This is a genomic window from Pseudomonas sp. PDM14 (assembly GCF_014851905.1).
GTDB lineage: Bacteria > Pseudomonadota > Gammaproteobacteria > Pseudomonadales > Pseudomonadaceae > Aquipseudomonas.
The window spans coordinates 115,343-341,502 of sequence record NZ_JACVAQ010000001.1 but is presented as its reverse complement, the minus strand read 5'-3'; the positions used below and the strand labels follow the sequence as shown (position 1 = coordinate 341,502).

Here is a 226,160-nt window from a genome sequence, read left to right as displayed (position 1 = left end):
CGGTCGGCAGGGGCGAGGTAGCGGTTGGCGATGGAGAAGACTTCGCTCGGGCCGGCGACGTCGAGCAGGAGCACGTCAGGGAAGAGGACGATGGCGACGGATTTCATGCGGGGCTCACGGTGGTGCTGACAGCGGATGAGAATCGCTACAGATTACCGTGTTCGTCGCGCGCAGGCAGCTTTGCGTGTGTGCTGCCGTGATCGAGGTCGTGCGGTCGAGCCGTTCATAATGCAGCGCCCGCGTTGCGCGGGCGTGCATAGATGCAGCCGGCAGCGCGGGCTGCCGGCGGTGGTAGATCAGCTCTTCTGGCTGTAGCTCTGGATCAGGTTGGCGTACGCCGGCAGGTGGCCGCCGAGGATGCCGCCGAAGCCTTCGATGTCGTTGCGCCAGTCGCGGTGCAGCTCGCAACCCACGCTGAACCAGTTCATCAGCTGGGCGCCGGCCTGGCTCATGCGGTTCAGCGCGGCATCACGCACCACCGGGTTGAAGGTGCCGGACGCGTCGGTGACGACGAACACGTCGAAGCCTTCTTCGAGCGCCGAGAGGGTCGGGAACGCCACGCAGACGTCGGTGACCACGCCGGCGATGATCAGTTGCTTTTTGCCGGTGGCCTTGACCGCCTTGACGAAGTCTTCGTTATCCCAGGCGTTGATCTGGCCGGGGCGCGGAATGTACGGGGCGTCCGGGAACAGCGCTTTGAGTTCCGGCACGATCGGGCCGTTGGGGCCGTTCTCGAAGCTGGTGGTGAGGATGGTCGGCAGGTTGAAGAACTTGGCGATGTCGGCCAGGGCCAGCACGTTGTTCTTGAACTCGTCGGGGGTGAAGTCACGCACCAGCGAGAGCAGACCGGCCTGATGGTCGACCAGCAGTACGGCGGCGTTGTCCTTGTCCAGGCGGTTGTATTTCTTGCTCATGTTCACGTCCTCTTGAGGGTGTGGGAGTGCCCGGCGAGCGGGCGGTTTTCGGCGGGCCGGATGGCCCGGGGATAAAAGGGGCTCAGGGCTCGTTGGCCAGCAGATGGCGGATGCGCACGGGAATTTCCGGGTTCTGGAAGCGCCGCGCTGCCGCCTCGATACGTTGCTCGGCGCGGGTGACACGGTGGTGATGGCGCAGGTGCTCGAGCCAGGACTCGTCGAAGAACAGCTCCAGCCAGCACCGCGGGTTCTCGCTGTCCTGCACCAGGCACCAGGACAGCGAGCCGTTGCGCCGGCGCATGCCGCGCACCTCACGCATGGCCAGCTGGAAGGCGGCGGCATCCGCCTCGGCGATGTCGTATTCGAGGGTGACCATCACCGGGCCGCGTTCCTGGTCCTGGCCCTCACCGAGGATCGGCATGGGCCAGTGCAGTGATGGGGCGAGGTCTTCGCCATCGGTCACCGGCAGGGCGAAACGGCGGCTGGCGAGAATGCCCAGCAGCAGGAGTACGCTCGCCGCCATCAGCGCATGAGCGATGGAGAAGTGGCTGGCGACCAGGCCCCAGAGCATGCCGCCCAGGGCCATGCTGCCGAAGAACACCAGGATGTACACCGACAGCGCGCGGGCGCGAACCCAGGCTGGCACGGCGGTCTGTGCGGCGACCTGCAGGCTGGAGAGCACGGCGATCCAGGCGGCGCCACTGAGCAGCATCACCGGGATCAGCAGGTAGAGGTCGCGCAGCAGGGCCAGGCCCAGCAGCACCAGGGCGTAGAGCACGCTGGCCAGCGCCACCAGCAGGTCGCCACGGATCAGCAGGCGCAGGCGCGGCAGCAGCATGGCCCCGGCCACCGCACCGACGCCGACGCTGCCCAGCAGCAGGCCGAAGTCGGCGGCGCTGCCGTGCAGCTCGCCGCGCACGATCAACGGCAGCAGTGACATGCCGGCGCTGGCGCCGATGAAGAACGCCACCGCCCGCGCCAGCACCGCCTGCAGCGGTTTCGAGCTGCGGCTGTAGCGCCAGCCGGCCCGCATCGCCCCGAACAGGCGCTCGGCCGGCAGCACCGAGCTTTTCGGCTCGCGCTTCCACACCAGCAGCACGGCGATCACCGCGAAGAACGACAGTGCATTCAGGCCGAAGGTGGCCCACGGCCCGCTGAGGCTGACCAGCACCCCGGCGATGGCCGGGCCGACTGCGCGGGCGACGTTCATGCCGACGCTGGACAGAGCGATGGCTGCGGGCAGGTCGGCGCGCTCGACCAGCTCCGGGGTCAGCGCCGACCAGGCCGGCATCATCAGCGCGGTGCCGACGCCCATGCCCAGGGTCAGCAGCAGGAGCAGCGGCACGTTGATCTGCCCGCTCAGGGTCAGCCCGGCGAGCAGCAGGGCGATGCAGGCCATCCAGGCCTGCACGGCGAGCAGGTAGCGGCGCTTGTCGACGATGTCGGCCAGGGCGCCGGCCGGCAGGGCGAGGAAGAACATCGGCGCCGAGCCGGCGACCTGCACCAGGGCCACGGTGAGCGGGTTGCTCGACAGCGACGTCATCAGCCAGCCGGCGCCAACCTCGTGCATCCAAGTGCCGATGTTCGAGGCGATGCTGGCCAGCCACAGGCCCCGGAAGATCCGGTAGCGCAGCGGGCTCCATGCGGATGAGGTCTGCGTGCTCATGTCAGAAGGCGAAGCACGAGCAGCCGAACGCACCCCAGAAGCCCTGGAAGTCGCTCACCGGCACGCTGGACTGGCGCGCACGCTCATGGCTGTGGGCATGCACCGCACAGGCACCGGCGCACTGGTGCACCTGGGCCAGCAGCGGCGAACCGGGACGCCAGTGGCCCGGCACCTTGACCACCGGCGACCAGTCCGGCGTCACCGGCAGGGCCGGCGGCGCGAGCTTGTCGAACTCGCTGGTGGCGTGCACGACCTTGCCGTTGACCACGGTCAGCACCGACTCGAGCCACTTGATCGCTTCGTCTTCGACACTGAAGTAGTCGGCGGACAGCGCCACCAGGTCTGCCAGTTGGCCAATCTGGATCTGCCCCTTCTTGCCCTGCTCGTTGGAGAACCAGGCGCTGCCACGGGTGAACAGCTCCAGGGCGACGGCGCGCGAGAGGCCGTGCGGGTACAGCTCCAGGCCGCCGACGGTGCGCCCGCTGACCAGCCAGTACAGCGAGGTCCAGGGGTTGTAGCTGGCCACGCGGGTGGCGTCGGTGCCGGCGCCGACCGGAATGCCCTCGGCCAGCATGCGCTGTACCGGCGGGGTGGTTTCCGCCGCCTTGGCGCCGTAGCGCTCGACGAAGTATTCGCCCTGGAAGGCCATGCGGTGCTGGATGGCGATGCCGCCACCGAGGGCGCGCACGCGCTCGATGTTCTTCGGTGTGATGGTTTCGGCGTGGTCGAAGAACCACGGCAGGCCGTCGAACGGCACGTCGCGATTGACCTTCTCGAACACGTCGAGCATGCGCGAGATGGATTCGTCGTAGGTGGCGTGCAGGCGGAACGGCCAGCGCTGCTCGACCAGGTGGCGCACCACCGGCTCCAGGTCCTGCTCCATGTCGGGCGGCAGGTCCGGGCGTGGTTCGAGGAAGTCCTCGAAGTCGGCGGCGGTGAAGGCGAGCATCTCGCCGGCGCCGTTGTGCCGCAGGAAGTCGTCACCCTGGCCGTACTTGACGGTGCTGGTCCAGTTCTTGAAATCGGCCAGCTCTTCCTTGGGCTTCTGGGTGAACAGGTTGTAGGCGATACGCACGGTGAGCTGGTCCTTGTCGGCCAGTTCCTGGATCACCTGGTAGTCGTCGGGGTAGTTCTGGTAGCCGCCGCCGGCGTCGATGGCGCTGGTCACGCCCAGGCGATTGAGTTCGCGCATGAACTGGCGGGTGGAGTTGACCTGGTATTCCAGCGGCAGCTTCGGCCCCTTGCTCAGGGTCGAGTAGAGGATCATCGCGTTGGGCCGCGCCACCAGCATGCCGGTCGGCTCGCCCTTGCTGTCGCGGACGATCTCGCCGCCCGGCGGGTTCGGCGTGTCCTTGGTGTAGCCAACCACGCGCAGCGCGGCGCGGTTGAGCAGGGCGCGGTCGTACAGGTGGAGGATGAACACCGGCGTATCGGGTGCGGCCTTGTTCAGTTCCTCGAGGGTCGGCAGGCGCTTCTCGGCGAACTGGAATTCATTCCAGCCACCGACCACACGCACCCACTGCGGCGCGGGTGTGCGGTCGGCCTGGTCCTTGAGCATGCGCAGGGCGTCGACCAGCGACGGCACGCCTTCCCAGCGCAGTTCCAGGTTGTAGTTGAGGCCGCCGCGGATCAGGTGCAGGTGCGAGTCGTTGAGCCCGGGGATCACCGTGCGCTTGTTCAGGTCGATGACCTGGGTGGCGCTGCCCCGCAGGGCCATGGCTTCGGCATCGCTGCCAACGGCGATGAAGCGCCCGTCCTTGATCGCCACGGCACTGGCGTTGGGCTTGGCGCGGTCGACGGTATGCAGATGGCCGTTGAACAGGATCAGGTCGGCATTCATGGGGGCTCCCGAAGTGCTGGCAGTGGCGGAACCGGCAGCGCCGGTAAAGGGCAGGGCGGACCACAGGGCGCCGGCGGCACCGAGCACGCTGCTGGCGGCAAGGAACTGGCGGCGGCTGTTGTCGTGAGGGTCTTGGCTCATGGGTGTCTCCGGGTCAGCGTGCGTTGAGCCAGCCGGCGAACCAGCGGGTCACACGGGGCATGAATAGATAGACCACCAGCAGCACGATGGTCAGGGTGATGAGGACGTTGCTGGGTACATGGCCGCCGAGCCAGGGCACGGCGTGGAAGAGCGGTTGCCAGAGCTGCGGTACCAGCAGCGACAGCGGCAGGATCACCAGGAAGGTGATGCACGCCTGCTTCCAGCGCGGCGGCGCGGGCGCATCGTTGGCGTCGGGGGTGAACCAGAACTCGCGGGCGGCGTTGACCTCCGTCTGGTCGCCATCGGCGAGCAGCGGCGCGGCCTCGGCGATCAGCGCCTTGCGTGCATCGGAGTCGAGCCAGGTCTGCAGCTGCCCGGCGCTGGCGAAGCGCAGTACGCAGGTGAACAGCGGCAGGCCGAGCTGCTCCTGGCGGTGCACGTCGATGCCCAGGTGGCCGGGCTGGCTGCTGGCGATATCGATGATTTGCCGCAGCCAGTGCTCGTAACTGTCGTGCATGCCGGCGCGGACGCGGTGGCGAACGATCAGGGTGACGATTTCGTTGCCGGTGTCGACGGTCATGGGGTGCTCCCCGAACAGGTGATCGATTGATGCAGGGCAGCAGTCTCACAGGGTTCGGCCAGCAGCACTTGTATGGGTGTGCTGTTCTGGTGGAGCGGTGTCGCGGATGCGGCCGTGGCGTTCAGCGTAGCCCCCGGTGCATCGTTTGCCTGGGTTTCAGCGCCCCTGTTCGGCCATGAATTCGCTGATCTGGTTGCGCAGCCAGCGCTCGGCCGGGTCGTTGTCCTGGGCGCCGCGCCAGGCCATGCTCAGCTCGGCGGGGATGATCTCCAGGGGCGGGTCGTCGGCGCGCAGGCCGCCGCCTTCGATCAGCGCTGCGGCGGCGTAGTCGGGCACCGTGGCGATCAGCTCGGTGCCCAGCAGCAGGGCGCGCAGGCCACTGAACTGCGGGATGCCGACGACGACTTCGCGGGTGCGGGCGATGCGCGCCAGGTCGAGGTCGATGTTGCCGCTGAGGTCGCCGGAGAACGACACCATCACGTGCGGGCGCGAGCAGTATTCGTCCAGCGTCAGGGCGCCGGGACGGTTGTCGGCGCGCAGTACCTTGACCCTGATGTCACGCAGCTTCTTGCGCTTGGCCGTGGCCGGCAGCTCGGTGGTGTAGCTGACGCCCACGGAGATTTCGCCGGACATCAGCAGCGATGGCATCAGCAGGTAGTTGGCCCGGCGCACCACCACGATCACCCCCGGCGATTCTTCGCGCAGACGGTGCAGCAGGGCCGGGAACAGGCCGAACTCGGCATCGTCGGAGAGGCCGATGCGGAACACGTTGCGGCTGGTGGCCGGGTCGAAGTCGTTGGCGTTGCTCATCACGTTGGAGATCGAATCCAGCGCCGGCCGCAGCGAGGCGAGGATCGACAGGGCCTTGGTGGTCGGCTCCATGCCGCGCCCGGCGCGCACCAGCAATTGGTCGTCGAAGATGCAGCGCAGCCGCGCCAGGGCGGCGCTCACGGCGGGCTGGCCCATGAACAGTTTTTCCGCGGTGCGGGTCAGGTTCTTCTCGAACATCAGCGTCTCGAACAGCACCAGCAGGTTGAGGTCGACGCGGCGTAGATCGTTGCGGTTCATGCAGGCCCCGGGGGTCGGTCAGCGAGTCAGGAAAGGGAGTATTCACCAACCCTGCACGCTTTGCCTCAGGCTGGCTTGTACGGATGTGCTTTTTTATCTTCCGACGGGCCTGTCTGCCGCTGGCGGCGCCTGCTATACAGGCGCATTGGCGCACGTCGCCACTCCTTCGATTACCGGCAAGAGACCGTCATGCTCGCCTTCATTCAATCCCATCCGCTGATCATCGGTGCCGCATTGCTGGCGCTCGACATGCTGGCCTGGCAACTGATCCCCGCGCCGCGCCAGGCCGTGCGGGTCGGCGTGCGCCTGAGCTTCTTCCTGCTTTACAGCTGGGTGATCATCAGCGCCGGCCTGAGCCCGTTGCAGCCCCCACCGGTGACGGCCGAGGTCGCCGACAACCTGGTCGGCACCGCACTGGGCATCGCCTGGTGGTTGTTCTGCGCGCGCACCCTGACCGTGGTCCTCGGCCTGCTGTTGATGCCGCGCACCGGCCACACCGGGCGCCTGCTGCAGGACGTGCTCGGCGCGGTGATCTTCCTCATCGCCATCATCGCCGCCGCGGCCTACGTCATGCAGTTGCCGGTCAAGGGTCTGCTGGCGACCTCCGGCGCGGTGGCGATCATCGTCGGCCTGGCGCTGCAGAGCACCCTGGGCGACGTGTTCTCCGGCATCGTGCTGAACACCACCAAGCCGTACCAGCTGGATGACTGGATCTCCATCGACGGCACCGAGGGCAAGGTCATCGAGATCGACTGGCGCGCCACCCACCTGCTCACCGGCCAGGGCAGCACGGCGGTGATTCCCAACTCGGTGGCGGCCAAGGCGAAGATCCTCAACTTCAGCCGGCCCAGCGACCGTCACGGGGTGACCATCAGCGTGACGGTGTCCAACCAGATGCGCCCACGGCACATCCTCGACGCCCTGGAAAAGGCCATGCGCGGCTGCCGCGACCTGCTCGCTGTGCCGGCGCCGAAAGTGGCGGTGAAGAGTGTCTCGGCCGAGACCATCGACTACGAGGTCAGCGCCTTCATCGGCCCGCAGGCGGACAAGACCGCCGTGCGCAACCTGATGTACGACCTCGCCCATCGCCACCTGGATGCCTCCGGCGCTGCCTGGAACCCGGATGCCACGCGTTCGCGCCAGCGCGCGTTGCTCGACGAGGTGAAGATTTTCCGCTCGCTGAGCAGCGACGAGAAGGATCTGGTCAGCCAGAACATGCAGGCCCAGCACTACGCCGCGGGGCAGGTGGTGCTGGCGCAGGGTGACGTGGCCGAACACCTGCTGCTGATCGGCACCGGGGTGATTTCCGCCTCGCTGGCCGACGGCGAGACACTGGTCGAGGGCGGGCGCATGGGCCCCGGCGAGATCATGGGCGAGGAGGGCATCATGGCCGACGAGCCGTCGATGGCGCAGTTCACTGCGATCACCTCAAGCCTGGTCTACCGCCTGGACAAGGAAGTGATTCGCGCAACGCTGGAAGCGCGTGGCGAGATGCGCAGCGCCCTGACCAAGCTGCATGCCTTCCGCGAACAGGCACGCAGTTCGCTGCTGACGCAGAAGCCTGCGCCACTGCGCAAGGGCGGCCTGATGAGTTGGTTGCAGAGGAAGTAACGCCAGCGGAAGCACCGCTGGCGAGGTTTCAGACGCCGCGGGCGAGGGACTGGCTGACCTTGTCCAGCAGGTCGCTGATGTGGAAGGGTTTGGTCAGCATGTCCATGCCTTCGCCGAGGAAGTTCTGCCGGTCACGGGCGTTCTCCGCGTAGCCGGTCATGAACAGCACCGGCAGGTGCGGGCGCATGGCGCGCGCGGCCAGGGCCAGGTCGCGGCCATTGAGGCGCGGCAGGCCGACATCGGTCAGCAGCAGGTCGATGACCATGTCGCTTTCCAGGGTACGCAGCGCGGTTTCCACGTCGTTGACCTGGGTGCAGCGGTAACCCGCCTCCTGCAGCACTTCGGCGACGAACAGGCTCACCGAAATCGTGTCCTCGACCACCAGCACGTGTTCGCCATTGCCGCGCTGCAGCAGCACGGTTGGCCGCGGCCGGGACAGTTGCGTGGGTGGCGCTTCGCCGCCGGCCGGCAGGGTCAGGGTGACCTCGGTACCCGCGCCCTGCACACTGTGGATGCTCACGTCGCCGCCGGACTGGCGGGCGAAGCCATAGAGGGTCGACAGGCCGAGGCCGGTGCCCTTGCCCAGTGGCTTGGTGCTGAAGAACGGGTCGAAGACCTTGTCGATCACGCTCTCGGCGATGCCGGCACCGTTGTCGCTGACCCGCAACGCGACATAGTGGCCATCGCTCAGGCGGCTGTTGTCGTGGGCCAGGGTGGCGAAGGTGGCGATGCGGATATCGCCGCCGTCCATCAGCGCATCGCGTGCGTTGATGATCAGGTTGAGCAGCGAGCTCTCGAACTGCACCGGGTCGACCAGCGCCACGCTGGGCTGCGTGCTCAGCTCCAGGTGCAGGACGATGTGCTCGCCGATGGTGCGCCGCAGCAGCTCTTCGAGTGAGCGGATCTGCTCGTTGAGGTCGATCGGGCGGGTGTCCAGCGGCTGCTGGCGGGCGAAGGCGAGCAGGCGGTGGGTCATGGACGCGGCGCTGTTGGCCGAGTTCAGCGCGGCGTCGGCGTAGCGCGTGATGGTCTCCACGCGGCCTTCCTCGACGCGTTTCTTGATCAGCTCGATGCCGGTGATGATGCCGGTCAGGAGGTTGTTGAAGTCGTGGGCGATACCGCCGGTGAGCTTGCCCAGGGCGTCCATCTTCTGCACCTGCAGCAGCTTGGCCTCGGTGCGTTCACGCTCGGCCACTTCCAGGGCCAGTTGCGTGGTGGCGCTGTCCAGCTGCTCGATCTGCGCACGCTCGCGCTGGCGGTGGTGGGTGACGTCCTCGACGAACGCCAGGCTGTGCTCGGGCACGCCATAGGGCGACACCTGCCATTCGGTTTCCAGCAATTCGCCGGCCACCTGCAGGTCGAGCATGCCACTCCAGCGCGTGCCGGCGAGCAGGTGTTCGCGCAGCGCCGCGACGGTGTCGTTCTGCTCGGGGGCGAAGCAGTCGAGCAGCGGGCGACTGGACTGCCCCTTGATCAGCTCGTCGAATGCCTCGTTGCATTCGACGATCTGCAGCTGGGTATCGACCACCGCGATGGGCGCGGAGACGTTGGAGAAGATTTCGCGAAAGCGCGCCTCGCTTTCGCGCAGGGCCGTTTCCGTGTCGCGCACGCGCAGCAGGGTGCGCAGGGTGGCGAGCAGCACGTCGGCGTCGACCGGGTGGATCAGGTAGGCGTCGGCGCCGGCCTCCAGGCCGGTGACGATGTCGCCACTGTGAATCGACGCGGCGGACACGTGGATGATCGGCAGCAGTGCAGTTTCCGGCTCGGCGCGCAGCTGGCGGACGATGTCGAAGCCGCTCATGTCCGGCAGGTTGACGTCGAGGATCAGTGCGTCGAAGGTTTCGCGCGCCAACATGGCCAGGCCGTCGGTGCCGGTGTCGGCCTCCTGCACATGGTAGCCGTTGCGCTCCATGCGCCGGCGCAGGGCGTAACGGGTGGCGTCGTTGTCATCGACGATCAGCAGCCGCAATTCACTTTTCATCGTCGGCATCCTGGGCCAGGGCCAGCGGAATGATCACGAAGAAGGTCGAGCCCTCGCCCGGCACGCTGTCCACGCCGACGCGGCCGCCCAGTAGCTGGGCGAAGCGTTTGCACAGCGACAGGCCGAGCCCGGTGCCGCGGAAGCGCTTCTGCAGCGGCGAGTCGACCTGGGAAAAGTCCTCGAACAGCGCGCCGTGCATTTCCTGCGGGATGCCGATGCCGGTGTCACGCACGGCAAAGCGCACTTCGCTGTCGTTTTCCATTTGCGCGGAAACGCTGACCTGGCCTTCCTGGGTGAACTTCAGCGAGTTGGAAATGAAGTTGCGCAGGATCTGCGCCAGCTTCTTGTCATCGGTATATAGGCGCGGCAGGTCGACCGGCTCCTCGAACACCAAATCGACGCTGGAGGCATCGACGATCGGGCGGAACATGCCACGCAGCGCCGAGAACAGGTCGAACATGTCGAACCAGGCCGGCGAAATGGTGATGCGCCCGGCCTCGATCTTGGCCAGGTCGAGGAGGTCGTCGACCATGTCGCTGAGTTCGCGCGCCGCGGTGCTGACGAAGCCGACCTGCTTGTGTTGCTCGGGATTCAGCGGGCCGTCCAGCTCGTCACCGAGCAGGCTGGTGATGCTCAGGATCGAGCCCAGCGGCGTTCTGAATTCGTGGCTCATATAGGAGAGGAAGCGGCTTTTCAGGTCGGACGCCTGACGCAGTTCCTCGGCCTGGGTGTCGAGCTCGGCGTACAGCGCGAGCACGCCCTGGTTGGTCTCGTCGAGTTCCAGGCGCAGTGCTTCGTTCTCCGCCTGCAGGCGTTGCAGCTGGGCCGCGGGTTCGAGGTTTTCGGGGGAGTCGAGTTCAGCCATGGGCTGTCTCCAGAGCAACGACCAGTACGGTTACGTCATCGCGGCCGCGACAGAAGTCGCGGTGCAGCACGGCGGCGATGACGGCGGGGTGTCGGTTGATCAGGCCAGGGTAGTCGCGCAGGTTCCAGCGTGACTGCAAGCCGTCGCTGAACAGGATCAGCAACTGCCCGCTAGCGTCAGGATAGTCAAAGGTCTGGGTCTTCCTGAACTGGCCGCCGACGATGCCGGGGTGCGAGGCCAGGCCGCGCGATTTGTCGGGGGCGATCAGCGTGGCGCCGATGTTGCCGATGCCGGCGAAGCGCAAGGTGCCGCTGCCGCCATCGAACTGAGCCACGGCAACGGCGCCACCGCGGGTGCCGGCCATGGCGTGGTGCATTTCGTCGATCAGCAGCACCGGGTCGGCAAAGGGCGTCAGAGCGAAGGTCTGGGTGCCAGCGTGGGCGGCTTCCTCGGCATCTTCGCCGTGGCCCAGGCCGTCGATCACCAGCGCACTGATGCGCGGGCCATCGACGCTCAGGTGCCAGGCGTCGCCGCAGGCCGGCAGGTTGTGCAGGGCATGCTGGCTGACGCCGAAGCGCACGTCGCGGCCACTGCTGCCACGCGGGTAGATGCGCGCCAGCAGCACCGCGCCATTGGCGTCGGCGTACACGTCGAACAGGTCGGACTGGCGCTCCACCGCCCCCAGGCCTATGCCCTGGGTACCGCCGGTGGAAAAGCCGTCGGCGAGGCAGTCGTGCAGGTCGAAACCGGGGCCGCGGTCGATGGCGAGCAGTTCGATGCCGTTGCGCCCCGGCTGCCCCAGGCCCTGCAGGTGCAGGGCGCCGCGTCCGGCATGCTTGAGCAGGTTGCTGGCGAGTTCGGTGGCGATCAGCGCGACGCGCCCGGCATCGTTCTCGTCGAAACCAAGTTTCTCCGCGAGTTTCTGCGCCGCACGCCGGGCCTGGCCGATCTGGCTTTCATCCTCGATCGGGATGACCTGGGTGATGGCGCTGGGCAGGTTCAGAACCATTTGGTGATCGTCACGCGGGTTCCCGCACCGGGCGCGGTGTCCAGTTCGAACTCGTCGACCAGGCGCTTGGCGCCGGTGAGGCCCAGGCCCATGCCGCTGCCGGAGGTCCAGCCGTCGGTCATCGCCAGCTTGATGTCGGGAATGCCGGGGCCCTCGTCGCGAAACAGGATGCGCAGGCCGGTGCGCGCGCCTTCGTCGAGGATCGACCAGTCGAGGTCGCCACCACCGCCGTAGACCACGGCGTTGCGCGCCAGCTCACTGACGGCGGTGACCAGCTTGGTCAGGTCGATCAGGCGCATGCCGTTGTCCTGGGCCAGCTTGCGGATCGCCTGGCGCGCCAGCACCACGTCCTGTTCCAGGCGGATGGGTTGCGTGCCGCTGCTGCGCACGCTCATTGCGCGGCCACTCGCTCGCGCAGCAGCTTCATGCCGCGCTCGACGTTCAGCGCGGTACTCACGCCCGGCAGGGTCAGGCCCAGCTCGACCAGGGTGATCGCCACCGCCGGTTGCAGGCCGACCAGCACGGTTTCGGCATCCATGATCCGCGACAGGCCGGAAATGGTGCCGATCATGCGGCCGATGAACGAGTCGACCATGTCCAGCGCGGAGATGTCGATCAGCACGCCGCGTGCCGAGGTCTTGCTGATGCGTTCGGAGAGGTCGTCCTGCAGGGTCAGGGCGAGCTGGTCGTGCATGTCGACTTGGATGGTGACCAGGAGGAAGTCGCCCATCTGCAGAATCGGGATGCGCTCCATGCTTACTGCGCCTTGGTCACGGTCACGCCCAGGCGCCGCAGGGCCAGGCTCAGGGCATCGGCGAGGTTGGCTTTGGTCACCACGCCTTGCAGGTCGAGGCCGAGGTGGACGATGGTCTGGGCGATCTGCGGACGCACGCCGCTGATGATGCAGTCGGCGCCCATCAGGCGAATCGCGGTGACGGTTTTCAGCAGGTGCTGGGCGACCAGGGTGTCGACGGTCGGCACGCCGGTGATGTCGATGATGGCGATTTCCGAGCCGGTGTCGACGATGCGCTGCAGCAGCGATTCCATGACCACCTGGGTGCGCTGCGAATCGAGGGTGCCGATCATCGGCAGGGCCAGTACGCCTTCCCACAGCTTGACCACCGGGGTGGACAGCTCCAGCAGCTCTTCCTGCTGACGCTTGATCACCGCTTCACGGGATTTCTGGAAGGTGCGAATGGTGTGCATGCCCAGCGCGTCGAACAGATCGGAGGCTTGCAGCATCTGCTCCGCCAGGGTTGTCGGGTTGTCGCTGTAGGTACGCTGCAGCAAAGCAAAGAAGGGCGCTTTGAAGGCGAAGATGAAGTTGGCGGTCTGGTACGAATCCTGGCCGGCCTGAGCGCGGCTGTGGGAGAGCTTCTCCAGAAACAGGCGGACTTCATCCCATTTGCCGTCGCCGAGGCTGGCGCTCGCGCCGCTTTCCAGGCCTTGAGTCACCAGGCGCAGGAAGTCGCCGGTCTCACGTTTGAGCTCGTCGGCCTTGAGGTTGCGCGAGGCGCCACTTGCTTCCAGGCCAGCGTTCCAGTCGCTTAGCAGTTGGGCTTCGCTGCTTTTCATTGTTTGTATTGCGCGTTGGTCCAGTGCGGCCATGGTGTAACTCCTGAGAGGTTGGCGAAGGGTGAGGCGTGGTCGTGGCCTGGGGGCGATCACTGCAATGCAGGTGGTGCCGCAGGCGAATCTCCCTGATTTGGCGCTGGGCCACAAGGCATTGTTGCAGACACCAGGGAAACCGCGAAGTTAATCCTGCTCGCGGGGCTTCACAGGCGGGATAGACAGTAGCGCCGGTGCAGAGGTTGCAAGTTTATTGTTGTGAGCGGGTGTCGCGTGGCGGCGGGGCTTTCTTTCGGTGGCTTTCGCCGTTGTGGCGCGCGTGACTAGCCGCCGGCAGGGTAGTGGCGGGCGAGGAAATCCAGCAGCAGGGCGTTGACCTCGGCGGCGCGCTCGTTCTGGATCCAGTGGCCGCAATCGGCGAAGCGCTGCTGTTCCAGGTTCGGTACCACGCTCGGCATGCGCTCCAGGGTGACGGCTTCCAGGCGCCCGACCGGGTCACGCTCACCGAGCAGGAACAGCGTCGGTTGCAGCACCTGTTGTCCGGCCAGGTGTTCGCTCAGTTGCCAGTTGCGCTCGAAGTTGCGGTACCAGTTGAGCGGCCCGCGAAAGCCGTTGGCGAAGGTGCGCCGGTACACGGAGAAGTCTTCCTCGCTGCACCAGGGTGTGCTCTGCGGCGGCTCGGCGAGGCCGTCGAGCAGACCGGCACCGGCGGGTTTTTCCTGCAGGAAGGCATCACTGGCCCCCTCGCCGAAGATGATCGTGCGCAGGCTGCGGGCAATGTCGGCATCCAGTTCTGCTTCGGCGACGCCGGGTTCCTGGAAGTAGAGGATGTAGTTGAAGCGCTCCTGATTGAGCTTGCGCATGATCTCCGTGGCCGGGCGCTTGGGGCGGCCGGCGTAGGGCACCGACATGGTCACCAGCGCCTCGATGCGCTGCGGCGCGGTCAGCGCCAGGTTCCACGCCACCGGCGCGCCCCAGTCGTGGGCGATGACGCTGGCGCGTTGCTGGCCGAGGGCGTCCATCGCCGCGAGGATGTCGCCGCTCAGGCTCTGCAGGTCGTAGGCCTCGACGGCCTGCGGGGCACTGCTCTGGCCGTAACCGCGCATCTCCGGGATCAGCACGTGGTAACCGGCCCGCGCCAGCACCGGAATCTGCTGGCGCCAGGAGTGCCAGCACTCGGGAAACCCGTGCAGCAGCCACAGCGGGCGCCCGTCCGCCGGGCCGGCGCTGTACAGGCTGAGGTCGATGCCGTTGACCGGCAGCAGGCGGTGTTCGAGGTGGTCCATGGTCGGCTCCGAAGCGCGTGCAGGTGGGTGAAACGTGGGCCGATCTTGCCTCGCCTGCCGGCACTGGGAAAGCCCGATCAGTCTGGGTGATCATGCGTCACCACGGGAACGCCGGGCGCCGCGGTGCTGTCAGCCGTAACGCGTCCGTTTGGCGCGCGCCCAACAGAGGATTGCAATGGACAACAGAAGCGAAAAGGACAAGATGCTCGCCGGCGAGCTGTACCTGGCCAGCTGCCCGGAACTGGCGGCGGACCACCAGCGCATCTGCGAATGGCTGGAGCGCTACAACAACTCCCTGGCGGCGCTCGTCGAGCAGCGCCTGCTGTTGCTGCGCGAGGCCTTCGCCAGTGTCGGCGAGTGGGCCAACATCCGCCCGCCGTTCCATTGCGACTACGGCTACAACATTCGTCTGGGCAACGGCGTGTTCCTCAACTTCGGCTGCGTGATTCTCGATGTGGTCAGCGTCAGCATCGGCGCCATGACGCAGATTGGCCCCGGCGTGCAGATCCTCACCGCCGATCATCCGCGTGATCCTGCACAACGCGCACAGGCGCTCGAGTTCGGCCGGCCGGTGGTGATCGGGGCGAATGTCTGGATCGGTGGCGGGGCGATCATCCTGCCGGGCGTGACCATCGGCGACAACGCCCTGGTCGGCGCCGGCAGCGTGGTCACCCGCGATGTGCCGGCGGGTGCCACGGTGGTCGGCAATCCGGCGCGCGTGCTCGTTCGATAACGCGCGCTGCGTGCCTCAGCTGGGGATGCTCAGGCCCTTCTTCACCGCCGGACGCTCGACGAAGCGCTCCAGGGTGCGTTTGACGTTGGTGAAGTCGTCGAAACCGACCAGCTCGCCGGCCTCGTAGAAGCCGATCAGGTTGCGCACCCAGGGGAAGGTGGCGATGTCAGCGATGCCGTATTCCTCGCCCATGATCCAGTCGCGGCCCTGCAGGCGGCGGTCGAGCACGCCGAGCAGGCGTTTGGATTCGGCGACGTAGCGGTCACGCGGGCGCTTGTCCTCGTAGTCCTTGCCGGCGAATTTATGGAAGAAACCCAGCTGGCCGAACATCGGGCCGACGCCACCCATCTGGAACATCAGCCACTGGATGGCCTCGTAGCGCGCGCCCGGGTCCTGTGGGATGAAACGGCCAGCTTTCTCGGCCAGGTAGATGAGGATCGCCCCGGACTCGAACAACGCCAGCGGCTGGCCGCCCGGACCGTCCGGATCGAGGATCGCCGGGATTTTGTTATTCGGGTTGAGGGTGAGGAATTCCGCCGAGAGCTGGTCGTTGGTCTCGAAGCTGACCTTGTGCGCCTCGTAGGGCAGGCCGAGTTCTTCGAGCAGGATCGAGACCTTGACGCCATTGGGCGTGGGCAGCGAATACAGCTGCAGGCGCTCGGGGTGCTGCGCGGGCCATTTCTGGGTGATCGGGAAAGCGGACAGATCGGTCATGGCGAATCCTTAATCAGAAGGCGGGGAGGGTGTGGCGGAACACCAGCGCCTTGAGGCCGGCGTCGACGTCGATGTCGGCGAACTCCGGCGGGTTGTCCAGGCGCTGGACGAAATGCAGCTCGGCGGCCTCGCGGGCCATGCCGTCGATGAGAAAGTCCGGGCCGATGGCCGGATCGTTGACGCAGGCCAGCACCGTGCCGCCGCTGTCGAGCAGCTCGGGCAGGCGCCGCAGGATTTTCTGGTAGTCGCTGGTCAGGGCGAAGCTGCCTTTCTGGAAGGACGGCGGGTCGATGATGATCAGGTCGTAGGGACCAAGCTTCTTCACCTTGCCCCAGGACTTGAACAGGTCGTGGCCGAGGAAGGTCACGCGGCTGAGGTCATGGCCGTTCAGGCGGTGGTTGTCGCGCCCGCGGCTGAGCGCGGCCTTGGCCATGTCCAGGTTGACCACGTGCTCGGCACCACCGGCCAGCGCGGCCACGGAAAAACCACAGGTGTAGGCGAACAGGTTGAGCACGCGCTTGCCAGCGGCATTGGCCTGCACCCAGTGGCGGCCGTAGCGCATGTCGAGGAACAGGCCGTTGTTCTGCTTGCGCCCCAGGTCGAGCTGGAAGCGCAGGCCGTCTTCGTCGATCGGCCAGTCACTGACCGGCTCGCCGTGCAGCCACTGCGTCGGGCTGTCTGGCAGGTAGCGCTGCTGCAGGGCCAGGGTCTGGGTGTTGCCGTGTTGCCAGGCAGGCGTTTCAGGCAGGCCGCGCAGCATGGCGATCAGCGCCTGCAGCTCGTCTTCGGCCGGCTCCTTGAACAGGGCGACCCAGAGCACGCCCTGCAGCCAGTCGACGGTGATCTGCTCCAGTCCGGCGTTGAGCCGGCCACGGCCGTGGAACAGGCGGCGCGTTTGCGTAGGCGTGGCGGCCAGGGCGGTAAGCAGGTGCTGGCGGAGCAGGGCGATGGCGTCGGCGTTCATGGTCGGCTGTCAGGCGGCTGAGCGGCGCAGTTTACCCGCAGCTGCGTCGCGGGTGGCATCAGGGCGCGCAGTAGCGCTGCAGGTTGTCGCGGGCCTTGGCGCTGGGCGCGTTGCGGTTCTGCTCCTGCCAGAACTGGCAGGTCGGCGTGTCCGGGCCGGTACGTTCCTGGGCTTGCTGCTGGTTGCGCTGGTACTGCTCGAACATCTGCTGGTTGGCATCGTCGCGCGCAGCTTCGCTGGAGGACGCAGTATTGCCGGCAAGCACCGGGAACTGCTGGTTCATGTAGGCCTTGTACAACAGCCCGCAGCTGAACACGAAGGCCAGGCCGCCGAGCCAGACGCCGATGGCGACGCTGAAGGCGAGCTTCCAGAAGCTGAAGGTGACGGGCAGAACGCGGCGTTTCTGACGAAGAGGCATGCGGGCTCCTGCGGGTGAGTGATGTGAGGCGCTGCCCGACAGTCTCGTGCGCACGGGCAGCACGCGCCAGCGGTTGATCGAGTTTGGCCGCATCGGTTCCGCCTGTTCGGGCTTTCTCTGCCGGGGGATAGCGATTAAGGTGCGCCGATTCCCCTTCTGGAGCGCCCCAATGGGCAAGCGTTGGGACATCTTCTGCAGCGTGGTCGACAATTACGGCGACATCGGCGTGACCTGGCGCCTGGCGCGGCAACTGGTGGCGGAGCACGGCGTTGCCGTGCGCCTGTGGGTGGACGAGCTGGCGGCGTTCCAGCGCCTCTGTCCGCAGGCTGATGTGCGCGCCGCGCGCCAGTGGCACGCGGGCGTCGAGATCTGCCACTGGCGTGCGCAGTGGCAGGCGGTGGAGCCGGGCGACGTGGTGATCGAGGCATTCGCCTGTCATCTGCCCGCCGCCTTCGAGGCAGCCATGGCGGCGCAGGTTCGCAAGCCGTTGTGGCTGAACCTGGAGTACCTCAGCGCCGAGGACTGGGTCGGTGGCTGCCACGGTCTGCCGTCGCCCCAGGGCAATGGTCTGCAGAAATTCTTCTTCTTTCCCGGCTTCACGGCCGATACCGGCGGGCTGCTGCGCGAGGCCGATCTGCTGGCGCGGCGCCGTGCATTCCAGGCCGATGACGCGGCGCGGCGGGCGTTTCTCGGCGAATTGGGCGTCACGCCACTGCCCGGTGCGCGGCTGATTTCGCTGTTCGCCTACGAAAACCCGGCGCTGGCCGGCTGGCTGCAGGCGCTGGCTGCTGATGCGGTGGTAACGCAGCTGCTGGTGCCGCCGGGGCGCATCCTGGCGGACCTGCAGCGCTGGCTGGGGGTGGATGCCCTGGCGCCCGGTCAGGCGCTGCAACGCGGCAACCTGCATGTCCATCTGCTGCCGTTCGTGCCGCAGCAGGACTACGACCGGCTGCTGTGGTGCTGCGATTTCAATGCCGTGCGCGGCGAGGATTCCTTCGTGCGCGCGCAGTGGGCCGGCCGGCCGCTGCTCTGGCACATCTACAAGCAGGACGAAGACGCGCACCTGGAAAAGCTCGCGGCCTTCGCGGCCTTGTACCGCGTCGGGCTGTCTCCTGCGGCGAGCCAGGCACTCGATGAACTGGGCCTGGCCTGGAACCTCGGCGATGGCGAACGCATGGAAAAAGCCTGGCAGGCGTTGCAGAACGTCTGGCCGCAGGTGGCCGAACATGCCGAGCGCTGGTGTCTGCAACAGGCCTCCCGTCCTGATCTTGCTGCGGCTCTGGCAGAGTTTTACCGAAATTGGCTATCATGCGCGGCTTAGAAATTCGTACCTCCATCAAAATCCGGATATTCGTATGAAAACCGCACAAGAAATGAAGCCCAACAGTGTGGCCCTGATCGACGGTCAACCTTGGCTGATCCAGAAAGCCGAGTTCACCAAGTCCGGTCGTAACAGCGCCATCGTGAAGATGAAGTTGAAGAACCTGATCAACGGTTCCAAGACCGAAACCGTCTACAAAGCTGACGACAAGATGGAGCCGGTAATCCTTGAGCGCAAGGAAGTGACCCTGTCCTACATCAGCGGCACCGACTACGTCTTCATGGACCCGGAGTTCAACTCCTACGAGCTGCGCGCCGACGACCTGGAAAGCGTTCTGCCGTTCATCGAAGAAGGCATGACCGACGTCTGCGAAGCCGTGTTCTTCGAAGGCAAAGTGATCTCCGTCGACCTGCCGACCACCATCGTTCGCCAGATCGCCTACACCGAAGGTTCCGCCCGCGGCGATACCTCCGGCAAGGTCATGAAGCCGGCCAAGCTGAGCAACGGTACCGAAGTCAAGGTTGCAGACTTCTGCAACATCGACGACTGGATCGAGATCGACACCCGCGACGGTTCCTACAAAGGCCGTACCCAGGCGCCGCAGGCTTAAGCCTCCCGTCTGCACCGCGTGTGACAAGAAGCCCGGCCTTAGCGCCGGGCTTTTTCATGGCTGTGAATTAGACAGTGGCGGCATGCGCGAGGCCGGAGGGTGCGCACCGAGACCTGCACCGGAGCAAGCGCGTAGCGCTCTTTGGAACTCCCGCGCCACGCGGCACGCGCAATACCTGATAGCCGCACAGCTTGTTCAGCTCAGCTGCCGACCGGCAGGCGCTGGTGCAGGGCCTGGTCCCAGGGCGGCGGGTGGCCGAAGCGTTCGCTGAGAAAGGCCAGCAGCAAGCGCACCCGCGGGCTGGTTTCCCGCTCCAGGCGCAGGGCGTAGATGCTGCTGGGCTCCACGGCGGGCAGGCCGTTGTCGCAGAACAGCGGCTGCAGCTCGCCGCGCAGCAGGTACTCGCTGGCCAGCCAGGTCGGCAGGTGAGCGATGCCCAGGCCGTTGAGCACGCCGTAGAGCAGGGTTTCGCAGTTGTTGCTGGTCATGCGCAGGCGACCGGGGCGGTGCAGCTGCAGTTTGCCCTCGCGGGCGAAGCGCCAGGCGTAAGCGGGCGCCAAGGTGTCCCAGTCGAGGCCGTCATGGCCGTTCAGTTCCTGCGGGTTCATTGGCGTGCCACGCTGGCGCAGGTAGCTCGGGCTGGCGCAGGCGATGCGCATCATCGAGGCCAGCGGCGTGGCGACCAGGCGACTGTCGCCGAGCGGGCCGATGCGGATCACCACGTCGACTTCGCCCAAGTGCTCGCCATCCAGGTCGATGAAGCTGTCGATCAGCCGCAGCTGCACGTCGAGGCCGGGGTTGGCGGCGAGAAAGTCGGCGATTGCCGGCGCCAGGTGGCGGCGGCCGAACGGCGTGGGCGCATCGATGCGAATCAGCCCCTCCTGAGCGCTGCTCAGCGACACGGCCTCGGCGCGGGCCAGGCGCAGCTCATCGAGCACCCGGCGGCTGCGTTCGGCGAAGGCGATACCGGCTGGCGTGGCGCGTACCGCGTGGGTGCTGCGCAGAAACAGGCTGACGCCGAGGGCCTGCTCCAGGCTGTCCATGCGCCGTGCAACGGCAGACGGGGTGAGCTGGTGCAGGCGGGCGGCGGCGGAGAAACTGCCGCTTTCCAGCACGCTGAGGAAGAGGTCGAGCTGGGAGCTGAGCTGGGTGGGGTTCATCACGGCTTTCTGTGCGGATTTGGCACAGCCATTGTGCATGTTTGTGCGTTTCCGTTCCAAGCGCTGCTCACTAGCATGGCGGCTCCAGATTTAGGGAGGATGCATGCTGTTAACCGAGGTACTGATCAACATCGGCCTGGGCTTGTGCCTGGGCACCATCGGCGGGCTGTTCGGCATTGGCGGCGGGCTGATCGCCATCCCCATCCTCGGCGTGCTGTTCGGCCTCGACCAGCACGTGGCCCAGGGCACGGCGCTGGTCATGGTGGTGCCGAACGTGATGCTCGCGCTGTGGCGCTACAACCAGCGCAACCGCATCAACTGGCGCTGGGGCGGCGTGCTGGCGATTGCCGGCTTCTGCTGGGCAGTGGCCGGGGCGAGCGTGGCGGCCAATCTGCCGGCCGACGTGATGCGCTACCTGTTCGTTGCCTTCCTCGCCGCACTGATCACCTACAACCTCTGGCGCCTGTATCAACCGCTGAGCGTGCAGCGCGAGATGCGGGCGCCGCGTGCGAGCCAGCTGGCGCTGCTGGGAACGTTCTCGGGCATCGCTGGCGGGCTGTTCGGCGTCGGTGGCGCGGTGGTCGCCACGCCGGTGCTGACCAGCGTGTTCGGTCTCACCCAGGTGACGGCGCAGGGCCTGGCGCTGGCGATGGCATTGCCGAGCACCGGCGCGACACTGGCCACCTTCGCCTTCCACGATCAGGTGGCCTGGGGCATGGGCCTGGCGCTGTCGTGTGGTGGCCTGATCAGCATCAGCTGGGGCGTGCGCATTGCCCACTCCTTGCCGGATCGCCTGCTGCGCATGCTGTTTTGCGGATTCATGGCCCTGTGTGCGCTGGGCCTGGCGCTTACCTGAGGCTAGAGGCGGAAACCTTCGACGATGTGCTCGGCGAGGGTTTCGGTGACCTGCGACTGGCTGCCGGAATTGCGCAGCAGGACGATGCTGGTCATCGGCAGGGTCGGCAACCCTTCGGCCTCACCGAGAATGCGCATGTCCGGGGTGATCAGGCTCTGCAGCTGCGCGGTCACGGCCAGGCCCGCGCTGACCACGGCGAAGATCGCCGCCAGGCTCGGGCTGGTATAGGCGATGCGGTATTCGCGCTCCATGGCGTCCAGCGCGTTGCAGGCCCAGGCGCGGCAGAAACAGTCGGCGTTGAACATGGCCAGCGGGATCGGCGTCTGCTCGTGCGGGCTGAAGCCGATGGCTTCGGCCCAGACGAAGCGCTCCTGGCGCAGCAGCTGGCCGATCTCCTTGCCCGGCTCGCGGGTGACGATGGTCAGGTCGAGGTCCTGGCGCTGCAGCAGCTGGTACGACGGCTCGCAGTGCAACTCTACCTGCACCAGCGGAAAGGCCTGGGCGAAGCGCGCAAGAATGCCCGGCATGAAACGCATCACGTAGTCGTCCGGTGTGCCGATGCGCACCGAGCCGACCATGTGCGGCTCGCGCAGGGTGTTGAACACTTCGCCATGCAGCTTGAGGATGCGCCGCGCATAACCGAGCAGCACCTGGCCTTCCGCAGTGAGGCGCACCTGGCGACCGTCACGCTGGAACAGCGAGCGCTGCAGCACGTCTTCTTCCAGACGCTTCATTTGCATGCTGATCGCCGACTGGGTGCGGTTGACCGCTTCCGCTGCGCGGGTGAAACCGCCCAGATCAGCGATGGCGACGAAGCTGCGCAGCAGCTCGGTGTCGATGCTCGGATAATTGGCCATTGATCAATCTCTAAGATGTCTGGCATAAGAAACATTCGTTGGATTGATCATAAGCCCGGCGTGACACTGGCGCCAACCCACAGGGAGGGCGTCACGATGAAACGTCAACAAGGTTATGCCATCGCGCATTCGGCAGCGGGCTCGCAGCTGCACTTCAGCACCATTCACAAGGCTGTCGCGGCCGCCGTCAGACAACTGCGGCGCTGGTGGCAACTGGCGCAGCAGCGGCACCGGCTGGCGCTGCTCGACGAGCACGCACTGAAGGACATCGGCATTACTCGTGCCGAAGCCGAGCAGGAGGCACAGCGGCCGTTCTGGGACGAGCCGAACTCATAAGAACAGCTTCAGGATTGACGATGACTGCCGCAATAAAGGTGTTGCCATGAGCGTCGCGCGCAAAGGCGCCGACGGGTTTCTGTTCCAGATCATGTTGCTGCTCTGCGCCATCTGGGGCTTGCAGCAGGTGGCGATCAAGGTCGCCGCGCCGGATGTCGCGCCGTTGCTGCAGGTGGCGCTGCGCTCGGGTATCGCCGCGTTGCTGGTTGGCCTGCTGATACTCTGGCAACGCAGCTGGCAGGACTGGATCGGCTGTACCTGGCGCGGTGGCCTGCTCGCCGGCGTGCTGTTCGGCCTGGAGTTCTTCTTCATCGCCCGTGGCCTGCAGTACACCTCGGCCTCGCACATGGCGGTGTTCCTCTACACCGCGCCGATCTTCTCCGCACTCGGCCTGCACCTGCTGTTGCCGAGCGAGCGCCTGCGCGCTTTGCAGTGGCTGGGTATCGGCCTGTGCTTCGGCGGCATCGCCGTGGCGTTCGGCGCCGGCATGAACTGGGCGAACATGAACCGCCAGGTGTTGCTCGGCGATGCCCTGGGCCTGGCCGGTGGCATGGCCTGGGGCGCGACCACCGTGGTGGTGCGCAGCTCGCGCCTGTCCGAGGCGCCACCGACGCTGACGCTGTTCTACCAGCTCGGCGTATCCTTCGTGCTGTTGCTCGGCTACGTGCTGCTCAGCGGGCCGCTGGCGCCGGTGCGCTGGACGCCGCTCGCCATCGGCAGCGTGCTGGTGCAGGGCATCGTGGTGTCGTTCCTCAGCTACCTCGCCTGGTTCTGGCTACTGCGCCGCTACCTGGCGTCGAACATGGCGGTGCTGTCGTTCATGACCCCGCTGTTCGGCGTGACCTTCGGCGTGCTGTTGCTCGACGAACCGCTGAGCCTGAATTTCGTCATCGGCGCTGTGCTGGTGCTGCTCGGCATCATGCTGGTGAGCAACCATGCGTGGGTGCGCAAGCGTCTGCACAGATGGCGCCTGGCCGCGCAGCGTTGAGGTGATGAGCACAGGGGCGGTGGTGGGCGTGCCGCTATCGGGCAGCGAATCGCCGCGCCGCTTTGCTAGCATCGCAGCATGAGCCTTTCTCTCTCCCTTGCCGAAGCCCGTCGCCTGGCCCTCAGTGCCCAGGGCTTCGTCCGTGCGCCGCAGGCACCTGCCAGTGCGCGCCAGGTACGTGGACAGATCGAGCGCCTCGGCGTGCTGCAGATCGATTCGGTCAACGCCCTGGTGCGCTCGCACTACCTGCCGGCCTTCTCCCGTCTCGGTGACTATGACGTCGGCGTGCTTGACGAACTGGCCTGGGGCAAACCGCGCCGCCGCGCGCTGTTCGAGTACTGGGGGCACGAGGCGTCGTTGCTGCCACTCGACCTCTACCCGCTGCTGCGCTGGCGCATGCGTCGCGCGGCGGATGGTCAGGGCATCTACCGCCAGCTCGCCGAGTTCGGCCGTCAACAGCGCGACGTTATCGCCCGTGTGCTGCAGGCGGTGCGCGAGCAGGGCGCGCTGGGCGCTGGCAGCCTGAGTACCCGCACCGAACGCGCCGGACCCTGGTGGGACTGGAGCGCGGAGAAGCACGCGCTGGAGTGGCTGTTTGCCGCGGGCGAGGTGACGGTTTCCGGAAGACGCGGTTTCGAGCGCCTGTACGACCTGCCGCAGCGGGTGATTCCGGCGGCGCAGTTCGAGCATGCCGAGCTGGACGAGGCCGAGGCGCAGCGCCGCCTGCTGCTGCGCTCGGCCGAGGCGCTGGGCGTGGCCACGGCGCGCGACCTGCGCGATTACTTTCGCCTGGAGGTCGGCGATACGCGCCTGCGTCTGGCCGAGCTGGTAGACGCGGGCGAATTGCTGCCGGTGCAGGTCGAGGGCTGGAAGCAGCCGGCCTATTGCCGGGGCGAGCCACGCATTCCACGCTGGTGCCGGAGCAGCGCGTTGCTGTCGCCCTTCGATTCATTGATCTGGGAGCGCGAGCGCACCGAGCGGCTGTTCGGCTTCCGCTATCGCCTGGAGATCTACACCCCGGCACACAAGCGCGTGTACGGCTACTACGTGCTGCCGTTCCTGCATGGCGAGCGCCTGCTGGCGCGGGTCGACCTACGCAGCGAACGCGCCCATGGGCGGCTGGCGGTGCATGCGCTGCACGAAGAGGCGGCGGGGCTGGACGAGGAGGCGCTGGCGGCGCTGGCCGGGCAGTTGCAGCGGCTGGCCGCATGGCTGGGCTTGCCACAGGTGCAGCTCAATTGCCCATCCGCGCTGGGCAAGCGCTTGCGGCCATTGCTGCTGTAAAAGCCAGTAAGCCGGCTCTTGCAGCTCCGTGCATTCACAGACAGCAGAACGGGGCCTAAGCCCCGTTCTTTTTGCTTACTTGCCGGCGGCGATGCGCTGGCGGATGTGGGCGGCGCGGTCGGCCGAGCCCGGGTGCGAGTCGAACATGCTGCTGTCGCCGCCACCCTGCTGCGCCAGTTTGTCGAAGGCGCTGGCCAGGCCTTCGCGCGGGATGCCGCGCTGGGTCAGCAGCTCGAAGGAGAAGTCGTCGGCGGCGGTTTCCTGGGACTGCGAGAACTGCGCGTTGACCAGCGCCTCGCCGAGTTCGCCGATCTGTGAGCTGGACAGTGCGGACACCGCGCTGTTGCCCGAGGAGGCGGCGACGTTGCGCGCTGCCGACGTGGCGTAGGCGGTCTGCATGGCCTTCTTGGTGTGGCCGAGGGCGACGTGGCCCATTTCGTGGCCGAGCACGCCTTCCACTTCGTTGTCGTTCATCAGGTCCATCAGGCCGCTGTACACGCGCACGCAGCCGTTGGCCATGGCCCAGGCATTGACCTCGTCGGTGAGGTACACCTCGTAGTTCACCGGCGTGCCGTTGACCTGGCTGCCGAGGTTGGCGGCGATGGTGTTCAGGCGCTTGCGGTACGGGCTGTCGGCCTGGGCGATGGGGGCTTCGGCGTCCATCTGCTGGCAGGCTTCATCGGCCATGGTCTTGACCTGGGCGTCGCTGAGGGTGACGGCCTGCATGGCCATCATGCCGTTCTGCAGCACCGAGTCGGCGCTCATGTTCTGGCAACCGGTGAGCAGGGAGGCGAGGGCGAAAGCGCAAAGCGGGTACTGCAGTTTCATGGTTATCGTCCTTGAACGTGGGGCAACGGGTGGCCGTATCCGGCCGGGGCGGCATTGTCGGCGATAGCGGCGGGGTGGGGCGTGAAGTGGGTCGCAGTCCCGGGCGGCCCGTCTGCCCCGCTGGGCGACGGGCTTGCGCGGCTAACGACCGAACAGCGGACGGAAGAACGAGCGTTCGTAGCTGAGGATGCAGCGGGTTTCTTCGGCATAGCGGAAGGCGGCCTGGCATTCGGCGTCTTCCATCGACTGCTGCCGGTAGCGCTCGTACTCGGCCAGGCTGGGGAAGGTGAACAGGGCCAGGGCGATGTCGTTGGCGCCCTCGGACGGCAGGAAGTAGCCGTGGTGTTGGCCGCCGAACTTCTCCACCAGGGGAATCCACAGTTTGCCGTAGTGCTCGAATTCCTTGAGCTTGTAGGGATCGATGACGTATTTCAGGTAGCAGGTGACCACGGTGTTCTCCCTGGCGTGACGGCTCGTGAAAGCGAGGCCTTGCGGCCCCGCTGCGGTGTTTCGATCAGGTCCTGGCCTGCTTCAGCGTCTCGGCGATCATGAAGGCCAGCTCCAGGGATTGGTCGGCGTTCATCCGCGGGTCGCAGTGGGTGTGGTAGCGATCCGACAGGCCATCCTCGGTGATCGGCCGCGAGCCGCCGATGCACTCGGTGACGTTCTGCCCGGTCATCTCGATATGGATGCCGCCGGCGTAGGTGCCCTCGGCCTGGTGCACCTGGAAGAACTGTTTCACTTCGCTGAGGATCTGCGCGAAGTCGCGGGTCTTGTAGCCGCTGGAGGCCTTGATGGTGTTGCCGTGCATGGGGTCGGAACTCCACAGCACCTGGCGGCCTTCGCTGGCGACCTTGCGCAGCAGGCGCGGGAAGTTGGCCTCGACCTTGTCGGCGCCCATGCGCACGATCAGGTTGAGGCGGCCCGGGTCGTTGTCCGGGTTGAGGATGTCGATCAGGCGGATCAGCTCGTCCGGGTCCATGCTCGGGCCGACCTTGACCCCGATCGGGTTCTCCACGCCACGCAGGAACTCGACGTGGGCGCCGTCGAGCTGACGGGTGCGGTCGCCGATCCACAGCATGTGCGCGGAGCAGTCGTACCAGCGGCCGGTGAGGCTGTCCTTGCGCACGAAGGCCTGTTCGTAACCGAGCAGCAGCGCTTCGTGGGCGGTGAAGAAATTGGTTTCACGCACTTGCGAGGCGCTGTCCATGCCGCAGGCGCGCATGAAGGCCAGGGTTTCGTCGATGCGGTCGGCCAGCTGGCTGTACTTCTCGCCCAGCGCCGAGTTGGCGATGAAGTCGAGGTTCCACTGGTGCACCTGGTGCAGGTCGGCGAAACCGCCCTGGGCGAAGGCGCGCAGCAGGTTGAGGCTGGCGGTAGCCTGGTGGTAGGCCTGCAGCAGGCGGTCCGGGTCCGGCACGCGGCTCTTCTCGTCGAAGCCGATGCCGTTGACGATGTCGCCGCGGTAGGCCGGCAGGGTCACGCCGTCGATGGTTTCGTCATTGGCCGAGCGCGGCTTGGCGAACTGGCCGGCCATGCGCCCGACCTTGACCACCGGGCAGCCGGCGGCAAAGGTCATGACGATGGCCATCTGCAGCAGCACCTTGAAGGTGTCGCGGATCTTCAGCGTGGAGAACTCGGCGAAGCTCTCGGCGCAGTCGCCACCCTGGAGGAGAAATGCACGGCCCTGGGTGACCTCGGCGAACTGGCGGCGCAGCTCGCGGGCCTCGCCGGCGAACACCAGCGGCGGGTAGCCGGCCAGGGTCTGTTCGACGCGCTGCAGGTGGGCGAGGTCGGGGTAGATGGGTTGTTGCTGGATCGGCTTGCTTCTCCAGCTTTCGGGGCTCCAGGCGTGCGACATCGGGGTTCTCGGCTATCGGCTGATTCAGGCTGCGGGCATGTTACTCCCGCAGACGGTGCTTCGGTAAGCCGATGGCCGCGATAGAGCCGCTGCATGCCACGATGGAGCAAGCCCACGATCAGCGATGCCGAGAGGCTCGGGGCGATTATCTAATGCTCCGCTCTTCCACCAATGGCCTCGCCTGGTGGATCGGTGAAGCGCGATCCACTCTACGGATCAGGTGCGCGGCAGCACGTCCTGGCTGGCGAGAAAGCGGCCGAAGCCCTGCTGCTTGCCTAGCGCGTCCGGGTACTCGCTGCCACGGCGGTAGGCGATGCGGCCATTGATCAGAGTGGCGTCCACCGCCGCGTCGTTGCGCTTGACCACCCGTACCAGGCCGAGCACTTCCATCGGTGCCTCGCTCGTGTCGTCGAGTTCATCCGTGAGCCCCTCGGGATTGACGATCACCAAGTCGGCGCGATCGCCGACGCGGATGTAGCCGGCGTCGACGCCGATGAAGTCGGCCAGCTCGCCGCTGCAGCGGCGCACCGCCTGGCCCAGTTCCATGAACGGGGTGCCGGCCAGCTGCGCATCACGCACGTACTTGAGGAAGCGCAGCGGGAAGTTGTACTGGGCGATGGAGCGCAGGTGCGCGCCGGAGTCGGCGAAGCCCGGTTGGGTCCAGGGGCTGGACAGCAGCTTGTGCATCACCGGCAGGCGCTGGTTGCCGTAGCAGGTGGTCCACTTCAGCGCCTCGCGGTACTGGCAGGCCAGCTCGAAGTAGGCGTCCACCGCATCCAGGCCACGGCTCTCGCCGAGCTGCTTGAAGTTCTTGCCGACCAGGCTGGCGTCCGGACACTCGGTCACCCAGCAGTCGGAGAAGTCGCGGTGCCACAGGCCCTTGGTGAGGATGGCCTTGACCTGCTTCTTGAACAGGGCGCGGAACTCCGGTTCCAGCACCTTGGCGTACAGCTCGTCCGGGTCCTTGATGTTGCGCAGGATCTCGCCCGCCCCGAACTCCTCGAACGCGTTCACGTTGAGCCCTTCCAGGCGCAGGGTGAACGGCGCCGGCAGGGTCTGCCAGCGGAAGTTGCCGCGCAGCACGCGGTTGGCCAGCCAGCCGGAGAAACGGGTGAAGCGGTGCAGCAACGGCTGCGACTTGAGGTCGAGGGCGGTCAGCATCGAGCACTTGAGCGGGGTGCGCAGCCAGCCGTGGGCCTGCCAGAGGAAGGCGAACACGTTGACCTTGGTCACCGCGTTCGGCGCGCCCTGCATCACTGCGCCACGTCGGCGGAGGATGGCGAACAGGCGGGAGAACTCCTTCCAGCTGGCGAAGGTCGAGGGCAGTGGGCTGGACCAGGCGCGGTCGCCGTCCATCTTGTCCAGGCGCGTGGTCATCACCGACAGGCCGATGCAGCCGGCATCCAGTGCTTCTTCCAGCAATTGTTCCATGCGTTGCAGTTCGGCCTCGGTTGGCACCACGTCCTGGGTGGCGCGCTCCAGGCCCATCACCGCCACGCGCAGCTCGGAGTGGCCGAGGAACGAGCTGACGTTGGGGCCCAGCGCCAGCTGGTCGTAGAAGGCGCGGTAGCCGGCGGCGTCGCGCCAGGTCTTCTTCTCCTGCAGGATCGGCAGCACGTATTCGCGCGGCACGGCCTCGACACGGGTGAACAGGTCCGAGCAATCCTCGGCATCGGCCAGCACCATGCTGATCGAGCAGGAGCCGATGGTGACGCTGGTCACGCCGTGGCGTACCGACTCCTTCAGCGCCGGGGCGGCGATCACCTCGGCGTCGTAGTGCGAGTGGATTTCCAGAAAGCCCGGCGTGACCCACTTGCCGGCGGCGTCCAGCACCTCGGCGCAGCCGCTCTCGTCCAGCGGGCTGAGGCTGACCGCGTCGATGCGCCCGGCCTTGACGCCGATATGGCGCAGCTCGCCCGCAGCACCGCTGCCATCGAAATAGAGGCCGTTCTTGATGATGATGTCGTAGCTCATACCAGGCTCCAGGGGGCTGTAGGCCGTTGAAAAACTACCTGCGTTGCCATCGCGGCGTTAAAAGCAGGCTCAAAGTGCTCATTTACAGCTCGTAAACTCCGCCTTTTCGCCTGCTTTTGCCTTGCGCTGGCTGCCTCGCTAACGTTTTTCAAGGGCCTACCAACAGCAGCGTGCCGGTGATCAACAGCAGGGCATAGATGGCGATGCGGAAATGGCGCTCGTCGATGCGCCGGTGCAGGCGTTCGCCGAGCCACACGCCGACCAGCAGCAGTGGCGCATACAGCAGCACCTGCGGCAGCGCCGGGACCAGGCGGCCGTCGAGCAGGAAGGCCAGGGTCAGCAGGCTGTTGAGGCTGAACCAGACGCTGACCAGGGTGGCGCGCAGGCGTGCCTTGTCCAGGGTCGTGGTGGCCAGGGCGAACACCAGCAGCGGCCCGCCGGATGCGAACAGGCCGTGGCAGATGCCGGCGGCGGTGGTGGCCAGGCGCATCACCCAGTTCGGCGTGTGTTCGCGCGCTGGCGCCTTGCGCTGCAGGCGCCACAGCTCGCGGCCAGCGAACCAGAGGATGAGCACGCCGAAGCCGCGCTTCAGCGACACCTCGTCCAGGTACGGCAGCAGCAGATAACCGGCCAGGGTGCCGATGGCCATGCCCGGCAGGATCATGCCCAGTAGCAGGCGGCGGTCGATCAGGCGCCAGTGGCGGCTGACCAGGAAGCCGGTCATGCAGATGTTCAGCGGCACCAGCACCGGCAGCAACTGGTCGATGGGCAGCAGCAGGGCGCCGAGTGACAGGGCGATGACGATGCTGCCGAAGCCGGTGATGGCCTCCAGGGTGTAGGCCAGCAGGATGAAGGCGCCCAAGGCGTAGGTGGTCGCGCTCATGGGATGTTCTGCTGTGTTGTAGGCGCGGGCAGTTCGCCCGCGAAGCGGCGGCTCATCTGCCGGTAGTAGAAGGCCGGGGCGATGCGCCAGAGCAGGCTGGCCGCCCAGCTGCCGCGATCCGGGAACAGCCGTTGCTGGCGGCGCTTGAGGGCGTCGAGCAGCTGTTCGGCCATGTGGGCGGCGGAGCGCACGGTGCCGATGGTCGAGCGCGCGTGGCCAGCCGGTTTGCCATCGGCGCCGAGGGCGTTGCGGTCGATGGCGGTGTCGAGAAAGCTCGGGTAGACCATCAGCAGGTGGATGCCGTCTTGGGCGACTTCCCCACGCAGCACCTCGAAGGCCTGGCTCAGGGCACTCTTCGCCGCGCAATAGCCGGCGCGTCCGAGCACCGGCATCCAGCCGGCCATGGAACCGATCGCGGCGACCTGGCCACGGCTTTCGCGCAGCAGCGGCAGGGCGCTGAGGGTCAACTCCAGCGGCGCGTGGTAATCCACCGCCATGACCTTGCGCAGTACCGCCGGGTTGGTGTGCACGGTCGGCGAGCGGTGGGTGATGCCGGCATTGTTGATCAATACGTCGAGGCGGCCGAAACGCCGGCGGCAGGCGGTCAGCAGATCGTGGTGCAGGCTCGGTTCGCAGATGTTGCCGGCAATCGCCAAGACCCGGTTCGGGTCAAGTTCGGCAGCGCGGGCGCTGAGGCCGGCGGCGTCGATGTCGGTGAGCAGCAGGTGATCACCGCGTGCATGGCAGGCCTGTGCGAGGTGCCAGCCGAGGCCGCTGGCGGCGCCGGTGATAAGGACGACGCGCATTCAGTGGATTCCTTGGTTCAGGGTAACGGCGGCCGGCTCGCGTGGTGCCCGGCGTGACCAGTACAGGGCCAGCAAGAGGCCCGAGATCAGCTGCCAGCAGCCCCAGAAGGCGGCGATCAGCAGCATGCCGCCGGCCTGCGGGAAGAAGGTGAAGATCAGCGCCATGCCCAGTGCCGAGTTGTGGATGCCGGTTTCCAGGGTCACTGCGCGCACGTCGGCATCCGGCAGGCGCCACAGGCGGGCGCAGGCGTAGCCAAGCAGCAGGGCCATGCTGTTGAGCGTGACCACCAGCCAGAAGAACAGGTGGAAGTGTTCGGCGAACTGCTCGAGGTTCTTGCTCAGCGCGCCGCCGACGAAGGCCAGCATCACGATCAGGGAAAAGGTCCGCAGTGGCTTTTCCAGGCGCCGCGCCAGTTGTGGCCGCGCCTTGCCGAAGAACATGCCGGCCAGCATCGGCAACACCAGTACCAGCACCACCATGGCCAGCAGCTGCAGCGGGTCGATGCTGATCTCGGTAAGTAGCGCACGGGTCTGTGGGTTGAGCCCGGCGTACAGGGCGAAGTTGAGCGGAGTGAAGATGCCGGCGGTGAGGCTCGACACCGCGGTGACACTGGCGGACACGGCGACGTTGCCGCGGCCGAGCCAGGTCATGATGTTGGAGAAGGTGCCGCTGGGGCAGGTGGCGACCAGGATCATGCCCAGCGCCAGCTCGGGGTCGATGGGCAGGGCGATGGTCAGCAGGCAGGTACTGGCCGGGAGCAGCACGAACTGCACGAGCATGCCGATCAGCGGTGCCTTGGGCGTGCGCAGAATGCGGCGGAAGTCGTCGGCGCGCAGCTCCAGGGACACGCCGAACATCATCAGGGCGATGATGGCGTTGAGGGCGATCATCGCGCTCGGGGAAAACTCCAGATTAACGGCTGGCATCGAGGTGCTCCTTCGCCGCCAGTGGCGCCGGGTCGGCGAGGTCGCGCTGCAACGCAGCGATGTGCTGGTTTACCGCGCGGCGGTAGCTGTCTTTGTGTACGTAATAGGCCATGCGCGTCAGTGGCAGGTAGGCGTAGCCGCCGTCCAGGCGCTGACTGGCACGTTCGCGCACCTGCTGGCGGAACTGCACAGCGCTGGGGTGGCCCTCACGCTGGCGGCGGATGCACAGGGCGACCAATTCGGCTTGCTCCGCGCGGCCTTGCCAGCCGAGTCCGGAGGCTTCGACCATGCCGAGCATGAACAGGTCGTCGTGCTGTGGGTGGAACACGTTGAGGTACAGCTGCGGCGCGCCGGCGCTGTCTGGCCAGCTCAGCTCGCTGCGGTCGATGAAGGGGTAGTCGAGCTTATAGCCGGTGGCCTGCAGGATCAGATCGTACTCGCCCTGGCTGCCGTCGGCGAAGGTCACCTGACGACCGTCGACTGCGGCGATATCGCCACGCGCCTGGATATCGCCGTGGCCGAGGTGGTGCAGCACCAGCGAGTTCATCACCGGGTGCGCCTCGTACAGGCGGTAGTCCGGGTCGGGCAGGCCGTACTGCGACGGCTTGCCGACCAGCGCGCGCACCAGCAGGCCATCGACCAGCTGCTTGAGCCGGCGCGGCAGCTTCACCGCGCCACCGAAGGTATCGGTCGGCTTGCCGAGGATGTACTTGGGCAGGAAGTGATAGCCACGGCGCACCGACAGGTCGACCGAGCGGGCGCGGTGCACGGCGTCGACGGCGATGTCGCAGGCCGAGTTGCCGCAGCCGACCACCAGCACGCGCTTGTCGGCGAACAGCGCGGCGTCCTTGTAGGCCGCCGAATGCAGCAGCTCGCCGGTGAAGCTGCCGGGCAGCGCGGGCTGGTTGGGCGTGTGCAGGGTGCCGGTGGCGATCAGCACGCCATCGAACTGCCACTCGCGCTGCACGCCGTCGCGCTCGCTGACCAGGCGCCAGCCCTTGTCCAGACGCTCCAGGCGCAGGACGCGGGTGTTGAAGTGAAAGTGCTGGCGCAGGCCGAAGCGGCTGGCGTAGTCACGGAAGTACTGGCCGACCAGACGCTGCGGCGGGTAGGCCGGCGTGCTGGCGGGCATGGGGAATTCGCTGAACTCGGTGGTGCTTTTGGAGGAGATCAGGTGTGCCGACTGGTACATCGTGCTGTACGGGTTGTCGATGTCCCAGAGGCCACCGACATCGCCATGCAGCTCGAAGCCGACGAAGGCGATACCATGGCGTTGTAACTGACGGGCAGCGGCCAGCCCCATTGGGCCGGCTCCGATAATGGCGTGCATGCAGGCATCTCGTGTGTGGGTTCTGCCGCCTCACCGCGCGCTGGCGTGCGGCACCGTGGTAAAAGGTGCCTGGCTGACGCTGCGCTGGGCAGAGAACCTCTGTTATGTGAGTGCCAGCATAGGTATTCGCCATGCTGCCGTAATGGCTCAATCAGGACCTTCGCCGGTTAATTCAGGACCATGAGCACGACCCCTTCCGTCACCGTTCACTATGCCCAGGCCATTCTCCAGGCGGCCGAGCGCCTCGGCCTTGCGCTGCCGGACGCGGTCCGCGAACTCGGCGGCCAGCCGCGTATCGCCCTGGTGCAGCAGGAGGCGTTGTGGCAGTCGTTCTGCGACGCTGCCCAGGACCCGCTGATCGGTCTGCGTCTGGGCTGTGCCCTGCAGGTCGGCCATCTGGACATGGTCGGCGCGCTGCTGATGAGTTGCGAGACGGTCGGCGAGGCACTGGAGGCGTTGCTCGAGTACTACCCGATCGTCGGCGACGGCGGCGAGTTCGGCCTGCGCCACGAGGCCGGACAGGTGCTGGTGACGTACCAGCCGCACTATCAGGTCTGCCAGACCGAGCGGGTCGAGGCGGTAATGGCCAGCCTGCTCTCGCTGTCGCGCTGGATCACCGGCAACAAGGTGCACCCGGCGCTGCGCCTGGCCCATGCCGCGCGTGGCGCCGAGGCCGACTACCGGGCCTTGCTCGATTGCCCGCTGCATTTCGCCAGCGGGCAGAACGCCTTGCTGTTCGACGAGGAGGAGCTGCGGGTGCCGCTGATCCAGGCCAACGCGCTGATGCGCGAACACCTGCGCGGCCTTGCCGACAGCCTGCTCGAGCGCCTCGGCACGCAGAGCCTGAGTGCCCGCGTGCAGCAGCTGCTGCGCAGCCAGCCGCGCTGGGGCAAGGAACGCATCGCCGAACAGCTCGACCTCAGCGGCCGTCACCTCAACCGCAAGCTGGCGGAGGAGGGCACCAGTTTCAAGCTGCTGCGCGAGCAGGTGCTGTACCAGATGGCCGAGCAACTGCTGGGCGATTCGCCGCGCTTGAGCGAGGTGGCCGAGCGCCTCGGCTTCTCCGACGAGAGTGCGTTCGCCAAGGCTTTTCGCCGCTGGAGCGGCATGACACCCGGACAGTTTCGCCAGGGGCGCAACCATGAGTGACCTGCAGGAAGAGCGTCTGCTTGAGGAAGTGCGCGACGCCTATGGCCTGGTGCGCGTGCTGGAAGTGGGCGACTACCGTTTTCTCGAATTCGGCGAGGCGATCGAGCAGAGCTGCGTGTTCACCCGCGACCCGAGCTGGCTGGAGTACGACTACACCCGCGCCATGCTGGTCGGCGCGCTGTGCCACTCGGCACCGGAGAGCGCGCTGTTCCTCGGTCTCGGTGCGGGCAACCTGACCCAGGCCTGCCTGAGCTTCTTGCCGCTGGAGGATGTCGAGGTGATCGAGCTGCGCCCGGACGTGCCGCGCCTGGCCATGCAGTACCTCGGCCTGACCGACGACCCGCGGCTGACCATTCGTATCGGCGATGCCCTGGAGCTGCTCGACAGCGCCGAGTCGGCCGACCTGATCTTCGTCGACCTGTATACCGACACCGGCCCGGCCGTCGGCCACCTGGCCTGGAAGTTCCTTGAGAACTGCCAGCAGCGCCTCAACCCCGGCGGTTGGCTGGTGATCAACCAGTGGGGCACCGACGACGGCAAGCCACTCGGTGCTGCGCTGCTGCGCGGCCTGTACCACCGCCATTACTGGGAAATTCCGGTGAAGGAGGGCAACGTCATCCTGCTGGTGCCGGCCGATCTCGATCAGCAGCTCGATCACGATGCCGTCGAGGCGCGTGCCGAAGCCCTGGCGCCGCGTCTGCGCTATTCGCTGCAGTCGCTGCTGGATGTGATTCGTCCGGCCAGTTAGACCACAGCGTAGGCGCACATCGGCGGGGGCGGGATGGCGGCGGGGCAAATCTGCCGTTCGGCCGCTCGTGGCAAAAACCCGCCCCTGGGTCAGCTTTTTCCTGTATGCTTCGCGCCCGGCCAAAACCGGCCCGTTCAAGTTGTGCAAATTCAGGAAGCGCTGGCTTCCGCTGTTTGTCCGCTCAGCGGCTAATCGTTACGTTTCATCCATTCAGTCTTCGCAAAACCCCGCCACTTGGCTGCCAGGGTGACCCTTATGGGTCCTACATGGCATGTGCAGCCTTGGAACTTGGGTCTTGCGGATGCACCTAGAGGCAGACCCATGACCCAGGAAACCGGCACTTTTGCCGAGCTCGGCCTTCATCCCTCTGTACTTGCCGCAATCAGCGCGGTGGGATACGAAGAGCCATCCCCGATTCAATCCCAGTCGATCCCGGTAATCCTTGCCGGCCACGACATGATTGGCCAGGCGCAGACCGGCACCGGCAAGACCGCTGCCTTCGCCCTGCCAATCCTGTCCAAGATCGACCCGGCCAAGCGTGAGCCGCAGGCGCTGATCCTCGCGCCGACTCGCGAACTGGCCCTGCAAGTCGCCACCGCGTTCGAAACCTACGCCAAGCAGATGCCCGGCCTCAATGTGGTCGCCGTTTACGGCGGCGCGCCGATGGGCCCGCAGCTCAAGGCCATCCGCATGGGTGCCCAGGTCATCGTCGCTACGCCGGGTCGTCTGGTCGACCACCTGAGCCGCAACGATCAACTGCTGTCGACCATCAGCCATCTGGTGCTGGACGAAGCCGACGAAATGCTCAAGCTGGGCTTCATGGACGACCTGGAAGTGATCTTCCAGGCCATGCCGGCTGCCCGCCAGAGCGTGCTGTTCTCCGCGACCCTGCCGGCCTCGATCCGTGGTATCGCCGAGAAGCACCTGCGCGAGCCGAAGCACGTCAAGATCGCCGCCAAGACCCAGACCGTCTCGCTGATCGAGCAGGCGCACCTGATGGTCCACGCCGACCAGAAAGTCGCTGCCGTATCGCGCCTGCTGGAAGTCGAAGAGTTCGACGCCCTGATCGCCTTCGTGCGCACCAAGCAAGCTACCCTGGACCTGGCGTCGGCCCTGGAAGCCAAGGGCTACAAGGTTGCCGCGCTGAACGGTGACATCGCGCAGAACCAGCGCGAGCGCGTCATCGAGTCGCTGAAGGATGGCCGCCTGGACATCGTCGTCGCTACCGACGTCGCCGCCCGTGGTATCGACGTACCGCGCATCACCCACGTGCTCAACGTGGACATGCCGTACGACCCGGAATCCTACGTGCACCGCATCGGCCGTACTGGCCGTGCCGGCCGCGTTGGCCGTGCGCTGCTGCTGGTTACCCCGCGCGAGCGCCGCATGTTGCAGGTGATCGAGCGCGTCACCGGGCAGAAAGTGGCTGAAGTACGCTTGCCGAACGCCCAGCAAGTGCTGGACGCGCGCATCAAGAAGCTGACCAACAGCCTGTCGCCGCTGGTTGCCGACGCCGAAGCCAGTCATGGCGAGCTGCTCGACCGTCTGGTTGCCGACATCGGTTGCAGCCCGCGCGCCCTGGCCGCGGCCCTGCTGCGCAAGGCCACCAATGGTCAGTCGCTGAACCTGGCCGACGTCGAGCGCGAGCAGCCGCTGGTGCCGACCGTCAGCGCACCGCGCGAGCGTCGTGAGCGTGATGGCGAGCGCAGTGGCGAGTTCACCCCGCGCGAGCGTCGTGCGCCGGTGCCGCTGGCCGAAGGCCGCGCCCGTTGCCGCACTGCCCTGGGTACTCGCGACGGCATCGCTGCGAAGAACCTGCTGGGCGCCATCCTCAACGAGGGCGGCCTGCAGCGTGAAGCCATCGGTCGCATCCAGATCCGCGAAACCTTCAGCCTGATCGAACTGCCGGAAGAGGGTCTCGACCGCCTGCTCGGCAAGCTGAAAGACACCCGCGTTGCTGGCAAGGCCCTGAAGCTGCGTCGTTATCGCGAGGATTGATCCCGCTGGATCAAACCTCGTGACATGAAAAAGCCCCGCTCATGCGGGGCTTTTTCATGCCTGGGATTAAGGCGCTCGGTGCCGGTCAAGCAGCACGGCCACTATAGCCAGGATGATGGCCAGGCTGTAGGCGAACAGGCCCAGGTTGATGCCGAAGATCATCTTCTCCGAGCCATCGGAGAGCACCATGGATCCGTCATAGCCGTGACGCAGGACATAGGCGAACAGGAAGCCACCCGTGACGAACAGGGTCAGCAGGCTGCTCAGGCGAATTTCGTTCCGCAGCCAGACCAGCCACAGGCTGAAGGCGCCCAGCGCACAGTTGGTCGCCAGCTGCCAGACCTCGTGCAGGCGCGCGTGGCCGGTCCATTGCGGGTTGAACACGTGGCTGGCGTTGATCTCGAAGATTGGCACCACGACGGCATAAAAGGCGATACCGACGGTGACCAGGAGTTTGGCGAGCATGCAACGGTCCTTGTTGGGGAGGGTGTCGCTACTCTAACGGCTGGCTTGGCAACGCGCAGCGCGATTCCTCTGATCCGTGTGTTCGTGCTCGCCGGCGACCTGAGTCAGGCGAAGCTGTAGATGTCCATGCCCAGCGCGCCGAGGGTGAAGCCGCTGTGTTCGATGCGGAACTCACCACCAGCCCCGCGGGCGAAGAACAGCGGCAGCAGGTGTTCGTCGCTGGGATGGCTGCGCACGGCCGACGGTGCCTGCTGGCGGTAGGCGTAGAGCGCTGCCTGGTCGTCACTGATGAGCTTGTCGACCATCCAGTCGCGGAAATCCCGCGCCCAGGGTGCGATCACCTCGGGGCCGGCACGCCAGTCGAGTTCGCCGAGGTTGTGCGTGATGCTGCCCGAACCGATCAGCAGCACGTCCTTTTCGCGCAGGCTCGCCAGCGCCTGGCCGATGCGCGCCTGCATGAACGGGCCCAGGTGGCTCGGCAGGGAGATCTGCAGCACCGGGATATCGGCCTGCGGGTACATCAGTGACAACGGCACCCAGGCACCGTGATCGAGCGGGCGCTGTGGGTCGAGTCGGCTGGGCAGGTCGGCTTGCGCCAGTAGCTGCTGCACCTGCAGCGCCAGTTCTGGCGAGCCGGCGGCGGGGTATTGCAGGGCGTACAGCTCGGCGGGAAAACCACCGAAGTCGTGCCAGGTCTTCGGCTGCGCGGCGCTGCCAATCAGCAGGTCGCGGCTTTCCCAATGGGCGGACATGACCACGATGGCCCGCGGCTTCGGCAGGGCGGCGGCAATGCGTTGCAGGGCAGGACCGCTCGCGCCTGGCTGCAGGGCGAGCATGGGCGAGCCATGGGAGATGAAGAGGGCAGGCAGCATGACGATATCCTCGAGTGGCATGCTGCCATGGTGCGCAGTGGACCTATCGCAATCCAGTATAAATTCCTGAGGATATCGATCGACTGGATTGCTTGATCAGGCTTCAGGTCAGGTTGGCCTTGGGCGCCAGGCCATCGAACACCTCAGGCGTAAGCGCCGCGGTACCGGCTTCGTCGAGTACCTCGCGCGGGTGCTCATCGCCGGGGATGCTGCTGTCGATCATGCTCAGCAGCTGCAGGCCACGCGGGGTGAGGACGAAGTTCTCGCCGTTGCCGCCTTCGCTTTCCGGCCGGCTTTCGATGAAGCCGCCTTTGACCAGATCGGACTCGTAGTGCGTGGCTTCGGCCTGGAAGGCGTCGAGGCTCTCGATGTGTTCACCTTGCAGCTCCAGTTCGTCAGCCAATTCCTTGGCATAGACGCGCGGGGCGAAGGACTTGCCGGCGGAGTTCTGCACTTCGTGCAGCAAGCGCTCCATCAGATCCCAGTTATAGGCCATGTCAATTCTCCTTCGAGATGGTTCGGCGTGGCCGGAGGGAAATCCGGCCCCTACAGAGTCCGACCCGCAGGAGCTGGCCAAGGTTCGTACGTTTTTTCACCAGGCAAGAGGCGTGAGCAAATGGCGGGCATGAAAAAGGCGACCCCGCGGGGTCGCCTTGTTGGCTGGCGTTGCGCTGCTTAGCCGCGCTGGCGCAGGGCGGCGATGCGCTCTTCCAGCGGCGGGTGGGTCATCAGCAAGCCGGCCAGGCCATTCTTCAGGCCGCCATTGATGCCGAACGCAGTGAGGCTGTCGGGCATGTGCACCGGTACACCCTGTTCGGCGCGCAGGCGCTCCAGGGCACCGATCATCGAGGCGGTGCCGGCCAGGCGAGCGCCGGCTTCGTCGGCCTTGAACTCACGTTTGCGCGAGAACCACATGACGATGATGCTGGCCAGGATGCCCAGTACCAGCTCGGCGAAGATGGTCGCGATCCAGTAGCCGATACCGTGGCCATCGCCTTCGTTCTTCAGGATCACCTTGTCGACGAAGTTGCCGAAGATGCGTGCGAAGAACATCACGAAGGTGTTCACCACGCCCTGGATCAGGGCCAGGGTGACCATGTCGCCGTTGGCCACGTGGCCGATCTCGTGGGCCAGGACGGCCTTCACTTCATCCGGCGAGAAACGCTCGAGCAGGCCCTGGCTGACGGCAACGAGGGCATCGTTTTTGTTCCAGCCGGTGGCGAAGGCGTTGGATTCGTAAGCCGGGAAGATACCCACTTCCGGCATTTTGATGCCGGCATCGCGGGACAGTTCTTCGACGGTCTGCAGCAGCCATTGCTCATGGCGGGTACGCGGCTGGGTGATGATCTGCGTGCCGGTACTCATCTTCGCCATCCACTTGGACAGGAACAGCGAAATAAGCGAACCGGCGAAGCCGAACACGGCACAGAACACCAGCAGGCTGCCATAGTTCTGGCCGGTGAAGCGGTCTACTCCCAACAGCTTGAGGGTGATACTGGCAATGACCAGTACCGCCAGGTTGGTGGCCAGGAACAACACAATGCGCATCATGGTGGAAAGCTTCTCCTCACGGACGAAAGACGGTCTGATTATGCCGGTTATATAGGGGCGTACCCCTAGCATCTTCAACCGAGGGACTATTTCAAACTATGTCCCTGGAGCCGGTCAGCGTGCTTTCGAAGAGCAGGCGGGTGAGGCGTGCGACTCGTTCGCTGTTGTGTGCGGAGAGCGCATCGCGCAGTTGCCAGGCGAGGGTCGCCTGGACCCGGCGCACGGCAGCCGGTGGCGTTTCTTCGCTGGGCAGGGCATGCGGTACGCCACGGGACAGGCGCAGGAAACCCTTTTCGGTGAGCACGGCCTGGTCGAGGGCGTCGTAGGCGATGGTCGAGTCGAAGCGCAGGTAGCCTTCGTCGGCCAGCCACAGCATGGCGCTCAGGCAGCTCTGGTGACGCTTGCTCGGCAGGCCGAATTCGTCCGGCTCCTCGCGGCCGATCAGGTCTTCCACGTACAGCGCGGCCTTGCGCGGGAACACCTGGTAGAGCATGAGCATGCCGGCGGCGGCATCCTTGTAGAATTCGTCAATCTGCAAGTCCATGGATACACCCCGCAATGGCAGAGGAGAGCGGCGGCCCGGCGCTGGCGCGGACCGCCGAGTGCCGGTTACTGGCGGTAGGTCTTGAGGAAGCTGCCGATGCGTCCGATGGCCTGCTCCAGGTCATCCACGCGCGGCAGGGTGACCACGCGGAAGTGGTCCGGCCATGGCCAGTTGAAGGCAGTGCCCTGTACGATCAGCAGTTTCTCGGAGAGCAGCAGGTCAAGGACGAACTTCTCGTCGTTGTGGATCGCGCAGACCTTCGGGTCGATCTTCGGGAAGGCGTACAGCGCGCCCATCGGTTTGACGCAGCTGACCCCGGGGATGTCGTTGAGCAGTTTCCAGGTGCGGTTGCGCTGCTCCAACAGACGGCCGTTGGGCAGCACCAGGTCGTTGATGCTCTGGTAGCCGCCGAGCGCGGTCTGGATTGCATGCTGGCTCGGCACGTTGGCGCACAGGCGCATGTTGGCGAGGATGTCGATGCCTTCGATGTAGCTCTGCGCCTTGTGCTTGGGCCCGGAAATGGCCACCCAGCCGGAGCGAAAGCCGGCGATGCGGTAGGACTTGGACAGGCCGTTGAAGGTCAGGCACAGCACGTCCGGCGCCAGGGATGCGGTGCACACGTGCTGGGCGTCGTCGTAAAGGATCTTGTCGTAGATCTCGTCGGAGAACAGCACCAGGTTGTGCTGGCGCGCCAGTTCGACAATCTCCAGCAGCACCTCCTTCGAGTACACCGCGCCGGTCGGGTTGTTCGGGTTGATCAGCACCAGGGCCTTGGTGTTCGAAGTGATCTTGGCGCGCATGTCGGCGATATCGGGGAACCAGCCGGCCTGCTCATCGCACAGGTAGTGCACCGGCTTGCCGCCGGAGAGGGCCACGGCAGCGGTCCACAGCGGGTAGTCAGGCGCAGGGATCAGCACCTCGTCGCCGTTGTTGAGCAGGGCCTGCATGGCCATCACGATCAGCTCGGAAACACCGTTGCCGAGGTAGATGTCCTCGATGCCGACGCCTTCCACGTTCTTCTGCTGGTAGTACTGCATCACCGCCTTGCGCGCGCTGAACAGGCCTTTGGAGTCGCTGTAGCCCTGGGCGGTGGGCAGGTTGCGGATGACGTCCTGGAGGATTTCCTCGGGGGCTTCGAAACCGAACGGCGCCGGGTTGCCGATGTTCAGCTTGAGAATGCGCTGACCTTCTTCTTCCAGACGCTTGGCGTGCTTGAGCACCGGTCCACGAATGTCATAACAGACGTTGGCAAGCTTGTTCGATTTGCTGACCTGCATGATCCTGAAGCCCCGAAGTGAAAAACGCCGCAGGTGCGGCGAATGGAAAGCGTCTTGGCAGGTGGCGAGGCCGCTGCCAGACTGGCGTGAAGAACGACGCATGATACGTGCGGCCCGATGCTCGGAAAAGGTGCAGTTCGGGCTTTTTTCAGATACTGAGGTGTACCCATGGCGAAGATCGAAAAACCCCTGGAAGCCTGGCGTGACGAGCTTTCCGACGCGCAATACCACGTCTGCCGACTGGGTGGCACGGAGCGCCCGTTCACCGGCGAATACCATGACAGCAAGGTGCCGGGTATTTACCACTGCGCCTGCTGCGGCGAGGCGCTGTTCGACTCGGATGCCAAGTACGACTCCGGCAGTGGCTGGCCGAGCTATTTCCAGCCGGTGGCGGACGATGTGATCGCCGAAAAGGAAGACTTCAGCCACGGCATGCACCGCATCGAGGTCAAGTGCGCGAAGTGCGACGCTCATCTGGGCCACGTGTTTCCCGATGGCCCGCGACCGACCGGCCTGCGCTACTGCATCAACTCGCTGTCGTTGAAGCTCGAACCACGGGAGTGACACAGGGCCCGCCAGGCGCGGGCCTTATTTTTCGATAATTAAATTGTGTACAATTTAATTGTTGGCTATCTTTGCCGTCTCCTCATCCCACCGCAAAGGACTTCTGCCATGAGCGACACCCTTCTCGACATCCCGGCAACCACCATCACCGGTCAGCAAAAGACCCTGGCCGACTTCGGCGGCAAGGCCGTTCTGGTGGTCAATACCGCCAGCAAGTGTGGCTTCACCCCGCAGTACAAGGGCCTGGAAAGCATCTGGCAGCAGTACAAGGACAAGGGCCTGACCGTGGTCGGCTTCCCTTGCAACCAGTTCGGCAAGCAGGAACCGGGTGACGAGAGCGCGATTTCCGAGTTCTGCGAGCTGAACTTCGGCGTGAGCTTCCCGCTGTTCAAGAAGATCGACGTCAATGGCAGCGACGCCCACCCGTTGTTCGTCCAGCTGAAAAAACGAGCACCGGGTTTGCTCGGCAGCCAGGGCATCAAATGGAATTTCACCAAGTTCCTGATCGGGGCCGATGGCAAGGTCGTCAAGCGCTTCGCCCCGACCACCAAGCCTGAAGACCTGACCGCCGAGATCGAAGCGCTGCTGAAATGAATGCATCCGCTGCCTTCGAGGCGCAACAGCTGCTGCTCGACAACCAGCTGTGCTTCAAGCTCTACGCCGCGTCGCGTGCGGTGATCCGGGCCTACAAGCCGATGCTCGATGAGCTCGGTCTGACCTACCCGCAGTACCTGGCCATGCTGGTGCTGTGGGAGTGGCAGGCTCAGGCGCCGGCACAGCCCACGGTGAAGGCCCTGGGCGAACGCCTGTTGCTGGATTCCGGCACGCTGACGCCACTGCTCAAGCGTCTGGAACAGCTTGGGCTGGTGGTGCGCAAGCGTTCGGCACATGACGAGCGCGAGGTGCACCTGGGCTTGAGTGCTGCGGGGCAGGCGCTGCGCGAAAAGGTGGCGCCACTCAAGGCGCAGCTGCTCTGCGACAGCGGTGTCGAACCGCAGGAGCTGGATGGTCTGCGCAATGACCTCGGTACGTTGCTGCAGCGTCTTGGCGCCCTACGCTAGCCAGGTGTCGAGCAGGGCAGCGAGGTCTTCACGGCGGAATGGCTTGGCCAGGTAGTCGTTCATGCCGGCGTTCTGGCAGCGCTCGCGTTCATCGGGCAGGGCGTTGGCGGTCAGGGCGATGATCGGCAGGTCGGGCCAGCGTCCGCTCTGGCGAATGCGTCGGGTGGCTTCGTAGCCATCCATGACCGGCATGTTGCAGTCCATCAGCACGAGGTCGACGGTGTTGTGTTCCAGGTAATGGATCGCTTCGCCGCCGTGCCCGGTCACCGCCACCTCGCAGCCGAGCTTGGCGAGCATGCCCTTGGCAACCAGCTGATTCACCGAATTGTCTTCTACCAGCAGCACGCGGGCCTTGCGCAGGGCGTGGGTGGCGGGGCTGCTCGGCGCTTCATCATGGTCTTCGTGGGGTTGCAGCAGCTGTTGCAGGCTCCTGTACAAGGTGCTGCGTGACAATGGCCGTGCCAGTTGCTCGAACGGCGCAAGCTCGGCGCTGTGCGTGCTGTCGAGAAAGGCGCCGTAAGCGGAAACCAACAACAGTGGGGCGGGGCTGGCCTTGCGCAGGGTACTCAGGTGGTCGCTCTGGTCGCAGATCAGCAGGTCCGCCTTGTGTGTGCCCAGGCTGGCGTCGCTGTCCAGGCGCCGGTAGCCCAGGCCCCAGGTTGGTAGCCAGTGTTCCAGCAGTTCGGTGAGCCCGCCGTTGGCCGGGCAGAACGCCACGATGCGGCCCTGCAGGGCGCGCCATTCGCTGGCTGCGCTGGTGCTGCTGAGCGGTAGCTCGGCGTAGAAGCGGCTGCCGAAGCCTTCCTGTGAGTCCAGGCTGAGGGTGCCCTGCATGGCTTCGCACAGGCGTCGGGTCAGCGCCAGGCCAAGCCCCGTGCCGCCGTACTGGCGCGCGATACCCGCGCCAGCCTGGGTGAACGGCTGGAAGATGCGCGTCTGCGCGTCCAGCGGGATGCCGATACCGGTATCGCTGACGGCGATGCGCACACCGCCGGCGCAAGGGCCGACACGCAGGTCGACGCGGCCGAAACGGGTGAACTTGAGGGCGTTGGACAGCAGGTTGCTGACGATCTGCCGTACCCGCGTCGGGTCGCCCAGCACCTGTGCAGGCAGATGCGGGTCGATCAGGCAGGTCAGCTCGACGTTGGGGCCGGCGTTCTGCGACAACAGGCTGGCGGTGTCTTCGGCGAGGGTGCCGAGGTCGAACGGAATCTGCTCCAGCTCCAGCTGCCCGGCTTCGAATTTCGACAGGTCGAGAATGTCATTGAGCAGTTCGACCAGCACCTTGCCCGAGTCATGGGCGATTGATAGCTGCTGGCGCTGCTCCACGCTCAGCGGGCCGTCCAGCGACAGTGAAAGCATGCCCAGCAGGCCGTTGAGCGGGGTGCGGATCTCGTGGCTCATGTTGGCCAGGAACGCGGCGCGTGCCTGGGCCATCTCCAGGGCGGTGCGGCGTGCCTCTTCCAGGTCGCGGTTGGACAGGGTCAGGCGCGAGTTGGTCGCCTTCAGCTCGGCAGTGCGCGCAGAAACGATGTTCTCCAGCTCGGCCAGGTACTGGGTCAGGCGGTCCTCGGCCTCGCGACGCTGGCTGATTTCCTCGTGGATATTGGCCAACTGCTGGTTGGTCACCGCCACCAGCGTGCCGATTTCGTCGCGCTCATGGCTGGGCGGACAGGGTACCGGGCTGAAGTCGCGGCGCGGATCGCGTTCGCTGAGGGCGCGGATGATGTCGATCAGCGGCTTGGTCAGCATCACGTAGAACAGCACCAGCAGGATCAGCGAGAGCAGCAGGCTACGGGCGAAACCGGCGAGGAAGGTGAAGAGCGCGCGGCGCAGGAAGTCGCTGCCGAAGGCATAGGTGTCGACCTCCAGGCGCAGCACGCCCAGCGCTTCGTGGGGCGCGTGGCTGACGTAGAGCGGGTCTTCGAAACTGCGCTTCTCGCCGAAGAGGAAGTCGCTGAACAGCCGGTAGCGGCTCTGTTCGGCCGGCCGGTCGACCACGGCGAGGGTGGTGCCGCTGTTGTCGATGATCTCGGCGCGCATGACCGCGGGTGAGCGCAGCAGGCCGAGGACCAGCTCCTGGGCCAGTTCGGCGTCGATGTTGTAGGCGATCCGCGCAGCCGGATTGTGGCTGATCTCCAGCAGCGAGGTGATCTCGCGATTGATGGAGGCGTCTTCGCTGGCATAATCGACGCCTATCTGGATCAGGCTGAGCAGAGTCCCCAGGATAAATGCCACCAGCACCGTCAAACTGGCCTGTTTATAGGACAGGCGATGGGTGAGAGATATATCCATGGGCGGGCGACTGCTTCCTGTGTCCGTACGCCAGCCAAGCATAGCCCATCGTGTCTGCGAGCCGGCATGGTGCTAATGAGGAGTGAGTCGTGGATTCGCGATTGAACAGTTTCTTGCAACGTGCTGAAGAGGTGCTGCAGCGCCTGGAACCGCTGCTGCCCAGCCCACGTGTCGAGGTGGATTGGAACAACGCTGTGGCCGCTCGCTGGTTTCGCGAGGGGCGCAGCGGTTATCTGCAGCCGCTGCAGGTCAGCCTGGACCTGAGCCTGAGCGACCTGGTCGGCGTGGACACCCAGCGCGATCAGCTGGCGCGTAACACCCAGCAGTTCGTCAGTGGTTTGCCGGCCAACCATGTGCTGCTATGGGGCTCGCGCGGTACCGGCAAGTCGTCGCTGGTACGTGCGCTGCTCGCCGAGCATGCCAAGTCGGGCCTGCGTCTGATCGAGATCGAACGTGATCACTTGGCCGATCTGCCGCGCGTGGTTGAGCTGTTGTCCGGCCTGCCGCAGCGCTTCGTGCTGTTCTGTGACGACCTGTCCTTCGAGTCGGGCGAGGGCGACTACCGCGTGCTGAAGAGCGTGCTGGACGGCTCGCTGGAGCGTGCACCGGACAATGTTCTGCTCTACGCCACCTCCAACCGCCGCCATCTGGTGCCGGAAAAGGAGAGCGACAACGAGAACTGGAAACACGTCGAGGGCGAGCTGCACCCGAGCGAGGCGGTGGAAGACAAGATTGCCCTGTCTGACCGGTTCGGCCTGTGGCTGTCCTTCTATCCCTTTACCCAGGACCATTTCCTCGCCGTGGTGCGCCACTGGATCACCGTGATCGCCGAGCAGGCGGGGCTGGAGTGGCAGTGGAGCAATGAGCTGGAGATTCTCGCCGTTCGCTGGGCTACGGGCCGTGGCAATCGCAATGGCCGCTGCGCCTACCAGTTCGCCCGCCAGTGGGTGGGCCTGGCCCTGCTGGAACGTCAGCCATGATCGATCTGCAAGCTTCAGGGCAGGGTCTGGACGGGTATGCACTACTGGCCGTGCAGCTGGAGTCGCTGTTGGCCGACGAGCGCGATTTCGTCGCCAACAGTGCACAGTTTTCTGCCTTTCTCTTCCATGAGTTGGGTGACCTGAACTGGGCCGGCCTCTACCTGAACAAAATGGGCGAGCTGGTGCTCGGGCCTTTCCAGGGGCGCGTTGCCTGCGTACGCATTCCGTTTGGCCGTGGCGTATGCGGCGCGGCAGCGCAAAGCCGGGAGACCCAGCGTGTGGAGGATGTTCATGCATTCCCCGGGCACATCGCCTGCGACAGTGCCTCGAACAGCGAACTGGTGGTGCCGCTGGTCAAGGAGGGCGAGTTGATCGGCGTGCTCGATCTGGACAGCCCGAGCGTGGGGCGCTTTTCCGTGGAGGACCAGGCAGGTGTCGAGCGCCTGGCGGAGATATTCCTGCGCCTCACCGACTGCCGTTGAATCATGAAAAAGCCCGGCATTGCCGGGCTTTTTCATGGTCGAGTGGGCGCTTCTGACGCTCAGTCGTAGATGTTCTTCTTCTTCCAGTCGTTCTCGTCGAGAGATTTGAGGCCATCGGTAAGCTCGCTGGCTTCCTCGACTGCAGGGGCGGCGGCCTCCAGTACTACGGCGTTGGCGCGTGCCAGTTGCTGTTCGAGAACCTTGAGCTGGCTCTTGTAGCGCGACGGGTCGGGCTGTTTGCGCAGGTATTGCACGCCGCGCTCGTAGGCCAGGCGGGCTTGGCCGGGCTGACCCTTCTGCATCGCCTGCTGGCCGAGGTTGGTGAAGAACTCGTAATGCAGCTGCACCAGCATGTGGCGGATTTCCTGAATCCAGTTTTTGGCTTCGTTGGCCGGATACAGGTGCTCCTGAGCCGCACGGGTAATCACGCCGTGCAGGTCTTCGAGAATGAAACGCACGTCCTTGGCATTGGCTTCGGTCAGTACGGCCTGGGGCAGGTTGCGTACTGCAATGTCCTCGCCCCTGGTGATCATTTGCTGCAATTCGGCAATGCGTTCGCGCAGGGCGCTGTTCTGCTTGTCGAAAGGCAGCAGGCGTTCGCTGTATTGAAGTTCGATGCGGCTCAGGGCCAGTTTGAGCGGCGGGGTCATGAATTGCCCGGGGAAGCTTTCCGAGACGTTGTAGCAACGGCGTACACGGTCGGCGAACTCGGCTTTCTTGCGGGCCTTTTCCAGCTTGCTGTTATCAACCATGTGGTTGATATAGCCGATGATCATCAGCACCACCAAGGCAGCGATGATCAGGCCGGTAATAAGGAGTGGGGACACTGCATAACTCCCGAACACTGGTTTTTCTGCGAGTGTAGTGCCTTAGCCTGCACGCTCATAGCGCAATATCGGTTTCCACCTTGAAGTCATTGATTTAGAAAAATTTTTACTCAAGGGTTGACGACTTCCAAGAGCGTCCCTAGAATGCGCGCCACTCCCAACGCAGAAGCGGAAACGCAGAGCGAAAGGAGCCGGAAAGCTGTTGTAAGCTCCGGGCCACGTCCCCTTCGTCTAGTGGCCTAGGACACCGCCCTTTCACGGCGGTAACAGGGGTTCGAGTCCCCTAGGGGACGCCATATTTGCGGGAATAGCTCAGTTGGTAGAGCACGACCTTGCCAAGGTCGGGGTCGCGAGTTCGAGTCTCGTTTCCCGCTCCAAATAAACAAAAACGCCGCTCATCTGAGCGGCGTTTTTGTTTGTGCGCGTTTTCTTCAGGCCATAAAAAAGGCCTGCCGGCTAATGAAATCGGCGGGCCTTTTTGTAGGCGGTCAGTGCTTGGCGCTGTCGGTCGGCAGAGCCAGCAGCTGCTTTTCGCGGTTCCAGTCGAAGGGCTCGTCGTTGGCCTCAGCCTCGTAGCGGCGATCTTCCAGGTTCTGGTACAGGGCGATTTCCTCGTCCGGCATGAAGTGCAGGCAGTCGCCACCGAAGAACCACAGCAGGTCGCGGGGTACCAGGTGAGCGATCTGCGGGTAGCGGTGGAAGATCTGGCTGATCAGATCCTGGCCCAGGTACAGGCTGTTTTCCGGATCGTTCGGCAGGTCCTGCAGTAGCTCGTCGAAGCGTTCGAGGAACAGCGCATGGGTGTCGTCCAGTACCTGTTCGGCTTCGCCCAGAGCAACCAGAATGCCGCGCAGATGGGCGAGCAGGGCGAGGTGGTGGTCGAGATGGGACGTGGCCATGGACGGGGTTCCTGAAAGTAAAAACGGGCGCGGGAGTATAGAGCTCCACGCGCCCGCTGTCCCGAGGTGCGGGTTAGCGCACGCTGCCGGGGTTGAGTTTCAGCTCGTCCTTGCTGAAGTCGTCGACGTCGATGACCTTACGCCGCGCCACTTCGGCTTCGCGCAGGGTCTGTGCTTCCTCGGCGCTGAACAGGCCGCCACGCAATGCCGCGTCGATCAGGCTTTCGCCAACGCCTGGAGTGACCTCGTCGGCCTTGACCGCCTTGTGCAGTTTCTTCTGCAGCGGCAGCGCCGCATCAAGCAGATTGATCGCGTGTTGCAGGGCGCCGACCGGGTCGTTGGCATCCTGCGGGCGATAGCAGCCCTTGAGCACCTCCTCCAGCGCCAGGTCGCCACGCGGACGGCCGATGATGGCGGCGATTTCCGCATCCAGCTCGTCGGACGGCCCCCGGTGACGACGGCCAAAGGGGAACACCAGCACACGCAGCAGACAGCCGAAGACGCGATTGGGGAAATTGCTCAACAGGTCGTCCAGCGCCTGCTCGGCATGCCCAAGGCTTTCTTCCAGGGCCCATTGCAGCAGCGGACGCAGGTGCTCGGGGTTGCCCTGGTCGTGGTAGCGCTTGAGCGCGGCCGAGGCCAGGTAAAGGTGGCTGAGAACGTCCCCCAGGCGCGCCGACAGGCGTTCGCGGCGCTTCAGTTCGCCGCCAAGCAGCATCATGCTGAAGTCGGCGAGCAGGGCGAAGGCCGCAGCCAGGCGGTTCAATGCGCGGAAATAAGGCCGCGCCAGGTTATCCCCCGGCGCCGCGCCGAATGCGCCGAAGGTGAGGCTGAGGAGGAACGTGCTGGCCGCGTTGCTGACGGCGAAGCCGATGTGCTGCATCAGCAGCCCGTCGAACTCGTACAGCGCCTGATCGCGGTCTTCGCGGCCGGCCAGGGCCATTTCCTTCAATACATACGGATGGCAGCGGATCGCGCCCTGGCCGAAGATCATCAGGTTGCGTGAAAGAATGTTGGCGCCTTCCACGGTGATGAAGATCGGTGCGCCTTGCCAGGAGCGGGCCAGGTAGTTGTTCGGGCCCATGATGATGCCCTTGCCGCCATGCACGTCCATGGCATGGGTGATGCACTCGCGGCCGCGCTCGGTGAGGTGGTACTTGAGGATCGCCGAAAGTACCGACGGCTTTTCGCCGAGGTCGACGGCGTTGGCAGTGAGGATGCGTGCACTGTCCATCAGCCAGGCGTTGCCGCCGATGCGCGCCATCGCTTCCTGAATGCCCTCGAACGCCGACAGCGGTACGTTGAACTGCTCGCGGATGCGGGTGTACTGGCCGGTGACCAGGCTGGTGGCCTTGGCCGCGCCGGTGCCGACTGCCGGCAGCGAGATGGAACGGCCTACGGAGAGGCAGTTCATCAGCATCATCCAGCCCTTGCCGAGGTATTCCTGGCCGCCGATCAGATAGTCCAGTGGCACGAACACGTCGGTGCCGGAGTTCGGCCCGTTCATGAAGGCAGCGCCCAGTGGCAGGTGGCGGCGGCCGATTTCCACGCCGGGGGTATCGGTCGGGATCAACGCCAGGCTGATGCCCAGGTCCGCCTCTTCACCCAGCAGATGGTCGGGGTCGTAGGCCTTGAAGGCCACGCCGAGCAAGGTGGCGACCGGGCCCAGGGTGATGTAGCGCTTTTCCCAGGTCAGGCGCAGGCCGATGACTTCCTCGCCCTGCCACTGGCCTTTGCAGACGATGCCGATGTCCGGCATGGCACCGGCGTCGGAGCCGGCCATCGGGCCGGTAAGGGCGAAGCAGGGGATGTCTTCACCGCGCGCCAGGCGCGGCAGGTAGTGGCTGCGTTGTTCCTCGGTGCCGTAGTGCAGCAACAGTTCGGCGGGGCCGAGCGAGTTTGGCACCATCACAGTGGACGCGAGGTCGCCGCTACGGGTAGCCAGTTTCATCGCCACCTGAGAGTGGGCATAGGCGGAGAAGCCCTTGCCGCCGTATTCCTTGGGGATGATCAGGGCGAAGAAGCCATTGGCCTTGATGTGCTGCCAGGCTTTTTCCGGCAGATCCATCTGCTGGCCGATCTCCCAGTCGCTGACCATGGCGCAGAGTTCTTCGGTGGGGCCGTCGATGAAGGCCTGCTCTTCCTCGGTCAGTTGCGCTTTCGGGTAGGCCAGCAGTTTGTCCCAGTCCGGGCGGCCACTGAACAGCTCGCCGTCCCACCACACTGTGCCGGCCTCGATGGCGTCGCGTTCGGTTTCCGACATCGGCGGCAGGACTTTCTGGAACCAGTTGAACAGTGGCGCACTGATCAGCTTGCGGCGCAGTTCGGGGAAGCCCAGCGGGATCGCGACGCCCAGCCAGAGCACCCACAGGACCAGCAGCAGCCAGCCTGGAGCGTGGCTGAACAGGCTCATGGCCAACAAGTAGGCGGCGACGATGCCGAGTGCGGGCAGGGGAGCGGTGCGCCGGTGGGCCAGATAGACCACACCAATGACGAGTACCAGTAACCAGACAGCGAGCATGCAGAGTCCTCCATGATGACGGTAGGCCGTGGCCTCGTCACAAGCTTAGTCGCCCGCGAAATGCAGGTTGGCGACAAGGGCGGTGAGCGTGGCCGGATCGTCGTTTCCCTGGCGATGATCACCTGAATGGACTGAGGCAAATCTGCGAGATAACGCTCTGCAGTTCTGCCTTCAACCCGGCCGCTTCGTTGATAGTGACCGTCCTGGGGGATGGGAGTTCGGACTGACTGCTGGGTCGCGGAGGCGTGGCTGTCGGCGATAAAAAAGGCAGCGTCTGCTGCCTTTTTTGCCCTGTCGCATTCAGAACGTGTGATTGAGCGCCAGGCCGAGGAAGTGAATGCGCGTCTTGTACTCACCCTTGTAGTTGCCGCCATTACCCGTGCATCGCTCGCCACTGTCCTCATAGAGGCTGCCACCTCCGGGAGCCCAGCCTGCCGGTGAGCAGCCGTCGGTGTAATCCATCTTGCCCGTATCAAACTGCACGAAGCTGTAGGCCAGATCGACGGAGGTGTCCTTGAACACCTTGTAGTTGGCGCCGAAGGAGAGCCAGTACCGGTCTGCATCGGGAAACCCCGGGTGGCGGGTGGTCGAGCCGCTCACGGGCGACTTGTCGTAGGCGACACCGGTGCGCAGCAGCAGGCTATCGCTGTACTGGTAGTTCATCCCCAGGGAAATCTTGTAGGTATCGTTCCAGTCCTGTTTGACGTTCAGGTCACCCTCCGTCACCCCGTTGAAATAGGGATAGCCCTCTACCTGGTTGATGCCTACACCGATATTGTCCAGCCGCGAGTGGCGGGTCCAGGTGACATCCGCCATCAGGGCAACCGTATCGTTCAATTGATGGAAGGCGTTGACCGAAAGGGATTCGGGAGTATCGATGGAGGTGCTGCCATCCGAGTTCGGGTGCAGGCGAGCGGCAGCGAAGTCGCCCGGATTGATCCAGTTGGAGGAGTCAAGAACTTGGCCGAGAGCGCCAAGGTCAGGGATCCCCGGGATCACGCCGGTCAGGTCAGTGGAGGGATCAGGAACGGCGCCCTGGACATCGGCGAAGCTCCATTTGGTCTCGCCTTCCAGGGTGTGCTTGATATGGGAGCGATATGAAATGCCGAATCGGGTTCTGTCGGTCGGCTCCCACATGTAGCCGATGTTCCAACCAAAGCCCCAGTCATCGCCTTTGGCGCGGAAATAGCCATCACCTGAAACGTTATCGGCGAAGTTGGACGCCACGCAGTCGACGAATTCGTCGCGCGCGAGGGTAGGGCTGCAGTCACTGATCTCCGTGGGGATGACCAGGCCCAGCGGATCGAACTGGCCGATGGCCGACGCGAGAAACGTGTTGTTGTAGTTGGCGTCCACGAACTGGCCGGCCAGTTGCCGTGAGGCGCCTTTGACATCCGCGGCGCCACGCTGAATCGATTTGATGTACTGCGCGGAAACGCCAAAGCCGATGCTGTGGTGCTCGTTGAAACGGTACGCGATGCTGGGGTTGAGGTTGACGGTTTCCAGCATCGCCGACTGGATGCCGTAGCGCCCGCTCCAGTCTTCCTCATAGTCCAGCTTGGCCCCGTAGGGTACGAACATGCCAAAGCCCAGGGTGACCTGGTCACTCACCTGCTTTGAGGCGTAGAAGTTCGGTGCGGCGGCAACATCCGGGAGAAAGGATCCGGCATCGCCATCACCTTCGGCCGTAGGATTGCCAAACACGTCGGTCGAACCATGGTCTTCATACTCGCCATCGGGCAGCAGAATGCTCAGCCCGCCGCTGACCTGCGTTCCCTTGAGTCGGGCCAGGCCTGCCGGGTTGTAGAACAGTACTGAAGGGTCGTTTGCTTCGGCGCCATTGGCATGGGCGGTGCCCTGTGCCGAGACCGATTGTGACCCGAAGTGATAGCCAGAGGCTGAGGTCAGAGGGGGAAACGTCAGCGCCAAGCTGCCGCCACAGAGAGCGGACAGCCAGCATGCGGTACGAGTTATTGTCATTGTTCTCGACTCCAACAAGCTGAAACGGAGCATGTGCTCCACGAATGTTGACGGCTTCCATGCTCATTGCTTCGGCAAAAAAGCAGTCAAGGGAGATTGCCGGGAGGCAACTCGAGAAGTGTGACAATTGGTTACTTTTTCTGGTTCAGTCATTCAGTCTTTGGAGGGATCGGCGTCCTTTTCTTGAGTCATATCCGGCCATTGCCTCAGGGCAAGACCGCTGCGAGCCGTACCGTCTCGATAGCCGATTGAATGGCGGGTGTCCGCCGTTGGTTCGAAGCAGGGGAGAGAAGTTGGCCAGATTTGCCCGGACGAACGGTAGTCATATTCCATATGCATGGCCTGTTGGCTGGCCTGCCTGGCTGCCGATATCGAGGCTGGCACCTGCGGGGTTCGTCTCGCTATCACATCTAGTCGCGCGGCTACCTGGGCGCTGCCGGCACCTCCGTGCAATCAGCAAGCGCGCTAATCGCGGGCGAATTCCGCTACCCTTGCCACAGACGGTTGCAATTGCCCCGCCCCGCCCCTATCTACCCCAACTCCCTTATCGCGTGCGTATCTCTCATGAGTTCAGCCCTGTCCATTCGACAGTTGACCAAGACCTACGGCAATGGCTTCCAGGCTCTCAAGGGCATCGATCTGGATGTGGCCGAAGGCGATTTCTTCGCCTTGCTCGGCCCCAATGGCGCGGGCAAGTCGACCACCATCGGTATCCTCTCCACCCTGGTGAACAAGAGCAGCGGCACGGTCAACGTGTTCGGCCACGACCTGGACCGCGACCCCGCCGCGCTCAAGCGCTGCCTGGGCGTGGTGCCGCAGGAGTTCAACTTCAGCCAGTTCGAGAAGGTGTTCGACATCGTCGTCACCCAGGCCGGTTACTACGGCATTCCCGGGCGCGTGGCCAGGGAGCGCGCCGAGCGCTACCTGACCCAGCTTGGCCTGTGGGACAAGCGCAATGCGGCGTCGCGCGAACTGTCCGGCGGCATGAAGCGCCGGCTGATGATCGCCCGTGCGCTGGTCCACGAGCCGCGCCTGCTGATCCTCGATGAGCCGACCGCGGGGGTCGACATCGAACTGCGCCGTTCGATGTGGAGCTTCCTCACCGAACTCAACCAGCAGGGCATCACCATCATCCTCACCACGCATTACCTGGAGGAGGCCGAACAGCTGTGCCGCAACATCGGCATCATCGACCACGGCAGCATCGTCGAGAACACCAGCATGAAGGCGCTGCTCAAGACCCTGCACGTGGAAACCTTCCTTCTCGATCTCAAGGAGTCGCTGCTGGTGCCGCCGCAGCTCGAGGGGTATCCGGCGCAACTGGTCGACCACCACACCCTTGAGGTGCAGGTGGAGAAGAGCCTGGGCGTCACCGAGCTGTTCCGTCAGTTGGGTGGGCAGAACATCGAAGTCCTGAGCCTGCGCAACAAGAGCAATCGCCTGGAGGAGCTGTTCGTCTCCCTGGTGGAAAAGAACCTGTCCAAGGTGGCGCGATGAGTCCCGAGCTGAATTCCAACCTGGTCGCGCTGCAGACCATCGTCGTGCGCGAAGTGCGCCGCTTCACCCGCATCTGGCCGCAGACCCTGCTGCCACCGGCGATCACCATGGCGCTGTATTTCGTCATCTTCGGTCGGCTGATCGGCAGCCAGGTCGGCGGCGTCGGCCAGTACAGCTACATGGAGTTCATCGTGCCCGGTCTGATCATGATGGCGGTGATCACCAACTCCTACAGCAACGTGGTCTCCAGCTTCTTCAGCAGCAAGTTCCAGCGCAACATCGAGGAGCTGCTGGTCTCGCCGGTGTCGCCGCACACCATCCTCATCGGCTACGTCATCGGTGGTGTGCTGCGCGGGTTGATCGTGGCGTTCATCGTCACCTTGCTCTCGCTGTTCTTCACCAAGCTGCAGGTGCATCACCTGGGCGTGACGGTGCTGGTGATCCTGCTCACGGCGACCACCTTCGCCCTCGGCGGCTTCATCAATGCGGTGTACGCGCGCAATTTCGACGACGTGTCGATCATCCCGACCTTCGTCCTCACACCGCTGACCTACCTGGGCGGGGTGTTCTACTCGATCAGCCTGCTGCCGCCGTTCTGGCAGACGGTGTCGCTGGCCAACCCGATCCTGCACATGGTCAACGCCTTCCGCTACGGCATCCTGGGCGTTTCCGACATCAATATCGGCGTGGCCATCGTGATCATGCTGATCGCCTGTGCGCTGCTGTACACCCTGTGTATCCACCTGCTGAAAAGCGGACGTGGCATGCGTCAGTAACCCCCCGCATTTGCCATACATGACGTTACGCTCCCGGCTGGTGCGCCTCTAGCGCCGGCCGGTAGACTCAGCGGCTCAACGGAACAGAGGTTCTTATGACGCCGCGCGGCCACTCCCGACTCCTCGCCACCTGCCTGGCGCTATTGGCCATGCCCCTGTTGGCCGACCAGGCCCCCCTGGTCGAGGTGACCACTGCGCAACGTGCGCTGGTACGCGACGAGCTGATCACCTTCGGCTCTTTGCGCTCCGACGAGTCGACGGTGATCCGTCCGGAAGTCGGCGGACGCATCGCCTCCCTGCATTTTCGTGAAGGCCAGTCGGTCAAGGGTGGCGAGCTGCTGGTCAGCCTCGACGACTCGATTGCCCGTGCCGAGCTGGCCCAGGCCCAGGCCAATCTCGACCTGGCGGAGAAGAGCTACCAGCGTGCGCAGATGCTGTTCAAGCGCGGCGCCAGCAACGCCCAGGCCCAGGACGAAGCGCAGTCGCAGCAGCAGGCGGCGCGTGCCAGCCTGGCGCTGGCCCAGGCGCGGTTGGACAAGACGCAGATCCGCGCACCCTACGATGGCGTGCTCGGCCTGCGCCAGGTCAGCGCCGGCGACTACCTCAGCCCTGGCCAGGACCTGGTCAACCTGGAAGTGCTCGACCCGCTCAAGGTCGATTTCCGTATTCCGCAGAAGGCAGTCAGCCAGATCCGCATCGGCCAGCTCATCGAGCTGAGCCTCGACACCTACCCGGGCGAGCGCTTCAAGGGCGAAATCGTCGCCCTCAACCCGCGTCTGGACGAGGTCGGCCGCAGCCAGGCCGTTCGCGCCCAGCTGGGCAACCAGGACCAGCGCCTCAAGCCCGGCCAGTTCGTTCGCGTTTCGGTGATCCTCGCCGAGCGCCCCAATGCGCTGCTGATTCCGGAGGAGGCGGTGATGCCGATGGGCCAGAGCCTGTTCGTCAACCTGGTGGTGGACGGCAAGGTCGAGCGCCGGCAGATTCGTATCGGCCAGCGCCTGCGCGGCAAGGCCGAGGTGCGCGAGGGCCTGCAGGGCGATGAACAGATCATCAGCGCCGGCTGGCAGAAGGTCGCGCCGGGCCGCGAGGTGCGCGTCGCCAAGCCGGGTGACGGCGCATGACGCTGTCGGATGTGTGCATCCGCCGGCCGGTGTTCGCCACCGTGCTGTCGCTGATCATCGTCCTGCTCGGCCTGCTCGCCTACCAGCGTCTGGCCGTGCGCGAGTACCCGAACATCGACGTGCCGATCGTCACGGTCAACGTCATCTACCCCGGCGCCAGCCCGGAAATCATGGAGTCGCAGGTCGCTCAGCCGATCGAGGACGTGCTCTCGGGCATCGAAGGGCTGGATTTCGTCAGCTCGATCAGCCGCTCGGAAAACACCCAGATCACCGCGCAGTTCCTGCTCGGCACCAACTCCGACGAAGCCGCCAACGACGTGCGTGACCGCCTCGGTCGGGTGCGCAGCCTGCTGCCGGAGGAAATCGACGAGCCGCTGGTGCAGAAGGTCGAGGCCGACGCCCAGCCGGTAATCTGGCTGGCCTTCCACAGTGACCGCTATTCGGCGATGGAAATCACCGATGTGCTCGAGCGCGTGGTGCAGGATCGCCTGCAGACCATCCCAGGTGTTTCGGAGGTGCAGATTCGCGGTGCGCGCACCTACGCCATGCGCATCTGGCTCGACCCGGAAAAGCTCGCCGCCCACGACCTCACTGTGCAGGACGTGGAAGACGCCCTGCGCCGGCAGAACGTGGAGATTCCCGCCGGACGCATCGAGTCGGTACAGCGCGAGTTCTCGGTGCTGTCGGAAACCGATCTGAAGACCCCGGAAGAATTCAACCAGCTGATCCTCGACGACTCGCGCGGCTACCTGCTGCGCCTGAACGACATCGGTCACGCCGAGATCGGCGCCGCGGACGAACGCACGGTGGTGCGCTTCAACGGCCATCCGGCGGTTGCCCTGGGCCTGGTCAAGCAGGCCACGGCCAACCCGCTGGAAATCTCCGACGGTCTCAACGCCGCCATGCCCGATGTGCGCGGTCTGCTGCCCGAGGGCATGCAGATGTCGGTGGCCAACGACAACTCGCTGTTCATTCGCGAGTCGATCAAGAACGTCTACGCGACCATCTGGGAAGCGGTGGTGCTGGTCATCCTGATCATCTTCCTGTTCCTGCGCTCGCTGCGTGCCACGCTGATTCCGCTGGTGACCATTCCCGTGTCGCTGATCGGTGCCTTCGCCCTGATGGCGCTGATGGGCTTCACGGTCAATACCCTGACGCTGCTGGCAATGGTCCTGGCCATCGGTCTGGTGGTGGACGACGCCATCGTCGTGCTGGAGAACATCCACCGGCATATCGAGGAAGGGTTGTCGCCCATGCAGGCGGCGTTCAAGGGTAGCCGCGAGATCGCCTTCGCGGTGATCGCCATGACCCTGACCCTGGCCGCGGTGTACGCGCCGATCGGCTTCATGCAGGGCACCAGTGGCAAGCTGTTCACCGAGTTCGCCTGGACCCTGGCCGGCGCCGTACTGGTGTCCGGCTTCGTCGCCCTGACGCTGTCGCCGATGATGTGCGGGCGCCTGCTCAAGGCCCATGTGCCGGATCAGCGCCACGGGCGCTTCTACAACCTCATCGAAGCCTTCCTCAACGGCCTGACCTACCGTTACCGCCACCTGCTGGAGCGCGTGCTGCGTGCCTGGTTCCTGGTGGTGGCGCTGCTGCTCGGCATCCTCCTGTTGTGTGCCTGGCTGTTCGGCAGCCTGCGCAGCGAGCTGGCGCCGACCGAGGACACCGGCACCATCGTCACCTCGATCAACGGCCCGGACGGTGCCACGGTCGGCTACACCAGCCGCTACGCGCGGCAACTGGAGGCGGCCTACGAGAGCGTGCCGGAAACCAACCGCTACATGGTCATCGTCGGTTTCCCCACGGTGGCCCAGGGCCTGTCGTTCATGAAGCTGGAGGACTGGGACGAGCGCGAGCGCAGCCAGTTCGAGATCCGCAACGAGCTGTTGCCCAGGCTGCAGGACATCGCCGGCGTGCGTGCCTTCCCCAACAACCGCCCACCGCTGGGGCAGAGCGCACGCAACCAGCCGGTCAACTTCGTGGTGCGTTCCTCGCTGGAATACGCCGAGCTGCAGGTCTACGTCGACAGGCTGCTCGATGCGGTGCGCGGCTACCCTGGCCTGGAAAGCCTGGACACCGACCTCAAGCTCAACACGCCGCAGCTCAAGATCACGGTCAACCGTGAGCAGGCGGTGGCGGTCGGCACCGACGTGGCGACCATCGGCCGCAGCATGGAAAGCCTGTTCGGCAGCCGCCAGGTCACGCGCTTCAAACAGAACGGCGAACAGTACGACGTGATGGTGCAGCTGGCCGACGTCGACCGCAGCAACCCGGAAGACCTCAATCGCGTCTACGTGCGCGGGCGCAACGACAACATGGTGCAGCTTTCCAACCTGATCGACGTGCAGGAGACCGTGGCACCGCGCGAGCTCAACCACTTCAACCAGCTGCGCGCGGTGACCGTCAGTGCCAACGTCGGCAGCGGCTACACCCTGGGCGAGGCGCTGGATCACCTGGAGGAGACCGCGCGTGGCATCTTCCCGGCGGATACCCAGTTCGACTACACCGGCATGTCGCGTGACTTCAAGGACTCCAGCGGCAGCGTGGCGCTGATCTTCGTCCTCGCCCTGGTGTTCATCTTCCTGGTGCTGGCGGCGCAGTTCGAGAGCTTCTTCGACCCGCTGGTGATCCTGCTCAGCGTGCCGCTGTCGATGGCCGGTGCGCTGCTGGCGCTGAAGCTGTTCGGCGGCACGCTGAACATCTATTCGCAGGTCGGCTTGGTAACGCTGATCGGGCTGATCACCAAGCACGGCATTCTCATCGTCGAATTTGCCAACCAGCTGCTGCGCGAAGGCCGCGAGCTGGGCGAGGCGGTGATGGAGGCCTCGGTGCAGCGCCTGCGGCCGATCCTCATGACCACCGGCGCCATGGTCCTCGGTTCGCTGCCGCTGGCCATCGCCAGCGGTGCGGGCGCAGAGAGCCGTCAGCAGATCGGCATGGTCATCGTCGGCGGCCTGCTGGTCGGCACCTTCTTCACCCTGTTCGTGGTGCCGACGTTGTACACGCTGCTGCGGCGCTGGCGGCCGATCCGGGTGGAGGAGGACGAGGCGCAGGCAATTCCGGTCTGAGGGCTTGCCTTGCCACGGTGGCAAGGTTTTAGGCTAAGTATTCTTTTCATTGATCAGAAGGACTGTTCATGCGCACTTCCATCCTTTGCGGCCTGCTCTACGTGCTCAGCCTGCCAGTGTTGGCCGCTGGTGATCACGGCGGGCATGGCGATCACGGGGCGCACGGCGGGCAGGCAGCTGCGCCATTTGGCCAGCCGGCCAAGGCCGAACAGGCGACGCGCACGGTGGAGATCGTGCTCGGCGACATGTACTACCGCCCGGCGTCCCTTGAGGTCAAAGCCGGCGAGACGGTGCGTTTTGTGCTGAAGAACGAAGGCAAGCTGCCGCACGAGTTCAGCCTGGGTGACGCCGCTTCTCACGCCGAGCACCAGAAACAGATGCTGGCAATGCAGCAGATGGGCCACAGCATGGCGCACGAGGATGCCAGTACCGCTTCCGTCGAAGCCGGCGGTCAGGCCGAGCTGACCTGGACCTTCGCCCAGGCGGGTGAGCTGCAGTTCGCCTGCAACATCTCTGGTCACTACCAGGCCGGCATGGTCGGGCAGGTGCAGGTTCGCTGACCGTACCGAATGTGGCAGCGGGGTATAATGCCGGCCGTTTTCAGCTTTCAGGCCGTTGTCATGCATCATCCCGCCGATCATTCGCCGCTGGGCAAGTCCAGCGAATACGTTGCCGTCTACAGCCCCGAGCTGCTGTTCCCGATCCCGCGGGCGACCAAGTGGGCAGAGCTGGGGCTGGAGGCGGGCAACCTGCCGTACCACGGCGTGGATGTGTGGAACTGCTACGAGCTGTCCTGGCTGACGCCGTCGGGCAGGCCGGTAGTGGCCATCGGCGAATTCGTCATCCCGGCCGACTCGCCGAACATCATCGAATCCAAGTCGTTCAAGCTCTACCTCAACTCGCTGAACCAGTCGCCCTTCGCCGATGCGGCGGCGCTGACCGAGGTGCTGGTGCGTGATCTCTCCGCCGTGGCCGGTGCGCCAGTGGCGGTGCGCGTACGCCGGCTCGACGAAGTGGCGGTGGAGGGCGTGGTGATCCTGCCGGGCGCTTGCATCGACGAGATGGACATCGCCGTCAGCGACTACTCGCAGCCGCGTCCCGAACTGCTGGCCTGCGACACCACGCGGGTAACCGAACAGACCCTGTACAGCCACCTGCTCAAGTCCAACTGCCCGGTCACCGGCCAGCCGGACTGGGGCACGCTGGTGGTCGATTACCGTGGCCCGGCGCTCGATCCGGCCAGCCTGCTGGCCTACGTGGCGAGCTTTCGCCAGCACCAGGATTTCCACGAGCAGTGCGTGGAGCGCATCTTCCTCGACCTGCTGCGCCTGCTGCAGCCGGAGAGGCTGACGGTGTACGCGCGCTATGTGCGCCGTGGCGGGCTGGACATCAATCCGTACCGCAGCCTGCACCCGCTGGACGTCGACAACCGCCGCCTGGTGCGCCAGTAACGCCTGACGCAGAAACGCAAAACCCCGGCCTGATGCCGGGGTTTTCGTTTGGGCGAACCATGCTGGTTTGCGCTAGATGCCCATGTTCGACAGGCTCTGCAGGATGTTGCGCAGGGTGCCGGCGAGGGTCGGGTGCTGGCTCTCGAAGCGCTCCACCGCCAGGTTGACGCCGTCGACCAGCGTGGCGTCGGGGGCGCTGGCGAGTTCCTTGGCCAGCTTGAGGTCGATTTCCTGCATCAGTTCGAGCAGGGCGGCACGGTCCTCCGCATCCAGCGGGGTGTCCTCGGCCAGTTGCTCACGCAGTTGCAGCAGGTGTTGTTGCAGATGTTCAGGCATGACGTTTCCCTCTATCAAGACAGCAGAGTGGACCCTGGCCAGGCGGCAAAGGTTCGCTTGATGTCTTGAAGGGTAATCCACTCCACGCGCTCCTGCCTGATCCGCGTCAAGCCGTCGTCAGGGCTTTTCACCCTTGCGCCGGCGTTGGGCCAGGTCGAGCAGGCAGGCGTGCAGCTCACCGGGGTGATCGATCACCGAGTGCACGCCCAGGTGGTACAGCTCCAGGGTGGCGTCGGCGCGGCGTTTCTCGCGCTCGGCCACCGACAGAGCCTGCCAGTCGCCCAGGGCCAGGCCGCACAGCGGGCCGCAGGTGGCCAGGCCGATGCACCACAGCCCGGCGTTGAGCCCGGCCTGCAGCAGGCGCGGTTCGCTGGCGATCAGCACGCAACCGTCGAGGCGTTCTACCTGCAGCTCGGCCAGCGCATTCCAGCAGGCATCCGGAGCGGGCCAGGGTCGGCCGGGATTGCTGGCAGCCAGCAACCACTGTGGCAGTGGCGAGGCGAGGCGCTGACCGACCTCGGTTGGCAACTCGTCGAGCCAGGCGCAGGGCAGGCCGCGCTGGTGCAGGTCACCGAGCAATTGAGCCACACCGGCAATCGGTTCGGCATATTCGGTCGCGCTGGCCAGCAGGGCGGGCAGCGACGTCTCGGCGGGCTCGCTGTGCTGGCGGGCAACCGGCAGGGTGCGCGCGCCGAAATCGACCAGGCAGCCGGAGAGGCCGAACAGCAGCGCAGTGAATTCAGGTGCGGCGGATGAATCAGGCATGTGCGGAACCCCCGAGGTATCCGGGGGAGGCTAACGCCTGCGCATGACGGTAGCGTGACGCCGGGTCAGGCGTTCAGGCGCTCGCGCAGATGATCCGGCACCGCTACCGACGCGCCGCTGGCGTGGTCGATCCACACCAACTTGCAGTGGCCTTCGCCATAGCAGGTCTGCGTGTCGCCGAGGATGCTCAGGCGATGCTCGATCACCAGGCTGCTGCGCCCGAGTGCACCGGCGAACAGCTTGACCACCACGGTGGCCGGGTGCACCACCGGTTTCAGGTAGGTGTGCAGTGTTTGCAGGATCACCGGGCCTTGAGGTGCATGGTCGATGTTCACGCCGACCGTGGTGAACCAGTCCACGCGCGCCTCCTGGATGTACTCCAGGTAGACGGTGTTGTTGACGTGACCGTAGTTGTCCATGTCGCCCCAGCGAACGGGAACGTGTGCAGTGTGAATCAGGCGATTGTGCGACATTCTGTTTCGGCTACTTCGCTATGCTGCTGCCTTAACCGGCGGCGATGTTTATACTGCCGGCCTGATTGAGGCGGCCGCGGGTCGCCACACTACTAATGCCAAGGAGTGACTGCAAATGCGCGTGATCGGTGCAAGCTGGATCGATCGTCTGGGCCGTCTGTGCGCCTGTGCCACCCTGGCGGTTCTGCCGGCCGTCGCCGGCGCCGCCGAGTCGGACCCGTGGGAATCCTTCAACCGTCCGGTGTTCCGTTTCAACGACACCATCGACACCTACGCACTGAAGCCGCTGGCGCAGGGTTACCAGACGGTCACGCCACAGTTCCTCGAGGACGGCGTGCACAACGTATTTCGCAACGTCGGCGATGTCGGCAACCTGGCCAACAACCTGCTGCAGGGCAAGGTGCATGATGCGGGCGTCGACACCGGCCGGCTGATCTTCAACACCACCTTCGGCCTGTTCGGTTTCTTCGACGTGGCCACCGACATGGGCCTGCAGCGCAGCGACGAGGACTTCGGCCAGACCCTCGGCGCCTGGGGCCTGGGCAGCGGTCCTTACCTGGTACTGCCGTTGCTCGGTCCGAGCTCGCTGCGTGACGCGCCGGCGAAGATCCCTGACAGCTACCTCGGCCCGTACCCGTATATCGACCACGTACCGACCCGCAACGTCATCCGCGGCGTGAACGTGATCGACGCACGCGCCAACCTGCTCTCGGCCGAGAAGATGGTCAGCGGTGACAAGTACATTTTCATCCGCAACGCCTACCTGGAAAACCGCGAATTCCGCGTCAAGGACGGCGAAGTGGTGGACGACTTCTGAGTCGTTCAGCAATGAAAAAGGCGGCCATCTGGCCGCCTTTTTCATTGCCGTGGCACATCAGGTCATCGACAGGATGGCCAGTCCGAGGGACTGTCGACCGTCGCCCAGGTCGATGACACGCATCACCTCGGCTTCGGCTTCCAGCCCACGCAGTTCGTTGTGGTCGGAGGCGATGTGAACCTTGACCTTGTCGCCCAAGGCCAGGTTGCCATCGACTTCCAGTTGCATGCCGGTGCTCGACAGGTCGAGGCACAGGGCGGGAGTGGCATGACCACCATGGTGCAAGGTGACCGGTGCTTCCAGTCGCATGCGGATGAAGTCACGTTTCTCGCTGTAGGCACGATCGCTTTGGCTCATGGACCCTGTCCTCTTGTTATGGGCATTTTCCTCGGTCGTTATAACCCCCGCCGATTTGAGGTGTAAAGCAGCCTGGCGACAATCGGCACGCGCTTGAATCGCCCGCCGGATGGGAGTACCGTCTGCGCCGTGAAATGTACTGCGTACAGGTGTACCGGATTCCCCTCCGGCGCTAATCGTCAACTTCTGTTTCCGGCGTCTTTTGCCTGGATATCGCATGCACAATCCCAGCGCCAAGCTGCTGATCATCGATGACGACGAAGTGGTACGCGCTAGCCTCGCGGCCTATCTAGATGACAGCGGTTTCAGCGTCCTGCAAGCCAGCAACGGGCTGCAGGGCCTCGAAATCTTCGAGCAGGAACGACCTGATCTGGTCATCTGCGACCTGCGCATGCCGCAGGTCGACGGCCTCGAACTGATCCGCCGCCTCAACGTTCTCGACACCCAGGTTCCGGTGGTCGTGGTGTCCGGTGCCGGGGTGATGAACGATGCGGTCGAGGCACTGCGTCTCGGCGCGGCTGACTACCTGATTAAGCCTCTGGAAGATCTCGCTGTCCTCGAACACTCGGTTCGTCGCTCGCTTGATCGCGCGCATCTGCGTCTGGAAAACCAGCGCTACCGCGAGAAACTGGAGCTGGCCAACCGTGAGCTGCAGGCCAGCCTGCACCTGTTGCAGGAAGACCAGAACGCCGGACGCCAGGTGCAGATGAACATGCTGCCGGTGACGCCGTGGAAGGCCGAGGGACTGGAGTTCGCGCACCAGATCATTCCGTCGTTGTACCTGTCCGGTGATTTCGTTGACTACTTCCGCGTGGACGAGCGCCGCATCGCGTTCTACCTGGCGGATGTCTCCGGTCACGGCGCGTCGTCGGCTTTCGTCACCGTGCTGTTGAAGTTCATGACCACTCGTCTGCTTTACGAGTCGAGGCGTAACGGCACATTGCCGGAATTCAAACCCTCCGATGTGCTTGGGCACATCAACCGCGGGTTGATCAACTGCAAACTGGGCAAGCACGTGACCATGCTCGGTGGTGTGATCGACGAGGAGAGCGGCACCCTGACCTACAGCATCGGCGGGCACTTGCCGCTGCCGGTGCTGTTCAGCGAAGGCGAGGCGCGCTACCTGGAAGGCCGCGGCCTGCCGGTCGGCCTGTTCACCGAGGCGACCTATAGCGACCTGGAAATGCAGCTGCCGGCGTCGTTCAGCCTGACCCTGTTGTCTGACGGCATTCTGGACCTTTTGCCGGGTGATACGCTCAAAGATAAGGAAGTCGCTTTGCCGCAATTGGTATGTGCGGCCGGTGGCACGCTCGATGGTCTGCGACAGGTTCTCGGGCTGGCCAATCTGGGCGAGATGCCTGATGATATCGCCTTGCTGGTGTTGAGCAGGAACCTTGCATGAACCCTGGGAATAGCCCCGGTAGAATCCAATTCGCCGAACAGGACGGTACCTTTGTCCTGAAGTTTCTGGGTGAAGTCCGTCTGACCTTGTGTTCCGCATTGGATGCGACGATCGAGCGGATCTTCACGGCGCTGAATTTTTCGGCCATCGTCATCGACCTTACGGAAACCCGTAGCATCGACAGCACCACACTCGGCCTGCTGGCCAAGCTGTCGATCCTGTCGCGGCAGAAGGTCGGCCTGCTACCCACCGTGGTCACCACCCACCCGGACATCACCCGCCTGTTGCAGTCGATGGGCTTCGATCAGGTGTTCAACATCGTCGATCAGCCGGTGCCGTGCCCGGAGTGCCTGGATGACCTGCCATCGCAGGACCATTCCGAGGAGATCGTGCGCTCCAAGGTGCTCGAGGCGCATCGCATCCTTATGGGCCTGAACGAGTCCAACCGCGAAGCCTTCCATGATCTTGTGAGTGCGCTCGAACGCAGCTGACCCCGGGCAGGCATAAAAAAGGGCGATACCCGTGAGGGTATCGCCCTTTTTCGTTGCCGGGGGTCAGGCGCGGGCGGCGAGCAGGGCTTCGAGTTTTTCCTGGTCGCGGGCGAACAGGCGGATGCCTTCGGCCAGCTTCTCGGTGGCCATCGGGTCGTCGTTGAGTGCCCAGCGAAATGCCGCTTCGTCGAGCGTCTGACGGGCTTCGCCGCTGGCGTCGGCGTCGAGCAGGCGCGGTAGCTCGCCCTGGTCGTCGGCCAGCTGTTGCAGCAGGTCGGGGCTGATGGTCAGGCGGTCGCAGCCGGCCAGCTGTTCGATCTGGCCGAGGTTGCGAAAGCTCGCCCCCATCACCACGGTCTGGTAACCGTTGGCCTTGTAGTACTGGTAGATACGCGCGACGGATTGCACGCCCGGGTCTTCGGCGCCAACGAAATCACGGCCCTCGGCTTTCTTGTACCAGTCGTAGATACGACCGACGAAGGGCGAGATCAGGAACACCCCGGCGTCGGCGCAGGCGGCGGCCTGGGCGAACGAGAACAGCAGGGTGAGGTTGGTCTGTACGCCAGCCTTTTCCAGCTGTTCGGCGGCGCGGATACCCTCCCAAGTGGCGGCGATCTTGATCAGCACGCGCTCGCGACCGATACCGGCCTGGTCGTACAGGCCGATCAGGCGTTCGGCACGGCGCAGGGTCGCGGTGGTGTCGAAGGACAGACGCGCGTCGACCTCGGTAGAGATGCGTCCAGGAATTACCTTGAGGATTTCCTGGCCCACGGCCACGCCGAAGCGGTCACAGGCCAGGCCGAGGTCGCCGCCACAGCCAGCGACGGCAGCATCCAGCAGGTCGCTGTAGCGCGGCAGGGCCGCGGCCTTGAGCAGCAGTGAGGGGTTGGTGGTGGCGTCGACCGGCTTCAGTCGGCTGATGGCATCGAGGTCACCGGTATCGGCAACCACGGTGGTGTATTGCTTGAGTTGTTCCAGCTTGGAGGTCATGACGGGACTCGTTCGGTGCGAATCGCATGACCTTACCCGAGCGGCGAGGGCGGCTCAACCGCCCCGGCCAGACGTGCGCACTAGTACTCAGCGGCCGACCAGCAGTTCCCCGGCCTGGTCGAGCAGCGCCAGCGGGTCCTTGACCTTGTGTACGTCCACCGACAGCAGCTGACGGAAGCGCCGCGCACCGGGGAAACCCTGGCCCAGGCCGAGCACATGGCGGGTGATGTGATGCATCACACCGCCCTCGACGATGTGCCGTTCGATGTACGGGCGCATGCGCGCCAGCGCTTCGGCGCGACTGATCGACGGCTGCGTGCTGCCGAACAGCAACTGGTCGACCTGCGCCAGCAGATAAGGGTTGTGATAGGCCTCGCGGCCCAGCATCACGCCGTCGAAGGTCTGCAGGTGCTGTTGGCATTCCTCCAGGGTCTTGATACCGCCATTGAGGATCAGCTCCAGATCGGGAAAGTCCTGCTTGAGCTGCGCGGCGACGTCGTAGCGCAGCGGCGGTACCTCGCGATTTTCTTTCGGCGACAGGCCCTCGAGGATGGCGATACGGGCGTGTACGGTGAAACTGCGGCAACCGGCATCGCGTACCGTGCCGACGAAATCGCACAGTTCGGCGTAGCTGTCTCGGCCGTTGATGCCGATGCGGTGCTTGACCGTCACCGGGATCGATACGGCGTCCTGCATCGCCTTGACGCACTCGGCAACCAGGGTTGGATGGCCCATCAGACAGGCGCCGATCATGTTGTTCTGCACCCGGTCACTGGGGCAGCCGACGTTCAGGTTGACCTCGTCATAGCCATGCGCTTCGGCCATGCGCGCGCAGGCTGCCAGCTGCGCCGGGTCGCTGCCGCCCAGCTGCAGTGCCAGCGGGTGCTCGCACTCGTCATAGCGCAGGAAGCGCTCGGCGTCGCCGTTGAGCAGCGCACCGGTGGTGACCATCTCGGTGTACAGCAGCGCATGACGCGACAACTGGCGCAGGAAGTAGCGGCAATGGCGGTCCGTCCAGTCCATCATCGGGGCGACGCTGAATGTTCGTGATATGCGTGGCTTAACTATTTGATTCATAAAATATTATTTCTATGCCCTGATTGCGGGCGAGCGCGTTTTCGGCTGTTCCCTTGTGCCTGCGGTGCGCGTGCGGCAGGGAAAGGCAGGTGTTCAGGGCGCGCACAATGAGCCGAGCGCGCGCGCAAAGCAATGGTCCGCGGGTGGGTTAGGTGATGCAGTGAATATGGGCTGGCAGTTTATAAGCGGACGGCGGGGGGATGAAGCCGGCGCTGACTAGCGGGTTGTCGCCACTCCTGTATTCGACGCAGAGGGGTCGGCACTGCGACAACCCAGGGGTATTGACAGCTCTGGGATACTGAATGGAGCGCTGCCTATGACGCGGCGCATCCCAGACAACGGAGAGGAAGGTAGTCCCAATGCGCGATGACGAACTCAAGGCTTTGTTCGACCAGCAGGCAGCCGGTTACGACAAGCAGTGGTCGGGGATGGCGCCCATTCGCGAGGCGCTCTATCGGTTGCTCGATGCGCTGTTCGCCGCATTGCCGGAGAACGCGCGAATACTCTGCGTCGGTGTTGGTACGGGGGCAGAAGTGGCTCACCTGGCCGGCCGCTTTCCCGGCTGGCAGTTCACCGCAGTCGATCCGTCGGGGGCAATGCTCGAGGTCTGCCGGCAGCGTGCCGCCCAGGACGGCTTTCTCTCGCGCTGTTACTTCCATGAAGGCTATCTCGACACGCTGCCGGGCATGCCCGAGCACGACGGGGCGACGTGTTTTCTGGTGTCCCAGTTCCTGCTCGAGCGTCGGGCGCGGACTGCGTTCTTCCACGAGATTGCCTGTCGACTCAAGCCGGGCGGCGTGCTGGCGAACGCCGATCTCGCTTCCGACACCGGGTCGCCGGCCTACGAGGCGCTGCTGCGTAGCTGGATGACGCTGATGTCCTCTGCTGGCGTGCAGCCGGAGATGCTGGAGCGGGCGCGAGTGGCCTACGCCCGTGATGTAGCCATCCTGCCCACGCAGCAGGTTGCCGGGCTTATCGAGGCGGCGGGGTTCGAGGCGCCGGTGCAGTTCTTTCAGGCCGGGCTGATGCACGGCTGGGCCTGCCCGCGGAAGGCGAGCCGCGCGAGATAAGCGGCTGCCCGTTCAGGGCTTCGGCGTTGCTCCGCCTCCAGCCGTGAACAGGTGTGCGAAGCCCTGCAGCGTGCTGTCGACGAAGCGTGCGTCGCTGGTCGAGGCGGGGAGTTGCAGTACGCCGTGGATCACCAGCGAGGCCAGGCCATGGGTGTAGGACCAGCCCGCCAGGGCGGCGCGGCGGACTTCGGCGCTGTCCATGTCCTGCCCGAGTATCTCGGCGATGATGCGCATGAGTTCGCCGAAGGCCTCGTCGCGTGCTTCGCGGTATTCCAGCGGCATCTCGTTGTCGCCCAGTTCCGGGCCGAACATCAGCTGGTACAGCGCCGGGTTGGCACGGGCGAAGCTGAAGTAGGCCAGGCTGGCATCACGCAATTTCTGCAGGCCAGCGTTTGCCTGGTCTTCTCGGCGTAGCGCCGTGCCCAGTTCGCGAAAACCCTGAGCCGCCAACTGGCCGACCAGCTCGGCGCGGTTGGCGTAGTGGTGATAGGCCGCCGTCGAACTCACCCCGACCCGTTCCGATACCGCGCGCAGCGACAGTTTGGTCGGCCCCACTTCCTCGAGCATTTCCCGCGCGGCGCTGAGCAGTTGCGGGGCGAGGTTGCCTACGTGGTAGGTGTCGCGGGCGCGTTGGGATGGCTTGCTCATGCGGGGTAGGGCCTTGCTTGCGTGGGTGTGTAGGGCGTTGCGATCTTAGCATTGGGAAATATCTTGACGGTGCTAAGATCAAATCTTAGCATCGCTAACATTCTGTGCATGAGGTGCATCCATGGCTCCAACCTACGAGTGTTTTGCGATTAGCGTCGACAACGGCATCGCCCACCTGCAGCTCAACCGTCCCGACAAGGCCAACAGCCTGACGCGGGCCTTCTGGAGCGAGCTGCCCGATGCCGTCGACCAGCTGAGCCGCTCCGGTCAGGTACGGGCGATGGTGATTTCGGCACAGGGCAAGGTGTTTTGCGGCGGCCTGGACATGCAGATGTTTTCCACCGCCAAGGAATTCCACGCCAGCTGCCCGCAAGAGCGCGAGGTGCTGCAGGTCAATCTGGAACGCATGCAGGGCGCGCTGAATGCCCTGGAGCGTGCGCGCTTTCCGGTGATCGCCGCAGTGCAGGGCGCCTGCATCGGCGGTGGTTTCGACCTGATCGCCGCCTGCGACCTGTGCTTCGCCAGCGAGACCGCCAAGTTCCGTATCGAGGAAACCAACGTCGGCATGATGGCCGATCTCGGCGTGCTGCAACGTCTGCCACGGCTGATTCCTGCCGGCGTGGCGCGTTACCTGGCATTGACCGGGGACACCCTGGACGCCGCAGAAGCCTATCGCCTGGGCCTGCTGGCCAAGGTCTTCGCCACCCCCGAGGAACTGCTGGAAGGCGCGTTCGCCGCCGCTCGCAAGATCGCCGAGCGCCCGCCGGTGGCGATCAACGGGATCAAGCGCGCGATGCTCTACAGCCGTGACCACGGCGTCTACGAATCCCTGCAACACACCGTATTGCTGCAGAGCGCGATCCTCAGCGGCCAGGACATTCTGCGCTCGGTCGGCGCGCGGATGAGCGGGACGCCGGCGCAATTCGACGACCTGCACGCGCTGCAAAAAACCTTCTGAGGCTTTTTTAACCAAATCTTATCGTTGATAAGTTTGAGGTGAGTGATGACGCATTACGACGCTGTGGTGATCGGTGCCGGCAACGCCGGGCTGACCGCCGCGACGGCGCTGCAGCGGGGCGGCAGCCGCACCCTGCTGGTCGAGCGCCACAACATTCCGGGTGGCTGCGCGACCTCCTTCGTGCGCGGCAATTTCGAGTTCGAGGTCGCGCTGCATCAGCTCAGCGGCCTGGGCACCGAGGAAAAACCGTTCGTGATGCGCAAGTTCTTCGACAAGCTGGGGGTGCTGGACAAGGTCGAGTTCATCCAGGAACACGCGCTGTATCGCCTGGTGGTGCCCGGTGAGCTGGACGTCACCCTGCCGGCCAGCTGGTCGGGCATTCGCCGCCTGCTGCAGGACATGTACCCGGCCGAGAGCGAAGCCATCGAGCGCTTCATGCTGGTCTGCGAAAAGGTCACCCTGGAAAGCTTCATGACCCTGCCGCAGGCCTCGCGCTCGAACAGCGAGGCCATGCTCAAGTCGATGTGTCCGTACTACGTGCAGTACGGCTTCCGTTCGGCGCGCGAGGTGCTGGACGAGTTCTTCAGCGACGCGAAGCTGAAGAACATCCTCGCCACCTACTGGCTCTACCTCGGCGTGTCGCCGAGCATGCTGCCGTTCGCCGACCTGGCCACCATGCTCTACGCCTATGCGGTGTTCAAGCCCTGGCACATCAAGGGCGGCTCGCAGGCCATGTCCAGCGCGCTGGTGGAGTCATTCCTCGAGGCGGGCGGCGAGGTGCGTTTCAACTGCGGCGTGGAGAAGATCCATACCGAGGATGGGCGCATCTGTGGTGTCAGCCTGGAGGGTGGCGAACGGGTCAGCTGCGACGCGGTGGTGTCCAACGCCAGCCCGCTGATCACCTTCAACGAGCTGCTCGATCTCGACCGCCCGCCGCTGAAGATCCAGCAGGATTTCAAGTCGCGGCGCATGGGCACCTCGGCCTTCGTCATCTACCTCGGCCTGGACTGCACGCCACAGGAGCTGGGAGTAACCACCGCCTCCAGCTTCATCTACGAAACCCTCGACGAGGAGCAGATCCACGCGCGCATGGGCAGCCTGGAGCCGCCGCTGGGCGGCATGCTGACCTGCTACAACCTCGAGGACCCGAGCGCCGCGCCGGCTGGTAAAAGCCAGGTGGTACTGGTCTGCCTGCAGTACGGCGATGTGTGGAAGTCGGTGACGCCGGAGGATTACGCACAGACCAAGTACGCGTTCGCCGAGAAGCTCATCGAGGTGATCGAGAAGGTCTACCCCAAGGTGCGCCAGCACATCGAGGAGGTCGAGGTGGCCACGCCGCTGACCATGAAGCGCTACCTCAATACACCGGGCGGCGCCATCTACGGCTTCCAGCAGAGCGCGCAGGATTCGGCGCTGCTGCGTGAGCGCCTGGACGCCGTGCCGGGCCTGTACATGGCCGGCTCCTGGACCTCCATGGGCGGTTTCCAGCCGACCTACATGGCCGGCGAATCGACCGCCCGCGCCGTGCTCAAGCAACTGAAGACCAAAGAGGTGGAGCATGTCTGAGCAGAATGCGTTGAACCTGGTTGCCGGTTTTTCCGAGGCGTTCGCCGCCAAGCTGGCGCTGGAGCAGAGCGGCAGCGACTTCTATGAAGTGCGCGGCGAAGTCGGCAGCACCGTGGTGCAGTTGCACCCCAAGCGCCTGGCGCTGCAAGTCGCCGAGATCTTCGAGGACACGCCCACTACCAAGACCCTGCGCCTGGTCGCGGTCGACGGCCAGGCGTTGCCACCGTTCCAGGCTGGCCAGTACATCAACCTGTTCGTCGAGATCGACGGGGTACAGACGGCCCGGCCCTACGCCATGTCGTCCTCGCCGTCGCAGCGCACGTATTACGACCTGACCGTGAAGCGCGCCAAGGGCGGCTTCGTCTCCAACTACCTGCTCGACCGCGTGACGCTGGGGCAGCGCCTCACCAGCTCGGGACCGATGGGCACCTTCCATCACAACCCGCTGTTCCATGGCGACGACCTGGTATTCCTCGCTGGCGGTTCCGGCTCTGCGCCGGCGCGCAGCATTCTGCTGAACATCCTCGATCGCCAACTGCCGCAGCGTCTGCACATGGTCTACCTGAACAGCCATGTGGATGACGTGATCTTCGCCGACGAGCTGCGCGAGCTGGCCGGGCAGCATGCCAACTTCACCCTGAGCGAAGTGATCTCGCGTCCGCCGGCTGGCTACAGCGGCCGCAGCGGCCGTCTTAACCGGGAGATGCTGCAAGACCTGCTGGGCGAGATCGGCAACCAGATGTTCTACATCTGCGGCCCGACGCCGTTCAACGACAGCTGCGTGGCGCTGTTGACCGCGCTGGGCGTGGCTCGCCGGCGCATCCGCGTCGAAGCCAACGGCGCGCCCAAGGCGCCGCACGAACAGGCCGGCTGGCCAGAAGGCGTAGCCCTGGACGATGAAGTGCAGATCACCGTGCAGGGCCGTGGCAGCTTCCGCAGCACCGTTGGCGAGCCGCTGCTCAACGCCCTGGAACGCAACGGCTACTTCGTCGAGAACGCCTGCCGTTCGGGCGAGTGCAGCCTGTGCCGGGTCAAGCTGGTGGCCGGTTCGGTGTTCAATCCGCAGGAAGCGCACTTGCGCAAATCCGACCGTGATTTCAGCTGGATCTATTCCTGCGTGGCGTTCCCGACCGGGGATATCGAAGTCCTGCTGTAAGCCGACGCGAGCGGTGCCACCTGTCGCTCGCAGCCGCCAATAACAAGAACAGAACAAGGAGAAAGGGATGACTACCCGTCGTTGGGAACAGCACTATCCAGCACACCTGCAGGGTTACCAGATCGACGCCGCGTCGCTGTCAGGCAGCCTCGCGGAGTCGGCGCGAGAGGGGGCGCAACGCTTCGCCGACGCGCCGGCCTTCACCCAGGTGTTGCCCAACGGGTTGCACGCGGAGCTGACCTTCAGTGATATCGACCGGCTGTCCAGCGCCTTTGCCGCCTACCTGGTGCAGGAGCAGGGCCTGCAGGCGGGCGATGTGGTGGCCCTGCAGCTGCCCAACAGCCTGCACTATCCCATCGCGGTGCTGGGCGCCTGGAAGGCCGGGTTGATCGTCACCAACGTCAACCCGCTGTACACCGCGCGTGAGCTGGATGCGCAGCTGATCGACAGTGGCGCCAAGCTGCTGGTGGCCTGCGACCTGTTCGCCAAGCGCGCCGAGCCGGTGGTTGCGCAACTGGGCGTTGCGCTGGTGCTGACCAGCCTGAGCGACTTCTTCCCTGAGCCGATTGCCCAGGCCATCCAGCGCACGCTAGAAGAACAGGCCGGCGATGACCTGACGCCGCAGGTGGCCTTCCTGCGTTTCACCCAGGCCCTGGACCGTGGCCAGGAGCTGACGCTGGAGGAGCGCCACCATCCCGTGGCCCTGTACCAGTACACCGGCGGCACCACGGGCAGGAGCAAGGGCGCGGTGCTGACCCATGCCAACCTCAAGGCGGTGCTGCGCATGGCCGAGGACTACCTCGCGGGTTTCGGCGCGCAGATCGAGCCGGGCGAGATCATCCTCACCATCCCGCCGCTCTATCATATCTTCGCCTTCAACTTTAACTTCCTGCTGTTCTTCCGCCGGGGTGCGCACAACCTGCTGGTGCCCAATCCGCGACCGCTGTCCAACACCCAGCCGGCCTTCGACAAGTTTCCGGTGCGCTGGATGACGGGCGTAGACACCCTGTATGCCGGCCTGCTGGCCGAGCCCTGGTTCCAGGCCAATCCGCCCAAACTCAAGCTCGCCGTATCCGGCGGCACTTCGCTGCGTCCGGTAACCGGCGAACGCTGGCGTGCGGCCGTCGGGCAGATTCTCGAAGGCTATGGCCTGACCGAAAGCTGCTGCTTCGTCGCCTTCAATCCACCGGGGCCGAAGGAGCGCCCAGGCACCGTCGGCCTGCCGTTGCCCGGCAGCGACGTGCGCATCGCCAGTGCTGATGGCCACGAGCTGGCGCCCGGCACACCCGGCGAGTTGCTGGTGCGCGGCCCGCACATCATCGAGGCGTACCTCAATCGCCCCGAGGAAACCCGCGAAGCCTTCGTCGATGGCTGGTTCCGCACCGGCGATATCGCGGTGATGGACGAGGAGGGCTACATCCGCATCGTCGACCGCAAGAAAGACATGGTGCTGGTCTCCGGCTTCAACGTGTACCCCAACGAAGTGGAGGCGGTGATCGCCGAGCACCCGGACGTCAGCGAAGTGGCGGTGATCGGCGTACCCGACGAGGCAACGGGTGAAGCGCTGTGCGCCTACGTCGCGCTGCATCGGCCGGGGCTGGATGCGCAAACCATCATCCAGCATTGCCGCGAACGGCTGACCGCCTACAAGGTGCCAAAGCGCATCGAGTTCCGCGAGCAGCTGCCCAAGTCACCCATCGGCAAGATCCTGCGGGCGCAGTTGCGGACATGAGGACAGCCGTTAAGCCTGCTGTTTCGCTACCATCGGCGCCTTGCTCGCTGTTTGACTGAGGACCTCAGATGTCGATCTGGATCACCGCCGCGCCCGTGCTCACCTTGGGCCTGGGTGCCTACTACCTGCGCACGGCGGCGCGCAGGCCGCAGCTGATCTACCAGGCCAACCCGGAAAATCAGGCGTTGATCGCCCAGGTGCCGCGCTTGAGTCAGCGCTTCTGGGCGACCCCCTGGTTGTTCAACGGCCACCTGCAACTGCTTGGACTGGGACTGAAGAAAGTCTTCTCCGCGCGTCTGCAGTACGACCGCGTCGATACCCTGCGCATGGCTGATGGCGGCACCACGGCCCTGCACTGGCTCGGCGCTGAACTGCCGGCTTCGGTACCGACGCTGGTGGTGCTGCACACCATCACCGGCTCGCCGCACAGCATGCGCGGCTTCGTCCGCGACCTGCAGCGGCTGACGGGCTGGCGCGTGGTGGTGTGCGAGCGGCGCGGCCATGGCGGGCTGCCGCTGACCAGCCCGCGGTTCAACACCATGGGCGATACCGCCGATTTGCGCGAGCAACTGCGGCAGATCGGCGAGCGCTATCCGCAGTCGCCGCTTTACGCCGCAGGCATCTCGGCAGGCACTGGCCTGCTGGTTCGCTACCTGGGTGAGCAGGGCGCCGATACGCCATTACAGGGGGCCTTCGCCTATTGCCCGGGCTACGACATTCGCGTCGCCTTCGCGCGCTCACGAGCGCCCTACACCCGCCTGATGGCGAGGAAGCTGGTGCGCCAGTTCGTCACCCCGAACCGCGAGGCGCTGGCCCATCTACCCAGCCTCTCGGCCCTGGAAAATGCGCAAAGCCTGGATGAGTTTCACCGCCACCTGTACGAGTGCGCGGGCTACTCCAGCCAACAGGCCTTCCTCGACAGCTGCAACCCGATGCCGGTGATGGAGACGGTGAGCATCCCGCTGCTGGTGCTCAACGCCGAGGACGACCCGGTCTGTGTACTGGGCAATGTGCGCGATCACCAGCAGGCCATGGCGCGCATGCCCCGCACGCTGCTGGCCGTCACCGCACGCGGCAGCCATTGCGCCTACCTTTCCGGTTTCACCGCGCGCTCATGGGCCCATCACCTGGCGGCCGAGTTTCTCCAGGCGCTGCATGCCAGCGCTCGTCGGTCATCGGAAGACCATCCGCACTGAACCCGCGCGAGGTATCAGCAACACGCTTGATACCGCTTGGGCTGAGAGCGCTGAGCGGGTTCTTTACTGGGTCGGCAATCTCCCGAAGCGGCGCGCTTGGATTGCGCCCAGCCTGGCAGCGTTCTGCGTTCTGCGTTCTGCGTTGAGCGCAGCGCGGGCGATGCCGGTGCCCTATATGACACTGGCGCCTTGGATCACCTGATTGGCGCCCTTGGGCACGCTGGCGCAAGGGCGGACGGGCACACTCTGAAAGCGGATTCTGGCCTAGGCTGATCCGTCCGAGGCGTGAGCCATCAGACCTTTGCAGGAGAGCACTATGTCCAGAGGCGTCCCCATCCCCCGCAACCCCGCCAACGATTACACCAGCGAGCAGGCCAAGGTCCGTCGCGACTTTGTCAAAGCGCAAACCGGCGCCTCACTGGACACGGTCGGCCAGTACGCCATCGACCCGCAAGTCACCAGTGGCAATATCGAGAACTTCATCGGCGTGGTGCAGATGCCACTGGGGCTGGCCGGCCCGCTGCGGATCGAGGGCGAACACGCGCGGGGCGACTTCTATGTACCGATGGCCACCACCGAAGGCACTTTGCTGGCGAGTTACAGCCGGGGCATGCGGGCGATCAGCGCATCCGGCGGGGTGAAAACCACCGTGGTCAAACACTCCATGCAGCGTGCTCCGGTGTTCCTCTTCGACGATGCCTTGCAGGCGCGCGACTTCGGCGCCTGGCTGGTAAGCGAGTTCGAAACCATCAAGGCGGTCAGCGAAACCACCACCCGCAGCGGCAAGCTGTTCGAGATCGAGCAGTATCCGGTGGCCAACATGCTCTACACCCGCTTCTGCTACACCACCGGGGACGCCGCCGGGCAGAACATGACCAGCAAGGCCACCTTCGCCGCCTGCGAATGGATCAAGGCCAATCACCCCTTGCAGCCGCGCTACATCCTTTCCGGCGCCATCGATACCGACAAGAAACACTCGGCGATGAACATGATCCAGACCCGTGGCAAGCGGGTGATCGCCGAGTTCACCCTCAAGCGTGAAGTGGCCCACGAGCTGCTGCGCGTCGACCCCGTCAACCTCTACCGCTACCGGCAGATTGCCGCCGTCGGTGCCTTCCAGGCAGGCACTGCCTACAGCGGCGCGCACTCGGCCAACGGGCTGGCGGCGGTGTACATCGCCACCGGACAGGATGCGGCCAACGTGGCCGAATCCCACGGCGGCATCACCTATGGCCAGCTGCTGGATAACGGCGACTACTACTGGTCGGTCACCTTGCCAGCGGTGATCTGCGCCACCCACGGTGGCGGCACCGGCCTACCGACCCAGCGCGAGTGCCTGGAGCTGCTGGGCTGCTACGGCACCGGCAAGGCCGACAAACTGGCGGAAATCATCGCGGCGGTGGTCCTGGCCGGCGATGTGTCGCTGACTTCGGCAGTGCTGGCCGGGGATTGGGTCAGCAGCCATGAAGCGCTCGGGCGCAATCGCTGAGAAGAACACTGCTCGTGCCTTTTGCGCATGTACGCCTTGCTGCCAAAGCAGTATTGCCTGCCACCCGCACAGAGGAGGAGGCTAGGGCTCTCGACGATTGCGGGAGTGGCGGCGTGCTGGCGTCCGGCGAGCAGATTCATCACGAATGGCTGGGCCCCGGGCTCGAGCTGGTCTGGCTGCACGCGCCGCAGGCGTTGCAGGCGGCGCTGGCGCTGCAACTGGACGGTGGCAGCCATCACGAGCCGCTCGCCTATCCGGGCCTGGCGCATTTTCTCGAACACCTGGTGTTTCGTGGCAGCCAGGGCTTCGCGCCAGGCGATGGCCTGATGAGTCATGTGCAGGCCCACGGTGGCCAGGTCAATGCCAGCACGCGCGGCACGCACACTCTGTTTCATTTGCAGATCGACGAGACGCAGCTGGCAGCGGCCTGCGCGCGGCTGGTCGACCAGTTGCAGCGGCCACTGCTCGACTCGGCAGTGCAAGTGGCCGAACGCGACGTGCTGGAGGCCGAGTTCCGCTTGCGCGCGACCGATGTCGACACGCTGATCGACGCGGCCGTGGGCCAGGTGCTGAACCCGCAGCATGGCGCCGCGCGGTTCCAGGCCGGCCGGCGCAGCAGCCTGCCGGTCGAAGACGCGGCCTTCCAGGCGGCATTGCTGGACTATCACCGACGTATCTACCGCCAGGCGCGGGTGCGGCTGGTGGTCGTCAGCCGGCATGCGGCGACGCAGGGGTTGCCGGTGCTGCGCCCGTTGCTGCAGGACCTGGCCGGCACGCGCGATCCGCTTGCCCATGAGCCCCCGCCGCAACTGGGCCTGAACGGCACGTCGGCGTTGCAGTTGCAGGTGCCGGGCCGCATCGCCCGTGGCGTGCTGGCGGTGGCGCTGGAGCGTGACGGGCAGGGCGCCTCGGCTCTGCTCGGCTACCTGAACCTGATGCTTGAGTCGACGGCGCCGGGCAGCCTCACCGAGGCCCTGCGCGCCAGCGGGCTGGCCTCGACGCTGGTGTGGCGCCTGCTGCATGGTCAGGACGAGCAGGCCCTGCTGCTGGCGGATTTCCAGTTGCAGGCCGAGGGTTTCGTCCGGCGCGCGACCTTGTCGCAGGTGCTGGTGCAGCTGCTGGCGCATTGCCGGGCGCAGCTGTTCGGCGCGGACGGCGTGGCGCACTGCCAGGCCATTCTGGCGCGGCGCTGGCCCATCCTTGGCGCCCTGGAAAAGGCTCGCTACCTGCTGGAACAACCCGACCACCGCCAGGCTGCCGCCAGTCTCGACGCGCTGATCGCCCAGCTGCGCGCCGGGCAGTTTTTGCTGCTGAGCGCCGACTCGCGCGAGGTGGCTGCGCGGGTCGACGCTGGCTTCGAGCTGGCGCTGGCGCCGGAGTCATTGCCCGCGAGCGAGATGCTGGAGTTACGTCTGCCGAGCGCTGCGTGGCCGGCGCCACTGATTCACCCAAGGCGTGCACCGGCGACCTGGCGCGGCGCGCTACAGCGACCGCCGTGGGGCGATCCGAGCGTGGCAGCGCTGTTTCTGCTGTGGCCGGATAGCGTCGGCCAAGGTGCGCGCCTGCAGCAGCTGCAACAGCGCCTTGAGCCCGTGCAGGCCCAGGCCTGGCAGCAGGGTGTGCGCCTCGACCTGCGCCAGCGCGGCAGCGCCCTGAACCTGCAGTTGCTCGGTGCGGGCAACGCGCTACCAGCCGTGCTGCACCACGCCGTTGGCGTGCTGCGCGAACCCTGGCCGCTGGCCGATCACACCGCCGCTCCGGCGCCAGGTTCGGGCATCGCCTTGCGCCAGTTGTTGCAGGCATTGCCGCGGCAACTGGCCGGCCCGACTGCGGCCGCGTTGCCGCACCTGCCGGTGCAGGCCTCGACACTGCTGCTGAGCGATGACCGCGTACTGGCTGGGCAACTGGCGGCGCTGCTGGACGAACAGGGCGTGGGTTGCGAGCCCACCGCGCCGAGGCCCGGCCTCGCACTCGGCGGTTCACGCTGGCAGATACAGGCGCTGCCAGGCGAGGAATGCGCGTTGCTGCTGTTCGTGCCGGCGCCTGCCGGGGTGCATGGCGCGGTTGCCTGGCAACTGCTCGGGCAGTTGCTGGCCACGCCATTCCAGCGTCGTCTGCGTGAGGAGCTGCAACTGGGTTACGCGCTGTTCTGCGGCCATCGGCTGTTCGATGGGCAGGCCGGCCTGCTGTTCGCCGTGCAGTCTGCCAGTGCCGATGCACGTGCGATCTGGACAGCGTTGCAGCACTTCATCCAGCAGCAGGCACAGGTGCTCGCGGCGCTCGATGCAGGCAGCTGGAACGCCGCCGTCGAGCGCACCAGCAGCCAGCTGCAGCGTGCCGGCAGCAGCCTGGAGGAGGGCGCGCAGACGTTCTGCCAGGCCTGGCTCGCCGGGCAGCTGGACGACTATCCGCATGACCAGCTAGCAGCGCTTGCCAGCGTCACTCCACGCCAACTGGCCGATCAGCTGCAGCACCTGCTCGAACAGCCCTGGCTGGTGTTGAGCAACCAGGCGCGCCCGCCCGCCAATTCCTGACGTAACGCCGTGTAGGGTGCGCCGTTATCCCCGCATGGGGCTGCGGCGCGCCCGGCGCACCCTACGGCAGCATCGCCCCTGGCTCGCCGTCCGCCCACGCCTTCTTCCGCGCTGATTGCGCATCCGCGCAGCTCATCGTGCGCAAGTAGCGGGTGCCTGTCGTCGGGTGTACGACTTTCTGCTGCTTCGGGTGTAGCGCTTTTGCGCCGGGTCGGTGCACGACCTCGGACGCGCCCGCAAAGCAGTGGCGCTTTGCGTCCAAGGCAGCGTATGGCGGCTGCGGGTGGCTCCGAATAATCCCTCCGACGCGACTGCCCGGCAGTCGTCCCACGCCTCGGAGAGCGCCATGAACAACAAAAATATCGCCACCCCCAAGCTGCTGCCTTTCGCCATTGCCACCGCGCTGGTCTGCGGCCTGAGCCAACAGGCCAGTGCCGAGATCATGCTGTACGACAAGGATGACACCACCTTTTCCACCGACGGCTACATCAACGCCTTCTATGTGAACACCGACATCGACCGCGAGGGCGATCAGTTCGACCGCCGTCAGTCGCGCGTCAAGATGGGCTTTCTGCCCAACTGGCTGGGCTTCAACTTCGGCAAGCAGGTCGACGACCTCAAGCTCGGTGGCCGCGCCTCCTTCTGGGTGACCATCAACGACAGCGAAACCAACGGCACCGACACCGCCATCGACGTGCGTCAGTTCTACGGCACCGTGGCCAACCCGGAGTGGGGCGAAGTGCTGGTCGGTAAGGACTTCGGTCTGTTCTCGCGCTCGAACATCTTCCTCGACGAGATGCTCGCCGGTTACGGCAACTCCAGCGACACCCTGGGCCTGGTCGACGGCACCGGCGTGTCCTTCGGCAACATCGGCACCGGCTACCCGTACCCGTTCCCGACCTCGCAGATCACCTACCGCAACAACAACCTGGCCGAAGGCCTGCGTTTCGCGGTCGGCATCATGGACCCGGTCGACACCAACGACGACAGCGCCGTCGGCAAGGCCTACCAGGACCAGCCGCGCTACGAGTCGGAAGTCAGCTACCAGTTCGATGCCGCTGGCGCGACCATTTACTCCTGGCTCAACGGGGCCTACCAGACCTCGGAAAACACCGACGACTCGGTCGACGACGTGACCTCCAAGGGCCTCGGCTACGGCGTGCAGGCAAAGATCGCCGGCTTCTCGGTGACCGCTTCGGGCTTCCAGGCCAAGGGCATCAACCCGTTCTTCACCAACAACCTGGGCGAGCCGACCCTGCGCGATATCGACAGCGACGGCTATCTGCTGCAGGGCTCCTACACCTTCGGCAAGAACCGCTTCGCCCTGTCCTACGGCAAGACCGAGGACGACGGCAACGGCCTGGGCGTTGCAGCCGACTACGAGACCCGCGGCATCGCCTATTTCCGCACCATCAACGACAACCTCAAGCTGGTCGCCGAGTACAACCAGTACGAGATCGACGCGGCCGAAGGCAGCGGCCTCAACGAGGATTCCGACACCTTCGCCGTCGGTGCCGTCCTCAACTGGTAAGCCAGCTGCGCAATACCCCAGCGAGCCGGTGATGCCGGTTCGCCGCAGGGACCGGAAAGGTGGGCACGAGCAAGTGGCCCGCCTTCTTTCATAACAACAAGGAACATCACCGTGATTGGACTCTGGACTGCTTACAGCCAGGACTTCCTCCTCTGGCTGGCCATCGGCACCACCCTGGTATTCGCCTTGCCGATCTTCTGCGTACCGCTGCTGTGGGCGCGCCTGATGGGTTGGGCGATTCCCCGCGAAACCCACCTGGCGATCTACTTTGGCCGCTGCCTGGGCGCGTTCATCCTCATCGTCGAAGCGCTGATGCTGCGCGCCGCGCTGACCGGCGAGGCGTTGCTGTTCACCTACCAGGTGCTTGCGGCGGTCGCCCTGCTGATGATCCTGGTGCATATCTACGGCGCGCTGCGGCGCATCCAGCCGCTCAGCGAAACCCTGGAGATTGGCTTCTACAGCGGCATGCTGCTGGTAACGCTGCTGTGCTGGCCGCTCTGATCCGCCCGTAGGGTGTGCATGCCGTGCGCACCGCCGGCATTTGCGGTGCGCACGGCGCCCCTACGTCAGAGCAACGACCGAAGCCGCGCCTGAGGCCGATGGGCAGGCTTCGTCCTCTGGGTGACCAGCCCACTCCATTGCCGTCCGTCCGAGCGCTACTTTCGGACTAGACCCTTCGCGACCCAAGTAGCATGGGGCGCGCCCGGGCCGCTTCCTAGAATGACCACTACGGCAACAGATGTTGATGGGGTGGGCCGATGCGGCGTGGGGAAACTGAAGGTGTCGTCACTGCCGTATCGCATGCCCGCGATGCCGAGTCGGTGGCGCAGGAACTGGCGCGCCAGTTGATGCACCCGGATCTGGGTTTCGTGCTGTTCTTCTGCTCGGCGGAATACGACCTGGCCAGCCTCGGCCCGGCGCTGCACGAGTACTTTGGCGGTATCCGCGTGGTCGGTTGCACCACCGCCGGCGAGATCACTGCGCAGGGCTATGGCCAGGGCTGCGTCAGCGCCATCGGCTTCGATCACCGCAACTTCTCCATCGCCAGCGCGCTGATCGACGAGATGGACCGCTTCAACCTGATCGACGCCCAACAACTGGTCGAACGCCTGGTGCGCGACTGTCGCGGCAACGCGCTGGCGCCGATCACCGACCACAGCTTTGCCCTGACCCTGCTCGACGGCCTTTCCAGCCGTGAGGAAGTGGTGCTCGCCGCGCTCAGCGCCGCGCTGGGCAGCATCCCGCACTTCGGCGGTTCGGCCGGCGACGACAACCACCTGACCTGCACCCACGTCTACTACGACGGCGAGTTTCACAGCGGTGCGGCCGTGGTGGTGCTGGTCAATACCTGGCTGGATTTCGAGGTGTTCACCACCCACCACATCGAGCCGCGCCAGGAGAAACTGGTGGTCACCCAGGCCGACTCCGAGCTGCGTCGGGTCTACGAACTGAATGCCGCACCGGCGGCCGAGGAGTACGCGCGGCTGATCGGCGTGCCGCTGGCCGATCTGGACATGCGCACCTTCGCCGCACACCCGCTGGCCGTGCGCATCAAGGACCAGTACTACATTCGCTCGATCCAGCAGGTCAACGCCGACCGCAGCCTGACGTTCTACTGCGCGGTGGAGAACGGCATCGTCCTCACTGCGATGACGCCCGGCCCGCTGATGCCCAACCTGCAGCAGCAGTTCGAGCGCCTGCGCGCGCGCCTCGGCCCGCCGCTGCTGACCATCGGCTGCGACTGCGTGTTGCGCCGCCTGGAGGTCTCGGCGGGCAGCAGCATGAGCGATGTCTCCGACTTTCTCCGCGAGCAGCGGGTGATCGGCTTCAACACCTACGGGGAACAGTTCAATGGCATGCACATCAACCAGACCTTCACCGGGGTTGCCATTGGACGCCCAGGCCGCGCGCACGAGTGACGGCGAGGCGCGCCTGGCCGCCCTGGAGGCGGAAAACGCACGCCTGCGCACGATCAACGCGGCGCTGATCGAGCGCGTGGAGTCCGGCCATTCGCTGCGTTCGGACGGCTACGCGGCGTTCCAGCATTCGGTGGTGCTGGCCGAACAGGTGCGCGAGCGCACCGACGCGCTGAACCAGGCGATGACCGAGCTGAAGTCCAGCAACCAGCTGCTCAGCGATGCACGCCTGCGGGCCGAGACCGCGCACCAGCACCTGATCGACGCCATCGAGAGCATCTCCGACGCCTTCGTACTGTTCGACAAGGACCAGCGCATCGTCCTGTTCAACAGCCGTTTCAAGGAATTCTGGTCGCGCACGCGGGCGCGCATCGCCGCCGGCACGCGCCTGTCGGAGATCAAGCGCCTGGCCGAGAGCACCGGCCTGATCGTCGAGGAGCACCGCGGCCGTGGCGAGGGCCACACGGTGTTCCGCCTGATGAGCGGGCGCTGGGTGCAGGTCAGTGAGCGGCCGACCCGCGAAGGCGGCCTGGTGATCCTCTACACCGACATCACCGAGCTGAAGCAGAGCGAAACCCAGCGCCGCGAACAGGCCCTGGCGCAGAAGTCGCGGCTGCTACAGCGCGCCGTCGACAACCTGTCCCAGGGCGTGGCGATGGTCAACGCCGACGGCACCCTGGAGTTGTGGAACCACCGTTTCCTCGAACTCTGCGGGTTGGCGCCGATCGAGGCGCACCGGCCGTTTGCCGAAGTCATGGCCGACAGCGAGCTGGCCCTGCTCACGCCGGCCAGCCTGGACGCCCAGGGCGCGCCGCTGCTGGAGTGCGAGCAGCGCCTGTTCGACGGGCGCATGCTCGAAGTGCGCACCCACCCGCTGCCCACTGGCGGCTTCGTCAACACCTTCACCGACATCACCGAGCGCTTCCGCCAGGCCCAGGCGCTGAGCGAGAGCGAACGCTGGATTCGCCTGATCACCGACCATGTGCCGGCGCTGATCGCCTACCTCAATGCCGACCTGGTCTACGAGTTCACCAACAAGGTCTACGAGGAGTGGTACCACTGGCCGCGCGAAGGCATGCTCGGCCAGAGCCTGCGCGAGGTGCACAACGAGGAGCACTGGCGGCGCCTGGAGCCCTATGTGGGCCGTGCGCTGTCCGGCGAGAGCGTGACCTTCGAGATGGCCGAGACCAACTTCGCCGGGCAGGAGCGCTACATGCTGCGCTCCTACGTGCCGAACCGGCAGGCCAGTGGCGAGGTGGTCGGCATCTTCGTGCTGATCCGCGACATCACCGAGCGCCGGCGCACCTCCGAGGCGTTGCACCAGGCCTACCAGAACCTCGAACTGCGTGTGCGCGAGCGCACCGCCGAACTGACCAGCCTCAACCGCCAGCTGGTCGGCGAGATCGGCGAGCGCAGCCGGGTCGAATCACGCCTGCGCGAAGCCAAGCAGGAAGCCGAACAGGCCAACCTGTCGAAGACCAAGTTCCTCGCCGCCGTCAGCCATGACCTGCTGCAACCGCTCAACGCCGCGCGGCTGTTCACCAGCGCCTTGCTCGAACAGCGCCATAGCGAGGCCAGCCACGGGCTGATCCGCAACGTCAGCAACTCCCTGGAGGACGTGGAAAACCTGCTTGGCACCCTGGTCGACATTTCCAAGCTGGATGCCGGGGTGATCAAGCCGGACATCTCCAGCTTCGCCGTCGGCGACTTGCTGGAAAACCTCGCCGCCGAGTTCCGCCAGCACGCCGCCAGCGAGGGCCTGGTGCTGCAGTTCGTGCCCAGCTCGGCCTGGGTGCGCAGCGACATCCAGCTGCTCGCGCGCATCCTGCGCAACCTGCTGACCAACGCCATCCGCTACACCGCCAAGGGGCGCATCCTGCTCGGCTGTCGGCGCCGTGGGCAGATCCTCTCGATCGAGGTGTGGGACACCGGCATGGGTATCGCCGAAGACAAGCTCGACGAGGTGTTCCAGGAGTTCAAGCGCGGCGAGGGCCAGCATCACCAGGACCGCGGCCTGGGCCTGGGCCTGGCCATCGTCGACAAGATCGTGCGCATGCTCGGCCACCGCGTGCGCGTGCGTTCACGCCTGGGGCAGGGCTCGATGTTCGCCATCGAGGTGCCGCTGACCCGGCGCCTCAGCGTGCTGCAACAGGCGCCGCAAGCTCTGCCGCTGGCGGTGGAGTGCCTGCAGGGCGCGCGGGTGTGGGTACTGGATAACGATGCGGCGATCTGCGCCGGCATGCGCATCCTGCTCGAAGGCTGGGGCTGCCGGGTGGTCACCGCGCTGTCCGAGGACGATCTGGCGCGGCAGGTGGACAACTACCACGCCGAGGCTGACGTGCTGATCGCCGACTACCACCTCGACGACGGCCGCGACGGCGTGCAGGCCGTCACCGCGATCAACGCCCGCCGCGGCGAACCGCTGCCGGCGCTGATGGTGACCGCCAACTACAGCAACGAACTCAAGCAGAGCCTGCGCGAGCTGGGGCATACGCTGCTGCACAAGCCGGTGAAACCGATGAAGCTGAAGACCACGCTGAGCTTTCTCCTGGCGCGCCGCGCCGGCTAGCAAGCGGGTTGGCGGCTCAATCCCGTAGGGTGCTCCGTGCGCACCACTTTGATGGTTCCCACGCTCCGCGTGGTAGCCCCTCGCGTGACGCTCCGCGTCACAGAGTTGCCGGCTGCGCAAAGCTGCGGGTGGACGCTGGAGCGTCGAGGGCTGCATTCCCACGCTCCGCGTGGGAACGATCAAAACCTACTCCACGCGGTGTATGGGCTTTGCTGATGGTTTGCTGATGGTTCCCACGCTCCGCGTTGATGGTTCCCACGCTCCGCGTGGTAACCCCTTGCGTGACGCTCCGCGTCACAGAGTTGCCGGCTGCGCAAAGCTGCGGGTGGACGCTGGAGCGTCGAGAGCTGCATTCCCACGCGGAGCGTGGGAACGATCAATCATCAATCAATCTAGGGATAGCGGCGGGGTCAGGCTTTGGCTTTGACCAGCAGAATCAGTGCAATCCCGCCCAGCACCGCCACCGAGGCGATCAGCAGGCGCAGGCTCAGTTGTTCGCCGAGCAGCAAGGCGCCGGCGACGGCGGCGATGATCGGTACGCTGAGCTGCACGCTGGCGGCCTGCATGGCACGCAGGTGTGGCAGGGCGGTGTACCAGATGGCGTAGCCGATGCCCGAGGCGAGGGCGCCGGAGAGCAGCGCGTAGAACGCGCCGAGACGGTCCCATTGCAGATGCGGGTAGTAGAGCAGGCACAGCGGCAGCAGGGCCGGCAGGCTGCGCAGGAAATTGCCAGCGGTGGCCGCCAGCGGGTCGCTGTTGCCACGGCCGAGCAACGAGTAGAAGGCCCAGGCCACGCCGGCCAGCAGCATCATCCCGGCGGCCTGCGGTTGTGGTGCGCTGGCGCCGGGCAGGAGCAACAGCAGCAGGCCGCCTATGGCGCAAAGCAGGCCGACGATCTGCAACGCGCGCAGGCGTTCACCGTGCAGCCAGCCGTAGCCGATCATGCTCGCCTGCACCGCGCCGAACAGCACCAGCGCGCCGGTGCCGGCGTCGAGTTCGACATAGGCGAAGGAGAACCCAGCGGCGTAGCCGAACAGCGCCAGCGCCGAGCGCCAGTCGCCCTGCACGCGACCCTTGCCGCGCAGCATGACCAGCAGGCACAGCACCAGGGCGCCAGATACCAGACGTATAGCGGTAAAGCTGGCGGGGTCGAGCTCGCTGTCGCGCAGGGCCACGCGACACAGCAGCGAGTTGCCGGCGAAGGCGAGCATCGCCAGCGCCGTGAGCAGGATGACGCGCAGCATCAGCGACGCAGGTACGCAGCGAAGTCGATGTCGCCGGCCGACAGGATGGCCTGCACGCGATTGTGCACGTTGAGCTTGCGCAGGATTGCCGAGACGTGGGCCTTGACCGTGGTTTCGGCAATGTCGAGGTTATAGGCGATCTGCTTGTTCGATTCGCCCTTGGTCATGCGCTCCAGCACCAGCAGTTGCTTGCGGGTCAGCGCCTGCAGCAGTTCTGGTGGAATGCTCGGTTCGTTCTGCGTGCGCCGGGTGCTGCTCTTCTGCGTGCGGATGATGTCCGAGGGCAGGTAGACGTTGCCATTGAGGATCTGCTCGATGGCATCGGTCATCTGCGCCCGCGGCGAGGACTTGGTGATGAAACCGACGGCACCGTAGGTGATGGCCTGCAGGACAATCTGCTTGTCCTGCTCGGCGGAGACGATTACCACGGGGATGGTCGGCGCCTCGTTGCGCAGGTTGATCAGGCCGCCGAGGCCGTGCATGCCGGGCATGTTCAGGTCGAGCAGGATCAGGTCGAGGTCGTCGTGTTCCTGGGTCAGCACCAGGGCGCTGTCGAGGTCGGCAGTCTCGAGGATCTCGCTCTCCGGGAAGCCGTCACGGATGACGTTGTGGATCGCTTCGCGAAACAGCGGGTGATCGTCTGCAATCAGTATCTTGTACATGGCCTGTGGACCTCGTTCTTATGATTATCGTGCCGCACGCAGGGTATTGCTGGCAGGTGTTCAGGGCAGTGCTGCGGGCTGGGCCGGGTGCAGGGGCAGGCCGGCTTGCTGCCAGGCATCGATACCGTCACGGTACCAGTAGAGTGATGTGTAGCCCAGCGCGCGCGCGCGCTTGATGGCGTTCCAGGACAGCCAGCAGTCGGACTTGCAGTAGAACACCAGCGGGCGTTCCTTGCGCTGCCCGCTGACGCGCGCCAGGTTCGCCTCGAAATACTGTTGCCACTGCGGCTCCAGGCTGCCATCGCCGACGTTGGCCAGCCACAGGCTGCCCGGCAGGTTGGCGTGGGGCGGGGTGTCGGGGATGAAGCGCTGGTTCAGCCATTGCTGGCGGAACACATCGATCAGCACGGTCTGCGGCTGTTCGCGCAGCAGCTGTTGCAGGCTGGCGGTATCGAGGGTCCGTGCGCCGTCGGCGGTTGGCGGTGTGGGGCTGCGGTATTGCGTCTGGCGATAGCCGTCGGCGTTGAACAGGGCAGGTTCGGCAGCCGCCACGGTACCGCTCAGCAGGCACAGGCCGAGCAGGGTGGAGCGGGTGAGGCAGATGATCGACTTCCGCATGAGCTGATTCCCGGGTCGATTTTATTAAAAGAGTCCGCTCGGCCACGCTGCACGCCAGAGGGCGGTGGTGCGGGTTGGCAGGCTATAGGCCATTAGAGCCACAAGGCCTGCCCGCTGGAAATGCTACGTTCGTGAGGGAAAACTACGACCAAAGTACTGGTTTTATGGCGCCGACCCTCACGGGGCCGAGCGGCGCACAGCGGCGTGTTGCGGGTTGAAGGTGAGCACCGCCAGGGCGCTGCACAGCAGCGTCAGGCCCAGGCATACCAGCAGCGCGAGCAGGTTGAGGCGCTCGTACAGGGCGAAGCGCACCAGTTCCACGGCATGACTGAACGGGTTGATTGCGCTGAGCCAGTACAGCCATTCGCTGGCTTCGCGCATCTGTCGCAGCGGGTAGAGCGCCGAAGAGAGGAAGAACAGCGGGAAGATGACGAAATTCATCACCCCGGCGAAGTTCTCCAGCTGGCGGATGTGATTGGACAGCAGCAGGCCGAGGGCGCTGAGCAGCAGTGCCGCCAATAGCAGCGCCGGCAACGCGGCGAGCAGGCCCAGCGCTGGTGGTTGCACGCCATACAGCCAGGCGATAGCGAGGAAGGCGTAGACCTGCAGCAGCGAGACCATCGCCGTGGCCAGCAGCTTGCTGGCGAGCAGGAAGGCGCGCGGCAGCGGGCTGGTCAGCAGCACGCGCATGCTACCCATCTCGCGGTCGTAGACCATCGACAGCGAACTCTGCATGCCGTTGAACAGCAGGATCATGCAGGCCAGGCCGGGTACCGCGTAGGTCTCGTAGTTCACCGCGCCGACGTAGGGTTCCAGCGCCTCGATGTGCAGTGCGCTGCGAAAGCCGGCGGCGAACACCACCAGCCACAGCAGCGGGCGCACCAGGGCGCTGAAGAAGCGCGAGCGCTGCTGGATGAAGCGCAGCCACTCGCGCCAGGCCACGCCGCAGAAGCAGGCCCAGTAGGCGCTCATGCCGTCGCCTCGGCGGTCAGCTGGGTGAAGGCCTGGGCCAGGCTGCCCTGGCCGTGACGGGCGCTGATCGCCGCGGCGCGGTCCTGGGCGACCAGTTGGCCGCGGTGAAGGATGAGCAGGGCGTCGTCGTCCTGTACTTCGTCGAACAGGTGAGTGGTCCACAGCACGCTGAGCTGCTGTTCGGCGCACAGCTGGCGCACGTGCGCGCCGAGTGCCTGGCGACTGGCCGGGTCGAGGCCGGCGCTGGCTTCGTCGAGCAGCAGCAGGCGCGGCCGATGCAGCAGCGCACGGGCGATCTCGACGCGTCGGCGGTGGCCGCCATTGAGCAGGCGCACCTTGTCGTGGCGGCGTTCGCCGAGCTGCTGGCGTTGCAGCTCTTCCTCGATGCGCTGGCTGGCCAGGGCACGCGGCAGGCCGTGCAGGGCGGCGTGGTAATGCAGGTTCTGCTGCACCGAGAGGTCGAGGTCCAGGGTGCTCTGCTGGAACACCACACCGAGCTGGGCCAGGGCCTGACGCGGCGCATGGCGCAGGTCATGCCCACCGATGCGGATCTGCCCCTGCTGCACGCCGTACAGGCAGGTGAGCAGGGCGATCAGGGTCGATTTGCCGGCGCCGTTGGGGCCGAGCAGGGCGGTGAACTGGCCGGGGGCGCAGCGAAAACTGAGTTGCTGCAGCGCTTGGCGCTCGCCGTAGGCGAAGCCCAGGTCCTGCACTTCCAGGCTGCTCATCGACTGTCCTGCGCGGCGAGGCGCTGGCGCCAGTAGGCTGCCTGGGCGGCGTCGAGCTGTTCGGCCCGCACCAGCAGGTCGGCGGCACGCGCCGGTTGGTCGTCGCGGTAGAGGTGGCTCAGGCGCAGCATCGAATAGATGTCGTTCCATTTCGCCACGCACTGCTCATAGGCGCTGATGGCGGCGGGCGAGTTGCCACGCTGCAGTTGCCAGTCGCCGTCCAGGCAGTTCAGGCGCTTGCTGCTGACCAGGTAGGCATCGCGCAGCGGGTCGCCGGGTGGCGGGGCGAACATCAGGCCGCTACCCAGGCTCACCGGCAGCAGCGCGAGCAGCAGTTTCATGCCGTGGGCCCGGCGTGTGCCGCCGCTGGCGCAGCCTGCAGGTCGGTCGCCACCAGGCTGGCGCAGCACAGGGCGCCGAAGCAGAACAGAACGTAGACGGCGTAGCGGGTCATGGCTGGCGTCCCGAGGTTTCTTGGAATCTGTTTAGGGCTTGTGAGCGGGCACAGACGGAAACTGCGCCAGCGTCCTCAGCATAGGAAGGCGCCAGAGTCGGGGAAATATGCAGAAAGTACCAGTGCCCTCGTACCAAGGTAGTAGAGGGTCACCAGGCCCACGGCACTAGCATGAGCGCATGCGGAACCAAAACAAGAGGTGTGCGCCATGACCACGCTCAAGACCCTGATTCTCAACCTGCTGCTGATCGCCAGCCTGATCGGTTTCGACCGCCTGCTGACCGTTGCCGACGGCACCCCGGTTACGGCGCAGCCCGTCAGTGAGGCGCATCACGGCCAGGCGTTGCCGGTCTGCGTCGCCGCGCGCTGCGCGGACGCCACGCTACTGGTGATCGACACGGCGCCCGGGCCGGTCTACGCGACCCTGGTCGATGACGCGACGCAGCTCAACTGAAATCGCGCCATGCCCAACGTCCGCTGTCTCGACACCCGTGCCGCACCTGCATACCCGGACCTGCGCAACGCGCCGGAAACAGTGCACCAGCAGCTGCAGCGCAGCGAGGCGCGCAATGCCGCGCTGCAACGGCAGCTGAACCAACTGCGGCGTGCCGAGCGTACACGCCTGGCGCAGCTGGTTCACGATGACCTCGGCCAGTACCTGGTAGCCATCCGCGCGCAACTCGCCGTGCTCGCGCTCGTCGGCGAGGCGCCGATGCAGCCGAACGTTGCGGCACTGGCGCAGAACTGCCAGGCGCTGCAGGAGGGCTTCCGGCGCGTGCTCGATGGCCTGCCTGGTGAGCCGGAACGCCTACAACCGATGCTGCAGGCGCTTGCCTCGCGCTGGCAGCGTGATCATGGCTTGCGCTGTGTTCTGCATGTTCCGTTCAGCCTGTCGGCGTTGCGACCCGAAGCGGTTCGCGCGATCCGCCTGCTGCTGCAGGAAGCGCTGAGCAATGTGGCCCGGCACGCCGTGGCCAGCCAGGTGCGTCTCCGCCTGCGATGGCGCAGTGGGCGGTTGATGTTCGTGCTCAGTGACAACGGCCGCGGCGGTGCCGGCGACAGCGCCGGCCTGGGTTTGCAATCGATGATGCGCCGCGCAAGCGAACTCGGTGGCGAGCTGCGAATCGCCCGCCGTCAGCGGCGCGGCTGGACCCTTCTACTGTGCCTGCCTGTGGAGAACCACCCATGAAGATTCTGCTGGTCGACGATCACGCCGTGGTCCGCCAGGGCTACGCCAGCCTGCTGCGCGCGGTGTTTCCCGAGGTGCAGGTAAGCGAGGCGGCGAGCGGCGAGGAGGCCCAGCAGCGGGTGCAGGAAAGCATCCCCAGCCTGGTCATCATGGACATCGGCTTGCCTGGTATCAGCGGCTTCGAGGCGACCCGACGCCTGCGCCAGCGCCTGCCGCAACTGCGTGTGCTGTTCTTCAGTCTGCATGACGAGCTGAGCCTGGTGCGCCAGGCGCTGGAGGCCGGCGCCACGGGGTACGTGAGCAAGAGCGCGAGCCCCGAAGTGTTGCTCGAGGCGGTGCGCTGGGTCACGGCCGGGCATGTCTACCTGGAGCAGCGCCTGGCCACGCAGATGGCCTGCAACCCGCACAAGGGCGAGGGGCACGACCCGCGCCTGCGCGACATGACCCAGCGTGAATTCGAGATTTTCGTGATGTTCGCCCGCGGCCTGCCGGCGCGGCAGATCGCCGAGAAGCTGTGCATCAGCAGCAAGACCGTGTCCAACCACATGACCCTGCTCAAGCAGAAGCTGCAAGTGGCATCGCAGGCCGAGCTGGTGCACCTGGCCATCGACACCGGCGTGCTGCGTACCGGCGAGCAGGGCGCACGGCTCAGCGCCTGAGCCCGAGCACCGACAACGGTGCTCGGCTCTGCATCAGGCGGCTAGACGAAGGCCTGGTCGGCGAAACCGCGCGGCAGGCGGCTGGTGCCGGGCAGGGCGGTGAGGCGCTGCTGCCAGGCACTGCGCCAGTCGTTCGCGGCGTTTTCCGCCTTGGCCTTGCGGGCGGCGCGGCGCGCTGCATTACGGGCGGTGCGCCGGGCTTCCTTGAACACTTCGGTATTGCGGCAGGTGCGGCATTTCACCCGGGCCAGTTCGCGGGTGGAGGTGAGGTTGGTGCCGTGATTGCCACAGGCCAGATGGCCGTCGACCTTGTAGTGCATGACCATGATGAATCTCCTGTATCGGTACAAGACCAGCGTCACCCGGTCTGCCTCAGGTCGATGCGGCGAGGGCCGCGTGCCTGCTGCAGGAGCCGAATGGGCTTCCTGGTGGAGTCGCATCAGCGAACGGATCACGCATCGCTGGCTGGCCGCTCGTGGACGGAGCGGTCAACCGCTAGCAGCCCTGGTTGGATCACCTGGCTGCGAGCAGGGGTGGCGACAGACAGCGCCTGTCGCCACCGCCAATGCGCGGTGAACGGGTGCGATCCCAGCATTAATTCGGACCCCTCACCAGGCGGGCGGTTCGATAACCCTGCTCGGCGCGCCGCTCCCGCCGCTGCTCAGCCTTTACTGGCGGATGCCGGGCTGAGCATGTCGATCAGGCGGACATCGAAGTCGCGGGCCAGATAGTCCATGCGCTGCTCGTGGAAGCGCTGCATGTGCGGCAGCGCGACGTGCTCGTCGAAGTGCGCCCTGGATTGCCAGACCTCGAAGAAGATGAACAGGCTCGGGTCCTGCGCGTCGCGCAGCATGTGGTACTCGATGCAGCCGGCTTCGGCCCGGCTGGGGGCGACGTAGGCGGCGAACAGTTCGGCGAACGCGGCGGATTTTTCCGGCTGGGTGTGGGCGTGGAGGATGAACGCGTAGGGCGTGCTCATGGGTAGTTTCCCGTGTCGGCTGGCAAAGGCTGCAGACTTTAAAGCAAGAGTAAATGCTTGATTGATGCTGTTTACTCAAATGTCATTTGCCCCGCTGCGGCTTTTTCCGCCTGCGCTCGCCCGTTACCGTGCGGCCCATCGATTCCCTGATGAGGCATTCCTCGATGAAAAAGATCCTTCTGCTCAACGGCGGCAAACAGTTCGCCCACTCCGCTGGCCGTTACAACGAAACCCTGCATGATGCCGCCATCGCCTTCCTCGACCGCGCCGGCTTCGATGTCCAGGCCACCTTCATCGACGGCGGTTACGACCTCGACGAAGAAGTGGCCAAGTTCCTCTGGGCCGACGTGGTGATCTGGCAGATGCCGGGCTGGTGGATGGGCGCGCCGTGGACCGTGAAGAAGTACATGGACGAGGTGTTCACTGCCGGCCACGGCAGCCTCTACGCCAACGATGGCCGTACGCGTTCCGATGCCTCGCAGAAGTACGGCAGCGGCGGTTTGCTGCAGGGCAGGCAGTACATGATCTCGGCCACCTGGAACGCCCCGCAGCAAGCCTTCGATGACCCCAGCGATTTCTTCGAGGGCAAGGGCGTGGATGCCGTGTACTTCCCGTTCCACAAGGCCAACCAGTTCCTCGGCATGAGCAGCCTGCCGACCTTCCTCGCGGTCGATGTGATGAAGCGTCCGGATATCGACGCCGACATCGCCCGCTACGAGGCGCACCTGAAGGCGGTGTTCGGGCTCTGACTGCAGCCGATCAGGGCTGCTGCAGCAACCGCTCCAGCGCCTCGCCGATGGCCGTCGGCTTGTCCGCGTGCTGATTGATCGCCGCACAGCTCTGCGCCAACGGGCGCTCGGTGCTGCTGCGGTCCGCCTGGCTGACGAATAGCTGCTCGCAATCGCAGCGCAGGCGCAGTTTCACCGCCTGGCTCTGCGCATCGCGCACCTCGGCAACCCAGCAGCTGTCGCCGCAGCCGCAGGAGCGGTAGGCAAGCACCTCCTGTGGGTTCTGCCAAGGCAGCTCGTATTCGCCGCTACCGGCAACGACCGAGGCGCCGTCTACCAGCAGGCCGGCAAGCAGCAGAGGGGAGATGAGGCGGCGAACTGGCATGGCGATGAAACCTCGGGGGGCAGCGCCCGATTCTGGCAGATATCGCTTCGCGCCAGCGTGCGCTAGCCGGCATGGCTGTTCGATGCGCTAGCATGCGCGCTTGAGTCGTCGCAGGAGCCTGTCATGCCCATCTCGCTGAACCGTCGTCATTTTCTGCACCTGGCTGGCGCCCTGTCGCTGCTGCCGGTGTATGGCGCGTGGGCGGGTGGAAAATCGGACACGCCTGCGACCTTGGCCGCATTGATGCGTATCGAGCAGGAGTTGGGCGGCCGCCTCGGCGTGTTCGTCCTCGACACCGGCAGTGGCGCGCAGCTGAGCTACCGCGGTGACGAGCGCTTTCCGCTGTGCAGTACCTTCAAGGTCGTACTGGCGGCGGCCATTCTGCAGCGCAGCATGCAGGACAGCACCCTGCTGCAGCGGCTTATTCGTTACCAGAAGAGCGACCTGATCAGCCATTCGCCGATCTGCGCGCAGCACCTGGACAGCGGCATGACCGTGGATGCGCTGTGCGCGGCGACCATCCAGTACAGCGACAACGCCGCGGCCAATCTGCTGATGAAGATTCTCGGCGGGCCACAAGCGGTGACCGCATTCGCCCGTTCGATTGGCGACCGCACGTTCCGCCTGGAGCGCTGGGAGACCGAGCTGAACAGCGCCATCCCTGGCGACCCGCGCGACACCACCACGCCGGTCGCGATGGTCCGGACCCTGCAACGCACGGTGCTCGGCGAGGCGTTGAATGCCGCCCAGCGCCAACGTCTGTAAACCTGGCTGCTGGGCAATACCACCGGCGGTGCGCGCATCCGTGCCGGGGTGCCGGCGCCGTGGCGGGTGGGCGACAAGACCGGCACTGGCGCTTATGGCACGGCGCATGATGTGGCCGTGCTCTGGCGCCCGCAGCAGGCACCGCTGGTGTTGGCGATCTACACCTATCACGACGACGCGCAGGCGCCGGCGAACAACGCGGCGATTGCCCGTGCCGCGCGCGCCGTGGCGCACTGGCAGGGCTGAGCGGCAGGCAATAAAAAAGGCACCGCAGGGTGCCTTTTTTGTGCGCCGCGCGAATCACATCCGCGCTTGCGGGTAACGCTGCTCGCACTCGAACGAGCCGTTACGCCCGTAGATCTTCACCAGTGCCGTCTTGCCATCCATGTAGCGCGGCAGGAAACCGAGCATGTCTTCCTTGGAGGGCATGACCTTGGTCGCTTCCGTCGACCCTGCCCGACGCAGTTCCCAACCGATTTCCGATGCGCAGATCTGATAGCTGTCCATAGTCGCTCCTTGGGTGGTCTGCTGATCAGGCAGACTGGGAATACTGGCGGGTCTTGGCGTTGTCCAGCTTGCGCCGCGCCACCAGGGTTTTCGATGCGGTTTCGTGAATCGGGCCACCCGTGAAGGTCGGCAGCTTGTTGCGGATCCATTGGCTGCCTTCGCCGTGGAAGCGAATTTCGCCGGCAGCCAGCTTGATGTCGCGTTGCACTTCGCGGATCAGGTCACGCATGGCGCGTTCGCAGAAAATGGCCGCGCTGTCGATGGCCTTGTTCAGTGCTGGCAGTTCACCCCGGCGCATGGTCAACAGCAGGGTGCCGTCCGGGCGCGGTTTGATTTTCACGTCGTAGTCAGGGAAGGAGTCGAAGAATTCCTTGATGGCGATTTTCATGCTGCACACCTTGTTATTGGATGGGGTGTTATCGGGTTGTGCAGAGGCTATTGCACGGCCTGTGCCAGCTTTTGAAAATCGCTGAAAGCCACGGTTTACGGGGTTTCCAGCCGTCTCTTGCAGAGGCGCTGGTTGCAAACTGCACGATGACGTTTTTTATGCCCGTGCAAACTGCAATCAGGGCAAATGGCCACCTTTACGCAGGGGTGGCGATGTCTTTTTCACCGGAGCCCAGCAGACCAAACACCTCGAACTGTTTGCCGACACGGCCAGTCCTCTTACTGAGGGCGCGGCGCACTGTACGCCGTGCTTCAACCGCCTATGAGGATGAGAAATGAACGCGATCGACCTGTTGAAGAAAGACCATGAAACGGTCAAAGGCCTGCTCGAACGACTGAGCAGCACCACCGAGCGCGGCGTAAAAACTCGCGTCGAACTGCTGCACAAGATCGAGCAGGAGCTGATGGTGCACACCGACATCGAGGAAGAGATTTTCTACCCGGCCTACAAGGAAGCCGGCAAGAAGGAGCAGGCGGTGATGACCGCCGAAGCTAAAGAGGAGCACCGTACTGTGGATTCGCTGGTGCTGCCCGATCTGATCCACACCGATCCCGGCTCCATCGAGTTCTCCGGCCGGGTGAAAGTGCTTAAGGAACTGCTTGAGCACCACATCGAGGAAGAAGAGACGGAGATGTTCCCCGAGGCACGCCGTCTGCTCGGTGAGGAAAAACTCAAGGAACTGGGCAAGGCCATGGAGACCCGCAAGGCCCTGCTGAAAAAGGCCATGCTCGCCAAGGCGGCCTGACCTGCTGAGCCGCTGCGCCTTCGCGTAGCGGCTCGCTCCATCTCGCGGTGTTCTCTCGTTCGACCACGCTCAGTCGGCGTTCGGCCTACTGGCGGCCAGAATGTGCTCGGCCAGCGTCGCGGCCTGTGGGGTAAGCTGGGCAAATGACGGCGCGCACAGGTACAGCGTGCGCGTGGCCCAAGCGTCCTGCAGCGGCCAGGCCCGCAGCTGTGTCTGGAAGGCCGAGCGCTGCAGCGCCGCCTGCGGCAGGATTGCCACGCCGACGCCCCGGGCAACCAGCCCGCACATCGCCTCGAAACTGCTGACCCGCAGGCGCACGCTTAGCGGGCGGCCTGCCTTCAGCGCCTTGCCGGTGATATGCGCCTGCAGCGGATTGTCCGCGGCGAGGCCGACGAAGGCACGCTCCAGCAGCTCGTCGAAGCGCACCCGGTGCTGCGCGGAGACGGCGTCTTGGTCGCGCGAGCTGATCAGCAGCAGCGGATCGCTGCACAGCGGGCGTGCCTCCAGCCCGATCATGTCGGTGCTGTCGGCCAGCACGCCGAGTTCGGCCTGGCGCTTGTGCAGGGCGTCGACGATTGCGTGGCTGGGACGCTCCTCGATATCCAGGTCGATCTGCGGGTGTTGCAGCAGGTAGTCGCCGAGTACCTCGGGCAGGTGTTCGGCCAGCGCTGCGGTATTGCTCAGCAGACGCACGCGACCACGCAGGCCACTGGCGAAATTGCCCAGCTCATGGTTCATCATCTGCAACTGGTGCATCACCGCCTGGGCGTGATGGATCGCCGCGCGGCCGGCGGCGGTGGGCTGCACACCATGGCGCTGACGCTCGAACAGGGGAGCGCCGAGGCTGTCCTCCAGCGCCTTGATCCGCGCGCTGGCCGACGCCAGCGCCATGTGGCTGAGCTCGGCGCCGCGGGTGATGCTGCCGGCTTCGGCGATGGCGAGCAGCAGCTTGAGGTCAATCAGGTCGAATCGCATGGGCCACCCGTTGGCTTCGGTCAGGCCTGAGGCAGGGCTCGGCAGATACGGATTCTGCGCGCGGCCGGCGCCAGGCAAGCTGGGCGAAATTCTCGCAGGAATGCAGGCCCATGGTCGTGGCTTTTTCATTTGTGGTGTTCTTTTTCGCCGGCCTGGCCAAGGGTGTGCTGGGCATGGGCCTGCCGACCATCGCGATCGGCCTGCTGGTGCTGGCGATGACCCCCGGCGAGGCGTCGGCGCTGCTGCTGATTCCTTCGCTGATCACCAACCTCTGGCAGCTGCTGCGTGGCCCGGCGCTGCTGCCGTTGCTCACGCGCTTGTGGCCGATGCTGCTGGCGCTGACCCTGGGCACGCTGCTGACCACGCGCTGGCTGGTGCAGGCCCAGAATGCCTGGGTTGGCGTTGCGCTGGGTGTGTGCCTGGTGGTCTACGGCAGCATCGGCCTGCTGGCGTATCGCCCGCGCCTGCCGACACGCGGCGAAACGCTGCATTCCTCGCTGGCGGGCTTTCTCACCGGCGTGGTCACCGGCGCCACCGGCGTGTTCGTGATTCCGGCGGTGCCCTATCTGCAGGCCTTGGGTCTGCCACGTGACAGCCTGATCCAGGCGCTCGGGCTGTCGTTTACCGTCTCCACCCTGGCCCTGGGCGCGGGACTGTGGTGGTACGGCGGCCTCGAAGGCGCGGAGATGGGCTGGTCGTGGTTGATGTTGCTGCCCGCGCTGCTCGGCCTTGAGATCGGCCAGCGCCTGCGTCAGCGCCTGAGCGAAGCCAGTTTCCGGCGGCTGTTCTTCATCGGCCTGTTGCTGCTGGGCCTGCACGCGCTGCTGCGGGCGGCGCTCTAATCCCGCTTCAGCAGTGCCTGCAGGCGTAGTTTCACCATCGGCCATTCGCTGTCGATGATGCTGAAGCGCGCCGAGTTGCGTTTGCGCCCGTCGGGCATGATGCGTTCGTGGCGGACGAGGCCTTCCTCTACCGCACCGATGCGCAGGATGGCCGCGCGCGAGCGCTGGTTCAGCTGATCGGTGGTGAACTGCACGCGCACGCAGTGCAGCACCTCGAAGGCATGACACAGCAGCAGGTACTTGGCCTCGGTGTTGATCCCCGAACGCTGGGCCGATTGAGCGAGCCAGGTGTGGCCGATCTCCAGCTTGCGGTTGTCCGCGTCGATCTTCCAGAAACGCGTGCTGCCGACCACCTCGCCGCTGTTGCAAGCGACGATGGCGAAGGGCATCGCCGTGCCGGCTGCACGGCCGGCCAGGGCCTTGTTCAGGTAGGCATCGACGGTATCCGGGCCGGGGATCACCGTGAGGTTCATGTTCCACAACTCACCGTCGGCCGCGGCAGCCAGCAAGTCGGCGGCGTGCTCGCGTTGCAGCGGGCGCAGTTCGGCATGGGCGCCGGTGAGGGTGGGCTGTAGATCAGGCGCGTTCATCGTCGGTCCGGGATGGTGGCTGGGAGGTGACGATAACGCGAGCGCGCGCGGCAGCGTCAAGCGCGTCGGCGCCTCGTTGGCGCAACAGGCTCATGTGCGGCGGCGCAGCAGGAGGATGAAGAACAGCCCGCCGAGTGCCGCGGTGGCGATACCGATGGGCAGGTCTTCGGGGGCGATCAGGGTGCGTGCGGCGACATCCACCCAGACCAGGAACAGCGCGCCGAGCAGGGCGCTGATTGGCAGCAGGCGGCGGTGTTCGGCACCGACCAGGCGCCGCGCCATGTGCGGCACCATCAGGCCGACGAAGCCGATGGCGCCCGACAGCGACACCAGCACACCGGTCAGCAGTGCGGTGCAGACGAACACCTGCAGGCGCAGGCGCGGGCCGCTGAAGCCCAGGCTGACGGCGGTCTGTTCGCCACTCATCAGCGCATTGAGGCCGCGCGCCAGCACCAGCAGGGCGAGCAGGCCGAGCGCCACGCACAGCGCCGGCAGCCAGATCACCTGCCAGCGTGCCGACCCCAGGCCGCCGAGCATCCAGAACACCACCGAGCTGGCGGCATGGTGTTCGCCGGTGTAGAGCAGCAGGTTGACCAGGGCCATGAGCACGAATGACACCGCCACCCCGGCCAGCAGCAGGCGATCGCTTTCCAGGCGACCGCCGCGTCGGGCCACGGCGATCACCAGTAGCATGGCGCCGGCCGCGCCGATGAAGGCCGCCAGCGGCAGGCTGAACGCGCCGATGAATTCGCCCAGGTAGAGCACCACCAGCACCGCACCGAGCGCGGCGCCGGAGCTGACGCCGAGCAGGTGCGGGTCGGCCAGCGGGTTGCGCGTGACCGCCTGCAGCGCGCTGCCGACCAGGGCCAGGCCGGCGCCGACCAGGGCGCCGAGCAGCACCCGCGGCGCGCGGATCAGCCAGACGATGTGTTCCTGGCCCTTGCTCCACTGCCCGCGCGTCTGCAGCCCCAGCTGGTCGGCGACGATCGCCCAGACCTTGGCCTGCGGCACGGCCGCCGGACCGAATGCCAGTGCCGTGATGCAGGACACCAGCAGCGCGCCTAGCAGGCCGAGCAGCAACAGACGATAGGTGGCCGGGCTACGGATCGGCATCAGTACGACGCCTGCCCGAACAGCTGCGGGTGCAGGCTGGCGGCGATCTTCTCGATGGCCGTGGCGCTTTCCACCGAGGGGGTGACTTCGAGGTAGGACAGCACCAGGAAGCGCTGCTCGCGTACCGCCTGGATGTCCTGCAGCGCCGGGTGTTGCAGCAGAAGGTCACGCTTCTGCTGCCAGGTGCGTGGGCCGTAATCGACGATCAGGATCACCTCCGGGTCGCGCTCGACCACGCTTTCCCAGTTGACCTGGGTCCAGCTGGCGGCGATGTCGTCCATCACGTTGCGCCCGCCAGCGGCCTGGATCAGCGCCTCGGGCATGCCCAGGCGCCCGGAGGTGGTGGGGCGGTCCTCGCCGCTGTCGTAGAGGAACACGCGCGGCGTAGCGGTCTGGCTCGTCAGCCGTGCCTGCACGGTATCGATGCGCGTGCGCAGACCGGCGACCAGGGCTTCGGCCCGTACTTCCACGGAAAAGATGCGGCCGAGATTGAGCAGGTCGCGGTAGAGGTCGTCGAGGCTAGCCTGGCGCTGCGCCATGATCCGCGAACAGGATTCGCTCAGTTCGTAGACCGGGATGTCGAAAGGCGCCAGCGTGTCCGGGGTGACCGGGCCGCCGACGCGCATGCCGTAGTTCCAGCCGGCGAAGAGCAGGTCGGCATCGACGCCCAGCAGGGTTTCCATCGACGGGTAGCGGGCGGCCAGCTCCGGCAGGTCGCCGAGAGCGGTTTTCATCGCCGGGTCGAGGGTTTTCCAGCCGCTGATGCCGGTGTAGCCGACCATGCGCTCGCGCAGGCCGAGGGCGAGCAGCATGCCGGTCAGGCTGATGTCGTGGCTGACCGCGCGTTGCGGCGCCTTCGTAAAGGTCACGTCACGCTCGCAACTGCGCAGCGTCAGTGGATAGTCGCTGGCGATGGCCGGCAGGGCGAACAGGGCCAGCAGGGGAGCGATCAGGCAGCGCAGGTTCATGCTTGAGTGATCCAGGTGATGCGTGGGTACGCGTGAAGGGGATGGCGGTCGACCAGCGCCTGCACGCCGAACACGCGCTGGAGCAGCTCGGCGCTGAGGACCTCGTCCGGCGTGCCGCTGGCGACCAGTCGGCCGTCGGCGAGGACATACAGGCGGTCGCAGAACGCCGCCGCCAGGTTCAGGTCGTGGAAGCTCGCCAGCGTGCTCAGGCCCAGGCCGCGCAGGTGCTGCAGCAGCTCCAGCTGGTAGCGCGGGTCAAGGTGGTTGGTCGGCTCGTCGAGAATCAGCAACCCCGGCTGTTGCACCAGGGCGCGGGCCAGCAACACGCGCTGTTTCTCGCCGCCGGAGAGGGTGGCGAAGGCGTGCTCGGCGAGGCTGTCCAGGCCGAGGCGGCGTAACACCTGCGCGATCAGCTCGGCGTCTTCGAGGGTATCGCCGTCGAACAGACCTTTGTGAGGGGTGCGGCCCATGGCGACCACGTCGCGCACGCTGAGGCCGAACTCCTGGGGAAACTCCTGCAGCACCACGGCGATACGCTGTGCGCTCCAGCGCGGGCTCTGTCGCCAGAGGTCGTGATCATCCAGCCGCACCTGGCCGCTGGCCGGTTGGCTGAAGCGGTAGGCACAGCGCAGCAGGCTGGTCTTGCCGCTGCCGTTGGGGCCGATCAGGCCGACGAACTCGCCCTGGGCGACATGCAGGTCGATGTCGCGCAGCAGCCAGCGGTGGGTGTCGGTGGCCCAGGCCAGGTGGTCGAGGTGCAGGGTGGACATGGTCAGTTCGCGGGTTCATCAGGTGAAGGCGCCACAGGCGGTATCTGCCATGAATGCGGCGCCCTGGTGCGCCTGCGCATCGAGCGCAGGCGCCTGGTTTAGAAGCGGTAGTCGGCCGTGACGAAGAACGAGCGCGGATCGCCCAGGTACCACTGCGCCCCGTTGTTGCTCGAGGTGCTGGCGTACTGGCGGTCGAACAGGTTGTTCAGTTGCAGGCCCAGCGTCACGTCCGGCTGCACGTGCCAGTCGAGGGTGGCGTCGACCACGGTGTAGCTCGGCAGCTCGCTGTCGTTGGCGTTGTCGGCGTAGCGCTTGTCGACGTAACGCACGCCGGCACCAGCGGTGACGCGCTCGGCGAAGGCCTTGCTCAGCCACAGGTTGGCCGAGCGACGCGGCACGTTGGTCGGGCGGTTGCCCTGGTAGTCGTTGGCGCCGCTGGCGAACTCGTCGAACTCGGCACGCACGAAAGCGGCGTTGGCGGACAGCTGGATGGCGTACGGCAGGCTCAGCTCCAGGGTCGCCTCGATACCGTCCGAGGATTGCTGGCCGATCTGCTGTTGCACGGTCGGGTTGGCCGGGTCGGTGCTCAGCAGCTTCTTCTTGACGATGTGGTAGGCGGCCAGGGTCCACTCGCCACGGTCATCGAGAAACTGCTGCTTGATACCGATTTCATTCTGCTTGGCTTCGGTCAGATCCCATTGCTGCTGGCTGGCATTGAGGGTCAGCAGGTTGTTCACGCCCTCGGTGCTGGTAGCGTGCTGGCCATAGACGGAAAGGTCGTCGTTGACCGCGAACACCAGGCCGGCGCGCCAGTTGTTGCCGGTCAGGCTGCGGTCGCTGCGGATGTCGTTAGGGATATCGGTACGGTCCAGGTGCACCTGGTCGCGGCGCACGCCGGTGACCAGCGAGAGTTGCTCGGTGAGCTGGGTGCGGTTCTCCGCGAACAGCGAGAACTGCCGCGCCTGGCTGCCGTCGCGCGAACGGTACGGGTCGTTGCTGACGTAGCCACCACCGCCGGACTGGCCCAGCGGTACGCTGTCGCCGTAGGTGTTGCCGAAGTCGTGCTTGCGCACGAAGCGGATCGAGTTGTAGTCGGCGCCGACCACGGTACGGCTGTCGAGGCCGAACAGCGAATGCTCGAAGGTGAAGCTCTGGCGGTCGCCGAGCTGTTCCTGGGTGTGCTTGATGCTGATGAAGTCGCTGCGGTCTACCACGTCGCCGGGCTGCCAGGTATAGGTTTCCGCGTTGCGCCAGCGGCGCTGGGTCTTGAGGAAGTACAGCTGGTTGCTGGCGGTGATGTTGTCGCTGATGCGCCAGTCGGTGACCAGGCGGGTCGACTGGTCGTTGTAGTGCACGGTGGCGTTGTCGACGTTGTAGTTGTGCTCACGCAGGCTCTCGCGGTAGCGACCGTCTACCAGCGGGGTGCCGAAGTACTGCTGTGGCTGCAGGTCGCCGTAGTCGTGGGAGAAGGTGAAGCTGAGGTCGTCGCTGGCCTCCCAGCGCAGGGCGGCGCTGATCGCCAGGCTTTCCGAGTCGCCACGGTCGACCCAGCCGTTGCTGGCCTGCTGGTTGATGTTGAAGCGGTAGCTGAGGCTGTCGCTCAGCGAGCCGCCACTGTCGAGCGCGCCCTGGCGGCGGTCATCGGAGCCGTAGCCCAGGCGCAGGCGATTGCGGATCTCGCCTGCGAAGGGCTTCTTCGGCACCACGTTGACTACGGCGCCGGTGGCACCTTCGCCGTACAGCACCGAGGCCGGGCCGCGGAGGATGTCGATGCGCTCGACCGACCAGGTGTCGATCGGGAACGTCACGGTGCCCGCGCCGACGTACAGGCGGGTGCCGTCGAACAGCTGCATGGTCGAGCTGTGGCCGCTGAAACCGCGGGCCGACAGCGCCGTGCCGCCGTTGCCCGGCGAGCCGACGAAGGTGATGCCCGGCGAGCGGGTGACTGCGTCCTGCACGGTGGCGTTGTTGCGGCTCTGGATCTGCTCGGCGCCGATGCTGGTGACGCTGGCCGGGGTCTGCAGGGCGCTGAGGTTGAGGCGCGAGCCGGTGGTGGTCGGCGTGTGCAGGTCGGGTTGCTCGGGCTGGTCTACCGTCTCGGTGATGGCCGTGGAGGGCAGGGCCAGGGCCGTGTCGTCGTCTGCGGCGTGCAGCGGCAGGGCGAAGAGCAGGCAGGGTGCCAGGCTCGCGCGCAGGGCTTTGCCGGAAAGGGTTTTGCTAGGGGAGATACGGGACATGTCGTTCCACTCGAAACAGGAATGAATGAATCCCGGAGGGAACAACGCATAGGGAATCGCAGGCGCACGCGCCCACGGAAACCGGCCTGCGCCCGCCCACCGCGGGTTTGCCAAACAATGCTTCAGGCTGCGTGAAAACGGCGCGTACGAGCGCAGTGGTTTTCGCACAACCTGTTCAGGCCGGTCTCCGGGCTTGCGAGGGTCATGAACCATTCACCTTCCCATGCCGAGGCACAGTGGTCTGTCGAATGGTTCGCTCGCTTACCGTTGCGGGGGCAGCACCGGACTAGTCCCTAAGAACCTGTTCACGATCTTCTGAACTAGAGCCAAACGAGGCAAAAATGGCCGAGGAAGCGCAGTTTACGAACTGTAAATGAGCATTCCGAGGACGTTTTTAACGCTGTTTGGCCGACGGGCAGGAGATCGTGAACAGGTGCTAAGGACGCACCGGTTTCCCGTTTCACCCCAAGCACGGCGGCAGGGGGCACCTGAAACAGGCGCGCATCTGACCACCGATGATGAATCGAGTCAACGCGTTGAATTGTTAACGGTTTTGCCGAGACGCGAATTGCAGGCGCAGGAAAACGCGCGGCGAACAGTACGTTCGCCGCGTGCCATGCCGGTCAGTCAAGGGGAAGTGCGGTCAGTCGTCCGGCTCGCAGAAGCGGATACGGTTGCTGAACGGGTCGGTCACGGTCACCTGTTTGCCCCACGGCAGCGCTTCGATGCCGGGCTTCATGTAGGTGTAGTCCTTGCCGGCCAGTTCCTGCTGGAAGCGCTCGACGCCATGCATGGTGATGTAGGCGGTCGAGCCGGGGCTGGCGTCGCCGTGGTGACCGCTCAGGTGCAGGACCAGACCGGCGCGCGACACCTGGCAGTACAGCGGAAAGTTGTCGCCGAAGCGGTGTTCCCAGTCGAGGTTGAAGCCGAGGAAGTCGACATAGAATTCCCGCGCCTTGGCTTCATCGAAGATGCGGAAGATCGGCGCCGTCTGCGCGAAATGGATGCCATCGGCCTCGGCGCTGGCGAGCTTGGCCGCGAGGACGTTCCAGTTGGCGTAGCCGAGTTGGGCGGCGACCAGTTCCAGCGCCTGGCTGTGGCTGATGTCGATCTGCTGGTGCTTGAGGGTGTTTCTGAGTGCCTTGGCCATGGCCTTGGCGTCGGGGAGTTCGCGCATGCGTATCCATCCTTCTGCTGGCGAAAGTGCGGGTCAGTGCTCGCGTTGCTGAGGCGTTCGCCAATCGAGATGGAAAGGGGCGAAGTCGGGAAACGATGCTTTCACCAAACCCCGTAGGGTGCGAGCGGCAGGCAGCATCGGCCTTGGCTGGCGATGCTAACGGCAGGCGCCGCTCGGGGCAATGGTTACTTCTTGGCGGGTGCCGGGGCTGCCACTGGTGCTGGCGCGGAGACGGTCGGTGAGCTGAGGCGAAAACGCGCCAGCTCGGCCGGGCTGAGCACGCGCATCTGCCGCGGGTCGATACGGTTCATCTCCTCGATCAGGGTGCTTGGCACGTTCATCTCACGCAGGTAGGCCGCAGCGTTGTAGCGCACGCCGTTATAGCGCGCCTCGCCCTGGGCCGAATCTCCGTTGGCGTAGTACGGCCGGTGGATACCGACATGCCCGCGCACGGTCTTCTTGCGTCCGGCCGCCAGCAGGTAGACGCAGGTGCCCTGGCACACGCCGGTGGAGGGCACCAGGGTGTCGAAATCGGTTTCGCGCAGCAGGCGGCCCATGCGGATGGCTTCCGGCACGCTGCCACCGATGCTGTCGAGCATCACCACCTTCTGCGCGAAGGTGCCGGGGTTGGCCATGATGCCCTTCATCAGCACCTCGTAATCACCGGGGGCGATGTCCTCGGAGACCTTGGCCACCAGCATCGGGCCGATGCTCTTGTGCTGCACGGCCTCGATCTCGACCTTGGCCAGGACGGGGGCGGCGCTTGCCAACAGGACGGCGAGAAGGGCGGTACGAACGGCTGGCTGACTCATGGAGCGGGGGCTTTCCTGGCGGATCGGGCGAAGACGCAGACGATACCTGCATGCGCGCGGCGAATCGACCCTGAACGCGCCCGCGTTTTACCACTGGCTGACGCGCACCTCGCCACCGCCGGCCGCCTTGGCGCAGTACATGGCAGCGTCGGCACGGGTGATCAGGCCCTCGAAGGAGTGGCCGTCACGCGGATAGAAACTGATACCGACACTGATGTGCGTGGCGATCTGGTGTTCGTCGATGCGAAACAGGCGGTCGATGCTGGCGATCAGTTGCTGTGCCAGGGTGTCGGCGATGCTGGCCTGATCGAGGTTGCTGATGAGGATGGCGAACTCGTCGCCGCTCAGTCGCGCCACTACGTCGGAGCGGCGCACGGCGCGGCTCAGCCGCTCGGCGACGGCGACCAGCAGCTTGTCGCCGCAGGCGTGGCCGAGGGTGTCGTTGACGATCTTGAACTGGTCGAGGTCGATGAACATCACCGCCAACTGCTTGTGGTGCAGCGCTGCGTGCTGGATGGCCTGGTGCACCAGGTCGATGAACAGCGCGCGGTTGGGCAGGCCGGTGAGGTCATCGTGGTAGGCCAGCCTGCGCATTTCCGCGTGGTCTTCCTCGACCACCGCGAAGCTGTGCTGAATGGTGATGAAATGGGTGATGGTGCCACGGTCATCGAGCAGCGGTGTCACCACCTGATTGACCCGGCAACGGCTGCCATCCTTGCACAGGGCCTGCAGTTCACCGTGCCAGGGCTTGCCGGTGAGCAGCGTCTGCCACATGTCCTGGTAGCGCTCCTGGTGGATGCGCTCGGTTTCCTGGTGCATCGGGTTGTGCCCGATCATCTCGCTGTGCGCATAGCCACCCATGTCCAGGGCCGCCTGGTTGACCCAGACGATGGTGCCGGCGTGGTCGCTGATCAGAATGGCGTTGGTCGCGGACTCCAGTGCCTTGATCAGCAGGCTCTGGGCGACCGCTTTCATGCGGCCCAGCCCTGCGACACGCTCTTCAGGCTGATCAGGTCCTGGCCGCTCTCGTACAGCGTCTCGTAGTGATGCAGGCTGGAGCAGGCGGCGTAGACGTTGGTGACCGTGGCGCTGTCGTCGGGCGGGCTGCTGCGCCGGATGACACGAATGATGTTGCCGGATTCACGGGCAACCACGAAATAGGCGCAGAGCATGCTGGAACCTCGCGATGATCAGGTGGTGCGATGTCGTTCGAAGAAGCTCATGACCTGTTTTTCCGCGTCACTGCGTGTCATGTCGTAGCGGGTCTGTACCAGGCCGATGAGCTTCTGCGCATCGCCGCCGGATTTGATCAGCTCGTCGAGGGTCAGCTCGTCCCACACCACACGGGCGAGGCTGGCGAGCTGGCGCCAGTTGGCTTGGATGATGTCGGCAATTGGCCGGGCCATGGGTGACTCCTTGTGTGCAGGCTGCCGACGGCCAGGTAGCTGCAGCGGCAACAAAAACAATGGGGCGGAAGCTACCGTGCGTGTCGCATGGCAGGATCAGGCCCCAGTACGATTACCTTCGCACGTGAGCCCGAGGCGGTCGGTGCGTTATGCCGCATAGGGCAGGGCGGTCGTCGGTTGACAGCGGATCTGCACGTGGTGCGGCGCGCCGTCGTCAACCAGGGTGATTGCGCTGCCGACCTGTAATACGCCGTCCAGGAAGGTCTGTGTCGGCTCGCGGCTCTGCGTCACCTCGATGCGGTACGCCGTGCTGCCGAAGCGGTAGTGCAGGGTGAAGCCCGGCCAATATTCCGGTAGTACCGGTTGCAGGGTGAGACGGGCGCCCTCGCGCTGCACGCCGAGCAGCGATTCGACGATCAGCCGGTACATCCAGCCCGCCGAGCCGGTGTACCAGCTCCAGCCGCCGCGACCTTCGTGTGGCGCCACGCCATAGACATCGGCTGCGACCACGTAGGGCTCGGCCTTGTACACGGCGATGGCGGCATCGTCGCCGTGGCTGACCGGGTTGATCAGGCGCAGCAGCTCCCAGGCGCGGACACTGTCGCCGAGCGCGGCGAAGGCCATGCCCGCCCAGATCGCGGCGTGGGTGTACTGGCCACCGTTTTCGCGTACGCCAGGCACGTAACCCTTGATGTAGCCCGGGTCGAGTGCGCCCTTGTCGAAGGGTGGGTCGAGTAGCTGCACCAGGCCGACGTCGCGGCGCAGCAGGTGTCGCTCCAGCGAGTCCATGGCGGTACGTCGGCGGTCATCTCCGGCCGCGTTGGACAGCACCGACCAGCTCTGTGCGATGGAGTCGATGCGGCACTCCTCGTTGGCCGCGGAGCCCAGTGGCGTGCCGTCGTCGAAGTAAGCGCGGCGGTACCACGCTCCGTCCCAGCCGTGTTCTTCGAGGCTGATGCGCAGCGCCGCGGCATGCGCGTCGCAGCGCTGGGCGAAGACATCGTCCTGCTGCAGGCGGGCGATCGGGGCGAACTGTTGCAGCACGTCGTAGAGGAAGAAGCCCAGCCACACGCTTTCGCCGCGCCCCTGTTCGCCGACGCGGTTCATGCCGTCGTTCCAGTCGCCGCAGCCGATCAGCGGCAGGCCGTGGACGCCCAGGCTCATGCCACGCTCGATGGCGCGCACGCAGTGCTGGTAGAGGCTTTCCTGCAGGGACGAGCGCTGCGGCAGGTCGTAGTAGGACTCCTCGCCAGCGTTGAGCAGGCGGCCTTCGAGGTAGCCGACCGGCTCGTCGAGCACGCCATGGTCGGCGGTCAGGCGCACGTAGCGGCTGCTGGCCAGCGGCAGCCACAGGTAGTCGTCGGAGCAGGCGGTGCGCACGCCACGGTTCAGCGGTGGATGCCACCAGTGCTGCACGTCGCCTTCGACGAACTGGTGCGCGGCGCACAGCAGCAGGTGGTCGCGGCAGGCTGCCGGGCTGGCGTGGAGCATGGCCATGCTGTCCTGCAGCTGATCGCGAAAGCCGATGGCGCCGCCGGACTGGTAGTAGCCGCTGCGGGCCCAGAAGCGACAGGCGATGACCTGGTACATCAGCCAGCCATTGACCAGTACGTCAATGGCTGGCTCGGGGGTTTCGATGCGGATTGCCCCCAGCGTGTCGCGCCAGTGAAGGCGCACGTTCTCCAGCGCCTGCGTGGCGGCGGCGCTGCCGCGATGCGCCTGGGCCAGGCGTGCGGCGCTTCCGGCGTCGTGCCCGGCGCCGAGGCGAAAGACGATCTCCTGGCTGTCGCCGTCGGCCAGCTCCAGTGCCACCTGGATCGCCGCGCAAGGGTCCAGGCCGCCGCCGGTGCGCCCCGACAGGCGCGGTTTGCCCATCGCCGCCGGGGCGTTGAGGTTGCCGTTGCGGCCGAGGAATTCGCTGCGATCACCGCTGATGCTGCGCGCTGGCGAGTCCACGTCGAAGAACGCGACGCGCCCGGGAAATTCGATGGAGAAGGCGTTGCGCGCATACAGCACACCGCTGACGGCATCTTCCTCGGTGACCACGTGCATCGCCGATTTCTCGCGCAGGTCGCCGAGCACCCAGGCCACGTAGCCGGTGGCTGACAGTCGCCGTGTGCGCCCGGAGCGGTTGCGGATCTTTAGGCGCGAGAACTTGATCGGTGCATCCAGTGCCACGTACACCCACAGCTCGCTGTGGATACCGTCTTCCTCGTGCTCGAACACGCTGTAGCCGAAGCCGTGGCGGGTGACGTAGGCGCCCACGCCGGGGCGCGGCAGTGGCGTCGGCGACCAGTAGTGGCCGCTGTCCTCGTCGCGCAAGTACAGGGCTTCGTCGCTGGCATCGCCGACCGGATCGTTGCGCCAGGGGGTGAGGCGGAACTCGTGGGCGTTTTCGCTCCAGGTGTAGGCGCTGCCGCTTTCGCTGATCACCGAGCCGAAGTGCGGGTTGGCCAGCACATTGGCCCAGGGCGCCGGCGTGCTGGCGCCCTGGGCGAGGTGGATCACATACTCGCTGCCATCGGCGCTGAAGCCGCCGAGCGCATTGCCCAGCAGCAGCGATGCGCAAGCTGGCGCGGTAGCAGGTGCGGCAAGCGCCGGTGGCAGGCGCATCAGCGTCGGATCAAAACGGGTGAGCGGTGGCTCGACGCGGCGGCGATGCACCTGTTCGGCCAGGCTGCCCTTGCTGTCGCTGAGCACCAGGCGCGCCACGGCGAGCATCAGCAGGCGGTCTTCGCTGGACAGCTGCTGCGCCGGACGGACGAAGATGCCACCGGGGCGGTCGACCAGGTGGGCTTCGCTGCCCGAGGTGACCAGCGCCATGACCAGGTCCTGCAGGTGCTGGCGGTAGCCGACCTGATCCTCGTTCCAGATCACCAGGTCCACGCTCAGGCCCTTCTGTCGCCAGTAGGCGTGGGCCTGCACCAATTGTCGCACCAGCTCGATGTTCTCCGGGGCGGCGATCTGCACCAGTACGATTGGCCGGTCGCCGGAAATCGCCTGGCCCCAGAGGTCAGACTGATTGCGCTGGTTGCTCGCCAGTACGCCTTGCTCGGCGCGCAACGAGGGGTTGGCGTAGAGGATCGAGGCCGCCATCTGCTCGAACAGACGTGCGTCGGCCAGTGAGGCATTGAGCTGGCGCAACAGCACCTGGCTGTGGGTCCAGGCCAGGCCGAACACACGGTCGGCGAGGTGACGGTCGCGGTACTTGTCGATCAGTTGCAGGCACGCCTCGCGGGTGTCGCCGATGCCGGTGACCAGGTCGATGGTCGCGCTCTGCCCGGGGTCGAGGGTGATGCGGCAGCGGATCGCCACGATTGGGTCGAGCACCGAGCCGGCACTGCCGGACAGCTGCTCAGCACCGCGGTCCATGGCTGCCGGGTTGACGGCGCTGCGGCCGCGGCCGATGAAGCGGGCGCGGTCGGTTTCGTAGGAAATCGCGTCGATGTCGACGCCGTGGGCGGCCAGCAGGTGGCACATCCACGGCGTGGCGTCGTGGCTGGCGCGCGGTCGGCGGGTACAGAGGATGGCCTGCAGCGCCGGCAGCAGCTCGGTCTGCACGAACAGTTTGCTGAACGCCGGGTGCAGGGCATCGGCGATGGCCGGGGCGAGTACCACTTCGGCGTAGCTGGTCAGTTCCAGGCTGCGTCGTACACGGGCACGGTTGGTTAGGGTGAGGCGGCGCAGCTCGATGTTGTCCTCGGGCGAGACGACGATTTCGCTGTGGCTGTCGAAGTCGCGTTCGCGCACGCGGAACTCGGCACGGGCGTCGGTGAAGATCGCCTCGTAGCTGGCCGTGCGCTGCAGCGCCGGCTGGTGCGCGGCGGACCAGAAAGCACCGCTGGCGACATCGCGCAGGTAGCAGAACATGCCCCAGTTGTCGCCGCTGATGTCCTCCTGCCAGCGCGTCACCGCCAGCTCGTTGCAGCGGCTGTAACCACCGCCGGCGCTGCTGACCATGACGTGGTAGTTGCCATTGGACAGCAACTGCACGGCGGGGCGGCGACGGTCCGGGTCGGTGTACACGCGCAGCTTGGTTTCCACCGCACGGGCGGCGGCGTCCGCCTCCGGTGCGCTGGCGGCGTGCAGGTACTGGGCGGCGGATTTCGGCACGCGTTCCTGCAGCAGCAGGGCGGTGGCCTGGAACTGCGGATCGGATTCGAAGCGGCGCTGCATCGGCCGGTCCAGCAGCACGTAGGCCAGGGCCAGCAGGCTCATGCCCTGGTGGTGGGCCATGAACGATTGCACCACCACGGAGCTCTGCCCGCGCGGCAGGCGTGCCGGGGTGAAGTCGACCGCCTCGTACAGTCCGTAGGTGCCGGCCAGGCCCTGTGCTGCCAGGCGCTGCAGGTTCTTGCAGGCGGCTTCCGGCGCGACCATCAGGGCCAGGGCGGATGCGTAGGGCGCGACCACGATGTCCTCGCCGAGGCCGCGCTTGAGGCCCAGGCCAGGCACGCCGAAGGCGCGGTACTGGTAGTTGAGCTGGGCGTCCAGGGTGTTGTAGCCGGACTCGGACACGCCCCAGGGCAGGCCGAGCTGCAGGCCATGCTCGATCTGTCGGGCAACGGCCGCCTCGCAGGTCTGGTCGAGCAGGGTACCGGCATAGCTGGGCATGATCAGCATCGGCATCAGGTATTCGAACATCGAACCGGACCAGGACAGCAGCACCGGCACACCTCCACTGTTGGTGAGCAGGCGGCCGAGGGTGAACCAGCCTTCCTGGGGCAGCTGACCTTGGGCGATGACGACGAAATTGGTCAGCCGCGCCTCGGAGGCGAGCAAGTCGTAGTAAGCGGCATCCAGGCGGTTTTCATCGGCGTTGTAGCCGATGGCGAACAGGTCGCGGCGGGCATCGTAGAGGAAGCTGAAATCCATGTGCGCGAGCTCGCCGGCCAGGTGCGCCAGGCGCTGTGCGGTGGCCATGTGTGCGGCCGCGTGACGGCGTACGCGCAGCACGCGTTCGCGGGCGGCGACGGGCCACAGCTCGGGGTCCACTTGCGCCAGCTGGCGCCAGGTGGCCAATGCTGGTGTTGTGCCTGGGTTGGGCGCAGGCAGGTACAGGTCGGCGAGCTCTGCATGCTGTTCGGCGCACTGCGTCAGCAGCGCCTGCATCCAGCGCTGGGCCTCGCTCTCCGGCAGGCTGGCAAGGAGTGGGGTGAGGGCCTCGATCTGCTGGATGAACTGCCACAGGCGCTCGCCGGCGACCTGGGCATTCGGCTGATCGTCCTGCGCCGTCTGCAGGTGCGCCTGCAGGTTTGCCAAGGGGCGCGCATCCATGTGTACGGCGAGCATGGCGTCGTGCAGCACGGCCAGGGTGTCGCCCAGGCCTCGGAACAGCTGCGGGTTGACGATGGGCTGGTCGGCGAGTTCGAGCAGGCCCGGACGCAGGGTCAGCAGCAGGCCGGCGAGGTTGCCACTGTCCACCGTTGACACGTAGTGCGGCGGCAGGGGCTTGAGGGTCTGCGTGTCGTACCAGTTGTAGAAATGCTGCCGATAGCGCTCCAGGCGGCCCATGCTGCTCAACGACTGGTCGAGCCTGGCGAGCAAGCGGCTGGCGCTGAGGTAGCCAAAATCGTGGGCGGCCAGGTGTGAGAGCAGGGCCATGCCCATGTTGGTTGGCGAGGTGCGGTGGGCGATGACCGCGACGGGCTGTTCCTGGACGTTGTCCGGCGGCAGCCAGTTGTCTGCCGGGCCGACATGCTGGTCGAAGAACGCCCAGGTCTTGCGCGCCAGGTTGCGCAGAAAGCGCAGCTCTTCGGCAGACGGGCTGAAGGCGCTACGCGCCGATGGCCGACTCAGCCACCAGGCGATGGCCGGGCAAGCCAGCCAGAGCAGCAGCAACGGGCTGGCGACGGCGAGTACCGCCGGTGACGGCAGCAGCAGGGCTGCCGCCAACAGCGCCAGCGCCGGGGCGATCCACATCAGCCGATAGAGGCCGGGCAGGTCATTGCGGGCGCTGCGTTCCACTTCGCGCGAGGGCGCCCATTGCAGCAGGTGGCGCCGACTGATCAGCACCCGCCACAGGGTACGGGCGATGGCGTCGACGCTGAACTGTGCTTCGAACGGCAGCCATACCAGGGTCAGCAGGCCGCGGCTGAAGTGCTGCACGGCCGAACGCAGGGTGGCGCGCAGGTGTTGGCCGAGCGGTACGTCATGAGGTTTGCGGCGTAGTTCCAGCAGCGAGCTGAGCAGCGGCTGCGCCAGTACAAGGGCGACGACCGCCAGCGTCCAAGGCAGCGCCGGCACGCCGCCGAACCAGCCATACAGCAACAGGCCAAGAAAGGCCACGGGCTCCAGGCTGCGGCGCAGGTTATCGGCGATCTTCCAGCGCGCCAGGGCGTCCAGGCGATTGCGTTCCAGGCCGCCCTCGGGCTTGGGTGTCCACGGCAGCAGCCAGGGCAACAGCTGCCAATCACCGCGAATCCAGCGGTGCCGGCGTTTGACGTCGGCGCTGTAGCGCGCCGGGTGTTCCTCGTACAGCTGCACATCGCTGAGCAGCCCGGCGCGGGCGTAGCAGCCTTCGATCAGGTCGTGGCTGAGGATGCGATTGTCGGGGAAGCGCCCTTGCAAAGCGGTCTCGAAGGCATCCACGGCGTAGATGCCCTTGCCGATGAACGAGCCTTGCTCGAACAGGTCCTGGTACACGTCGGACACGGCGCGGGTATAGGGGTCGATACCGGCATCGCTGCCGAATAGCTGGGCGTAGGGCGAGCGGCCGACACTGGGCAGGCTGATGCCCACCCGTGGCTGCAGGATCGCGTAGCCGGCGCTGATGCATCGGCTGGTCGGGTCGAGCTGCGCCTGGTTCAGCGGGTGGGCCATGGCACCGATCAGCTGACGGGCGACATCGCGCGGCAACTGGGTGTCGGTGTCGAGGGTGATCACATAGGCGATTGGCGGCAGCGCGGCGATGTTGCCGACGATCAGCGCGAAGTGCTCCTGGCCATGCCCGCGCAACAGCGCATTGAGCTGGGCGAGCTTGCCGCGCTTGCGTTCGTGGCCCATCCACACATGCTCCGCCACGCTCCAGCGGCGCGGACGGTGGAACAGGAAGAAGCGCTCGGCCCCGACCGGCGGGTACTTGGCATTGAGCGCCTCGATGGCCTGGCGCGCCTGGCGTAGCAGGGCGGCGTCTTCGTCGAGCACCTTGTTCGGCGCGTCCATGAAGTCAGTCAGCAGGGCGAAGTGCAGGTTGGCGTCGCGGTTGGCGAGAAAACGTACCTCCAGGCCTTCGACCAACTCCTCGATATCGCGGGCGCTGGCGATCAGGGTTGGCACGACCACCAGGGTGCGTGACTGCTGTGGAATGCCATCGCTGTAGTCCAGACGCGGCAGCAGGGTGGGTGTCACGGTCAGCGTCACCAGCCAGTTGATCAGGCCCAGGGCCAAACGACTGGTCATCAGCAGGGTCGCGATGCTCAGCAGCACGAGGGGCGTGTTGCTCAGGCCCGTAGTGCGCACGGCATCGACGAAGGGCCAGGCGAACAGCACGCTGAGAAGCAAGACCGGCAGTAGGAAGAACACCAGCGGCGCACGGCGCAGCAGGCGCTGCCAGCCATCGCCCAGCGGCATGCGCGCCGCGAGTTGGCGGCGCAACTCGCTCAGGCCTTTGTCCACCAGGTAGTAGCCGACGTGCCCGGCCACGCCGATGCCTTGATGCGACTCGGCCAGGTCGACGGCGGCCTGAGCGACCTGCTCTTCGGCGTGGTTGCAGTGGCGCGCCAGGCGTTCGACGACATGGCGATAGTGGTCGCGGGTGGCGAAGTCCATGCCGGCATAGATCGCTGCCGGGTCCTGGCGCAATACCTGTTCGACGTGACTCATGCGTTCGACGAAGCTGCGCCAGTCGGTAGCCGAGAGCAGACGCAGGCTGCCGATGCTGTTGCTGATCGACACCTGTTCCGAGGCTTGCTGCTGCGCATCGAGCTGGACCAGCCGCTCGATGTTCAGCCCGTTCTCGCCGAGGGTCTGCTCGATCCAGGTCAGGGGCAGGATCAGGGCGGCGCTCTGGCCCTGCAGGCGCCGGGCCAGTTCGGCGACGAACGAACTGGTCATCGGTGGCTGCGAGCGGGCCATGTCGGCCACCGTGAGCACCACGCTCTTGGCGTCGAGCCCGGCGGTTTCGCTGAGGCGGTCGGCCCAGTCGTTGGCCAGGTTGCGGTCGTCCCAGTTGGCCATCACCCGCGAGGCCACGCGGCGCAGGTTTTCGATCAGCGCCAGGCGCAGCATGATCGGGATCGCCCACAGTTCGCCGAGGGTCAGCGGGGTGACCGACTGATAGGCCTCGATGAAACGGCTGAGGCTTTCCGCGTCGACCCGGCCGTCACCGTGGGAAATGGTTTCCAGGGCAATGTCATAGACCCGTGGCAGGCCGCTGGATGGCCCATTGGCCAGGCTCGGCAGCTCACGGCTGTAGCCCCGCGGCAAGTGCTTGCGCGCGGTGCGGATCTGCTCCTCGACCAGGTAGAAGTTGTCCAGCAGCCATTCCGCCGCCGGGGTGGCGCGGCGTGTCGCCTGCGGCACCTGGCCGAGCATCTCGCAACTGCGTGCGAGCAGCGTTTCATTGTCGGCCAGGCGCGCGAGCAGCGAGTTGTGGGTGGAGCGTTGGCTCAACTGGTGCTGGGCGGCGAGCTGGCTGCCATGGCTGGCCATCTGTTCGGTGCTGAACAGTTCGGCGCGCAGGACGGGTTCATATTCGAACTTGCGAGGTAGGCCGCGCAGGCGCGACAGAGAGCGGTTCCATAGACTGTTCATCGGTTCCTTGACCACCACGCCTGATTGCAACGACGTGACTTCGGTGATGTGCGGTGCCCAGACGGCGCTGGCTTGCGGGCAAATGCCCGAGCGGGACAGGGGAGGCGGCAAACGGCGTTGACGGAGCTCTGCTGGGTACCAGTCTGCCGCTGGCACCGGCAGGCGTCTGTCCGCTAGCGCACATAGGCCCGGCAATTGCCTGCAAACCGGGCCTGTCACAACCAATCACCCGCTAAGCGCGCTGGCGCACCGACGCTGTCGGTGGGGAGGGCCACTGTCAGTGGGCCGTCGCTGCGCAACTCGTGGAGCGCGGACAGCCGAGGTCACCATGAAAGTATCCGACGAGAACCCGCCCACCCTTGATCAGCCGTCTACCGATCAGCCGCGCAAGCCCAAACAGACCAGCCTGCCCAAGCAGGAGCATGGTGGCGTGATGTACCAGCGGCCGTTCGGCAAGGTCGAGCGCATTCCCCAGGTCGTGCCTGGCGATGCCAGCAATGAACCCGTGGCCGAGATACCGCCGCCGAAGGAACGTCGCATCAACCCGGATTGCAACGGGTACTGAGTTGTCCTGGTCGGGCGATGTAGGCCGTGCCCAGCCTTGATCTAGTCACGCTGACGCGCGTGCAGGTACGGCAGCAGGCGATCGGTTTCCTTCTTCACCACCGCATAGCACTCGCAGCTCAGGCGTTCCAGCTTGGGCCGGTCGAGCACGGTGATGTGCCCGCGGCTGTACTCGATCACGCCCAGGCGTTGTAGCTTGCCGGCAGCATCGGTCACGCCTTCGCGGCGGACGCCGAGCATGTTGGCGATCAGTTCCTGGGTCATGATCAGCTCATTGCCGGGCAGGCGGTCCAGTGACAGCAGTAACCAGCGGCACAGTTGCTGATCGATGCTGTGGTGGCGGTTGCACACGGCGGTCTGTGCCATCTGCGTGATCAGCGCCTGGGTGTAGCGCAGCATCAGTTGAAGCATTTCCCCATGACGGTTGAATTCGTCTTTCAGGCGCTGCCCGGCCAGGCGATAGGCCGAGCCTGCGCTTTGCACAATGGCCCGACTCGGTGTGCTCTCGCCCCCCATGAACACTGCGACGCCGATCAGCCCTTCGTTGCCCACCACTGAAATCTCTGCCGACGCGCCGCTTTCCATCACGTAGAGCAGCGAGACGATGGCGTTGGTGGGGAAGTAGACATTGCGCAGGGCGTCACCAGGCTCGTACAGCACATCGCCGAGTTGCAGCTGGATCAGCTCCAAGTGCTCGAACAGTCGACTCTGGACCTCGGCGGGGAGAGCGGCGAGAAGGTGGTTCTGCTGAGGTGTCACGGACATGCTTACCGCCTGTAGGAATGAATCACCGGCGCGTTGGCCGTCGGCATCCGCGATGGGTGCGTTGTAGAGTGCAGGCGACCAGCGGCAACAACGTCGCTTGGGGCGTCTGCGATTTCTCCGCCTGGAGGACGTCGCACCGCGGTGATCACGCCGTCACGGCGGCGAATGAGGGGGCATTACAACTGAGGTAGCCATCGGCTGCGCAAGACCGCGCAGGCTACAGGCTGGGGGCGTTTGCCGTGCGCAGAGGTGCTGGCGAGCGGCGGGGCATCGCGCAACTCTACTCTTAAGCCGGGCGCGGTACAGGATTACTTCGTCGCCTGCTACCGCATGCCAACGCTTGCCCTCGCCGATTCCTGCGGTAATCTTCAGAAACCGCAGATAAAGGCCCAGCCAGAGAGGCCTGATGCAGTTGGCGTGCTCATTTCAGGTAGGGAGGGCAGAAATTGAATTGGTTGGTCACTTATTCGCGCGATGGCGAGGTGCGCACCGGCATGCTCAAGGCGCGTTTCGTTCCGCATATCTCGGCGGTGAAATTCACCGTGCTGGCCGCCGAACTGGGCCAGTCGGATGCGCCCTCGGAGCCAACTGGCCTGAGCAACGACGAGCGCCTGGAACAGCTCGGGATCAAGATTCTCGACGTCCAGCTCGCGCCCCGCCGCACTCGTGCCCAGCTCGTGGAAGCTGCGGATAAAGGCCGCTGAGCGGACGCGGACACAGACTCATCCTCGGCACCGGGGGATCGCTCATTTATATGTCGATCTTTTTGCCGCATCGGCAGTCACACTCGCAGCAGCCACACTCTCACTGACTCGCCGAATTGTCGGACAGACTTTTCAGGTGCCAATAATTGACCTTTGATAACGCTTCCACGCCCCAACTCAACAAAGTCGCGACCGGCATCAGCGGTTTCGATGAAATCACCCTGGGTGGCCTGCCCGAGGGCCGGCCTTCGCTGGTCTGCGGCGCTGCCGGTTGCGGCAAGACGCTGTTCGGCATGACCTTTCTGGTCAAGGGCGCGACCGAAGACGGCGAGCCCGGTGTGTTCATGAGTTTCGAGGAGCGGCCCAAGGACCTGGTCGACAACGTCGAGTCCCTGGGGTACGACCTGCAGGCGCTGATCGCGCAGAAACTGATCACCATCGATCACGTCTACCTGGACCGCAGCGAAATCGAGGAAACCGGCGAGTACGACCTCGAAGGTCTATTCGTGCGCCTGGGTTACGCCATCGACAGCATCGGCGCCAAACGCGTGGTGCTCGATACGATCGAGGCGCTGTTCTCCAGCTTCAAGGACATCAGCGTGCTGCGCGCCGAACTGCGCCGCCTGTTTTACTGGCTCAAGGAACGGGGCGTCACCACCATCGTCACCGGCGAGCGTGGCGAAGGCCAGCTGACCCGCTATGGCATCGAGGAATACGTCTCGGACTGCGTGGTGCTGCTGGACAACCGCGTGGTCGACCAGATCACCACCCGTCGCCTGCGCGTGATCAAGTACCGCGGCTCCTCGCACGGCACCAACGAATACCCGTTCTTCATCGACGAGCACGGCATCACCGTACTGCCGATCACCGCGGCCGGCCTCAACCACGACGCGCCGAGCGAGACGGTGCAGACCGGCATCAGCGGCCTCGACCAGATGCTCCACCGCGGCGGTTATTTCCGCGGTTCCAGCGTGCTGGTCTCCGGCCTCGCCGGTACCGGCAAGACCACCTTCGCCGCCAGCTTCATCAATGCCTGCTGCCTGCGCGGCGAGCGCTGCCTGTTCTTTTCCTTCGAGGAATCGCAGAGCCAGCTGATCCGCAACCTCCGTTCGGTGGGGCTCGACCTGAGCGCCTACAGCGACAATGGCCTGTTGCGCATCGAGTCGGCGCGGCCGAGCCTGTATGGTCTGGAAGTGCACCTGGCGCGCATGTATCGCGAGATTCTCGAGTTCGAACCGCAGGCCGTGGTGATCGACCCGATCTCGGCGTTCCGCGGCCCCGAGTCGGAGGTGCATGCGACCCTGCTGCGCCTAGTCGACCTGCTCAAGCAGCGCTCGATCACCGCGATCTTCACCAGCCTGTCGGACGCCAAGAGCCGTTCCGATGGCCTCGACCGCGAAGTCTCCTCGTTGATGGACACCTGGGTGTCGCTGAGCAGTGTCGAGGCGGACGGCGAACACAACCGTCTGCTCTACGTGCTCAAGTCGCGTGGCATGGGCCATTCCAACCAGGTGCGCGAATACCATATCGACGAGCACGGCATTTCCCTGGTGCGTCCCTATGTCGGCCCCCACGGTGTACTCACGGGATCGGCGCGGCTCAATCAGGAAGCGCGCGAGCTGCGCGAGGCCGAGCAGCGCAAGCAACTGCTCGAGCAGCGCAAGCGCGAGAAGGAAAAGCACCGCGCCCAGCTCGAACGCAAGATCGCCGAGATGCGTGCCGCGCTGGAGGTCGAGGAAGAAGACGAGGCTCTGCTGGTCGATGATGAAACCCGCCAGCTGCTGTCCGAAGATGACGTGCGACAGCGCCTGGCTGCAGCCCGAGGGCTGGTGGAATGACATCGCAGCCGATCGATCCCGATGCAATCGGCCCCGAGGGGCACTACGCGCTGCGCCTGTATGTGGCGGGGCAGACGCCGAAGTCGGTTACCGCGCTGCGCAACCTGCAGCGCATCTGTGAGGAATACCTGGCTGGGGCATATACCATCGAAGTCATCGATCTCCGTGTGACCCCGCAACTGGCCGCTGGCGACCAGATTCTCGCGTTGCCGACCCTGGTGCGCCACCTGCCCACACCGCTGGTCAAAATCATCGGCGACCTGTCCAACACGGACAAGGTTCTGGTCGGTCTGGATATCCGCAAAGAGTCGGCAACGTGAGCACTACCACGCAGCTGCCCGGATGCGAGAGCTCCGAGCAGTTCTGCGTGCTGCGGCTGTACGTGTCGGGCAATACCGCGCGCTCGACACGCGCCATCCAGAACCTGCGCACGGTGTGCGACGCGCACCTCAGCGAGCGCTACAGCCTGGAAGTCATCGACATCTACCAGAACCCGCGGGCGGCGCGCGAGGCGCAGATCATCGCCGTGCCGACCCTGCTCAAACTCTTGCCGGAGCCGACTCGCCTGCTGATCGGCGACCTCTCCGATCTTGACAAGCTGCGCTCGGCGCTGGGTATCGGGGGGGTGGATTACCCATGATCGAACGTGTGCCCGGGATGACGGACGAGCAGTACATCGAGCAGCTCACGCGCAAGCTGCGCGAGGCCGAAGACACCCTGGAGGCGATCCGCACCGGCAGTGTCGACGCGTTGTTCATCGACAACGGCGAGGGCGTCAGCCTGTACACCCTGGAAAGCGCCGACCGGCCCTACCGCACGCTGATCGAGCAAATGCAGGAAGGCGCGCTGTCGATGTCGCCCGAGGGGGTGATTCTCTACGGCAACCAGCGTCTGTGCGAAATCCTTCAGCATGGGTCGGCGCAGGTGGTCGGCCGCGAATTCGTCGAGTTCGTCACGCCTGCCGAGCGTCCGCGCTTTCTCGAATTTCTCGGCGCCAGTGCCAACGCGGCCGGGCGCGGCGACTTCGATCTGCTGGCCAAGGACGGTTCGGTGTTCCCCGCCTACCTGTCGTTTCGCGCACTGGATGGAGAGGGCCCCGGCAGCCCGATCATCTGCGGCATCGTCACTGACCTGACTCAGTAGCGTCTGATGGAGGCGCGCCTGAGCCAGGCGCAGAAGATGGAGGCACTGGGCCAGCTGACCGGTGGCCTGGCCCACGACTTCAACAACCTGCTGCAGGGCATCAAGGGCAGCCTGGACCTGATCATCCATCGCAGCGACTCGCCGCGTGTGCCGGCCTGGGCCGAAGCCGGGATGAAGGCTGCCGACCGTGGCGCCAAGCTCACTGCGCAGCTGCTGGCCTTTTCCCGCTCGCAGAAGATCGAACTCAAGCCGCTGGTGATCAACGAGGTGATCGGTGAAATGACCGATCTGCTCAAGCGCTCCCTGGGCTCCAACGTGCGTATCCGCCTGGAACTGGAGCTTGGCCGGCACTGGGTGCTGAGCGACTCGACCCAGCTCGAGCTGGCCATCCTCAACCTGGCGCTGAATGCCCGCGATGCCATGACCGAGGGCGGCGAGCTACTTATAGCCACCCGCCACCAACCGGCCGGCATCGGCGACAGCGGCCCTGGCGAGATGCAGGTGTGCATCGGCGACAACGGCAGCGGCATGTCCGAAGACGTGCGCCTCAAGGCGTTCAACCCGTTCTACACGACCAAGGTACTGGGCGCCGGCACTGGCCTGGGCCTGGCTCAGGTGCAGAGCATCGTCGAGCAGTCCAGCGGGGTGGTGCGCATTGAGTCGCAGCTCGGCCAGGGCACCCAGGTGTACCTGACGCTACCCTGTACGCACAGCCGTGCAGGCGCCAATGAGCTGCCGGTGGCAGCGCCGGAAGCCAGGCTGCGCAAGAAACGCATTCTGGTGATCGACGATGACGACCAGGTGCGCCGCGTGGTGATCGACATGCTCGAGCTGCTCGGTCACCAGGTCCACGAAGCATCCGGCGGCGAGCAGGGTTTGCGGCAGATCGAGACACTGGAGCCGGACCTGGTGCTGCTCGATTTTGCCATGCCTACCATCAATGGCGCTGAAGTGGCGCAGCGGGCGCGGGTCAAGTGCGCGGGGCTGCCGATCATCTTCATCAGCGGCTTTTCCGATACCGAACAGCTGGAGCGCGCGGTCGGTGCCAGCGCCACGGTGCTGCGCAAGCCGTTCACCATCGCTCAGCTGCAGACCCTGATCGAGAGCACCGGCGCCGCCGAATAGTGCCTGTCGGGTGAAACCTCAGAGGCTGCCCTGGCGTCGACGGTGCCGCTGCTGCAACAGGGCGTCGGCCAGCTCGGCGGCATTCGAGGCTATTTCGTCCAGGTCGGCGCCACCGCTCAGGGACGCCGGTTGCATGGCGTTGTTCTGGGTAGCCGATGACACGTGCAGCTCACCGATCAGAATCAGCGCAGCCGACACGTAGCGGTCCCATACCAGCAGCTCCTCGTCATTCAACTTCTGCATAAACCACCCGCCTTACGGCTTGTTCTGTATAGATTCGGACCGGCGAACGCTATCGCGATTCCAACTAAAAATTGCAACGCGGGTATGGGCGCACCCGGCTCTCAGAACAGCGCGCTGCTGACGCCGCCCAGCACGCCGCTGGCCAGCACCACCAGCCACGGCGGCACGCGCAGGAACATCAGCGCGACCAGCGCCAGCAGGGCCAGGGCGATGTCCTGCGGGCCGCGAATGGCGCTGGTCCACAGCGGGTCGTAGAGGGCCGCCAGTAGCAGGCCGACCACCGCGGCGTTGATTCCGGCCAGCGCTGCCTGGCTGCGTTGGCTGCGGCGCAGGCGTTCCCAGAACGGCAGGGCGGCGAACACCAGCAGCATCGAAGGCAGGAAAATCGCCACCAGGCCGAGCAGGCCTCCGAGCCAGCCATTCGGCGGGCCATTCAACGAGGCGCCGATAAAGGCAGCGAAGGCGAACAGCGGCCCGGGCATGGCCTGGGTGGCGCCGTAGCCGGCGAGGAATACCTCGTCACTGATCCAGCCGGCTGGCACCAGTTCGGCCTGCAGCAGCGGCAGCATCACATGGCCGCCGCCGAACACCAGGGCACTGCTGCGATAGAAGATGTCGAGCATGGCCAGGCCCTGGCTGGGGTAGAGGCTGCGCAGCAGCGGCAGGGCGATCAACAGGGCGACGAACAGGCCCAGCCAGCACAGCCCGGCGCGGGCTCGGATCGCCGGCCACAATGGCTCGTGGGCCGGCAGGTGCGCGGGTTTGATCAGCAGCAGGCCGACCAGGCCGGCGAGCAGGATCGCGCCGATCTGCCCGAGCGCCGTGGGGATCAGCAGCACGAGCATGGCCGTCAGCACCATTAGGAGCAGGCGCAATGCGCCACGGCAGAGGGTGCGCGCCATGCCCCACAGCGCCTGGGCGACCACTGCCACGGCGACCACCTGCAGGCCGTGCAGCACGCCGGCGGGCAACAGGTCGCCGTAGCGCGAGATGCCCAGGGCGAAGAGGATCAGCACCACGGCGGTGGGCAGGGTGAAGCCGGCCCAGGCCGCCAGCGCGCCGAGGTAGCCGCAGCGCGACAGGCCCAGGGCCATGCCGACCTGGCTGCTGCCGGGGCCGGGCAGGAACTGGCAGAGAGCGACCAGGTCAGCGTAACTCTGCTCGCTCAGCCAGCGCCGACGGCTGACGAACTCCTGGCGGAAATACCCCAGGTGCGCGATCGGCCCGCCGAAGCTGGTCAGGCCCAGGCGCAGGAAGATCAGAAAGATCGACCAGGCGGAGCGGTCAGGGGTGGCGGCAGGGTCGATGGCATCACCTGTGGCGGGGCGGCTGGGGCAAGCACCATAGCAAAACCGCCGGCGCAATGGAGCCGGCTGGCGGGCCATTGTCGGTGTGCAGAAATAAGCGGGAGCAAGCCGCCGTGGCTGCGGTCGAACGGATTCGCCAGGCGCCGCGTTGCCAGCGATCCGTCCGATGCGCTATACGATTGGAAGGTCGCCAGGCCCCGCGCCATGGGCAGCATGCGCTGCCGGTTGGGCACGCGGCTGCCGGTGCAATTCCTACTGAGGACGTCGATGCAATTTCTATCTGACAGCCACGGCTGCCAAGGCTGGAGCGGCGAAATGGCCGCGCGCATTCTGGCGTTCGACTGGTCGAAGACCGACCTGGGCCCGATCGCGGAGTGGACGCCGAGCCTGCGTTCGGCGGTGCAGTTTCTGCTGGCCTCACCGGTGCCGCTGGTGATGCTCTGGGGCCGCGCTGGCTACATGATCTACAACGACGCCTACTCGGTCTTCGCCGGCGGCCGCCACCCCTATCTGCTCGGCACGCAGGTGGAACTGGGCTGGCCGGAGGTCGCCGATTTCAACCGCAACATCGTCGACACCTGCCTGGCGGGTGGCACGCTGACCTACCGCGACAAATCCCTCGAACTGCTGCGCCACGGCGTGCCCGAGGAAGTCTGGCTGGACCTCTACTACAGCCCGGTCCCCGGCGACGATGGCGAGCCGGCCGGGGTGATGGCGGTGGTGGTGGAAATCACCGACCGGATCAACGCCGAGCGCCTGCGTCACGATGCGGAGGATGCCTACCGCGGCACCAACGAGCGTTTGCAACTGGCCCTGAACACCGGCGCGCTGCTCGGCTGCTATGTCTGGGATGTCGGCGCCAACGAGGTCACGGGTGACGAGCGTTTCGCCCGCACCTTCTCGCTGCCGGTCGAGCGTTGCCAGCAAGGCCTGCCGATCGAGGCGGCCACAGTAATCATCCACCCCGACGACGTCGAGCGCGTCACCGCGGCGATCCAGTACACCGTGGAAAACGGCGGCCCGTACAACGCCGAGTACCGCATTCGCCGCCCCGATGGCAGCTACCTGTGGATTCTCGCCAGCGGCCGCTGCGAGCTGGACGAGCAGGGCCGGGCGCTGCGCTTTCCCGGGGTGCTGATCGACATCCACGAACGCAAGATCGCCGAAGAGGCGCTGCTGCAGCTGACCCGCAACCTCGAACAGCGGGTCAGCGAGGAAGTGCAGGCACGCTCGGCGACCGAGGAGCGCCTGCGCCAGTCGCAGAAGCTCGAAGCCATCGGCGGGCTCACCGGTGGCGTCGCCCACGACTTCAACAACGTGCTGCAGGTGATTTCCGGCAACCTGCAGTTGCTGGCGCGCAAGGAGCGCGACAACCCCAACGTGCAGCGCCATGTGAACGCAGCGCTAGGCGCGGTGGAACGTGGTGCCAAGCTGTCCGCGCAGTTGCTGGCCTTCGCCCGCCGCCAGCCGCTGTCACCGGCAGCGTACAACCCGCGGCGCATCTACGAAGGGTTGGGCGAGCTGCTGCAGCGCGCCCTCGGTGAAACCATCCAGATGGAAGTGCAGTTGCCGAGCGCGCCGTGGTGCATCCACGTCGACCGCAACCAGTTGGAAAACGCCTTGCTCAACCTGGCGATCAACGCCCGCGACGCCATGCAGGGCGAGGGCACCATCGTCTTCAACGGCGAGAATGTGATCCTCAACGCGCCGCAGTGCGTGGGCAAGGACATCGCCCCCGGCGATTACGTGCGCCTGGGTGTCTCAGACAGCGGCGCGGGCATGTCGACAGAAATCCTGCAGCGCGCCTTCGAGCCCTTCTTCACCACCAAGCCGAATGGCCAGGGCACCGGGTTGGGCCTGAGCATGGTGTTCGGCTTCGTCAAGCAGAGTGGCGGGCATATCGAGATGAGCAGCGAGGAAGGCCGCGGCACCACGGTGCTGATGTACTTCCCGCGCAGCCAGGAGCTGGCCCAGGACGAAGAGGGCGAGAGCGTCGACCTGCAGGTGGGCGGCCGCGAAAGCATTCTGGTGGTAGAGGATGACGAGGCGGTGCGCAGCACCACGGTCGAGTTGCTGCAGCAGCTGGGCTACGCGGTGCTGGTGGCCGGCAACGGTGATGCGGCGCTGGAGATTTTGCAGAGCGGGGCGCAGGTCGATCTGGTGTTCACCGACGTGGTCATGCCGGGCCAGGTGAAGAGCATCGACCTGGCCATCTGGGCGCGGCAGCAGAAGCCGCCGATTCCGGTGCTGTTCACCTCTGGGCACACCCGCGACATCATCTCGCGGGACAACGAGCTGGACGCCGACACCCACCTCCTGAGCAAGCCCTATAGCCCCGATGCGCTGACCGCTATGGTGCGCATGGTGCTCAACGGCTAGGGCGCGCGCGTGGGCTGACGGCTCAGTCGTCGCGGGTCAGCACTTCCAGCAGCTCGATCTCGAACAGCAGGTTGGAATTGGGCGGGATGGCCGCCATGCTGCGCTCGCCGTAGCCCAGGTGCGCCGGCACGAACAGCTTGCGTGTGCCGCCGACGCGCATGCCCATCAGGCCCTGGTCCCAACCCTTGATCACGCGGCCGCTGCCGATCACGCACTGGAAGGGTTTGCCGCGCGAGTAAGACGAGTCGAACTCCGTGCCGTCCTCGAGAGTGCCGCGGTACTGGGTGGTGATCAGGGCGCCCTTGACCACTGCCTTGCCATCGCCCAGGTGCAGGTCTTCCACGTGCAGTTCTTCGCTCATCGCTCACTCTCGTTGCCGGTTGCCCGGTCATTGCTCGGGCCGGCATTTTTCCCTTATGCGCGGCGTCTGGCAACCAGGTCTCCGCTCACTGCAGCAGCTTGTCGAGGGTAATGGGCAGGTCTCGCACGCGCTTGCCGGTGGCGTGGTAGATCGCATTGGCTACCGCCGCGGCAACGCCGACGATGCCGATCTCGCCGACGCCCTTGGAGCCGAGGGCGTTGACCACCTCATCGTGCTCCTCGACGAAGATCACCTCGATGTCCGGAATGTCGGCATTCACCGCGATGTGGTATTCGCCGAGGTTGTGATTCATGTAGCGGCCCAGATGATTGTCGATCAGGCTTTCCTCGTGCAGCGCCATGCTGATGCCCCAGACCACGCCGCCAAGGATCTGGCTGCGGGCGGTCTTCGGGTTGACCACGCGGCCGGCGGCGATGGCGCTGACCACGCGGGTGACGCGGATGCTGCCGAGTGCCTCGTCGACCTGCACCTCGACGAACACCGCCGAGTGGGTGGCGGTGGCGTATTGCTCGCGCTGCTTGTCCGGTTCGGCATCGACCTGTACTTCCAGCGGCCCATGCACGGCGACGATATCGGCCAGCGCCAGGCTGCCGCTACTGCAATGCAGCTGGCCGTCGGCGATGTGCACGTCTTCCAGCTTGGCATTGGCGAAGGGTGAGGTCGGCAGCTGCCGCGCCAGTTCCAGAAATTTGCCCTTCAACGCGGCGCAGGCCTGCTGCACCGCGGTGCCCACCGACGACACGGTGAACGAGCCACCCTGCAGCGGCGCCTTGGGCAGGCTGGAGTCGCCAAGCTTGAACTCGACCAGCTGCGCATCGATGCCGAAGGCATCGGCGGCGATCTGGGTCATCGCCGTGTAGGTGCCGGTGCCGATGTCGCAGGTGGCGCTGCTGACCACCAGGCGACCGTCGGCGCCGTAACTGGCTTTGGCGCTGGCCGGCATCTGCATGGCTTCCCAGACGCCGCCGGCCATGCCCCAGCCGATCAACTGGCGACCGTCGCGCATGCTGCGCGGGGCGGACGAACGCTGGCTCCAGCCGAAGGCGTCGGCGCCTTGCCCGTAGCAGGCGCGCAGCTCCTTGCTGGAGTAGGGCTTGTCTTCGTTCTGGTTGCGCTCGCTGTAGTTGTTCAGGCGCAGCTGCACGGGATCGATATCGGCCGCGGCGGCCAGTTCGTCCATTGCGCACTCGAGGGCGAATACCCCTTCGGCGGCGCCGGGCGCGCGCATGTCCAGCGGCGTATAGACGTCCAGCGGCACCATCTTGTAGCCCATGCTGACGTTGTCGCAGTGGTAGAGCATGCCGGACCACTCGGCGACGTGTTCGGTGAAGTCTTCGAAGCGCGAGGTCTGGCCGATTACCTCATGGCTGATGCCGGCGAGACGGCCGTCCGTCGAGGCGCCCAGGCGCAGGCGCTGGACCATGCGTGGGCGGTAGCCAAAGGTGAACATCTGCTGGCGCGTCAGGGTTACGCGCACCGAGCGCTTGAGCTTCAGTGCGGCCATCACCGCCAGCGGCAACTGGTACTGCGGGCGCAGACCGGAACCGAAGGCGCCACCGACGAAGGAGGCGAGGATGCGCACCTGTTCTGCCTGCAGTTTGAACACGTGCTGTACGTACTGCTGGCTGTTCTGCGGGCCCTGAGTCTTGTCATGGATGATCAGGCGGTCGCCATCCTGGTAGAACACCGTGGAGGCGTGCGGCTCCATCGGGTTGTGGTGCTCGGCCGGGGTCTCGTACTGCGCCTCGATCTGCACGGCGGCGCCGGCAATCGCCGCGACTGCATCGCCGCGTGGCTTGGGCAGTTCGGCCGGGGCCGGATGGCCGGTGTCGAGCTGCGCGTGCAGGTCGGTGCAGTGCGGCTCGCTCTGGTAGTCCACGCGCACCAGCGATGCGGCGTGGCGTGCCAGTTCCAGGTTATCGGCCACCACCAGCGCCACCGGCTGGCCGCTGTAGAGAATGCGCTCGTTGAACAGCGGGCGGAAGGCCGAGCCGTCGGCCGAGTCTTCGTCTTCGTAGCTGTCATCGTCGGCCGCCACCGGCGGCCGGTTCTCGTGACTCAGCACCAGTTCCACGCCGGGCAGGGCCAGGGCGGCTGAAGCGTCGATGGCGAGGATGCGCCCGCGGGCGATGGTGCTGGACACCACGCTGCCGTGCAGCAGGTCGGTCTGTGGGTATTCGCCGGCGTAGCGTGCCTGGCCGGTGACTTTTAGCGGGCCGTCGACCCGGTCGAGCGGGCGGCCCATGGGCGATGAGAATGGCGCGTTCATGGGCGGACTCCTGTGCCGACAGCGGCGTCGCTGAGGGCGCGGACGATGGCGCGGCGGGCCAGTTCGATCTTGAAGGCGTTATGCGCTAGGGGCTGCGCGCCTTGCAACAGCGCATCGGCGGCGCGTGCGAAGTTGCCGGCATCCGGTGCCAGGCCGACGAGCGCCGCTTCGGCCTTCGGCTGGCGCCAGGGCTTGTGCGCCACGCCGCCGAGGGCAATGCGCGCCTGGGCGATGGTGCCGTCGACGCTGATTTCCAGCGCCGCCGCCACCGACACCAGGGCAAAGGCGTAGGACGCGCGATCCCGAATCTTCAGGTACCTGCTGTGCGCGGCGAACCTGGCGGCGGGCAGTTCGATGGCCACCACCAGGTCATCATCGGCCAGCACGTTGTCACGCTCGGGCGTGTCGCCGGGCAGGCGGTGGAAATCGGCGAAATCGATGCGCCGTTCGCCATCGCTGCCGACCACGATCACCACGGCTTCCAGCGCGGCCAGGGCCACGCACATGTCCGACGGGTGCACGGCGACGCAGGCCGCGCTGGCGCCGAGGATGGCGTGTATGCGGTTGAGGCCGTCGCGCGCCGGGCAGCCGCTGCCGGGCTCTCGTTTGTTGCACGGCGTGCCGGCATCGTAGAAGTAGTAGCAGCGGGTGCGCTGCAGCAGGTTGCCACCGGTGCTGGCCATGTTGCGCAGCTGCGGTGAGGCACCGGCCAGCAGCGCCTGGGACAACAGCGGGTAGTCGCGCTCGATGCGCGGGTGCCAGGCCAGGTCGGCGTTGCTCACCAGCGCACCGATGCGCAGGCCGCCGTCGGCGGTGGGCTCGACACCGTGCAGGGGCAGGCCGGTGATGTCGATCAGGCGCTGCGGGCGGGTGAGGTTTTCCTTCATCAGGTCGAGCAGGTTGGTACCGCCGGCGATGAAGCGCGTGTGCGGCCCGGCCAGGCGAATGGCCTCATCGAGCTGCGTGGGTTTGCTGTAGGCGAAGGGAGTCATGGGTGGCCCGCCTTGTGACAGGCCGGCAGGGCTTCCTCGATGGCGTCGAGGATGTTGCCGTAGGCGCCGCAGCGACACAGGTTGCCGCTCATCAACTCGCGGATTTCAGCGCTGTCGGTGGCGCGGCCTTCCTTGGCCAGGCCGACCGCGGAGCAGATCTGCCCCGGCGTGCAATAGCCGCACTGGAAGGCGTCGTGCTTGATGAAGGCGGCTTGCATCGGGTGCAGCTCGTCGCCGTCGGCCAGGCCCTCGATGGTCGTCAGCTCCTTGCCGTCGAGCATCACCGCCAGGGTCAGGCAGGCGTTCACGCGCCTGCCGTCGACCAGCACCGTACAGGCGCCGCACTGGCCGTGGTCACAGCCTTTCTTGGTGCCGGTGAGGTCGAGCTGCTCGCGCAACAGGTCCAGCGCAGTGGTCCAGGGCAGCACCTGCAGCTGGCGCGGATGGCCGTTGAGCAGCAGGGCGATGGAGTGAGTGGCAAAGCCGGTGTCGCCGCCACGTTCGGGTGTCGCGCTCATGGGTAGCCTCACGGTTGGATCATCAGGTGGCGCTGCGCGGTATTCCGCGTCTGTTTCAGCTGCGCCTGGGGTTGTGACTGAGGACGTCGGCAAAATGTTCAGGCTGATCGGCCGGCGGCATGCGGCTGGCCTCGTTAGTTCAGGTGATCGTCCGGGCGGTCGATGTCGCGCAGGATGCCGGGGTCGTCGACCGCCAGTTCGCGCACGGCAGCACTGCCGAACAGCGCCTGGGCGCCGTGCTCGTCAGCCAGCGTCAGCAACTGCTCGGCGAAGCTCGCACCGATGCCGCGCGGGTGGCCGCGGCGGCCGTTGCAGGTGGGTACGACCAGGCTCTCGGGGTGAGTGGCGGCTGCTACCGCACGGTAGGTGTCCGGCCGCACGTAGGGCATGTCGCCGAGCACCACCAGCCAACCCCGGTGGTGGCGTTGCCGGGCCACGGCCTGGGCCAGGCTGTGGCCCAGGCCATTGCTGCGCACCCGCAGCGGGGTATGGCCTGCGGCGTGCAAGCAGTCGATCAGCGCCTGATGCTCCTCGCGCACGACGATCACGCACGCGTCGGCGAAGTCGCCCAGCGCCTGCAGTGTGGCCAGCAGCACCGGTAGCGAGTCCGTCTGCTGGCGACGGCTGGCGGCGAGCAGCTTGTCCGCGCCGCCGGCTGCGCGGTAACGCGTGCCGAGGCCGGCGGCGAGAACGATGGCGCACACCGTGTTGGATTGCACGGCTCAGGCACACTGTGCCGTAGCGCTCGCCAGCGCATGTGGCGCCGCCAGGACGCCGTTCTTCAGAGCGACGATCTCGGCCATCAACGACAGGGCGATTTCCGCCGGCGTGCGGCTGCCGATGGGTAGGCCGATGGGCCCACGCAGGCGTGCGACGGCGGCGGGTTGCAGGCCGAGGGCGAGCAGGCGCTGCTTGCGCTTCTCGCTGTTGACCCGCGAGCCGAGTGCGCCGACATAGCAGGCTGGCGATTGCAGGGCCGTGAGCAGGGCCATGTCGTCCCAGCGCGGGTCGTGGGTGAGGGCGACGATTACCGTGTGCGGGTCGGGCTCCACGGCCAGCACCGCGTCGTCGGGCATGCCCGGCACGAAGCGCACGCGCTCGGTGGGCCAGTCGTGCTGGTAGCCTTCGCGGGGGTCGCAGATCAGCACTTCGAAGCCGAGGCCGTGGGCCAGGTCGGCGACATAGCGCGACAACTGCCCGGCGCCGATCAGCAACAGGCGCCAGGCCGGGCCGAAGGGGGCGATGAGGTGTTTGCCGTCGAATTGCAGCGGCTGCTCGCGGCTCACCGCATGCAGGCTGACGGCGCCGCTGGCCAGGTCGAGCTGTCGTGCCACCCGTTGATGGGCGCTGCAGCGGGCCAGCAATGGGTCGATCCAGCTGGCATCATGCAGCGGTTCCTGGACCAGGCGCAGGGTGCCGCCGCAGGGCAGGCCGAAACGCGCCGACTCCTCACGGCTGACGCCATAGGTGATCAGTTCGCAGGCCATGCCGGCGTTGGGGATAACCGGTAGACGGGCAAGCAGGTCATCCTCGACGCAGCCGCCGGACACCGAGCCCTCGACTCGACCATCGCCGCGCAACGCCAGCAGTGAGCCGACCTGGCGCGGCGCGCTGCCCCAGGTCTGCACCACGGTGTACAGCGTCACCGTATGGCCTTCGCCGAGCCAGTCACGGGCGCGCCGCAACACTGCCAGATCCACCGCATCCATCCGCCTTTCCTCGTTCGCTGCGCATGCGCGCCGTTCCTAATCAGGACTGGCGAGGTGGGCAACTGGTTCGCTCTGAATGCGCGAGGGGCGGCAGTGGACGGGTGCAGGGCGCCCGCGCAAACTGCGCTGGCCGCCGCTCGACGGTTCGCCCGCAAGGAGCGCCATCATCATTTTTCTTCGCTTTCTCACGCCCGCTTGCCGTGGGGCTGCCTGCCTCGCGTTGCTCGCTATCGGCCTGCTCGGCCTGGGTGGCTGCGCCTCCAGGCAAGAGGCCAGTGGCTACCTGTTCGTCAAGGATGGCGCGCCGTTGCAGCTGAGCAACGGCGAGGAGCCGGTGGTGCTGACCCAGGGCCACGCCACGGTCGAGTTTGGCCTCAAGCCGGTGTTTTCCAGCGAGCTGAGCATCATCCGGGGCGCCACGGGGTTTCACACCCGGGTCGAGGCGCAGGATTACTTCGGCAACTCCTTCCAGGTGCGCAGCAGCGCCAGCGGTCTGCCCTACGACATCCATGCCAGCTGGCAGGAGAACCGTGGCGAACGGGTTTCCCGCGACGAGTACCAGGGTTGCGTCACGAGCGGCTACTGCACCCGCGAGGTGTCACGGCTGGTCTGCCCGGGGCGCAAGGCCTATCGCGAGGGCAGCAACGGTTATGCCGATCATTACGATGACTCGGCGTGCGAGGAGCGCGTACGCACCGAGGCCGGGCACTTCGCCGATTGCCCGGGTGAGCAGCGCCTGCGCAAGGCCTATCAGGTGTACCGCTACCTGGTCTCCGTGAAGTTCCTCGAACCGCGTCGCCCGGCGTCCAGCAAGCCGTTCGCCGAGTTCACTGGCGAAACCCGCTACACCGAGCGCCTGCTGGAAGTCGAATACGAAGGCCCGTGCACGGTGCGCTGAGAACTGGGCAATCGAACGCATGGCGTACGCTGCGGGCAGCGGGTGAGATCGGCGACGGGTAAACCGTGCCGATGATCTAATGCGCGCGTGCGTTCAACGGGTCGGGCTTTTCCGGGTCGTCGAGGTCTTCGCCAGGCTCAGGATCGAGGCCGCCGTCGCTGCGGTCATGCTTGAGCGGGTGCTCGTCTTCGCTATCCGGCAATTGTTCGACCCCGGGCTCGCGCGGGGCGCTAAAGTCGATCTGCCCAGGGCTGAGCGGGTCGGGCTGGCCGGGGAGCGGCGAATGAGGGTTCTGATCTTGGCTGGGGTTGTTCGGGTCGATGGACATGGGCACCTCGCAACGGCCAGGAACGGGAAAGGCTGGCCACTGGACATTGGAGCGAGGGCGAGACTGCGGCATTCGAGCCAGGTGCCGAGCGGTCATGTAGTCGATTCCGACAGCCGGGAGGAGCGCGGATCGGCCGAATGGTTCAGACCGTTTGGCGTTTTTCCCATGCAGTTTGCAAGGCTCGATCAATGCCTATCGTGCATTTTGCACGCAGCACGTTGCAGGTCAGGGCGCTGCAGCCCAGCAAAACCGTGGTTCCTGCCCCTGCAAAAGGTTGGCATCGCCTGTGCACTCTCCAGTTCGTCGCACTAACGCCTTCATAACTAGAGAGTCCGCCCATGCAAATCGCCATGAAAGAATTCTTCGACGCCTTCCCCGGCTACGACATCTCGATCAAACCGCGCCCGGACGGCAAGCTGGTGCTCACGTTGCGCGATGGCGGCAGCCAGAAAATGACCAGTTGCAAGGTAATCGAGCGTGACGTGGTGTTCTGTGAACAGCGCGTGCGCCACCTGATCCATGAGGTGGTGCGCGAGCAGAAATTGGCCAAGGGTGAAGCCCTGTGTGCCCAGGATGGTCGTTGGGCGAGCGAGCTGCCGACCTTCACCGGTGGCCCGATCCAGCAGACCGCCTCGAAAACCCTGGTGGCCCGTCGCCGTCTCGACGCCCAGGCTGCGCAGGCTGCCGGCGCCTGACGCTGATGCGCGAAAGAAAGCCCCGCACGCCGGGGCTTTTTTCTGCCCGTCGATTGATCCGGCAACGCGCTGCCGGCTGGGGGATCACTTCACCGCGTGCACGCTGTTGAGGTGGTAGAAGGTCACGCGGCCGCCTTCGCTGGCGCCGCCGTAGTTGTCCTGCACATAGGCACCGGCCTTGAAGTACAGCTGTTGACGACCCCAGGCGCTGCTCAGCTGGCGGTAGTAGGAACCGTCGTCTTCACCGCTGAGCACGGTGATGCCCAGGCGGCCGCTGGCGGTGATGCGCAGGGAATAGCTGAAGCGCTCGTCCAGGGTCACGTCGTTGACCAGGGCGATGTTCTGCACGTTCTTGTCCCCCGGGTGCTTGCGCAGCAGGGCTTCGATGCGGCCGCTGCCATTGTGGTAGTGATACTGCAGCTTGAGCAGCGGGTCGTTGCTGCTGCCCGGTTCATCCTTGCTGTGGATCTGGCCGATGACGATCTTGTTCTTGCTCGGCACCTGCTGCACCGAGAGCACGGCGCTGAGGGTGTTGTCCGCCTCGCCGTAGTACCAGTTGCGTAGCTCGCCGTTGCGCCAGGTCTCACGCAGTTCGCTGCGTGGGTAGCGGGCGCTGGCGGTGCGTGAGCCGGATACCGGGACCCAGAAGCTGACGCTGCGTTTGCCGGCGGGGCGGAAGAACTGGCTGCTGTAGCCGTGATTGAGGCGTTCAGTGCTGATCAGCGTGGCGGAGCTGGTAGCGGGGACGGTGAGGTTCCAGGTGGTGAGATCGAGCATCGGGGCCTTCTTGCGCGGGTGGTCGGATGGGGTTCCGACCGCTCTGGCCCGGCAAGTTCAGCGTGGCGATGGGTTCGCGATGAATGGGTACTGGCGCCGGGCCAGACCTTGGCCAGGCGCCATCAGGCCTCTGTCGGCAGCGGCGTGTGCCCCCCGCATGTTTACCGGTCTGCGGGTGCGGAGCATCCGGCGGCGATGGCCTGTGTCACGTCGGCCACGCTGCGGCCGTTCATTACGTCGCTGTAGGCCCGATCACCCACCAGCAGTATGCCGATTGCCAGCACGGGCATCAGCAGCAGGCCATAGCCACGCAGCACCGACAGCCGGCCGTGACGGGCGACGGTGGGGCGCAGGCGAATCGAATCCAGGGCAGGGTAGTAACCGCTGCGGATGGTCTTGAGCGCGCCGGGCACCAGGACCAGCGAGCCGGCGAGCAACAGCAACGGCAAGCCGCGGGTGGCGATCAGCAGCGCCCAGTAGGCATTGGGCAGGCCGAACAGCTGGGCGCAGGCGTTGTCGGGAGCCAGCTTGAGCAGGATCACCAGGCCCAGCAGTGGCAGGATGACCAGCAGCCACGGCAACAGGAGCAGCAGCACCTTGCGGGGTTGCGCGGCGAGGGTGACGGTGTCGGCGGCAGGGGTGGTCATGGCGCGAAGTTCCCGGCGAATGGCGGTCGTTCGAGTGACGACGCGAGCCGGGCGGGACATTACGTCAGCGGTTGCGGGCCTGTCCATGTGCCCGCCACCAGAGTGGGACGCGGTTCAGTTCTGCCAGTCGCTCGGGCAGTCGGTGCAGCCGTCCATGTTGGTGTCCTGGAACGTCGCGTAGTGCTTGCGGGTGCCGCTGAGCGTGGCGTTTTCCAGGTTGGCGTCGCTGAGTTTCACCTCTTGCAAGTTGGCGTCGGTGAGGTCGGCGCCCTTGAGGTCGGCCTTGCTCAGCCAGGTCATTTCCAGGTTGCTGGCGCGCAGGTTGGCACCCTGCAGCTTGGCGCCGGAGAGGCGGGCGAATTCCAGGTTGGCGGCGCTGAGGTCGACGCCGTTGAGCGTGGCGGCCTGGCCAAACAGCGCCCAGCCGTTGATGGCCACCAGCTTGCTGCCGCTGAGGTCGGCCAGGCGCAGGTTGGTCTGTTGCAGGGTGGCGCGGGTCAGGTTGGCGTTGCGCATCCTGGCTTTTTCCAGGTTGGCCAGGTCGAGGCGCGCGTGGCGCAGGTTGGCGCCGTCGAGGTTGGCGCCGGCAAGGTTCATCTTGCGCAGGTCCTGGTTGCTCAGGTCGGCCTTGCTCAGGTCGGCGCCTGGGCACTGGCTGCCCTGTTCGATACGGCAACCGTTGACGACCAGCACGCCGTCCGCCTCGTCGGCGAGAGCGTGACTGCCAGCGATCAGCAGGGCCAGCGGCAGGAGAAGGGGCAGGTACTTCATGGTGGCGTTCCTGTGTCGAGTTACGGTGAGCCTTTTGGAAGGCGGTGTTCGTTGCGTGACGTCCGATGATTCCCACGCTCCTGCGTGGAAACCCGATCCTGTGGAGGCGTTCCCACGCGGAGCGTGGGAACGATCAAGCAGCCATCCAGCTCGGCTGGCGTAGGGTGTGTTCTTCAAATCTTGCGCGGGTCGTCTAGGCCATGCGCACCGGTGAAGGGTGCGCATGGCCTAGGCGGCCGAACTGCCCCGCGTCGCGAACGGCGCGGGGCAGTCGTTACGGTTTACCGGCTGGCGGACTTGTTATCCCAGCTCGGCAGCTTGAACACCCAGAACGAACCGCCCTGAGCGACCGGCTTGGTCAGCTCGGCCATGTCGCCACCCCACAGCGGTACCGCGCCGCCGTAACCGGTGGTCACACCGATGTACTGCTCGCCGTCCTGGTCCCAGGTGATGGGCGGGGAGATCACGCCGGTGCCGGTCTGGAACTTCCACAGCTCCTTGCCGGTTTTCGCGTCGAAGGCCTTGAAGTAGCCGTCGCCGGTGCCGGTGAACACCAGGTTGCCCTTGGTTGCCAGCACGCCAGCCCACAGCGGTAGTTTTTCCTTGTGTTCCCAGACGACCTTGCCGGTAGTCGGGTTCATCGCACGCAGGATGCCGACGTGGTCGTCATACAGGCGCTTGATGCGGAAGCCCATGCCCAGGTAGGCGGAACCGGCCTTGTAGTGCGGCTCCTCGGCCCAGTAGTCCTCTTTCCAGTGGTTGGCCGGGACGTAGAACAGGCCGGTGTCCTGGCTGTAGGCCATCGGGTTCCAGTTCTTGCCGCCGAGGAACGGTGGCGAAACTTCCACGGCCTTGCCGCGCGCTTCACCCGGCTCGGGCTTCGGCGGACGCTGGCCCGGGTTCTCCACGGGGCGACCGGTCTTCAGATCGATGTGGCTGGCCCAGGTGATCTTGTCGACGAAGGGGAAGGCGTTCTGCAGTTTGCCGTTGCTGCGGTCGACCACGTAGAAGAAACCGTTGCGGTCGGCGTGGGCGGTAGCCTTGACGGTCTTGCCATCCTTGTTCTTGTAGTCGAACAGCACCAGCTCGTTGTTGCCGGAGAAGTCCCAGGCATCGTTCGGGGTGTGCTGGTAGAACCACTTCACTTCACCGGTGGTGGGGTCGACGCCGACCTGGCCGGAGGTGTACAGGCTGTCGTAGTCGTGCGGGTTGCCACCGTCGGAGGTGCGCGCCCAGCCGTTCCACGGAGCCGGGTTGCCGGCGCCGATGATGATGGTGTTGGTTTCCGCGTCGAAGCTGGCGCTCTGCCACGGCGCACCGCCACCCTGGCTCCAGGCGGCTTTCTTGCCGGTCGGCGAGTTCTTGTCATCCGGCCAGGACGGTGCTTTCACGTCGCCGGTCGGGGTGCTGTCCTTGCCGTTCAGGCGGCCCATGTGGCCTTCCACGAACGGACGCATCCAGACTTCTTCGCCGGTGTCCGGGTCGCGGGCGAACAGGCGGCCAACCACGCCGAACTCGTCGCCGGAGCTGCCGTGGATCAGCAGGGTCTTGCCGGTCTTCTGGTCTTTCACCAGGGTCGGCGCGCCGGTCATGGTGTAGCCGGTGGCGTGGTCACCGAACTTCTTGTTCCACACCACTTTGCCGGTGTCCTTGTTCAGCGCGACGACGCGGGCGTCGAGGGTGCCGAAGTAGATCTTGTCGCCGTAGATGGCGGCGCCACGGTTGACCACGTCGCAGCACGGACGGATGTTGTCCGGCAGGCGATGGTTGTAGGTCCACAGGCGTTTGCCGGTTTTCGCATCGAGGGCGAACACGCGGGAGTAGGAGCCGGTGACGTAGATCACGCCGTCGTTGACGATGGCCTGGGATTCCTGGCCGCGTTGCTTCTCGTCACCGAAGGAGAACGACCAGGCCGGGGTCAGCTTGAACACGTTGTCCGCGTTGACCTGGGCCAGCGGGCTCCAGCGCTGGGCGTTGGTGCCCATGCCGTACTGCAGCACGTTGTTGGTGGTCAGGTGGTCGTTGGCGATGTCGTCCCAGGTAACGGGTTTGGCCAGTGCACTGCCGGCAAATGCCAGGCCTCCGGCCAGCAGCAGGCTTTGCAAGGCGACGGCCACAGGGCGTGGCGAGCTGGGTAACGATCTTGTTGTCATGGTTGGTTTCCCATTCTGGTGGAGAAGAGGTCGCCGAGTAGCGACCTGGCGGAGCCGATAGTGGAACCGCGACCGTTCGCCCGATACGGAAAAACTCCCGCCCATACAGGGAAAAATTCCCAAACGACCCATGACTTGGCCTTGCTGCAAAAGGACCTTCACTCACCCCCGCAAGCCCTACTACCAAGGGACTAGGTGCGAGCCACCAAAGCAGCATTCGGCGGTTTCCGGGGCCTGCCTAAGATGGCCGCAACCCAGCTCCACGTGGGCGTCTTGCGTGCATTTGATGAGGTCCTGAAATGAAAAATAAGAACATAGGTTTCGCCCTGCTGCTGATGGCGGCTTCCGCCAACGTCTGGGCGCACGGTGATGTGGTGCCCCAGGCGGTCGACACCAACGGCCTCGAGCCGCTGGGCACCGAATGGCGCGAAGAGAACCCCTACCGCGGCAACGAAAAGGCCATCGCCATCGGCTCTTCCGGCTACAACCAGAACTGCGCGGCCTGCCATGGCCTGGAAGCCAAGTCCGGCGGTATCGCCCCCGACCTGCGCCTGCTGGAAACCGGCGCCAGCGGTGACGAGTGGTTCAAGGAGCGGGTGATCAACGGCGCGGTGCGCGACGGTCGCGTGTACATGCCGAAGATGGCCGACTTCCTCAGCCAGGAAGCCCTGTGGGCGATCCGCAGCTACCTGGAAAGCGTGCACGTCGAGGAGTGATAGCCGTGCCGGTTTGCCGGCACATGACCCGGCGCGCGAAGGACCGCCGCCCGCCGTGGTGCAGTGAGGAGAAATGATGCACAGACGCTCCATGCTCCTGGGCCTGCTCGGCATGCCGCTGCTGGCTGCCGCCGTCGAGGGCGATCCGTTGCCCTCGGTGATGTGGGACTACCATCACCAGCGCCTGCTTGGCGGCGCGCCGTTCGTTTTTGACGAGCGCGTGCAGGTGCACGTGCCGCCGTTCGCCGAGGACTCGCGCCAGGTGCCGGTGGAAGTCGACGCCCGTGCGCTGCCCGGGCGCTTCACGCGGCTGATCCTCTGGGCCGAGCTCAATCCCATTCCCCACGTCCTCACGCTCTACCCGAGCGCGGACATCGTGCCGTTGCTGGCTATTCGCATCCGTGTCGAACAGGCCACGCCGATCCGCGCTGCGCTGCTGGACGAGCAGGGCGTGTGGCGTGTCGGCTCGGCCTGGGTCGATGCCGCCGGCGGTGGCTGCACGGCGCCCAGTGTGGTGCGCGCGCAACCGGGGTGGGAGCAGCGCCTGGGCCAGGTGCTCGGCGGCAGCTTCGCGCGTGACGACAACCAGCGCCTGCGCGTACAGGTGTCGCACCCGATGGACAACGGCCTGGTCGGTGGCATCCCCGAGTTCTACCTCGACCGCGCCGAGCTGCGCAGCCCCGCGGGCGAGGTACTGGCGCGCTTCGACCTGTACCCCGCAGTCAGCGAGAACCCGACCCTTACCATGGAGGTCCACGGCCACCCGCGCAGTGTGCTGTGGCTGCACGACAACAACGGCAACGAATTCCAGGCCGAGCTGTGAGGCTGGCCTGCCATCACCCACTTATGCAGGACGGAACATGATCAAGGTCAGCGTGATGTACCCCAACACGCCCGGTGTGCGCTTCGACATCGGCTACTACTGCGGTCCGCACATGGTGTTGGTGCGCGAATGCCTGGGCGAAGCCTGCAAGGGCATCGCCGTCGACCAGGGCCTGGCTGGTGGCGGGCCGGACAGCCCGCCGCCCTACGTGGCGGTCGGCCACCTGTTCTTCGACAGCCTGGAAGACTTCCAGCGCCACTTCGGCCCGCATGCCGAGCGCATCATGGGCGACCTGCCGAACTTCACCGATGCCCAGCCGCTGGTGCAGATCAGCACCGTGCGCATGGCGCCCTGAACCGTCTGCCGGCGAGGTGAGCATGCGCTACCTGACTCTGCTGCTGGTTCTGCTGTCCTGTCAGGCGGCAGCCGAGCTGAACTACCAGTTGCAACCCCGGCAGATCGCCGCGCACACCTGGCTGCTCGAAGGCAGCACGGAAAACTTCGCCACCAGCAACGGTGCCAACATCGTCAATATCGCCTTCATCGAAACCAGCGATGGCGTGGTGGTGATCGATTCCGGCCCGTCGAAACGCTATGGCGAGGCTCTGCGCCAGGCCATCGCCACGGTCACCGACAAGCCGGTGAAGCTGCTCCTGCTGACCCATCATCATCCCGACCATGTCCTCGGCAACCAGGCCTTCGCCGACGTGCCGATCGCCGCGCTGGCCGGCACCGCGGCGCTGCTGGCCGAGCAGGGCGATGCGATGGCGGAGAACATGTACCGACTGGTTGGCGACTGGATGCGCGGCACCGAAGTGCGCTTGCCGACCCAGACCCTGGAGCCGGGCCTTCTGCAGGTTGGCGATCACCGCCTGCGCCTGCTTGCCCTGAGCGGCCACACCGGCGCCGACCTGGCGATTCTCGACGAGACCAGCGGCGTGCTGTTCGCCGGCGACCTGGTGTTCTACGAGCGAGCGCTGACCACGCCGAACAGTCCGGGCCTGGATGTGTGGCTGGCGGATATCGACACCCTGCAGAAACTGCCGTGGAAATTGCTGGTGCCGGGACACGGGCCGCTGGCCAGCGACGACAAGCCGTTCCGGCAGATGCGCGACTACCTCGGTTGGCTCGACCAGCTGATGCGTGAAGGTGTCGCCGCCGGGGCGGACATGAACGAGCTGATCCGCACGCCGATCCCGCCGCGTTTTGCCGGCGTCAGCCTGTCGCGCTACGAGCTGATCCGCAGCGTCACCCACCTCTATCCGCGCTACGAGCAGAAGGGTCTGCAGCGGGTCGACCAATCCCCCTAGGGTGCAACCGGCAGCGCATGGCAATCCGCTGCGCACGGCGTACCCTGCGGCATCGCAGGCTGATGAATGTGGCGAGGTGGTTCGGAAGCGGTGTGGGAAACCCCCTCCCTTGTGGGGAGAGGGCTGGTTACGGCCTCTCGAAAGAGCTGCAACCGCTGGATCACACGCGAGGGGTGAAAGGAGGAAATGCCGTCGCTCTTGTGGGGCGGGGCGGGTGGAAGTGGTGGCTGCCGCGACGACGCGCGGCGTGCTCCAACTTCCAGCCCTGCTGCGCATGTCAACGCAGCGGGGCGAGTGATCCCGAGGGACCGTGGGTGAAACAGGGTCCGGCATGCTGCCGGGCCAGGGCTTACAGTGCGGCGGCTTCTGCTGGCGCGGCGGCATCCGGCTCGACCGGCACATGGGTCAGCTGCAGGGTCTGGCTGGTCCAGGCGCGGGTCTTGTTGGTCAGCTCCAGGTCATCGTTGAGCTTCTGCCCGTAGGACGGAATGATTTCCTTGAGCTTGGCCTGCCACGGTGCGGACTTGAGTTTTTCCGGGAAGGTCTTCTCCAGCACGCTGAGCATGATCGGCGCGGCGGTCGAGGCACCTGGCGAGGCACCGAGCAGGGCGGCGATGCTGCCGTCCGCTGCGCTGACCACTTCGGTGCCGAACTGCAGCACGCCACCGTGCTCGGCATCCTTCTTGATCACCTGCACGCGCTGGCCGGCGGTGATCAACTCCCAGTCGGCGTCCTTGGCGTCCGGGAAGTACTCGCGCAGGGCGTCCATGCGGTCATCCTGGCTGAGCATCAGCTGGCCGATCAGGTACTGGGTCAGGTCCATGTTGTCCCAGCCGGCGTGGGTCATCGGGCTGATGTTGTCGGTGCTGATGGCGGCGAACATGTCCCACAGCGAGCCGTGCTTGAGGAACTTGCTGGAGAAGGTGGCGAACGGTCCGAAGAGCAGGACCTTCTGGCCGTCGATCACGCGGGTGTCCAGGTGCGGAACCGACATCGGCGGCGAGCCGACCGAGGCCTTGCCGTACATCTTGGCCTGGTGCTGGGCGACGATTTCCGGGTTCTTGGTGACCAGGAACTGGCCGCCCACCGGGAAGCCGGCATAGCCGTCGGCTTCCGGGATGCCCGAAGCCTGCAGCAGGTGCAGGGCGGCGCCACCGGCACCGATGAAGACGAACTTGGCCTTGACGCTGGTTTCCTTCTCGTCGTTGGCCAGGTCGGCGACCACCACGGTCCAGGTGCCGTCATCGTTGCGCACGATGTCGCGCACTTCGTGTTGTACGTGCAGCTCGACGCCTTCGCGCTGGGTCATCGAGTCGACCAGTTGTCTGGTGATCTCGCCGAAGTTGACGTCGGTGCCGATCGGCATGCGCGTGGCGGCGATTTTTTGCGCCGGGTCGCGGTTGGCCATCGCCAGCGGTACCCACTGGCCGATCTGCGCCGGGTCCTCGGAGTACTCCATGCCGCGGAACAGGTTGCTGTGTTGCAGCGCGGCGTGGCGCTTCTTCAGGTAGGCGACGTTCTCGTCACCCCAGACGAAGCTCATGTGCGGCACATTGTTGATGAACGACTTGGGGTTCTTCAGCACGCCCTGTTCGACCTGGTAGGACCAGAACTGCTTGGAGATCTCGAACGACTCGTTGATCGCCACGGCCTTGCTGATGTCGATGCCGCCATCGGCGGTTTCCGGGGTGTAGTTCAGTTCGCAGAAGGCCGAGTGGCCGGTGCCCGCATTGTTCCAGGCGTTCGAGCTTTCCTCGGCGACCTTGTCCATGCGTTCGTAGATGTCGATGGTCCAGCCAGGCTCCAGCTCATTCAGGTAGGTGCCGAGGGTGGCACTCATGACGCCGCCGCCGATCAGCAGGACGTCTACGGTTTTTTCCGGCTCGGGCGGCTGGGAGCAACCCAGGACGCTGAGGCAGAGAAGGGTGAGGAAAAACTTTTTCATGGGCGTGGCACCATTCAAGTGTGCGGTTGGCAAGGCTGTCAGCGGTCAACAGAGCGCTGACTACAATCGCCGCGCCGGACTTTCTAAGGTTCGGTCGCGGGAGGGACTGGTCAGCCGGCGAGTCATTACCCGTTCATGGGGCTAGCAGAGCGCAACGCTCCGGTCATCGCATGGCTACCCCGGATCGGCTGACCGATCCCCGGGCTCGCGGCTGTACATCCTCTGCCGGCGCAGTGCGACAAAAGGACGCGTGGCTATAGCAAATGTAGTGCCTGATTGACGCAGGCGAGCCCAGAATCAGCCAACCCCGCGGCATCTGCGGCGCAGTCTCCACTCAGCGCAGAGATCAATTGGCGGGATGCCGCCAATTCTCCAGGTAGGCGCGAGCGTAGCTGGCGGATTGCCGCCACTTCGGCTGCGGGGTATTGCATCACCGGCCTGCTAGCCGCCACCGCCACCCCCGGCGCCACCCCCTGCTGCACCCCCGCCTGCTGCACCGCCCCCGGCCGCACCGCCGGTGCCACCACCGCTGCGTGTACCGGTGCCGGTGCCAGTTCCGGGGGCTGCGCCGCCGGTACCTCCGGCGCCTTGGGTACCCGTGTTGCCCGTCGGGCTTGCGGGTGTGGTGGTGTTGGTGGGTGTGCCCGGGGCAACCGTGGAGTTACCGGGGGTGGTAGTAGGCGTGCCCGGCGCTACCGTGGAATTGCCCGGCGTAGTGGTGGAGGTGCCGGGGGCCACGGTGGAGTTGCCCGGTGTGGTGGTTGGGCTACCGGGCGCCGTGGTCGAGCTGCCGGGTGTGCTTGTGCCTGGCTGTGTCGTGGTACCTGGCGCCGTGTTTGGGGTGCCAGGTGCGGTATTCGGGGTGCCCGGTACGGGCGCCGAATTGCCAGGGCTGATGGTGGTCGGCGAGGGCACGCGTTCGATGTTCGGGTCCGGTGCGGGCAGCGTGGCCGGCGGGTTCTGCTGAATGCCGCCGCCGCTTGCACCAGGCATGTTCTGCGGGCCTTCGGGGCCAGGGGCGATCTCCTGCAGCTTGCCGCCGCCGACTGAACCGTCGGGGGCGACGCCGGTCCGCTCCTGAACCATGTCGGAGCCGATCTTCTCGCGCTCCTGCTCCATGGTCATGCCGTCGTCGTCGGCAAACGAAAATTGACTGACCGCGCTGGCCAGCAGCAACAGGGGAATGGAAAGTCTGCGCATGGCTGTTCTCCAGAGAGCCGGATGGCTTACCTGGGGGTAGACCCCCCAGGGTTCGCGAGTGTTCAGGGAATCTGCGAGAGGTGCCGTCCGTCCTGTGACCCATGTGTCGGCTGCACCCGTTACTGCAGCGTCAGGTTTTCCCCGCGCTCCTGCTGCCACTCGTCAAGGCTAGGCGCGGCCTGTTCGCCGGCCATGCGGTGGATGACCTCGAAGTAGTCCTGCTTGAACGGGTCGCTCATCACCGCCGCGCGGCTGCGTACGCGCACGGCGTAGATGCTCTGCACGTTCTGGTGGTCGAAGGCGCGCCAGGTCTGCTGGTCCTTGAGCAGAACGTAGTGGTGGTCCTCCAGGGCGCGGATCAGCTGTTCGCTGTCCAGGCTCTGGCTGCGCTGCACGGCGTCGGCCCACTGACGGACGATGGAGTAGGCCGAGGCCGTGGTGCTGCCGGGGTACTCCTGGTATTCGGCGATGTAGCGTTCGACGAAGCGCTGACCCGCGGCGTTGTTTTCCTGCCGGGGCAGGTCCCAGGTCCAGGCTTCGGTGCCGATCACGCCTTCCATCACCAGCGGTCCGGCCTGCTGCACCACGCTCTTGGTCAGGTTGGGCACGATGATCTGCAACTGCTTCTTCAGGCCCATGTTGTGCACCATGCGCATGGTGCGTTGCAGGTTCTCGCCGAGCAGCACCAGGACCAGCACCTCGGCCTCGCTGTTCTGCGCCTTGAGCAGCGCGTCGCGGTACTGCTCGCGGCGCACCAGGCCGGTCGGCAGTGCGGTGCGACCGTAGCGAGCGCGGTCGGTGGTGTGGGTGGCCAGGCGCAGGGCGCTCTCCATGCTGCGGCCCCAGGCGTCGTCGACCAGGATGTAGTGATAGCGCTGGCGCGGCATGTGCCACGACAGGTATTCGCCGAGCACGCGGGCGCTCATCCAGGCGCTGTTGGATTCGCGGAACAGGTAGCGATGGCCGGCCTGCCCAGTGACCTCGTTGGCGTAGCTGAGGGTGGCGAAGTACAGCAGGCCGAGGTCGCGGGCGCGCTCGCCGGCGGCCATCGCCTCTTCACTGGTGGCGCCGCCGAAGACCATGCGTGCGCCCTGGCGGGCGAACAGTTCGACATTGTCGCGGGCCTGCTCGGCGCGCGAGGCGGTGTTCTCGCTGAGCAGCTCCAGCGGTCGACCGAGCACGCCCCCATTGCGGTTGATCTCGTCGACGGCAAGCAGGGCGCCGCGGCGCAGCTCCAGGCCTTCGTCCTTGTAGTTGCCGGTGCGCGGGTAGTTGAGGCCGATCTTCAGGCTTTCCGCGGCGAAACCGGGCAGGGCGAACAGGCCGGCGAGCAGCAGGCCGGTGAGCAGGCGGTACATGGCGTCACTCCTTGTGTACGGGAGCTGCTTTGTACGGTTGCGCAGCCGGGCCGGCCATGCGCCCTTGGAGGCGGGCACGTGCGACTTAGGTTGTGCGCGCAAAGTTGTTGCGCGAAGCAGTGGCGGGCGCAGGCAAGGATGGCATTCGTGCCCTACCGTTAGGGCGACGTGGCTGTGCGCATGCCGTTCGGCGTCCTGGCAGCAGGACCAAAAGCGGCGGCCTCTAAAACCAAGGTGCTATGGCGCGGGCCGAACGCGCATGCACCAATGTCACCCATCATCTTTAGCGTTTCCTGCTATCCGCACGTCGGCTTCGGCGGCGGTGAAAACGAGGTTTCTATGTCCACATTGTCGTCACGCCCCTGGCGGTTGCCCTTGCTGCAAAGCGGCGCGGTAGTGCTTGGCGTGGTGCTGTCGCAGCAGTTCGGCTGGCCCTTGTGGGTGTGCCTGTCGTTGTTCGTCGTGCTGCTGTGGTTTCCGCTGTTGTGGCGGCACAGCGATGACCCGCCGCCGGTGGAAGCGCCGAGCGGCATCGCCGACCTCACCCGTGACCTGTCACGCTCGACCAGCCACAACGCGCTGTCTGCCGCCGGCGTCAGCTTCTCCGTGCAGCGCCTGGCGCAGAAGCTCGAGTCGATGCTCGATGCCGCGGCGCGCATCGTCACCAGCGCCGAGCAGATGATCGTCACCGAGAACGCCACCGCCCAACTCAGCCAGCAGGGCCTGGAGGCGTCCAGCACCGTGCGTGGCAACAGCGAAGCGGGGCGTGCCGGGCTGCGCGAGGCGATCACCCGCATGCACCAGCTGAGCCAGCGTGCCAGCACCAGCCGCGAGCTGATCGAGCGCCTGAGCAAGCGCAGCGAGGAAATCCAGCGCGTCACCCAAGTCATCCAGTCCATTGCCAGCCAGACCAACCTGCTGGCGCTTAACGCCGCCATCGAAGCGGCGCGCGCTGGCGAGCACGGCCGTGGCTTCGCCGTGGTCGCCGACGAGGTACGCGGCCTGGCCGCGCGCACGGCCAGCGCCACCGAGGAAGTCGGGGTGATGGTGCGCGATATCCAGCAGGACACCTCGGCGGCGGTCGAGCAGATCCGCCAGCTGTCGGAAGACCTCGAAGGCGGCGTGCAGCAGGTCGAACACGCCGGCGAGCAGCTCGATGGCATCGCCACCCTGGCGGTGGGCGTGGAAGGGCAGATGCAGACCATCGCCGCCGGCGCATGCGATAACCGCCAAGCGCTGGACGAGCTGTTCCACGCGGTCGAGCAGATGCGTGCCGACCTCGCCGCCAGCGATGAGCAGACGGCGCGCCTGAGCGAAGCCGCCGTGGCCCTGGAAGGCCAGGCCGAGGCGATCAGCGAGCGCCTGGCCGAGGGTGGCCTGGACGACTATCACCAGCGCATCTACGACCTGGCCCGCGACGCCGCGCAGCGCATCGCCGAGCGGTTCGAGGCAGACGTGGCCAGCGGGCAGATCAGCGAGAGCGCGCTGTTCGACCGCAGCTACAAGGTCCAGCCCGGCAGCGAGCCAGCGCGTTACACCACGGCCTTCGACCGTTACGCCGACAGCGTGCTGCCGGCCATTCAGGAGCCACTGCTGAGCCAGCATGAAGGCCTGGTGTTCGCCATCGCCTGCACCCCGGAAGGCTATGTGCCGACGCATAACCAGGCGTTTAGCAAGGCGCCGACCGGCGACCCCGAGCACGACCGCCTGCATTGCCGCAGCAAGCGCCTGTTCAACGATCGCACCGGTCGCCGTTGCGGCAGCCACCAGCAGCCGCTGCTGCTGCAGACCTACACCCGCGACACCGGCGAGCTGATGCACGACCTGTCGGTGCCGATCACCCTGCGCGGGCGGCACTGGGGCGGCTTGCGTCTGGGCTATCGACCCGAGCCGGCCTGAACCGGCGGCGGTGCAGGGCGTCCGCTCTGTCGGTGCGCGCGACGCACCCTGCAACGGCATGCGCGCTACGGGTTTGCGGATCGGCTGATCGTTGCTGATCGCCGATCGTTCCCACGCTCCGCGTGGGAACGCCTCCCAGGACGCTTCGCGTCCGCGCTGCTGACCACTGAACACCGAGAGATGACGCGGAGCGTCATTCGCTGGGTTCCCACGCAGAGCGTGGGGACCATCGATGTAGGCATCCGCTTCGTCGGTGCGCGCGCACCCTGCAATGGCAGGCGCTTTACGGGTTGGCTGATTGGCTGATCGCCGATCGTTCCCACGCTCCGCGTGGGAACGCCTCCCAGGACGCTCCGCGTCCGCGCTGCTGACCACTGAGCACCGAGCGATGACGCGGAGCGTCATACGCTGGGTCCCCACGCAGAGCGTGGGGACCATCAAAGGACGCTCCGCGTCCACGGGCCACCGCGTGGGTGAAAGGTGTGCGCGGTGCCCCCTGCGACGGTGGATCGCTGCCCGTCTGTCCCTTCGGCATGTGCGGAAACAGTTTGCCGGCTCGCCGCCAGCCCCTGTTGCAGAGCCTTCGGCCTGACTAGTACCAAGGGAGTAGGGCATCTGTGCCATGGGCGCATACCGAGCGTTGCGAGCCAGTGTCTAAGATCAATCCATGACCTGCGCCACGTCCCGGCGCCGGCTCGGACAAACAAGAGAGGCCCCGACCATGATCTACGCAAACCCTGGCTCCGCCGGCTCCATCGTCACCTTCAAGCCGCGCTACGGTAACTACATCGGCGGCGAGTTCGTGGCGCCGATCAAGGGTGAATACTTCTCCAACACCTCGCCGGTCACCGGTGAAGTCATCGCTGAGTTCCCGCGCTCCGGCGCCGAAGACATCGAAAAGGCCCTCGACGCCGCCCACGCCGCCGCCGACGCCTGGGGCAAGACCTCGGTGCAGGACCGCTCGCTGATCCTGCTGAAGATCGCCGACCGTATCGAAGCCAATCTCGAACTGCTCGCCGTCGCCGAAACCTGGGACAACGGCAAGGCCGTGCGCGAGACCCTCAATGCCGATGTGCCGCTGGCCGCCGACCACTTCCGCTACTTCGCCGGTTGCGTCCGTGCCCAGGAAGGCAGCACCGCCGAGATCAACGAACACACCGCTGCTTACCACTTCCACGAGCCGTTGGGCGTGGTCGGGCAGATCATCCCGTGGAACTTCCCGCTGCTGATGGCCGCCTGGAAACTCGCCCCGGCCCTGGCCGCCGGCAACTGCGTGGTGCTCAAGCCGGCCGAGCAGACGCCGCTGTCGATCACCGTGTTCATCGAGCTGGTCGGCGACCTGCTGCCACCGGGCGTGCTGAACATCGTTCAGGGCTTCGGTCGCGAGGCCGGTGAGGCGCTGGCCACCAGCAAGCGCATCGCCAAGATTGCCTTCACCGGCTCCACCCCGGTCGGCTCGCACATCATGAAATGCGCTGCCGAGAACATCATCCCGAGCACCGTGGAGCTGGGCGGCAAGTCGCCGAACATCTTCTTCGAGGACATCATGCAGGCCGAGCCGGCCTTCATCGAAAAGGCCGCCGAAGGCCTGGTGCTGGCGTTCTTCAACCAGGGCGAAGTGTGCACCTGCCCGTCGCGCGCCGTGGTGCAGGAGTCGATCTACGACGCCTTCATGGTCGAGGTGATGAAGAAGATCAAGGCGATCAAGCGTGGCAACCCGCTGGACACCGACACCATGGTCGGCGCCCAGGCCTCGCAGCAGCAGTTCGACAAGATCCTCTCCTACATGGAGATCGCCCAGCAGGAAGGCGCGCAGATCCTCACCGGCGGCAACGTCGAGCAGCTGGAAGGCAACCTGGCCACCGGGTATTACATCCAGCCGACCCTGATCAAGGGCCACAACAAAATGCGCGTGTTCCAGGAGGAGATCTTCGGCCCGGTGGTCGGCATCACCACCTTCAAGGACGAAGCAGAAGCGCTGGCCATCGCCAACGACACCGAGTTCGGCCTCGGTGCCGGCCTGTGGACCCGCGACATTAACCGCGCCTACCGCATGGGCCGTGGCATCAAGGCCGGCCGTGTGTGGACCAACTGCTACCACCTGTACCCGGCACACGCCGCGTTCGGTGGCTACAAGAAGTCGGGCGTCGGGCGCGAGACCCACAAGATGATGCTCGACCACTACCAGCAGACCAAGAACCTGCTGATCAGCTATGACATCAATCCGCTGGGCTTCTTCTAAACCGCTATCGGATTAGCTGCGCGTCGGAAAAACTGCGTTGAACAGGGCTTCGGAGTGCTCATTTACAACTTGTAAACCCGAGTGCGGGCCCAGTCCGCCTCCTCAGCCCTGTTCGCCTTGTTTTTCTCTAGCTCGCAATATCCGAAACCGGTTTGCCATTTTAATCGGCCCGTCACGGCGGCGGGCCTTGCGGTTTGCTGTAACCGGCCTGCGGTCCGCTCCACTGCAGGCAGGTGTTTTCCGTTAGCGGATGGCGCTGCGTACGTCCCGCTGTTTGTCGACGCGCCGCGAGGGCGCGATCTGTCCTGCTGCATGCCTACTCCCAGGTGAGGCAGATCCCTGTCGAAACGCGGCCCTGGCCGCGTTTTTCTTTTTCTGCGATTGCTCCTCATCGCCGCCCTTCGTCGGCTGGGGCACGCTCCATCGACCCACCCGGCGAGAGCGCCGGCAACCCATCAAGCTGAACCTCTGCACGGTGGATGGATGAAGCGCCATCCACCCTGTGGGCTGACGTTTTCGCGTGTGTCGTTCCTGCCTGGCTGACGCATGCCCGCGACACCTGCCACGTCCGCTGCGACACCTGTCGCAGCCTAGGGTGTGTCACTCGAACTCCGCATGATCGCTACAGGCCCCGTGGTTGCTGGGCTCTGGCCGATTTCGTGGTGCTGGCATGGCGGTTGCTCCCTCCCTGGATACCGGAGCGCACTGACGCCGGTACCTAATAAGAATCGGGAGACCCCCATGACACAGATTGGCCTCGCCTCGCACGCCGCCTCTCGGCTCACCCCCGCAGGCGTTCCGCTGAAACCCCTTCTGACCGCCCTGTTGCTCGGTGTGCTCGCCACCCCGGCCTGGGCGACCGAGACCCCCGCCAATGTCGACGGCAAGCGCATCATCGCGGCCGACGAGGAGCCGGGTAACTGGATGAGCCACGGTCGTACCTACGACGAACAGCGCTACAGCCCGCTGGAAAAGATCAACGACGGCAACGTCGGCCAGCTCGGCCTGACCTGGAGCTACAAGCTCGACCTCGACCGCGGCGTGGAAGCCACGCCGATCGTGGTCGACGGCGTGATGTACACCACTGGGCCGTTCTCGGCGGTCTACGCGCTGGATGCGCGCAACGGCAAGCTGATCTGGAAGTACGACCCGCAGTCGGACCGTTCGCGCGCCGGTGAGGCCTGCTGCGACGCGGTCAACCGTGGCGTCGCGGTGTGGAATGGCAAGGTCTACATCGGCGTGCTCGACGGCCGCCTGGAAGCCATCGACGCCAAGACCGGCAAGAAGGTCTGGTCGGTCGACACCCGTAACGACCACGCACGCAGCTACACCATCACCGGCGCGCCGCGCGTGGTGAACGGCAAGGTGATCATCGGCAACGGCGGCGCCGAGTTCGGCGTGCGCGGCTACGTCACCGCCTACGACGCCGAGAGCGGCAAGCAGGCCTGGCGCTTCTTCACCGTACCGGGCGACACCAAGCTGCCGCCGGAAGACAAGGCCATGGAAATCGCCGCCAAGACCTGGCACGGCGACGCCTTCGTCGAGCAGGGCGGTGGCGGCACCGCGTGGGACTCCTTCGCCTTCGACCCGGAGCTGAACCTGCTCTACATCGGCGTCGGCAACGGCTCGCTGTGGGACCCGAAATGGCGCAGCCAGGCCAAGGGCGACAACCTGTTCCTCTCGTCCATCGTCGCGGTCAACGCCGACACCGGCGAGTACGCCTGGCACTACCAGACCACACCCGGCGACGCCTGGGACTTCACCGCTACCCAGCACATGATCCTCGCCGAACTGGAGATCGAGGGTAAGCAGCGCAAGGTGCTGATGCAGGCGCCGAAGAACGGTTTCTTCTACGTCATCGACCGCGCCACCGGCGAGCTGCTCTCGGCCAAGGGCATCGTCCCGCAGAACTGGACCAAGGGCATGGACATGAAGACCGGCCGGCCCATCGTCGACGAGGAAAACGCCGCCTACTGGAAAAATGGCAAGCGCAACCTGGTGACCCCGGCGTTCTGGGGCGCGCACGACTGGCACCCGATGTCGTTCAACCCCAAGACCGGCCTGGTGTACATCCCCGCGCACATCATGTCGGCCTACTACGAGCACATCCCGGACGCGCCCAAGCGCAACCCGTTCAAGAGCATGTACCAGCTCGGCCTGAAGACCGGGATGATGCCCGAAGGCCCGGACGGCCTGCTGGAAATGGCCAAGACCTGGTCCGGCAAGCTGATCGCCTGGGACCCGGTGAAGCAGGAGCCGGCCTGGGAAGTGCCCTACGTGACCATCTTCAACGGCGGCACCCTGACCACCGCCGGCAACCTGGTGTTCGAGGGCAGCTCCGACGGCCGGGTGATCGCCTACGCCGCCGACACCGGCAAGAAACTCTGGGAACAGCCGGCCGCCAGCGGCGTGATGGCCGCCCCGGTGACCTATTCGGTGGACGGTGAGCAGTACGTGACCTTCATGGCTGGCTGGGGCGGCGCCTTCGCCACGTTCGCCGGGGCGCTGTCCCTGCGTGCCGGCGCGCAGCCGTTCTCCCAGGTGCTGACCTACAAGCTCGGCGGCACCGCCAAGCTGCAGGAACCGGCACCGCCCGCAGACACCCCGGAGCCGCCACCGCTGACCGCCGATGCGGCCACCGTGGAAGCCGGCGCCAAGCTGTATGACGGCCACTGCTCGCAGTGCCACGGCATCCATGCGGTCAGCGGCGGCGTGCTGCCGGATCTGCGCAAGCTCACCACCGACAAGCACCAGATGTTCCTCGGCATCCTCTACGGCGGTCGCGTGCCGGACGGCATGCCGTCGTTCGCCGAAGCCTTCGATGCCAAGGAGGTCAACCAGATCCACCAGTACCTGATCAAGCGTGCCCACGACCTCAAGGCCGAAGGCGGCGCCTGGGACAAGTTCAGCGCGCAGTAACCCGCCGGACGGGCGCGCCGCCGGGTGCGTCTGTCTCCTGAATTCCAGCAATAGCGAGACCGGACCATGAGCGAGATCACCTACCAGAACTACATCGACAACACCTTCGTCGGCAGCGACAGCCTGATCGAGGTGTACAACCCGGCCGATGCCGCGCTGCTGGCACGGGTGCCTGATGCCAGTGGCGAGCAGGTCGAACGCGCCATCGCCGCTGCGCGCAAGGCGCAACGCGGCTGGGCGGCCAAACCGGCCATCGAGCGCGCCGGCTACCTGCGCCAGATCGCCAGCAAGATCCGCGACAACGCCGAGCGCCTGGCGCGCATCATCACCCGCGAGCAGGGCAAGGTGCCGGCGCTGGCATTGGTGGAGGTCAACTTCACCGCCGACTACCTCGACTACATGGCCGAGTGGGCACGCCGCCTGGAAGGTGAAGTGCTGACCAGCGACCGGGTCAACGAGCACATCTTCCTGCTGCGCAAGCCGCTGGGCGTGGTGGCCGGCATCCTGCCGTGGAACTTCCCGTTCTTCCTCATTGCCCGCAAGATGGCGCCGGCGCTGATCACCGGCAACACCATCGTCATCAAGCCGAGTGAAGAGACCCCGATCAACTGCTTCGAATTCGCCAAGCTGGTGGCGCAGACCGACCTGCCAACCGGCGTGTTTAACGTGGTCAGTGGCACTGGCGCGGGTGCTGGCAGCGTGCTCACCAGCCACGCCGGCATCGACCTGATCAGCTTCACCGGCAGCGTCGGCACGGGTGCGCGGATCATGGCCGCCGCCGCGCCGAACATCACCAAGCTGAACCTGGAGCTGGGCGGCAAGGCGCCGGCCATCGTGCTGGCCGATGCCGACCTGGACCTGGCCGTAACCGCCATCACCGCCTCGCGGGTAATCAACACCGGGCAGGTGTGCAACTGCGCCGAGCGCGTCTACGTCGAGCGCAAGGTCGCCGATCAGTTCATCGACAAGATCGCTTCGGCGATGGCCGCCACTCGTTACGGCGATCCTTCCGTCGAGTCCGATTTGGACATGGGCCCGCTGATCAACCAGGCCGGCCTGGACAAGGTCGCGCAGATGGTCCGCACCGCCATCGGCCAGGGCGCCCAGGCCATCACCGGCGGCAACGTCGCGGACAAGGGCAAGGGCTTCCACTACCAGCCGACCGTACTCGCCGGCTGCAAGGCGGACATGGAGATCATGCGCAAGGAGATCTTCGGCCCGGTGCTGCCGATCCAGATCGTCGACGACCTCGACGAAGCCATCGCCCTCGCCAACGACAGCGAATACGGCCTGACCTCGTCGATCTACACCCGCAGCCTGGGTGCGGCGCTCAAGGCCAGTCGCGAGATCGACTTCGGCGAAACCTACGTCAACCGCGAGAACTTCGAGGCCATGCAGGGCTTCCACGCCGGCACCCGCAAGTCCGGCATCGGTGGCGCGGATGGCAAGCACGGGCTGTACGAGTTCACCCATACCCATGTGGTGTACATGCAGGAGTGAGGGGAGGTGTGCCTGGCCTAGACGTCCCTCACCCCCGACCCCTCTCCCGGAGGGAGAGGGGTGACTTGTTCTGGAGATCGACGGGGGAGGGCCTGGAGTACGCCTGAGTTCGTTTTATGCGCGAACCCACTCGCTCTCAATCCCCGAACATGTTCGCGGTGTGTACTCGGATCAACCCCCTCTCCCTCCGGGAGAGGGTTGGGGTGAGGGGCGGCCAGCGCAGAGTAATTGCCGGTAGGGAAAGGCTGTGGGAGCACGCTCTTGTCTCAGTGACAGATAGCCGCAACAAACGAGCATGTAACTTGGGCGGAGAAAGGCTGCGACCTAACTCCGCTCCTTTTTCCTGGCGTTGCACGCGACGCCAGGAAAAAGGAGCGGTTCGAATCGTGTGGTGCGCTAAGCGCACTCACCAAAGTGGCGTGCGGTGCATCCGCTGCGCATGGCGCACCCTACGGAAGCGCAGCGGCTAGAACAGCTCGTTGGGCTGGACGATGCCGTGTTTCTTCATCTTGCGGTACAGGGTCGAGCGCGAGATGCCGAACGAGTCGGCGGCCGCGCTGACGTTCCAGCGGTGCTGGCGCAGCGCCGCATACAGGTGGCGCGCTTCGGCGTCGCCCAGGTGATCGGCCAGGCTGGCGGCGCTTTCGGGCGTCACCGCGCTCAGCTCGGGGAGGTGAAGGTCATGCAGTTCGGCAGGCAGGCAATCGACATCGATCCGACCGTCTTCGGCCAGTGCCACGGCGTAGCGCAGGGCATTGAGCAACTGGCGGATGTTGCCCGGCCAGGCGTAGGCGTACAGGCGCTGACGCGCCTGGGCATCGAGCTGCAGGCCGGCAGCGCCAGGCTGGGCGGCGAGCAGGTTGCCGATCAGCTCGCTGCGGTCGCTGCGCTCGCGCAGGGCGGGCAGTGCCAGGCTCATGCCGCTGAGGCGGTAGAACAGGTCTTCGCGAAACTGCTTGGCGCGGATCATCTCGCCGAGGTCCTGGTGCGTTGCCGAGACCACCTGTACATCCAGCGCCACCGGCGACTCGGCACCCAGCGGGGAAATCTCGCGCTCGGCCAGCACGCGCAGCAGGCGGGTCTGCAGGTGCGCCGGCATGTCGCCGATCTCGTCGAGGAACAGCGTGCCGCCGTTGGCCAGTTCCAGCTTGCCCTTCATGCCTTTCTTGTTGGCACCGGTGAAGCTGCCGCTGCGGTAGCCGAACAGCTCGCTCTCGATCAGCGTCTCCGGGATCGCCGCGCAGTTCAGCGCCACGAACGGGCCGTTGCGGCGGCTGCTGGCCTGGTGGATGGCGCGGGCGAAGGCTTCCTTGCCGGTGCCGGTTTCGCCGGTGATGAGAATCGGGATGCCCTTGTCGATCACCTTGCGGATGCGCCGCACGCCTTGCTGCAGCTGTGGGTCGCTGCCGCCGAGCTGGTCGAGGTCCGGGTGGCTGCTGGCAGGGATGCGCACGCTGCTGGCTGCCGCCGGGGCAGGGCGCAGGCGCCCGGCCGGAATGCGCAGGCCGACATCCACCAGCGCCTGTTCATCGCGGGTGCGCAGCAGCACGCCACGCGCGCCACCGCTGGTGAGGCTGAGCAGTTCGTCGACGCCGACCGGCAGCAGGCTGTCGATGCGCCGGCCGAGCAACGGTTGCCCGGCGTGCTCGTGGGCGACGAAGGCGGCGCGGTTGGCACCGACCACCCGGCCCTGGTCGTCGAGGGCCAGCAGCTGTTCGTTGGCCAGGTCGGTGATGTCGTCGCGCGGCTTGATCGCCAGGGTCAGGCCGTCGCGGTAACGCTGGCGAAAGTGCGCGTTCTCGATCAGCCGCGCGTACATGATCACCAGTTGCAGGGTCAGGTACTGCGCCTCCTTCGGCCCGTCGCTGTTCAAGCAGGTGGCGTTGAGGCAGCCGCGCAGCAGACCCTGGGCGTCGAAGATCGGCGACACCGAGCAGCTCAGGCGGAAGTTCGAGGTGAGGAAGTGTTCCTCGCGGTGGATGGTCATCGCCTGGGCCGCGGCCAGGGTGGTGCCGATGCCGTTGGTGCCGGCTACCGACTCGTCCCAGCGGGCACCGACGATCAGCCCGGATTCGGTATACGGGTCGCGCTTGCTGGGCAGGCGCGCATCCAGGGTGATGCCGTGTTCATCGCTGAGCAGCACGGCGAAACCGGCCTGCACCACGCGCTTGGCCAGGCCGGTGACGCCCTGGCTGGCGATCTTCAGGTATTCCTCGTGCTGGGCCTGGTGCAGGCGAATTTCCTCGGCGGTGAGGATGTTCTTGATGCAGCGCCCGCGCGGGTTGAGGTTGTGCTGAGTGACGCTGCGGTACCACGACTGGGCGATCAGCCCGTCCGGGCGAATGCTGCGTTCGGGGAAGTGATCGCTGACGAAGGCAGCGAGTTCGCTGGGGCTGGTTTCCACGGCATGCAGGGTCATGGGCGCTCCATGTGGCCGGCGGCGCAGTGTGCGCGCCGGCATCTTGTTGTTGTGGTCGGCCTGTCTGGCGAATGCTGCAACCATAGCCTTGTACGACGGTGCGTGCAGTCATCCTTCCGTCGAACATCAGGCATCCAGCAAAGCACATGCCGGTGTCGGGCCATGTCGCTGCAGGGCTCGCGCTTGAGCGCCGGGCCCGTGATCAACGGCCCCGGCGACGGTTTTCGCAGTCGTCGCAGAAATGCGACAGCTGTAGCGGGCAGGCGGACAGCTGTCGCGCGCCCGCTACCAAATCAGGACCGTAACTCCTTCGAAAGTATCATTCGGGGGTGTCGGACCTGGTGGTTAACTCGACCTGTCGGCATGTGCCGATCTCAATAAAAAGAGGACCTACCCATGTGGACTAAACCCAACTTCACCGACATGCGCCTTGGTTTCGAAGTGACCCTGTACTTCGCCAACCGCTGATGCCCAGGCCCCGGTTCGCCGGGGCTTCCAGCTTGCAGAGCACCTGCCATGCATATCCAGATTCTCGGCTCGGCCGCCGGTGGCGGTTTCCCCCAGTGGAACTGCAACTGCCGCAATTGCAGCGGCATGCGCAGTGGCCGCCTGCGGGCCCAGCCGCGCACCCAGTCGTCCATCGCCCTGAGTGACGACGGCATCCACTGGGTGCTGTGCAACGCCTCGCCCGACATCCGCGCGCAGATCGAGAACTTCCCCGCGCTGCAACCGGCGCGGCGCCTGCGCGACACGGCGATCGACGGGATCATCCTGCTCGACAGCCAGATCGACCATACCACCGGCCTGCTGACCCTGCGCGAAGGCTGCCCGCATCAGGTCTGGTGCACGGAGATGGTCCACCAGGACCTGACCAGCGGCTTCCCGCTGTTCAACATGCTCGAACACTGGAACGGCGGCCTGCAGTGGCGGCCGATCCACCTCGATGGCCAGCCGTTCAGCGTGCCGGCCTGCGCCAACCTGCGTTTCACCGCCATCCCCCTGCGCAGCAGCGCGCCACCGTATTCGCCACACCGCGGCAATCCGCACCCGGGCGACAACATCGGCCTGTTCGTCGAAGACCTGCGCAGCGGCGGCAAGCTGTTCTACGCGCCGGGCCTGGGCGAGGTCGATGACAACCTGCTGGCCTGGATGCGCCGCGCCGACTGCCTGCTGGTGGACGGCACCCTGTGGCGCGACGACGAGATGCGCGTGTGCGAGGTCGGCGACAAGCTCGGCAGCGAGATGGGCCACCTGTGCCAGAGCGGCCCCGGCGGCATGATCGAGGTGCTCGACGGTATCAGCGGGCCGCGCAAAGTACTCATCCACATCAACAACACCAACCCGATCCTCGACATCGACTCGGCCGAGCGCGGTGAGCTTGTCGCCCACGGCATCGAGGTGGCATGGGATGGCATGAGCATCGAGCTGTAGATACCGCGCCGTGACTTCGTAGGGTGCACCGTGCGCACCGCGAGCCGCTCGGATCATCGCTAACGACAATAACAAGGAGCAGAGATGAGTCAGCCTGCCATGAGCCCCGCCGAATTCGAACAGGCGCTGCGCGCCAAGGGCGCCTACTACCACATCCATCACCCGTTCCATGTGGCGATGTACGAAGGCCGCGCCAGCCGCGAGCAGATCCAGGGCTGGGTCGCCAACCGCTTCTACTACCAGCTGAGCATCCCGCTGAAGGACGCGGCGATCATGGCCAACTGCACGGACCGCGACGCCCGCCGCGAGTGGGTGCAGCGCATCCTCGACCACGATGGCGCGCCTGGCGAGGAGGGTGGCATTGAGGCCTGGCTGCGCCTGGCCGAAGCCGTCGGCCTGGACCGCGAGCAGGTGCTGTCTACCGAGCTGGTGCTGCCGGGTGTGCGCTTCGCCGTCGACGCCTACGTCAATTTCGCTCGCCGTGCCGGCTGGCAGGAGGCGGCAAGCAGCTCGCTGACCGAGCTGTTCGCCCCACAGATCCACCAGTCGCGCCTGGACAGCTGGCCGCAGCACTACCCGTGGATCGACGCCGGCGGTTACGACTACTTCCGCAAGCGCCTCAAGGAAGCGCGCCGCGATGTCGACCACGGCCTGCGCATCACCCTCGAACACTACCGCACCCGCGACGCCCAGGAGCGCATGCTGCAGATTCTGCAGTTCAAGCTCGACGTGCTGTGGAGCATGCTCGACGCCATGAGCATGGCCTACGAGTTGGCGCGCGCGCCGTACCACACGGTGACCCGCGAGCGCGTCTGGCACCGGGGGATTGCCCTGTGAACCGCATCCAGCTGGCGCCACCCGCCAACCCCGCATCCCACGTAGGGTGCGCCGCGCGCACCGCATCGGAGTCACCTTCATGAGCATCGCCATCCTGCCCCAGGTGCCGCGCATCCGCCGCGGTTTCCGCCTGCAATTCGAGCCCGCCCAGGGTTGCCACGTGCTGCTGTACCCGGAGGGCATGGTCAAGCTCAACGACAGCGCCGGGGAAATTCTCCAGCGCATCGATGGCCAGCGTGACGTGACGGCAATCATCGCCGAGCTGACGGGGCAGTTCCCCGATGTACCGGGAATCGATGAAGACATCCTGGCCTTTCTCGAGGTGGCCCATGCTCAGTTCTGGATCGAATACGCCTAGCGTCGGTGCCGCCGGCGTGCCCGCGGTGGGCCCGCCGCTGTGGCTGCTCGCCGAGCTGACCTACCGCTGCCCGCTGCAGTGCCCGTACTGCTCCAACCCACTGGACTTTGCCCGCCACGGCGAGGAGCTGAGCACCGCGCAGTGGATCGACGTGTTCCGCCAGGCCCGTGAACTGGGCGCCGCGCAGCTGGGCTTTTCCGGTGGCGAGCCGCTGGTGCGCCAGGACCTCGCCGAGCTGATCCGCGCGGCCCGTGGCCTGGGTTACTACACCAACCTGATCACCTCCGGCATCGGCCTCACCGAGAAGCGTATCGCCGAGTTCGCCGACGCCGGCCTCGACCATATCCAGGTCAGCTTCCAGGCCGCCGACGAGGAGGTGAACAACCTGCTCGCCGGCTCGAAGAAGGCCTTCGCCCACAAGCTGGCGATGGCCCGCGCGGTGAAGGCGCATGGTTACCCGATGGTGCTCAACTTCGTCACCCACCGGCACAACATCGACAGCATCGACCGCATCATCGAGCTGTGCATCGAGCTGGAGGCCGATTACGTGGAGCTGGCCACCTGCCAGTTCTACGGCTGGGCCGAACTCAACCGCGCCGGGTTGTTGCCCACCCGCGAGCAGCTGCAGCGCGCCGAACGCATCACCAACGAGTGGCGCGACAAGCTGGCGGCGCAGAACCACCCGTGCAAGCTGATCTTCGTCACCCCCGACTACTACGAGGAGCGGCCCAAGGCCTGCATGAGCGGCTGGGGCAAGCTGTTCCTCGACATCACCCCGGACGGCACCGCCTTGCCGTGCCACAGCGCACGGCAACTGCCGGTGAAATTTCCCAACGTGCGCGAGCACAGCCTGCAGCACATCTGGTTCGACTCGTTCGGCTTCAACCGTTACCGCGGCGATGCCTGGATGCCCGAGCCGTGCCGTTCCTGCGACGAGAAGGACCGCGACTTCGGCGGCTGCCGCTGCCAGGCGTTCATGCTCACCGGCGATGCCGACAAGACCGACCCGGTGTGCAGCAAGTCCGAGCACCACGGCCTGATCCTCGCCGCCCGCGAAGAGGCTGAGCACGCTGCGCTGGGCATGGAGGCGTTGAAATTCCGCAATGAAAAAGCATCCAGGATCATCTGCAAGGCCTGAGGGCCGCAGTGGTCAGGCCGGTGTTTCCACGGGGCCTGGCGCGCCCCCGCGCTGGTCTGCCGAGCAGGCCGCTGCCGCTTCGCGCGACTTCGCCGAGTTGCACGCCGCCCACGGCGGCCTGCTGTGGGTGGAATTCGATCCGCAGCAGGCGCGTTGCGGATTGTGGTTCTACCGCGATGGCCAGCGTCATGAGCTGACGCCGCCAGGCTATTCGGTGCGCAGCCGCGTCTACGAATACGGCGGCGGCGCCTGCTGCCCGACAGCCGCCGGGGTGGCGTTCGTCAACGAGGCGGATCAGCAGGTTTATCTGCTGACGCTGGCCGGCGGTGACGGCGATATCGGTGCACCCTGCGCTGTGACGGCTCGGCTGCACTGCCGCTATGGCGAGCTGAGCTACGTGCCGGCCTGGCAGACGCTGCTGGCGGTGGAGGAGAGCCACGAGGCGGGTGGGGTGATCCACCGTCTGGTGCGCCTCGGTCTGGATGGCTCGCGCCGGGTGCTGGTCGAGGGCGCCGATTTCTACGCCGGTGCAGTGGCCAGCGTCGATGGCGAGCAACTGGCGTGGATCGAGTGGAATCGCCCGGAGCAACCGTGGACGGCCACGCGCCTGTGCCTGCGCTTGGGCGCGACCGGCGAAACGTTGTGCCTGGCCGGGATGGCGGGTGATGAGTCACTGCAGCAGCCGCGCTTCGATGCGCTGGGCAGGCTGTTCTGTCTGAGCGACAGGGATGGTTGGTGGCAGCCTTATGCCTGGCGGATTGACGGAGGTACTTGCCCCTCATCCCAGCCCTCTCTCGAAGGGAGAGGGCGTTTACGAAGTCAGACCTCAGTCGCGTACCTGCCTCCCGCTTCGGCCAACCCCCTCTCCCTCCGGGAGAGGGTTGGGGTGAGGGAGGGACCGCTCGGTATAGCCAGCCAACCAGCCGACCACGCTGCCGCCCCCTGGCAATTGGGTGGCCGCACCTACCTGCCGCTGGAGCACGGCGAGCTGCTGCTGACCCGCTTCGAACAGGGCTTCGGCGTGCTCGCGGTGTGCGACGCAGCCGGCCACGAACGGCGCCTGGCCGACCACTACAGCCGCTTCCGCGCGCTGGCCACGGATGACTCGCACTACTACGGCATCGCCGCCTCACCCACGCGCCTGCCGGCGGTCCTGGCGATCAGTCGTGACAGTGGCGCGGTACAGGTGCTGGCCGGTGGCGAACAACCCCTGCCTGGGATCAGCCCGCCGCGCGCCTTCAGCTATGTCAGCGGCGCAGAAGAACGTGCTCACGGTTTCTTCCATGCACCGCCGGGGCAGTCGAGCCCGGCGCCGCTGGTGGTGTTCCTGCACGGCGGGCCGACCTCGGCCTGCTACCCGGTGTTCGACCCGCGCATCCCGTTCTGGACCGAACGCGGCTTTGCTGTGGCGGACCTCAACTACCGCGGCAGCAGTGGCTACGGCCGCGCCTACCGGCAACGCCTGCAGGGCGAGTGGGGGCGCAGCGATGTCGAGGACATCCAGGCGGCGATCGCGCACCTCGCCGCGCTGGGCCTGGTCGATGCCGATCGGGTGTTCGTGCGTGGTGCCAGTGCCGGCGGTTTCAGCGCGCTGATGGCGCTGGCGCACGGCAAGGGCCTGCGTGGTGGTGCGAGCCTGTACGGGGTCAGCGATCCGCTGGCGCTGCGCCGGGCCACCCACAAGTTCGAGGCGGACTACCTGGACTGGCTGATCGGCGATCCGCAGCGCGATGCCGGACGCTACGCCGCCCGCACGCCACTGCGGCTCGCCGGGCGTATCGAGGTGCCGATGATCTTCTTCCAGGGCGGTCAGGATGCGGTGGTGGTGCCGGCGCAGACCGAAAGCATGGTCGCCGCGCTGCGCCAGCGCGGCATTCGTGCCGACTATCACCTGTACCCGGACGAGCGCCACGGTTTTCGCCAGGCCGCGCATGTCGCCGAGGTGCTCGAGCGTGAGCTGGCGTTCTATCAGGAACTGCTGGCCGAGCAATAGCGCTAGGATCTTTTGCGTTTCATGACGCGCCGGTTGGTGGGCTGAAGCCCACCCTACAGAACGTCACCTCGCGTAGGGTGGGCTTCAGCCCACCAGTCGCGGCGTCGGCAATAACCTCGGCAAAACGCCAACACACCTGGCCTGTCTAGTCCCTTGGTCCGATTGCAATAACCGAGCATTCCAGTAGGCTGAACACCCAAGTACAAATAACAAGAAAAACAGTCCGTTATATGACCCAGAACCTGAGCATGCTGCGTAAGTTCGTCTCGCCGGAAATCGTCTTCGGCGCGGGCTGCCGGCACAACGTCGCCAACTTCGCCATGACCTTCGGCGCCCGCAAGGTGCTGCTGGTTTCCGACCCCGGCGTGGTCGCTGCCGGCTGGGTGGCCGATGTCGAGGCCAGCCTGCAGGGCCAGGGCATCGACTACGTGCTCTACACCGCCGTGTCGCCGAACCCGCGAGTGGAGGAGGTGATGGCCGGTGCCGAGCTGTATCGCGAGCACAACTGTAACGTCATCGTCGCGGTCGGCGGCGGCAGCCCGATGGACTGCGCCAAGGGCATCGGCATCGTCGCCGCGCATGGTCGCAGCATTCTCGAATTCGAAGGCGTGGACACCATCCGTGTGCCCAGCCCGCCGCTGATCCTGATCCCGACCACCGCCGGCACCTCGGCCGACGTCTCGCAGTTCGTGATCATTTCCAACCAGCAGGAGCGGATGAAGTTCTCCATCGTCAGCAAGGCGGTGGTGCCGGATGTGTCGCTGATCGACCCGGAAACCACCCTGAGCATGGACCCGTTCCTCTCCGCCTGTACCGGCATCGACGCCCTGGTGCACGCCATCGAGGCATTCGTTTCCACCGGCAGCGGACCGCTCACCGACACCCACGCCCTGGAGGCCATGCGCCTGATCAACGGCAACTTGGTGCAGATGATCGCCAACCCGCATGACATTGCCCTGCGCGAGAAAATCATGCTCGGCAGCATGCAGGCCGGCCTGGCCTTCTCCAACGCCATCCTCGGCGCGGTACATGCCATGAGCCACAGCCTCGGCGGCTTCCTCGACCTGCCGCACGGGCTGTGCAACGCGGCGCTGGTCGAGCACGTTGTGGCCTTCAACTACAGCGCCGCGCCGGATCGCTTTCGCATGGTCGCCGAGACCCTCGGCATCGACTGCCGCGGCATGACCCACGTGCAGATTCGCGCACGCCTGGTGGAGTACCTGATCCAGTTCAAGCGCGCCGTCGGTTTCCACGAAACCCTCAGCCTGCATGGCGTTGGCTCCTCGGACATTCCATTCCTCTCGCGCCATGCCATGCATGACCCGTGCATCCTCACCAACCCGCGCGAGTCCAGCCAGCGCGACGTGGAAGTGGTGTATGGCGAAGCCCTCTAAGCCGAGCGCCTCTAAGCCGAGCGCCTCTGAGGACCAGCAGCGCACGCTTGCCGGCCTGCTCGGGCTGAGCAGCCAGTCCGCGCGCAAGAGCCACTACGCCGAACTCGAGGCGCGCCTAGAAGAGCTGGAAACCGAGCGCAACCGCTACAAATGGCTGTTCGAACACGCCGTGCACGGCATCTTCCAGGCCAACCTGCACGAGGGGCTGCGCGCCGCCAACCCGGCCCTGGCCCGCATGCTCGGCTACCAGGACCCGCAGGACGTGCTCTGGTCGCACACCGACCTGGCCGCGCACCTGTTCATCGGCGGGCGCGAGGAGCTGGCGCGGATTCGTGCGGTGCTCGCCGAGCAGCCCGGCCTGTTCGGCTACGAAACGCGCCTGCGCCGTCGTGATGGCAGCGAGATCGACGTGCTCATGAACATCCTCCTCAAGCCGGATGAGCCAGGGCTGTTCGAGGGCTTCGTCGCCGATATTACCGAACGCAAGCTGGCCCAGTTGCGCCTGCAACAGCTCAACGAGGAGCTGGAGCAGCGCGTGGCCAGTCGTACCGATGAACTGCTGGCGGCCAACCGCAGCCTGCACTTGCAGATCGGCGAACGCGCCCGTGCCGAGCACGAACTGCGCAAGGCCCGCGATGCCGCCGAGGAAGCCAACCGCAGCAAGGACAAATACCTGGCCGCCGCCAGCCATGACCTGCTGCAGCCGCTGAATGCCGCGCGGCTGCTGATCTCGACCCTGCGTGAGCGCGCGCTGGGCGACTCGGCGCACAACCTGGTCGAGCGTGCGCACCAGGCCCTGGAAGGCGCCGAAGACCTGCTCTCGGACCTGCTGGACATCTCCAAGCTGGACCAGGCGGCGATCAAGCCGGATATCGACCTGTATCGCCTGGACGACCTATTGGCGCCGCTGGCCTCGGAGTTCGAACCGGTGGCGACCCAGGCCGGCCTGCGCCTGCGTGCGCGAATTCCGGCGTATGCGGTGCACACCGACGCGCGCCTGCTCGGCCGTATCCTGCGCAATTTCCTCAGCAACGCCTGCCGCTACACCGAACGTGGCGGGGTGTTGCTGGGCGTGCGCAAGCGTGGCCAGTTCGTGCATATCGAGGTGTGGGACAGTGGCCGCGGGATTCCGCAAAGCCAGTTGCAGGCTATTTTCCGCGAATTCCTTCAGCTCGATGCCGGGCGCTCCATGGAACGCAAGGGCGTCGGCCTGGGCCTAGCCATCGTCGAGCGCATCGCCGGCATGCTCGGTTACGACGTGCAGGTGCGTTCGCGACCGGGGCGCGGCTCGTGCTTCAGCATTCGCGTGCCGCTGGCCGCCGAGCAACCGGTGGCGCTCAAGGTCGCGGCGCTGCCGCAACCGCTGGTGGGCAACCCGCTACCGGGAAAGCGCCTGCTGGTGCTGGACAACGAACCGGCGATTCTCATGAGCATGGCCGACCTGCTCGGCCAGTGGGGCTGCGAGGTACTCACCGCGGCGGATCAGGCACAGGCGCTGCAGCAACTGCAGGCGCAGGCACCGGATCTGTTGGTGGTCGACTATCACCTGGACAACGGCGTGACCGGTTGCGAGGTGGTGCAGGCGCTGCGCGAGCACTTCGCCTGCGACATCCCGGCGGTGATGATCACCGCCGACCGCTCCGACCAGTGCCGCACGCAACTGCAGGCACTGCGCGTACCGCTGCTGAACAAACCGGTGCGTCCGGGCAAGCTGCGCGCCGTGCTCAGTCAGTTGCTGTCGGGTTAGAAGACTGATCGGTAGGGGCGTGCGCACCGCTCAAACTACCTGGTGTGCACGGCGCACCTAGGCTCATCTGACTCGGGACAATGCCTGAGTCAGATGAGGCTGGCTCGTCAGATCCCGAATTTGTCGCGCAGGGTGTAGTACCAGGCACCAATCGCGCTGAACGGCACCTGGAACAGACGGCCGCCGGGGAAGGGGTAGTGCGGCAGGTCGGCGAAGGCGTCGAAGCGCTCGGCCTGGCCACGCAACGCCTCGGCCAGCACCTTGCCGGCAAGGTGGGTGTAGGTCACGCCGTGGCCGCTGCAGCCCTGCGAGTAATAGATGTTGTCGCCGAGGCGGCCGACCTGCGGCAGGCGCGACAGGGTCAGCAGGAAATTGCCGGTCCAGGCGTAGTCGATCTTCACGTCCTTCAGTTGCGGGAAGGTCTTGAGCATCTTCGGCCGGATGATCGCCTCGATGTTCGCCGGGTCGCGGGCGCCATACACCACGCCGCCGCCGAAGATCAGGCGCTTATCGCCGGTGAGGCGGTAGTAGTCGAGCAGGTAGTTGCAGTCTTCGACACAGTAGTCCTGCGGCAGCAGGCTGGCCGCCACCTCGTCGGACAGCGGTTCGGTGGTGATCACCTGGGTGCCGCACGGCATCGACTTGGCCGACAGCTCCGGCAGCAGGTTGCCCAGGTAGGCGTTGCCAGCCACGACGATGAACTTGGCCTTCACCCGGCCATTGGGCGTGTGCACCACGGGGTTGGCCCCACGGTCGATGCGGATCGCCGGTGACTGCTCATGGATCACGCCACCCAGAGACTCCACCGCGGCCGCTTCACCGAGCGCCAGGTTGAGCGGGTGGATATGGCCGCCGCTCATGTCGAGCATGCCGCCGATGTAGTTGTCGGTCGCCACCACTTCGCGGATGCGCTTGGCATCGAGCAGTTCCAGCTGGGTATGGCCGTAGCGTTCCCAGAGCTTCTTCTGCGACTCCAGATGGCCCATCTGCTTGTTGGTGAGCGCGGCGAATACGCCACCGTCCTTGAGGTCGCACTGGATGTCGTACTTGGCGATGCGCTCGCGAATGATGCGCCCGCCCTCGAAGGCCATCTGCCCGAGCAGCTGGGCCTGCTTGGGGCCGACGCTGCGTTCGATCACGTCGATGTCGCGGCTGTAGCTGTTGACGATCTGCCCACCGTTGCGCCCGGAGGCACCGAAGCCCACCTTGGCCGCTTCCAGCACGGTGACCTTGAAGCCGTTTTCCAGCAGGAACAGGGCGGTGGACAGGCCGGTGTAGCCGGCTCCGATGACGCAGACGTCGGTGTCGACCTCGCCCTGCAACTCCGGACGCGCCGGAACGGGGTTGGCCGAGGCGGCGTAATAGGACTGGGGATACGGGGTGTGCGCCATACTGGAACCTTTGTTCTTTATTTTTTACGGATAGCCCGATGCTACTCGACTTGAAAATGCCCGGCTAGCCTCTGTGCAAGATATTTAACGATTGCAGATTCCACAAAAAATCCACTTTTTCAGAGGCTTAGCGAAAAAGGTATTGACACCGTTAGGCTCATCCGTAAAATGCGCGGCCATTGCAGGCACATAGCTCAGTTGGTTAGAGCACCACCTTGACATGGTGGGGGTCGTTGGTTCGAATCCAATTGTGCCTACCAAACAAACCCGTCCTGCACGGGACCAAGAAGGCGATCCGAAGGGGTCGCCTTTTTTGTTGCCCGTTTTTCAGCCTGCCGCGTCGATGGACCTCAGCCTTGGCGCCTGTACGCCAGCAGCACGATGCCGCCGATGACGATGCCGCCACCGAGCAGCTGCAGGGTATTGAGTTGCTGACCGAGGATGAGCCAGCCGAACAGCAGCCCGGCGACTGGCTCGGCATTCATCACCGGCGCGTTGCGCGCCATGTCCAGCCTGGGCATGAGAATGAACAGGATGGAGAACGCCGTTCCATACAGGGTCACCAGCACCGCCAGGGCCAGCCAGCCATCGAGGCTGGCGGGCAGCGCGACGCCCTCTGCCATGACTCCGCTGACACTCACTGCCGCAGCACAGATGAACACCACGACCATGGTCGACAGGCTGCGCACCGTGCCGTCCATGCCAGATAGGCGGTTCTCGATGATCCACACCGCCGTGGCGAAGGTCGTCGCACCGCCCAGGCCGAACAGTACGCCCTCGAGCCAGTGACTGCTGGCGGGAGCGTGGCCGCTGACGACCGAAGGTACGTCCAGGGCTAGCAGCAGGCCGCTGAGGATCAAGCCCATGAGCACGGCGGCCCGTTGCGTCGGCGCCGCGCCGCCCAAGGCCCAGGTCAGCAACGCCAGCAGAATGGGCGCGAGGTTGACCAGCAGCAGGGCCAGGCCGACCGGGATGCGCATCACCGCCGAGTAGATGCAGAAACTCTGCAGCCCGATCAACAGGCCCACCAGCAGCTGCCAGCGGCGGGTGCCGGTTTGCCAGCGTGGCAGCTCGCGGCGCCACAGCAGCAGGCTGCCCAGCGCCAGTGCGGTCACGCCGGAGCGGCAGAGTATCGCCAGCAGCAACCCCGCGCCGTCATCGAAGGCGATGCGGGCGGCGATATGGTTGCCGGCGAAGGCGCAGGCCAGGCTGGCCAGAAGCAGAACGGACAGGCCACGGGGAAGGTAGGAGGTCGGCATAGCGGCTCAGCGGGCAGATACGGGCTCGGGGCAACGGATGAGGCGTGCCGGTGAGCCGGAGGTCATCGGGGTGAAGAGGGCGGTGGGCGATCAGGGCAATCGCGCGGAGCTTCTCGATCGCCAGCGCCCAAGGTACAGCGTGTGGCCCGGTGTGGAAAACATAAATGGCGTGTCCGCTGGCGCCAACGCTGATCCCTTTCAATTGCTAAGCGTTCTCACTTATATTTGCCGCCTCCTTTCGTTACCTTCTCGCAGCCGCATCGTGTCCCACGCCACATCCAAGCCATCGCTGGTCGCGGTCCTGGCTCGTCACTATGACGAGCTGGTGGACTCCGTACGCCGCCGCTTCGGTGATCGCCACACGGCGCATGAGGTGGTGCACGACGTGTGCGTGCAACTGCTCGAGTCGCCGGAGAAGGAGGGGGTTCGCGTGCCGTTGGCCCTGCTGCGCAAGATCACCCATGATCGCGCCGTCAGCCACTACCGCAGCGAGCGCAGGCGGCTGGCGTGGGTCGACGAGCAGGCGCAGGTTCCGGCCATCGCGTGCGCGGCATCGAGCCCGGAGTCTCGCCACGAGACCGACGCTGAAGTCGAGCGCCTGTGCGCGGCGATCGCCAGCTTGCCGCCGCGCTGCCAGCAGGTGTTCGTCATGCACAAGATCCACGAGCTGTCGCAGAAAGAGGTCGCGGTGCAGATGGGCATATCGCTGAAGGCTGTGGAAAAGCACCTGCGTCTGGGCATGCATCAATGCCGCCTCATGCTCGGCTATCAGGCGACCGAGGCATGAGCCAGCGCGAGCCGCAGCACGATGCTTCCGTCCCCGCAGACGAGGCCATCGCCCGTCATCGCGAGGAACTGAAGAAGCGCTTTCCCCTGCCGGCACCGAGCCGCACGCCCAAACCGCGCAGCCTCACCACCCTGAGCGTGGTGGTGGCCATGCTGGGCTTCATCTGCGCGCTGGTCTGGTTCGACCCCAGCTACAAGAGCGAGCAGTTCGCCAGCGCGATTGGCAAGCCCCAGGTGATTCGGCTCACCGATGGCAGCCTGATCACTCTGGACGCCGCGAGCCGGGTCAAGGTCAGCTGGCACCTGCGTTCGCGTCGGGTGGAACTGCAGAGCGGCCAGGCGCTGTTCAGTGTTTCCCCGGCCCTCTACCGTCCGTTCCTGACCACCGCGGGCGCCACGCGGATCAAGGTGGTCGGCACCCGCTACAACGTTAGCCGGCAGCAGGGCAGCGTGAGGGTCACGGTGGAGCAGGGCCGGGTCGAGGTGCGGGGTGGCGAGTCGAGCGTGCAGCTGGTCGCGGGTGAGCAGGTGCTTGTACGCAACGGCCAACTCGGCACGCGTCAGCAGGTCGATGCTGCGGCAGTGGCTGCCTGGACCAAGGGCCGCCTGGTTTTCGACCGCACGCCGCTACGTGACGTGCTCGAGGTGATCCAGCGCTACCAGCGCACGGCCATCGTCATGCACGACCGCAGTCTGGCGGAGCTGCCCGTTTCGGGAACCTTCGAGAGCGCGCGGCTGGATGGCATGCTGGCCCTGCTGCCGAAGATCCTGCCGGTCGAGTTGAGCGCGGATGGCAACGGCACGCTGCACCTGAAACGACGCGCCGCAAAAAAATAATCAAATCGCAGGTAGGGTTTTCCCTACGCTGTGGCGGCTAGCTCCAGGAACACACCACCATTTCCCGGAGAACCCCCGCGTGAGAATTCCCAAGTGGCGCCTTACTTTCCTGGCCAGCAGTCTTGTCCTCACCCTGTCGTCGATGGCCCAGGCCGCCAGTGAAATCGAATTCGATCTGCCGGCGGCCGCGCTGGAAAAGTCGCTGAATGCCCTGGCCGATCAGTCCCATGTGCAGATTCTCTTTTCCAGCGAGATCGCCGTCGGCAAGCGAACGCCGGCGCTGCGTGGTCGCTACACCCCCGGGGACGCCCTGAACAAGCTGCTGGGCAGCAGCGGCCTGACGGTTCAGCAACAGGACGAGCACACTTTCATCGTAGTGCCCGAAGCAGCCGCCGCGCCCGTGCGCAGCAACGCTCCTGCCGCTCCGGTCGAGATCAGCCCGCTGATGGTCACCGGTGAAAAGATCAACCGGACCCTGGCGCAGACCCAGACCAGCGTGGTGGTGAACACCGCCGCCGACCTGCGCGAGCACGGCGACAACAACCTGGAAAACGTCTTCGCCCGTACGCCGGGCGTGTACGCGGTAGCCGGCAACGAAAACTGGGGCATCCGCGGTGTGCCGGTGTCGGGCTTCGATGACCAGGGGCCGGCGACCCTCAACGGCGCGGTGTCGGTGTATGTCGACGGTGCCCAGCAGCCCAACCGCGCGCTGACCCTGAGCCCGATGTCGATGTGGGACGTCGAGCAGGTCGAGGTGCTGCTTGGGCCGCAATCGACCACCCAGGGCCGCAACTCCCTGGCCGGTGCGGTGGTGATCCAGACCCGCAACCCGACCTTCGAGCCCAGTCTTTCCGCCCAGACCAACGTCGGCAACTACGGTGAAAGTGGCGTGGCAGTGGCCGGCGGTGGTGCCCTGATCGACGGGCTGGTCGCGGGCCGGCTGGCGGTGGACTACCAGGATGGCGACGGCTACATCGACAACGTCGCCACCCATGGCGACGCCAACCCCAACCGCAACAAGAATGCCCGTGGCAAGCTGCTGATCCTGCCTAACGACGACCTCGACGTGCTGCTCAGCTATGCCCGTCACGACAGCTTGCAGGGCGACAACTCCATCTACCGGCGCAACGGCCAGGTGCAGTACTACAAGATTTCCTCGAACACCGAGGCCCACGACGCCCTGCAGCAGAACACCGGCAGCGCCAAGGTCGACTACCGCCTGAACGATGCCTGGACGCTGACCAGCCAGACTACCGGCACCCAGTCCGACTACCAGTCGCTGCTCGACTTCGACCAGGGCGCGGTCCTCGACCGGGAAGTGACCCGCACCCAGGAAACCCACCTGTTCAGCCAAGAGCTGCGCCTGGCCCACAGCGGGGAGACCCTGCGCGGCTTTGCGGGTGCCTACTACGGCCGTACCAGCAATGCCTTCCATGACCAGCTGATCTACAGCGGCACCACCGTAGGCGAGGTCAAGGGCTACACGCGGATTCACAACAAGGCGCTGTTCGGCGAGCTGAACTGGGATTTCGCCAGCAACTGGACGCTGATCACCGGCCTGCGCTACGACGATGAGCGCAACGACACCACGGTCCGGGACGATCTGTCCGAGAACGCCGATGTGTCGAAGTCGTTCGATGCACTGCTGCCCAAGCTCGGCGTGGACTACCAGTTCATGCCGGGCCAGTACCTGGGCTTCATGGTGCAGAAGGGCTATCGCGGCGGTGGCGTGAACGTGCGTGCCGGCGGCAGCCACGCGGCGTACGACCCCGAGTACACCACCAACTACGAGCTGTCCTACCGCGGCAGCTGGCTGGAGGACAGCCTGCGTGCGCGCGCCAACCTCTACTACACCGACTGGAAGGACCAGCAGGTCAGCCTGCTCGATCCGACCGAAAGCTACTTCGAGATCTATAACGCCGCCGGCAGCTCCATTCGTGGCCTGGAACTGTTCGTCGAGCAGGATCTCAGCCGCAACCTGAAGATCAATGCCGGGCTGGCTTACACTGATGGCCGCTACGACGACTTCGTCACCCCCGAGGGCGACCGCAGCGGCGAGGCGTTCCTCTATGCGCCCAAGTACAAGGTTTCGGTGGGCGGCAGCTACCGTTTCGACGGCGGACTGATCGTCACCAGCGACGTGGTCTACCAGGAAGGCAGCCCGTCGGCGTACAACTTCGACGCCGACGGCAACGTCGAGCACATGCGCCGCAGCGACGACCATGTGCTGGTCAACCTGAATGCCGAGTACGAGCTGATTCGCGGCCTGGCGGTGTCGGGCTACGTGAAGAACCTGTTCGACAAGGAGTACGTCACCAACAACCGTGCCGACATTCTCGACGTTGGTGCGCCGAGAACGTTTGGCGTGGTGCTGCGCTACGACCTGTAGAGGCGTTCGCGGGCAGAAAGGCGCAGCGCGCCTTTCTGTGCGAGCAGGGCTGGAGTGTGCCGATTCGCGCGCCCGCGCCCGTGCTTATTCGTGGCGGGGCTGCCTTTACCAGCGCGGGTCATCCACGACGGGCGGAAGCAGGGCACGGCGCTTCTCGTAGCGGACATCCCGCTCGTCAACCGCACCAACCAGGGTCCAGCCCTGATGGATGTAGAAACCGTTGGCGCGGATCGTCGCACCGCCATCGGTCGTCAGTCCGATCACCTCATGCGTCTGGAAGAGGCAGGCCTCGGCGCTGTCCAGCAGCGCCTGGCCCAACCCTCGGCCTTCGAATGTGGGGCGAATGAACAGGGCGAAAACCTCGCCGTCGTCTACATCGACCATGGCGAAACCGACAGGCGCGCCGTGCACCTGCGCGATCCAGCAACAGGGGGCGTGCCGCATGGCATCGGCCAGCGTCGCCGCGGTGATGCCGAGGGCTGCCAGTTGCTCACGTGAGAGGTGGTTCTGCACGACGCTGGTGCGGATATCGAACAGCACCTCGACATCGGCGGGCGTGGCCAGGCGGATCGTTACGGTCATGGTGCAACTCCCTGCAGCGTGTCTGCCCGCGCAGGATAACGGTGCCGCTCCGGCTTGGGCAGATAGAGGAGGGCCTGCGCGTGCACCGTGGAGCGGGCAGGTCCGGGCGAACCTGCCGTTTGCCGGGCGTCCTGCGTTTACTTGGGCGCAGTCGCCTGCATCGACTCGCGTGCCGAGAAGCGTGCCTGGAACTGCTCCAGGGCTGGCGCGGTGCTCCGCCAATCCAGCTCGGCGAGGCGGAAATCGAGGTAGCCAAGGGCGCAGGCCACGGCAACTTGTGCGATGTCCACCGGGCCCTGCAGGGCGTCGGCCTGTTCTTCCAGTGCGACCAGGGCGCGGCGCACCTTGCCCAGCTGGCCTTCGATCCACTCATCCCACTGGTACTCCGCCGGGCGTACGCCTCGCTCGTAGCGCACGAGGAGGGCGGCTTCGGCCATGCCGTCGGCCAGCGCCGCCAGGCGCAGGGTGGCCCAGCGTGTAGCCGGATCGGCGGGGAACAGGCGAGGGCGGTCGTGCAGGCTGTCGAGATACTCGCAGATGACCCGGCTGTCGAACAGCGCCAGACCGTCGTCGGTCAGCAACACCGGGATCTTGCCGAGCGGGTTGGCGGCGTTGACCTGCTCGTTGAGGGTGACTGGCAGCACGGCGGTATCGAGCAGCGCTATGTGCTGCAACAGGCCGGTCTCGCTGGCCAGTACGCGGATTTTTCGGGCAAAGGGCGATGCCGCCGCATGGATGAGTTGCATGATTTCGGACTCACTGTGAAGGGTTGCTTGGAATCTACTGTTCAGGCGCCGGCAGGGGCACAGCGGTGGGTTCTGCAGCGCTGGTTATAGCGCCTGCGCGCCGCGACCGGGCGGATAGGTCGTCACGTGATGCGCTCGCGCACCACGATGCATTTGGCCAGTGGCTGCACCAGAGCTTCGGTCGCCTCGTCGCAGGAGACCACGCTCGGGCTCACCAGCAACGGGTCGCAGCGGCCGCTGCTGACCAGGTCGAACACCGTGGGAATGTGCGGGCGCACATTGCAGGCACCGACCGAGAGGGTCACGTCGCGCAGGTACATGCCGAACAGGGGAATCTTCGGGTCTTCGAAGATGATGCCGATGCACGAGCAATGGCCACCCGGCGCCAGAGCCAGCAGCCCCCGGTGCAGCGCCTGCGGATCGCGCGTGGCGGAGACGACCACGTCGTAGCGCTCGTCGAGCACCTTATCCAGCTCGACCTTGGCGCCACTGCGCACGGCCAGGTCGCGGCGGTACTCGTTGTCGTCTAGGTAGTCGACGCTGGCCGCCCCAGCCGCGACGGCCATCTGCACCGCCAGCACGCCGAGGCTTTCCGTGCCGCCTACCACCAGCACCCGCGCGTCCTCCCGGGCGGCGATGGGGCGACTGGCCGCGACCCAGGCGTCGGTCAGGTTGTCGCTGGCACTGGCCACCGCCAGCGGGTTGAGGCCTGGTGGCAGCGGCACCAGCATGGCGTCGGCGAACGGCACGTGGACCACTTCCGAAAACAACCCGCCCCAGTGGCCGCCGGCCGGTACGCCGTAGGCCGCATGGGGTGGCACCGTGGTGCAGGCAGTGGCACGCCCGGCAAGGCATTGCGGGCAGCTGCCGCAGGCGATCTTCCAGGGAACGGAGACTAGGTCGCCACGGCGCACGCTGCTGACCTCATCGCCCACTTCCAGCACTTCGGCCACGCATTCGTGGCCCAGGGCGAAGGGCGGTTTGAACGGGGTGACGCCAGCGATCAGGCGGCGGTCGAGGTCGCAGGAGGCCGAGGCGATGGGGCGGACCAATGCGCTCCGTGGTCCGGACAGGCTCGGTGATGGCGCCTCCACCCACTGCAACTGGCCGGGACCGTGGACGATAAGCTCCTTCATGGCTTCAGCCCTTGATGACGAAGGTGGTGGTGGCCTTGGCGCACAGCTTGCCGGTGTCGTCCGTCAGCAGCGCGTCGCAGATCGCCAGGCGCTGGGAGCGCTCCACCACCCAGCCCTCAACCTGATAGACCTTGCCGGCGGTCAGCGGCCGCACGTACTTGACGTTGAGGTCGACGGTGGCGTGCGGCGTGCTGGCATCCAGGGTCGAGAACAGCGCCAGGGCTGCGGCGCCGTCCAGGCAGGTGGCGGCGAAACCGCCGTGCACGGCGCCTGCCGGGTTCAGGTGGCGCTCGTCGGGGCGTGCTTCCAGGGTGATCCGCCCCGGCTCGACCGCCACGGCGCTCAGGCCCATGGTCTGGCCAATCGAGGAGGCGGCAATCTCGCCGCGGATCAGCGCACGCAATGCGTGCAGGCCGGAGGTTTCGGTGTCAGTCATGGGGATGTTCCTGTGGCATGGCCGCGTCGAACAGGGCCGGGTGGATCGCAGCCAGTTGCGCTGCGGTGTCGGGGTATTCGCGGAAGGTGCTGATCAGGCCGTCACGTAGCACGAACAGATGGGCCCAGTGATTGACGTAGAGTCGCCCGGTAGCCTTGACCCGACAGCGGGCCTCTCCGAATGCCACGACCTGGCCGCGCTCCACGTCGACCACCAGTGAGCGGGCTGTGAAGGTGAGAAATTCGAGGTGCTGGTCGAGGCCGCCGACGAACTCCTGCACGCCGGCGTGGCCATGGTGCTCGCCGGCCCACGGCATGAATGCCGGCAGCCCTGGTGCCTGCCAGCAGCAGTGGGTGTCGCAGAGTTGCAGGAGGTCGTGTGCATTGCGGGTGGCGAAGGCCGCGTAGGCGGCTTCTACAACGTCAATCAGTGCTTGGCGATCAGACATGCGGACCTCGCAGGAAGGGCAACGGTTGCCGCTAACCTATAGGTCTCTCACTCTTCATGTCAACATTGTTGATTTGAGTGCGCGTGTGCCGTGGAACGCCCTCACGGCTCTCGCCAGGCATTACCTGCGCGAAGTTGATGGGCCTGTGCTGCAGAACCAGTGCGCCTCTTAGGCCGCCTTGCGCAGCAGTTCGAGCAACTGGGTGTGCAACTGTGGATCACCGCAGGCAACGATGGCGCCGCCGTGTTGCGCCGAGCTGCCGTCCCAATGGGTGATCACGCCACCGGCGGCTTCGATGATCGGGATCAGCGCCTGCACGTCATAGGGTTGCAGGCTGGCCTCGACGATGGCGTCGACGAAGCCTGAGGCCAGCATGCAGTAGGCGTAGCAGTCGCCACCGTAGCGCAGCAGCTGGGCCTGCTTCGCCACCGCCTCGAAGGCGTTGCGGCGGGCGGGTGTGTCGAACATATCGGGCGTGGTGCACATCAGGCGTGCCGAGGCGAGGTCGGCGCAGGGGCGGGTTTTCAGTGCGGCGCCATTGCACCAGGCGCCACCCGCGTGGCCGATGTAGCGCTCGCCGGTGAAGGGCTGGTTCATCACGCCGAGCACCGGGCGTTCGCCGTCGTTGAGGGCAATCAGGGTGCCCCACAGCGGCAGGCCGGTGATGAAGGCGCGGGTGCCGTCGATGGGGTCGAGAACCCAGGTCAGGCCGTTGCTGCTGGCGATGGCTTCTTCTTCCTCGCCGAGGATGCCGTGCTCGGGGTAGCGCGCGCGGATCAGCTCGCGCATGGCCCGCTCGGCCGCCTTGTCGGCCACGGTAACCGGGTCGAACAGGCGTGCGCCCTTGTCTTCCACATCCAGCGGCACGCGGAAGTACGGCTGGATAGCGGCGGCTGCGGCGTCGGCCAGCTGTTCGGCGAACGCCGTGAACTCGGCCAGTTGCTCTGCGCGAAGGGGCATCGGTGCTCACCTGTCTCTGCTGGAAAGGCGGCGATCATAGCCGAGGCACGGGCGGCTTGAGCAAGTGCATGAAAACGTCACGCGAGTGTCACGAGGCTTTGATATTTCTGTCACGTGAATGCCGGAAAACAGCCTGTCGTCGCCGCACCCGCGGATTCCGGCCCTGCCCACTGCCCTGGAGCGTCACCCCATGCTCTCTGCCGAGCTGAAGTCCTTTCACATGGTCGCGCGCCTGGGCAGCATCACCCAGGCGGCGAAGAAGCTCGGCCTCAGCCAGCCGACGGTGACCACGCAGATCCGCAGCCTCGAAGGCCAGTACGGCGTCGAGCTGTTCTACCGCGGTGGGCGGCGCCTGACCCTCAGCGACGAAGGTGCGCGGCTGTTGCCGATGGTGCAGAAGCTGCTGCAGCAGGAGGCCGACATCGAGTTCTTCCTGCGCAACAGCGGCCAGGTGCAGGGCACCCTGCGCATCGGCGCCACCGCGCCGTACTACGTGCTGGACATGGTCAGGGATTTTCGCGAGCAATTCCCGCAGTGCGAGGTGACTCTGGAGATCGGTAATTCGCTGCAGGTGATCGAGGCGCTGGAGGAGTACCGCGTCGACCTCGCCGCCTCCTCGCAGCTGGTCGAGGACGCACGCCTGACCCGCCTGGTGCTGGGCCACGACCCGTTGGTGCTGGCGGTGCATCGCCAGCACCCGCTGGCCAGCCACGACCGCGTGGCGCTGAGTGCATTGAGCGGGCACTGCCTACTGATGCGCGAGCGCGGCTCGACCACCCGTGTGCTCAGCGAAGCGCTGTTGCGTGATGCTGGCGTGGTCACCGGCCCGCTGCTGGAAATCGGCAGCCGCGAGTCGATCCGCGAGGCGGTGCTGCGCAACATCGGCATCAGCATCATCGCCCGCCACGAGGTGCCGGAAAATCCGCAGCTCAAGGTGGTCGAGCTGGACGGCGCGCCGTTGATCGCCGAGTACCTCTACTGCCTCAAGGAGCGCCGCCAGGCGCGCCTGCCGGCGGCCTTTCTCGCCCTGGCGCGGGAAGTGGCCAGCGCCTGACACGCCTGCCCGTTGGCTACCCCAAAAATACCGATGCCACTATCGGCAGGTTTTGCCCAACTGCCATAAAGCCTTAGCACTGCCTGCCTAGCATGACCCTCGTCCGAGCCACGCGCTCCACGAGGTTTTGCCATGACTACGCCACTTTCCGTGAACATGCAGGTACGCGACATCCACAAGGGCTTCGGCGCCTTCAAGGCGCTGGACGGGGTGTCGCTGGATATCGCCGCCGGTGAGCTGGTGTGCCTGTTGGGCCCGTCCGGCTGCGGCAAGACCACCTTGCTGCGCTGCATCGCCGGGCTGGAACGCCAGGATCGCGGGACCATCGTCATCGGTTCGCGCGATGTCTCCGAGCTGCCGCCGCAGGCGCGTGACTACGGCATCCTGTTCCAGTCCTACGCGCTGTTCCCCAACCTCACGGTGGAGCAGAACATCGGCTACGGCCTGGCCGGCAACAGCCGTGAAACCATCCGTTCGCGGGTAGCGGAAATGCTCGAACTGGTCGGCCTGACCGGCAGCGAGAAGAAGTACCCCGGCCAGCTCTCTGGCGGCCAGCAGCAGCGCGTGGCCCTGGCCCGTGCGCTGGCGCCGGCACCTTCGCTGCTGCTGCTCGACGAGCCGATGTCGGCCCTCGATGCGCGGGTGCGCGAGCACCTGTGTGGCGAGCTGCGCCAGCTGCAGAAACGCCTGGGCATCACCACCCTGATGGTCACCCACAACCAGGACGAGGCCATGCTGATGGCCGACCGCATCGCGGTGATCAATCACGGTCGCGTCGAGCAGTTCGCCAGCCCGCAGGAGATCTACCGAGCACCGGCCACGCCGTTCGTGGCCGAGTTCGTCGGCCAGGGCAACTGGCTGCCGTTCGAGCGGGGCGAGCATGGCCATGTGCGCGTCGGTGACCTCAACCTGCGCCTGCACGCCAGCGACAGCCGCGAGCGCGGCCGGCTGTTCTGCCGCCCGGAAGCGGTGGTGATCAACCCGCCGGTGCCCGAGGAAAACCTGTTCAGCGCGCAGATGCGCGAGATCACCTTCCTCGGCAACCGCTGCCGCCTGAGCTTCGAGCTGGACGCACTGCCGGGCCACAGCCTGCTTGCCGAGCTGGAGCCGCAGGCCATGCCACACCTGGCCGGCGCGGAAATCTGGGTGGCGCTGCCGCCGCGCAGCCTGCAGGTGTTCGCCTGATATGCAACGCGTGCTGACGATCAAGCCCGCCACCGCGCGGCGCAGCCTGCCCGCCGACCTGGCCGACCGCCTGTTCGTGCTCGGCGGCCAGTGGCTGCTGCTGGTGCTGCTGACCCTCGCCGTGCTGCTGCCGTTGCTGGCCATGCTCTGGCGCGGCTTCAGCGGCGAGGACGGGCAGGGCGGTGGCCTGCAGGCGGCGCTGACGCTGTTCGGCAGCGCCAACTTCCGCTGGCTGCTGGGCAACAGCCTGAGCGTGTCGCTAACCGTGGCCTGCATCGTGGTGCCGCTGGCCTACGCCTTCGCCTACGCCCTGCAGCGCACCTGCATGCCGGGCAAGCCGCTGTGGCGCAGCATTTCCCTGCTGCCGCTGCTGGCGCCGTCGATGTTGCCGGGGATCGCCCTGATCTACCTGTTTGGCAACCAGGGCGTGCTGCGCGGGCTGGTGCCGGACAACATCTACGGCTTCTGGGGCATCGTCCTCGGCCAGGCCATCTACACCTTTCCCCACGCGCTGATGGTGCTGCTCTCGGCGCTGGCGCTGGCCGATGCGCGGCTGTTCGACGCGGCGTCGAGCATGGGCGCTTCGCCGTGGCGGGCGTTCCGCAGCATCACCTGGCCGGGCAGCCGCCAGGGCGTGTTTGCTGCGTTCTGCCTGGTGTTCACCCTGTGCGTCACCGACTTCGGCGTGCCGGTGGTGGTCGGTGGCGACTACCAGGTGCTGGCGCTGGAAGCCTACAAGGCGGTGGTCGGCCAGCAGCAGTTCGGCCGCGGCGCGCTGATCGGCATGGTCCTGCTGCTGCCGGCGCTGCTCAGCTTCGCCGTCGACCTGTGGCTGCGCCGCCGCCAGCGCGATGCCATGAGCGGCCGTGCCCAGGTCTATCACCCGCAGCCCGCGTGGCGTCGCGACCTGGCCTTCCTGCTGGTCAGCGTGCTGATCTGCGGCGTGCTGCTCGGCGTGTTCGGCATGGCGATCTACTCGTCGCTGGTCAAGTTCTGGCCCTACGACCTGTCGCTATCGCTGCAGCACTACGCCTTCTCCGAGCTGCCCGGCGGCTGGCTGGCCTACCGCAACAGCCTGCTGCTGGCGGTGTGCAGCGCGCTGTTCGGCAGCCTGCTGATCTTCACCGGCGCCTACCTGATGGAGAAGACCCGGCAGAGCCCGCTGACCCAGGCCCTGCGCCTGCTCAGCTTCGTGCCGATGGCAGTGCCCGGCCTGGTGCTGGGCCTGGGCTACGTGTTCTTTTTCAACCTGCCGGGCAACCCGCTGAGCAGCCTGTACGGCAGCCTGACCCTGCTGGTGGTGTGCACCATCGCGCACTTCCTCACCACCGCACAGATGACCGCCAGCGCCGCGCTGCGCCAGCTCGACGGCGAGTTCGAGGCCGCCGCGCTGTCGCTGAAGGTGCCGCTGCTGCGCCACTTCTGCCGCGTGACCCTGCCGATCTGCCTGCCGGCGCTGCTCGACATCATTCGCTACCTGTTCGTTTCGGCGATGACCACGGTGTCGGCGGCGATCTTCCTCTACAGCCCGGACAGCGTGCTCGCCGCCGTGGCCGTGCTGAACATGGACGACGCCGGCAACGTCGGCGGCGCGGCGGCCATGTCGACCCTGATCCTGCTCACTTCCGCCGGCGTGTCGTTGCTGCTCGCCGGTCTGTCGCGCGGCCTGCTGCGCCGCTCCCAGGCCTGGCGCATGCCGGCGCCCGGGCACTGAATCTTCCCTGGAGACTGCCATGCACTACCAACCGCCAACCCGCCTGCAAGCCGCCATCCTCGACTGGGCCGGCACCGTGGTCGACTTCGGCTCCTTCGCGCCGACCCGCATCTTCGTCGAGGCCTTCGCCAGCTTCGATGTCGAGCTGAGCCTGGACGAAGCCCGTGGCCCGATGGGCATGGGCAAGTGGGACCACATTCGCACCCTGTGCGACCAGCCGGCCGTGGCCGAACGCTTCCAGCGCCGCTTCGGCCGCCTGCCCAGCGACGCCGATGTCACCGCCATCTACGAACGCTTCATGCCGCTGCAGATCGCCAAGGTCGGCGAGCACTCGGCGCTGATCCCCGGTGCGCTTGAGTGCATCGCCGCGCTGCGCCAGCGCGGGCTGAAGATCGGCACCTGCTCCGGCTACCCCAAGCAGGTGATGGACAAGGTGGTCGAGCTGGCCGCCGCCAAGGGCTACAGCCCGGACCATGTGGTCGCCACCGATGAAGTGCCCAAGGGCCGACCGAGTCCGGCGCAGGCGCTGGCCAACGTGATCGCCCTGGGCCTCGACGATGTCGCCGGCTGCGTCAAGGTCGACGACACTGAGCCCGGCATCCTCGAAGGCCGCAGTGCCGGCATGTGGACCGTGGCGCTGCGCTTCTCCGGCAACTTTCTCGGCCTTTCCTGGGAGCAGTTCCAGGCGCTGCGCGCCGAGCAACTGTCCGCCGAGCGCGCGCGCATCGACGGCCTGTTCGCCGCCAGTCGCCCGCATTACCTGATCGACACCATCGCCGACTTGCCCGCCGTGATCGACGCGATCAACGCGCGCCTGGCCCGCGGCGAGCTGCCGGCCAGCACCTGACTTACGCACAACCAACGCCAACGCAACGACCGTCACCACAAGGAGCTTCACATGTTCAAACGCACTGCGCCGTTCAAGCACGCGGCATTGGCTGTCGGCCTGCTCGCTGCCTGCACCTTCCAGGCCCAGGCCAATACCGAACTGACCGTCTACACCGCCCTCGAAGTCGAGCAGCTCAAGGCCTACAAGGAAGCCTTCGAGAAGCAGCACCCGGACATCGAGATCAAGTGGGTGCGCGACTCCACCGGCATCGTCACCGCCAAGCTGCTGGCCGAGAAGGACCGCCCGCAGGCCGACGTAGTCTGGGGCCTGGCTGGTTCCAGCCTGGCCATTCTCAAGCAGCAGAACATGCTTGAAGCCTACGCTCCGGCGAACCTCGACAAGATCGGCGCCAACTACCGTGACGCCGCCAACCCGCCGGCCTGGGTAGGCATGGACGTGTGGGCCGCGACCATCTGCTTCAACACCGTGGAAGCCGAGAAGCAGGGCCTGCCCAAGCCGACCAAGTGGGAAGACCTGACCAACCCGGTGTACAAGGACAAGATCGTCATGCCCAACCCGGCGTCGTCCGGTACCGGCTACCTCGATGTCAGCGCCTGGCTGCAGACCTTCGGCGAAGCCCAGGGCTGGGCCTACATGGACAAGCTGCACGGCAACATCGGCCAGTACACCCATTCCGGCTCCAAGCCGTGCAAGCTGGCTGCTGCCGGCGAATTCCCGATCGGCATCTCCTTCGAGTACCCGGCCGTGCAGCTGAAACGCAAAGGCGCGCCGCTGGACATCGTGCTGCCCAAGGAAGGCCTGGGCTGGGAAATCGAAGCCACCGGCATCATCAAGGGCACCGAACACCTGGACGCCGCCAAGAAGCTTGCCGATTTCTCCGCCAGCCGCGAGGCGATGGACCTGTACAAGGCCAACTTCGCCGTCCTCGCCCAGCCGGGCATCGCCGAGCGCTTCCAGGAACTGCCGGCCGACTACGAGCAGCGCCTGATCAAGAACGACTTCAACTGGGCCTCGGAGAACCGCGACAAGATTCTCGCCGAGTGGCGCAAGCGTTACGACGGCAAGTCCGAGCTGCTGCCTCAATAAAACTACTGCGCTCGGTCAGGCGGCGTTAAAAACAGGCGCGCAATGCTCATTGGCTACAGCCAACTCCGCTTGCTTGCCTGCTCTGGTATTAGAAGGCCTTGCCTGACCTTCGCTCGCGACGTTTTAGGTTTTTTAGCCGCTCGTAGGGTGGATGGCCACCCCCGTGGAAAACCGCGCAGCGTTTCCACTGCGGTCCGGTGGATGTGCTGCGCGGCATCCACCCTGCGGCTGCGTTGCCTATCAGCCAACTCCAGGAGTTATTTATGTCTCAGCATGACTGCGATCTGCTGATCGTCGGCGCCGGTATCCTCGGCCTGGCCCATGCCTGGGCCGGCGCCAAGCGCGGCCTCAAGGTCAAGGTATTCGAACGTACCCACACGCCGCTGGGCGCCTCGGTGCGCAATTTCGGCCAGGCCCTGGTCGGTGGCCAGGCGCCGGGCGCCATGCTCAACCTGGCGCGCCAGGCCCATGGCCTGTGGGGCGAACTGGGCCAGGCCGTCGGCCTGAACCTGCACCGCAAGGGTTCGCTGCTGTTTGCCCGCACCGAGACCGAGGAGGCGCTGCTGGAGGCCTTCGTCGCCGGCCGTGGCGCCGAGCTGGGCTACCGCACCGAGCTGCTGCGCGGCGCCGAACTGAGCGCGCTGTACGACGGCCGCTTCGCCCATCACCGGGCGGCACTACATGGCCTGGATGACCAGCAGCTGTACTCGCGCGAGGCGCTGCCGCAGATCGTCACGCACCTGGCGCGGGACCTCGGCGTCGAGTTCCATTTCTCCACCCTGGTGCGCGATGTGGAAAGCGGCAGTGCGCTGACCAGCGCCGGGCGTTTCAGCGCCAAGCACATCGTGGTCTGCTCCGGGCATGACTACCAGACCCTGCTGGCCGAGCAGATCGCCCGTCTGCAACCGCAGGTCTGCGGCCTGCAGATGCTCCGTGCGCGTCCGCACAAACCGCTGGATCTGCAGCATGCCGTGCTCACCGGGCTCAGCTGCGTGCATTACGGCGCCTTCGCCGACCTGCCGGAAGCCGAGGCCATCCGTGCCGAGATCCGCGCCACCCAGCCGGAACTGGAAACCCACGGCATTCACCTGCTGATCAGCCCCACGCCCTATGGCGAGCTGATCATCGGCGACTCCCACGACTACGCCAGCGACGCCTCGCCGTTCAACGCCGAAGCGGTGGACCGCATCCTCATCGACCTCGCCGAGCACACCCTGGGCGGCAAGATCGAGGTGCTCGAACGCTGGCAGGGCGTGTATGGCGCGCGCGGGCCGGGGCCGTTCAGCGTGCTCACGGCGGCGGAAGGTGTGACCGCGGTGCTGATGCACACCGGCCTGGGCATGAGCGTCGGCCTGGCGCTGGGCGAGCGCACGGTGGCCGCGCTGCTCGGTGAGGCGGCCTGGCCGCGTGCCTCTGCCGCATGAAGGCCGAGGCGGCGGTGCACGAGCTGTTCGCCCTGTGCCGGCAGCAGGCGGGCGCCAGCTACATCGGCGAGTGCGTCAGCCAGCTCGAGCACATGGTGCAGGCCGCCGAACTGGCGCGTGTCGCAGGCGCCGACGAGGAGCTGATTCTCGCGGCGTTCTGCCATGACGTCGGCCACTTCTGCGTGCCGCCCAGTGCGCACAATGCGATGGCCGACCTGGGGCGCAAGGGGCACGAGCGCGTGGGCGCGCGCTGGCTGCGCGGGCTGGGGTTTTCCCCACGCCTGTGCGGGCTGGTCGAACGCCATGTGCAGGCCAAACGCTACCTGTGCTGGCGGGACGCTGCGTACCTGGCCGGGCTGAGCCCGGCGAGCCGGCAGACGCTGGCCTGGCAGGGAGGGCCGATGACGGAAATCGAGGCGGGGGTGTTCGAGGTCGATCCCTGGTTTGCCGACAGCCTGCGCCTGCGCCGCTGGGACGAAGCGGCCAAGGTGCCGGGCTTGCCGCTGCCCGATCTCGACGCATTGCAGCAACTGGCCTTGCGGGTGCACCGTGCTGCGCTGCCGGCCTGAGGCGCGTCAGGCGATCTTGCGTGCTTCGCCGGTGAAGTTTTCCCGCACCTGACGCAATTCGTCCGCATCCTGGTTGAGGCTGTGGACGACGTTGAGCAACTGCTGGCGCAGGACATCGCAGGTCGCCCGTTCCGCCGCGCGCATCACGGCCAGCGCGGCGCTTTCGTTGTTGAACGCGACGGTATCGAGGGTCTTGCGGATTCGGCGGTGTGAACTGCTCACGGTACGGTACCTGTGTGGGTCAGGCGCCGTAAGCTAGCGGAGCAATGTTGCGCTGACGTTTCAGCCGTCGCATCGCCAGCCGCGCGTCGCCGTTTCCACCGTCGCGCGCCTGTCATGTTTCTGCAATGTTGTGGTGTGACAGTACGCGAACCCTACCGCAGGGTAGGTGGTGCTGATTCATCCAGGTGGCCCGCCACCTGTTAAGGCCAACTCGCAGGTTGGCTTTTTTTTCGCCCGGATCTTTCACGTGCCTGACGTCGGCGCGTCTGGATCGGGTGTCACCGGAGCGTAACTTCGCGCCAGTACGTTGCCATCACCACTCGGTTGGAAGATAAGCAGTGATCCACCGATTCTTTTCCTCGCCCAGGTTCCTGCAGTTGCTGCTCCTCACGCTGTGTGCAGCGACGCTGGCGTTTCTCTGGGGCCTGTACTTCCAGCAGAAGGCGACCTCGCGTGACGAGGCCTTCGCCGCCAAGGCGGCCGAGCACCTCAACCTGGCCAGCATCATCGCGGAGAACCTGCGTCAGCTGGTCGACCGGGCCCAGGCCATCGGCACCGTCACCCAGAGCGATAACGGCGGCCTCAAGCCCGAGCATCGCAGCATGGTGCGCATGCTCGCCGAGGACCCGGTGCTCAAGCGCATGAGCCTGTACGACCGCGACGGCCGCCTGCTGTCGTCGAGCCATACCGATGAGGCGCAGCAACTGCCGGCGGACTGGCTGGCGCAGTTGCAGGCACACACCGCTCAGCATGGGTTCAAGCCGTTGCTGCCGCGCCTGTCACAAGCGCAGCAGAGCAACGGGCTGCCGAACTGGCGCCTGCCGTTTCTCCTGCCACTGAGCGACCCGGCCTCGCGGGAGCTGGACAGCATCCTGCTGGTGCAACTGGACATCGGCTACCTGGCGGTGCTGTTCCAGCACATCGACCTGGGCACCAGTGGCCTGATGCGCCTGCTCGACGGAGCCGGCCACGAACGCCTGCGCATCAGCAGCAGCGGCGTGGTGATCGCCGGTGCGGCCCTGGCCCCGGACATCCCGGCGAATGCCGAGGAGTCCGGGCGCATGACCCTCTACGCACCGGGCGCGGAGTACCAGAGCCTGTACCGGCGCATGCCGCACCGCGGCTTCAGCGTAATGGTCAGCCAGGGCCACGAGGAAATCCTCGCCTCGCACCTGCTCACCTACGGCCGCCAGTTCTGGCTGAACCTGTGCATGACGCTGCTGATCCTCGGCACGCTGGTCTGGACCCTGCGCGTGCTGCACAAGCGCCAGGAAGCCTTCCAGGCGCTGGAGGAGGCGCAACGGGTCAACCAGCAGCTGATCGGCCGTCTGGAGGAAGAGCACCGGCGCAGCAGCCACGCCGCGGCCACCGATCACCTCAGTGGCCTGCACAACCGCCGCCAGTTCATGGAGGTCGCCAGCCAGGCGCTCACCCAGCAGCGCGGCAAGCGCCGGCTGATGGCGATCCTGTTCATCGACATGGACCGTTTCAAGTCGATCAACGACAGCCTTGGCCATCGCATCGGCGACCTGTTGCTGCAGGCCATCGCCGGGCGCATCGGCCGTTTGCTGGAGCCGGGCGACGAAGCCGCGCGCTTCGGTGGCGACGAGTTCGTCGTGCTGCTGGCCGGCGAACGCAGCGAGGAGCAGATCGACAGCTGGGTCCGCGCGCTGGTCAGGAAACTCTCGGAAATCTATTCGCTGGATGATCAGGAAGTCAGCACCAGCCCCAGCGTCGGCGTCGGTATCTGCCCGCGCGACGGCCAGGATGTGGACAGCCTGATCCGCTGCGCGGATGCGGCCATGTACTCGGCCAAGCAAGCCGGGCGCGGCCAGTACCGCTTCTTCGATCCGTCGCTGAACGTCTCGGACGTCGAGGGTTTCATCCTCGAACAGGCCTTCGCCGCAGCCTTGAGCGAGCGCCAGTTCGTGCTGCATTACCAGCCGCAGATCCGCCTGGACACGATGCACGTCGGTGGCTACGAGGCGCTGGTGCGCTGGCAGCACCCCGAGTTCGGCCTGCTCTATCCGGACCGCTTCATCGCCATGGCCGAAGGCAGCGGTTTCATCGTCGCCCTCGGCTGGGAGGTGGTGCGCCTGGCGCTGGAGGAGCTGGTGCGCTGGCAGGCGCAGGGCGTGGAAACGCAGCTGGCGGTGAACGTCTCGGTGCTGCAGCTGCGCCAGGCCGATTTCAGCGAGCGCCTGCTGCACGAACTGGAGCGCCACGGGATCGAACCGCAGCGCCTGGAACTGGAGATCACCGAGACCACGGTGCTCGACGACGAAGGCCTGGCCATCGAGCATCTGCGTCGCCTGCGCACGGCCGGCCTGGGCATCAGCCTCGACGACTTCGGCCAGGGCTACGCCGGCTTCGCCCACCTGCAGTCGCTGCCGCTGAGCAAGCTGAAGATCGACCGTGCGCTCATCGCGCCGTTGTCCAACAGCCACGACGACAGCCCGATCGTGTCGTCGACCATCATCCTGGCCAAGCGCCTGGGCCTGGAGGTGGTGGCCGAGGGCGTGGAGACGCGCGAGCAGGTGGTCTACCTCAAGCTCGCCGGCTGCGATGTCGCCCAGGGCTATCACTTCAGTCGGCCGATGTCGGCCGCGCAACTTCGTGAATTCGAACCCTTCATCAATGCCAGGGGCAGCGTATGCGTGCAGTGAAGATTTTCGTCGGGCTGATGCTGTTGCTGACTCTGCTGGGCACCGCGCAGGCCGATTGCAGGCAGCAGAGCCTGCGCCTGGCGGTGATCCCGAAGAAGAGCATGGATGTGCTGGTACGCGAATATCAGCCGCTGTTGCAGCGCCTGCGCCGCGAGCTGGGCATGCCGGTCGAGATCGTCTCGATGTCGTCCTACGAGAGCGTGATCGACGCCATCGTTTCCGGCGGCGTGGACATCGCCTGGCTTGGCCCGGCGTCCTACCTCATGGCCTACCAGCGCGATCCACGTGTCGAGCCGTTCGCCAGCCTGGCCATCGAACAGGGCCACTTCACCCCGGCCGGGCATCATTACCAGGCGCTGCTGCTGACGCGTCGCGAGGGCGCGCGCAGCCTCGAAGCCCTGCGTGGCAGCCGCGTGGCGCTGAGCGACCCGGCCAGCACCTCGGGCAGCGTGGTGCCCAACAGCGAGTTTTCCGCGGCGGTCGGCCAACCACTCGGCGCGTTCTTCGCTTCGGTGGTGTACAGCGGCTCCCACGACAAGTCGCTGGATGCCGTGCTGGAGGGCAGGGTGGACGCCGCCTTCGTCGCCAGCGTGCGCGCCGACGCCTACTTCAACAGTGGCAGGATCGGCAACGAAACCCTGAACGTGCTGTGGCGTTCCGAGCGGATCTACTACGACCCGTACGTGTTCAGCGGCAGCCTCTGCCCGGCGCTGAAGGCGCGCATCCGCACGGTGATGCTGGACCAGCCGCAGGGCCTGGAGGCGTTCTTCGCCTCCCAGCATGCCACCGGCCTGGCCCCGGTCAGCCACGCCGAGTACGCGCCGCTGCTGCGCATGATGCAGGCGCAAAGCCCCGCCCCGTAGCCGTTGGCGCGCCCGCTATCGCAGGGGGCGCGCCAGCCGCGTCAGGTGGCGTCCGGCAGCTTGGCGATCACCTTGATCTCGAAGTCGAAGCCGTACAGCCAGGTCACGCCGACCGCGGTCACGGTCGGGTGCGGCGCGCTGCCCCAGAACTCCGACACGACAACACTCCAGATCCTCTCGAACGTCGACTGCGGGTCGACGATGAACACGGTGACGTCGACCACGTCGTCGAACGAGCTGCCGGCAGCGGCGAGGATCGCGTTGAGGTTGTTGAAGGCGGTGCGCACCTGGGTTTCCAGGTCGGCCTCGGGCGAGCCGTCGGCTTTGCTGCCGACCTGGCCCGAGACGAACAGAAAGCCATTGGAACGGATTGCCGGCGAGTAGCGGTTGCGCTCGTAGAGCGCCTGGCGGCCTGCGGGGAAAACAACGTCGCGCTGAGTCATGGGGGTATCTCCATCGGTGGGTCGTGGACGACCCGAAGTTGACGATGGAGAGAACTCTAGCGGCTTGTGCCCGGCGGATAAACGCGCAACCGTGTTCATCACTGTTTGTGAAATCCAAACAATCCAACGGGTATTGAGGCTGCCATGGACCGTTTCGATGCGATGCAGGCGTTCGCGCGGGTGGTGGAGGCGGGCAGCTTCACCAAGGCCGCCGAGACGCTGCACATGAGCAAGACCAGCGTCACCCAGCTGGTCCAGCAGCTGGAGGCGCGCCTGCGGGTGAAGCTGCTCAACCGCACCACGCGCAAGGTCAACCTGACTGCCGACGGGGCGGTGTACTACGAGCGCGTGGTGCGCCTGCTGGATGACCTCGACGATGCCGAGACCAGCCTCTCCGGCGCTTCGGCGCAGCCCCGCGGGCGCCTGCGCGTGGATGTGCCCAGCCCGTTCGCGCGGATGATCCTGGTGCCGGCGCTACCGGATTTCCATGCGCGCTACCCGGACATCCAGCTCGACCTGGGCGTCAGCGACCGCATCGTCGACCTGATCGGCGAGAAGGTCGATTGCGTGGTGCGCGGCGGCGAGCTGACGGACCAGTCGCTGATGGCGCGGCGCATCGGTGACCTGCAGCTGGGCGTCTATGCGGCGCCCAGCTACCTCGCCCGTTTGGGCGCGCCAGCGCACCCGCGCGAGCTGGAGGACTCGGTGCACCGCGTCGTCGGCTTCCTCTGGGCGCGTACCGGCAAGGCGTTGCCCTACGCCATGCGACGTGGCGATGAAAGCCTGCAGATCAATGGGCGCTACGTGGTGGCGGTCGACGACGGCAATGCCTACCTCGCCGCCGGTCTCGCCGGCATGGGCATTCTCTGGCTGCCGGCCTACATGGCCCGGGAGCACGTGGCGCAGGGCGAGCTGCTGCCGCTGTTCGAGGACTGGCGCCTGGAGTCGATGCCGATGTACGTGGCGTTTGCGCCGAACCGGCACATCAGCCTCAAGCTGCGGGTGTTCATCGAGTGGGTGGCCGAGCTGACGGCGCAGCATGCGCCGGTCATCGACCGTCACGGGCGCTGAGCGCGCCTGTTCTCGCAGGTGCCGGCGAGCGGGCGGGGGGACTGCCCGGTCCGGTCGGCTTCCTTGCCCGATGCGCGCCGACCGGTGGGCAGAGGCGGGCAGTATAGGCGCCCGTGCGGCCACGCCGGCGTGACCGGTCGCCGCACGGGTGGCGCAGTGCCAGCGTTGGCGCGGCTCAGGCGGGCAGTCGCGCGCCCAGTTCGCGGGAGATCGCCTGGGCACAGAGGTCCAGGCTGGCGCGGTAGTGTTCGCGCGCCACGGGGCTGTCCATCACCGCTTCCGGGCCGGACAGGTTGATCGCTGCGGCCACTTCGCCGCGGTGGTTGTACACCGCGCAGGCGATGGCGGTGGAGTAGTCGGAGCGGTGCAGCACCCAGCCGCGCTCACGGTCACGGTCGAGCAGCTGGTGCAGTTCCGGCAGGGTCTTCGGCGCCGGTGGCGGGTAGTCGTCCAGGCGCACGTGCTGGTACAGCGCATCCAGCTGCGTGGGCGACAGGCCGCTGAGCAGCATGCGGCCCATCGCGGTGCAGTGACAGGGAATGCGCGTGCCGATGGGGATGTTCACCGAGAGGCGCTGGGCGGCGAAGGCGCGGTAGATGTACAGGCTGTCGGTCTGCTCGCGGATCGACAGGTGGCAGGACAGCGAAGTGCGGTCGCGCAGCGCGTTGAGGTGCGGCATCGCGATGTCCACCAGGTCGCGGCTGGCCAGGTACGAATAGCCGTCGCAGAGCACCTGCGGGCCGAGTTCGTAGCTGTTCTTGCCGAGCTTGCGCAGGTAGCCCATCTCGGTGAGCGTGAAGACGATGCGGTAGATCGCCGAGACGCTGACGCCGAGACGGTCGGCAATCTCGTTGGTGCTCAGCGTGCGCTCGCTGGCGTTGAACATCTGCACGATGTTCAGCCCGCGCTGCAGGGCGGGTACGCGGTAGTCGGTGTCGCGATCCGGTTCTTCTTCGTAGGCACCCATGTGGTTCTCCGGGGTGTTTGTTTCGCTCACTCTGTGCGCGGTCGCCCGCGCCGGGTCAGAAACATTCAGCCGCAAGCTCACGGCAGCGCGTCGATTCCCACCGGCTGCCCGCCGAACTCCTGCATGGCATCCAGCAGCGCGCCCCAGAAGTAGTGGGCGGAGGCGCGGTCGCAGAGGATGTGCAAGCACGGCAGCTCGCCTTGCGGCAGGTTGGCGACGATGACGTTGATGCGCGCGGCCGAGGTCTGCGCCACGGCGCCGACCGGGAAGGCCTGGCTGCGCAGGTCGACGCCGCACAGCTTGGCCATCACCTCGGCGCAGTGCTCGCCGGTCAGCAGTAGCCAGGCGTGGCTGTCCTGGCGCGGCAGCAGGTAGTTGGCGCCGTCGAGGTGCCAGCTGCGTTCTTCCTCGGCGATGCGCGCGCCGGCGTCGAGCAGGCTGCCGAGCAGCAGGTACTCGGTCTGCGACAGGCGCAGCACCGCGCCGCCATCGACCTGGGCCTGCGCTTGGTTGGGCGCCTCCGGCAGCACGTAGCCGCGCAGGCCGAGGTAGCTGGCGGCGGCCGTGCCACGAAAGCCCACGCGCGGCAGGTTGCTCAGGTCGAGCAGGCCGCAGCGCGCAGCGGCGGCTGCTTCGTCGTCGGTGTAGGCGTTGACCACGCAGCTGTTGCCGATGCGGCCCAGCTGGGCCGCGCCGTGCAGGGTGTGGATGGGGCTGCGTTCACTGAAGTGTTCGGCTTGGATATTCATCGTCACAGCTCCTGGCGCTGGTTGTCCGGGTCGTAGAACGGCAGTTTCACCACCGTGGCCTGCACCATCTCGCCGCCTTCGACGCGGATCGGGATGCGCTGGCCGGGCGTGGCCTGGTCGGCCGCGCAGTAGGCCAGGCCGATGATCTGGCCGAGGCTCTGCGAGTACTCGCAGGACGTGACGTTGCCGCTGATGTCGTCGCCCTTGAGCACCAGGTGGCCCTCCAGCGGCTGGCTGCTGCCCTTGGGCAGGCTGAAGCCGACCAGCTTGCGGGTGATCGGCTGTGCCTCGAGAATTTCCACCGAGCGCTTGCCGACGAAGAACGGCTTGCTGCGGGCGATGGCCCAGCCCATGTCGATCTCCGCCGGGTGGGTCATGCCGTCGGTGTCCTGGCTGATGATCACATGGCCCTTTTCCAGGCGCAGCAGGCGCTGGGTCTCGACGCCGAAGGGACGGATGTCGAAGGCCTTGCCGGCTGCCATCAGGGCGTCCCACAGCGCCTCGCCGTAACGCGCCGGTACGTGCAGTTCGTAGCCCAGTTCGCCGACGAAGCCGACGCGCAGCAGGCGTACCGGAATGCTCAGGTCGCTGGCCAGGGTGATGCTGCCCAGGCGCACGCCGAGGTAGGGGAAGCCCTCGGCGGACAGGTCGACATCGCTGCACAGGGTCTGCAGCACCTGGCGTGCATCCGGTCCGGCCAGGTTGACGGCGGCCAGCGCGGCGGTGACGTTGGTGATGTCCACGTCCAGGCGCCACTGCGCGTTCCACTTGAGCATCTGCTGGTAGATGCGGTCGACGCCGCTGGTGGTGGCGGTGACGTAGAAGTGGTTGTCGGCGAAGCGCGCGCACACGCCATCGTCGATCACCACGCCGTGCTCGTTGGTCATCAGCGCGTAGCGCGAACGGCCCACCGGCTGCTTGGCGAAGGCGAAGGTGTAGAGGCGGTTGAGCAGCTCGGCGGCATCCGGGCCGCGCACGTCGAGGCCGCCGAGGGTGGACACGTCGATCAGGCCGACCTTCTCGCGCACATGGCGCGCCTCGGCCTGCATGCAGGCGTCACGGTCCTCGGCCTTGCCGTAGTAGGCCGGGCGCTGCCAGACCCCGGCGGGCATCATCTTGGCGCCGAGTTCGAGGTGGCGGCGATGCATAGCGGTCTGCCGGTACGGGTCGAAACCGCGGCCGGCGACGTGTGCCAGCTTCTCCGCAACGAAGGGCGGGCGGGCAGTGGTCACGCCGGTTTCGCTGACGCTGCGCTGGGTGGCCTTGGCCACCAGACGCGCGGTTGGCAGCGCGGAGTGACGACCCTGCGAGGGGCCCATGCCGACGGTGGAGAAGCGCTTGACCAGCTGCACGTCGCGGTAGCCGTGACGGGTGGCGTTGATGATGTCGCGCACCTGCAGGTCTTCATCGAAGTCGACGAAATCCTTGCCCTGCGGATGGGGGAAGATCGGCCAGGGGAAGTTGACCGAGGCTTCGCTGCTGAAGCTGTCGTCGCCGACCGGTGCTTGCAGGCCGAGCGCCTGGAGCGCGATGGCGGCGCTACGGGCACCGTCGCGCAGGACGTTGTCGAGGTCGTGGCGGCCGTTGGCCGAACCGGCGACCTGCAGCCCGGCGGGCAGGCCGCTGAGGGTGAACGCGGCGGCCTGATCGTCGTAGGCCAGCTTGCCGCCGGCCTGGCAGAGCAGCTGGTAGGTCGGCATGTAGCCGGAGGACATGCACAGCAGGTCGCAGTCGATGCGCACGCTGTCCGCGGCCACTTCGCCCTCGGCGACGATGCGGCGCACGTCGACGCCGCTGAGGTGGCGGTTGCCCTTGTCGGCCAGCGCCTCGTACACGGTGCTGCCGGCATGGCAGGTGATGCCGCGCGTTTGCAGGGCGGTGACCAGGCTGCCGTCGGCCGGCTGGGCGCGCATGTCGACCAGGGCGGCGACTTCAACGCCGGCTTCGTGCAGGTCGAGGGCGGCGAGATAGCCGTCGTCGTTGCCGGTCAGCAGCACGGCGCGCTTGCCGGGCTTCACCGCGTAGAGCTTGATCAGGCGCTGGGCGGCGCTGGTCAGCACCACGCCGGGCAGGTCGTTGTTGCGGAACACCACCGGCTGGTCGAAGGCACCGGCGGCGACGATGCACTGCCGCGCCCGCACCTTGTACAGGCGGTTGCCCTGGATAACCGGCAGGAAGTGCTCGGTGAACCAGGCGTTGCAGGTGGCGTCCTTGAGGATGCGGATGTTGGCGTGCTGCTCGACGGCGGCGAGCAGCTCGTCGCGGGTCTGTGTGGCACGCACGCCGTCGGCATCGAAGCGGGCCCAGGCCAGCGAGCCGCCGAGGTAGGGCTGCTGTTCGATCAGTAGCACCTTGGCACCGGCGTTGGCCGCGGCCAGCGCGGCAGCCAGGCCGGCGGGGCCGGCACCGACCACGGCCAGGTCGACGAAGAGGAAGGCCTTGTCGTGGTACTGCGGCTGGAATTTCAGGTCGAGCACACCGAGGCCGGCCTTCTTGCGGATCAGCGGCTCCCAGATCTTCCACACGCCACGCGGCTTGTAGAACGAGCGGTAGTAGAAGCCCACCGGCATGAACTTGGAGAAGTGGCCGAGCAGGGCGTCACGGTCGTGGTCCAGGCTGCCGGCGTAGTTCTGCCCGGCGACGGCGATGCCGGCCGCCAGGGGCTGCAGGTCGGCGAGCACGTTGGGTTCTTGCGGCAGTTGCACCAGGGTGTTGGCGTCCTGCCCTGCCATGGTCAGCGGGCCGCGTGGGCGGTGGTACTTGAACGAGCGCGAGAGCAGCCAGCGGCCGTTGGCCAGCAGGGCGCTGGCGATGCTGTCGCCGGCGAGGCCCTGGTAGGCGGTACCGTCGAAGTCGAAGGTCAGCGGCTGGTTGCGATCGATCAGCAGGCCCAGAGGGGCCGGCAGGCGGGTCAGGGTGCTCATACGGCGACCTCCTGGGGCTTGGCCGGGGTGGCGAAGTCGACGCGCTGGGTGAACACTTCGCGCGGGTCGAAGGTGCGCAGGATCTCGTCGCTGACGGTATGGCGTTCGGCGAGGAACCAGTAGCTGGAGGCGTTGTGCATCCACCACTCGATAACCACGCCGGCGCGGTTCTCGCTGTTGAACACATAGTCGGCCCACTCGGCGTCGCTGCAGGTGGTCGGGTCGGGCATCGGCTTGAACTCGCCGCCGTAGGTGAATTCGCTGATGTTGCGCGGGCCGTTCAGGGGGCAGGGCATGACTTTCATCGGATGATCCTCAGTGACTGGCCGCCGTGGCGCCCATCTCGTTGACCTGCTTGAAGGTCGAGAAGCGCTCCAGGGCAAAGGGCTTGATCAGCTCGGGCGTCTTGCCGCCGCTGGCGACCAGCTCGGCCATGGTCCAGCCGCAGATCGGCGTGGCCTTGAAGCCCCAGGTGCCCCAGCCGGCATCGAGGTAGTAGTTGGCCAGCGGCGAGCGACCCATGATCGGGCTGTAGTCAGGGGTCATGTCGGTGATCCCCGCCCACTGGCGCATCAGCTTGGCGTTGGCGAGGAACGGGAACATGTCGATGGCGTGGGCCAGCAGGCTTTCCTTGAGGTCCAGGGTCGAGCGCGTGTTGTACAGCGGGTAGGGGTCGGAACCGCCGCCGATCACCACTTCGCCACGGCCGGTCTGCTGCACGTAGCAGTGCAGGGCGGACGAACTCACCAGCGGGTCGAGGAAGGGTTTGAACGGCTGGGTCACCATCGCCTGCAGCGGGTAGCTGTGGATCGGCGCGCGGATGCCCAGCTTGTTCATCAGCAGCGAGCTGTGCCCGGCGATGGCCTGCACCACGCAACCGCACTGCACGGTGCCGCGGTTGGTCTTCACCGCGGTGACGCGGCCGTTGTCGACGACGAAATCCTGCACCTCGGTGAGCTGGTGGATCTCCACGCCGCGCTTGGCCGCCTGCTTGGCGTAGCCCCAGGCCACGGCATCGTGGCGCGCGGTGGCGCCATCGATGTGCCAGAGTCCGGCGAGCACCGGCAGGTGGCCGGGGTCGAGGTTGAGGGTCGGCACCAGCTCGCGGATCTGCTGGCGGTCGATCATCTCGGTGCGCCCGCCGAAGTGCTTGTTCACTTCGGCGCGCTGGCGGAACGCGCGCACGGTGGCGTCGGTGTGCGCCAGGGTCAGTTGGCCGCGCTCGGAATACATGATGTTGAAGTCGAACTCGTTGGAGAGGTTCTTGAACATCTTCACCGACTCGGCATAGAAGCGGACGCCCTCGCTGGTCAGGTAGTTGGAGCGGATCACCGCGGTGTTGCGCGCGGTGTTGCCGGCGCCCAGGTAGGACTTCTCCAGCACCGCGATGTTGGTCACGCCGTGGTACTTGGCGAGGTAGTAGGCGGTGGCCAGGCCGTGGCCGCCGGCACCGACGATGACCACGTCATAGGCCGACTTGAGTTCCTTGGGCGCCGGCAGATCGACCTCGACCGGGTACTCCGAGGACAGGCCGTACTTCAGCAGACCGAAGGGCATGCGGACTCCTCAGCGGCCGCGAGGGCCGACGTTGCAGATTGCTGCTGGCGAGCGGCAGTGACGGTGTTCTGCATCAGCAGGGCGATGGTCATCGGGCCGACGCCACCCGGCACCGGGGTGATGGCCGCGGCGATGGGCAGCACGGCGTCGAAGTCGACATCGCCGACCAAACGATTGCGCCCGTCTTCCTCGATGCGGTTGATGCCGACGTCGATTACCACCGCGCCGGGCTTGATCCAGTCGGCGCCGATCATCCGCGGGCGGCCGACGGCGGCGATCACGATGTCGGCCTGGCCGCTGAGCTTCTGCGGTTTGTTGCTGCGCGAGTGCAGCACGGTGACGGTGCAGTCGGCGGCCAGCAGCAGGGCGGCCATCGGCTTGCCGACGATGTTCGAGCGGCCGATCACCACGGCGTGCTTGCCGCGCAGGTCGCCGAGGGTGTCGCGCAGCAGACGCATGCAGCCGGCCGGGGTGCACGGCGTGAGCACCGCGCGGCCCTGGCTGAGGCCGCCGACGTTCTCGCTGTGGAAACCGTCGACGTCCTTGCGCGGGTCGATGGCCTGCAGCACCAGGTTTTCGTCGATGTGCGACGGCAGCGGCAGTTGCACGAGGATGCCGTGCACCGCCGGATCGGCGTTGAGCGCGGTGATCACCTCGAGCACCGCTGCCGCGGTGGTGTCGGCCGGCAGGCGATGTTCCAGGGAAAGAATGCCGACCTCGCCGGCGCGCAGCACCTTGTTGCGCACGTAGACATGGCTGGCCGGGTCATCGCCAACCAGCACCACCGCCAGCGCCGGCTCGATGCCTTCGGCCTTGAGCAGCGCGACATCGGCCGCGACCTCGGCGAGCACCTGGGCGGAGGCCGCCTTGCCGTCGATCAGCTGGGCACTCATCGGAAGATCACCGTCTTGTCGTGGTTGAGGAACACGCGGTGCTCCAGGTGGTATTTCACCGCCTTGGACAGGGCCACGGTTTCCGTGTCACGGCCCACGGCGACCAGCGCCTCTGGGGCGTAGTTGTGGTCCACGCGCTGCACTTCCTGCTCGATGATCGGGCCTTCGTCGAGGTCGGAGGTGACGTAGTGCGCGGTGGCACCGATCAGCTTCACGCCGCGCTCGTAGGCCTGGTGGTAGGGCTTGGCGCCCTTGAAGCCGGGGAGGAAGGAGTGGTGGATGTTGATCGCGCGGCCGGAGAGCTGCTTGCACAGGTCGTCGGAGAGAATCTGCATGTAGCGCGCCAGCACCACCAGGTCGGTCTTGGTTTCGTCGACGATCTTCATCAGCTCGGCTTCCTGCTGGGCCTTGGTGTCCTTGGTCACCGGCAGGTAGATGAAGCGGATGCCTTCGCGCTCGGCCATCGGCCGCAAGTCGAGGTGGTTGGAGACGATGGCGGTGATCTGCATGTGCATCTCACCCTTGTGGTAGCGGTACAGCAGGTCGGAGAGGCAATGGTCGTATTTGCTTACCATCAGCAGTACGCGCATCGGCGTGCTGGCGCTGAACAGCTCCCAGGTCATCTGGAAGGCGGTGGCCACGTCGGCAAAACCGGCCTGCACCTGGGCGAGTTGATCTTCGTAACCGGCGTTGAAGCGGAACACCGCGCGCATGAAGAAGGTGCCGCTGACTTCATCGTCGAACTGCGCCATTTCGCTGATGTAGCAACCACGTTCGGCGAGGAAGGACGTGACGGCGGCGACGATGCCGGAGGTGGCCGGGCAACTGATCTTGATCACGTACTGGTTCTTGGCGTCTTGCATGTCGAGTCCTCTGCGGGGGCGGCGGCAGGAAGATATTCAGTAATGAATCGGTTATTCGCTGGCGAAGAAAATTAACTGCTGCGAATATATTTTTCGTGTTGGTGGTTTTTATAAGCGAACGGATTCTTCGTGTCCATGCCTGTAAGGAATTTTTTTATCCCTCAGGGAAACAAATAGACTCCGCGTAGGGTGGATCACGCTTCATCGATCCCCCGATGTGTTCCGGGCGTGGACGTGGTGGATGGATAGAGCGCCATCCACCCTAAGGTCAGCGAGGCGCGGGACGGTGTCCTTCGTAGGGTGCGCCGCGCGCACCGGGTGTTCTCACGGTGCCTTCCGGTGCGCACAGCGCACCCTAGGGTCACAGCTGCGAAAAGCGGAACGGCTGTGGATCGACCAGGGGCGTGGCGCCGGTGATCAGGTCGGCGAGCAGGTGGCCTGCACCCGGGGCGATGCCGAAGCCGTGGCCGGAGTAGCCGGTGGAGAGCAGCAGGCCCGGCAGGCTGTCGACCGGGCCGATCACCGGGATCGCGTCCGGGGTCACGTCCATCACCCCGGCCCAGCTCTGCGCCACCTGCAGGTCGAGAAAGAACGGAAAGGCCTTGGCCAGCTCGCGGCGGGCTTCAGCGAGGATGCTTGCCGAGGGCTGCGGGTCGAGCACCCGGCAGGCCTCGAACGGGCTGGCCTGGTCCATCGCCCAGCGCTGCGGCAGGCGCAATTCATCGAGGAAGTGGTGATCCAGGCGCAGGCGCAGCTCGCGGTACTGCTTGCCCAGCGCCGGAAGGAAATCGCGCAGGTAGCGAAAGCTGTCCGGGGTGATCGGCGCCAGGTTGCCGTTGCGCTGGGCGATGGTATAGCCGCCGTCCTGGCGTTTGCGAAAGGCATAGCGGCTGGCCCCCACGGCGATCTCCGGGCCACCGGGCATCGGTGCGGTGCGCAGGACCGAGGCGATCACCTTGAGCTGCGGCAGGCGGATGCCGTGCTGACGACAGAACAGCGAGGACCACGCGCCGCCGGCCAGCACCACGGTGTTGCAGCGCAGCCGGCCGCGCTCGGTGAACAGGCCGACCACGCGACCGCCTTCTATATCCAGGCCGCGCACCGCACAACCGGTCAGCAGGCGGGCGCCCAGGCGTTGCGCCTGGCGGGCAATTACCGCCGTGGCCTGCTGCGGTTCGGCGCGGCCATCTGCTGGCGCGTGCAGGGCACCGCTCCAGCCGGCACGCAGGCCATCCGGCATTTGCCGGTTGAGGTCATCGCGCTGCAGCAGATGGGCATCGGCGCCGTAGTGGCGGGCGGCCTGCAGCCAGTCCGCCTGCTGCTGCAACTGCTGCGGGGTTTCACAGGCGTAGAGCACACCACTGCGGCGAAAGCCGAGGTCGTCGGGAAAGGCATCCTGCCAGGTCTGCCACAGCTGCAGGCTGGCCAGGGCCAGGGGGATTTCCGCGAGGTCGCGGCCCATGCTGCGGCACCAGCCCCAGTTGCGCGAGGACTGCTCACCGGCGATCACGCCCTTTTCCAGGAGCACCACCGGAATGCCGCGCGCGGCCAGCCAATAGGCGGTGCAGATGCCGATGATGCCGCCGCCGATGATGGCGACTTCGCTTTCGCTGGGCAGGTGGCTGTTGCCATCGACGGTTTCGATCTGCGGGTACATGGGCATTCTCCAGGGCAAAGCAGGGTGCGTTCTGCGCACCGAAAGAACCTGTCGCCGAGCTTGCCGTGCCCCGGGCGGCGCGCAACTTGCACCGCATTCGCCGGCACTTCTTTATCAGCATGTGAGAAACAGCATGAGCGGCACCCAAAGCCTGGAGCGGGCCTTTCATCTATTACGCCGCATCGCGACCGCGGGTGTGCAGGGCGCCGCGCTGGATGAGCTGTGCGACGCCTGTGGCTGTTCGCGCCCGACCGTCTACCGCCTGTTACAGGCCCTGCGCCGCCAGGGCTTCGTGCGCCCGGCCGCGCAGCGCGGGCGCTATGTGCTGGGCTACGAACTGTTCGCGCTCGGCGCCCAGGCCGGCAATGCCAGCGCCATCCGCGAGCTGGCGCGCCCGGTGCTGTTGCGCCTGGCGCAGCGTTTCGGTGACAGCTTTTTCCTGCTGGTGCCGGACGGCTACCACGTGCTGTGCCTGGACCTGCTGACCGGCGAACAGCCGGTGCAGAGCTACAGCGGTGCGGTCGGCGGGCGCATCCCCATGGGTGTTGGGCAGGCCTCGCAGGTGCTGCTGGCGCGCATGCCACGGGCCGAACGCAACGAGATCCTGCAGCACAATGCGGCAGTGCTGCGCCTGGACTACGGCCTGGAAATCGAACGGATCACCGACAGCCTGGACAGCGTGCACCGCCTGGGTTTCGCCAGCGGCCTGGCTGATCGCCGACTACCCGGTTACACCGGGTTGGCGGTGCCCATCGTGCTCGCCGATGGCCCAGCACTCGGCGCACTCAGCTGCGCTTTGGCGCGTCCGCGAATGACCGAGGCGAGGCGCAAGGCGTTGGCGCTGGCGATGAAGGAGGAGGCGCAGGTGTTGGCTAATAAGTTGAGTGGATAGTGAGGGTTGGGCTGGGATGGGAGGGGGCAGCAAGCGGTCAACACCGAACATTGACTGATGAACTGACGAAAGTCAGATGTGTGGCTGATGTCAGGTTACGAAACTGCGATTGTTCCTACCAACCGCTAACGGCCAAAAGGGTCGCATTGGATGGCATGAACATCTGGAAAGTGGATCAGTGCACTAAGCATAAAGTGGATCAATACCACGGTCCGCTTTAGCGCCAATATTGGTTCTAAGCGTGTATGTCCGTTGCACATCAGCAGCGCCGAGGGCTTTGAGCCCCAAAGACAGCCTGTTTCGGGAATTCAGCTCACGACTCGGCAGCCGGAAACTGCATGTCACGCTTTCTTCATCGTCTCAAAGAAAGGAAAAGCAACTCATGAACCGCCTCAATTGGTTTGAAGCCTCGCCTGGTGCAGCCAAGTCCCTTGGAGGTCTGCATCATTTCGTGACCACCGGAACTAATCTGCCAGCCCCGCTGATCCACCTAATATTTCTCAGAGTGTCTCAAATCAACGGCTGCGCCCACTGCATCGATCTGCATTCGCGTGATCTGATCAAAGAAGGTATGTCAGTAGACAAGGTGCTGTTAGTACCGGTATGGCATGAAGCGCAATACCTGTTCTCGGATCAGGAGCGCTCAGCATTGGCTTGGGCAGAAGAAGTCACGCGGGTAAGCGAGACACATGTATCCGACGAAGCCTACACAGCAGCATCGGCGATGTTTACGGAAAAGGATCTGGTCGACCTGACAGCGGCCATCGCCGCGATGAACGCTTTCAATCGTATGGGCGTCAGCTTCCGTCTAAAGCCTGCCGCTAAAGCTTGATGGCATAGGCATCCGACATGCAGCACTGCCTAAGGTCTGCCTCTAGCCGCTTGCAGCCATTCACCTTCAACCCATTGCCCAAACCCTATCTCTCGTCGCGTTGAAAAGGTTGAGCAGTTGCCGTGGGCGATCAATCCCTACCGTAGTTCATGATCGACAGCAGCCGAATCGGCACCTTGACCAGCTTCTCCGGGCCGTGCGGTACCTCGCCGTCGAAGGTCAGGCTATCGCCGGCTTTCATCGGGTAGAGCTGGTTGCCGTGGCGGTACACCAGTTCACCTTCGAGCAGGTGAAGGAACTCGGTGCCGGGGTGGGCGAAGGTCGGGAATTCCTCGCTGGCGTCGCCCATGCTGACCATGTACGCCTCGAAGGTCTTGTTCGGGCCGCGGGTGTGGTTGAGCAGGTGGTAGGTGTGACCCTTCTCCGTGCCGCGTCGCACCACTTCCAGGCCTTCGCCGGCTTCCACCAGCAGGGCGCCGCTGTCCTGCTGGTCGTACTGGCTGAACAGTTTGGACATGGGCATGCCGAGTGCATCGCAGAGACGGCTTAGGGTGTCCAGGCTGGTGGAGACCTGGGCGTTCTCGATCTTGCTCAGCATGCCCTGGCTGATGCCGGCGATGCGCGCGACATCGGCGATCTTCAGTTCCTGGGCCTGGCGCTGCCGACGGATCTGCATGCCCAGGTACTGTTCGAGCTTGAGGCGGGGTTGGCTATCTACGGTTATGGTCATGTGAGCGTGTGTGCTCCGCTTATTAGGAATAAAAAATTCGCACCAAGAATTATCGCCCTGCATCCATTCGGTGCATGCATCGCGTATTAGTTTCCCCGTATGAAAGCATTTTTCCCCTATAGATAGAAGGACAGCGCGGCACAGCGGGGAATTGGCGGGATGACAGAGGTTGGCAAGCTGCTTGCATTTCTTTTGGGGAAAGTAACTTTCCTGATTGGAATAATCGGCGGCACAACCGGAGGTCATAACCATGTTGCCCAGCGAAACCCAGCGAATCATCGACCAGCACGGCATCAAGTATGTGCTGGCGCAGTTTGTCGATATACACGGCGCGGCCAAGACCAAGTCGGTGCCGGTGTCCGGTCTCAAGGCCGTGGCCGAGGAGGGCGCCGGTTTCGCCGGTTTCGCCATCTGGGGGATGGGCATGGAGCCCCATGGCCCGGACTTCATGGCCCGGGGCGACCTCAGCACCCTGACCCCGGTGCCCTGGCAGCCGGGTTACGGGCGGGTGGTGTGCATCGGCCACGTCAATGGCCAGCCGCATCCCTATGACACCCGCTATGTACTGCAGCAGCAGGTGCAGCGCCTGACTGATCGTGGCTGGACCCTGAACACCGGCCTGGAGCCCGAGTTCAGCCTGTTCCGCCGCGGTGCCGACGGCAAGCTCAGCCCGGTCGATGGCAGCGACAAGCTGGAGAAGCCCTGTTACGACTACAAGGGCCTGTCGCGCTCGCGGGTGTTCCTCGAGAAGCTCACCGAAGCTCTGCAGCCGGTCGGTTTCGACATCTACCAGATCGACCACGAAGACGCCTGCGGCCAGTTCGAGATCAACTACACCTACAGCGATGCGATGGAGTCGGCGGACCGCTTCACCTTCTTCCGCATGGCCGCCGGCGAGATCGCCAACGACCTGGGCATGATCTGCTCGTTCATGCCCAAGCCGGACCCGCGCCGCGCCGGCAACGGCATGCACTTTCACCTGTCGATCGCCAGCGCCACCAACAAGAACCTGTTCCATGACGCCAGCGACCCGAGCGGCATGGGCCTGTCGAAGCTGGCCTATCACTTCCTCGCCGGCCTGCTGGCCCACGGCCCGGCGCTGTGCGCGTTCGCCGCGCCGACGGTGAACTCCTACAAGCGTCTGGTCGTTGGCCGTTCGCTGTCGGGGGCGACCTGGGCGCCGGCGTTCATCGCCTACGGCGACAACAACCGCTCGGCGATGCTGCGTATCCCCTACGGGCGCATCGAGTTCCGTCTGCCGGACGCTGGCTGCAACCCGTACCTGGTCAGCGCCGCGATCATTGCCGCCGGCCTCGACGGCATCGACCGTCAGCTCGACCCGGGCACCGCGTGCAACGAGAACCTCTACAAGCTGAGCCTGGAGGAGATCGCCGCGCGCGGCATCGACACCCTGCCGCAGTCGCTCAAGGAAGCCTGCGACGCGCTGGAAGCCGACCCGCTGTTCCGCGAAGTGCTCGGCCCGGAAATCGTCGACGAGTTCATCAAGCTCAAGCGCATGGAGTGGGTGGAATACAGCCGCCATGTCTCCGACTGGGAAATCGAGCGCTACACCGAATTCTTCTAGCCGCGCGCCCGCTGCGGCGGGCATGTGCACCCATCACTGACAGAGCCTCCTGCGGGAGGCGATGAGGAACCCTTTATGTGTGGAATCGTAGGCCTGTACTTGAAGAACCCGGCGCTGGAGTCCCAGCTCGGCGCGCTGTTCGAACCCATGCTGCTGGCCATGACTGACCGTGGCCCGGACAGCGCTGGCTTCGCCATCTACGGCGATGAAGTGAAGGATGGCTGGATCAAGCTGACCCTGCAGAGCACCGGTGCCGATGTCGACTACCAGGCGCTGATGGGCGAGCTGGAAGGCCGCCTGGGCTGCTCGCTGGACTGGTTCCAGAACGCCAGCGCTGCCGTGCTCAAGACCACCGCTGCCGAGGCCGATGTACGCGCCGCCCTGGCCGAGCTGGCCCCGCAGGTGCGGGTGATGAGCGTCGGCCAGAGCATCGAGATTCTCAAGGGCATGGGCTTGCCGGCGGAAATCTCCGAGCGGTTTTCCCTGGCCAAGATGAAGGGCAGCCACATCATCGGCCACACCCGCATGGCCACCGAGAGCGCGGTAACCATGGAGGGCAGCCACCCGTTCTCCACCGGCCAGGACCTGTGCCTGGTGCACAACGGCTCGCTGTCCAACCACTTCCGCCTGCGCCAGGAACTGCGTCGCCACGGCATCGAGTTCGAGACCGACAACGACACTGAAGTGGCCGCTGGCTACTTGACCTGGCGCCTGCGCGAAGGTGATTCGCTGAAGGAGGCCCTCGACCATTCGCTGGAAGACCTCGACGGCTTCTTCACCTTCGCCATCGGCACCCGCGACGGCTTCGCGGTGATCCGCGACCCGATCGCCTGCAAGCCGGCGATCCTCGCCGAGACCGACGACTACGTGGCCATGGCCTCCGAGTACCAGGCGCTGTCGACCCTGCCGGGCATCGACAAGGCCAAGGTCTGGGAGCCGGAGCCGGCGACCATGTACATCTGGGAAAGAGCGTGAATCGACCCATGCCTGCTGCGCGCACCGATTGCGGCGTCAGGTCCTCGCGTTTCGCTCGCCGTACTACTCGTACTGTCTCGCGAATCGCTGCGGTCCTTCCTAGCACTCGGCGCGCTCGCTACGGCCTGGCCTCGATTGGATACTTATTGGAGACAGCAGAATGAAAACCATCGACCTTTCCAGCGTCTCGGTACGCGACCTCAACCAAGCCCTGCATGACCAGGCCGGCAATCTGTTCGAGCGCGAATGGCAGGTGACCAACAGTGGCGGCAAGCACAACCTGGCCGTCGGCCTGAACGAGGCGTTGACCGTCGATATCGAGGGCCACGCCGGTTACTACTGCGCCGGGATGAACCAGCGCGCCAGCGTCACCGTGCACGGCAACGTGGGTGTCGGCGTGGCCGAGAACATGATGTCCGGCATGGTCCGGGTCAAGGGCAGCGCCTCGCAGTCGGCCGGTGCCACCGCGCATGGCGGCCTGCTGGTGATCGAGGGCGACGCCGGCGCGCGCTGCGGCATCTCGATGAAGGGCATCGACATCGTGGTCGGCGGCAACATCGGCCACATGAGCTGCTTCATGGGTCAGGCCGGACGCCTGGTGGTGTGCGGCGACGCTGGCGATGCACTGGGCGATTCGCTCTACGAGACGCGCATCTACATCAAGGGCACGGTCAAGTCGCTGGGTTCGGACTGCATCGAAAAAGAGATGCGCGCCGAGCACCTGGAAGAACTCAAGGGCCTGCTCAACCGCGCCGGCTTCGACGAGGACCCGGCCAGCTTCAAGCGCTACGGCTCGGCCCGCCAGCTCTACAACTTCAAGGTCGACAACGCGTCGGCGTACTGATTTAGCACCGCTCGGTGCGCCTGGCGCACCGAGGCCCTGTAGGGTGCGCCGTGCGCACCACTGCCAGACGAGGAATTTGAAATGAGCGAGAAAATCCCCCCGGTGTTGCGCGAGTCCGCCACGTTCGACCGCCTGTCCATCCAGGAAATCCAGCGTGCCGCCGAGACCGGCATCTATGACATTCGCGGCGGCGGCACCAAGCGCAAGCTGCCGCACTTCGACGACCTGCTGCTGCTCGGTGCGAGCATGTCGCGCTACCCGCTGGAAGGCTACCGCGAGAAGTGCGGCACCGACGTGGTGCTCGGCAACCGCTTCGCCAAGAAGCCGATCCACCTGAAGATTCCGGTGACCATCGCCGGCATGAGCTTCGGTGCGCTGTCGGCCAACGCCAAGGAAGCCCTCGGCCGTGGCGCGACCATCGCCGGCACCAGCACCACCACCGGTGACGGCGGCATGACCCCGGAAGAGCGCGGCCAGTCGCAGCACCTGGTCTATCAGTACCTGCCGTCGCGCTACGGCATGAACCCGGACGACCTGCGCAAGGCCGACGCCATCGAGATCGTCCTCGGCCAGGGCGCCAAGCCCGGCGGTGGCGGCATGCTGCTGGGCATGAAGGTCACCGAACGCGTGGCCGGCATGCGCACCCTGCCGGTCGGCGTCGACCAGCGCAGTGCTTGCCGCCACCCGGACTGGACCGGCCCGGATGACCTGGCGATCAAGATCGCCGAGATCCGCGAGATCACCGACTGGGAAAAACCCATCTACGTGAAGATCGGCGCCAGCCGCCCGTACTACGACGTCAAGCTGGCGGTGAAGGCGGGCGCCGACGTGATCGTCCTCGACGGCATGCAGGGCGGCACCGCGGCGACCCAGGAAGTGTTCATCGAACACGTCGGCATCCCGATCCTCTCGGCCATTCCGCAGGCCGTGCAGGCGCTGCAGGAGATGGACATGCACCGCAAGGTGCAGCTGATCGTCTCCGGCGGTATCCGCACCGGTGCCGACGTGGCCAAGGCCATGGCCATGGGCGCCGACGCGGTAGCCATCGGCACCGCGGCGCTGATCGCCCTCGGCGACAACCACCCGCGGCTGGACGAGGAGCTGAAGCAGATCGACTCGGCGGCCGGCTTCTACGACGACTGGCAGAACGGCCGCGACCCGGCCGGGATCACCACCCAGGACCCGGAACTGGCCAAGCGCCTCGACCCGGTCGCGGCGGGGCGTCGCCTGGCCAACTACCTGCGCGTGCTGGTGCTGGAAGCGCAGACCATGGCCCGCGCTTGCGGCAAGTCGCACCTGCATAACCTCGACCCCGAGGACTTGGTAGCGCTGACCGTGGAAGCCGCCGCCATGGCCCGCGTACCGCTGGCCGGCACCAACTGGGTGCCGGGGCAGAAGTTCTGAGCCCAACCGCGAAATGAAAAGGGCCGCAACGCTTGAGTGTTGCGGCCCTTTTTGCAAGAGCGCCCTGATGGTTCCCACGCTCCGCGTGGTAACCCGATCCGGGGACGCTTCGCGTCCCGCAGACGCAGAGCGTCTGTAGCGGCACTCCCACGCGGAGCGTGGGAACGATCAGTGTCCATACAAAAGTCCGATGGTGCCCACGCTCCAGCGTGGGTACCTGGCCCGGGACGCTCCGCCCCGCAGACGCAGAACGTCTGCAGCTGCATTCCCACGCGGAGCGTGGGAACGATCAGTGTCCGTACAAAAGTCCGATGGTGCCCACGCTCCAGCGTGGGTACCTGACCCGGGACGCTCCGCGTCCCGCAGACGCAGAGCGTCTGTAACGGCGTTCCCACGCGGAGCGTGGGAACGATCAACACGATCAACAGTAGAGCACGCGCAGTTGCAGGTTCTGACTGCGATGGTCGGGCCGCACTGCCTCCAACAACGCTGCTCCATTCCCGCTTCCAGTCATTCGCGTTTTACCAGTGTGGAATATAAAAATCGCACCAGGAAAACGCATGGCTGCCTGCTGCCGTTTTCCTTCAGTCCGCTCGAATTCAGTCCCTTCAAATAAAGCCTATACCAATCAATAACCTGCAATGAATCGCCGGCATCACAGCAATTCTGGCAAGCGCTTTGCTATGAGAAATAGGAAATTAAATTTCCTTTAAGGAATTTAAACGTGGTGTTTTGCCGGTGAATTCCAGGCCGGCTCGGCACTCTCGCCACACACGCTTTCGCAAACGTCCGTCCTCGCATCCGACAGCGAGGCTGGATCAATCCCGTCGGTAATCGAACGTATTGGGGGTAGTAGGCAATGAACCGATTTTTACCTGTTGGGCGCAGCCTGTTGGGGGCTTCTGTTCTGTTGGGCAGTGTCGCGGCCCAGGCGGAAGAGGCCGTGGTGCCGACCATCAACAGCGGCGACACCGCCTTCGTGGTGGTGTGCGCGCTGGTAGTACTGCTGATGACACTGCCCGGCCTGGCGCTGTTCTACGGCGGCATGGCGCGCAGCAAGAACGTGCTGTCGGTACTGACCCAGGTCTTTGTCACCACGGCACTGATGTCGGTGCTGTTCGCGGTCTACGGCTACAGCCTGACCTTCGCTGACGGTGGCTCGCTGCAGGCGATCATCGGTGGCACCGAGAAGCTGTTTCTCGGTGGCGTCAGCCCCGATTCGGTGGTCGGTACCATCCCCGAGTACCTGTACTTCCTGTTCATGCTGCTGTTCGCCGCGATCACCCCGGCGATCATCGTCGGCGCCTTCGCCGAGCGCATGAAGTTTGCCGCGGTGCTGGTGTTCATGGCGGTGTGGCTGACCATCAACTACATCCCCATGGCGCACATGGCCTGGGGCGGCGGCTGGGTCTTCGACCTCGGCGTGCAGGACTTCGCTGGCGGCAACGTGGTGCACCTCAACGTCGGCATCGCCGCCCTGGTCGGTGCTTGGCTGATCGGCAAGCGTCGCGGCTACGGCACTTCGGCACTGGCGCCGCACAACATGACCATGACCTTTACCGGCGGCTCGCTGCTCTGGGTAGGCTGGCTGGGTTTCTGCGGCGGCTGCGCCCTGGCCGCCAGCGGTTTCGCCATGCTGGTGATCGTCAACACCATGCTCGCCAGTTGCGCCGGTGCCCTGGCCTGGCTGCTGGTGGAATGGCTGCACCGTGGCAAGCCGAGCCTGTTCGGCGCGATTTCCGGGGCCATTTCCGGCCTGGTGATCATCACCCCGGCCTGCGGCTTCGTCGGCCCGATGGGCGCCATCCTGCTCGGCTTCATCGCTGCGCCGGTGTGCGTCTGGGCGGTGGAAAAACTCAAGCCGATGCTCGGCCTGGATGACGCCTTTGACGTGTTCGGCGTGCACGGTGTCGCCGGCATTCTCGGCGGCCTGCTGACCCCGGTATTCGCCTTGACCAGCCTCGGTGGCCAAGGCTTCGTCGAAGGCCGTGGCCTGGGCGAGCAGTTGCTGGTCAACGGCGGTGCGCTGCTGTTCAGCATCGTCTTCTCGGCGGTGAGCAGCTGGATCGCCTACAAGATCGCTTCCCTGCTGTGTGGCGGGCTGCGCGTGGAAGAAGAGGTCGAGGTCGATGGCCTGGATCTCTCCGCCCATGGCGAAGTCGGCTACAAGTACTCGAACTGAGGGGGACTGCCATGAAACTGATCAGCGCAGTCATCAAACCCTTTCGCCTGGTCGATGTGCGGGAGGCGCTGGCCGAGGTTGGCGTCACCGGCCTGACCGTTACCGAGGTCAAGGGCTACGGCCGGCAGAAGGGCCACTCGGAGATCTACCGCGGCGCCGAATACGTGGTCGACCTGGTGCCCAAGGTGAGGCTCGAAGCGGCTGTCACCGACGAGCGCTGCCAGGCGGCCGTGGACGCCATCCTCAAGGCGGCGCGTACCGGCAAGATCGGCGACGGCAAGATCTTCGTCCATGACCTCGCCACGGTGGTGCGTATCCGTACCGGCGAGGAGGGCGGTGACGCCGTCTAGGCCGAACACCGCAGATGAACGACGCCGGCCCCGTGCCGGCGTTTTTCATGGCGATCCGTGTCTGCGAAACCCGTTATTGCGCGGTGCTTGCGTAGGGTGCGCCGCGCGCACCGATGGACCGCGCACCAATGAGTCGTGAACCGGTGCGCCGCGTACCGATGGGGGGCACCTGGTGCGCACGGCGCACCCTACGACGGCAGCACCAGTGTGGCCGTGCCCGGCGCCTCCATAACGCTAATCGCAACCCGTTCGGCCTAGCCATTCACCGGCCAACAGGCCTCTTCACGATTGACCCGCCTTGCGCCGAATCGGCGCGCGCAGCACCGATTTGACCACCCGTAGTGCAGCCGCAAAACACCCCGCCAGCCCGCGGTTTACGCCACGCCCAACCAGCACGCGGAAATCCCGGCGGCGGCCGAAAGTGGCATGTTCCGTGCTTTCTTAAAAAGAACAAAAAGTTCCCTGTGGGAATTTTTAGGCGTCACTTTGCACAACCACTCACAGGCGCTTTCCGGCGCGTCAGGGAGGGCTTCAGATGACTGCATCCACCGGCGATGTAATGTTCAGCAAACCCAGGTATGCCAGCCAGGCTTCGACGCATCCGGCGCGTCATCGGGTGGTGGTGGCGCAGGACGCCGCCCACGCCGCCACGCTGCTGGAACCCGCGACGCCAACCCTGCTGCTCTGCCTCAGTGGCGAGCTGCCGACAGCGATCGAGCAGGAGTGCTTCGCCGATCCGCTCGGGCTTTACCTGCGCCTGCAGCTGCTGCTGGAAGACGCCCAGGTCGGCACGCGCCTGTATGTGGTCGGCGACGAGACCTTCCTCTGGCATGTCTACCGCCTGGCCCGGCACGCCGGCCTGCTCGGCGACGAGATCGAACTGTTCAAGCGCGGCGAGCGCAAGCGCCTGTTCTGCGTGCACTGCTCGACCTTTCAGGACATCGGCGAAGTGGGCGAAACCTGCTGCAGCCACTGCGGCGTGCGGCTGCTGGTGCGCGAACATTTCTCCCGCCGTCTGGGCGCCTACATGGGTGTGTGCATTGATCCCGACCAGCCGTACGCGGATGGTCGCAGTGTGGAGGCCCGGCCGTGAGCGCGCTGATGAACGTCAAGGTCACGGCCGTGCGCCAGCTGACCCCGGTGGTGCGGGAATTCACCTTCGAGGCCGAGGAGGGCAGCCTGCCGGCGTTCTCTTCCGGAAGCCACGTGCAGGTGGCGATGCCGCTGGAAGGCCGCACCCTGCGTAACGCCTACTCGCTGCTCGGCGACCCGGCCGATCCGCGCCGTTATCGCATCGCCGTGCGCCTGCAGGACGACTCGCGCGGTGGCTCGCGCTACCTGCACGAGCAGGTCGCGGTCGGTGATCGCCTGCAGCTGTCGGTGCCGCACAACCTGTTTCCGCTGAACTCCCAGGCCCGCCATCACGTGCTGGTGGCAGGTGGCATCGGTATCACCCCGTTCATGGCCTACATCGCCGAGCTGCAGGCCCGCGGCGCCTCTTTCGAGCTGCACTATGCCTTCCGCGGCCGCCTCACCGATGCCTACGCCGACGACCTCGCCGCGCGCCTGGGCGAGCGCCTGCATACCTACGATTCCAGCGCCGGCGAGCGCCTGGATTGCGCCGCGCTGTTGGCCGCGCAACCGCTGGGCGCGCACCTCTATGCCTGCGGGCCGCAGCGCCTGCTCGATGCCCTGCGTGAGCAGGCCCAGGCGCTTGGCTGGGCCGATAGCCGAGTGCACTGGGAAGCCTTCGCCGCGCCCGAGCCGGGCCTGCCGTTCGCCGTCGAACTGGTTGGCAGTGGCCGGCGCATCGAGGTGCCGGCCGATCACAGCCTGCTGGAGGCGCTGGAGGCCGCCGGGGTGGAAATCCCCAACCTGTGCCGCGGCGGCGTCTGCGGGCAATGCGCCACGCGCTACGTGGGCGGCGAGGTGGAACACCGCGACCACTACCTCGACGAGACACAGCGCAGCGATTCGCTGATGCCCTGCGTGTCCCGTGGTGGCTGCGCCAGCCCACTGTTGCTCGACCTCTAGGGTGCGCCTGGCGCACCACCACGATTGGGAGCGGTGCGCACGGCGCACCCTACGTACCTCGCCAGACTGGAGCGTTTTATGTCCGTAGTGATGAAACCCCTGGAAACCTATCGGGACGACTTCACCTTCAGCAACAGCCCGCAGGCCATTGCGCGTTTTCCCTTCCCGTTCCCCGAGGACAACTACATGTACTCGGTGAACATCGAGCCGGCCACGCCGCGCGAGCCGGGCTCGATCTACCAGCACTGGTTCGACATCGACGAGCACTACCTCTCCGAGATGGCCGAACGTGCCCGCGTGCTGGAGAAGGACCCGGAGCGCTGCCTGGTCATGCCGCACATGGCGCAGGCCTCCTGGGACACCCTGGAGATGCTCATGGAGCACCTGTCCAGCGACTACCCGGAGCACTTCGCCCTGCAGCGCGACGGTGACCAGTGGCTGTGGACCAACCGGCCGCTGGGCATCGAGCAGCGCTTCACCTTCGGTGACGCCACGACGCTGCCGTGCGAGCCGCTGGAATACATCACCCGCCAGGCCCAGGGCGATTTCGCCGTGCTCGATCAGCGCGATGGCGACCTGTTCATGGATGCCGGCATGGTCACCTGCCCGGCGGACTGGTCGATCAAGTTCGACGCCGGCATGAGCTTCCAGCAGTGGCACTCGCCCGTGCCGGGCGTGGCCCATCAGCTCGGCGTGTTCGAGCGGGCGCTGAAGTACCTGCTGAACATCCAGGTCGGCCATCCGGTGCGCCGCCTGAACTGGACCATGACCATCAACCCGCGCCTGGACACCTCGTCCGAGACCTTCCATGAGTGGGGCCATGAGCGCGGCACGATCACCCCGGAAAACGTCGCCAAGCTGGTGCACCTGCGGGTCGAGCTGCAGTTCATGCCACGCCTGCCGCGCAGCAACGCGCTGCTGTTCGGCATCCGCACCTACCTGATCAGCCTGGAAGAGCTGGCCACCAATCCGGCCTGGGCCTGTCGCCTGCACCGCGTGCTGCGCGACCTGCCGGACGCCATCGCCGACTACAAGGGCCTGACCCGTTACCGGCAGACCGCCGTGGACTGGCTGCGCCAGTTCGACCCCCAGGCGTGCGCCGCCTGAACCCGCTTTCCATCGCCTGTGTGCAGGCTTCATAGAACGGCTTTATAGAAAAACGAGACAGGAGAATCACCATGGCCAATTCCTGGCGCATTTCCGCCCTTGCCGATCGTCATCGCGCATTGGGTTCCAAGCTCGAAGACTGGAGCGGCATGGGCACCGCATGGACCTACGCCAGCGACCTGGCCGACGAGCACGAGGCGATCCGCACCCGTGCCGGGCTGATGGACGTGTCCGGGCTGAAAAAGGTCCACTACGTCGGCCCGCACGCCGAAAGCCTGCTGGACTACGCCACCAGCCGCGACATGTCTAAGGTCTACCCGGGCAAGAGCGTGTACGCCACCATCCTCAACGAGGGCGGCAAGTTCATCGACGACTGCGTGATCTACCGGACCGGGCCCAACGCCTTCATGGTGGTGCACGGCTCCGGCACCGGCTACGAGTCGCTGGTGCGCTCGGCCCAGGGCCGCCAGGTGGCGGTGCTGTTCGATGACGACATGCACGACCTGTCGCTGCAGGGACCGCTGGCGGTGGATTTCCTCGCCGAACATGTGCCGGGGATTCGCGACCTGCCGTACTTCCACCACATGCAGACCAAACTGTTCGACCGCCCGGTGATGCTCTCGCGCACCGGCTACACCGGCGAACGTGGCTACGAGATCTTCTGCAAGGCGGCCGACGCGCCGTTCATCTGGGACACCATCCTGGAGAAGGGCAAGGCCATGGGCATCATCCCCTGTGCCTTCACCGCGCTGGACTGGCTGCGGGTGGAGAGCTACCTGCTGTTCTTCCCCTACGACAATTCGGAAATATACCCCTTCGCCGACCAGCCGGCCGGCGACACCCTCTGGGAACTGGGCCTGGACTTCACCGTGTCGCCGACCAAGAGCGACTTCCGTGGCGCCACCGAGCACCGTCGGCTCAAGGGCAAGGAGCGCTTCAAGATATTCGGCGTGCTGCTCGAGGGCAGCCAGGCTGCCGAAGGCGGCGACACCCTGTGGGCGGATGGCAAGCAGGTTGGGGTGATCACCTGTGCGGTGTACTCGCGCCTGACTGGTAAATCCATGGCTATCGCCCGTCTCGATGTGCCCTATGCCGAGCAGGGCGTGAAGCTGGAAGTGAAGGGCAGCCTGGCGGTGAACGCCATCGCCCACACCCTGCCGTTCGATGATCCGGAGAAGAAGAAGCGTACGGCCAAGGGGTGACCCGCTAGCAATCACTTCAACGCAATACCAACGAGTTCCTGGGGCAAGGGAACAGGGCGACAGGGATGTGGCCCGACTTGCCGCAGTCACGCCATGAAAGGAGCGACACCATGACCTGGCTGAATGGATGGGGCTACCTGCTGCTGGCGGGCCTTTGCGAGGTGCTGTACGCGACGATCATCCCGCGCACCGAAGGCTTTACCCGGCTGTGGCCGAGCCTGTATTGCAGCTTCTTCCTGCTCCTCAGCATCTACCTGCTGAGCCTCTCGGTACGGGTGTTGCCAATGGGGCTGGCGTACGCCGTGTGGGTCGGTATCGGCACGCTCGGCATCGTGCTCTATGGCGTACTGGTACTGGGTGAGAGTCTGGGTCTGTTGCGCAGCTTGTGCCTGGTCATGATCGTGGCCGGCATTGTCGGTCTCAAACTGGTCGAACCGGCGCCGAGCGCTGCCTGAGGTAAATCAATGCGTATACACGTTCTGCAGCACGTTCCGTTCGAAGACATCGGCAGCATGGCCGAGTGGTTCCGCCAGCGGGGCGCGCAGCTGTCCTACAGCCGTTTCTACGAAGCCGATGCGCAGCTCCCCGAGCTTGTCGGCATCGACCTGATCATCGCCATGGGCGGGCCGATGAGCGTCAACGACGAGTCGGCGCTGCCCTGGCTGGTGACGGAAAAGGCCTTCCTGCGTGAGGCCATCGCCAACGAGGTGGCGGTGCTAGGCGTGTGCCTCGGCGCGCAGCTGATCGCCAGTGCGCTGGGCGCGCAGGTGCAGCCCAATGCCGAGGTGGAAGTCGGCTGGTTCCCGGTGTGGCGAGCGGACAGGGTGGGAGAGGAGTGCTTCACCTTTCCACCGCGTATCGAGCTGTTGCACTGGCATGGCGAGACTTTCGCCCTGCCGGCGGACGCGACCCTGCTGGCCTCCAGCGAGGCGTGCCGCAACCAGGCGTTCCAGATCGGCCGGCGGGTGATCGGTCTGCAGTGCCACCCGGAGATGACCCCCGCGATCGTCAGCGATCTGCTCGCCGAATTCGGCGCCGACCTGCAACCGGGGCGCTGGGTGCAGAGCGCTGCCGAGCTGGCCGCGGTGCCGGCCGAACGCTACCGGGTGGCGCAGGGGCTGATGAGCGATGTGCTGACTTACCTGTTGGCGAAATGATCTCGCCACCCACGGTTACCCGCGGATAAGACGTGCAGGTGTAGGGTGGACGACGCGCCACCCATCCACCGTTTTGCCGGTGCAAGCACAAGCGCGCGAGCCGTCGCTACTTGATGTACCAGCCCCAAGGCTCGGCACTTTCGTAGCGGGTGATCTGCTTAGTCTCCAGGTAATTGTCCAACCCCCATTCGCCGAGTTCGCGGCCAATACCGCTGCGCTTCACGCCGCCCCAGGGCAGTTCGCTGAAGGTCGGTTGCGAGCAGTTGATCCAGACGATGCCTGCCTGCAGTTTTCGCGCGACGCGCTCGCAGCGTTCGAGGTCGGCAGACATCACCGCGGCGGCCAGGCCGAACGCGCTGTCGTTGGCCAGGCGCAGGGCCTCGGCTTCGTCGTCGAACGGATTGACGCACACCACCGGGCCGAAGATTTCCTCGCGCCACAGGTCGCTGTCCAGCGGCACATCGGCGAACACCGTGGGTTGCAGAAACCAGCCTTCGGGCAGGTCAGCCGGCCGCTGGCCACCGCAGAGCAGGCGGGCGCCGTCAGCGATGCCCTGGGCGATGGCGGCGCTGACCTTGGCGTGCTGGCCGGCGCTGACCAGCGGTCCGAGCAGCACGCCAGGTTCCAGGCCGTTGCCGATGCGGATCTTGTGGGTTTCCGCGACCAGCCGCTCCAGCAGCGCCGGGTACAACGCGCGCTCGACCAGCACCCGTGAGGTGGCCGAGCAGACCTGGCCCTGGTTCCAGAAGATGCCGAACAGGATCCACTCCACCGCCGCCTCGATATCGCTATCGGCGAAGACGATGAAGGGCGACTTGCCGCCCAGCTCCAGGCTGATGTTCTTCACGTCGCGGGCGGCGGCCTGCATGATCCGGCTGCCGGTGGGAACGCTGCCGGTGAAGGCCACCTTGTCCACGCCGGGGTGTTCGACCAGCGCCGCGCCGGCTTCGCCACCGAGGCCGGGCAGCACGTTGAGTACCCCGGCCGGCAGCCCGGCCGCTTCGGTGATACGCGCCAGTTCCAGGGCAGTCAGCGGGGTCAGCTCCGACGGCTTGAGTACCATGCAGCAGCCGGCGGCCAGGGCCGGGGCGACCTTCCAACTGGCCATCAGCAGCGGGTAGTTCCAGGGGATGACCGCGGCTGCCACACCCACCGGTTCACGGACCACGCTGGCGCGAAAGCGGGCGTCGGCCAGGGCTATCGGGCGCTCCTCGCCATCCAGGCGCTCGGCCAGGTCGGCGTAGAAGTCGAAACAGCCGGCGGCGTCGGCGATGTCCCACTGCGCTTCGGGCAGCGGCTTGCCGTTGTCGCGTACTTCGAGCACGGCCAGGTCTTCCAGGTTGGCGCGAATGCCGTCGGCGATACGACGCAGGATCGCCCCGCGTTTGGCGCCAGACAGGCGTGGCCAGGGCCCGTGGTCGAAGGCGCGGCGCGCGGCGCTCACGGCCAGGTCGACATCCGCCGCGCTGGCGGCGGCGACCCTGGCTAGCAGGCTGGCGTCGCTGGGGTCGAAGACCTCGAAGTGGCCGGCCTGTTGCGGTGCGAGCCACTGGCCATCGATGTACAGGTGAGGACGGTCGAGCATGGTGTTTCCTTAGCCGCTCAGGCGGCGTGCTGTTTCAGCAGGTGTTCCAGGCGGTTGCCGGCGGCGCCGTAACGGAGGATCTGCAGGGCTTTTTCGGCGATTACGCTGCCGGCTTCCAGCGGTGGCAGGCCGGCGCGGTAGATGTTGGAAATCACCGTGTATTCCCAGGCGATGCGCGGGTTGCCGTTGAAGCGCGCGGCGTCGGCCTGGTCGCGCGCATCGAGGCGCAGGGCCAGGTAGGCGGACAGGCTGCGCGAGGCCAGGGCGTCGCCGCCGGGGCGCTCGCCGATCAGCATGATCACCAGGCGCGCCTGCAGTGTCTCGCCGACCGCTTCGGCCAGTTTGACCCGGCCGTAGGGCGCGAGCACGGTGCGGCCGACGCGCAGCGCCTGGCTGGCCAGACCGTCGAACAGCACCGGCAGCAGCTCGGCCATGTTGTGGTGCACCGCCTCGGCACTGAGGCCATCGGAAATCACTACCTGCACATCGTTGTGTTCGGCCTGCAGGCGGGCCAGTGCGTGGTCGGCGAGCTGGGCACCGAGCTCGGGGTTGCCCAGGTGTTGCTCGCGGCTGCTGGCGCGGGTGGCCAGCAGGCGCGGTGCGGGCAGGCCGTTGGTGGCGAAACCGAGTTCCTCGGGGCGCAGGTCGGCGTAGATCGCCTGGCGCGCCACCGCCTGGTTGCCGCGCAGGGTGCGCGCCACCCGGTTGCTTGGGCGCGGCCCGGCATTGTCGAAGCCGTAGGCGGCCGGCACCGATTCCAGCAGGCGCTGATAGTCGAGGTCGGAATGGCAGAACTGCCGCGGATTGCCCCAGTTCGGCCCGCGCTGCAGCTGCTCGTGTTCGTCCAGGCTGAAGATGCCGCGCTGCAGGGCCCAGGCCAGGTACTCCGGCGCCGGTTTCAGCTCGTGCACCTCGCGCAGGGTCTGGTCGTCGTGGCCGCTGGTATCGAAGTAGGCGAGCATGCGGTCGTTGCCCAGGTACACGTCCATGAAGAAATTGGCACCGGCGGCGGCGAGCAGTTCGGTGGCCATCTGCTGGCCTTCGGCGGTGACCTGCGAATGCAGGGTGAAGCACGGCGCCATGCCCATGGGCAGGCCGAGCAGCTTGCCCATGAAATGATCCTGCAGGCACGAATAGGTCATCTCGAAGTTGTCGAGGTGGGTCTCCGGGCCGATGAAGCCGGTGACGTTGTTGACCATGAACGGCGAGTAGCGTCGCGCCAGGCCGTAGCACAGCGCCTCGCAGGTGGCCATGTCGATGCCTTCGTGCTTGTTGTAGGTCAGCTCGCTGCCCTGGCCGGTCTCGAAGTACATGACGTTCTCGGCGCTGGCCGCCAGCGGGCCGTGCTCGGCCATCACCGAGTAGGCATGGTCGAGCAGCTCGACGGTGACGTCGAACTCGTCGGTCAGTGTGCGCTCGGTGCCGGCCAGACTCTGGAACATGATCTCCACCGGCGCGCCGCGCTCCAGGCAGGCCAGCTGGGTCTTGATGTGCGAGAGCACGCAGATCTGGGTCGGTGCGCCGGTCTCGCGGCGCAGCGTGTCGAGGTGGTGCAGGGTGGCGCTGATGTTGTCCACGGTATCGATGGCCGGGTTGAGGCCAATCAGCGCATCGCCGGAGCCCATCGACAGGCCGGCGTAGACCAGCAGGCTCATGCCCGCCAGGTTGTCGGTGGGGTGGTTGGGCTGCAGCCGCGAGGACAGCGTGCCGGGCAGGCCGACCAGGGTCCGTGCCCGCGCCGCGGCGCCGTGCTTGAGGCGCTTGGCCAGGAGGATCAGCTCGTGCACGTCGAGCAGCTTGGCTACCGCAGCGGCCATCACCCCGGTCAGGCCGCTGCCGATGCGGCGAATCTCCGGGCCCTTGGCGGCGAGCAGGCGGTCCTTGAGTTCGCCGAGGGTCAGTGCGGCGATCTCGGCGAACACTGTGTGGTCGATCTGGTAGTTGATGCGCATGACGCTGTCGATGCGGCCCTGGGCGTCGGTCAGCGGGTGGTCGAACAGGTGCTGCAGGGTCAACCCGGAGAGAATCGCCCGTGCCGCCTCGCGCTCCACTTCATCGACCGCGGCCAGGCCGGCCACGCGCTCGCCGGCCTTGCTGATGTCGGCGGCGCCGAGCAGGCGTTTGAGGCCGTGGAAGCGGAACGCGCGTTGCAGCATGAGGATGTCGTAGGTCTGTTCCGCCTGCGGCGTGGGCAGGATGATCGTGTCTAGCGGGACGAGCGGGCGCATGGCTGTCTCCTGAGTGAGGGCTAGTCGAGGCCGAAGAAGGACACCGGCACCACCTGCTGATGCGGGCGGCCGATATGGACGAACTGGGCGTGGCGCGCGGGGATTTCGTCGATCACCAGTAGGCGACAGGGCAGGCGCCCCCAGTCGCTGGCGTAGTGGCCAAGGGTCTTGCCGGCGTTGGCTTCGAGCAGCAGCACCAGCGGCTGCTCTGCGCCGAACAGGCCGGCGCGCAGGGCCGTGGCCAGACGCTGACCGAGGTGGCGCAGAGTGGCGAGGCCGGCATCAGCACCGAGCAGCTGCAGGCAGGCGCCTTGCGGGCGCCGGCGGGCCAGGTCGAGGGCGTTCTGCAGGGCGCTGTCGTCGCAGTCCAGCGGCAGGTGCGCGACGATTGGCAGGTCGCGCAGCGGCAGCACCTCGGCAGCGGGCAGGTACAGGCTGCTGCCGGACACTTCGCAGCTGTGCAGGGTCAGGCCGTAGACCGTGGCGCGACCACGGGTCTGCGGCAGCAGTTGCGGGCCCTGGGTCAGAATCGACGAGGCAAGGATGGCACGCGCCAAGTCGATACCCAGGTCGCCAAAGGTGGTGGTGGCAGGCCAGGGCAGGCCTTCGCGGTGGCGGTAGATCAGCTCGCCGACGCCACCGGAAAAGGTCAGCGCCAGCGGTTGTTGTAGAACCGGCAGATGCAGTGGCACCTGCTGGTGCAGGTGGCCGATGGGCGTGGCGAAGAACGCCGTATCGCCGCTGACCAGGGCCTCCAGCGCGCTCACCTGCCAGCCCAGCAGGCGCTGGATGTCGCGGGCACCGAGGTGCTCGCCCAGACTGCTGTCGATGCCCAGGTGTTCGAGCAGCGCGCGGCCGTGTTCGGACAGACCCAGTAGCCGGTAGCTGCCGGGTTCGAAGCGCCAGTGGCGGGCGCCGATGAAGTGGCAACCGCAGGCCAGCACGTTGCCGTTCAGGCCCAGGGCCGGGTTGGTGGTGCCGCCGCCGATGTCCAGGTTGAGAATCTGCGTGTCCGGGTGGGCGCGGCTGAGCAGGGCGCAGTTGCCCATGAACGCCAGCCAGGACTCCAGGCCGGGGTCGTCGGCGGCGGCCACCAGGCTGTCGCCGATGCGTTCGCCGATCAGCCGGGTCAGCGCCGCAACATTGTGCTGGCGTGCGGCGAGCCCCGTGACCAGCGCCGCGCCGGCGAAGGGCTGCTGGTCGCCCAGGCCGCAGTCGCGCAGCCAGTCGTCGAGCAGCTCGCGCAGGCGGGTTTCATCCAGGCCATCGCCATCGAACGGGGTGAACACCGGTTCCGAGCGATACAGCACACGTGGCTCGGCAATGCCCATGCGGCCGCTGACGCTGTGGCTGCCGATGCGCGCCTCGGCAAGCAGGGCGCTGCTGGTGGTGGAACCGAAGTCCAGGCCGAGCAGGTGGATAGGGCGCGCGCTGTCCATGCGGTTCAGCTCGGAGTGGCGAGGTGGCAGCCGCTATGCGTTCGCGCAAGATCGCTGCAGGGAAGGGGAAATCGGGATGCTCGCCAGGCCATGTCGGATTCCTTGTGCGGGCGACTGCGGCCTTTCGAGTGAAGTGCGGGGTGAAACATGCCGTCAGGCGGAAAGCGGGGAGGCCGGCATCTGGCGATGCCGGCCTCCATGCTTACTTGAGCTTGTCCAACTGGTCGTCGGGCAGGCTGTAGCTGTGCTTCTCGTGGGTGAAGGTGGCGACCAGGGCGAAGATCGTCACGGCGACCACCACGATGGTGATCAGGCCGAGTACGGCGGGTTTGTCGGCGAAGGTGAAAACGGCACTGGCGCCTTCGTAGGTGCTGATGCTCATGGCGTTGCTCCTATTCGGTGGGGCGCGCCGCAAGGACGGCGCGCCGGATGGCCGTCAGGCCGGTTTGCTTTCGGCGATCAGCGGGCTGTTCACCGGGGTGCTGCTGACGACAGGCTTTTCGCCGTACATGGCGGACCATTCCGGATAGGCCTGGGCCGGTACTTCGGTGAGGTCCAGACCGCGTTCTTCGGCATGTGCCGGAACGCGCAGCAGGCCGGCTTTCTTCAGGGCGTAGGAAATCAGGAAGCCAGGGATGAAACCCAGTGCCGCCATTACCAGTGCGCCGCCAAGTTGACCGAGGAAGCTGATCTCCGGCATGCCGTTCATGTTCGGGTAGCCAGCGAGGAAGATCCCGCTGATCACCAGGCCGGCGAAGCCACCGAAGCCGTGTACGGCGAAGGCGCCGACCGCGTCGTCCAGTTTGAGCTTGAGCAGCAGGTTGTTGACCAGCGGCGCAGCGGCGGCAACGCCCATGCCGATCAGGTAGGCCAGTCCGGGGTGGTAGAGGTCCAGACCGGGTGCCACGGAGATGATCCCGACCAGGCCACCGGACATCATCCAGTAGGGTTCGCGGGTGGTCAGGTAAGCGCCGATCAGGCCGCCGGCAAAGCCCATCAGGGTGTTGAAGGCGAAGGCGGAGAGGGTGGTCGGCTGGCCGTAGATGTTGATCCACTGGGCGCCGGAGCTATAGATGATGCAGCCGCCGAGGAAACCGAAGAAGCCGACGATGATCATCATCAGGCCCACCACGCTCATTGGCATGCTGTGGCCGACGATGGCGTTGGCGCTGCCATCCGGGTTGAAGCGACCGATGCGCGCGCCGAGGTTGATCAGCACGCCGAGGGCGAAGAAGCCGGCAATCATGTGCACGCAACCCGCTGCGCCGACGTCATGGAAGCCCCATTTGACGGTGAGCCAGCCTTCCGGGTGCCAGCCCCAAGAGGCAGCGAGCAGCCAGATGCACGACCCGAGGATGATGGTCATGACGATGAAGGCGCTCATCCGGGCGCGTTCGATGATCGCGCCGGAAAGGATCGAGCCGGTGGTGGCGGCGAACAGCGCGAAGGCGCCCCAGAAGATGCCGGTGGCATTGTCCTGGATGTTCGGCCCCATGGACTGGCTCCACGGCATGGCGCCCATCAGGGCATCCATGCGCGGCACGAGGCCGTCAGGGAAGGCGTTGTAGATGGCCCAGCCGAAGAGGAAGAAGGTTGGCACGATGAAGCCGAAGGCCAGGATGTTCTTGACCCCGGCAGCGAGGGCGTTCTTCAGGCGGGATGCGCCGATCTCGTAGGAGAGGAAGCCGGCGTGGATCATGATCATGAGAGCGATGCACCACCAGTAGAATATTTCCATATTCAAGGTGTTGGTCATCTCTATCAGAGCCTGCAGCTCTTCCAGAGTCGGTGTTTTCTGTTCTTCCATCACTCAATCCTCGATGCGTTCGTTGGAATAGCTTTGGTGGCAGATCGAGACGTCCAGGTAGCCGAAGGCTTTTATTTCTAGTTATAAAAAGTTCCCTTGGGGAAAGGCAAAGCTTGTGCCAGATCGGTGATTTTTCCTGTCTGGTGCGTGGTTTTCTGCTCCTTTCCCCGCGTTGCGTGGGCGCGTGCCGGGTTGATGCCCGTTCACGCAGGGGCGCGGAGCGTCTTGCGGGGCCGCTTTGCGCACTCTGGCGACGGCGCGATGGGCGCCGCGCTCCACGCGAAGGGGCAGCAACTCGAAAAACGCCCCGTTTCTGTTCAAACCACACCGCCGCGCTTGAATTTGGGTCGCCCGGTTCAGTTCTGCTGCAGCATCGACTGGATCTGCAACACCGACTCCTGGGTACGCCGCGCCAGGTTGCGCACCTCGTCGGCGACCACGGCGAAACCGCGGCCCTGCTCGCCGGCCCGTGCCGCTTCGATGGCGGCGTTGAGGGCGAGCAGGTTGGTCTGTTCGGCGATGCCCTTGATCACGCCCGCGACCTGGGCGATCTGCCCGTAGGTGGACTGGATGCCGGCCTGTTCGCGCTGGTGCAGCTCGGCGGCGGCCTTCTCGTCGCTGATCTCGCGCACTGCACCGGTGACGTGCAGCAGCACGCCTTTTTCGTCGTGCAGACAACGCCCGCGTTCGCGAAACCACACCTCGCCACGGGTCTTGTGGCGCATGCGGTACTCCACGGCGTAGGAGCCATCACCATTGCGGTCCGCCATCGAGGCACCGAACACCTGCATGACGTTCTTCAGGTCGTCCGGGTTGACCACGGCGAAGTAGCTGTCCCAGCCGTCGGGAAACTCCTTGGCGCTGTAGCCGATCAGCGCGCGGAATTGCTCGGACCAGCGAATCAGGTTCTGCGCGTGGTCGGGGTCGCCAGCGACCACGTTCATGTCCCAGCAGCCTTCGGTCAGGGTGCGCTTGGTCAGCTCCCAGACGCGGCGCTCGGCCTGCCATTGCTGGCGTTCGGCGTGCAGCTCGGCGAGCTGGCGCTGGGTGTCGAGCAGCTCGCTCTGCAGCTCGCTGCACTGGCCGTCCTGCTGCTGCAGGCGTTGTTGCAGCTGCGCGTATTCCGCGGCGCTGCAGGGCGCTGGCGGTGTGCTTTCGGCGCTGCGGCGGATGTGCTGCAGGGTTTCGCAGTGCCGCTGCAGGCGCCCGAGGCTGTCGAGCAGATGCCCCTGGCGCTGCAGGTGCGGCTGAGCCTGCACGTCCAGCGGCTGATCGGCGAGCAGCTGGTCGAGCAGGTGACTGAGTTCATTGGCCAGGTTTCGGGACGCATTGCTGAACCACATCGGCCGTTACTCCTCGGCAAGGGTGTGAGCGTTGCCTAGCAATTCTCCTTCCATATGCAAAGCCGGCAATGATAAGGCAGACCGTAGGGTGCAGGTGGAATGCTGTCGTAGGGTGCGCCGCGCGCACCGCAGGGCATTGGCACGTGGCTGGCCGGTGCGCACAGCGCACCCTGCGTCGGGCTCAGGAGCGGACCCGGCTCTTGTCCGGGTCATAGGCCACGGTGCCGCTGGTCACAGTGGCGCCGATGCGCTTCTGCTGGCCGTCGAGCTTGCCGATTTCCAGGCGTGTGCCGGGCTCGCAGTAGCCGACATCGAGCCGGCACAGGGCGATGTTCTTGCCCAGCACGGGCGAGCGCGTGGCGCTGGTGATCACGCCGACCTGGGCGCGGCCGTCGTGCACGCAGTCGCCGTGGTGCGCCGGCTCGTTGCCGTCCAGTTCCAGGCCGACCAGCTTGTGCTGCGGGCTGGCGTTGCGCCGCAGCAGGGCATCGCGACCGATGAAGGCGTCCTGCTTGCTCTTCAGTGGCACACAGAAGCCGATGCCGGCCTCGTACGGGTCGGTCTGGTCGCTGAATTCGTAGCCGGCGAAGATCAAGCCGGCCTCGATGCGCAATGTATCCAGGGCGTGCAGGCCGAGCGGCACCAGGCCGAGCGGCTCGCCGAGCTGCCAGAGGCGGGTCCAGACCTTCATCGCGTCATCGGGGTGGCACCAGACCTCGTAGCCCAGTTCGCCGGTATAGCCGGTGCGAGAGACCATCAGCGGCGGGCCGTTGTAGTCGTCCAGGCGGCCGATCAGAAAACGGAACCAGCCCAGCTCGGTGAGCGTCGGCTGGGTGCCCGGCGTCCAGATCATCTGTGCCAGCAGTTCGCGGCTCAGCGGGCCCTGCACGGCGATGTTGTGGATCTGCTCGGAGGCGGACTTGATCCACACCTTCATGCCGAGTTTCTCGGCCTGCTGACGCAGCCAGTCACCGGCGAAATCCTCGCCGCAGATCCAGCGGAAGGTGTCCGGGCCCAGGCGCAGCAGGGTGCCGTCGTCGATCATGCCGCCGTGCTCGTAGCACATGGCGCTGTAGACCACCTGGCCGACCGCCAGCTTGCGCACGTCGCGGGTCAGGCAGTAGTTGAGCAGGGCCTCGGCATCCGGGCCGATGACCTCGAATTTGCGCAGGGCGCTGAGGTCCATCACCGCCACGCGCTCGCGGCAGCCGTGGTACTCCTCGATGGCGCCGTAGCCGTCGAAGTGGGTGGGCGTCCACCAGCCGCGGTAGTCGATGTGGTTGCGGGTGAGGGCGGCGGTGCCCGGATGGAAGCCGCTTTCGCGGGTCAGCACCGGGTCGGCGTCGGGAGTCTTGCGATTGGCCATGGCGATACTGAAGCGCTCCTTGTCGGAATACACGCGGATGTGGATGTCGGTGGGCTGCCAGCCGTTGGCCGGGTCGATGTCGTCCGGGCAGGAGCTGCTGGCGCAGATCAGGTCGCTCATCGCCTTGAGCAGCACGTAGTCGCCGGGGCGCGACCAGGGCTCGTCGAGGGTCAGTTGCTGGTGCGCGTCGATGCCGGTGTTGAAGAAGAAATTAATCGCCGGCCAGCCTGCACGGGCGCGCACGCCATGCTTGTCCAGGCTGCGGCTGATGTTGTCGCTGCAGTTGGCGTGGCCGAAGTAGCCCTGCGCCTCGTAGTAGCGCGCGGCGCAGGCGAGGGCGAAGGTGTCGTGGCGGCCGACGGTGTCGCGTACCACTTCCAGCATCGGCTGCATGTCGCGGTCGAAGAACTTGCTGAACAGGCCGGGGCCCGGGTAGGCGTTGCCGTTCAGGGTGCGGGTGACGGTGGGGTCGAGGTCGATCTCGCGACCGGCGTCCAGGCCGCGGCGGTCGAAGGCGACGAAGTCGGAACATTGCCGCCCGGCAACGTCGATCACCTGGATGTACTGGCCGGCACCCACCGCATAGTCGCGGGCGGTGCCGGGGCGGATGGTGAACTCGTCGATCA

At 65.9% G+C, this 226,160-nt stretch carries 206 protein-coding genes, 3 tRNA genes, 2 pseudogenes and 1 riboswitch (2 of these 212 running past the window's edge); of the genes and pseudogenes, 100 read left to right on the top strand and 111 right to left on the bottom strand.

What is annotated here, in order from left to right; all coding sequences use genetic code 11:
* The 6 genes from IB229_RS01475 to IB229_RS01450 all read right to left on the bottom strand — a co-directional run.
* On the bottom strand, nt 1-107 hold the beginning of the coding sequence (locus tag IB229_RS01475) for a GlxA family transcriptional regulator (RefSeq protein ID WP_192324253.1). Its footprint begins 844 nt before the window's first position; 107 of the gene's 951 nt are visible here — the first part of the coding sequence; its start codon is at nt 105-107; its stop codon lies off the left edge, out of view.
* A gap of 189 nt (nt 108-296) precedes the next feature.
* A complete protein-coding gene (ycaC, locus tag IB229_RS01470; RefSeq protein ID WP_192324251.1) occupies nt 297-914 on the bottom strand; it encodes an isochorismate family cysteine hydrolase YcaC in 618 nt (205 codons plus the stop codon).
* Nucleotides 915-996: 82 nt separating this feature from the next.
* Nucleotides 997-2,580, bottom strand: a complete 1,584-nt coding sequence (locus tag IB229_RS01465) for an MFS transporter (protein ID WP_192324249.1) — start codon at nt 2,578-2,580, stop codon at nt 997-999.
* Nucleotide 2,581: 1 nt separating this feature from the next.
* The gene (locus IB229_RS01460) at nt 2,582-4,420 is read right to left on the bottom strand and encodes an amidohydrolase (RefSeq protein ID WP_192329182.1); all 1,839 of its coding nucleotides are present in this window, start codon (nt 4,418-4,420) and stop codon (nt 2,582-2,584) included.
* Nucleotides 4,421-4,574: 154 nt separating this feature from the next.
* Nucleotides 4,575-5,141: an antibiotic biosynthesis monooxygenase gene (locus IB229_RS01455; RefSeq protein WP_192324247.1), complete on the bottom strand. Its 567-nt coding sequence runs from the start codon at nt 5,139-5,141 to the stop codon at nt 4,575-4,577.
* A 156-nt stretch (nt 5,142-5,297) separates the two neighbouring features.
* Entirely contained in the window at nt 5,298-6,209 is a 912-nt protein-coding gene (locus tag IB229_RS01450; RefSeq protein ID WP_192324245.1) for a LysR family transcriptional regulator, read from the bottom strand.
* A gap of 189 nt (nt 6,210-6,398) precedes the next feature.
* Between IB229_RS01450 and IB229_RS01445 the strand changes: the two genes are divergently transcribed.
* Entirely contained in the window at nt 6,399-7,820 is a 1,422-nt protein-coding gene (locus IB229_RS01445) for a mechanosensitive ion channel family protein (RefSeq protein ID WP_192324243.1), read from the top strand.
* A gap of 28 nt (nt 7,821-7,848) precedes the next feature.
* Here IB229_RS01445 and IB229_RS01440 read toward each other — a convergent pair whose 3' ends face one another.
* The 7 genes from IB229_RS01440 to IB229_RS01410 form a co-directional block, all read right to left on the bottom strand.
* Entirely contained in the window at nt 7,849-9,801 is a 1,953-nt protein-coding gene (locus IB229_RS01440; RefSeq protein ID WP_192324241.1) for a response regulator, read from the bottom strand.
* On the bottom strand, nt 9,791-10,666 hold the full coding sequence (locus IB229_RS01435; RefSeq protein WP_192324240.1) for a sensor histidine kinase: 876 nt from the start codon (nt 10,664-10,666) through the stop codon (nt 9,791-9,793). The genes IB229_RS01440 and IB229_RS01435 overlap by 11 nt, the downstream gene beginning before the upstream one ends.
* Nucleotides 10,659-11,675, bottom strand: a complete 1,017-nt coding sequence (locus tag IB229_RS01430; protein WP_412547764.1) for an ATP-binding protein — start codon at nt 11,673-11,675, stop codon at nt 10,659-10,661. Before IB229_RS01430 ends, IB229_RS01435 begins: the two co-directional genes overlap by 8 nt.
* The gene (locus tag IB229_RS01425) at nt 11,666-12,070 is read right to left on the bottom strand and encodes an anti-sigma regulatory factor (RefSeq protein ID WP_192324238.1); all 405 of its coding nucleotides are present in this window, start codon (nt 12,068-12,070) and stop codon (nt 11,666-11,668) included. The genes IB229_RS01430 and IB229_RS01425 overlap by 10 nt, the downstream gene beginning before the upstream one ends.
* Nucleotides 12,067-12,429, bottom strand: a complete 363-nt coding sequence (locus tag IB229_RS01420) for an STAS domain-containing protein (protein ID WP_192324236.1) — start codon at nt 12,427-12,429, stop codon at nt 12,067-12,069. Before IB229_RS01420 ends, IB229_RS01425 begins: the two co-directional genes overlap by 4 nt.
* Nucleotides 12,430-12,431: 2 nt before the next feature.
* Nucleotides 12,432-13,283 (bottom strand): STAS domain-containing protein, encoded by an 852-nt coding sequence (locus IB229_RS01415; protein WP_192324234.1) that lies wholly within the window; start codon nt 13,281-13,283, stop codon nt 12,432-12,434.
* Nucleotides 13,284-13,567: 284 nt separating this feature from the next.
* A complete protein-coding gene (locus IB229_RS01410; protein ID WP_192324232.1) occupies nt 13,568-14,530 on the bottom strand; it encodes an alpha/beta fold hydrolase in 963 nt (320 codons plus the stop codon).
* Between the two features lie 175 nt (nt 14,531-14,705).
* Here IB229_RS01410 and IB229_RS01405 point away from each other — a divergent pair, with 175 nt between their 5' ends.
* Nucleotides 14,706-15,263, top strand: coding sequence for a sugar O-acetyltransferase (locus IB229_RS01405; RefSeq protein ID WP_192324230.1), 558 nt, complete (start codon nt 14,706-14,708; stop codon nt 15,261-15,263).
* A gap of 15 nt (nt 15,264-15,278) precedes the next feature.
* On the opposite strand, the gene IB229_RS01400 is transcribed toward IB229_RS01405, so the two are convergent.
* The 3 genes from IB229_RS01400 to IB229_RS01390 are packed head-to-tail and all read right to left on the bottom strand — an operon-like array spanning nt 15,279 to nt 17,359.
* Entirely contained in the window at nt 15,279-15,977 is a 699-nt protein-coding gene (locus IB229_RS01400) for a glutathione S-transferase N-terminal domain-containing protein (protein ID WP_192324228.1), read from the bottom strand.
* A 13-nt stretch (nt 15,978-15,990) separates the two neighbouring features.
* Nucleotides 15,991-16,941 (bottom strand): class I SAM-dependent methyltransferase, encoded by a 951-nt coding sequence (locus IB229_RS01395; protein ID WP_192324226.1) that lies wholly within the window; start codon nt 16,939-16,941, stop codon nt 15,991-15,993.
* A 58-nt stretch (nt 16,942-16,999) separates the two neighbouring features.
* The gene (locus IB229_RS01390) at nt 17,000-17,359 is read right to left on the bottom strand and encodes a hypothetical protein (protein WP_192324224.1); all 360 of its coding nucleotides are present in this window, start codon (nt 17,357-17,359) and stop codon (nt 17,000-17,002) included.
* Nucleotides 17,360-17,528: 169 nt separating this feature from the next.
* On the opposite strand from IB229_RS01390, the gene earP reads away from it, so the two are divergent.
* Nucleotides 17,529-18,680, top strand: a complete 1,152-nt coding sequence (earP, locus tag IB229_RS01385) for an elongation factor P maturation arginine rhamnosyltransferase EarP (RefSeq protein ID WP_192324222.1) — start codon at nt 17,529-17,531, stop codon at nt 18,678-18,680.
* A gap of 34 nt (nt 18,681-18,714) precedes the next feature.
* On the top strand, nt 18,715-19,290 hold the full coding sequence (locus IB229_RS01380) for an elongation factor P (RefSeq protein ID WP_192324220.1): 576 nt from the start codon (nt 18,715-18,717) through the stop codon (nt 19,288-19,290).
* Nucleotides 19,291-19,490: 200 nt separating this feature from the next.
* Here IB229_RS01380 and IB229_RS01375 read toward each other — a convergent pair whose 3' ends face one another.
* On the bottom strand, nt 19,491-20,450 hold the full coding sequence (locus IB229_RS01375; RefSeq protein ID WP_192329178.1) for a LysR family transcriptional regulator: 960 nt from the start codon (nt 20,448-20,450) through the stop codon (nt 19,491-19,493).
* A gap of 103 nt (nt 20,451-20,553) precedes the next feature.
* Here IB229_RS01375 and IB229_RS01370 point away from each other — a divergent pair, with 103 nt between their 5' ends.
* A complete protein-coding gene (locus tag IB229_RS01370; protein ID WP_192324218.1) occupies nt 20,554-21,306 on the top strand; it encodes a sulfite exporter TauE/SafE family protein in 753 nt (250 codons plus the stop codon).
* 2 nt (nt 21,307-21,308) lie between these two features.
* Here IB229_RS01370 and IB229_RS01365 read toward each other — a convergent pair whose 3' ends face one another.
* The gene (locus IB229_RS01365; protein ID WP_192324215.1) at nt 21,309-22,163 is read right to left on the bottom strand and encodes a LysR family transcriptional regulator; all 855 of its coding nucleotides are present in this window, start codon (nt 22,161-22,163) and stop codon (nt 21,309-21,311) included.
* A 96-nt stretch (nt 22,164-22,259) separates the two neighbouring features.
* Between IB229_RS01365 and IB229_RS01360 the strand changes: the two genes are divergently transcribed.
* The 3 genes from IB229_RS01360 to IB229_RS01350 all read left to right on the top strand — a co-directional run bounded on the left by IB229_RS01360 (nt 22,260) and on the right by IB229_RS01350 (nt 24,771).
* On the top strand, nt 22,260-22,499 hold the full coding sequence (locus IB229_RS01360) for a DUF1127 domain-containing protein (protein WP_192324213.1): 240 nt from the start codon (nt 22,260-22,262) through the stop codon (nt 22,497-22,499).
* A 46-nt stretch (nt 22,500-22,545) separates the two neighbouring features.
* Entirely contained in the window at nt 22,546-23,487 is a 942-nt protein-coding gene (locus tag IB229_RS01355; protein WP_192324211.1) for a DMT family transporter, read from the top strand.
* 78 nt (nt 23,488-23,565) lie between these two features.
* Nucleotides 23,566-24,771, top strand: coding sequence for a winged helix-turn-helix domain-containing protein (locus IB229_RS01350; RefSeq protein WP_192324209.1), 1,206 nt, complete (start codon nt 23,566-23,568; stop codon nt 24,769-24,771).
* 75 nt (nt 24,772-24,846) lie between these two features.
* Here the strand turns inward: IB229_RS01350 and IB229_RS01345 are convergent, their stop codons facing one another.
* From IB229_RS01345 to IB229_RS01310, 8 genes are all read right to left on the bottom strand, one after another.
* Nucleotides 24,847-25,599, bottom strand: a complete 753-nt coding sequence (locus IB229_RS01345) for a M48 family metallopeptidase (RefSeq protein ID WP_192324207.1) — start codon at nt 25,597-25,599, stop codon at nt 24,847-24,849.
* A gap of 141 nt (nt 25,600-25,740) precedes the next feature.
* Nucleotides 25,741-26,049 carry an NIPSNAP family protein gene (locus IB229_RS01340; protein ID WP_192324205.1) on the bottom strand — a complete coding sequence of 103 codons (309 nt, stop codon included), beginning with the start codon at nt 26,047-26,049 and terminating at the stop codon, nt 25,741-25,743.
* A 64-nt stretch (nt 26,050-26,113) separates the two neighbouring features.
* Nucleotides 26,114-27,460 (bottom strand): class II 3-deoxy-7-phosphoheptulonate synthase, encoded by a 1,347-nt coding sequence (locus tag IB229_RS01335; protein ID WP_192324203.1) that lies wholly within the window; start codon nt 27,458-27,460, stop codon nt 26,114-26,116.
* A gap of 216 nt (nt 27,461-27,676) precedes the next feature.
* On the bottom strand, nt 27,677-29,434 hold the full coding sequence (locus tag IB229_RS01330; RefSeq protein ID WP_192324200.1) for an N-acyl-D-amino-acid deacylase family protein: 1,758 nt from the start codon (nt 29,432-29,434) through the stop codon (nt 27,677-27,679).
* Between the two features lie 148 nt (nt 29,435-29,582).
* On the bottom strand, nt 29,583-30,317 hold the full coding sequence (locus tag IB229_RS01325) for a sulfite exporter TauE/SafE family protein (RefSeq protein ID WP_192324198.1): 735 nt from the start codon (nt 30,315-30,317) through the stop codon (nt 29,583-29,585).
* On the bottom strand, nt 30,314-31,123 hold the full coding sequence (locus IB229_RS01320; protein WP_192324196.1) for an SDR family NAD(P)-dependent oxidoreductase: 810 nt from the start codon (nt 31,121-31,123) through the stop codon (nt 30,314-30,316). Before IB229_RS01320 ends, IB229_RS01325 begins: the two co-directional genes overlap by 4 nt.
* Nucleotides 31,124-32,050 carry a bile acid:sodium symporter family protein gene (locus tag IB229_RS01315; RefSeq protein WP_192324194.1) on the bottom strand — a complete coding sequence of 309 codons (927 nt, stop codon included), beginning with the start codon at nt 32,048-32,050 and terminating at the stop codon, nt 31,124-31,126.
* Nucleotides 32,037-33,380, bottom strand: a complete 1,344-nt coding sequence (locus IB229_RS01310; RefSeq protein ID WP_192324192.1) for a flavin-containing monooxygenase — start codon at nt 33,378-33,380, stop codon at nt 32,037-32,039. The genes IB229_RS01315 and IB229_RS01310 overlap by 14 nt, the downstream gene beginning before the upstream one ends.
* Nucleotides 33,381-33,560: 180 nt before the next feature.
* On the opposite strand from IB229_RS01310, the gene IB229_RS01305 reads away from it, so the two are divergent.
* The 3 genes from IB229_RS01305 to IB229_RS01295 all read left to right on the top strand — a co-directional run bounded on the left by IB229_RS01305 (nt 33,561) and on the right by IB229_RS01295 (nt 37,275).
* Complete coding sequence (locus IB229_RS01305; RefSeq protein ID WP_192324190.1) at nt 33,561-34,529, top strand: AraC family transcriptional regulator; 969 nt, start codon at nt 33,561-33,563, stop codon at nt 34,527-34,529.
* Complete coding sequence (locus IB229_RS01300) at nt 34,522-35,277, top strand: spermidine synthase (protein WP_192324188.1); 756 nt, start codon at nt 34,522-34,524, stop codon at nt 35,275-35,277. The genes IB229_RS01305 and IB229_RS01300 overlap by 8 nt, the downstream gene beginning before the upstream one ends.
* Nucleotides 35,278-35,598: 321 nt before the next feature.
* Nucleotides 35,599-37,275, top strand: coding sequence for a DEAD/DEAH box helicase (locus tag IB229_RS01295; RefSeq protein WP_192324186.1), 1,677 nt, complete (start codon nt 35,599-35,601; stop codon nt 37,273-37,275).
* Nucleotides 37,276-37,341: 66 nt separating this feature from the next.
* On the opposite strand, the gene IB229_RS01290 is transcribed toward IB229_RS01295, so the two are convergent.
* The 6 genes from IB229_RS01290 to IB229_RS01265 form a co-directional block, all read right to left on the bottom strand.
* Nucleotides 37,342-37,740, bottom strand: a complete 399-nt coding sequence (locus IB229_RS01290) for a hypothetical protein (protein ID WP_192324184.1) — start codon at nt 37,738-37,740, stop codon at nt 37,342-37,344.
* Nucleotides 37,741-37,844: 104 nt separating this feature from the next.
* Nucleotides 37,845-38,612 (bottom strand): DODA-type extradiol aromatic ring-opening family dioxygenase, encoded by a 768-nt coding sequence (locus IB229_RS01285; protein ID WP_192324182.1) that lies wholly within the window; start codon nt 38,610-38,612, stop codon nt 37,845-37,847.
* 103 nt (nt 38,613-38,715) lie between these two features.
* Nucleotides 38,716-39,108, bottom strand: a complete 393-nt coding sequence (locus IB229_RS01280; protein WP_192324180.1) for a transcriptional regulator — start codon at nt 39,106-39,108, stop codon at nt 38,716-38,718.
* 179 nt (nt 39,109-39,287) lie between these two features.
* Nucleotides 39,288-40,163, bottom strand: coding sequence for a protease HtpX (htpX, locus tag IB229_RS01275; RefSeq protein ID WP_192324178.1), 876 nt, complete (start codon nt 40,161-40,163; stop codon nt 39,288-39,290).
* Between the two features lie 91 nt (nt 40,164-40,254).
* Nucleotides 40,255-40,707: a hypothetical protein gene (locus IB229_RS01270; RefSeq protein ID WP_192324176.1), complete on the bottom strand. Its 453-nt coding sequence runs from the start codon at nt 40,705-40,707 to the stop codon at nt 40,255-40,257.
* Nucleotides 40,708-40,772: 65 nt separating this feature from the next.
* Nucleotides 40,773-41,984: a pyridoxal phosphate-dependent aminotransferase gene (locus tag IB229_RS01265; protein WP_192324174.1), complete on the bottom strand. Its 1,212-nt coding sequence runs from the start codon at nt 41,982-41,984 to the stop codon at nt 40,773-40,775.
* A gap of 168 nt (nt 41,985-42,152) precedes the next feature.
* Here IB229_RS01265 and msrB point away from each other — a divergent pair, with 168 nt between their 5' ends.
* From msrB to IB229_RS01250, 3 genes are all read left to right on the top strand, one after another.
* Nucleotides 42,153-42,548, top strand: coding sequence for a peptide-methionine (R)-S-oxide reductase MsrB (gene msrB, locus IB229_RS01260; RefSeq protein ID WP_192324171.1), 396 nt, complete (start codon nt 42,153-42,155; stop codon nt 42,546-42,548).
* Nucleotides 42,549-42,656: 108 nt separating this feature from the next.
* Nucleotides 42,657-43,142, top strand: coding sequence for a glutathione peroxidase (locus IB229_RS01255; protein ID WP_192324169.1), 486 nt, complete (start codon nt 42,657-42,659; stop codon nt 43,140-43,142).
* Nucleotides 43,139-43,609 carry a MarR family winged helix-turn-helix transcriptional regulator gene (locus IB229_RS01250; RefSeq protein WP_192324167.1) on the top strand — a complete coding sequence of 157 codons (471 nt, stop codon included), beginning with the start codon at nt 43,139-43,141 and terminating at the stop codon, nt 43,607-43,609. Before IB229_RS01255 ends, IB229_RS01250 begins: the two co-directional genes overlap by 4 nt.
* Here IB229_RS01250 and IB229_RS01245 read toward each other — a convergent pair.
* Nucleotides 43,601-45,946, bottom strand: coding sequence for a response regulator (locus IB229_RS01245; protein WP_225578890.1), 2,346 nt, complete (start codon nt 45,944-45,946; stop codon nt 43,601-43,603). The genes IB229_RS01250 and IB229_RS01245 overlap by 9 nt on opposite strands.
* Nucleotides 45,947-45,993: 47 nt before the next feature.
* Between IB229_RS01245 and IB229_RS01240 the strand changes: the two genes are divergently transcribed.
* Nucleotides 45,994-46,884 (top strand): ATP-binding protein, encoded by an 891-nt coding sequence (locus tag IB229_RS01240; protein ID WP_192324163.1) that lies wholly within the window; start codon nt 45,994-45,996, stop codon nt 46,882-46,884.
* Nucleotides 46,881-47,366: a GAF domain-containing protein gene (locus IB229_RS01235; RefSeq protein ID WP_192324161.1), complete on the top strand. Its 486-nt coding sequence runs from the start codon at nt 46,881-46,883 to the stop codon at nt 47,364-47,366. The genes IB229_RS01240 and IB229_RS01235 overlap by 4 nt, the downstream gene beginning before the upstream one ends.
* Nucleotides 47,367-47,425: 59 nt before the next feature.
* On the opposite strand, the gene IB229_RS01230 is transcribed toward IB229_RS01235, so the two are convergent.
* Nucleotides 47,426-48,193: a hypothetical protein gene (locus IB229_RS01230; RefSeq protein ID WP_192324159.1), complete on the bottom strand. Its 768-nt coding sequence runs from the start codon at nt 48,191-48,193 to the stop codon at nt 47,426-47,428.
* Nucleotides 48,194-48,413: 220 nt separating this feature from the next.
* On the opposite strand from IB229_RS01230, the gene IB229_RS01225 reads away from it, so the two are divergent.
* Nucleotides 48,414-48,489 (top strand) — tRNA-Glu (locus IB229_RS01225).
* 5 nt (nt 48,490-48,494) lie between these two features.
* Nucleotides 48,495-48,570: transfer RNA gene (locus IB229_RS01220), tRNA-Gly, on the top strand.
* 111 nt (nt 48,571-48,681) lie between these two features.
* Here the strand turns inward: IB229_RS01220 and IB229_RS01215 are convergent.
* The 3 genes from IB229_RS01215 to IB229_RS01205 all read right to left on the bottom strand — a co-directional run bounded on the left by IB229_RS01215 (nt 48,682) and on the right by IB229_RS01205 (nt 53,542).
* Nucleotides 48,682-49,092: a PA2817 family protein gene (locus IB229_RS01215; protein ID WP_192324157.1), complete on the bottom strand. Its 411-nt coding sequence runs from the start codon at nt 49,090-49,092 to the stop codon at nt 48,682-48,684.
* A gap of 73 nt (nt 49,093-49,165) precedes the next feature.
* The gene (locus IB229_RS01210; protein ID WP_192324155.1) at nt 49,166-51,613 is read right to left on the bottom strand and encodes an acyl-CoA dehydrogenase; all 2,448 of its coding nucleotides are present in this window, start codon (nt 51,611-51,613) and stop codon (nt 49,166-49,168) included.
* 300 nt (nt 51,614-51,913) lie between these two features.
* The gene (locus IB229_RS01205; RefSeq protein ID WP_225578889.1) at nt 51,914-53,542 is read right to left on the bottom strand and encodes an OmpP1/FadL family transporter; all 1,629 of its coding nucleotides are present in this window, start codon (nt 53,540-53,542) and stop codon (nt 51,914-51,916) included.
* A gap of 615 nt (nt 53,543-54,157) precedes the next feature.
* Here IB229_RS01205 and IB229_RS01200 point away from each other — a divergent pair.
* The 6 genes from IB229_RS01200 to queF all read left to right on the top strand — a co-directional run bounded on the left by IB229_RS01200 (nt 54,158) and on the right by queF (nt 61,509).
* Complete coding sequence (locus IB229_RS01200) at nt 54,158-55,090, top strand: ABC transporter ATP-binding protein (RefSeq protein ID WP_192324153.1); 933 nt, start codon at nt 54,158-54,160, stop codon at nt 55,088-55,090.
* Entirely contained in the window at nt 55,087-55,866 is a 780-nt protein-coding gene (locus tag IB229_RS01195) for an ABC transporter permease (RefSeq protein ID WP_192324151.1), read from the top strand. The genes IB229_RS01200 and IB229_RS01195 overlap by 4 nt, the downstream gene beginning before the upstream one ends.
* Before the next feature lie 149 nt (nt 55,867-56,015).
* Nucleotides 56,016-56,987 carry an efflux RND transporter periplasmic adaptor subunit gene (locus IB229_RS01190; RefSeq protein WP_225578888.1) on the top strand — a complete coding sequence of 324 codons (972 nt, stop codon included), beginning with the start codon at nt 56,016-56,018 and terminating at the stop codon, nt 56,985-56,987.
* Entirely contained in the window at nt 56,984-60,058 is a 3,075-nt protein-coding gene (locus IB229_RS01185) for an efflux RND transporter permease subunit (RefSeq protein WP_192324147.1), read from the top strand. Before IB229_RS01190 ends, IB229_RS01185 begins: the two co-directional genes overlap by 4 nt.
* 62 nt (nt 60,059-60,120) lie before the next feature.
* Nucleotides 60,121-60,618: a plastocyanin/azurin family copper-binding protein gene (locus IB229_RS01180; protein WP_225578979.1), complete on the top strand. Its 498-nt coding sequence runs from the start codon at nt 60,121-60,123 to the stop codon at nt 60,616-60,618.
* Between the two features lie 60 nt (nt 60,619-60,678).
* Entirely contained in the window at nt 60,679-61,509 is an 831-nt protein-coding gene (gene queF / locus IB229_RS01175; protein WP_192324143.1) for an NADPH-dependent 7-cyano-7-deazaguanine reductase QueF, read from the top strand.
* Between the two features lie 72 nt (nt 61,510-61,581).
* On the opposite strand, the gene IB229_RS01170 is transcribed toward queF, so the two are convergent.
* The 3 genes from IB229_RS01170 to IB229_RS01160 all read right to left on the bottom strand — a co-directional run bounded on the left by IB229_RS01170 (nt 61,582) and on the right by IB229_RS01160 (nt 63,083).
* Nucleotides 61,582-61,845 (bottom strand): DUF4404 family protein, encoded by a 264-nt coding sequence (locus tag IB229_RS01170; protein WP_192324141.1) that lies wholly within the window; start codon nt 61,843-61,845, stop codon nt 61,582-61,584.
* A 117-nt stretch (nt 61,846-61,962) separates the two neighbouring features.
* A complete protein-coding gene (locus IB229_RS01165; protein ID WP_192324139.1) occupies nt 61,963-62,610 on the bottom strand; it encodes an HAD family phosphatase in 648 nt (215 codons plus the stop codon).
* A 65-nt stretch (nt 62,611-62,675) separates the two neighbouring features.
* Nucleotides 62,676-63,083: an acyl-CoA thioesterase gene (locus IB229_RS01160; protein ID WP_192324137.1), complete on the bottom strand. Its 408-nt coding sequence runs from the start codon at nt 63,081-63,083 to the stop codon at nt 62,676-62,678.
* Nucleotides 63,084-63,198: 115 nt separating this feature from the next.
* Here IB229_RS01160 and IB229_RS01155 point away from each other — a divergent pair, with 115 nt between their 5' ends.
* Nucleotides 63,199-63,900, top strand: a complete 702-nt coding sequence (locus tag IB229_RS01155; RefSeq protein WP_192324134.1) for a VacJ family lipoprotein — start codon at nt 63,199-63,201, stop codon at nt 63,898-63,900.
* Nucleotides 63,901-63,957: 57 nt separating this feature from the next.
* Here the strand turns inward: IB229_RS01155 and IB229_RS01150 are convergent, their stop codons facing one another.
* Complete coding sequence (locus IB229_RS01150) at nt 63,958-64,257, bottom strand: PilZ domain-containing protein (protein WP_192324132.1); 300 nt, start codon at nt 64,255-64,257, stop codon at nt 63,958-63,960.
* 217 nt (nt 64,258-64,474) lie between these two features.
* On the opposite strand from IB229_RS01150, the gene rssB reads away from it, so the two are divergent.
* Together rssB and rssC are read left to right on the top strand one after the other, a co-directional pair.
* Complete coding sequence (gene rssB / locus IB229_RS01145; protein ID WP_192324130.1) at nt 64,475-65,659, top strand: two-component system response regulator RssB; 1,185 nt, start codon at nt 64,475-64,477, stop codon at nt 65,657-65,659.
* Nucleotides 65,656-66,150 carry an anti-sigma factor antagonist RssC gene (gene rssC, locus IB229_RS01140; protein ID WP_192324128.1) on the top strand — a complete coding sequence of 165 codons (495 nt, stop codon included), beginning with the start codon at nt 65,656-65,658 and terminating at the stop codon, nt 66,148-66,150. The genes rssB and rssC overlap by 4 nt, the downstream gene beginning before the upstream one ends.
* A gap of 63 nt (nt 66,151-66,213) precedes the next feature.
* Here rssC and tal read toward each other — a convergent pair whose 3' ends face one another.
* Both tal and dusA read right to left on the bottom strand, forming a co-directional pair.
* The gene (tal, locus tag IB229_RS01135) at nt 66,214-67,140 is read right to left on the bottom strand and encodes a transaldolase (protein WP_192324126.1); all 927 of its coding nucleotides are present in this window, start codon (nt 67,138-67,140) and stop codon (nt 66,214-66,216) included.
* An 87-nt stretch (nt 67,141-67,227) separates the two neighbouring features.
* A complete protein-coding gene (gene dusA / locus IB229_RS01130; RefSeq protein ID WP_192324124.1) occupies nt 67,228-68,217 on the bottom strand; it encodes a tRNA dihydrouridine(20/20a) synthase DusA in 990 nt (329 codons plus the stop codon).
* Between the two features lie 359 nt (nt 68,218-68,576).
* Here dusA and IB229_RS01125 point away from each other — a divergent pair, with 359 nt between their 5' ends.
* Nucleotides 68,577-69,287: a class I SAM-dependent methyltransferase gene (locus tag IB229_RS01125; protein ID WP_192324122.1), complete on the top strand. Its 711-nt coding sequence runs from the start codon at nt 68,577-68,579 to the stop codon at nt 69,285-69,287.
* 12 nt (nt 69,288-69,299) lie between these two features.
* Here IB229_RS01125 and IB229_RS01120 read toward each other — a convergent pair whose 3' ends face one another.
* Nucleotides 69,300-69,935 (bottom strand): TetR/AcrR family transcriptional regulator, encoded by a 636-nt coding sequence (locus IB229_RS01120; protein WP_192324120.1) that lies wholly within the window; start codon nt 69,933-69,935, stop codon nt 69,300-69,302.
* 121 nt (nt 69,936-70,056) lie between these two features.
* Between IB229_RS01120 and IB229_RS01115 the strand changes: the two genes are divergently transcribed.
* From IB229_RS01115 to nahK, 11 genes are all read left to right on the top strand, one after another.
* Nucleotides 70,057-70,893 carry an enoyl-CoA hydratase-related protein gene (locus IB229_RS01115; protein WP_192324118.1) on the top strand — a complete coding sequence of 279 codons (837 nt, stop codon included), beginning with the start codon at nt 70,057-70,059 and terminating at the stop codon, nt 70,891-70,893.
* 45 nt (nt 70,894-70,938) lie between these two features.
* Complete coding sequence (locus IB229_RS01110; RefSeq protein ID WP_192324116.1) at nt 70,939-72,459, top strand: phytoene desaturase family protein; 1,521 nt, start codon at nt 70,939-70,941, stop codon at nt 72,457-72,459.
* Nucleotides 72,452-73,615, top strand: coding sequence for an FAD-binding oxidoreductase (locus tag IB229_RS01105; protein WP_192324114.1), 1,164 nt, complete (start codon nt 72,452-72,454; stop codon nt 73,613-73,615). The genes IB229_RS01110 and IB229_RS01105 overlap by 8 nt, the downstream gene beginning before the upstream one ends.
* Before the next feature lie 67 nt (nt 73,616-73,682).
* A complete protein-coding gene (locus IB229_RS01100; protein WP_192324112.1) occupies nt 73,683-75,347 on the top strand; it encodes an AMP-binding protein in 1,665 nt (554 codons plus the stop codon).
* Nucleotides 75,348-75,415: 68 nt separating this feature from the next.
* Nucleotides 75,416-76,543 carry a YheT family hydrolase gene (locus tag IB229_RS01095; RefSeq protein ID WP_192324110.1) on the top strand — a complete coding sequence of 376 codons (1,128 nt, stop codon included), beginning with the start codon at nt 75,416-75,418 and terminating at the stop codon, nt 76,541-76,543.
* A gap of 316 nt (nt 76,544-76,859) precedes the next feature.
* Nucleotides 76,860-78,032, top strand: a complete 1,173-nt coding sequence (locus IB229_RS01090) for a hydroxymethylglutaryl-CoA reductase (protein WP_192324108.1) — start codon at nt 76,860-76,862, stop codon at nt 78,030-78,032.
* 113 nt (nt 78,033-78,145) lie between these two features.
* Nucleotides 78,146-80,566 carry a pyrroloquinoline quinone biosynthesis protein PqqF gene (gene pqqF, locus IB229_RS01085; protein ID WP_192324106.1) on the top strand — a complete coding sequence of 807 codons (2,421 nt, stop codon included), beginning with the start codon at nt 78,146-78,148 and terminating at the stop codon, nt 80,564-80,566.
* 346 nt (nt 80,567-80,912) lie between these two features.
* Nucleotides 80,913-82,097 (top strand): porin, encoded by a 1,185-nt coding sequence (locus tag IB229_RS01080; RefSeq protein WP_192324104.1) that lies wholly within the window; start codon nt 80,913-80,915, stop codon nt 82,095-82,097.
* Between the two features lie 111 nt (nt 82,098-82,208).
* Nucleotides 82,209-82,598, top strand: a complete 390-nt coding sequence (locus IB229_RS01075) for a hypothetical protein (RefSeq protein ID WP_192324102.1) — start codon at nt 82,209-82,211, stop codon at nt 82,596-82,598.
* Nucleotides 82,599-82,855: 257 nt separating this feature from the next.
* Nucleotides 82,856-84,016, top strand: coding sequence for a nitric oxide-sensing protein NosP (nosP, locus tag IB229_RS01070; RefSeq protein WP_192324100.1), 1,161 nt, complete (start codon nt 82,856-82,858; stop codon nt 84,014-84,016).
* Nucleotides 83,949-86,582, top strand: coding sequence for a hybrid sensor histidine kinase/response regulator NahK/ErcS' (nahK, locus tag IB229_RS01065; RefSeq protein ID WP_192324098.1), 2,634 nt, complete (start codon nt 83,949-83,951; stop codon nt 86,580-86,582). Before nosP ends, nahK begins: the two co-directional genes overlap by 68 nt.
* 410 nt (nt 86,583-86,992) lie before the next feature.
* Here the strand turns inward: nahK and IB229_RS01060 are convergent, their stop codons facing one another.
* From IB229_RS01060 to IB229_RS01035, 6 genes are all read right to left on the bottom strand, one after another.
* On the bottom strand, nt 86,993-87,826 hold the full coding sequence (locus IB229_RS01060) for a DMT family transporter (protein WP_412547763.1): 834 nt from the start codon (nt 87,824-87,826) through the stop codon (nt 86,993-86,995).
* Nucleotides 87,826-88,488: a response regulator transcription factor gene (locus IB229_RS01055; RefSeq protein ID WP_192324096.1), complete on the bottom strand. Its 663-nt coding sequence runs from the start codon at nt 88,486-88,488 to the stop codon at nt 87,826-87,828. Before IB229_RS01055 ends, IB229_RS01060 begins: the two co-directional genes overlap by 1 nt.
* Before the next feature lie 60 nt (nt 88,489-88,548).
* A complete protein-coding gene (locus tag IB229_RS01050; RefSeq protein ID WP_192324094.1) occupies nt 88,549-89,106 on the bottom strand; it encodes a PQQ-dependent catabolism-associated CXXCW motif protein in 558 nt (185 codons plus the stop codon).
* Nucleotides 89,107-89,283: 177 nt separating this feature from the next.
* Nucleotides 89,284-90,078 (bottom strand): ABC transporter permease, encoded by a 795-nt coding sequence (locus IB229_RS01045; RefSeq protein ID WP_192324073.1) that lies wholly within the window; start codon nt 90,076-90,078, stop codon nt 89,284-89,286.
* Complete coding sequence (locus IB229_RS01040; protein WP_192324071.1) at nt 90,075-90,806, bottom strand: ABC transporter ATP-binding protein; 732 nt, start codon at nt 90,804-90,806, stop codon at nt 90,075-90,077. The genes IB229_RS01045 and IB229_RS01040 overlap by 4 nt, the downstream gene beginning before the upstream one ends.
* The gene (locus IB229_RS01035) at nt 90,803-91,147 is read right to left on the bottom strand and encodes a hypothetical protein (protein WP_192324069.1); all 345 of its coding nucleotides are present in this window, start codon (nt 91,145-91,147) and stop codon (nt 90,803-90,805) included. Before IB229_RS01035 ends, IB229_RS01040 begins: the two co-directional genes overlap by 4 nt.
* Before the next feature lie 321 nt (nt 91,148-91,468).
* Between IB229_RS01035 and IB229_RS01030 the strand changes: the two genes are divergently transcribed.
* From IB229_RS01030 to IB229_RS01020, 3 genes are read left to right on the top strand one after another with little or no spacing between them, the layout of a single operon-like run.
* Nucleotides 91,469-91,714: a hypothetical protein gene (locus IB229_RS01030; RefSeq protein WP_192324067.1), complete on the top strand. Its 246-nt coding sequence runs from the start codon at nt 91,469-91,471 to the stop codon at nt 91,712-91,714.
* A gap of 9 nt (nt 91,715-91,723) precedes the next feature.
* Nucleotides 91,724-92,449, top strand: coding sequence for a sensor histidine kinase (locus tag IB229_RS01025; protein WP_192324065.1), 726 nt, complete (start codon nt 91,724-91,726; stop codon nt 92,447-92,449).
* A complete protein-coding gene (locus IB229_RS01020; protein ID WP_192324063.1) occupies nt 92,446-93,108 on the top strand; it encodes a response regulator transcription factor in 663 nt (220 codons plus the stop codon). Before IB229_RS01025 ends, IB229_RS01020 begins: the two co-directional genes overlap by 4 nt.
* Nucleotides 93,109-93,149: 41 nt before the next feature.
* Here IB229_RS01020 and IB229_RS01015 read toward each other — a convergent pair whose 3' ends face one another.
* Both IB229_RS01015 and IB229_RS01010 read right to left on the bottom strand, forming a co-directional pair.
* A complete protein-coding gene (locus tag IB229_RS01015) occupies nt 93,150-93,434 on the bottom strand; it encodes a hypothetical protein (RefSeq protein ID WP_192324061.1) in 285 nt (94 codons plus the stop codon).
* A 335-nt stretch (nt 93,435-93,769) separates the two neighbouring features.
* Nucleotides 93,770-94,087 (bottom strand): putative quinol monooxygenase, encoded by a 318-nt coding sequence (locus tag IB229_RS01010; RefSeq protein WP_192324059.1) that lies wholly within the window; start codon nt 94,085-94,087, stop codon nt 93,770-93,772.
* Between the two features lie 164 nt (nt 94,088-94,251).
* Here IB229_RS01010 and IB229_RS01005 point away from each other — a divergent pair, with 164 nt between their 5' ends.
* Nucleotides 94,252-94,836, top strand: coding sequence for an NAD(P)H-dependent oxidoreductase (locus IB229_RS01005; protein WP_192324057.1), 585 nt, complete (start codon nt 94,252-94,254; stop codon nt 94,834-94,836).
* 10 nt (nt 94,837-94,846) lie between these two features.
* On the opposite strand, the gene IB229_RS01000 is transcribed toward IB229_RS01005, so the two are convergent.
* A complete protein-coding gene (locus tag IB229_RS01000) occupies nt 94,847-95,200 on the bottom strand; it encodes a hypothetical protein (RefSeq protein WP_192324055.1) in 354 nt (117 codons plus the stop codon).
* A 123-nt stretch (nt 95,201-95,323) separates the two neighbouring features.
* On the opposite strand from IB229_RS01000, the pseudogene bla reads away from it, so the two are divergent.
* Nucleotides 95,324-96,211, top strand: a pseudogene (bla, locus tag IB229_RS00995) (class A beta-lactamase).
* 54 nt (nt 96,212-96,265) lie between these two features.
* Here bla and IB229_RS00990 read toward each other — a convergent pair.
* Together IB229_RS00990 and IB229_RS00985 are read right to left on the bottom strand one after the other, a co-directional pair.
* Nucleotides 96,266-96,472 (bottom strand): DUF2188 domain-containing protein, encoded by a 207-nt coding sequence (locus IB229_RS00990; protein WP_192324053.1) that lies wholly within the window; start codon nt 96,470-96,472, stop codon nt 96,266-96,268.
* Nucleotides 96,473-96,497: 25 nt separating this feature from the next.
* On the bottom strand, nt 96,498-96,860 hold the full coding sequence (locus IB229_RS00985) for a DUF3509 domain-containing protein (protein ID WP_192324051.1): 363 nt from the start codon (nt 96,858-96,860) through the stop codon (nt 96,498-96,500).
* Between the two features lie 334 nt (nt 96,861-97,194).
* On the opposite strand from IB229_RS00985, the gene IB229_RS00980 reads away from it, so the two are divergent.
* The gene (locus IB229_RS00980; RefSeq protein WP_192324049.1) at nt 97,195-97,665 is read left to right on the top strand and encodes a hemerythrin domain-containing protein; all 471 of its coding nucleotides are present in this window, start codon (nt 97,195-97,197) and stop codon (nt 97,663-97,665) included.
* Between the two features lie 69 nt (nt 97,666-97,734).
* On the opposite strand, the gene IB229_RS00975 is transcribed toward IB229_RS00980, so the two are convergent.
* On the bottom strand, nt 97,735-98,640 hold the full coding sequence (locus IB229_RS00975; protein ID WP_192324047.1) for a LysR family transcriptional regulator: 906 nt from the start codon (nt 98,638-98,640) through the stop codon (nt 97,735-97,737).
* 110 nt (nt 98,641-98,750) lie between these two features.
* On the opposite strand from IB229_RS00975, the gene IB229_RS00970 reads away from it, so the two are divergent.
* Entirely contained in the window at nt 98,751-99,482 is a 732-nt protein-coding gene (locus IB229_RS00970) for a sulfite exporter TauE/SafE family protein (protein ID WP_192324045.1), read from the top strand.
* Here IB229_RS00970 and IB229_RS00965 read toward each other — a convergent pair.
* The 11 genes from IB229_RS00965 to IB229_RS00915 all read right to left on the bottom strand — a co-directional run bounded on the left by IB229_RS00965 (nt 99,479) and on the right by IB229_RS00915 (nt 117,309).
* Nucleotides 99,479-100,072 carry a GNAT family N-acetyltransferase gene (locus IB229_RS00965; protein WP_192324043.1) on the bottom strand — a complete coding sequence of 198 codons (594 nt, stop codon included), beginning with the start codon at nt 100,070-100,072 and terminating at the stop codon, nt 99,479-99,481. The genes IB229_RS00970 and IB229_RS00965 overlap by 4 nt on opposite strands.
* A gap of 90 nt (nt 100,073-100,162) precedes the next feature.
* Complete coding sequence (locus tag IB229_RS00960) at nt 100,163-101,188, bottom strand: FecCD family ABC transporter permease (RefSeq protein WP_225578975.1); 1,026 nt, start codon at nt 101,186-101,188, stop codon at nt 100,163-100,165.
* Nucleotides 101,185-102,153, bottom strand: coding sequence for an ABC transporter substrate-binding protein (locus IB229_RS00955; RefSeq protein WP_192324039.1), 969 nt, complete (start codon nt 102,151-102,153; stop codon nt 101,185-101,187). Before IB229_RS00955 ends, IB229_RS00960 begins: the two co-directional genes overlap by 4 nt.
* Nucleotides 102,150-102,923 (bottom strand): ABC transporter ATP-binding protein, encoded by a 774-nt coding sequence (locus IB229_RS00950; RefSeq protein WP_192324037.1) that lies wholly within the window; start codon nt 102,921-102,923, stop codon nt 102,150-102,152. The genes IB229_RS00955 and IB229_RS00950 overlap by 4 nt, the downstream gene beginning before the upstream one ends.
* Before the next feature lie 98 nt (nt 102,924-103,021).
* On the bottom strand, nt 103,022-105,160 hold the full coding sequence (locus IB229_RS00945; RefSeq protein WP_192324035.1) for a TonB-dependent receptor: 2,139 nt from the start codon (nt 105,158-105,160) through the stop codon (nt 103,022-103,024).
* A gap of 160 nt (nt 105,161-105,320) precedes the next feature.
* Nucleotides 105,321-105,667: riboswitch (cobalamin riboswitch) on the bottom strand.
* 136 nt (nt 105,668-105,803) lie between these two features.
* Entirely contained in the window at nt 105,804-106,337 is a 534-nt protein-coding gene (locus IB229_RS00940; protein WP_192324033.1) for a glyoxalase superfamily protein, read from the bottom strand.
* A gap of 185 nt (nt 106,338-106,522) precedes the next feature.
* Nucleotides 106,523-107,149 carry a hypothetical protein gene (locus tag IB229_RS00935; RefSeq protein WP_192324031.1) on the bottom strand — a complete coding sequence of 209 codons (627 nt, stop codon included), beginning with the start codon at nt 107,147-107,149 and terminating at the stop codon, nt 106,523-106,525.
* 87 nt (nt 107,150-107,236) lie between these two features.
* Nucleotides 107,237-108,124 (bottom strand): diguanylate cyclase domain-containing protein, encoded by an 888-nt coding sequence (locus tag IB229_RS00930; RefSeq protein ID WP_192324029.1) that lies wholly within the window; start codon nt 108,122-108,124, stop codon nt 107,237-107,239.
* Nucleotides 108,121-108,321 (bottom strand): hypothetical protein, encoded by a 201-nt coding sequence (locus IB229_RS00925; RefSeq protein ID WP_192324020.1) that lies wholly within the window; start codon nt 108,319-108,321, stop codon nt 108,121-108,123. The genes IB229_RS00930 and IB229_RS00925 overlap by 4 nt, the downstream gene beginning before the upstream one ends.
* Before the next feature lie 18 nt (nt 108,322-108,339).
* Nucleotides 108,340-108,555, bottom strand: coding sequence for a general stress protein CsbD (locus IB229_RS00920; protein ID WP_192324018.1), 216 nt, complete (start codon nt 108,553-108,555; stop codon nt 108,340-108,342).
* A 147-nt stretch (nt 108,556-108,702) separates the two neighbouring features.
* Entirely contained in the window at nt 108,703-117,309 is an 8,607-nt protein-coding gene (locus tag IB229_RS00915) for a glycoside hydrolase family 94 protein (RefSeq protein ID WP_192324016.1), read from the bottom strand.
* Between the two features lie 328 nt (nt 117,310-117,637).
* Between IB229_RS00915 and IB229_RS00910 the strand changes: the two genes are divergently transcribed.
* Nucleotides 117,638-117,874, top strand: coding sequence for a hypothetical protein (locus IB229_RS00910; protein WP_192324014.1), 237 nt, complete (start codon nt 117,638-117,640; stop codon nt 117,872-117,874).
* A gap of 41 nt (nt 117,875-117,915) precedes the next feature.
* On the opposite strand, the gene IB229_RS00905 is transcribed toward IB229_RS00910, so the two are convergent.
* Complete coding sequence (locus IB229_RS00905) at nt 117,916-118,638, bottom strand: Crp/Fnr family transcriptional regulator (protein ID WP_192324012.1); 723 nt, start codon at nt 118,636-118,638, stop codon at nt 117,916-117,918.
* Nucleotides 118,639-119,084: 446 nt separating this feature from the next.
* Between IB229_RS00905 and IB229_RS00900 the strand changes: the two genes are divergently transcribed.
* The 6 genes from IB229_RS00900 (at nt 119,085) to IB229_RS00875 (ending at nt 123,448) form a co-directional block, all read left to right on the top strand.
* The gene (locus tag IB229_RS00900; RefSeq protein ID WP_192324011.1) at nt 119,085-119,342 is read left to right on the top strand and encodes a hypothetical protein; all 258 of its coding nucleotides are present in this window, start codon (nt 119,085-119,087) and stop codon (nt 119,340-119,342) included.
* A gap of 146 nt (nt 119,343-119,488) precedes the next feature.
* The gene (gene kaiC, locus IB229_RS00895; RefSeq protein ID WP_192324008.1) at nt 119,489-121,180 is read left to right on the top strand and encodes a circadian clock protein KaiC; all 1,692 of its coding nucleotides are present in this window, start codon (nt 119,489-119,491) and stop codon (nt 121,178-121,180) included.
* Nucleotides 121,177-121,500 (top strand): circadian clock KaiB family protein, encoded by a 324-nt coding sequence (locus tag IB229_RS00890; protein WP_192324007.1) that lies wholly within the window; start codon nt 121,177-121,179, stop codon nt 121,498-121,500. Before kaiC ends, IB229_RS00890 begins: the two co-directional genes overlap by 4 nt.
* Complete coding sequence (locus IB229_RS00885; RefSeq protein WP_192324004.1) at nt 121,497-121,820, top strand: circadian clock KaiB family protein; 324 nt, start codon at nt 121,497-121,499, stop codon at nt 121,818-121,820. The genes IB229_RS00890 and IB229_RS00885 overlap by 4 nt, the downstream gene beginning before the upstream one ends.
* Nucleotides 121,817-122,323: a PAS domain-containing protein gene (locus IB229_RS00880; protein WP_192324002.1), complete on the top strand. Its 507-nt coding sequence runs from the start codon at nt 121,817-121,819 to the stop codon at nt 122,321-122,323. Before IB229_RS00885 ends, IB229_RS00880 begins: the two co-directional genes overlap by 4 nt.
* A gap of 6 nt (nt 122,324-122,329) precedes the next feature.
* Entirely contained in the window at nt 122,330-123,448 is a 1,119-nt protein-coding gene (locus IB229_RS00875; protein WP_192324000.1) for a response regulator, read from the top strand.
* An 18-nt stretch (nt 123,449-123,466) separates the two neighbouring features.
* Here the strand turns inward: IB229_RS00875 and IB229_RS00870 are convergent, their stop codons facing one another.
* Together IB229_RS00870 and chrA are read right to left on the bottom strand one after the other, a co-directional pair.
* Nucleotides 123,467-123,691: a hypothetical protein gene (locus IB229_RS00870; protein WP_192323998.1), complete on the bottom strand. Its 225-nt coding sequence runs from the start codon at nt 123,689-123,691 to the stop codon at nt 123,467-123,469.
* A 101-nt stretch (nt 123,692-123,792) separates the two neighbouring features.
* A complete protein-coding gene (gene chrA, locus IB229_RS00865; RefSeq protein WP_318652100.1) occupies nt 123,793-124,998 on the bottom strand; it encodes a chromate efflux transporter in 1,206 nt (401 codons plus the stop codon).
* 267 nt (nt 124,999-125,265) lie between these two features.
* Here chrA and IB229_RS00860 point away from each other — a divergent pair, with 267 nt between their 5' ends.
* Nucleotides 125,266-127,377, top strand: coding sequence for a PAS domain-containing sensor histidine kinase (locus IB229_RS00860; protein ID WP_192323994.1), 2,112 nt, complete (start codon nt 125,266-125,268; stop codon nt 127,375-127,377).
* 22 nt (nt 127,378-127,399) lie between these two features.
* Here the strand turns inward: IB229_RS00860 and IB229_RS00855 are convergent, their stop codons facing one another.
* The 6 genes from IB229_RS00855 to IB229_RS00830 all read right to left on the bottom strand — a co-directional run bounded on the left by IB229_RS00855 (nt 127,400) and on the right by IB229_RS00830 (nt 133,247).
* Nucleotides 127,400-127,738, bottom strand: coding sequence for an FKBP-type peptidyl-prolyl cis-trans isomerase (locus tag IB229_RS00855; RefSeq protein WP_192323992.1), 339 nt, complete (start codon nt 127,736-127,738; stop codon nt 127,400-127,402).
* A gap of 85 nt (nt 127,739-127,823) precedes the next feature.
* Entirely contained in the window at nt 127,824-130,028 is a 2,205-nt protein-coding gene (locus tag IB229_RS00850) for a xanthine dehydrogenase family protein molybdopterin-binding subunit (RefSeq protein ID WP_192323990.1), read from the bottom strand.
* On the bottom strand, nt 130,025-131,020 hold the full coding sequence (locus IB229_RS00845) for an FAD binding domain-containing protein (protein WP_192323988.1): 996 nt from the start codon (nt 131,018-131,020) through the stop codon (nt 130,025-130,027). Before IB229_RS00845 ends, IB229_RS00850 begins: the two co-directional genes overlap by 4 nt.
* Nucleotides 131,017-131,538, bottom strand: coding sequence for a (2Fe-2S)-binding protein (locus IB229_RS00840; RefSeq protein ID WP_192323986.1), 522 nt, complete (start codon nt 131,536-131,538; stop codon nt 131,017-131,019). Before IB229_RS00840 ends, IB229_RS00845 begins: the two co-directional genes overlap by 4 nt.
* Before the next feature lie 134 nt (nt 131,539-131,672).
* Nucleotides 131,673-132,257, bottom strand: a complete 585-nt coding sequence (locus IB229_RS00835) for a nucleotidyltransferase family protein (protein WP_192323984.1) — start codon at nt 132,255-132,257, stop codon at nt 131,673-131,675.
* Nucleotides 132,258-132,260: 3 nt separating this feature from the next.
* A complete protein-coding gene (locus tag IB229_RS00830; RefSeq protein ID WP_192323982.1) occupies nt 132,261-133,247 on the bottom strand; it encodes an XdhC family protein in 987 nt (328 codons plus the stop codon).
* A gap of 220 nt (nt 133,248-133,467) precedes the next feature.
* Here IB229_RS00830 and IB229_RS00825 point away from each other — a divergent pair, with 220 nt between their 5' ends.
* A complete protein-coding gene (locus IB229_RS00825; protein WP_192323980.1) occupies nt 133,468-134,145 on the top strand; it encodes a hypothetical protein in 678 nt (225 codons plus the stop codon).
* A 76-nt stretch (nt 134,146-134,221) separates the two neighbouring features.
* Here IB229_RS00825 and IB229_RS00820 read toward each other — a convergent pair whose 3' ends face one another.
* Nucleotides 134,222-134,473, bottom strand: coding sequence for a hypothetical protein (locus IB229_RS00820; RefSeq protein WP_192323978.1), 252 nt, complete (start codon nt 134,471-134,473; stop codon nt 134,222-134,224).
* Between the two features lie 338 nt (nt 134,474-134,811).
* Between IB229_RS00820 and IB229_RS00815 the strand changes: the two genes are divergently transcribed.
* The gene (locus IB229_RS00815) at nt 134,812-135,168 is read left to right on the top strand and encodes a DUF3509 domain-containing protein (RefSeq protein WP_192323976.1); all 357 of its coding nucleotides are present in this window, start codon (nt 134,812-134,814) and stop codon (nt 135,166-135,168) included.
* Nucleotides 135,169-135,252: 84 nt separating this feature from the next.
* On the opposite strand, the gene IB229_RS00810 is transcribed toward IB229_RS00815, so the two are convergent.
* The 4 genes from IB229_RS00810 to exaA form a co-directional block, all read right to left on the bottom strand.
* The gene (locus tag IB229_RS00810) at nt 135,253-135,945 is read right to left on the bottom strand and encodes a polysaccharide lyase family 7 protein (RefSeq protein ID WP_192323973.1); all 693 of its coding nucleotides are present in this window, start codon (nt 135,943-135,945) and stop codon (nt 135,253-135,255) included.
* A 161-nt stretch (nt 135,946-136,106) separates the two neighbouring features.
* A complete protein-coding gene (locus IB229_RS00805; protein WP_192323971.1) occupies nt 136,107-136,592 on the bottom strand; it encodes a hypothetical protein in 486 nt (161 codons plus the stop codon).
* Between the two features lie 114 nt (nt 136,593-136,706).
* Nucleotides 136,707-137,363, bottom strand: a complete 657-nt coding sequence (locus IB229_RS00800) for a pentapeptide repeat-containing protein (RefSeq protein WP_192323969.1) — start codon at nt 137,361-137,363, stop codon at nt 136,707-136,709.
* Between the two features lie 281 nt (nt 137,364-137,644).
* Entirely contained in the window at nt 137,645-139,516 is a 1,872-nt protein-coding gene (exaA, locus tag IB229_RS00795; protein WP_192323967.1) for a quinoprotein ethanol dehydrogenase, read from the bottom strand.
* Nucleotides 139,517-139,815: 299 nt separating this feature from the next.
* On the opposite strand from exaA, the gene pedF reads away from it, so the two are divergent.
* From pedF to IB229_RS00775, 4 genes are all read left to right on the top strand, one after another.
* Nucleotides 139,816-140,232: a cytochrome c-550 PedF gene (gene pedF / locus IB229_RS00790; protein ID WP_192323965.1), complete on the top strand. Its 417-nt coding sequence runs from the start codon at nt 139,816-139,818 to the stop codon at nt 140,230-140,232.
* Nucleotides 140,233-140,308: 76 nt separating this feature from the next.
* On the top strand, nt 140,309-141,055 hold the full coding sequence (locus IB229_RS00785) for a quinoprotein dehydrogenase-associated SoxYZ-like carrier (RefSeq protein WP_192323963.1): 747 nt from the start codon (nt 140,309-140,311) through the stop codon (nt 141,053-141,055).
* A gap of 37 nt (nt 141,056-141,092) precedes the next feature.
* Complete coding sequence (locus IB229_RS00780; RefSeq protein WP_192323961.1) at nt 141,093-141,410, top strand: EthD family reductase; 318 nt, start codon at nt 141,093-141,095, stop codon at nt 141,408-141,410.
* 22 nt (nt 141,411-141,432) lie between these two features.
* Complete coding sequence (locus tag IB229_RS00775; RefSeq protein ID WP_192323959.1) at nt 141,433-142,365, top strand: quinoprotein relay system zinc metallohydrolase 1; 933 nt, start codon at nt 141,433-141,435, stop codon at nt 142,363-142,365.
* A 349-nt stretch (nt 142,366-142,714) separates the two neighbouring features.
* Here the strand turns inward: IB229_RS00775 and IB229_RS00770 are convergent, their stop codons facing one another.
* From IB229_RS00770 to IB229_RS00760, 3 genes are all read right to left on the bottom strand, one after another.
* Nucleotides 142,715-144,310, bottom strand: a complete 1,596-nt coding sequence (locus IB229_RS00770) for a malate:quinone oxidoreductase (RefSeq protein WP_192323957.1) — start codon at nt 144,308-144,310, stop codon at nt 142,715-142,717.
* Between the two features lie 441 nt (nt 144,311-144,751).
* Nucleotides 144,752-145,510, bottom strand: a complete 759-nt coding sequence (locus IB229_RS00765; RefSeq protein ID WP_192323955.1) for a hypothetical protein — start codon at nt 145,508-145,510, stop codon at nt 144,752-144,754.
* A gap of 119 nt (nt 145,511-145,629) precedes the next feature.
* Nucleotides 145,630-146,868, bottom strand: a complete 1,239-nt coding sequence (locus IB229_RS00760) for an ABC transporter substrate-binding protein (RefSeq protein ID WP_192323953.1) — start codon at nt 146,866-146,868, stop codon at nt 145,630-145,632.
* A gap of 180 nt (nt 146,869-147,048) precedes the next feature.
* Between IB229_RS00760 and IB229_RS00755 the strand changes: the two genes are divergently transcribed.
* From IB229_RS00755 to aldA, 4 genes are all read left to right on the top strand, one after another.
* A complete protein-coding gene (locus IB229_RS00755; protein ID WP_412547762.1) occupies nt 147,049-148,767 on the top strand; it encodes a methyl-accepting chemotaxis protein in 1,719 nt (572 codons plus the stop codon).
* Nucleotides 148,768-149,488: 721 nt separating this feature from the next.
* Nucleotides 149,489-151,009, top strand: coding sequence for an aldehyde dehydrogenase family protein (locus IB229_RS00750; protein ID WP_192323949.1), 1,521 nt, complete (start codon nt 149,489-149,491; stop codon nt 151,007-151,009).
* Nucleotides 151,010-151,750: 741 nt separating this feature from the next.
* Nucleotides 151,751-153,928, top strand: coding sequence for a PQQ-dependent dehydrogenase, methanol/ethanol family (locus IB229_RS00745; RefSeq protein WP_192323947.1), 2,178 nt, complete (start codon nt 151,751-151,753; stop codon nt 153,926-153,928).
* A 66-nt stretch (nt 153,929-153,994) separates the two neighbouring features.
* A complete protein-coding gene (aldA, locus tag IB229_RS00740; RefSeq protein ID WP_192323945.1) occupies nt 153,995-155,428 on the top strand; it encodes an aldehyde dehydrogenase in 1,434 nt (477 codons plus the stop codon).
* A gap of 466 nt (nt 155,429-155,894) precedes the next feature.
* On the opposite strand, the gene IB229_RS00735 is transcribed toward aldA, so the two are convergent.
* Entirely contained in the window at nt 155,895-157,847 is a 1,953-nt protein-coding gene (locus tag IB229_RS00735; protein WP_192323942.1) for a sigma-54-dependent Fis family transcriptional regulator, read from the bottom strand.
* Between the two features lie 396 nt (nt 157,848-158,243).
* Here IB229_RS00735 and pqqA point away from each other — a divergent pair, with 396 nt between their 5' ends.
* From pqqA to IB229_RS00695, 8 genes are all read left to right on the top strand, one after another.
* Entirely contained in the window at nt 158,244-158,315 is a 72-nt protein-coding gene (pqqA, locus tag IB229_RS00730; RefSeq protein ID WP_080725296.1) for a pyrroloquinoline quinone precursor peptide PqqA, read from the top strand.
* Between the two features lie 48 nt (nt 158,316-158,363).
* The gene (gene pqqB / locus IB229_RS00725; RefSeq protein WP_192323940.1) at nt 158,364-159,278 is read left to right on the top strand and encodes a pyrroloquinoline quinone biosynthesis protein PqqB; all 915 of its coding nucleotides are present in this window, start codon (nt 158,364-158,366) and stop codon (nt 159,276-159,278) included.
* A gap of 84 nt (nt 159,279-159,362) precedes the next feature.
* Entirely contained in the window at nt 159,363-160,115 is a 753-nt protein-coding gene (gene pqqC / locus IB229_RS00720) for a pyrroloquinoline-quinone synthase PqqC (RefSeq protein WP_192323938.1), read from the top strand.
* Between the two features lie 79 nt (nt 160,116-160,194).
* Nucleotides 160,195-160,473, top strand: coding sequence for a pyrroloquinoline quinone biosynthesis peptide chaperone PqqD (gene pqqD, locus IB229_RS00715; RefSeq protein ID WP_192323936.1), 279 nt, complete (start codon nt 160,195-160,197; stop codon nt 160,471-160,473).
* Complete coding sequence (pqqE, locus tag IB229_RS00710; RefSeq protein WP_192323934.1) at nt 160,445-161,611, top strand: pyrroloquinoline quinone biosynthesis protein PqqE; 1,167 nt, start codon at nt 160,445-160,447, stop codon at nt 161,609-161,611. Before pqqD ends, pqqE begins: the two co-directional genes overlap by 29 nt.
* Nucleotides 161,577-163,604, top strand: coding sequence for an alpha/beta hydrolase family protein (locus IB229_RS00705; RefSeq protein WP_192323932.1), 2,028 nt, complete (start codon nt 161,577-161,579; stop codon nt 163,602-163,604). Before pqqE ends, IB229_RS00705 begins: the two co-directional genes overlap by 35 nt.
* A 230-nt stretch (nt 163,605-163,834) precedes the next feature.
* Entirely contained in the window at nt 163,835-164,998 is a 1,164-nt protein-coding gene (ercA, locus tag IB229_RS00700; RefSeq protein WP_192323930.1) for an alcohol dehydrogenase-like regulatory protein ErcA, read from the top strand.
* On the top strand, nt 164,982-166,745 hold the full coding sequence (locus IB229_RS00695; protein WP_192323928.1) for a NahK/ErcS family hybrid sensor histidine kinase/response regulator: 1,764 nt from the start codon (nt 164,982-164,984) through the stop codon (nt 166,743-166,745). The genes ercA and IB229_RS00695 overlap by 17 nt, the downstream gene beginning before the upstream one ends.
* Nucleotides 166,746-166,852: 107 nt before the next feature.
* Here the strand turns inward: IB229_RS00695 and IB229_RS00690 are convergent, their stop codons facing one another.
* A complete protein-coding gene (locus IB229_RS00690; RefSeq protein WP_192323926.1) occupies nt 166,853-168,136 on the bottom strand; it encodes an NAD(P)/FAD-dependent oxidoreductase in 1,284 nt (427 codons plus the stop codon).
* A 183-nt stretch (nt 168,137-168,319) separates the two neighbouring features.
* Here IB229_RS00690 and IB229_RS00685 point away from each other — a divergent pair.
* Nucleotides 168,320-168,396: transfer RNA gene (locus IB229_RS00685), tRNA-Val, on the top strand.
* A gap of 90 nt (nt 168,397-168,486) precedes the next feature.
* Here the strand turns inward: IB229_RS00685 and IB229_RS00680 are convergent.
* Nucleotides 168,487-169,395: an EamA family transporter gene (locus IB229_RS00680; protein WP_192323924.1), complete on the bottom strand. Its 909-nt coding sequence runs from the start codon at nt 169,393-169,395 to the stop codon at nt 168,487-168,489.
* A 262-nt stretch (nt 169,396-169,657) separates the two neighbouring features.
* Here IB229_RS00680 and IB229_RS00675 point away from each other — a divergent pair, with 262 nt between their 5' ends.
* The 3 genes from IB229_RS00675 to IB229_RS00665 all read left to right on the top strand — a co-directional run bounded on the left by IB229_RS00675 (nt 169,658) and on the right by IB229_RS00665 (nt 173,407).
* Nucleotides 169,658-170,182, top strand: a complete 525-nt coding sequence (locus IB229_RS00675; RefSeq protein WP_318652070.1) for an RNA polymerase sigma factor — start codon at nt 169,658-169,660, stop codon at nt 170,180-170,182.
* Nucleotides 170,179-171,018 (top strand): FecR family protein, encoded by an 840-nt coding sequence (locus tag IB229_RS00670; protein ID WP_192323921.1) that lies wholly within the window; start codon nt 170,179-170,181, stop codon nt 171,016-171,018. Before IB229_RS00675 ends, IB229_RS00670 begins: the two co-directional genes overlap by 4 nt.
* Nucleotides 171,019-171,097: 79 nt before the next feature.
* Entirely contained in the window at nt 171,098-173,407 is a 2,310-nt protein-coding gene (locus IB229_RS00665) for a TonB-dependent receptor (protein ID WP_318652069.1), read from the top strand.
* A 105-nt stretch (nt 173,408-173,512) separates the two neighbouring features.
* On the opposite strand, the gene IB229_RS00660 is transcribed toward IB229_RS00665, so the two are convergent.
* From IB229_RS00660 to hisN, 6 genes are all read right to left on the bottom strand, one after another.
* Nucleotides 173,513-173,989: a GNAT family N-acetyltransferase gene (locus IB229_RS00660; protein ID WP_192323919.1), complete on the bottom strand. Its 477-nt coding sequence runs from the start codon at nt 173,987-173,989 to the stop codon at nt 173,513-173,515.
* 137 nt (nt 173,990-174,126) lie between these two features.
* Nucleotides 174,127-174,735 (bottom strand): glutathione S-transferase N-terminal domain-containing protein, encoded by a 609-nt coding sequence (locus IB229_RS00655; RefSeq protein WP_192323917.1) that lies wholly within the window; start codon nt 174,733-174,735, stop codon nt 174,127-174,129.
* Nucleotides 174,736-174,857: 122 nt separating this feature from the next.
* Nucleotides 174,858-175,871: a zinc-dependent alcohol dehydrogenase gene (locus IB229_RS00650; protein WP_192323915.1), complete on the bottom strand. Its 1,014-nt coding sequence runs from the start codon at nt 175,869-175,871 to the stop codon at nt 174,858-174,860.
* Nucleotides 175,872-175,875: 4 nt separating this feature from the next.
* A complete protein-coding gene (locus tag IB229_RS00645; protein WP_192323913.1) occupies nt 175,876-176,307 on the bottom strand; it encodes a PaaI family thioesterase in 432 nt (143 codons plus the stop codon).
* Nucleotides 176,300-176,755 carry a nuclear transport factor 2 family protein gene (locus tag IB229_RS00640; protein WP_192323911.1) on the bottom strand — a complete coding sequence of 152 codons (456 nt, stop codon included), beginning with the start codon at nt 176,753-176,755 and terminating at the stop codon, nt 176,300-176,302. The genes IB229_RS00645 and IB229_RS00640 overlap by 8 nt, the downstream gene beginning before the upstream one ends.
* Before the next feature lie 168 nt (nt 176,756-176,923).
* Nucleotides 176,924-177,715, bottom strand: a complete 792-nt coding sequence (hisN, locus tag IB229_RS00635; RefSeq protein ID WP_192323909.1) for a histidinol-phosphatase — start codon at nt 177,713-177,715, stop codon at nt 176,924-176,926.
* Nucleotides 177,716-177,905: 190 nt separating this feature from the next.
* Here hisN and IB229_RS00630 point away from each other — a divergent pair, with 190 nt between their 5' ends.
* The 7 genes from IB229_RS00630 to IB229_RS00600 all read left to right on the top strand — a co-directional run bounded on the left by IB229_RS00630 (nt 177,906) and on the right by IB229_RS00600 (nt 185,597).
* A complete protein-coding gene (locus tag IB229_RS00630) occupies nt 177,906-178,769 on the top strand; it encodes a LysR family transcriptional regulator (protein ID WP_192329168.1) in 864 nt (287 codons plus the stop codon).
* A 132-nt stretch (nt 178,770-178,901) separates the two neighbouring features.
* Nucleotides 178,902-179,954, top strand: a complete 1,053-nt coding sequence (locus IB229_RS00625) for a putative 2-aminoethylphosphonate ABC transporter ATP-binding protein (protein ID WP_225578887.1) — start codon at nt 178,902-178,904, stop codon at nt 179,952-179,954.
* Nucleotide 179,955: 1 nt separating this feature from the next.
* Nucleotides 179,956-181,668: a putative 2-aminoethylphosphonate ABC transporter permease subunit gene (locus IB229_RS00620; RefSeq protein WP_192323907.1), complete on the top strand. Its 1,713-nt coding sequence runs from the start codon at nt 179,956-179,958 to the stop codon at nt 181,666-181,668.
* A 19-nt stretch (nt 181,669-181,687) separates the two neighbouring features.
* Nucleotides 181,688-182,515, top strand: a complete 828-nt coding sequence (gene phnX / locus IB229_RS00615; RefSeq protein WP_192323905.1) for a phosphonoacetaldehyde hydrolase — start codon at nt 181,688-181,690, stop codon at nt 182,513-182,515.
* Between the two features lie 51 nt (nt 182,516-182,566).
* Nucleotides 182,567-183,604: a putative 2-aminoethylphosphonate ABC transporter substrate-binding protein gene (locus IB229_RS00610; RefSeq protein ID WP_192323903.1), complete on the top strand. Its 1,038-nt coding sequence runs from the start codon at nt 182,567-182,569 to the stop codon at nt 183,602-183,604.
* A gap of 263 nt (nt 183,605-183,867) precedes the next feature.
* Nucleotides 183,868-185,028 carry a TIGR03364 family FAD-dependent oxidoreductase gene (locus IB229_RS00605; RefSeq protein ID WP_192323901.1) on the top strand — a complete coding sequence of 387 codons (1,161 nt, stop codon included), beginning with the start codon at nt 183,868-183,870 and terminating at the stop codon, nt 185,026-185,028.
* Complete coding sequence (locus tag IB229_RS00600) at nt 185,025-185,597, top strand: HD domain-containing protein (RefSeq protein ID WP_192323899.1); 573 nt, start codon at nt 185,025-185,027, stop codon at nt 185,595-185,597. Before IB229_RS00605 ends, IB229_RS00600 begins: the two co-directional genes overlap by 4 nt.
* A 6-nt stretch (nt 185,598-185,603) precedes the next feature.
* Here IB229_RS00600 and IB229_RS00595 read toward each other — a convergent pair whose 3' ends face one another.
* Nucleotides 185,604-185,819, bottom strand: a complete 216-nt coding sequence (locus IB229_RS00595) for a hypothetical protein (RefSeq protein ID WP_192323897.1) — start codon at nt 185,817-185,819, stop codon at nt 185,604-185,606.
* Nucleotides 185,820-186,157: 338 nt separating this feature from the next.
* Between IB229_RS00595 and IB229_RS00590 the strand changes: the two genes are divergently transcribed.
* Both IB229_RS00590 and IB229_RS00585 read left to right on the top strand, forming a co-directional pair.
* A complete protein-coding gene (locus IB229_RS00590) occupies nt 186,158-188,485 on the top strand; it encodes a putative bifunctional diguanylate cyclase/phosphodiesterase (protein WP_192323895.1) in 2,328 nt (775 codons plus the stop codon).
* Nucleotides 188,473-189,348 (top strand): phosphate/phosphite/phosphonate ABC transporter substrate-binding protein, encoded by an 876-nt coding sequence (locus tag IB229_RS00585; protein WP_192323893.1) that lies wholly within the window; start codon nt 188,473-188,475, stop codon nt 189,346-189,348. The genes IB229_RS00590 and IB229_RS00585 overlap by 13 nt, the downstream gene beginning before the upstream one ends.
* Nucleotides 189,349-189,389: 41 nt before the next feature.
* On the opposite strand, the gene IB229_RS00580 is transcribed toward IB229_RS00585, so the two are convergent.
* Nucleotides 189,390-189,791, bottom strand: a complete 402-nt coding sequence (locus IB229_RS00580) for a RidA family protein (protein WP_192323891.1) — start codon at nt 189,789-189,791, stop codon at nt 189,390-189,392.
* 144 nt (nt 189,792-189,935) lie between these two features.
* Here IB229_RS00580 and IB229_RS00575 point away from each other — a divergent pair, with 144 nt between their 5' ends.
* Nucleotides 189,936-190,862: a LysR family transcriptional regulator gene (locus IB229_RS00575; protein ID WP_192323889.1), complete on the top strand. Its 927-nt coding sequence runs from the start codon at nt 189,936-189,938 to the stop codon at nt 190,860-190,862.
* 175 nt (nt 190,863-191,037) lie between these two features.
* Here the strand turns inward: IB229_RS00575 and IB229_RS00570 are convergent, their stop codons facing one another.
* The 8 genes from IB229_RS00570 to IB229_RS00535 all read right to left on the bottom strand — a co-directional run bounded on the left by IB229_RS00570 (nt 191,038) and on the right by IB229_RS00535 (nt 200,472).
* Nucleotides 191,038-191,829, bottom strand: a complete 792-nt coding sequence (locus IB229_RS00570) for an IclR family transcriptional regulator (protein ID WP_192323887.1) — start codon at nt 191,827-191,829, stop codon at nt 191,038-191,040.
* Between the two features lie 77 nt (nt 191,830-191,906).
* Entirely contained in the window at nt 191,907-192,578 is a 672-nt protein-coding gene (locus IB229_RS00565; protein ID WP_192323885.1) for a sarcosine oxidase subunit gamma, read from the bottom strand.
* A gap of 2 nt (nt 192,579-192,580) precedes the next feature.
* The gene (locus tag IB229_RS00560) at nt 192,581-195,493 is read right to left on the bottom strand and encodes a 2Fe-2S iron-sulfur cluster-binding protein (protein ID WP_192329164.1); all 2,913 of its coding nucleotides are present in this window, start codon (nt 195,491-195,493) and stop codon (nt 192,581-192,583) included.
* 5 nt (nt 195,494-195,498) lie between these two features.
* A complete protein-coding gene (locus IB229_RS00555) occupies nt 195,499-195,807 on the bottom strand; it encodes a sarcosine oxidase subunit delta (RefSeq protein ID WP_192323883.1) in 309 nt (102 codons plus the stop codon).
* 10 nt (nt 195,808-195,817) lie between these two features.
* Nucleotides 195,818-197,059 (bottom strand): FAD-dependent oxidoreductase, encoded by a 1,242-nt coding sequence (locus tag IB229_RS00550; protein ID WP_192323881.1) that lies wholly within the window; start codon nt 197,057-197,059, stop codon nt 195,818-195,820.
* Entirely contained in the window at nt 197,041-197,952 is a 912-nt protein-coding gene (folD, locus tag IB229_RS00545) for a bifunctional methylenetetrahydrofolate dehydrogenase/methenyltetrahydrofolate cyclohydrolase FolD (RefSeq protein WP_192323879.1), read from the bottom strand. The genes IB229_RS00550 and folD overlap by 19 nt, the downstream gene beginning before the upstream one ends.
* Nucleotides 197,949-198,815, bottom strand: a complete 867-nt coding sequence (gene purU, locus IB229_RS00540; protein WP_192323877.1) for a formyltetrahydrofolate deformylase — start codon at nt 198,813-198,815, stop codon at nt 197,949-197,951. The genes folD and purU overlap by 4 nt, the downstream gene beginning before the upstream one ends.
* 361 nt (nt 198,816-199,176) lie before the next feature.
* Nucleotides 199,177-200,472: an NAD(P)/FAD-dependent oxidoreductase gene (locus IB229_RS00535; RefSeq protein ID WP_225578886.1), complete on the bottom strand. Its 1,296-nt coding sequence runs from the start codon at nt 200,470-200,472 to the stop codon at nt 199,177-199,179.
* 133 nt (nt 200,473-200,605) lie between these two features.
* On the opposite strand from IB229_RS00535, the gene IB229_RS00530 reads away from it, so the two are divergent.
* Both IB229_RS00530 and IB229_RS00525 read left to right on the top strand, forming a co-directional pair.
* A complete protein-coding gene (locus IB229_RS00530) occupies nt 200,606-201,364 on the top strand; it encodes an IclR family transcriptional regulator (protein ID WP_192323873.1) in 759 nt (252 codons plus the stop codon).
* Nucleotides 201,365-201,746: 382 nt separating this feature from the next.
* Nucleotides 201,747-202,196, top strand: coding sequence for a carboxymuconolactone decarboxylase family protein (locus tag IB229_RS00525; RefSeq protein WP_192323871.1), 450 nt, complete (start codon nt 201,747-201,749; stop codon nt 202,194-202,196).
* 130 nt (nt 202,197-202,326) lie between these two features.
* On the opposite strand, the gene IB229_RS00520 is transcribed toward IB229_RS00525, so the two are convergent.
* The gene (locus IB229_RS00520) at nt 202,327-202,926 is read right to left on the bottom strand and encodes a helix-turn-helix domain-containing protein (RefSeq protein ID WP_192323869.1); all 600 of its coding nucleotides are present in this window, start codon (nt 202,924-202,926) and stop codon (nt 202,327-202,329) included.
* Between the two features lie 250 nt (nt 202,927-203,176).
* Between IB229_RS00520 and glnT the strand changes: the two genes are divergently transcribed.
* The 12 genes from glnT to IB229_RS00460 all read left to right on the top strand — a co-directional run bounded on the left by glnT (nt 203,177) and on the right by IB229_RS00460 (nt 215,766).
* Complete coding sequence (glnT, locus tag IB229_RS00515) at nt 203,177-204,511, top strand: type III glutamate--ammonia ligase (RefSeq protein ID WP_192323867.1); 1,335 nt, start codon at nt 203,177-203,179, stop codon at nt 204,509-204,511.
* A 75-nt stretch (nt 204,512-204,586) separates the two neighbouring features.
* Complete coding sequence (locus IB229_RS00510; protein WP_192323864.1) at nt 204,587-205,486, top strand: class II glutamine amidotransferase; 900 nt, start codon at nt 204,587-204,589, stop codon at nt 205,484-205,486.
* A gap of 160 nt (nt 205,487-205,646) precedes the next feature.
* Nucleotides 205,647-206,330, top strand: a complete 684-nt coding sequence (locus IB229_RS00505; protein ID WP_192323863.1) for a protein glxC — start codon at nt 205,647-205,649, stop codon at nt 206,328-206,330.
* An 81-nt stretch (nt 206,331-206,411) separates the two neighbouring features.
* The gene (locus IB229_RS00500; RefSeq protein ID WP_192323861.1) at nt 206,412-207,734 is read left to right on the top strand and encodes an FMN-binding glutamate synthase family protein; all 1,323 of its coding nucleotides are present in this window, start codon (nt 206,412-206,414) and stop codon (nt 207,732-207,734) included.
* A gap of 859 nt (nt 207,735-208,593) precedes the next feature.
* Complete coding sequence (locus IB229_RS00495) at nt 208,594-209,916, top strand: ammonium transporter (RefSeq protein WP_192323859.1); 1,323 nt, start codon at nt 208,594-208,596, stop codon at nt 209,914-209,916.
* Nucleotides 209,917-209,927: 11 nt separating this feature from the next.
* On the top strand, nt 209,928-210,266 hold the full coding sequence (locus tag IB229_RS00490; RefSeq protein WP_192323857.1) for a P-II family nitrogen regulator: 339 nt from the start codon (nt 209,928-209,930) through the stop codon (nt 210,264-210,266).
* A 535-nt stretch (nt 210,267-210,801) separates the two neighbouring features.
* On the top strand, nt 210,802-211,359 hold the full coding sequence (locus IB229_RS00485) for a dimethylamine monooxygenase subunit DmmA family protein (protein WP_225578885.1): 558 nt from the start codon (nt 210,802-210,804) through the stop codon (nt 211,357-211,359).
* Nucleotides 211,356-212,300 carry a PDR/VanB family oxidoreductase gene (locus IB229_RS00480; protein WP_192323855.1) on the top strand — a complete coding sequence of 315 codons (945 nt, stop codon included), beginning with the start codon at nt 211,356-211,358 and terminating at the stop codon, nt 212,298-212,300. The genes IB229_RS00485 and IB229_RS00480 overlap by 4 nt, the downstream gene beginning before the upstream one ends.
* 78 nt (nt 212,301-212,378) lie before the next feature.
* Nucleotides 212,379-213,407 carry a heme-dependent oxidative N-demethylase family protein gene (locus IB229_RS00475; RefSeq protein ID WP_192323853.1) on the top strand — a complete coding sequence of 343 codons (1,029 nt, stop codon included), beginning with the start codon at nt 212,379-212,381 and terminating at the stop codon, nt 213,405-213,407.
* A gap of 71 nt (nt 213,408-213,478) precedes the next feature.
* Entirely contained in the window at nt 213,479-214,609 is a 1,131-nt protein-coding gene (locus tag IB229_RS00470; RefSeq protein WP_192323851.1) for an aminomethyltransferase family protein, read from the top strand.
* Nucleotides 214,610-214,719: 110 nt separating this feature from the next.
* Nucleotides 214,720-215,064: a DMT family transporter gene (locus tag IB229_RS00465; RefSeq protein WP_192323849.1), complete on the top strand. Its 345-nt coding sequence runs from the start codon at nt 214,720-214,722 to the stop codon at nt 215,062-215,064.
* 9 nt (nt 215,065-215,073) lie between these two features.
* On the top strand, nt 215,074-215,766 hold the full coding sequence (locus IB229_RS00460; protein ID WP_192323847.1) for a type 1 glutamine amidotransferase: 693 nt from the start codon (nt 215,074-215,076) through the stop codon (nt 215,764-215,766).
* A 106-nt stretch (nt 215,767-215,872) separates the two neighbouring features.
* On the opposite strand, the gene IB229_RS00455 is transcribed toward IB229_RS00460, so the two are convergent.
* The 7 genes and pseudogenes from IB229_RS00455 to IB229_RS00425 form a co-directional block, all read right to left on the bottom strand.
* Complete coding sequence (locus tag IB229_RS00455) at nt 215,873-217,351, bottom strand: aldehyde dehydrogenase family protein (protein ID WP_192323845.1); 1,479 nt, start codon at nt 217,349-217,351, stop codon at nt 215,873-215,875.
* Nucleotides 217,352-217,368: 17 nt separating this feature from the next.
* Nucleotides 217,369-219,579, bottom strand: coding sequence for an ethanolamine ammonia-lyase subunit EutB (gene eutB, locus IB229_RS00450; protein ID WP_192323843.1), 2,211 nt, complete (start codon nt 219,577-219,579; stop codon nt 217,369-217,371).
* Between the two features lie 20 nt (nt 219,580-219,599).
* Nucleotides 219,600-221,018: an ethanolamine ammonia-lyase reactivating factor EutA gene (locus tag IB229_RS00445; protein WP_192323841.1), complete on the bottom strand. Its 1,419-nt coding sequence runs from the start codon at nt 221,016-221,018 to the stop codon at nt 219,600-219,602.
* 202 nt (nt 221,019-221,220) lie between these two features.
* Nucleotides 221,221-221,400, bottom strand: coding sequence for a hypothetical protein (locus IB229_RS00440; RefSeq protein ID WP_192323839.1), 180 nt, complete (start codon nt 221,398-221,400; stop codon nt 221,221-221,223).
* 54 nt (nt 221,401-221,454) lie between these two features.
* Nucleotides 221,455-222,825, bottom strand: a complete 1,371-nt coding sequence (locus tag IB229_RS00435; RefSeq protein ID WP_192323838.1) for an ammonium transporter — start codon at nt 222,823-222,825, stop codon at nt 221,455-221,457.
* A gap of 368 nt (nt 222,826-223,193) precedes the next feature.
* Nucleotides 223,194-223,769 (bottom strand): annotated as a pseudogene (locus tag IB229_RS22145) (PAS domain-containing methyl-accepting chemotaxis protein); the annotation flags it as partial.
* 580 nt (nt 223,770-224,349) lie between these two features.
* Nucleotides 224,350-226,160 carry the 3' portion of a DUF1989 domain-containing protein gene (locus IB229_RS00425; protein ID WP_192323834.1) on the bottom strand. It continues 535 nt past the right edge of the window, so the window shows 1,811 of its 2,346 coding nt (coding positions 536-2,346); its start codon lies beyond the right edge, outside the window; its stop codon occupies nt 224,350-224,352.

Bases quoted from the DNA above. Each gene is read 5' to 3' on its own strand.
- ycaC (WP_192324251.1), bottom strand. From the start codon at position 914: ATGAGCAAGAAATACAACCGCCTGGACAAGGACAACGCCGCCGTACTG.
- IB229_RS01465 (WP_192324249.1), bottom strand. From the start codon at position 2,580: ATGAGCACGCAGACCTCATCCGCATGGAGCCCGCTGCGCTACCGGATC.
- IB229_RS01460 (WP_192329182.1), bottom strand. From the start codon at position 4,420: ATGAATGCCGACCTGATCCTGTTCAACGGCCATCTGCATACCGTCGAC.
- IB229_RS01455 (WP_192324247.1), bottom strand. From the start codon at position 5,141: ATGACCGTCGACACCGGCAACGAAATCGTCACCCTGATCGTTCGCCAC.
- IB229_RS01450 (WP_192324245.1), bottom strand. From the start codon at position 6,209: ATGAACCGCAACGATCTACGCCGCGTCGACCTCAACCTGCTGGTGCTG.
- IB229_RS01445 (WP_192324243.1), top strand. From the start codon at position 6,399: ATGCTCGCCTTCATTCAATCCCATCCGCTGATCATCGGTGCCGCATTG.
- IB229_RS01440 (WP_192324241.1), bottom strand. From the start codon at position 9,801: ATGAAAAGTGAATTGCGGCTGCTGATCGTCGATGACAACGACGCCACC.
- IB229_RS01435 (WP_192324240.1), bottom strand. From the start codon at position 10,666: ATGGCTGAACTCGACTCCCCCGAAAACCTCGAACCCGCGGCCCAGCTG.
- IB229_RS01430 (WP_412547764.1), bottom strand. From the start codon at position 11,675: ATGGTTCTGAACCTGCCCAGCGCCATCACCCAGGTCATCCCGATCGAG.
- IB229_RS01425 (WP_192324238.1), bottom strand. From the start codon at position 12,070: ATGAGCGTGCGCAGCAGCGGCACGCAACCCATCCGCCTGGAACAGGAC.
- IB229_RS01420 (WP_192324236.1), bottom strand. From the start codon at position 12,429: ATGGAGCGCATCCCGATTCTGCAGATGGGCGACTTCCTCCTGGTCACC.
- IB229_RS01415 (WP_192324234.1), bottom strand. From the start codon at position 13,283: ATGGCCGCACTGGACCAACGCGCAATACAAACAATGAAAAGCAGCGAA.
- IB229_RS01410 (WP_192324232.1), bottom strand. From the start codon at position 14,530: ATGGACCACCTCGAACACCGCCTGCTGCCGGTCAACGGCATCGACCTC.
- IB229_RS01405 (WP_192324230.1), top strand. From the start codon at position 14,706: ATGGACAACAGAAGCGAAAAGGACAAGATGCTCGCCGGCGAGCTGTAC.
- IB229_RS01400 (WP_192324228.1), bottom strand. From the start codon at position 15,977: ATGACCGATCTGTCCGCTTTCCCGATCACCCAGAAATGGCCCGCGCAG.
- IB229_RS01395 (WP_192324226.1), bottom strand. From the start codon at position 16,941: ATGAACGCCGACGCCATCGCCCTGCTCCGCCAGCACCTGCTTACCGCC.
- IB229_RS01390 (WP_192324224.1), bottom strand. From the start codon at position 17,359: ATGCCTCTTCGTCAGAAACGCCGCGTTCTGCCCGTCACCTTCAGCTTC.
- earP (WP_192324222.1), top strand. From the start codon at position 17,529: ATGGGCAAGCGTTGGGACATCTTCTGCAGCGTGGTCGACAATTACGGC.
- IB229_RS01380 (WP_192324220.1), top strand. From the start codon at position 18,715: ATGAAAACCGCACAAGAAATGAAGCCCAACAGTGTGGCCCTGATCGAC.
- IB229_RS01375 (WP_192329178.1), bottom strand. From the start codon at position 20,450: ATGAACCCCACCCAGCTCAGCTCCCAGCTCGACCTCTTCCTCAGCGTG.
- IB229_RS01370 (WP_192324218.1), top strand. From the start codon at position 20,554: ATGCTGTTAACCGAGGTACTGATCAACATCGGCCTGGGCTTGTGCCTG.
- IB229_RS01365 (WP_192324215.1), bottom strand. From the start codon at position 22,163: ATGGCCAATTATCCGAGCATCGACACCGAGCTGCTGCGCAGCTTCGTC.
- IB229_RS01360 (WP_192324213.1), top strand. From the start codon at position 22,260: ATGAAACGTCAACAAGGTTATGCCATCGCGCATTCGGCAGCGGGCTCG.
- IB229_RS01355 (WP_192324211.1), top strand. From the start codon at position 22,546: ATGAGCGTCGCGCGCAAAGGCGCCGACGGGTTTCTGTTCCAGATCATG.
- IB229_RS01350 (WP_192324209.1), top strand. From the start codon at position 23,566: ATGAGCCTTTCTCTCTCCCTTGCCGAAGCCCGTCGCCTGGCCCTCAGT.
- IB229_RS01345 (WP_192324207.1), bottom strand. From the start codon at position 25,599: ATGAAACTGCAGTACCCGCTTTGCGCTTTCGCCCTCGCCTCCCTGCTC.
- IB229_RS01335 (WP_192324203.1), bottom strand. From the start codon at position 27,460: ATGTCGCACGCCTGGAGCCCCGAAAGCTGGAGAAGCAAGCCGATCCAG.
- IB229_RS01330 (WP_192324200.1), bottom strand. From the start codon at position 29,434: ATGAGCTACGACATCATCATCAAGAACGGCCTCTATTTCGATGGCAGC.
- IB229_RS01325 (WP_192324198.1), bottom strand. From the start codon at position 30,317: ATGAGCGCGACCACCTACGCCTTGGGCGCCTTCATCCTGCTGGCCTAC.
- IB229_RS01320 (WP_192324196.1), bottom strand. From the start codon at position 31,123: ATGCGCGTCGTCCTTATCACCGGCGCCGCCAGCGGCCTCGGCTGGCAC.
- IB229_RS01315 (WP_192324194.1), bottom strand. From the start codon at position 32,050: ATGCCAGCCGTTAATCTGGAGTTTTCCCCGAGCGCGATGATCGCCCTC.
- IB229_RS01310 (WP_192324192.1), bottom strand. From the start codon at position 33,380: ATGCACGCCATTATCGGAGCCGGCCCAATGGGGCTGGCCGCTGCCCGT.
- IB229_RS01305 (WP_192324190.1), top strand. From the start codon at position 33,561: ATGAGCACGACCCCTTCCGTCACCGTTCACTATGCCCAGGCCATTCTC.
- IB229_RS01300 (WP_192324188.1), top strand. From the start codon at position 34,522: ATGAGTGACCTGCAGGAAGAGCGTCTGCTTGAGGAAGTGCGCGACGCC.
- IB229_RS01295 (WP_192324186.1), top strand. From the start codon at position 35,599: ATGACCCAGGAAACCGGCACTTTTGCCGAGCTCGGCCTTCATCCCTCT.
- IB229_RS01290 (WP_192324184.1), bottom strand. From the start codon at position 37,740: ATGCTCGCCAAACTCCTGGTCACCGTCGGTATCGCCTTTTATGCCGTC.
- IB229_RS01285 (WP_192324182.1), bottom strand. From the start codon at position 38,612: ATGCTGCCTGCCCTCTTCATCTCCCATGGCTCGCCCATGCTCGCCCTG.
- IB229_RS01280 (WP_192324180.1), bottom strand. From the start codon at position 39,108: ATGGCCTATAACTGGGATCTGATGGAGCGCTTGCTGCACGAAGTGCAG.
- htpX (WP_192324178.1), bottom strand. From the start codon at position 40,163: ATGATGCGCATTGTGTTGTTCCTGGCCACCAACCTGGCGGTACTGGTC.
- IB229_RS01270 (WP_192324176.1), bottom strand. From the start codon at position 40,707: ATGGACTTGCAGATTGACGAATTCTACAAGGATGCCGCCGCCGGCATG.
- IB229_RS01265 (WP_192324174.1), bottom strand. From the start codon at position 41,984: ATGCAGGTCAGCAAATCGAACAAGCTTGCCAACGTCTGTTATGACATT.
- msrB (WP_192324171.1), top strand. From the start codon at position 42,153: ATGGCGAAGATCGAAAAACCCCTGGAAGCCTGGCGTGACGAGCTTTCC.
- IB229_RS01255 (WP_192324169.1), top strand. From the start codon at position 42,657: ATGAGCGACACCCTTCTCGACATCCCGGCAACCACCATCACCGGTCAG.
- IB229_RS01250 (WP_192324167.1), top strand. From the start codon at position 43,139: ATGAATGCATCCGCTGCCTTCGAGGCGCAACAGCTGCTGCTCGACAAC.
- IB229_RS01245 (WP_225578890.1), bottom strand. From the start codon at position 45,946: ATGCTTGGCTGGCGTACGGACACAGGAAGCAGTCGCCCGCCCATGGAT.
- IB229_RS01235 (WP_192324161.1), top strand. From the start codon at position 46,881: ATGATCGATCTGCAAGCTTCAGGGCAGGGTCTGGACGGGTATGCACTA.
- IB229_RS01215 (WP_192324157.1), bottom strand. From the start codon at position 49,092: ATGGCCACGTCCCATCTCGACCACCACCTCGCCCTGCTCGCCCATCTG.
- IB229_RS01210 (WP_192324155.1), bottom strand. From the start codon at position 51,613: ATGCTCGCTGTCTGGTTACTGGTACTCGTCATTGGTGTGGTCTATCTG.
- IB229_RS01200 (WP_192324153.1), top strand. From the start codon at position 54,158: ATGAGTTCAGCCCTGTCCATTCGACAGTTGACCAAGACCTACGGCAAT.
- IB229_RS01195 (WP_192324151.1), top strand. From the start codon at position 55,087: ATGAGTCCCGAGCTGAATTCCAACCTGGTCGCGCTGCAGACCATCGTC.
- IB229_RS01190 (WP_225578888.1), top strand. From the start codon at position 56,016: ATGCCCCTGTTGGCCGACCAGGCCCCCCTGGTCGAGGTGACCACTGCG.
- IB229_RS01185 (WP_192324147.1), top strand. From the start codon at position 56,984: ATGACGCTGTCGGATGTGTGCATCCGCCGGCCGGTGTTCGCCACCGTG.
- queF (WP_192324143.1), top strand. From the start codon at position 60,679: ATGCATCATCCCGCCGATCATTCGCCGCTGGGCAAGTCCAGCGAATAC.
- IB229_RS01170 (WP_192324141.1), bottom strand. From the start codon at position 61,845: ATGCCTGAACATCTGCAACAACACCTGCTGCAACTGCGTGAGCAACTG.
- IB229_RS01165 (WP_192324139.1), bottom strand. From the start codon at position 62,610: ATGCCTGATTCATCCGCCGCACCTGAATTCACTGCGCTGCTGTTCGGC.
- IB229_RS01160 (WP_192324137.1), bottom strand. From the start codon at position 63,083: ATGTCGCACAATCGCCTGATTCACACTGCACACGTTCCCGTTCGCTGG.
- IB229_RS01155 (WP_192324134.1), top strand. From the start codon at position 63,199: ATGCGCGTGATCGGTGCAAGCTGGATCGATCGTCTGGGCCGTCTGTGC.
- IB229_RS01150 (WP_192324132.1), bottom strand. From the start codon at position 64,257: ATGAGCCAAAGCGATCGTGCCTACAGCGAGAAACGTGACTTCATCCGC.
- rssB (WP_192324130.1), top strand. From the start codon at position 64,475: ATGCACAATCCCAGCGCCAAGCTGCTGATCATCGATGACGACGAAGTG.
- rssC (WP_192324128.1), top strand. From the start codon at position 65,656: ATGAACCCTGGGAATAGCCCCGGTAGAATCCAATTCGCCGAACAGGAC.
- tal (WP_192324126.1), bottom strand. From the start codon at position 67,140: ATGACCTCCAAGCTGGAACAACTCAAGCAATACACCACCGTGGTTGCC.
- dusA (WP_192324124.1), bottom strand. From the start codon at position 68,217: ATGAATCAAATAGTTAAGCCACGCATATCACGAACATTCAGCGTCGCC.
- IB229_RS01125 (WP_192324122.1), top strand. From the start codon at position 68,577: ATGCGCGATGACGAACTCAAGGCTTTGTTCGACCAGCAGGCAGCCGGT.
- IB229_RS01120 (WP_192324120.1), bottom strand. From the start codon at position 69,935: ATGAGCAAGCCATCCCAACGCGCCCGCGACACCTACCACGTAGGCAAC.
- IB229_RS01115 (WP_192324118.1), top strand. From the start codon at position 70,057: ATGGCTCCAACCTACGAGTGTTTTGCGATTAGCGTCGACAACGGCATC.
- IB229_RS01110 (WP_192324116.1), top strand. From the start codon at position 70,939: ATGACGCATTACGACGCTGTGGTGATCGGTGCCGGCAACGCCGGGCTG.
- IB229_RS01105 (WP_192324114.1), top strand. From the start codon at position 72,452: ATGTCTGAGCAGAATGCGTTGAACCTGGTTGCCGGTTTTTCCGAGGCG.
- IB229_RS01100 (WP_192324112.1), top strand. From the start codon at position 73,683: ATGACTACCCGTCGTTGGGAACAGCACTATCCAGCACACCTGCAGGGT.
- IB229_RS01095 (WP_192324110.1), top strand. From the start codon at position 75,416: ATGTCGATCTGGATCACCGCCGCGCCCGTGCTCACCTTGGGCCTGGGT.
- IB229_RS01090 (WP_192324108.1), top strand. From the start codon at position 76,860: ATGTCCAGAGGCGTCCCCATCCCCCGCAACCCCGCCAACGATTACACC.
- IB229_RS01080 (WP_192324104.1), top strand. From the start codon at position 80,913: ATGAACAACAAAAATATCGCCACCCCCAAGCTGCTGCCTTTCGCCATT.
- nosP (WP_192324100.1), top strand. From the start codon at position 82,856: ATGCGGCGTGGGGAAACTGAAGGTGTCGTCACTGCCGTATCGCATGCC.
- nahK (WP_192324098.1), top strand. From the start codon at position 83,949: ATGGCATGCACATCAACCAGACCTTCACCGGGGTTGCCATTGGACGCC.
- IB229_RS01060 (WP_412547763.1), bottom strand. From the start codon at position 87,826: ATGCTGCGCGTCATCCTGCTCACGGCGCTGGCGATGCTCGCCTTCGCC.
- IB229_RS01055 (WP_192324096.1), bottom strand. From the start codon at position 88,488: ATGTACAAGATACTGATTGCAGACGATCACCCGCTGTTTCGCGAAGCG.
- IB229_RS01050 (WP_192324094.1), bottom strand. From the start codon at position 89,106: ATGCGGAAGTCGATCATCTGCCTCACCCGCTCCACCCTGCTCGGCCTG.
- IB229_RS01045 (WP_192324073.1), bottom strand. From the start codon at position 90,078: ATGAGCGCCTACTGGGCCTGCTTCTGCGGCGTGGCCTGGCGCGAGTGG.
- IB229_RS01040 (WP_192324071.1), bottom strand. From the start codon at position 90,806: ATGAGCAGCCTGGAAGTGCAGGACCTGGGCTTCGCCTACGGCGAGCGC.
- IB229_RS01035 (WP_192324069.1), bottom strand. From the start codon at position 91,147: ATGAAACTGCTGCTCGCGCTGCTGCCGGTGAGCCTGGGTAGCGGCCTG.
- IB229_RS01030 (WP_192324067.1), top strand. From the start codon at position 91,469: ATGACCACGCTCAAGACCCTGATTCTCAACCTGCTGCTGATCGCCAGC.
- IB229_RS01025 (WP_192324065.1), top strand. From the start codon at position 91,724: ATGCCCAACGTCCGCTGTCTCGACACCCGTGCCGCACCTGCATACCCG.
- IB229_RS01020 (WP_192324063.1), top strand. From the start codon at position 92,446: ATGAAGATTCTGCTGGTCGACGATCACGCCGTGGTCCGCCAGGGCTAC.
- IB229_RS01015 (WP_192324061.1), bottom strand. From the start codon at position 93,434: ATGGTCATGCACTACAAGGTCGACGGCCATCTGGCCTGTGGCAATCAC.
- IB229_RS01010 (WP_192324059.1), bottom strand. From the start codon at position 94,087: ATGAGCACGCCCTACGCGTTCATCCTCCACGCCCACACCCAGCCGGAA.
- IB229_RS01005 (WP_192324057.1), top strand. From the start codon at position 94,252: ATGAAAAAGATCCTTCTGCTCAACGGCGGCAAACAGTTCGCCCACTCC.
- IB229_RS01000 (WP_192324055.1), bottom strand. From the start codon at position 95,200: ATGCCAGTTCGCCGCCTCATCTCCCCTCTGCTGCTTGCCGGCCTGCTG.
- IB229_RS00990 (WP_192324053.1), bottom strand. From the start codon at position 96,472: ATGGACAGCTATCAGATCTGCGCATCGGAAATCGGTTGGGAACTGCGT.
- IB229_RS00985 (WP_192324051.1), bottom strand. From the start codon at position 96,860: ATGAAAATCGCCATCAAGGAATTCTTCGACTCCTTCCCTGACTACGAC.
- IB229_RS00980 (WP_192324049.1), top strand. From the start codon at position 97,195: ATGAACGCGATCGACCTGTTGAAGAAAGACCATGAAACGGTCAAAGGC.
- IB229_RS00975 (WP_192324047.1), bottom strand. From the start codon at position 98,640: ATGCGATTCGACCTGATTGACCTCAAGCTGCTGCTCGCCATCGCCGAA.
- IB229_RS00970 (WP_192324045.1), top strand. From the start codon at position 98,751: ATGGTCGTGGCTTTTTCATTTGTGGTGTTCTTTTTCGCCGGCCTGGCC.
- IB229_RS00965 (WP_192324043.1), bottom strand. From the start codon at position 100,072: ATGAACGCGCCTGATCTACAGCCCACCCTCACCGGCGCCCATGCCGAA.
- IB229_RS00955 (WP_192324039.1), bottom strand. From the start codon at position 102,153: ATGAACCTGCGCTGCCTGATCGCTCCCCTGCTGGCCCTGTTCGCCCTG.
- IB229_RS00950 (WP_192324037.1), bottom strand. From the start codon at position 102,923: ATGTCCACCCTGCACCTCGACCACCTGGCCTGGGCCACCGACACCCAC.
- IB229_RS00945 (WP_192324035.1), bottom strand. From the start codon at position 105,160: ATGTCCCGTATCTCCCCTAGCAAAACCCTTTCCGGCAAAGCCCTGCGC.
- IB229_RS00940 (WP_192324033.1), bottom strand. From the start codon at position 106,337: ATGCGCGAACTCCCCGACGCCAAGGCCATGGCCAAGGCACTCAGAAAC.
- IB229_RS00935 (WP_192324031.1), bottom strand. From the start codon at position 107,149: ATGAGTCAGCCAGCCGTTCGTACCGCCCTTCTCGCCGTCCTGTTGGCA.
- IB229_RS00930 (WP_192324029.1), bottom strand. From the start codon at position 108,124: ATGAAAGCGGTCGCCCAGAGCCTGCTGATCAAGGCACTGGAGTCCGCG.
- IB229_RS00925 (WP_192324020.1), bottom strand. From the start codon at position 108,321: ATGCTCTGCGCCTATTTCGTGGTTGCCCGTGAATCCGGCAACATCATT.
- IB229_RS00920 (WP_192324018.1), bottom strand. From the start codon at position 108,555: ATGGCCCGGCCAATTGCCGACATCATCCAAGCCAACTGGCGCCAGCTC.
- IB229_RS00915 (WP_192324016.1), bottom strand. From the start codon at position 117,309: ATGAACAGTCTATGGAACCGCTCTCTGTCGCGCCTGCGCGGCCTACCT.
- IB229_RS00910 (WP_192324014.1), top strand. From the start codon at position 117,638: ATGAAAGTATCCGACGAGAACCCGCCCACCCTTGATCAGCCGTCTACC.
- IB229_RS00905 (WP_192324012.1), bottom strand. From the start codon at position 118,638: ATGTCCGTGACACCTCAGCAGAACCACCTTCTCGCCGCTCTCCCCGCC.
- IB229_RS00890 (WP_192324007.1), top strand. From the start codon at position 121,177: ATGACATCGCAGCCGATCGATCCCGATGCAATCGGCCCCGAGGGGCAC.
- IB229_RS00880 (WP_192324002.1), top strand. From the start codon at position 121,817: ATGATCGAACGTGTGCCCGGGATGACGGACGAGCAGTACATCGAGCAG.
- IB229_RS00875 (WP_192324000.1), top strand. From the start codon at position 122,330: ATGGAGGCGCGCCTGAGCCAGGCGCAGAAGATGGAGGCACTGGGCCAG.
- IB229_RS00870 (WP_192323998.1), bottom strand. From the start codon at position 123,691: ATGCAGAAGTTGAATGACGAGGAGCTGCTGGTATGGGACCGCTACGTG.
- IB229_RS00860 (WP_192323994.1), top strand. From the start codon at position 125,266: ATGCAATTTCTATCTGACAGCCACGGCTGCCAAGGCTGGAGCGGCGAA.
- IB229_RS00855 (WP_192323992.1), bottom strand. From the start codon at position 127,738: ATGAGCGAAGAACTGCACGTGGAAGACCTGCACCTGGGCGATGGCAAG.
- IB229_RS00850 (WP_192323990.1), bottom strand. From the start codon at position 130,028: ATGAACGCGCCATTCTCATCGCCCATGGGCCGCCCGCTCGACCGGGTC.
- IB229_RS00845 (WP_192323988.1), bottom strand. From the start codon at position 131,020: ATGACTCCCTTCGCCTACAGCAAACCCACGCAGCTCGATGAGGCCATT.
- IB229_RS00840 (WP_192323986.1), bottom strand. From the start codon at position 131,538: ATGAGCGCGACACCCGAACGTGGCGGCGACACCGGCTTTGCCACTCAC.
- IB229_RS00830 (WP_192323982.1), bottom strand. From the start codon at position 133,247: ATGGATGCGGTGGATCTGGCAGTGTTGCGGCGCGCCCGTGACTGGCTC.
- IB229_RS00820 (WP_192323978.1), bottom strand. From the start codon at position 134,473: ATGTCCATCGACCCGAACAACCCCAGCCAAGATCAGAACCCTCATTCG.
- IB229_RS00815 (WP_192323976.1), top strand. From the start codon at position 134,812: ATGCAAATCGCCATGAAAGAATTCTTCGACGCCTTCCCCGGCTACGAC.
- IB229_RS00810 (WP_192323973.1), bottom strand. From the start codon at position 135,945: ATGCTCGATCTCACCACCTGGAACCTCACCGTCCCCGCTACCAGCTCC.
- IB229_RS00805 (WP_192323971.1), bottom strand. From the start codon at position 136,592: ATGACCACCCCTGCCGCCGACACCGTCACCCTCGCCGCGCAACCCCGC.
- IB229_RS00800 (WP_192323969.1), bottom strand. From the start codon at position 137,363: ATGAAGTACCTGCCCCTTCTCCTGCCGCTGGCCCTGCTGATCGCTGGC.
- exaA (WP_192323967.1), bottom strand. From the start codon at position 139,516: ATGACAACAAGATCGTTACCCAGCTCGCCACGCCCTGTGGCCGTCGCC.
- pedF (WP_192323965.1), top strand. From the start codon at position 139,816: ATGAAAAATAAGAACATAGGTTTCGCCCTGCTGCTGATGGCGGCTTCC.
- IB229_RS00785 (WP_192323963.1), top strand. From the start codon at position 140,309: ATGCACAGACGCTCCATGCTCCTGGGCCTGCTCGGCATGCCGCTGCTG.
- IB229_RS00780 (WP_192323961.1), top strand. From the start codon at position 141,093: ATGATCAAGGTCAGCGTGATGTACCCCAACACGCCCGGTGTGCGCTTC.
- IB229_RS00775 (WP_192323959.1), top strand. From the start codon at position 141,433: ATGCGCTACCTGACTCTGCTGCTGGTTCTGCTGTCCTGTCAGGCGGCA.
- IB229_RS00770 (WP_192323957.1), bottom strand. From the start codon at position 144,310: ATGAAAAAGTTTTTCCTCACCCTTCTCTGCCTCAGCGTCCTGGGTTGC.
- IB229_RS00765 (WP_192323955.1), bottom strand. From the start codon at position 145,510: ATGCGCAGACTTTCCATTCCCCTGTTGCTGCTGGCCAGCGCGGTCAGT.
- IB229_RS00760 (WP_192323953.1), bottom strand. From the start codon at position 146,868: ATGTACCGCCTGCTCACCGGCCTGCTGCTCGCCGGCCTGTTCGCCCTG.
- IB229_RS00755 (WP_412547762.1), top strand. From the start codon at position 147,049: ATGCCGTTCGGCGTCCTGGCAGCAGGACCAAAAGCGGCGGCCTCTAAA.
- IB229_RS00750 (WP_192323949.1), top strand. From the start codon at position 149,489: ATGATCTACGCAAACCCTGGCTCCGCCGGCTCCATCGTCACCTTCAAG.
- IB229_RS00745 (WP_192323947.1), top strand. From the start codon at position 151,751: ATGACACAGATTGGCCTCGCCTCGCACGCCGCCTCTCGGCTCACCCCC.
- aldA (WP_192323945.1), top strand. From the start codon at position 153,995: ATGAGCGAGATCACCTACCAGAACTACATCGACAACACCTTCGTCGGC.
- IB229_RS00735 (WP_192323942.1), bottom strand. From the start codon at position 157,847: ATGACCCTGCATGCCGTGGAAACCAGCCCCAGCGAACTCGCTGCCTTC.
- pqqB (WP_192323940.1), top strand. From the start codon at position 158,364: ATGCATATCCAGATTCTCGGCTCGGCCGCCGGTGGCGGTTTCCCCCAG.
- pqqC (WP_192323938.1), top strand. From the start codon at position 159,363: ATGAGTCAGCCTGCCATGAGCCCCGCCGAATTCGAACAGGCGCTGCGC.
- pqqD (WP_192323936.1), top strand. From the start codon at position 160,195: ATGAGCATCGCCATCCTGCCCCAGGTGCCGCGCATCCGCCGCGGTTTC.
- pqqE (WP_192323934.1), top strand. From the start codon at position 160,445: ATGCTCAGTTCTGGATCGAATACGCCTAGCGTCGGTGCCGCCGGCGTG.
- IB229_RS00705 (WP_192323932.1), top strand. From the start codon at position 161,577: ATGAAAAAGCATCCAGGATCATCTGCAAGGCCTGAGGGCCGCAGTGGT.
- ercA (WP_192323930.1), top strand. From the start codon at position 163,835: ATGACCCAGAACCTGAGCATGCTGCGTAAGTTCGTCTCGCCGGAAATC.
- IB229_RS00695 (WP_192323928.1), top strand. From the start codon at position 164,982: ATGGCGAAGCCCTCTAAGCCGAGCGCCTCTAAGCCGAGCGCCTCTGAG.
- IB229_RS00690 (WP_192323926.1), bottom strand. From the start codon at position 168,136: ATGGCGCACACCCCGTATCCCCAGTCCTATTACGCCGCCTCGGCCAAC.
- IB229_RS00680 (WP_192323924.1), bottom strand. From the start codon at position 169,395: ATGCCGACCTCCTACCTTCCCCGTGGCCTGTCCGTTCTGCTTCTGGCC.
- IB229_RS00670 (WP_192323921.1), top strand. From the start codon at position 170,179: ATGAGCCAGCGCGAGCCGCAGCACGATGCTTCCGTCCCCGCAGACGAG.
- IB229_RS00660 (WP_192323919.1), bottom strand. From the start codon at position 173,989: ATGACCGTAACGATCCGCCTGGCCACGCCCGCCGATGTCGAGGTGCTG.
- IB229_RS00655 (WP_192323917.1), bottom strand. From the start codon at position 174,735: ATGCAACTCATCCATGCGGCGGCATCGCCCTTTGCCCGAAAAATCCGC.
- IB229_RS00650 (WP_192323915.1), bottom strand. From the start codon at position 175,871: ATGAAGGAGCTTATCGTCCACGGTCCCGGCCAGTTGCAGTGGGTGGAG.
- IB229_RS00645 (WP_192323913.1), bottom strand. From the start codon at position 176,307: ATGACTGACACCGAAACCTCCGGCCTGCACGCATTGCGTGCGCTGATC.
- IB229_RS00640 (WP_192323911.1), bottom strand. From the start codon at position 176,755: ATGTCTGATCGCCAAGCACTGATTGACGTTGTAGAAGCCGCCTACGCG.
- hisN (WP_192323909.1), bottom strand. From the start codon at position 177,715: ATGCCCCTTCGCGCAGAGCAACTGGCCGAGTTCACGGCGTTCGCCGAA.
- IB229_RS00630 (WP_192329168.1), top strand. From the start codon at position 177,906: ATGCTCTCTGCCGAGCTGAAGTCCTTTCACATGGTCGCGCGCCTGGGC.
- IB229_RS00625 (WP_225578887.1), top strand. From the start codon at position 178,902: ATGACTACGCCACTTTCCGTGAACATGCAGGTACGCGACATCCACAAG.
- IB229_RS00620 (WP_192323907.1), top strand. From the start codon at position 179,956: ATGCAACGCGTGCTGACGATCAAGCCCGCCACCGCGCGGCGCAGCCTG.
- phnX (WP_192323905.1), top strand. From the start codon at position 181,688: ATGCACTACCAACCGCCAACCCGCCTGCAAGCCGCCATCCTCGACTGG.
- IB229_RS00610 (WP_192323903.1), top strand. From the start codon at position 182,567: ATGTTCAAACGCACTGCGCCGTTCAAGCACGCGGCATTGGCTGTCGGC.
- IB229_RS00605 (WP_192323901.1), top strand. From the start codon at position 183,868: ATGTCTCAGCATGACTGCGATCTGCTGATCGTCGGCGCCGGTATCCTC.
- IB229_RS00600 (WP_192323899.1), top strand. From the start codon at position 185,025: ATGAAGGCCGAGGCGGCGGTGCACGAGCTGTTCGCCCTGTGCCGGCAG.
- IB229_RS00585 (WP_192323893.1), top strand. From the start codon at position 188,473: ATGCGTGCAGTGAAGATTTTCGTCGGGCTGATGCTGTTGCTGACTCTG.
- IB229_RS00580 (WP_192323891.1), bottom strand. From the start codon at position 189,791: ATGACTCAGCGCGACGTTGTTTTCCCCGCAGGCCGCCAGGCGCTCTAC.
- IB229_RS00575 (WP_192323889.1), top strand. From the start codon at position 189,936: ATGGACCGTTTCGATGCGATGCAGGCGTTCGCGCGGGTGGTGGAGGCG.
- IB229_RS00570 (WP_192323887.1), bottom strand. From the start codon at position 191,829: ATGGGTGCCTACGAAGAAGAACCGGATCGCGACACCGACTACCGCGTA.
- IB229_RS00565 (WP_192323885.1), bottom strand. From the start codon at position 192,578: ATGAATATCCAAGCCGAACACTTCAGTGAACGCAGCCCCATCCACACC.
- IB229_RS00555 (WP_192323883.1), bottom strand. From the start codon at position 195,807: ATGAAAGTCATGCCCTGCCCCCTGAACGGCCCGCGCAACATCAGCGAA.
- IB229_RS00550 (WP_192323881.1), bottom strand. From the start codon at position 197,059: ATGCCCTTCGGTCTGCTGAAGTACGGCCTGTCCTCGGAGTACCCGGTC.
- folD (WP_192323879.1), bottom strand. From the start codon at position 197,952: ATGAGTGCCCAGCTGATCGACGGCAAGGCGGCCTCCGCCCAGGTGCTC.
- purU (WP_192323877.1), bottom strand. From the start codon at position 198,815: ATGCAAGACGCCAAGAACCAGTACGTGATCAAGATCAGTTGCCCGGCC.
- IB229_RS00535 (WP_225578886.1), bottom strand. From the start codon at position 200,472: ATGTACCCGCAGATCGAAACCGTCGATGGCAACAGCCACCTGCCCAGC.
- IB229_RS00530 (WP_192323873.1), top strand. From the start codon at position 200,606: ATGAGCGGCACCCAAAGCCTGGAGCGGGCCTTTCATCTATTACGCCGC.
- IB229_RS00525 (WP_192323871.1), top strand. From the start codon at position 201,747: ATGAACCGCCTCAATTGGTTTGAAGCCTCGCCTGGTGCAGCCAAGTCC.
- IB229_RS00520 (WP_192323869.1), bottom strand. From the start codon at position 202,926: ATGACCATAACCGTAGATAGCCAACCCCGCCTCAAGCTCGAACAGTAC.
- glnT (WP_192323867.1), top strand. From the start codon at position 203,177: ATGTTGCCCAGCGAAACCCAGCGAATCATCGACCAGCACGGCATCAAG.
- IB229_RS00510 (WP_192323864.1), top strand. From the start codon at position 204,587: ATGTGTGGAATCGTAGGCCTGTACTTGAAGAACCCGGCGCTGGAGTCC.
- IB229_RS00505 (WP_192323863.1), top strand. From the start codon at position 205,647: ATGAAAACCATCGACCTTTCCAGCGTCTCGGTACGCGACCTCAACCAA.
- IB229_RS00500 (WP_192323861.1), top strand. From the start codon at position 206,412: ATGAGCGAGAAAATCCCCCCGGTGTTGCGCGAGTCCGCCACGTTCGAC.
- IB229_RS00495 (WP_192323859.1), top strand. From the start codon at position 208,594: ATGAACCGATTTTTACCTGTTGGGCGCAGCCTGTTGGGGGCTTCTGTT.
- IB229_RS00490 (WP_192323857.1), top strand. From the start codon at position 209,928: ATGAAACTGATCAGCGCAGTCATCAAACCCTTTCGCCTGGTCGATGTG.
- IB229_RS00485 (WP_225578885.1), top strand. From the start codon at position 210,802: ATGACTGCATCCACCGGCGATGTAATGTTCAGCAAACCCAGGTATGCC.
- IB229_RS00475 (WP_192323853.1), top strand. From the start codon at position 212,379: ATGTCCGTAGTGATGAAACCCCTGGAAACCTATCGGGACGACTTCACC.
- IB229_RS00470 (WP_192323851.1), top strand. From the start codon at position 213,479: ATGGCCAATTCCTGGCGCATTTCCGCCCTTGCCGATCGTCATCGCGCA.
- IB229_RS00465 (WP_192323849.1), top strand. From the start codon at position 214,720: ATGACCTGGCTGAATGGATGGGGCTACCTGCTGCTGGCGGGCCTTTGC.
- IB229_RS00460 (WP_192323847.1), top strand. From the start codon at position 215,074: ATGCGTATACACGTTCTGCAGCACGTTCCGTTCGAAGACATCGGCAGC.
- IB229_RS00455 (WP_192323845.1), bottom strand. From the start codon at position 217,351: ATGCTCGACCGTCCTCACCTGTACATCGATGGCCAGTGGCTCGCACCG.
- eutB (WP_192323843.1), bottom strand. From the start codon at position 219,579: ATGCGCCCGCTCGTCCCGCTAGACACGATCATCCTGCCCACGCCGCAG.
- IB229_RS00445 (WP_192323841.1), bottom strand. From the start codon at position 221,018: ATGGACAGCGCGCGCCCTATCCACCTGCTCGGCCTGGACTTCGGTTCC.
- IB229_RS00440 (WP_192323839.1), bottom strand. From the start codon at position 221,400: ATGAGCATCAGCACCTACGAAGGCGCCAGTGCCGTTTTCACCTTCGCC.
- IB229_RS00435 (WP_192323838.1), bottom strand. From the start codon at position 222,825: ATGGAAGAACAGAAAACACCGACTCTGGAAGAGCTGCAGGCTCTGATA.